Raw genomic sequence first — 230,686 nt, 5'->3', positions numbered from 1 at the left:
TTCTCTTCGAACCGTGTAAGCCCTTCTTCAATAGCCAATTTCACCGTATCTAAATCCGTATTTGCATTCGCTCTTACACGGAATACAAACTCTCCGGCTACTTCATTTGAACTTTGATAGGTAGAGACATTTGGTGCCAGTTTTCGCTCCTCCACAATTACCTGATAAAGAGGTGCCTTTTTGCTACCACTTAGTAATTGACCCAAAACATTCAGGGCATACATATCTTCATGATAGTCCTCTACTGTTGGGTAAACCATCCTGATTTCAGGCAGCTTGGCAAACTCATCTTCAAAATAAAGCGACTTTGTTTCACTCAATGTTACCGGCTGTGGTTTAGGCTTCTCCACTTCAGGACCTTTTCTGATTTCACCGAACCATTGCTGTACTTTCTTTTTCGTCTCTTCGGGATCAATATCACCTGCAATTACAAGGGTAGCATTACCCGCTCCATAGTATTGTTCATAGAATTCCTTTACATCATCAAGCGTGGCTGCTTGTAGGTCAGGAAGTGACCCAATGACGGTCCAGCTGTATGGGTGTCCTTCCGGATATAGATTTTTCCTAATGATTTCATCAGTATACCCATAGGGGGCATTATCTACTCGCTGACGCTTTTCGTTCTTTACAACCTGCTTCTCCGCTTCCAGTGCATCTTCAGTTACAGTATTGATCATGTAACCAAATCGATCAGAATCGATCCAAAGGATTTTATCGAAGGCGTCCTTTGGTACTACCTCATAATAGATGGTACCATCAGACCAGGTACCGCCGTTTCTACTTCCACCCCATTCCGGGATCAATTTTCTGTTTGCACCTCTTGGCACGTTTTCAGAATCATTGAAGGACATGTGCTCAAAAAAGTGAGCAAAGCCTGTTCGACCCGGCTTTTCTCTGTTTGAACCAACGTGCATAAGTGTAGCGACAGCTACTATTGGGTCTGAGTGATCTTCATGTAGAACCACTTCTAATCCGTTATCTAATGTGAATTTTTCGTAAGGTATTTTGAATTCCTTTTCTTCCATTTTTTCTGATTGGGTGCATCCCCCTAAAAAAAGCAGGGTAATTAATAAGGATAGTGTTGATGTGAGTTTCATAGTCGTACTTATTTGATGACAAGTTGGTGTAACCAAACTAAAATGAAAAATAAGTTTTGATGATCGGTAAAAAGCCAAACAAAAAACCCTGAGCTCGAATACGGATCAGGGTTTCATGATTAGAATGGTTTGATGACTATTCTTCAGTTTTAGTTTCCGGTTTTTCCTTTTTGTCGTTTTTAGCTTCTACATCATCCCCATCTTTCAACCTTTTAGAAACAGCCAGGAATGGTCCGCTAACCACTTCAGTTCCTTCCTCTAATCCGGAAACGATCTCAATTCTGTCAAAATCACTAATTCCGGTTTCCACTTCGGTTTTAACAGCTTTTCCATCCGTAACTACAAACACCACTTCTTTCACCTCTTCATCAGCCAATTGTTCTGCAGCGGACGAATTGCTATCATCACCATCTTCTCCTTCACTTCTGTTATCCTTTTCTGAACGTGTGGTAACTGATGCTAATGGAACCGTTAAAATATCTTTCTTCACTTCTGTGATAATATCTACACTTGCAGTCATTCCAGGTCGGAACGGATACTTTAGTCCTTCTTCCTTAATAAGGTCTTGATAAGACTTGTTAAGTATCAGGATTCGAACTTCAAATTCAGTAACCGCGTCTGCAGAAATTTTATCATTTGCAGTATTGGCGATATGTGTCACGACTCCCTTGAATGTTTTATCCATGTAGGAATATGAGTCCACATCAATAATAGCTGTGTCACCTACACTAATTCGGATGATGTCATTCTCATTAACATCCACCTGAACTTCCATTTTAGATAAATCAGCTATTCGCATCACTTCAGTTCCCTGAAATTGAGATGTTCCAAGCACTGTTTCACCAAGTTCTACAGGAAGTTTAGATACAATTCCACTCATTGGTGCTGTTAAGCTTGTCAAACGTAAATTCTCACGTGCATCTGCCACTCGTGCTTGTGCACTGCTTAAAATGTAATCAGCGGCATTAACACTCTCTTTAGCTGACTCATAGTCTTGCTCTGCAATTTGGTAATTAGCTTCGGCTAGCTGAAAATCAGCCTCGGAAATCACCTTTTCCTTAAATAATTTTTTCTGACGTTCGTAATCTTGTTCCGCTCTTTTAAAGTTTGCAGCCGCACGAGCTCTCGCTGCTTTGGCCTGCGCTAAAGAAGCCTTTTGTTGATTTAAACCGGCCACAGCCTGATCCAATGCAGACTGAAAGTTATCAGGACGTATTCTCAACAAGAAATCACCTCGACTGACAGAATCACCTTCCTCAACTTCCAACTCAATGATCTCTCCCGATACCTCAGGGCTTAGTTGTACCTCTACTACAGGTTGAACCTGACCCGATGCACTCACCTTTTCAATGATGGTGTTTTTCTCAGCGGTTGCTATCTCAACCTGAATTTTCTTTTTCTTACCTACCCAACCCTGGGATTTACCAATTACAGCGAATAGTATTAGAAATACTACCACCCCACCCAGGATATATAAAATTTTATTATTCGATTTTTTCTTCTTAGCCATGATTTTTCTAAATATAAATTGGTGATCAGTTATTAAAATGTTAAGGGTTTCCCTTGATAAAACTCAAGTACTTTCATCCGGAATACAAAATCGAATTTTGCTCGCGAAAGGTCAGTTCTTGCTTGATAAAGGTTATTTAGTGCTACCTGATAATCAGTAAAGTTGGCCGCACCATTGTTGTATTGATTTTCAACTGCTCGATAGGTTTCTTCCAGTGCTTCAACCTGTCTTTGAGAAGCGGTGTATGTTTTGGATGCCGCTAGTGCATTTCTGTATGAAGATTCTATCGTTTGGAATAGCGCATTACGCTGTTCCATTTTGTTAATTTCAGCTTGTTGTACCGCAATCTTGGATCGTTGAATGTCTGATCGTGTACGGAACCCGTTGAAAATCGGAACATTTAGACTCAATGTTAATCGCTTACTCAAGTTATTATCGTATTGCGTTGAAAGAGGAACTGTTTCACTCTGTAGTTGTACATCAAAATCCTGTTCAAAGATTGGGTCACCATTGTTATCAACGAAGGTCGTAGGATTTAAATCGCCTGTTGGAGTAACAGAAGCCACCGTTACATCCTGGAACGCATCGGAGTAGTTGGTACTAAAACCACCTCCTAAATTCAGAGTAGGATACATCCCTCCTTTGGAAACTTCTAACCCAACCTGAGCACTTTTGACTCTAAGGTCTGCACTTTTCATTTCCGGTTGATTTTCCAGCGCTGTGTTATAAATATCCATCACAGAGCTAGATTCAATTTCTGTTTGATCCACTTCGATTTCAGGAATCACGATATCTATTTCTTGCCCGGGAGGAAGCAACATTGCCTGTTTTAAGGTCAGAACGGATAAATCCAAATTGTTCTGTGAGTTGATCACTGCTACTTCATTAGATGCAACCTGACTTTGTAATTGTAATTCATTAGCTAGAGGAAGTGCTCCTGACTCCACCAACACTTTTGTTCGTTCGTATTGCTGCTGGCTTGATTCAAGTTGAAACTTTGCATTATCTAGCAATTCCTTATTGAGGATTACATTCAAGTAGAATAGTGAAATGTTTAATGAGATGTCATTTACAGATCGTTTCAAGTCATATTTTGAGGCCTCCTTATCGAATTTGCTCTGTTTGATAGAGTTGTTGACCTGCATTCCATTTATAATAGGAATATTGGTACTTCCGCTAACCCCATTAAAGTTGATTCTTCGATCTATGAATTGGTTGGTGGTAGGATCGATACCTCTACCCCAGTTATATCCATAATTTCCGTTCAAGTTAATTGTAGGATAGCGTTGTGCTTGTGCTTGCAGCAAATTGATTTCCGCCCCTTGAAGACTTAGCTCGCTTCGCTGTACAGAAAGGTTGTTATCAACAGCTATTTCTATACACTCTTCGAGTGAAAGAATCCGTTTTTCTTGACTGAGTCCTCCAAAAGATAGAATGGTCAATACAGTGATTAGTCCTAGTTTTCTCATATCATTTGTCTATGTCTGGTATGTAGATGACTTTGTGCACCCACTTTCTCTTCTTTAAATATTGTAACGTTATATCATCAATGCCTGAATCCATTTCCAGGATCAAACATGCTAAGTCATTTTTTGCCTTCCTTGACACAGTCATGGTAGCTATATTACACTCATCCTGAGACAACACTTCTGTAAAAAAGGCTATGCTTCCCTTTACATCATCCGCTTCAATAATGAGCGTATGAAGACTGGCCGTGAAATTGGAATCAAATCCATTTACTTCTTTAATACGAATCACTCCACCACCTCTGCTTTCTCCTAGTACTTCTACACTTTTATCCCCCCTATTTGCTTTTACTCTTACCGAATTTGGGTGAAAAGTAGAGGCACTACCGATAGACCTGAATTTATAATTCAAGCCAACTTCTTCAGTCAGATCAAGCGCATTTTTAATTCGCTTATCATCGGTATGAAAATCCATCAAACCGGAAATGATTGCACGGTTGCTTCCGTGACCTTCATACGTTCTGGCAAATGAATTATAGAAAATGATGTCAGCGTTCTCAGGGATTCCTCCAAGAATTTTATACGTCACCCTCCCAATACGCACAACACCTGCTGTGTGTGAGCTGGAGGGGCCGATCATAACCGGACCAATCATATCAAATATGCCGCTGCTTTCAGCCATGGATAATTCTTGCTTAATTGACTATTCTAATCATCTAAATGTTACACAGCCACTGCACCTTTTATGTGAGGATGGGGGTCGTAGTTCATCAATTCAAAATCTTCAAACTTGAAACCGAAGATATCCTTTACATCAGGATTGATTTTCATTGTTGGAAGCTCACGTGGCTCTCGGCTCAACTGCAACTGAGTTTGCTCTATATGATTGTTGTACAGATGAGCATCTCCGAACGTGTGAACAAAATCACCCGGCTCGAGATCACAAACCTGCGCTACCATCATTGTAAATAATGCATAAGATGCAATATTGAATGGCACCCCTAGAAACACATCCGCACTGCGCTGATAAAGCTGACAGCTTAACTTCCCATCAGCCACATAAAACTGAAACAATGTATGACATGGTGGTAACGCCATATCATCTACATCAGCGACGTTCCATGCGCTTACAATGTGTCTTCGGCTGTTTGGATTGTTTTTTATACCATCAATTAGTTTTTTTATTTGATCAATTTTCCGGCCATCCGGTGTTTCCCAACTTCTCCACTGCACACCATATACCGGGCCAAGGTTTCCTTCTTCATCCGCCCACTCATCCCAAATGGACACACCATTTTCTTTTAGGTATTTAATGTTTTGGTCTCCCTGAAGAAACCATAACAATTCATGAATTATTGATCGCAAGTGAAGCTTCTTGGTTGTTACGCATGGAAACCCTTCACTTAGGTCAAACCTCATCTGATAACCGAATACACTTTTTGTTCCTGTTCCGGTACGATCACCTTTCTCTGTACCATTATCCAGGATATGTTGCATTAGGTTCAGGTATTGTTGCATTCTGTTCGTAGTTTGGTAACAAAATTAACTTTTAAACGAAGAAACCCTGAACCCACGATTAGATAAATATGTCGAGCGGTTAATTACCCCAAAGGGAAAGGCGATAATGACTGGCTTACTGGTAGCGATTACGTTGCTATTAGGCTGGAATCTGCAGTATGTGGCCTTTGATTTCGAATTTGAAAAGTTTTTTCCAAATAACCACCCGGACAGCAAAGCATATGCGAAGCACGTAGATCAGTTTGGTTATGACAATGACTACCTGCACATTATTATTGAAAGCGAAGATTGGATTTTTGACAGTGACTTTCTCAAGAAGGCCAGTGCTTTTGAGAAGTCTTTGAACACAATCCCGGATGTTAAAAATGTCTACTCTCCCCTTTCACTTCAGCATGTAGTAAAATCACCAACCGGATTAGTGATTTTTCCACTGATGCATGCGGAGGATCCTACTGATTATCAGCTCAAACAAGATAGCATTCGCATTTTTGGAAATCCGTTTTATCGTTCTGCTTTTAGTGAGAATGGACAAGCACTAAGTATTTATCTGAATCATGCGCATTTCAATGATCAGATGAGAAGCGAACGACTTTTAGAGGCCATTAAGCTCAAAGCTGAAATATATGAAGTCCCTAATATTCGATTGGTAGGTAAGCTAAGTGCTGCTGGAGTTTTCATCTCATACATTCAAAACGATTTCGGGAAGTTTCTAATTGGATCGCTGATCTTGAGTTTTTTGCTTTTGCTAATCATCTTCAAAAATTTCAAATCTGCTTTACTTCCATTTTTAATTAGTCTTTTATCGATTGTATGGCTTTTTGGATTGGTGGGATTATTCGGATACAAAATCAACCTCTTGAGCTCTTTACTCCCACCCATCCTCTTCTTTGTTTCCATGTCAGATGCAGTACACCTTATGAATGCATTGAAAAAAACAGATGAGACAGACACTGCCGCAAAGATTAAAGAAGCACTGAAAATAGTATGGACGCCTACACTACTTACTTCTGTAACTACAGCCATTGGTTTCCTGAGTCTTATATGGATCAATACTGAGCCGGTTCAATTACTCGGTGTTTTTGCTGCGATAGGAATTCTCATAGCATTCATCATTACTTTCTCATTTGGGCTTTTAATGGCCTCAATCACCACCTATTCTTCTGATCAGCGAATCCTGGAAGTACCTCAATGGTGGCTGAAGGTTCTTGTTTCAAACAAAAAAGTCGCTTGGATCTTTGCGATTATTATCATCGGATCTTTAACTCCGGGGATTACCAAACTGAAAGTGAACTCATTTCTCCTCGATGACCTCCCTAAGAACTCTGAAGTAAGACAGGATTTTGAATATGCTGATGAGCAGCTGGGTGGCTCTAAACCGTATGAAGTCAGAGTTACATTGGCAGACACCAGTCTTTCCATTTGGGATAAAAAAGTGATGGATCAGATTGTGATCATAGAGGAATATTTGCTTAATGATTATCCTATAGCAAAAGTACAATCACCGGCAACCATTATTAAATATCTGAACATGGTGAATCAGGGGGGGCTAAATAAAAACTATAAGTACCCGGATTCAGATAGAAGGTACCAGCAAACCCTAAGATTAAAAAACAGAATAGACCCTAAACGACTGGATAAGCTCGTGACCGAAGATGGGAAAGTTGGAAGATTAATTGGTTTTTTCCCGGAGCTTGGTTCGTATGAAACCGACACCAGAAACCAAAAACTACTTTCCTACCTGGATCAAAACATAGATAGTAGCATCATCGACTATCGAATAACGGGCACCACCTATTTAATAGATAAAAGTCATGAGCTCCTTTCATTTAATTTATTGAAAGGATTGTTGACTGCAATCGCAGTGATTGGCATTATCCTGGGCGTATACTTCAGGTCTTGGAAGTTGTTAATTATCAGTTTAATTCCAAACATTATTCCGCTTGTCATGGTTGCAGGTATTTTAGGCTGGTTAGGTATCTCGTTAAAGATGACAACCTCCATCATTTTTACTATTGCATTCGGAATCGCCGTGGATGACACTATACATATGATGAGTTATTATTTAAAGAAGAAAGATGCGGATCCTTATAAGCGAATGGAAGGCACATTTAAGCACGCCGGAAGTGCAATGCTTATCACATCCATTATTATGAGCGCCGGATTTTCTCTTTATTTATTCTCAAACTTTGGTGCGACCTTTTACTTAGGGCTTTTTGTCAGTCTATCGCTACTAATTGCACTAATCATTGACCTAACCATTCTGCCCTTATTACTTATCAAATTCAGGAAAAATGCTTCATAAAGGAGAACCTATACCTAGCGTCACATTGGAAGATCAGGATGGAAAAATAGTATCCTTATCAGACTTCAAAGGGTCGCCACTTATCGTCTATTTCTATCCAAAAGACAACACGAAAGTTTGTACTGCACAAGCGTGTGGCTTTCGCGACAATTATGAGCAATTTTTAGAAGTAGGTGCTGAAGTGATCGGCATCAGCAGAGACAGTGTAGCTTCTCATAGAAAAGTGACTAATCAACGAAAATTGCCATTTATTCTATTAAGTGATCCTAAAAAGAAAGCTCATAAAGCTTTTAGAGTGCCTTCAGCTATGTTCGGTCTGTTTCCGGGGCGAGTTACTTTTGTGATTGATAAAAACGGCAGAGTAGCACATACCTTCAGAGCTGACTTTACTGCCGATAGTCACATCAAGGAAGCCCTGAAGGTATTGAAAGAACTTAATTAACTATTCGTCTTTTAAAACCTCCGACGGGTTTAGCAGTGACGCTTTAGTCGTTTGAAATATTGATATCGCCAAAGAAATAAAGAGTAACACCATGAGGGAAATAATAAAAATATCTACGCTCATGGATATATGATACTCAAAATCTGAGAGCCAGTTATTCATAAAGTAATAAGCTAACGGAACTGCAATCACAAACCCGGTTAAAAGCAACTTGACATAGTTTTTAGAAAAAAGTAATACGATGCTCGATACAGAAGCACCAAGAACTTTTCTCACACCTATCTCCTTTAGTTTTTGCTCTACAGAAAATGCTACAATTCCAAAAAGTCCTAATGATGCAATAATTATTGTTAACAATGCAAAAAAGGACAATACGCTTCCAAATTGCTTTTCATTGCGATATATATTCTTGAAGTAATCATCAACAAGCACGTATTCGAAAGGTCTACCTGACGCAAACTCATCCCATTTACCATTGATATCAGTAAGCAACGGCTGTAAATCTTGTTGAGCTAAATTGGTTTTTACTACCACACGTTTCAATGGTCTTTCACCCTGAGCGTTGGACTCGGAATGAAACACTGCAAAGGGTTCAATCGGTGAATGCAGTGACAAGAAATTGAAATCCTTAACCACACCAATGATGTGGTACGTCCCACTCCAGTTTTCTATTTTTTTATTTAGAATTTCCTCATCGATTGGCCATCCAATCGTTCTGGCAGCAGTTTCGTTAATGATAATGCCATTTATATCATCTGAATGAGACGCATTGAATTTACGTCCCACAACCATTTCTACCTCCAACAGGTCCAGGTAATTATCATCTCCCAAGACATAATTGAGTGGTAATGATCCAGCTTCAGGTTTATCCGGAATAAACTGATCTCCATTGTAGATCATAAACGGAATCGCATCACAAACAGCAACACCTTGAACACCGTCCAGCTTCACTAATTCGTCTGCAAACTCCTCCTGTGAACCGGTCCAATGCGCATTGTCAACAACAATTAGATTATTCTTGGAAAAGCCTAAATCTGCATTTATTACATGATTTAACTGCTTATAAATAGTAATAGTACAAATGATGAGTAAGAATGATAGAACATACTGTGTAACGAGCATTCCATTCCGGATTCCTAACCCCTTCTTGCCGGATCGTAATTCACCCTTCAGAGCTGATATAGGGCCAAAGGAATTAAAGAATAGAAATGGGTAAAAACCTGCAACCAAACTTACAATCAAGACGAGTATGGTAATAAACAAAATGATAAGCGGCTGATCCAGTAGAGATATAGATAACTCAACTCCTAACGTCTGATTAATTAATGGTAACAAGTTTAAAATCAGAAACAATGATGCCATACATGCCACTACACAGTAGGCCAAGGATTCTCCAAAAAATCGTTGTAGAAAAACGCGCTTATCTCCTCCCAGTATTTTTCGCACAGCCACATTTTGAGCCTTGTTTGTAAACTGTGAGGTGCTCAGGTTGATGAAGTTGATACAAGACAGTATCAGTAAGAAAATTGCTGACCCTATTAATGCTCCAACAATCTTAATATTTCCGACATCATTTAATCGATTGTAAATATTGTTTGAGTGAAGATAAACATCCTCAAATGGCTGTAAGTATAAATTCCATTCTTTGCCTGCTGCTATGTATTCATCGTAGGTATAGCCCATAACTTCAAGTGTCTGAATTGCATGCTTTTCAGGTAATTGATTCAGTTTCGATTGTACTACATCTTGATTGGCCTGTTCATCCAGAAGAATAAAAGTTTCGAAGGTGGTCCACATCCAACTCCAATTGCTTCGTGCGACGCGATCAATGCTATTCATAGAGATTATTAAATCATACTCGATATATGATTTCTCATCAATCTTTTTTGCTACACCGGTTACTTTGTACGTCTCCCTAATTGGTCCACCACCTAAATCAATCAATCGACCAACCGGATTTTCATTACTAAAATACTTGATTGCAATATCTTCAGATAGTACGATGGAGTTAGGTTTATTCAGAACTGAAGATGCATCGCCGTACAATAGAGGAAAACTAAACACTTCAAAAAAGTTGGAGTCCGCTGCGAGGATATATTCATCATTGAAAAACTTCTCTTCATCTCCTAAATCAAACCTCACCGGATTTAGGTCCGGGGTATGCACACGAACCACCTGATCAACTTCAGGGATCTCTTCAGTAATGGAGTATCCTACACCCGGCCCGGTACTTGAGAAAAGGTTTGGATTGTCCTCACCCCAAATAAAGGTTTGATTCACCCGATAGATGCGATCACCATTTGCATGGAAGTTGTCATAGCTCAATTCATTCTGAACATAGAGATAAATCAATATGGAAGAAAAGAATCCAACTGTTAGTCCTAGAATATTAATAAAGCTAAACAGTTTGTTACGCTTTATTGATCGAAAGAATAGCTTGAATGATGTAAACATTGGTGTAAAATTAGGTTTTCATACACTCTATAGTCATAAAGAGTGCCAAAAAACACAAACCTTTACAGGTCAGACACTTAGTACAATCGACAAGATTCGTCTTGTTCGGTAGTGGACATTTCAGTGTTCGTCGAAAAAAGTTGGTAAACAGCTAAATATTATATTTTTTCGTCGTATCGTTATATTTATAATATCACCTAAATTGTTTAATTCAATCAGTTTCACAATGCACACACTTACACGCAATGTACTGAATACCAGTGCTCTATTATTTTTAGTTATACTATCCATTTCATGCAGCGAAGATCCTATTGACCCGGTAAATGGCGTTGATGGAACCAATGGATTCAATGCCATGGTGGACGTACAGGATGTAGCAGCTGGAGAAGATTGCTCCAATGGTGGAGTAAAAATATCTGTTGGTCAGGATTTGAATCAAAATGGCTCACTTGATGAATCTGAAATACAATCAGTGAGCTTCGTTTGCAATGGCTCAGCAGGAGATAATGGTTCTGATGGACTTAACCTTGTTGCCCGAACATCTCCAGAAAACCCGGGCTCTAACTGTGAACAGGGAGGCACACTTGTAGAAATTGGAGTAGACCAGAATGCTAACAACTCATTGGATGACAGTGAGGTACAATCATCTTTTTATGTCTGTAATGGTGAAGATGGTGCTGATGGCAATGACGGAGTAGATGGGTCAGATGGTCTAACTAGTTTAATTCGGGTATCATCAAGTACATCATGTGAAAATGGAGGCATCACCATTGAGTTAGGACTTGATTCAAATCAGGACGGAAGTCTTAATGACGGTGAAGTAGACGCCACTTATGATATCTGCAATGGAGCAGATGGTAGTAATGGAAGCAATGGTTCTGATGGCTATACAACCCTATCAAATGTCGTATCTGAAGCTGCAGGAGGCAACTGTGCAAATGGAGGGTTGAAGATCCAATTAGGGTTAGACACGAATAGAAATGGCACACTGGACAATGATGAGGTAATATCAGAGAACTATGTGTGCAATGGAGCAAATGGAAGCGATGGGTCGGATGGCACTGATGGTTCAGATGGTACATCCAGTATCATTCGAGTTACTTCTGAAGATCCGGGAGCCAATTGCGAAAATGGAGGTCTGATGATTGAAATAGGAATGGACGATGTGACTGCAGACGGTGAACTTCAGAATGAAGAAGTAGATTATACCTATTTTGTCTGCAATGGAGCAGATGGTAATGATGGAACCAACGGTAGTGACGGCTCTAATGGATTAAATTCATTGATAAAAACCACTACTGAAGAGTCTGGTGCCAATTGCCTGACAGGGGGCATCCAAATCGAGATAGGACTGGATAATGATAATGATGGTGTGCTGGATAATGATGAAGTAATTGGCAGTCCAGTGTATGTGTGCAATGGATTAAACGGAACAAATGGAGTGGATGGATCTGATGGAAAAAGTGTTTTTGTGACATCTGAGAGTGACCGCTCTTGTACCAATGGTGGTGTGATTCTCACGTTTGGGTATGATAACAACAATGACGGAGATCTTCAGGATACAGAGGATGAAGTTTTAGTTTCCCAATCCGTTTGTAATGGAGAAGATGGAGCGGATGGTAACGATGGGCTAAATAGCATTATAAGAATAACAGCTGAGGATCCCGGAATTAATTGTTCCAATGGCGGAACATTGGTAGAGGTTGGTATTGATGATAATGGCAATAACAACCTGGATGATGATCCTGATGAAGTAGATGCATCATTTTATGTATGCAATGGTACAGATGGTAGTAATGGCAGCAATGGTAGCAACAGTTTGATTACAGTTGAGTCGTTTTCCGGAAGTCAAGGAGACTGTACAAGTGGCGGATTAATTATTCGGACAGGAATTGATGATAACAATGATGGCACATTGGATGCTATTGAAGTAGATGCTATTTCTTACGTATGTGATGGAAACGATGGATCTGATGGGTCTGATGGTAATTCAGATGGTATATATGAATTCTATTTTTATAACGGTAATAATGGCTATGATAAAACTTCTGATACCTTCATTAATTCTTCTACCGAATCGACAAGCACCAACTATGATAAAAATAATTTAAGAGCGAGCAGTGGTGACACAGATCGCCTATACGCACTTATCCGTTTTGAAGGACTTGAAGAAATTGGTGGAATCACCGATGATTATGAAATACTAGAAGCTGGACTCTACTTCAATGCAACATCAACCAGCGGAACAGGAGAAAATTACCTGGGCGTAAAGGCACTAAGCCCAAATGGTGAGTATTTTGATCAAACACAAGCTACCTACGAAAAACCAAACAATGCGAGTGAATCCTGGAGTCGTGGTTCTTTCAACCTTTCAGATGATGCTAATTCTAGCTTTATGGATATGTTCCGACTTCCGAACACCATTTCATTTGAAGGTACGGTTCCATTACAATTAAACAGAACGCTCGTAGATAGTTGGATCACCAACTCTGATAACAATTATGGAATGGTCCTTCAAGTTGTTTCCAATAGCAACAACAAGCAAATAATAATGTCTGACTCTGAAAATGAAGATAAGTATTTACGCCCAGTGCTATATGTTAAAATATTGGATAATAGAGCCGGAGGAAGAGCCGCATCTCTTTCTGAAAGTGAATATAAAAACCGATGGAAGGGCTTAAGTTACGAGCAAAAAATCGCTCCCATAAAGAATAGAAAATAAAACAAAGACATACCTAATCGTTACTTAAAAAGCCCCAACAATTTTATTGAAGGGGCTTTTTCTTTGAAAAGACCGGCACATTAGAACCCACCAATCTTCAGTGTGATAAAGTAATTCAAGTTATCAAATGCATCTGACTCGGTATTGATCAATTCAAGATCCTGAGTAAATCTTTTACTCACTCCCATAGCTAGTCGGAAGTTTCTACTGATATTAAACTCCAGGTTAGCACCGGGCTCTACATACCAGAACACATCTGAATCCACTTCATTGTCAACCGGACCAGGCATAGGCATAGTTACATCTTCATTGGTGCGATGATAGCCTAACCACCCTGCACCACCTGATACAGGAAAAGTCACATGAACCACTTCATTTGAAAAGAAGATCAATTCAAGAAACATTCCTCCATATCCTCCCAAGATGTTTACTTCTTCTCCAGTTTCAATATCATCGAATTTGGCTGTTGGAATTATTCCATGCCCCTCCACTCCTATTCCGAGTGTACGATTAATGATCCACCCACCGCGAAGACCGGCCAGTACCATAGACTCATCCCTGAATTCAGTACTTCTAAATGAAAGTGCCCCAAACCCACCACTGTGACTCATAGATCCACTTAGTGTCTTAATATCCTGTCTTCTGTTTCGCTTCCTTTCAGGTTCTGTACTCTGATAATAGATGATTTTTGGAGTCTCATCTTCGTTTACCTCAGGTTGTTCAGTTGGTTTAGGTATGGTATCTGCAGGTACAGGTTTTTGTTTCGTTTTGGTTGTGTCACCTTCTTGTGCCTTAGCTTGGCACACAAGAGCAAATAATACGATGATAACTAAGATATTCTTCATTCCTTTTTAATTGAGTATGTTTTGAGATAAGGACAGCAAAATCATTGGAGGGTTTCCCGTTATTGTAAACCTATTTCTACTTTTCATCTTTTACCTTTGCCAGCTTTAAAAATAATCGGAATTACATGGCGGAGTACAATTTTCGAGATATCGAAAAAAAATGGCAGGCTTACTGGAATGAGCAAAAGGTATATGAGGTGTCCAATGAATCGGATAAACCTAAATACTACATCATGGATATGTTTCCATATCCATCTGGTGCAGGACTACATGTAGGTCACCCACTGGGCTATATCGCCTCTGATATAGTTGCCAGATATAAGAGGCTGAATGGCTTCAATGTGCTTCACCCTATGGGATTTGATAGCTTCGGATTACCTGCCGAGCAATATGCTATTCAGACAGGCCAGCATCCAGCAAAAACTACTGAAGAGAACATCAACCGATACAAAGAGCAGCTAAAAGCACTAGGCTTTTCATATGATTGGTCACGTGAGTTAAGAACAAGCGATCCTTCATTTTACAAATGGACTCAATGGATCTTTAAACTGATCTATAATAGCTGGTACAACAACCAGACCGATAAAGCTGAACCAATTAAGTCCCTGATCGAAATACTTTCCAAAGAAGGAAATGCTTCAATTGATGCTGCCTGTGATGCTGACACACCTATAATTACTGCAAATGAATGGAATAACTATTCTGAGAAAGAGCAGCAGTTATTCTTACTCAAATATCGATTAACCTACCTGGCTGAAACTACTGTAAACTGGTGTCCTGCATTAGGTACAGTGCTTTCCAATGATGAAGTAAAAGACGGATTTTCTGAGCGGGGCGGTCATCCTGTTGTTAAGAAAAAAATGCCGCAATGGAGCATGCGTATTACTGCATATGCAGATCGATTATTATCCGGGTTGGATAAAATAGAATGGCCGGAACCAATCAAAGAAATGCAGCGCAACTGGATTGGAAAGTCATACGGTGCAGAGATAGATTTTAAAGTCCACGCCCCTAGCCCCTCTCCAATGGAGAGGAGAACTGAGAGGTGGAAAACAGGAAATCCCATTTTAGCAAAAAAACTTGTCGAGTTTGCAAGGTCAAATAGAAAAAATCCAACAACAGAAGAAGATATAATCTGGCAAGAACTTAGAAACAAGAAACTGGGATTCAAGGTAAGGAGACAACATCCAATTGGAGACTTTATTACTGATTTCGTGTTTCTAAAAGAAAAGTTAGTCGTTGAAGTAGATGGGCCATATCACGATGAAGCTGAGCAAAAGGAGCTTGACTTAGCACGGAAAGGATACTTGGAATCAATGGGGTTTAAGGTTCTTGTAGTAAAGAATAAGGATATAAATGATGAGTTAGCCAATGTACTATCTCAAATTAAAGACACACTTGAAGCTATTAGTAGCAATTCCCCTTCTCCCTCGGGGAAGGGGTCAGGGGATGGGGTGAAAATCCGAGTATTCACAACGCGGATAGATACTATCTTCGGTGTAAGCTTTATGGTAATTGCTCCTGAAAGTGAGTTGACTAATGAGCTTACAACTGAAGAGCAAAAGGATGAAGTTGCCTCATATGTAGAAGCTGCCAAAAATCGTTCAGAAAGAGAGCGAATGAGCGATGCGAAAAATGTAACCGGAGTGTTCACAGGCAGCTATGCCATTCACCCATTTACCAAAGAAAATATTCCTGTTTACGTCGCTGATTATGTGCTTGCAGGATACGGAACCGGTGCTGTGATGGCTGTACCTAGTGGCGATCAAAGGGACTTTGATTTTGCTAAAAAATTCGATCTGCCAATCCCAATTATCAACGATGCTCAAAAGTTGACAGAAACAGAAGCTGATCCAACTAAGGAGGGTAAAATAATTAACTCCGATTTCTTAGATGGATTATCTCCGGAAGTAGCCATGGAAAAAGGCATCCAGGAAGTAGAAAAGCTTGGTATTGGTGTAAGAAAGGTCAACTATAAACTTCGAGATGCCATTTTTGGTCGTCAGCGCTATTGGGGTGAGCCTATCCCGGTGTTCTATGAGGATGGCATTCCACGATTAGTACCGGATGAGCAATTACCATTGGTACTTCCGGAAATTGACGAATACCTGCCCACAGAGGATGGAGACCCACCATTGGGAAGAGCAAAGAACTGGAACTACGACGGTCATGCTTATGAACTATCTACCATGCCCGGATGGGCAGGAAGTAGCTGGTACTTTTTTCGCTACATGGATCCTGATAATGAAGATGAATTTTGCAGCAAAGAAGCACTTAAATACTGGCAAGATGTAGACTTCTATTTGGGAGGAAGTGAACATGCTACCGGACACCTGCTTTACTCTCGTTTTTGGGTGAAGTTTCTTTACGATATGGGCATCATTGAGATTGATGAGTATGCGAAGAAACTTGTAAACCAGGGGATGATTCAGGGTAGATCAAATTTTGTTTATCGGATTGCAGGTGAGAACAAATATGTTTCTAAAGGTCTAAAAGGAGACTACAAGACAACATCAATACATGTAGATGTCAACATTGTTAAAGATGATATTTTAGATATTGAAGCATTTAAAAAGTCTCGAACTGATGCTGCAGATGCTGAATTCATACTTGAGGATGGAAAATATCATTGTGGCTGGGAAGTAGAGAAAATGTCCAAGTCTAAGTTCAATGTGGTCAATCCGGATGAACTTGTTGAAAAATACGGTGCAGATACGTTGAGGATGTATGAGATGTTCCTTGGACCAATCGAGCAGAGTAAACCTTGGAATACAAATGGCATAGAAGGCGTCTATAAGTTCTTGAGGAAATTCTGGTCACTTTTCCATGAAGGAGACACATTCAAAGTGTCAGATGAAGTGCCTACAAAAGATGAGCTAAAAGTACTTCATGGCACAATAAAGAAGGTGGCAGAAGATGCAGAAAGGCTGTCACTAAACACTTCAGTAAGCACATTCATGATTGCTGTAAATGAGCTTTCATCATTGAAATGCAACAAACGAGCAATTCTAGAACCAATGACGATTATCCTCTCTCCTTTTGCGCCACATATTACTGAAGAACTATGGCACCAATTAGGTAATGATGGTACTGTAGTTGATGCTCAGTATCCAAAATACAACGAAAAGTATTTGATAGAAGATTCCATTGAATACCCGGTATCTGTTAATGGGAAAATGCGAGCTAAGATCAGCTTCCCTGCAGATGCTGGCAGAGAGGAAGTAGAGAAAGGTGCTTTGGCCAATGAAACCATTCAGAAATGGATGGACGGGAAAGACCCTAAGAAAGTGATTGTGGTACCTAAGAAGATTGTAAATATTGTAGTGTGAAAAATTAAACCCGAATTCAATGCAGTTTAGTTAAGACTTCCTTACCCTCAGTCCCTAAAGGGATGACTTACTGGTTTAAGTCATTTCCCCTTTAGATGTCAGGGGTTTTAATCAAATTGCTGAAAATTTTCTTAACTAAACTGCATTGAACCCGAATTATTAATAGAATTTTTGTCAGGGTAACCCTGTTAGAAATCAAAATTCTAACAGGGCTTTTTTGTTTTAATGCAGCACTATCACACGCTTAGACTGTCGTCTGCGATCCTCCCCATACAGATGAATAAAGTACAATCCTGAAGGAAGGTCTGAAGTTTGAACAGTCATTGCTCTGGATCCTTTGACGATCTCACCTTTCAATACTTCCCTACCCGATTGATCATAAACAATCCATTCGGTCAATTCAGAAAGTGGATTACCAAATTCCAATGTGACTTCTTTATCCGCAGGGTTTGGATAGACTGCCACGTCTTTAAGTTCATCTACACTCAATACTTCAACACCTCCGGTTACGGTGGCCGAAGCAGCCTGGTAAACCTCACGTGTTTCCAGGTTTTGTGCGTAAACAATTACCCGAAAACTTCCAGGATTAAACATGTTGTTGATAGACCATTGAACCGAGTCAAGTTGTAATTCCTGATCGACTCTAAGAGTATCTTGCAATTCGATGAATTGACCAGATGCACTTGGCAACATCTTCCTCAACACATTGTATAATGTTTCTTCTTCACTATATAACCCATAGTCTTTATCGAGGATAGCTTCAGGCTCCACAACAGCTGCAAATAATCCGATCTTAGTTCCCGGATTAAACTTGGTAGTAGCAGTAAAGTCTGCCTTTACATGAAGATTATTATCAACATCCACATTCGCTGTAACGAGATCGATATCAAAGGCAGGATCAGATAGTTTTGCGTTCGCTAGACGTGCCTTCAGTTCTGACAACTGTTCCTCTTGATCGGATACTAAAAATGGGTTTCCACTAATTGCTATACTTGGTACATTAGCAATACCATAAAAAGAACCTTTTGCACCCGGATCTCTCGCATTTCTTCTGTTCAATTGATCAATACCCGCTGATCCATTTGCAAAATCAGTGAAATAGTTGATTGTTAAAAGATCTGCGCCACTGAAGTCTGCGTCATTGTTAATTGTATCATTGAAGTCAACACTTTCTTCAGTCAGCGTAGAAGAAAACAATTCCAATAAGACAATTTGACGCCTGTCATAAATTCGGAAGTCGTCAAATCCAAAACCTTCTTTATCATCTTTTTCTCCTGCTTGCCCTGCTAAAGCGAATCTAAACCTAACGTAAGCCGGATCATTTACACCTAAGGGAGATATACCTAACTGCCAATCAAAATTGTTATCAGTGTCACCTTTCTCAATCGCCCATCCAATACCTTCATCATTGTTTGCTACTTCTCCAGCCGGTGCTTGGGTTCCAGGTGATGCTGAAATACCATCCTTACTATACCACCCAGGAGTCGAAGCAAGTCCATCATCTTCTAGAGATGCCTTATACTCGCCTACTTCTTCCCACATTCTACCATCATCGGTTGTATATTGTAATACTACTCCATCTCTATCTGAGATAAATCCTGAATACCTCATGATACTTATTGTAGGTGAATTAAAGCCTGAAACATCGAAAGAAGGTGAATACACAAATGAAATTTCTCTATTTGTCTCAGGGTTAGGGACAGTATTGTATTCCGTATATACAGCTGCTGAGTTATTACCTGATCCAGGTGCCGAACCGGCCCTTCTCCAGGTAGTAATCAAGTCATCAGACTTTCCATCCAGACTCCTTGTCTCAATATGCCAGCCGCCATCGCCATTAGTTGCTGTCAAATCAAATGACGAAGCATTTTCAAAATTCTGTTCATAAGTATTACTAGAACCGAATCCTTCATAATGAGGTAAAATATTTACATTTCGACTGATAGTCACATCACATCCGGCTGTAGTAGTAATCCTAAGATCAACTCCGTAAGTTCCGCTAATTCCAAAGTTGTAGTTAAATGATAATGGAAACTGCAAAGGATTGTTTGCACCACCATTCCAACTATTCTCCACATTACCATCTATAACCAGCTCGACTAAGACAACATCCGCATCTGCTAATTCGGGATTATCTTCATAAATAGTAAAATCAGTTCCTCTAGGATGACCTGCGGTAAGCCCAACCCAGGTTAAAGATGGTATAGGCTCCTGACCAACTGTTACAGACTTACTTAGCGATGCAGCCACACAACTAGTTGCATATGTAGCTCCGGAAGCAGTTGGATCATAAGTAGCTTCAACGGAGAAGTTAGCAGTGGTTTCACCTTGACTTAATTGATAAACCAATGTATCACCACCAACAGCACCACCAAGCGTTTGCTGCACATTACCATTTACAAACCATTTGAACGAATACAGATGACTATCATCCGCCATTTCCACATAGACTTTAATAGCTGAAGAAGCACATGAGTTTGCTACTTGTATACCATCAATTTGATCATTGATTGTAGGTCCTACGAATTCCGGCCTTGGATTAACAAAGAACGTTTTACTTACTGTATGCTCACATAAGTTGTTGTCTTCATACGTGTATTCAATGGTATATGAATTCCTAGCTGCATACGGATCACTTCCATGTGCATCAGAGGCATCAAATACTGCTTCGCCATTATTCGTAGATAAGGCGACACCCGGTATTGTAAATACACCACCTCCAAGCGGTGCGTTTGTCACAGCGTTGATACCTATAAGCTGGATGCCAGCATCATCATAGCAAAGCTCAATATTATCCATATCCTGCCCATTGAGCGTAAATGAAATATCAGGACTCGGGTTGATGATGATTGTTTCTACATAAGTAGTCTCGCAAAGGGTATTTATCCCTTGATATGAACGAAGTGGATCGGTGTAGGAAACATAAATCGAATGAACAGTACTGTTCCCACCAATACTTTTTGTTCCGGTGAATACATTGCCACCGGCACCTTCGTGCCATGCTTGTAAGCTTATTTGAGGAACTGACCCTGATCCTTGAGCAACCGTATCAGTCGCCCATGCAGAGGCAGTTGGATTTTCAACTGTATCTATACGATTCGTTTGATAGGACACAATCTGCCAGGAGGTAATATTAGATGGATCAATGGTAGTTGCGCCTCCAATAAAGTCCGTCATGGTTAATGTAGGAACTGTGTTATCATCGGAACAGAACTCCTGGAAATCAAAAATCTGATCAATATCAAGGAATGGCAAATCTTGTTTCTGATGAAATTCTGCAAAATTCACGGAACATCCATTCAGATCAGTGACCTCAACTTCTAAGACAAAATCCTTATCTGTAACTGAAATGACATTCGTATTAAGTTCGCCATTTGATAGATTAGTGGCTATACTCTGACCATCTAGTGACCAGTTAAATGTGTAGTTGGAATAATCATCTTCTTCCGTTACTCCTGCAGGATCGGTTGGATCAATGAATCGAACCGCAGCTGTTATTTGTCCACTATCATCATTACAGATATCAGTAATAAAGAACACTTCTCCATCTTGAGGGCTTCCATTGCTTACCCGGATCTCTTCAGGAACAGGATCAACGAAAAGGGTAGTTTCCACAAAATTGAAGCATCCATTTTCATCCGTATATTCAAATTGAATGACAGAGGAAGATTGTGGTTCAAAAGGATATTGTTCATTAGTTGTTCCGTTTACATTATTCCAATAATCATTATGCAACTTAGATGGATTAATAAAAGCAGTGTTATTGTTAGTTTGAATAAGAATGTCATCATTTTCACTGGAGAAATCATCATCTAAGCCTACAACTATATAAAACACACCGCTACTTGTAAACAATGAACTTGAATCGGGAGCCAAAACACCGGCTAATTCAATCGTATTCTCATCATAACAGAACTGATCCTGTCCTGTTTGGAATCCATTAATATCATTGTCATTCACTAAAATTGTTATATCCGGATTCGGATTGATAATAATCGTTTCCGAGTAAGTAACCTCACAGAGTGTGGCGTTTCGTTGATATTCCCTGCTCTGATCCTGATAAGTAATGTAAATTGTATGTACGGTAGAATTACCTCCCACACTTCTTCCATCTACATATGTTACCCCACCTGCATCCTGGTGCCAGTTCACAAGATCGATTGTTGGGAATGTTCCTCCTACTAAATCCTGATCCACTGTCGCAGTAGACCAACCAGCTCCAACCGGATTATTAACTGTGTCAGTACGATCCGTGTTGAATGAAAGTACTTCCCAGCTTAAAACTCCACTAACACTTGCCGCGGCTTGTCCTCCAACATAGTCATCTAATGTAAGTGCTACATCAGCATCATCCGCACAGAACTCTTCAAAATCAAATATTTCCGGAAAATCAAGATCTGGTAAAGACTGTAACTGATGCACTTCAGTGAAAGTCTCGGTACATAAGTTTGGATCAGTTACATCTACTCGAATATTTACACTTGATGAGGTTGGAGTAAACGTCAATGTATTCGTTCCGAATTGTAACACTGGATTTCCAAAACCATCATCCGGTACAGGATCTCCATTAATTGTCCATTCAAATCCGTAGTTCGTATAATCTGTTAGCAAGTCATCTTCTCCACCAACCGGATCAACTAAGAAAACAGATACCTGAGCATCACTGCCGTCATTACAAAAATCTTCAATACGAATGATATTAGATGTTCTTGCTGCAGCCAGGTCCGATCCATCTAAACCATTTACACGTTCTACATCAAATGCTTCTGGCTCAGGTTCTACAAAAAGATTCTCTGAAACAGATACCTGACACCCATTTCCATCTGTGTAAGTAAATGTTACTAAAGAACCATTAACTGTTCTATTCAAGTACTTAGCACCCTGCCCGGTTTCCCCATAAGCAGCATTGTGCTCTGCTGTTGGGTTGAAAATGCCTTCACCAATATTACTTCCAAGACTAGTAGTAAGATCACTAGAAAACTGTCCTGTTGTTAAATTAATTGTATCAGTAATGCCTGTGTTATCATAGATATACTGAACGCCCCTTAAAGACACATTACCCTGATCGTAGCAGAAATTATTGAATCCTGAAGTGAAATCAGCATCGTTGATATCAACCCCTGCCACTTCAAAACTGATGTGTGGGTCCGGGTTGATCGTGATTGTCTTGGTTATACTTCCTTCACATAAAGTACTTGGATCTAAATAAGTCATTCTAAGTACATGAACCGTTGGTTCTCCTCCAACCGCAAGTGCTCCAGGTACAGCATCATGAAGGGCATCTAAGTCTAAAGTAGGATTACCACTAGTAAGACTACCGTCTATCTCTGGTAATCCATTTACATCGTATGTGCTTTGCAAATATGAATCGAGTTCATAACTAACATTAGTTCCTCCTGCTGACGCTCCTCCCGCTTGAAGGTCAACCAGCAAATCACCACCATTCGCTTGTGGATCATCATCTCTACAGTAGTCATCGTTTATTGGATCACCATTCGTGTTTTCAAATGTTAGGGCATCCTGAGGTGAAATATCTACACGGATAAATGTGCTTTCACTTTCTGTTCCCGCAAACACATCATTATCGGTCACTTGAATTACCTCAAAGTAACGCTGAATAGTAGATGGCGGATTTAGTCCTGAAAGTCCTAACTCTGAAAATGAAGCTCTTCCACTTCCATCCGTCGGCCTAAGTGCTCCTCTAACACCTCCGGCATCTGATTGATACCACCTAAACTCTCTACTTGATCCGGCATAGTTCGTTTCAGTAGCAACAAACTCGATATCTGATTCCAGACGGTCGTTACATACTGAGAAATAGAAATCTACACTATTATCATCATTTCCTCCATCACCATCACTGTTTAAATCAATAAAAGGAGTTGTGTCTATGGAGCTATTGGTATTATCTGATGCGATTTCGGGAGCTAATTGAATTGCATGCACAATCAACTCAACAGCAGTAGGTCCGGTGCTTTCACATCCTGCATATCCGGTTTCACTATTTTCTCCACTGATTCTTGTCACATAAAAAATTGAAGTGTCGTTCTCGTTTGCTACAGTCACAACAGATGGGTCATATGTCGTTTCTGTAATTAGGGTGGTTTCCAGCATGTCTTCTCCACTCAAAATATCAGAGCCAATTGGGCTGGAGGGTGCAGCATTCTCATACCATCTATATTTTTCAACCAGTCCGGATGTATGTGAAATGTCACCAAGATTTTCACCTTCAGCTACATGAAAACTCAAACTCGCTGCATCAAAATCTGCTACAGTAGCATCAGCAGGAGTTTCAGTCACCTTAATATCGAACTGAACCATACCACTTTCACATCCCTCGAACGGTAATGCTGCGGTCGCAACACCATCAGGTGTTTGATCATTCCACAATTGTGATATATAAATAGTAGTATCCTGAGTTCCAGTAGGCAAAGACAAAAGTGCTGCACTGAGCGTAGAAGTGTTAATTGTGTCTCTTCTGACCTGGTTTACATCATATAGGAAATATCTGGCTGAAGGATTTCTTGATGTGGGATTCGAGTTCGTATCGTCTGGACCCGTTAGAACTATTGGGTCATAAGTATCGCAATATTCAAATACGTACCTGCTTGTATTTATCTGTGTGCCATTTGTAGACAAGTAAGTACCATCAGGTTCCGGTAGTTCCGTATCTTCATAAATATAGATGGTAATTTTCTTAAGCGCTGACTCACAACCATTTGAAACAGTCGCAAAATAAATCTCTGTTGTAGTTCCAGCAGTTGGCACCTCTGTTGTTCCGGTAGTAGCTGGATCGTCAAATGCAGCTGCAGCTGAAATGAACCACTGATTTCCCTGAAGTAATGTCATTTGGTCGCTTGCATACCAGTTGTATTGAATTCCTGAGTTTTCACCAACGATGAAGTTTATGTCCGAGGGGCTGCAGTATTCCATGACATAGCTATCAAAGGTATTTACCACGTCACCACCATCTACCCAAGGAGCACCTTTCCAACTTATATTGTGACTAGCATTCAGGAATGGTTCATTTGGAGTAGGGAATAAAGTGAAAGCATATGTTGCGGAATTTATACAACCACCGTCTCCCTGGGGTTCAGAGGTATAAATAACTCTGTACTGTCCTGGTCCCGATCCACCCTCAGAGATTTGAAGGTCCGATGGGTTGAAGTTTTCATCTGGGTAGGTAGCTTCAGATTGCCACGCAGGTATTGCTAATGCAGTATTAAAATACTCAAGTTCGAATCCATTTGTCATGTTAACAGTTGAGCCTTCGACTACTGCTTCTAATTGATAGGTCGAGTCGTCATTTTCACATTGATCTCCAAAATTGACAACACTTACAGATGGGAGCTTTTGAACAGTGAATGAGAACACTCTCCTAAATCCTCTTGCTCCATCCCCCATTCTATTATATTCAAGATAGATATCGTATGAGGCTCCAGGAATCAAAGTAGATAAATCAATGTCCCAATCGGTATTTGGATTATGAGTCGCAATAATCCAGGGTTGTGGTGAAGCAGTACCATTGTTTTGATTTGGATCAATAGGGTAGCTAGATAAGCCCACCGGATTAAAAGCTACCGGTGAAAGCGTGCCAGGACCAGGACCACCTGTTTTGAAGTATGAGAATCGAAAGAAATAGGAGTTTGCAGATAATGCGACAACTTCCGCAAGATCTGCATCAAATGATAATACATCATCTTCACAAAAGACTTCTCCTGGTGCTGCATCCGGCGTTCCATTTTCCCTGAATTCCGAAATCAAATCAGAAAGGGCTTCAACTGTAAATGAGCCAACAACAGATACAGTCTCACCTAGACTGTTAGTTACTTCGTAAGTAATTGCATAGGTACCTTCCGCAACACTCCCAGGATCAAAAACAGCTTTTAAAGTAGTCGATTCAGATATGTTTGCCACAATACCAGTTCCACTTACAGTAACCGTATGATTGGCCGGTTTTGAGAATACCATGGTATCCGGATCATCCGTTGATCTGAATAAACGAGACGAGAAGTCGTTTGTACCATTATCTGAGTAGGTATAGTTTAATAAGTTAAATGAAAGGGGATCGCTCTCACAAGTGCCGTCAGTATTTACCACGAAATAAGTAAATAACCCTTCACTTGAATTCAACTGTGCTTGATTAGCACTTAAACCTACATATTCAGGTGTTCCATCAATTACATTTTCATACCAATTGACAGTAGAAGGACTTTGATCAGATGCATCAAGCGTAAATGAATTACCGACAATTACAGCATATTCTGTGATATCACTTGTTGTAGTTGTTGTTTCATCTAACGAGGCAATAGCAGTTGGTTGAGTATTACTTGAAAGGGATGCATAATTAGTGTCTGAAGTAAGAACACTTGCTGTTCCTCCCGTTCTTTCCAAATTACCAGTTACACCACCTTGTACAGCTTTAATTTGTAAATTATTGATGATTACTTGATCACCACCTGTAGAACCTGTAACGGTTAGCGTAAGCTTTAATGTTGCTGTACCGACAAAAGAACCTGAGATGGTGCTGATATCCGGCTGAGTACCTGTAATTACAGGGTTAGCTGTTCCATTCGTTTGAAATTCAAATCCTTCTGGGAGTGTTAAAAGAATCGTCTCATTTGTTCCAGCACCAAAATCACCATTACCGGATTCTGTCATGGTTATTGTGCCCAAGGCGGTAAAACCATCACTTATGCAGACTGCCCCGGGGTTAGCAGGAGTAATGGTTATGCCGCCTGTCAATTCATATTCATCTGAAGTAACATCTGTTCGGTTGTTCCCGGAAGCATCGATACCAATTACTGTCACCTCGTAATCACCTAGCCCGGATTGTAATTCAATAGGAGTGCCATCATCTGCGCTTGTATATGACCAGGTACCATCCCCATTATTTGCGACCGGTGGATTGGAAGACCTTGTTTTGCCGTCTACGCTTATAATGAGAGAGGCATTGGGATCATCAATTTCACCAGAAAAGTCAGGAAACAGGTTATTTGACATCTGATCTGAGACTCGAATGTAAGGAGCGGCACCATCACTGGTTCCGGTAAATGTATGCCCGGGATTTGAAATTGCAGCTGCATCATCAGCATAACCGCCTGACACGGTAATGTCCGGAGTAATGTAGGTATCCATACCCTGCACAGCTGCAGGCCATGCTGGAATATTTCCTGTATAAGCACCCTCTGTAAGAACAAGAGTTACTGTATTTGCGGGACCCTGAGTTGCGGATACACTAGTATAGCTATCACCCCCCTCATTCACTGAGAAAGACAATTCATCACCATTTATCACTGCTAAATCCTCTGAAAAAGTTAAAGTAATTTCATCAATAAAACCATTGCTATTGGTATCATCAGTGATGGCATTAATCACCACCGGACCTGCACCATCATTGATATCAACCTGTGCTTCAGTTCCACCGCTGCTTGCATTTGCTGCAGTATCCAATAATGAAACACCCGGAGTATATATAAAATCTCCTTCGACTTCAGTTCCACTTCCATTGACAGTAAGTGTGAAGCTTTGATCGGTGTTATCAATATTAACCACTCCAGTGGCAGCTGATCCATTGTAGCTGAATTCAGATGGATCAATAGCCGAGTCATCAATATTATCAAGCGCATTGACCTGAATACGATCAACGTTACCGTCTGTATCGTTATCAAGAACTGTTACGGTGAAGTTTCCAAAAAATGGAGCCGCACCATCAAGATACGGAGATACAAAATTTATAGGTGCTATTTCATCTTGTGATGCTTGAGATTCTATTCTATCTCCACTTCCTTGCTGATATTCTAATGTAAAGTTATCTATGGAAGTACCGAGCTGCTGATCATTTGCAAATGTTAGAATAAAAGGATCCGATTGATCATTGAATCCATTATTGGTATTATCATAGTCTACGTTATCCTGAGTGATGACTGTTGCTCCATTTCGTAAAATGAAACAACGAAGACCGTTTGTGTTATCACCTGTGTTATTACTTGTATTTCCCTCATCAATGTCCCAGTCAATATCAAATCGTATTGAAGCTGCATCAATTTGACCATCTACGTCCTGATCTAACCACTCTACAGAAACAATTTGAGGTGCAACTGCTGCGGTCATATCATCTTGATTAGCCGGAGATGGCTGAGAAGCCAAGGCAGCATTACTTTCAATATCTAACACACTGCCACTCAAATCTACTTCCAGCGTTTCTGTCCCGTCGGGTGAACCAGTAAAGCTGAAAAATACCCTTAAAGTTGATTGACCACCCGTCCCGAGTAAACTACTTTCACCTGCGACAGCCGCTCCAGTGGTATTTACATCATCCACTGTCAGTCCTCCGAGAGATCCGTCGAAGAAACTTAAATTAAAGTTCCCGGTACCTAATGCGGCATCCGGACCAACTGTACTATATACTCCTTCACTAAAATCAACATCAACATAAGAATTTCCTGTAATAGTTACTGATGTAATTACCGGTGCAGCTGCATCTACAATCGTAACATTTTCCGTTGCAACTTGTCCCTGATCATCATCAAAGTTTGCACTTGGAGTACCTTCCACATTGGCTGAACCGGCCGCAGTTCCAACGGTTGTATATCCTGCCGCTGCTACATCCATTACCAATAATCCGTATGTTCCGTCATTCGTCAGAGAGACGTTAGCATCACCTAAAGCATTCCCACCTCCTCCATCGAAGGTTGAATTATCAGGCATTCTCAAAGTACCAATATCACCATCTGTAACACCTCCCGCGATATCAAATACAATCTCACTAAACACATACGTCATTTGATCAATCGTGCCATCATCGTTTGTGTCTTCGATTCTTAATTCTGTTAGTACCGGGGCAGCAGCATCGATTTCCGTTAAATCGCCATTATCTAGCGCCTGATTCCCTGCTGCATCTGCAACATCTGTACCTCCTACATCATCTTGGGTATATACGATCGGTCGGTCATCTGTTGTATTTAGGTTGACAGAAAGTGTAACGTAAACGTCGTTTTCATCTGTATCGACACCATTGTTCGAAGAGGTTCCAGCTACAAATGAGAATACTTCTGCAGCTCCGCCAATTGTGAAGTCACCATCATCAACGGTGGTTTCATCTATATCTTCAGAAAATTCCAATAGAATTTCATCTACAGATCCATTTCCGTCCGTATCATAAAAAGTAGCATTTTCAAATATTGGAGCTGCTCCATCTGTCACTGTTCCCGGATTATCCAGATCTGCAATTTCCTGGCCTCCAATATCAGCTACTATCGTATTATCACTCCCCCTATTGTATGTTACTGTTTCGGAGGGGCTCGCAGTTCCGGTAGCTCCAGTAATATTAAATGTGTAGGTAGAAATTGCATTGGCAGAAAAATTACCAACATCTGTAATACTTATTGATCCTGAAAAAGAAAAGGCATCAAAGGCATCTCCAGGTGTAGCGTCAGTAAAATCGACATTCGCGCTAAAATCTACTTGCATCTGATCGATATTTCCATCCCCGGAATTATCCAGCCATGTAATATCAAATGTTGGAGTGGCTCCTATTGTTGTAAAATTTAAGGTTGTGTTATCACCAATTCCGGCATAGCTATTCCCTGAGCCATCATCTAGTGCTGTTGCATCAATTTGTACAGCATAGTCTCTGAAATTCGCAAGATCTGCACCAGGATCAATGGTCGCCTGATTGGTTAAAATGGTAGTTGAACCAATAGCTATGGTTCTATCATCAGTTAACACAACATCCACTATGTCAACATTACCTGTGCCGGCAACTATATCTTCTGAAAAAGTCAGAACTATGTTAGCATTGACTGAAACATCGGAATCTTCATCTGCTGGCGATGATGACACCAAAACCGGTGCTGCTCCATCTATTTGACTGGTGGGTGCTTGAGCAGCAGTAAGCTCTAAGCCCCCAGCATCCGCCGTAATATCCTCATCTGATCCTGTATTATATGTAATGGTTGCACCTGCTGGGCTTGCAGTTCCTGTAACTCCTGAAATATCTAATAAAATACTAGTAACGTTTGTCAAAGCGGGAACGCCAAAGTCGTCGTTTACAGCAAATCCATTAACGTTATCTATTGTAAATCCAGATACAGAAAATGCATCAAACCCATCCCCGGTTGAATTGTCCGTCACAGAAATAGCCGTGTTGAAATCTAATCTTAATTGATCGATATCTCCATCTCCATCATCCAACCAGGTTGCTGTATAGGTAGGGACTATTTGCCCTTCTCCTGTCAGGTTTAATAGATATGGTGATCCGGCATCCGTGCTTGGTATTGACACTTGATCTACAATCGTTCCAGACGAGGTTGGGGTAAACCGCACCGTTAGTGATTGGGATTGACCAGGATTTAAAGTCACTGTTGGCGAATAAGGTGACTGTAAAGAATAGTCTCCGGGTCCCAGGGAAGGAGCTCCATTTAGATCAAGATCTGCTAGCCCTTGATTCAATATCGTAAACACCACATCCGTATTGGTAGCTGTTGGCTGAGCACCGAAATCATAGGCAGTTCCAGCTGATGGATAAGTAGTAGAACCTTCCAGAACAGTAATGTTTGGTGTAGTTGCAGCCGCTGACGAGAAGGCTGTTGATGCGATGAAATTAGATGCGGACCCGGTTAATGTAAAACCATTGATAGACCCTGTAAGTCCACTACTCGAAAGGTCTCCAGTTGTCGATAATCCGGAATTATCTCCGGCAGGTAACCCTACATTCATATCTAAATAAAAAACCAAATTAGCTTCACCAGTCGGGTTTGTGATTCTACTCGCTGCATTAGCTCGAATCTGTGCTGCTGTTCTATCAGTATTCCATATTCTAACCTCATCAAGCGATCCATTGAAATCTAAAATACCTCCAAATGCCTCACCAATAATCAACGCACTACTACCGTCTTTAGGATTGCGGGTATCAGTAAGAGCACCATCAAGTACACCATTGACATATACTCGAAGTTCAGATCCATCAAACACGCCTGCTACATGATACCACGTACTAGCAGATAAAGCCGTTGACCCTGTAGCAACACTACTTGTAGTATTATCATCCATTGTATGAAACTCCACGAAGTTGGAGTTATTTACTCGTAAGAGGTATCCACCCTCAGTACCATCGTACTTACCAATAATCGTATGAAATGCTCCAACAGAAGTTAGGTTAATCCATGCTTCCAGTGTGATGTTTCCTGTGGGTGAAATGGTAGGATCATCTGCTACTGTGATGTTGTCATCGCCATCAAAAATCAACGCATTCTCGACACTATATAACGTACCTGTGTTGGCACCAGCATCTAAATCCTCACCATCAAAAACTGTAAAAGTAAACGTGGTATTACCAGTAGTTGAAGCTGCTTCGTATTTTAATCGGTCGAGATTTAAATCTGCTAACAAAATATCATCTCCTGCTGAGATTGACTCTCCACCCCCATCATTGATTCCATCATCATTCAGATCGAGGAATAATGTAACCCCACCTGCTGGTAATGAAGTGATATCTACAGAAACTAAAGGATCACTATCACCATCTGCATATCCCAAGTCCGCTGTGGTAATAACACCAACATCATCCACTCCGGCTGCAACAGTAAAGTCTGTTCCCGTTGGGGCTGCATTAGACGCCTCATAGGCTCCCAGGTCATTTCCTCCAGCACCGGCCGGTCGGGTTGCTGTCCCGGTCTGATCATCTGCTTCGATACTTCCAACCGCATCATGCCGTGCATTTGGGCCTATGTCGATGGTTTGGGTTTCTCCACCATTATCAGCAAGGGTTCCTAGACCAGGATTTGCAGAGGAAACATTGGTATTATTTAAAATAGTACCTGTAGAGGTTCCTATAATATTGGCTGTTAATTCTGCATTAAAGGTTCCTCCTGTAACATTTACATCTTCAGTTCCATTTCCGTAGATGACAGAGTAATTCAAAGTAGTTGTACCACCGGACTCAATTCCATCACCTGTCGTTCCTGAGTTACCTGTTATAGTCACGTGATCAAGGTTAGCAGCACCACTAGGGATTCTAATAGCCCCTCCTACGGTAGTTGAGGTATTGCTACTAAACGTGGTGTTACTTATTGAGAGAGTTCCTGTGGAAAATAGGATAGCACCACCGGATGCACTTGATGAGTTTGACTCAAATAGTGATTGAATTATACTTCCATTTCCAACAAGACTTATGGCTCCTCCATCACCTCCAGAGGTACTATTGGAAAAGAAATGAACCCTTTCTATGGTTAAAGTTCCAGATGAATTATGATAAATAGCTCCTCCGTTCGTATTAGCAAGTCCGTTAGCTAAAGTTAAATCTGTGATTGTTAAGTCATCATCTGTCAGATTTTCGAAAAGGGCATGTGTATCACTTCCATCAATTGTTAAGTCACTTACCACAGACGGTCCACTGATTGTAAGGTCATCTGTAATCGTAGGAAGATCTGCAACTAACGAGATGGTTTGAGAGGCTCCAAGTCCACTTGCGTCGATCACATCAGCTCCAATCACAGTATTTGCATCAGTAATAGCAGCTCTAAGTGAGCCTTCTTCCGGATCCCCTCCATCGTCTGTAGTCACCGTAAGTGTATATGTTCCTGTAACGCCAACATCTATGGTTTGTGAGTCTGATCCTCCATTTCCATCATCAGTAGAAACGGTAATTTGATGAACGCCACTAACGGAACCCGGAACATAAGCCATTCCATCCAGTGTATTATTTACGTCTGTAAGGGTACCTGAAATAGTAAGATTGTCTGTACCACTACCACCAACGCTTGCTCCACCGCTACCTGTTGCAGTAAGTGTTCCTGTTGCGGTAGCGGTCCTGAACTCTCCATTATAAACTACTGAAACAGTTACTGATTGATTGTCTACGTCAGCGTCGGCTATAGAAATTAAAGTTCCACCAGTAAAACTAATATTGGTTGTTTCGTCTGTTGTCTGGGCTGCTGGTACTGTGATAATTGGTGCATCATTTACTATCACACTAAAATCTAAATCACTTCCTGCAACTTCTGTGGACGCATCACTCCAAAAAGATCCATTTGCTAATGGATCTGCTGCATCTACTTCAACTTCAAAATCATCCGCATCGGAATTATCATCAATAACGATGGTGTAAGTAGATCCGTTGGTAACAGCCACATTCGCTGCTGAAAAATCAAAAGTGTTTGTAGAAGAGGCAGTTAAAGTTACTCCTGTAAGTGAACTACCAACAATTGCTCCAGTTGGATCATTCCCAGTTCTAATGGATACAATTGCACCGGTTATAGCTGCATCATCTCCTGCTATTGCCCCTATATCTACTGTTACATCTGTGATATTTCCATCGCACGAAACTTGAAAAGATTGCGACAAAATCGAACCACTGGTTGGTGTTCCATCAGTTGCATTTGATTGCGGACACTGAGCTTTTACCTCATTAGAAAAAATCAGAAGAATAGGAAGAATAAGCAGGTGCCAGTTTATCTTTCTCATGAGTAGTAGTTTAGACGCAAATAAAGGTGACAATAACGATGATTCAGATCACTTCAAAAACTAACCAATATTGAATTTCATTAAAGGTCTTGTTAATTCAAAGTACCCATTTATTTTTTCGATATAGCCTTTAATAATACAGATAAGATTAAAATGTGTAAAAATTGAATTATTTCAAGAAATCAATCAAGCGAACCATCATCATTTAGTTTAATAATTGATAATAGTTTTACGCCTCCACCAAAATCTACATTGGCGACAGCTACAATTTTACCGTCAGGTAAAGTCACGGCATCAACAATGGCATCATTGCCATCAGCCAAACCAAAATAGGATTCAGCCCCATTAATCGGCACACTGCCCTGATTAAACTTTACAAACATGCCTTCACCTCCCCTGGATAAACTACCGGTATTGAAAGACAGGTATTCACCCAGCATCACCAAGTTATTTCCCACCGTTTGTGTGACGCCATTACCCAATGATTGAAGTGTATTATTGTCAGGGTTATATGTTGAAAACTGATGGTTGCTGCCATTGAGATAAACCCCACTATTGCTAAGGTTCATGATAAAAGCAAACTGCTCATTAAAGGAGGTATTGGAAGTGCCAACAACGCAATACCCGGTAGGCGTTTTAATTACATCTGAAACAATTTCATTGTAAACACCCCCTTGCCCATCAGGTCTGGCATCCGCCAATCCATAGGCTGCAGAGTTAGACGGTGTACCATTGATATCTGTTTCCAGATAAAAGACGTTGGTTCCGTTAATGCCACCACTTTCTCCCCTAAAGCTTGGGGTATTGCTATTACCAATCATCACCAGGTTACCATTGGCCTTTTGAAAAGCCCTTTTTAGAATGTCCTCTTCATCATCACCAGGAATGCCCTGAGTCTGTTCAAAAACAATCCCGTCGGTCAGGTTTAATCTCACAAATAGGTTATCAAAATCACTATCTCCTCCACCTCGATCTTCTTCACGACCACCAACCATTAAAAAACCTCTTGTATTTAATTGAATGATGTCATTACCAACAAAATCCAAAAATTCATCATCGGATCGATCCCTTAGATAATTGATAGGTCTGTTATTAACTAAAATGGGTTGAAGATTCCTATTGAGGAAACTATATGACATCCATTTCCAGTCTGATATTCCAATGGCATTAATCGTAATAGAAGAAGTTCCTATTATGGCATAGCCAGAAGTACCATCCCCAAAATCAGAAACAAAGTGAATTTGCCCACCAGTTTCTTCTGCTCGTATGGTATCAACATTTCCGTCCCTGGTCCAATCATCCGGCATACCATCACCCCCATCAATTAAATTTCCTTCAGAATCCAAAATATCTAACGTGTCTGCAAATCCAAACGAAACGGACTCCTCAATGACACCATCCAGATTTGTTCTCAACACGAAAAAATCCCTGTCACCATTCTCAGATAATTGGGTCCCAAACACTACAAACCCTTCTGGCTCGCCATTATCGTCATAAACAATTTCAATATCGCTTGCCTCGTGAGTAGTCAATTCACCGTAATACTTGATGTAAGCCTCATCCGGTGCAGGTGCATTTTTATCTTCAATCTGGCATGCAACCAGCGTAAAAACGATGAATATGTATAGATAATATTTCATGTGTTATCGGTACTGCTTACGTTTTCTGGGTATGTATAATGATTTGGTGTAGCCTAATGAAATGGATATCGTATTTAACGTCAAGTCATCTTCTACATGGCCAATTCCGAAATTCACATCTTCATTGGCCCACCGATTATCCGGGTTGATATAATTGAACAGGGCATTATCATATCTCAACTCCAGCGAGAAAAAGTCCACTTTAGATCTACCCACCCTTGATCTAAATCCTATTCCTGCCAGGATGGAAACATTGGAGGTGGATACCTGATCATTTCCCTTCAAGTCATCTCTCCCTGCCGGTAAAGTATAAGCAGTACCGCCTGTTCTTCGGGCATCCACATATTTAGCACTTAAGGTTAAATCGTATGAGGCACCCAGAAACACGTATGGAAGAAAGCCCACTCTATTTCCATCACTGTCTTTTTTATCATAATTATGACTATATCTCACCAAAACAGGGGTTCTTAGCATATTGCTGGTATTTTTTGCCACATAATTAAGACTCCCTTCGATCAGATCGCCCTCAATTTCATAAGTAGCTATGCGATATTGTAAGCCAGCGCCAACTTCAATCCCTTTGGTAAGGTGTCGCTCCGCCATTACTTCTCCCCAAAAGCCAACACCAATACCAGTCTCATTTCCATTCTCATTGTAGCGCTTAGCACCTGTTTGAAACGTATTGAAGTTTTGAATCACACTAGGCATGGTCTTGTTAGCACCTGCCCGTACCGCCACTCTGAAAATTGGTTCGGTTTTGAATTTGTCTTTCAATAAATAAAGTTCAGCAGGATCTTCTGCAGCCAGCTGATGTTCTTTATCTACTTTAAGCAGCTTGACAAACATCTCTTCGGCCTTTTGCTCATCATCCTGAAATAAATAGGCTTTGGTCAGCAATTTATAGGCTCGTATTTTCTCCTCAATAGAAAAGACATTTCCTTCCAAACACTTCGTGAAATTGCTACCGGAATTATTGTAGATATTAATGATATCTGAAAGTCTCCCCTGCTCAAATGCTAATTCAGCTTGAGAAAGCGCCCGTGCACATTGTGAAGAAGATTGAGAATACGCCCAGAAGACGCAAGTCAATAAACAAAAGGTGATTAGGTGTTTCTTCATATATGCTTATTAGAGGTCATTTGAACGTCTTGGTAGCCCGGGACATGTTTCTACATATGTGATATCTTCAGGATCACCCACATATTGACGCCATTCGTTTTCCGACATATTACCACCGGTGATATGCGAGCAAATTTCACTTGCAAGCCTTCCAACATTGGTTGGATATATTCGAATATTTCCATCATTAGCAGCCGTAACGAAGTAATCTCCATCCGGGCTAAAGTCTGCATCATTTACCCAACCCTGACTGTCTCCGGTATTGCCTTTATAATCAGCTAGAATAATCGGAAGATCGTATGGGTTTTCAAGGTCCCATATCCTCACTTGTTTATTTCTTGAGGTGGCCAATACCAGCCGATCATCCGGACTGAACTCAATGTCTGTTACTGTAGATCTATTTGCCGAAAGTGTTGGTGGGATTTGACGCTGCTCTTCCATGTTCCACACTTTGATTCTACCGTCATCCGTTCCATAGGCTAATAGTTTTCCATTGCGACTAAACTTGACCGCCTTAATTGGACTGATCTTATTTGAACTGGATACTACACCTGTTGAATCTGTTGCAGGAGACTTGTTGATCAATGTAGTTGCTCCTTTGCTCATATTTGTTAGATCCCAGATATATACATTCCCATCGTCTCCACCACCTACCAGTGTTTTAGCATCCGGTGAGAGGGCAATTTTATTGATTCGCACATTGGATCTCACCAATTCGCTGCTTGATCTGAAATCACTTCGTAGGATACGATTATCCCCTCCTACTGAGATAAATCCTGAATTATCTGGTAGGAATAATAAATCAAAAACTGTCCCACCCTGGTGACCGTCTATTTTGGTTGGCTCTGCATCAATATTCTTAACATCAAATAATAGAATATTATTCTCATCAGTTCCTAATGCCAGGTATTGCTCACTTGGGCTGACATTAACCACCCGTGCTACATCCTGATTCTGAAAGACTTGCTCCCAGTCTCTGGTTACTACGTTCCACTTGATTACTTCTCCATTACCATTTGCTGAATAAAAATAATTGCCATCTCTTGAGTACACCACCGACCGCACGGCGATCACTGTATTCTCCGCATCGTCATCAATTGGCTTGTGGTATTGGTTAAATGCAGAGTCCCCTACTATTGGGTCTCCATATTCAACTTCGTACAGTCCCTGAAGGGCGTTGTACACACCGGCATAAATATCACCGTTATAATCTTTCCCTTTTTCCTTATTTAACTGATAAAATTTAAAGGCCTGTAAAGCTACCAATCCCTTCAATTCTGCCAATGACCGGTTATCCGGAACAATGGTCTTAGCCTTGATCGCCATGGATTGGGCAATCGCTTGGTATCGAAGGCGTTCAGCTTTCTTTCTTTCTTGATCTGCTTCTGCCTGAGCTAATCTGGCCTGACGTTCTTGTTCTTTAGCTTGCTTTTCACTTTCCAGGGCTGCCAACTTTTGCTCATCGGCTTCTTTTCTTGCATCTTCAGCCTCTTTCTGTCTTTCTGTAGCAATATTGGCTTGACGTTGTGCCTCTAATGAAGCCTTTCGTGCATTCTCTGCCTCACGATCTGCATTTGCTTTTTCACGTATAGCTTCGGCAGTAGCTTTTTCGGCATTATCTTTCAATTGAACTGCTTGGTCTCTTAATTCCTCTGCAGCCTTTTGTGCCTCTAGAGCTTTAATCCTCTCTTTATCAGCCTCATCCGCTTTGATAAACGAGAAAATCAGGAAACTTAGGGAAACCAATACCGCAATTGCGAGTACCACGGCTGTGGTTCGCATTCGCTTTACCTGTCGCTTTTGAAGAATCTCTTTGTTTCGCTGCTCGGTCAGGTATGCTTTCTCAGAGGTCTCCAGGAATACCATGGTTCGCTCGAAAGCCGGATTGTACCGCTGACCCCACACGAGTGTCGGTCTGTTTTCTTCTCTCCAGTTCAATGCCAGCTGTAAGTCCGGCATTTGCCAAAGTCCGGCTTTTCCTTCCTGATACCTTTCTGCCGCTTCCGAAAGCTTCAGATACATTTCTGCTGCTTTGGATTCTTCGTCTAACCAGCGCTTCAATCGTACCCAGATACGCATCAAACTTTCATGCGAGATATCAATTACTGTCTCAGATTCCAATCGAACACCAAATGGTGGCATCAATAGTGACCGGCCCGGCTCTCTGAACCGTTCAACCACTCGTGATACTTCTTCTTCATTTACCCCTGCAATTGCAGCGATGGTGGCAAGCTTGGTTGGTCGCCTAATGCCCTGATTCTCAGACCCTCGCTCCGTGAGGGCTTTAAACATTACCTCACAAATTTCTTTCTCGCGTTTGCTTAATGAGTCGTACGCCTCATTCGCGTGCATGGAGAGTGCCTCGCGTAGTGTTCCAATGGAGTTATAATGCCTTAGGTCAATCGGCTCACCGATTTTTCTATTATCGGTCCAAAATGACCAGGTACGCATCAAGGCATGCTGTAGAATTGGAAGCTGATCGGGGTTATCTCCTACATCATTCAATAATTGTTGCGTTAGACGAGGAGCAATCTTTCCTCCTCCCACCGCTACAGGTCCTTCAATAGCCGTTCGCTTCTGATCCCTTGTCATTTGTGGAATCAGGTAGTGAGAATCGTTGATCATCTGCGTCAGATCGGGGAACTGTGCACACTCCCCAATGAAATCTGATCGCATGGTTAGCGCGATGTAAACGGGCTCATCGTATTGGTGGATGGCCTCTAATAGAAGGTTAACAAAAGCTGAGGACTCATCCAGGTCGGAAGTAGCTGACTCGAGCTTCCGATACCTGAAAAGTTCTTCAAACTGGTCAACAAGTATGAGTACATTTTGAAAGTCATCCGTTTTCAGCTGACGTACGACCTCCACCAGTCCCAATGAGCTACTTCGAAGTACCGTACTGATGATTGTTTTACGGATCAGCTTATCCTCATCGCCCAAGTTGGAGTATTCTTTATCTTTAATCAATAACGCCTCAGCCAGGTTATCAATTGGACCACCACCTGGTCGGGTCACCACAATGCGCCAGTTTGAGCCGGCTTCTGTCATAAACCCACCATAAAGGGTTGGTATCAGCCCACAATACATGAGCGAAGATTTTCCACTTCCTGATGCACCAAGTATTGCTACAAATTTGTTTTCGGAAAGCTTGACAAGTACCTCATCACTTTGACCCTCCCTTCCAAAGAAAAGGTGGCTTTCTTCAATCCCGAAAGGTCTGAGACCCGGAAAGGGATTGATTAACTGGGTAATGTCAACGATATCCTGAACCTCTTCCTGGCCCTGAACATCAATTTCTTTATCGCTCATCAGGTTTCTATTTTAGTTAGAAAAGGCTTGAGGTGTTCGGGATTAAACGTCCCTCCATTATTCCCCAAAACCATGGCGTTATTTTTCTTATAGTGCTCCAAATCCACATCCTTCTCCCCTCTAAAGTAAACCGCTTTTGCCGTTAAAGGCTTTTCTCGGCCAAATCCAGGAGCTTTTAACAAGTCCTGTAGCTTCGTTTTGATCCAGTCTTCAGTAGCCTGACCAAAGTATATGATGGTAGCATCACATCGTCTTAAATTCTCCTGGTGTATGTAGCGAAGATCTACCAAGTCTCCTTCATAGCTAGGTGACACCACATTAAATCCCTGATCTTTCAAATAGGATTCTATATCATCAATATCACTGACATCACGCTTGTCAGCGATGAGATAAATCATTTTGGTCTTTTTACCTGTTTTTTCTTCTTCAAGACCCTTAATATCTCTTCGAACGTTGAAACGTCCGCCTGTTACAAGTTCTTCCCGTATAATCGTTTTCAACTCTTGCAATGGGATTTGCAATACTTCTGCCTCTTCCAGGGCCGCTGCATCACTTTTCAGGTCTTCAATGAATATTTTTTGTCGCTCAGTTACGTTCTTCAGGTCGGGAGATACCCAAATAAGTCGACTGAAAGGCTTTTTTTCGTCTTCTTTTGCTTCCTTATTCTTTTCCACCATTTGATAGGTATGATCGGAAGCAATACGATTTTGAATGTCTACAACTGAAAGCTCAGATCCGCGAGGTTTATATCCATAATCCTCACCCACCAAATGAATGGAAAGTCTGCATCGATCCAGGTCATCACGTACCATTCGTTCCAGGGCTTTTGACTCCTTTGGAAGACTATGATCCGGGAGTACCTTATAGCCGTGACGAATTAATTCACGCTTAATGATATCACGCTGAATAACCATATCTACACCGGTACTTGCAAGATATACCGTTTTTTCTCTAGGAATCGTTTCGTAAACCCCACTTCCTTCACTTGCTTCTTTCGCATGCAGCACATGATTGATATCATAGGCCATGTCTACCAGTTTCATCCAGTAGCTACGCTCTGCATCTGTGCCAAAAAATCGTGTAAACTCCTGAGGGTCACCTGTTAACGGATCAACCAGGTAAAAATCATAGGTCAGCAAATCTTCTAGTTCCGGAAGTGCCTCATCAGGATCGTAGGGACGTTTCAGTACTTTAAATATTCGAGCTACTCCGTCTGCATTCAGTTTCCCGTGATCTTTCCATTTTTTACCATGAGAATTGAGTGCACTCATGATCACTTTTTCTTTGGCAAGATTAGGTGTAGCAACGACCAGAATCACACTGTAATCATCCAACTCCACAGCAGAGAAACTGGTCTCATTTATGAGTTTTATCTCAGGGTTTTCTCTGGTGATCTGATACATCAACGTAGACAGGAACTTATGGAAGTTTGTTACCCATCCTTTGACGCCACCTTCAATCATCGCATTGTCTTGTTCAGAATATATTAGCGCTATGGTGCGATTGTTACTCATTTGTACGATTAGGTGGTTTTTTTTAGTGAAATAACTTATTTTTTTGTACTATCCAAAGTGCGTTCATCGAAAACTCAGCCAAATAATGCATCAACTATCACAGGTTCTTCCTGATCGACAAGACCATTCATAATGTCGATCCAGCAATCTAAAATCTCGATGTGTTTAGACATCAAGTTCAAAAGCTCCTCTTTTCGAAGCAGTAATAACGTACACTCCGTTCGTGCCAAAGCAGTAAATCTGAATGGGTCGGATTCTGTGATATTTTTCTCACCAAAGACTCCTCCTTTTTCACGTTCTGCTACTTTATTATCCCCTTCGTAAATATCCACTGCTCCTTCAAGAACAATATACATTGGTTCCATGCCACTATCACCCTCTCGTATTATCGTAGACCCAAGTTTTACTCTTACTTCTTCCAGACATTCAGCCAAATAGGTAATCAATTCTCCAGGAATAGGGCTGAACATCTCAATTTTCTTTAATTCGATCACTCGCTCTATCATCAGCAGTTTTTGATGATACTCCTCATCCTCATGCCTAAATACCGGAGGTAAAATGGCTTTATCTAATTCCTTCTTAGTGACAGGTTTTAATCGCTTGGTATGCTCATGATAGCTTTCCTCATTGATTTTATACATCACAAAGGCAGCTGTCTGCAGCAGGAATGGATCTGGGTTGAACAAATTGGCAATAAGGTCGGCTGTTACATGGGTACTCAACTGACTGAATCGATACATGGCAAGTGCTTTGGTATACCGATTGATTCGATTGTAGTCACGGTTAACAATCTGAAGTAAAAGATCTTCATACGATTCAAAATCTTCCGGTGGGTAATGATTTTGAAGTTTAGCCAGCCGCTCAGAAAGCTTCAACTCATCCACTACAGGAATCAGTTTAGGTTTAAGCTCTTCATCAACGAAAATGTCCATCATTTCCACTGCAAACGTGATACTTTCAGTGGTGCCATTTTGAATATTCTCTTTGGCTAACAATACGCTTTGAGGATCGTAAATCATGCCTAGCAGCATGAAGATATTGTCATAGTTCTTAACATCCTCTTCCACCATGGCCTCCTTAATGAGACGATCCACAGGATGTTCTTCCGGGATATCTAATGAAGATTTTATGTTCCAGGCTATATCCCCAATTTCGCCCTCTACAGCGATTTTGATTCGTGCTGCTTGAAAATCCCTCGCCACAAATCCAATATAGCTTAGACTCAATAACAGTTGTGATACAATTTTTCTATCAGGGAAGTCTATTTTCTTCCATAGTAATTCAGTTGCGCCACGTCCTCCAATTCTACCCAAAACCTGAATAATTCGGATCATGGTTGCATGATATTGGCCCGTCTTATAGAATGCCGTATCTACCGTATGGAACGCAGACTCTCCGGCAGCTTTGAGTGCGGACATGGCCACATTTCCGTAAGTAGAAAGATGTAGATTCTCAATCAAGATTGGCCATAATTCCGGACGTTTCACTTTACCGGCTGAAATCATTGCAGCTGATCGAACGTTTGGATTTATATCTCTCAGTAGCTCCACAATATATGCTACATGTCGATCTTCTGAGGCTTTTGCTAAAAGGCGAGCACCCCTCTCTCGATCTTGCCATTCAGTGGATCTTACCAATTCTTTAATTGCAACATCCGTGAGTTTGAATTCAGATGCTTCCTGTAGCTTCTTGAAGGCAACCTCAGCTACTTTTAATACATCTTCGTTTCCTTCAGTTTTTAGGTCCTTTTCGACTATTTCAACTGCTTCCCAACACAATCTGTCGCCGAGTTTCTGATAGGCATAACTTCTTAAAATTGGTGATTTGTGGTTCAGTAAATCCAGAAGCACAAATTCGAACTCTATGGGTTCCAGTTTTTCAAGAAGTTTTAATGCGTTTAACACCTGATCTACATCTTTCGATGCAGCTTCCTCTTTTAAAATATGAAGGGTGTTGTTTTTATTTCGTTTGCCTTCACCTTGAAGACTGGCTTTTTGTTTTTCAAGCGTCTTTTTAAGTGTCTTTTTATATTCCTCAAAGAGCTTGCCTGACATATAAATAATACCAGCCGCCAATGCCAGAATGAAATATGAATAATGGATCAGCTTAAAGAACGCCAGCAGACCTAATGCCATCTGGGCAGCTCCTGCAATAAACACGGCTATTTCATTTACTACACCTTCAATTCTGGTCTGAATATCAAATCTGATTTTAATATCCAATGGAAGAAAGAATAGCTTAAACGCAGGGCTTTCTAGAGCGTCTTTAAGTGCAGCAGTAAACAACTTACCAGCAGAGATCAATACGAAGAACATGATGTATTCTGAGGTTTTGATCTCATATCCGAAAATATGTCCAACGACTATTGCTCCTATCGTAAAAAGAATCAAAATGAGTGGCATAGTCATCAATGCCACCTTTAACCCAAATTTTCCAATGATGATATCATTAACAAAACTTTGAATCAAAAACGAAAACACAATTACCAACCCGGAGAAGAAAGATAAAAAGTTGGCCAGATCTTTTTCGTCAGGATACATGGTTTCTGTTGCACTTAAGAACGTATAGTCCATAAACACTGCAGATCCCATAGAGAAGATAAGAAATATAGATAAAAGCCTTAGGTACCGGTCTTTCATCAAACTAAAGAAGTTGACTTTCTCAACCTGCTCTCCTTCCAGCACCTTGGTAGCCTTATTTAGATTATAGTTAACTGCCAACAAAAGAGTAAACACAAAGACACCAAAGGATGCAATTCCTGAAACGAATAATAAATCGTATGTCGCATTAATAATGGTTGATGTAAGTACCGGAATACTAAAAAAGGCAATCATAGTTGCCATTAGCTGTCCGGTATCAATTCCACCGATAATCCGTTTACTCGCTCTCAAGTCAAATACACGGCCAAATACACCCCAAAATCCCAATAGTGTGATAGAGGTAACAGGACCAATCATTACAAACAGTATAAATGGAAGTATTTGAAACTGTCCACTTATTGTTTCATCATAGCCAATAAATTCAAAAGCCACCCGAATCCCGCCAATAAATAGGAGAATTAGGAAAGTGGCAGAAATAACTAGTGTAGAGAAGTTTATTTTTCGCTGGAGGTATACGAAAAGAGCAGTAGACACAATACCAGCGGCACCTGCTGCAAAAAATGCGTTATCAAGCCATTCATCACCGAGAACACTTAGAAATAACGTCTCAGCACCAATCTGATAAGTAGCAAGGAGAATACCCATAAAAAAGCCTTTCCCAAGCAAAAGCAACATTTGCTTTTCTTCTCCTTGTTCTCCTCCGAGAAATTTTAAGAATGCTTTTACCACAACTAGTGAAATTTACAGGCCTATGCGTAAGTTAGATATTTACCTGTAATTGTAGGAATAAATCAATAAAAGAGCACTAAGAGGGGGATGCCAACTAAATATAATTATATTATTTCTTCTTTTTATTACTTTCAGAACTTGTGCTTCTACCCTTTCGTTTCAACTTGGCATTGTAGCTAAACAGATAAGCAATTCCTACCGTGGCAATGTTATGGTAATACTCCATGTTCTCTCTGTAATAATCCAAATCACCACTTGATCCTCTTATTAAATTAGTATCATTACTACTATTGGTAGCCATATTACTGTGAACCCAGGTATACCTGAAATCTAGCATCAAACGACCACCGGTAGCTAAATCAAAATACATCCCGCCTCCTAGGGTGAGGCCAAACTGCAGCCGGTTTGGCTTACTTACATAAGCGGTACTAAAATCATCCGGAGAAGCTTTATCTGAATTGAAAGTGATTTTATATTCAACAGGTAGCGGATTGCCATCTTCATCTGCCACAGGTGGGAACTCTTCAAAAGCAGCCAAATCGTGAACACCCTTACCTGCCACCCAATAGCTTAAACGTGGACCACCATTGACAAAGTAGTGAAAAGGCACCCTTCCTAAAGTGACTCTAAGCATGACTGGTGCGGAAATGAAGTGATTAGTCATTTGGGAATAAACAATATCCCCTTCCGGTGCACCATTTATACCTTTGTCTCTCAAGGTCTTTCCTACCTTTTCATATACTAGCTCGCCATACACAGAGTACATATCGGTTGCGGTATAGCTAAAGGCAAAGCCGGCTTGCCAATTGACGTCTGTGTCTACATTAAATGAATCTTTTTCATAAGTTGTTTCCTGATACACATGATCTATATAACTCACACCGATTTTAGGTCCAAACCAATATTGAGCAGAAGTAGTCAGAACAACCGCAAACAAAAAAGAAAGGGAAAGGATGTACTTCATTGAAATAATAGCGCTTTATGAATGTAATAATACGAAATCAATAGGAGTACTATTATGTACTGGTTCGATTTCTTTCAATTTATAGATGTGACTAAGCAAAATTAGGACGAAATAGATGGGATAAATACGGATATTTGTTACGGGTAGTGAGAAATGTAATAATTTCTCTAATTTAGAGTTTAGATCAAAGGAATCATCTTCACTTGAAAAGAACAAAACGCTACAAGATGGTCTATACGAAAAGGGTATGCCAAATCTTCCTTATCGGCTTTCTTGTCTTTTCTTCATACAGAACTCAAGCGCAACAGCCACAGATATATAACCAGTTCTTCATGAACCCTTATATGTATAATCCCGCATATGCGGGTGTGGAAGGACATGCGGCAATTTTCGTCATGTATCGTGACCAGTGGACCAATGTAGAAGGTGCACCTCAAATATCACATGCAAGTTTTCACGTACCGCTTGAAGGAGGAATCGCTTTAGGAGGCGCGGCATTTAATATTACCCAAGGCTTACTTACCACTTCAGCAGCTAAAGCATCTGCTTCCTATTTGCTAAATATTGACCGAACGCACTTTTTACGGTTCGGAATGTCTTTAGGTGCAGGAATTAACTCTGTTAATATTTCGGAATTTGACTCACCGGGAGATGCTGCCTTTAACAACTTCCTCGATCAGTCGAGCTTTTTTATAGGTGACGTAGGGGTTGCTTATCACTTTGGCCACTTCAATGTTGGTGTTTCATTGCCAAACTTATTTAGCTACAATCCCATCACTCAAAAAGAGGTAGCTGACATTGAATTCTCCCCAACCGACAATGTGCTATTCAAAATGAATTACAGAGGTCACATTAACGATGATTTCGCATTTGAACCACACATTATATATAGGTATAGTAATGTAATACCTCATCAGTTTGAAGGTGTGATGATTGCTCACCTCTATCACATTGTATGGGTTGGTGCTTCTTATCGGCAAGATGCCGGCATCATCGGTCTGGCAGGAGCAAAAATCAAAGAGAAATTTGCCGTCGGATTTGCATATGAGCTTGGTAACGCCGATATCTCATCACAGCTAGGTCCAACACTGGAAGTAAACCTAGGCTATCACCTGGGTACCAAAAAGGATCACGCTGAGCACGTTTCATCGTTTATTAAAAGTCACAGGTTATCGGCAGAAGAGCGTGCTCGTAAAGCAGAGTTAGAAAGACAAAGACAGCTGGCCGCATTGCAGCAAAGCAGAGCTTCCGAATCAGATGAGGAAGATGAAGATGCATTGAGTATTGCCACTCCTACTGTATTAGATGACTCTGAACCGGAAGCAGACATTCCTACAGAGCAAGCAGATGATTGGGATCATCAGGAAGAACATGAGGAAATTACCCGAGTCAATCAATTTGGTGAAGAAGAAAGAGGCATAAGGTTAGAAAAACCAACAGAAGACGGAGATAAGAATGTTGTGATTAGCTGGGTTCCAGCGGATGAAGCTGAAAATCTTAAAGTGGCTGATGACGGACATCTAGAACGCACATTGCCAGATGGATCTAAAGAGGTGGGAATTAAATACGAAAAAGAAAATCCGGACGGAAGTGTTGAGAATATCATCAAATGGGACAAGGCTATTTCTGAATCACAAGCTTCTACAATCGTAGAAAACCCTGAGCTTACAGAAGAACATCACGAAGAAGTAGCTAAAGGAGATCCCGAATTAACTCAAGACTTTAGAACGCATGATGAATTAAGTGAATCAAATGAACCAGTGGTGACCAGAAGAGGTGATCATTTATTGGAACTTCCTCCTGGGAATTATGTGATTGGTGGTGCATTCAATGTCTTTGAAAATGCACAGGGATATAGTGATCGATTATTCCAAATGGGCTTTCATGATACAATGGTTGGATATAACAGTGGAAGAGGATACTATTATGTAGTTGTATATAAATCAGGAAGCCTAAGACAGACAAGAAACAAGCGAGACGAAATTAAAGATATACCGGAGCTCTCTAAAGCCTGGGTACTTCAAGTGACAGAATGATGAGGAAATTACTGAACATATTATTGGTTTGCCCGCTGATTCTACTCGCACAGCAAAAACCATTTATAAACAACATAACCCCTACTTCTATTGAGGTTGGGGGAAAAGTTGCAATATCAGGATCAAACCTTACCAATGTAACACAAGTATCCTTTGGAGGTGTGGCTGTTAGCGGAGCAAATGTCACTGTAGTATCAGACAACCTGGTAGAAGCAATTGTCCCAGCTGGTGCTACACACGGATCCGTACTGGTTAGAACTTCTAATAACCTGGTTGCTGAGTCCAGTAAGCAGTTTTTCATTAGCTTTTCGAGTAGCACCAGTAGCTCATGGAAAGCTGAATATCTTGAAAGCATTGCTCCCAATACAGACGCTTATGATGTGTGTCTCTGTGACCTAAACAGTGATGGATTAAATGATGTAATCCTAACCCATAACATTCAAGATAATGATGTCAATAATCCACAATTAACTGTTTATCAAAATAACAGCACAGTGACATCAGAAGTTTTTAATGATATAGGTCTATCTGACATCTCTGATACAGAAGGTTTTATTTCAACAACTTGTGCAGACATTGATGGTGACGGCAAGCCAGATGCGATTTTTACCTCGAATACGAATAGCAGCAGACAAATTTTTATTTATCAAAATACCAGCACAGGAACTGTCTCATTATCCTATTTAAATAGCCTTAGTCTATCATTACCAACTGATCAAAATAATGAGGTTCGGATAACCAGAAGAGTTAAAGCTTCCGATATTGACGGTGACGGAAAATTAGATTTAGTAGTGGGGAACGAAAAAGATAATACAATACATATTTTTCCAAACACAAGCTCTCCCGGTAGTTTTTCATTTGGTTCTGCTGTAGAGATACCCGTTGGAAATGCTTCAAAAACCGGGTCAATAGAAATAGGCGACTTAGATAATGATAGCAAGCCGGATGTTGTTATAGTACCAACTTCACAATCAAATGAAGCAATTTATGTACTTAGAAATGAAAGTATCCCAGGTACAATCTCAATGTCCTTGCAAGAGGGTATTTCCACAAATGATAGAAGAAGGAATATTGTAATTGCAGACTTTGACAATGATGGATTGAATGATATTGCAGTTACTGCTGATTTAACAACATCAGGTGTAGGTGATGAAAGTGTTGATATATATAAAAACACTACAACAGGTCGATCAATTACATTCATAAATGGACCTTCTATTTCAATCCCAAGTAATTTACCATGGGGAATTGACGCAGGTGATCTTAATGGTGACGGTAAAATTGATTTGGCTGTAGCCACCATTGGTGGTGCTGGTACTTCAGGATCTATTTATGTAATAGAAAACTCAAGTAGCAGCGATATTAGTTTTGGTTCCGCAACTGCATTAGCCGTTGATACCGACGCTAGAAACATAGCTATAGGTGACTTAAGTGGTGACGCAAAACCTGACCTAGCATATTCTCACAATGTTAGAAATACTGAAGAAGGCGATCTCGGTATTAGAATCAATCAAACATGTATCGAACCTGAGATTAGTCCGGAATCTTTTTCTTTTTGTACAGGAGAAAACTTCACCTTAAGTGCTACCAACGTCGCTAATGGAAACTATTCATGGAGTATTTCATCAGGTACTGGTACTATCGTATCACAATCTGGTAACCAGGCCACTTTCAATATAACTTCCGCTGCAGATGCTGTTATTGATTTACAAATAACCGGGCAAGGAGGATGCACAACTCCCCCAACCTCACAGCGAACGGTCAATTATGAACCCGGCTCAGTTTCGGGTCCCCCCACCATAACAGTGAATGATGCGGATGGAGGATCTATATGTGCGGGTGAAACGGTGACTCTTACTACTGAAACATATGATGAATACCTGTGGACTTTACCTGATGGTTCCACGGTTACAACATCAACAATTACTATTAATTCGGCAAGTGCCTCCGATGCTGGCGAGTACCAACTTCGTGTTAGAAATACCGGAGCATGCTCAAGTGTGACAGTAGCCCAAACAATAAGTGTCAGCGTCCCCCCTGCTTTAGAAATCACCAATAGTAACCTTGATAACTTTTGCTCAAACACTTCGGTGACACTCCAGGTACCTGATTATTCTCCAGACTTCAACTATCAATGGTATCGAGATGGCTCTACACTAACCGGAGAAACCAATACAACACTGTCCGCCAGTCAGTCCGGGGATTACCGTGTTGATGTAATCAATGCTACTGATGGATGTATCTCAGAAACCGCTAATTATACCGTAACAGCAGTGGCCCCACCAACATCTGTAGCCAACGGCCCAACAGAAATTTGCACCAATTCAACAGCATCTTTTACCTCTGCTTCAACAGGTCAGGGTTCATTTACAATGGAATATGAATGGGTTGTAGAAGATGCATCTGATGCTGTCATTCACACAGCCACAACCGCCGATCTGGATTATACATTTACAGCAGCAGGTTCATATGAAGTGATACTAAACACAACCTATGATGATACTGAGGTTTTTAATGGAGACAATTGCGAGGGTTCTGCGTCTATTAATGTGACCGTTTCAGATCCACCGAGCATCACTTTAGATCAGACTGACCTGACTGCTAAGTGTCAATCAGACATTGTAGAACTAGGTCTAAGTAGTCCGGCGGGGAGTGAAGTAGCCAGCTATACCTGGACTATAAGAAACGCAGAGACCAATGCTGTCATTCGAACAGGCACAAGTGATACCTTGCAGGTAAACACACCGGTCGGTGTAGACACTGTGTGGGCTGTACTTGATATTACCACTACAATCGGTTGCCAGGTAAAGGATAGTATTAGAATCCGAAATTTTCAATCTGACCTAGACATAAGTTCAACAGACTTCACAAGTGTCGTTGAGTTTGACTCAGCACTTTTAGAAGATGCAATCTCAATTAATTTATCAGCCAATAACGCTGCGTCTAATATTTCATGGGAACCTGCCGAAAACTTCAGTGATCCATCTGGGACAAGTACAATTTTCTTCCCTGAAAATCCGGTCAGCATTGTAACGCTTATGGCCACAGATAATAATGGATGTCCGGTCTCTACACAAGTAAGAATTGTTCTGGACAATATCCGACCTAAAAGAACCTTCTCCCCTAATGGAGATGGTATGAATGACTGCTGGGAAATTCTCAATATAGGAGACCTTGGTAATGAAAATGGCTGCAAGGTATTTGTATTCGATTCAAGGGGCAGAAACATCACCACGAAAGATAATTTTGAAGCGAATGATAATTGTGTTTGGGATGGGAATTTTAATAATTCACCGGTTCCTGAGGGCGTTTATTACTTCGTTTTAAAGTGCGATGCTTCCGAATTTACCAAGACTGGTAGTATATTGTTAGCACGCTAACCACCCTAATCTAAAGTTTTACCTATAAAAATCAAGGATTGATCTAATATCAAGCCTTTGAATAGTTATATTTTATATTGGTATAGTTCTGCTTTCAATTATAGCGGTAACTTTACCATGACGCGATATACCTTTTGATATTCAGGGGGTTTATCTACCTTGCTAAAGGGTTACATTATACCTTAAAAGTGTATTTATGACCGAATCCATTTCAACTAATACCATGAATAGCTATCGGAATTCTATTTTATCATTCCTTTTACTTTTCACCACCGTTACACTACAGGCTCAGACTGAGAACTGTAGCAATGGTACAGACGATGATGGCGATGGTCTCATTGACTGTTACGACGGTGATTGCTCGACTGACGGGGCATGCGATGACTTCTTCTTTGGAAATCAGGTTATATGTGCTGACGACATTGACGTTACCACATTTGCCATTCGCCAACAGTGGACATCTGCAGATGAGACATCAACTAGCCATGCAACTCCTGCAATTGGAGACCTGGATGGAAATGGAATACCGGAAGTAGTAACAGTAAACAACAAAGGAACACTAGATCTTTTCGTGCTGAATGGTGCCACTGGTGCCACGATAGCTTCAGCAGATATTGGATTTACACCAGAAAATGCACCGATAGTTGCAGAGATTGATGGAGATGAAATTGGAGACATCATTGTTTCACAAAATAAAGGTGATGATGTTGCGCTTTATAATGTTGATTTTGCGACCGGAACATTAACTCAGAGATGGAGACAAAAGGCATCTGTTAACCAACCAATAGGTTTACCTGGTGTAGCTGACTTTGATGAAGACGGTGACGTTGAAATTTACTATAGAAACGAGGTGATGGACGCGCTTACCGGTAATGTAATCATTCCGGGTGATGGTAACTGGGAACAAGATTATGTGCATGGTACAATTGCGGTCGATATCTTCCCTTCCTCTTATTGTAGTGATTGTGCTGGACTTGAGCTTGTTTCAGGAAAAGAAATCTGGTCGATTAATGAAGCTGCAGGCACGAGAACACTTGTAGCAGATATGGATACAGTTATCCATTCAGATATTGATCCAAACTTAAACTACTATCCTAAATATTATCCAAGCTGGGATGATCAATGGTCTACAGTATCTGCTGCTGACTATAACCTGGATGGTAACATCGACCTAATCATCACCGGTGCTCTCGGAACAACCACCGAAAAATACAACGGGGAAACAACCATCTTTTTCTGGGATGTGGCTAACAGTAACGTAATCACTTATCACGACCCAACCAACAATTTCGTAAGAGGACCTGGTCGAGTAAATATTGGTGACGTGGATGGAGATGGTCAGCTCAATGCCAACTTCGTAATGGATCAAAAACTATACTCACTGGACGAAAACTTTAACGTCCACTGGATACACCCAATTAAAGAGGGATCATCAGGATTTACAGGATGTTCCCTTTTCGACTTTGATGGAGATGGTGCAGTGGAAGTGGTCTATCGAAGTGAGGAATCACTTTTGATTGTTGATGGAGTTGGTAATGGGGATAACACCACCAGTGAAAGAAGAGAAATTGCCTGTGTATCCAGAACGCAGGAGGAGTATCCTATAATTGCAGATGTAGATGGTGATGGAAGTAGTGAAATATGCTTGTCATGTTACTATAACAACTCCACTCCTTTCAGCCCATATAATAATACACAGTACTCTGCCATTCGTGTGTATGAGTCAGACGGTGAAGCATGGATGCCGGCTCGTGGAGTCTGGAATCAGCACGGTTATTACAACGTAAACATCAATGACGACTTAACAGTACCTGAGGAAGTACAGGATCATTCAGTGGTATTCTCAAATGGATTATGTGAATATGCTGATGGAACTCCAGTTCCTTTTCCGAGTAGACCACTTAATACTTTCTTAAATCAAGCACCAATTCTTAATGAAGAGGGTTGTGTTGAATTTGCCTCTCCTGATATTGATTTTGTGGGCATTCTGTCAGCAACTGATGCTGCATGTCCTGATGCTGAGATTACTGTAGAATTTGAAATTACCAATATTGGTGATGTAGATATTTCAGGTAATCTACCTGTTTCCTACTATGCCGGAGATCCAACTACCTCTAATTCAAATCTACTTGATACGGAAGTCACATTGCTGGAAGGCTTTGATGTAGGCGAAACCTTAACGATTACGCAAACCATTAGTGGAGTTGGTGGAGATTTTGAACTTTTCGTAGTTATAAATGATAATGGTGGAACCCCTCCGTTAACAGTTCCGCTTCCAACAGCCACTATTCCTGAATGTGAAACCGGAAATAATATTCAAAGTACACTTGTAGGTTTCCAGACATTTGATTTAACGGTTGAAAAGCTAAGCGATAACGAAAAATGTGACCCTACTAAACCAGATAACGGACAAGCAAGAGCTTACTACTTTGGTCCTACTCCTGGTGGAAATCAAAACATCTGGACAGAAAATTTTGAAGACAGATCGGGAGGTGACAAGTCAGACACTGACGAGACCGCATGGACTTCAGATGGCGGCAGTCAAACTCCGGACTTTTATGGAGTTACCTCTTATAATGGTTCCAACATGTTTGGAGCAACCAAAACAGGTACTAAAAATGATGAGGGTATTGTTACATGGACTTCACAGGAAATAGACATATCCGATTATACAGATATCAACATTTCACTTGATATTTTCGAAAATGGAAATCAAGAAGGATCCGGTCAGTGGAGAGACTTTGCCATTGCATACTATGAATTAAGAGATCAATCCAATACAGTGACTGAATCAGGAGTACTTAATAATGGTTCTCAATTTGATGATTTCACGTATGAAAAAGCATTTTTATCCAACCTAAATTCAGACGGAGTAGACTCATTACTTATTTTAAGAGTCGAAATCCACAACACAAGCTCTTCCGAGTCACATTACATTGACAATGTAACGGTAAATGGCACAGGCCCGGATATTACCAAAGAATTTACTGAACCTGATGGTTTTGTATTCAGATGGTACAATGATGACGATTATTCATCAATCCTTTATGAAGGAAGCCAATACCCGCAAATGGCTACAGGAACGTATGACGTGGTAGGGTACTATGGATTAACAGAATGTTACTCAGACACGGTAGAATTAACGATCGACCTGGTCAACACCCCTCAATTTAATGTTCATGTTTACGAAATAAGTCCATTAACGAATTGTAGCAATCCTGATGGTTCATTAGGGGCATTTGCATATACTTCGGAAAGTGGAGGAATTCCTCAAGACACACTGACTTCTGCTGATGGCTATGCACTCACATGGTTCATCCAATCTGAAGGTGTTACACCAATTGGTACAGGAAATACAATCCCCTCACTAGATGCGATTGGGTACACGGTCGAAGTTACCGAAGATCAATCCGGTTGTACTGTTTCTGAAAGTAGAACAGTTTCAACCACAGTCTCTAACCCTCCTAACCCAAGTGTATCTATAACTGATATTACGACTTGTGGTGGCACAGGCGAACTTTCAGCTAACGTTGGGGGAAATACATCAGATTACACCTTTGAGTGGTACGACGGACCTTCCATTAAACCTTCTGCGGATACTGTTGCAGTAACTTATACTGTTTCAGATCCGGGTGAGTACACAGTTAGAGCTATTCTAAACTCTTCCGGTTGTATATCAGATCCGGTTACTGTAACGTTGAATGACAACTCAACAGCACCAAATCCTGCCACAACTCTGGTTCAAAACAATACCTCTTGTGTAGCAGGAAATGGTATTATTAGCGCAGATGGTGATGGTGCAGGTACCGTTACCGGCTTTACTTTTGAGTGGTTCCTTGGCGCAAACACACTGCCTGCTAATGCACTACCAGGAACAGCTGCTCCTGGTGCATTCTTAGTAAATGATAATACATATGAACTGGGAGGACTCGAAGAAGGTACCTATACAGTTCGTGTGACTGATGACGCTACCAGTTGTTTTGAGACTCGAACAATTGATGTAACAGATACACCTGGATCCTTAACTGTTGATGCAGCGGCATTAGTTAAAAACGACATCAATAGTTGTGACCCTTCTGCTAGAGGCTCGATCGATGCATCAGGTGTTGTTCCAGGAGATGTCAATAATGTGTCCATCGGAAATATCAATAGTGACTTTGAGCAACCGGATATTTCTGAGGCTCCATACAATAAAAGTACGTTCAGCTTTGTACCACAAGACGAAGTGCCGGGCTGGTCTACAACTGCTTCAGACAATATCATGGAGCTTTGGAATGATGGGTTCCAGGGTGTTCCGGCATACTCAGGAGAGCAGTTTGCTGAGATTCTAGCAAACCAAATAGGTGCATTGTATTTTGACTTAAGTACAGTACCAAATTCGCTATTCTCATGGACGTTCGCCCACAGAGGTAGAGGTGGAACAGATAACATACGTGTAAGTATTGGAGCAGTAGGCTCTGAAGTGGCTCAAGGTGATTTTGCTACTGGAAACTCTAATTGGGCCGTTTACTCCGGAAATTATACTGTACCGACCGATCAGTTTGTTACACGATTCCAATTTGAAAGCCTTGATGCTGGTTCTGTTGGTAATTTTGTTGACTCAGTAACTTTTGTCCTTTTCCCGTATCGGTTTGAATTGTATGAAGGATCGACTGTCTCAGGTGCTGCAGATTATATCAATACTTCTGGTGAGTTTAATGATTTAGATGATGGAGACTATGTATTGGTAGTATATGATAACTTAACAGGGTGTGGTGCAGTTGAAATACCATTCACCATTGAAAGAGATCAGACGCAACCAACCATAGCCACTAGCATTACAGATGATAATAACTGTGATAATGATGCCGGTAGCGTAGATGTGACGGCTGATATGCCTAACCCAGCCTCAGAACCATCCTCATATACCTATGAGATTTTTGATGGACATTCATTTACGACACAAATTGGAGCCGATGAAACAATAGCAGATGGAACAGTTCCATTTACTTTCTCTAATCTGGCTCCAGGTGACTATCGAATTCGAGTAACGAATGATGATACACAGTGCACCAACTTCTCTGATATCGTAGTGGATGATGTAACTGTTACACCAACATTTACTGCAACACAAACAATCAATGACAATACTTCTTGTGATGCCGCTAATCCAAATGGATTCTTATCTGTGAGTATCCAGGGAGACGCAGAGTCTAATTACAACTTTACCTGGTATTCAGGTACTGATGCAACAGGAACTGTTTTAGCTGGTCCTACAGTAGGTGATAATGACTTAGGAAGTCTGGCTTCCGGTGATTACACCGTGGTTGCAGAGCACATTGCCACTGGTTGTGAAACCGTAGAGCTTACATTGAATGTGGATGACGATCCATACATTCCAAACATTGTCATTACGCAAGATGCCGCACAAACAGATTGTGGTACTGGTAATGGAGAGCTAAGTGCTTATATCGATAATGATCCGGATCTTCCGGATGGAACACAAACAACTACTGGATTTACCTTCCAGTGGCAACTTGATGGTGTTGATCTTGTTGATGGAGTTGCTGCTGCTAATGGATCTGTTCCAAGTGGATCACAGACAGCCAATGTATCAGGTCTTATTGCTGATGAGTATACGCTTGTTGTGACTCATGATAACACTGATTGTCCAGCTACTGAATCGTTTACACTGACGGAAAACCAGACCATACCTACCCTATCACTTATTAGCACTCAGGATAATGCTGGATGCGATCCTTCATCAAATAATGGTGAAATTCTGGTAAGCGCTTCTCCAGCAGGAACGTATGACTTTGACTACTTCTACTCCAATGGCACACAAGTGACCGATGGTGGTAATGTATCAGGTAGCAACACCAATAATCTGACGGGAATCACCGATGATACATATAAAGTGGTAGCTACTTCTACTCTAAGTTGCTCATCTGACACGTTGATTGTGGTTGTGGCTGCTAATCCAGCTACTATTACTGTGAATGGAAGCGTTACCAATCAAACGTCTTGTTCTCCTAGTACAGTAGATCCGAATGGTCAAATCACTGTTACTCCAAACACTAGCAGTGGTGAGCCGGCAGGAGGCTATGATATTCAGTGGTATTTCGGATCCGGAACTTCTAATACACTAGATGCCGGTGACTTAACCGATGGCGATGCATTAGCAAATGCATCAGCTTCTGGTGTATCCACATTAACTGTAGAGGGTCTTGAAGCCGGAACATATACGGTGGAAGTGACCAATACTGCTTCACAATGTTCCGAGACGGAAGAATTCACTGTAAATGATGCTTCTACTACCCCGACTTTCAATGATCCTGCGGTAGATGTTGCTGCGGTAGATATGACGGATTGTGCAGGTGGCACTAATTATCCAAATGGTGGTGTTACTGTTGACTTATCAGCTATTACGGGATCGGGCAACTACTCTGTAAACTATTACTATGGCGGATCAGCATTGCCTGCTAATCAATTAACAGTAGATGGCTCAACGAATATCTTTGCTGAAAAAGGAACTGCCGGAACTGCAGTTATCAGTATCTCTGAAACAACCGATAACACCACTTCAGCTTCTATTACCGGTATCGACCCTGGCGACTATACGGTTGAAGTAATCGATAACGGAACAGGGTGTACTACCGCTGAGGTAACAGTGACAGTTGCTGCTGTACCAAACGTAATTTCTGTGAATGGTAATATTGACTCTCACCAGACTACTTGTGTACCAAGTACTGTAAATCCTAATGGTGAAATAACAGTAACTCCAACAACAGCTGGTGGCGAACCAGCTGGCGGATACGATATCCAATGGTATTTTGGTTCAGGCACATCAAATACTCTTGACAATACAGACCTCACGGATGGAGATGCACTAGGAACAACGGCATCTGCATCAGGAGTAACCAATCTTACCACTACCGGTCTTGAAGCGGGTACATACACGGTTCAAGTGACCAATGTGGATACAAGGTGCTCTGTAACTGAAGAGTTTACTATTGACGATGACTCAACAGATCCGACTTTTGCAGCTCCGGCTACTGATGTCTCGGCTGTGAACATGACAGATTGCTCTGGTGGTGACAACTATCCAAACGGAGGAGTAACTGTTGACTTATCAGCAATTACAGGGTCAGGCAACTATACTGTGAATTATTTCTATGGTGGTTCTGCACTTCCTGCCAACCAACTAGATGTATCTGGTGCAACTGACATCTTTACTGAAAAAGGTACGGGTGGAACTGCAAATGCCAACATCGCTGAAACCACCGACAAAATGAATACTGCCTCTGTCTCAGGATTGGATCCAGGAGATTATACAGTGGTAGTAATAGATGACGGAACCGGATGTGCTACTGCTGAAGTAACAGTGACAGTAAATGCTGCTCCTGCTGTTATCTCCGCAAATGGAAACATTGATTCTCATCAAACGACTTGTGTACCAAGTACTGTAGACCCTAATGGACAAATCACCGTTACCCCTACTACGGCTGGTGGTGAGCCTGCAGGAGGATACGATATCCAATGGTATTTCGGATCAGGTACTTCCAACACTCTCGATGCTGGTGACCTTACTGATGCTGATGCTCTTGCCGGTACTTCCGCAACAGGAGCAACTACACTTACCGTGCAAGGACTGGAAGCAGGTACTTACACTGTGCAGATCACTAATGATGATACCAAATGCCCTATCACTGAAGAGTTTACCATCAATGATAATTCCACTACTCCTACTTTCAATGACCCTGCAGTAGATGTTGCTGCTGTGGATATGACAGATTGTGCTGGTGGTGACAACTATCCAAATGGCGGCATTACAATCGACCTTTCAGCGATCACTGGTTCAGGAACATACTCTGTCAACTACTACTATGGCGGTGCGGCTCTGCCTGCAAACCAATTAACAGTAGATGGTTCTACTAACATTTTCACTGAAAAAGGTATCGCTGGTACCGCAGTAATTGATATTACCGAAACAACCAACAACACCACTTCAGCTTCTGTTACAGGGCTTAATCCTGGTGATTATACCATCGAAGTAATCGACAGTGGTACAGGATGTGCTACTGCTGAAGTAACAGTGACAGTAAATGCTGCTCCTGCTGTTATCTCCGCAAATGGAAACATTGATTCTCATCAAACGACTTGTGTACCAAGTACTGTAGACCCTAATGGACAAATCACCGTTACCCCTACTACGGCTGGTGGTGAGCCTGCAGGAGGATACGATATCCAATGGTATTTCGGATCAGGTACTTCCAACACTCTCGATGCTGGTGACCTTACTGATGCTGATGCTCTTGCCGGTACTTCCGCAACAGGAGCAACTACACTTACCGTGCAAGGACTGGAAGCAGGTACTTACACTGTACAGATCACTAATGATGATACCAAATGCCCTATCACTGAAGAGTTTACCATCAATGATAATTCCACTACTCCTACTTTCAATGACCCTGCAGTAGATGTTGCTGCTGTGGATATGACAGATTGTGCAGGTGGTGACAACTATCCAAATGGCGGCATTACAATCGACCTTTCAGCGATCACTGGTTCAGGAACATACTCTGTCAACTACTACTATGGCGGTGCGGCTCTGCCTGCAAACCAATTAACAGTAGATGGTTCTACTAACATTTTCACTGAAAAAGGTATCGCTGGTACCGCAGTAATTGATATTACCGAAACAACCAACAACACCACTTCAGCTTCTGTTACAGGGCTTAATCCTGGTGATTATACCATCGAAGTAATCGACAGTGGTACAGGATGTGCTACTGCTGAAGTAACAGTGACAGTAAATGCTGATCCTGCTGTTATCTCCGCAAATGGAAACATTGATTCTCATCAAACGACTTGTGTGCCTAGCACCGTAGACCCTAATGGACAAATCACCGTTACCCCTACAACAGCTGGAGGTGAGCCTGCAGGAGGATACGATATCCAATGGTTCTTCGGCTCTGGTACTTCCAACACTCTCGATGCTGGTGACCTTACTGATGCTGATGCTCTCGCTGGAACCTCTGCTACTGGAGTGACGACTCTTACCGTGCAAGGACTCGAAGCAGGTACTTACACTGTGCAGATCACTAATGATGATACCAAATGCCCTATCACTGAAGAGTTTACCATCAATGATAATTCCACTACTCCTACTTTTAATGACCCTGCAGTAGATGTTGCTGCTGTGGATATGACAGATTGTGCAGGTGGTGACAACTATCCAAATGGCGGCATTACAATCGACCTTTCAGCGATCACTGGTTCAGGAACATACTCTGTAAACTATTACTATGGTGGTGCGGCTCTGCCTGCAAACCAATTAACAGTAGATGGTTCTACTAACATTTTCACTGAAAAAGGTATCGCTGGTACCGCAGTAATTGATATTACCGAAACAACCAACAACACCACTTCAGCTTCTGTTACAGGGCTTAATCCTGGTGATTATACCATCGAAGTAATCGACAGTGGTACAGGATGTGCTACTGCTGAAGTAACAGTGACAGTAAATGCTGATCCTGCTGTTATCTCCGCAAATGGAAACATTGATTCTCATCAAACGACTTGTGTACCAAGTACTGTAGACCCTAATGGACAAATCACCGTTACCCCTACTACGGTTGGTGGTGAGCCTGCAGGAGGATACGATATCCAATGGTTCTTCGGATCAGGTACTTCCAACACTCTCGATGCTGGTGACCTTACTGATGCTGATGCTCTCGCTGGAACCTCTGCTACTGGAGTGACGACTCTTACCGTGCAAGGACTCGAAGCAGGTACTTACACTGTGCAGATCACTAATGATGATACCAAATGCCCTATCACTGAAGAGTTTACCATCAATGATAATTCCACTACTCCTACTTTCAATGACCCTGCAGTAGATGTTGCTGCTGTGGATATGACAGATTGTGCAGGTGGTGACAACTATCCAAATGGCGGCATTACAATCGACCTTTCAGCGATCACTGGTTCAGGAACATACTCTGTCAACTACTACTATGGCGGTGCGGCTCTGCCTGCAAACCAATTAACAGTAGATGGTTCTACTAACATTTTCACTGAAAAAGGTATCGCTGGTACCGCAGTAATTGATATTACCGAAACAACCAACAACACCACTTCAGCTTCTGTTACAGGACTTAATCCTGGTGATTATACCATCGAAGTAATCGACAGTGGTACAGGATGTGCTACTGCTGAAGTAACAGTGACAGTAAATGCTGATCCTGCTGTTATCTCCGCAAATGGAAACATTGATTCTCATCAAACGACTTGTGTACCAAGTACTGTAGACCCTAATGGACAAATCACCGTTACCCCTACTACGGTTGGTGGTGAGCCTGCAGGAGGATACGATATCCAATGGTTCTTCGGATCAGGTACTTCCAACACTCTCGATGCTGGTGACCTTACTGATGCTGATGCTCTCGCTGGAACCTCTGCTACTGGAGTGACGACTCTTACCGTGCAAGGACTCGAAGCAGGTACTTACACTGTGCAGATCACTAATGATGATACCAAATGCCCTATCACTGAAGAGTTTACCATCAATGATAATTCCACTACTCCTACTTTCAATGACCCTGCAGTAGATGTTGCTGCTGTGGATATGACAGATTGTGCAGGTGGTGACAACTATCCAAATGGCGGCATTACAATCGACCTTTCAGCGATCACTGGTTCAGGAACATACTCTGTCAACTACTACTATGGCGGTGCGGCTCTGCCTGCAAACCAATTAACAGTAGATGGTTCTACTAACATTTTCACTGAAAAAGGTATCGCTGGTACCGCAGTAATTGATATTACCGAAACAACCAACAACACCACTTCAGCTTCTGTTACAGGGCTTAATCCTGGTGATTATACCATCGAAGTAATCGACAGTGGTACAGGATGTGCTACTGCTGAAGTAACAGTGACAGTAAATGCTGATCCTGCTGTTATCTCCGCAAATGGAAACATTGATTCTCATCAAACGACTTGTGTACCAAGTACTGTAGACCCTAATGGACAAATCACCGTTACCCCTACTACGGCTGGTGGTGAGCCTGCAGGAGGATACAATATCCAATGGTATTTCGGATCAGGTACTTCCAACACTCTCGATGCTGGTGACCTTACTGATGCTGATGCTCTTGCTGGAACCTCTGCTACTGGAGTGACGACTCTTACCGTGCAAGGACTGGAAGCAGGTACTTACACTGTGCAGATTACTAATGATGATACCAAATGCCCTATCACTGAAGAATTTACCATAAATGATAATTCCACTACTCCTACTTTCAATGACCCTGCAGTAGATGTTGCTGCTGTGGATATGACAGATTGTGCAGGTGGCGATAATTATCCAAATGGTGGGGTAACTGTTGACTTATCTGCCATTACTGGTTCTGGTAATTATACAGTTAACTACTTCTACGGAAGCTCAGCTAATCCTGCCAATCAATTAACAGTAGATGGTTCAACTAACATCTTTGCTGAAAAAGGAACTGCTGGAACTGCTAACATCAGTATATCTGAAACAACTGACAACACATCTTCGGCCTCTATTACCGGTATCGATCCAGGTAACTATACTGTTGAGGTAATCGATAATGGTACAGGGTGTACAACAGCTGAAGTAACGGTTAGTGTAGTTGCCAACCCTAACGATTTTTCCGCTGATATCAATGCTAGTGTCACAAATGAACAATCATCATGTGATTCAGGCAATCCAATAGGTCAAATTGAAGTAGATGTTCTAGGAGCCACTACAGGTTATACATTCCAGTTATATCCAGGACAACAAAATTCAACCGGAGAAATAACCTCTAATAAAACGACAACTGCGACAGAAGTAACATTCAATAATCTGGCCGCTGGTACATATACTATGAAGGTTACCAACTCATCGACCAATTGCTTCTATTCTGAAGAGTTGACTATTGTAACTTCAACTACCAATCCTGTGATTGGGTCAGCTGCTGAAACTTCATCAAATACCAGTTGTAATAATCCGACAGGTGAAATTACTGTTACAGCGAATAATAATGGTAGTGTACAACCTTTAGATGGTGCAGATGGCTATACGTTTGAATTATATGAAGGTACTACTATTGATGCTGGCGAAACTCCTACAACCATTAATGAAAATGACGGAGATGCAGTTTTTGGAAATTTGTCGGAAGGAAACTACGTAATTAGAGCCATAGACAACAATACTGGTTGTTTTGTAGAAACTGGTGCCGTAGTTGTTACCTATACAGGCCCTACTGCAACTTTTGACGAATCATCATTTACCAAAGTAAATATTTCAGATTGTTTTGATGATGATGGAGAGATCAATGTAAGCGCTGGTACAACAATTGGTGGCGCTCATACTGGAGATATAGTAATCACCTGGTATGCAGGAACAGATACGTCAGCAGCTACAGGTCAGCTTGTAGAAGACTTCTTTGAGGATGGTTTTACAGCTTCTGAAGTTACGATGAATCCGGTTAGTGTAAGTGGTGTAACAATCCAAAATGGTGAATTAATTGGACTGCCAGCAATAAGTTATACCGGCGTAGCTAGATTAGATAATGGATGTATAGAGGTGTTCAGTACGTCATTGACGTTTGGTGCTGCACCTGATGTAAGTTTAGCAATAGATAGGCAACCTACAAGATGTGAAGCAACCTATAATGGAGCGATATCTATTACATTAGATGCAGAGGTTGGAAATAATCCTGCCCAGTATAGGTACTTCATTTATGAAGGTGATCGTACAATCGTCCCAGATACTGATGGAACTCCTTGGAATCCTAATCTTTCTGATCCAACATATGCCCCTGTTTTGACCTCAGGATCCTTTAGTGATACTGATGACGGGGATATTGAAACCTTAAATGAATTGTCTATTGGCCATTCTGCGCTTGGAGAACTTGAGGCCGGCCTTTATACTGTTGCCATCGAATTTTTTGACGGAGGTCTAGGCGATAGATGTCCTGTGTACGTAGGTACAATTACATTAGATGAACCACCAGTTTCAACCTTGACCTTGGATTTGGCTAATACATCAAATAATACAATTTGTGATGTGTCAGGCGTATTGGATTATAATGGAGTTATTGAAGTTGATGCCAGCAATCCAGCGGGTGGTACTTTTGATTTTGTTTGGTATTATGATTCTGATGGAGATGGTGATTTTACTTCTGGTCAAACTTTAATAGATGCCGACGGTGCTGATGAAGCGGGCGCTGGATCAAATGTGGTAGGTTTTGAAACATTGGATGCAAATACAGCAATAATTTCTGGTCTTGGTGCGGGATGGTATCGTGTAATTGCAAATAATGATAATGCTGGTGCCGGAACAGATTGTCCCGATACACTTGACATTCAGCTATTTGATGAATTGACCACCTATTCTGTGGGTAACAGTTCAGGTGTCGATTGGAACAAAACCAATCAGGTAGATTGTAATGGTTTTGGATCATTTAGTCTAGAGCGAATTTTACAAAATGGTTCTGTGAATGTGAATTCGGATACACAAGCTGAAATAATCGCTGACTTTACACTTAGTTGGACCAATGTAACTACATCTAGTGTCTATAACCCTAATGTGAATGAAGCTTCAGGTAATGATCTTACTGCCGGCGATTATGAAATAGAAATAGTAAACGATGCAACTGGTTGTTCAACAACCTATAATTTCACAATCCAGGATAATACTGTAGATCCAATTGTTAGCCTATCTGCAAAAACGGCTGACACTTACTGTGACGGCACAAACAATACAGGTGACGGATCAATCACTATTGAAATTGATGATGAAGGTGTGACTACTAATTTGGCCGACTTTTCAGTTGAATGGTACAGAGGTACATATACTACTGCTCCTGGTACCGGTGATGATGACTTCATCGCGGATGACGCGGATGCGGATGATACTAACTCCGGTAATACTAATGCCGGATCTGCTCTCGTGAACGGTAACATCCTTTCACTTGATGGACTTGAAAATGGCACCTATACCGTATTCATTACCAAAGACAATGGAAATACTAGCGCAACTGATAATCAAGGTTGTTCAACCTTTGCAACATTTACTATCAACAGTGATCAACCGGTACTTACTGTAAGTGCTACTTCTGGAATCACTGTAGTGGATAATGATAACTGTACACCTGAAAATGGTTCCATTACCATCGATGAAATCATCGTGGATGGAACTCCGGTGGCGCTGGATAACACCAGCCCGTACACCATCAACTGGACTGCTACAGGTACTGGTAATGTGGTCACTTCCGGAGCAGGTGCTATCGCTAACGACAGGCTTGAAGATGTCGGCGCTGGAACTTACTCTTTCAATATCTCACACAATACTACTGGTTGTGCTACAGGCACAATCGATGTAGTCGTTGACGATATACAAGTAGATCCGGTAATCAGCTTGAATACAAAAGCTGCTGATACTTATTGTGACGGTACTAACAACACCGGCGATGGTTCTATTACCATCAATATCACTGAGGATGGTGGCTCAGCAATCACGCTAGCAGATTACTCCATCGAATGGTACAGAGGTACATACACTACTGCACCTGGTACCGGTGATGATGACTTCATCGCGGATGATGCGGATGCGGATGATACTAACTCCGGTAATACTAATGCCGGATCTGCTCTCGTGAATGGTAACATCCTTTCGCTTGATGGTCTTGAAAATGGTACATACACCGTATTCATTACCAAAGACAATGGCGATGTTTCCGGAAATGGAAACGAAGGGTGTGATGCGTTTGCAACATTTACTATCAACAGTGATCAACCGGTACTTACTGTAAGTGCTACTTCTGGAATCACTGTAGTGGATAATGATAACTGTACACCTGAAAATGGTTCCATTACCATCGATGAAATCATCGTGGATGGAACTCCGGTGGCGCTGGATAACACCAGCCCGTACACCATCAACTGGACTGCTGCAGGTACTGGTAATGTGGTGACTTCCGGAGCAGGTGCTATCGCTAACGACAGGCTTGAAGATGTCGGCGCTGGAACTTACTCTTTCAATATCTCTCACAATACTACTGGTTGTGTTACAGGCACAATCGATGTAGTCGTTGACGATATACAAGTAGACCCGGTAATCAGCTTGAATACAAAAGCTGCTGATACCTACTGTGACGGTACTAACAACACCGGCGATGGTTCTATTACCATCAACATCACCGAGGATGGTGGCTCAGCAATCACGCTAGCAGATTACTCCATCGAGTGGTACAGAGGTACATACACTACCGCTCCTGGTACCGGTGATAATGATTTCATCGCCGATGATGCGGATGCGGATGATACTAACTCCGGTAATGCTAACGCAGGATCTGCTCTCGTGAACGGTAACATCCTTTCGCTTGATGGACTTGAAAATGGTACATACACCGTATTCATTACCAAAGACAATGGCGATGCTTCCGGAAATGGAAACGAAGGATGTGATGCGTTTGCAACATTTACTATCAACAGTGATCAACCGGTACTTACTGTAAGTGCTACTTCTGGAATCACTGTAGTGGATAATGATAACTGTACACCTGAAAATGGTTCCATTACCATCGATGAAATCATCGTGGATGGAACTCCGGTGGCCCTGGATAACACCAGCCCGTACACCATCAACTGGACTGCTACAGGTACTGGTAATGTGGTCACTTCCGGAGCAGGTGCTATCGCTAACGACAGACTTGAAGATGTCGGCGCTGGAACTTACTCTTTCAATATCTCTCACAATACTACTGGCTGTGCTACAGGCACAATCGATGTAGTCGTTGACGATATTCAAGTAGATCCGGTAATCAGCTTGAATACAAAAGCTGCTGATACTTATTGTGACGGTACTAACAACACCGGCGATGGTTCTATTACCATCAACATCACCGAGGATGGTGGCTCAGCAATCACGCTAGCAGATTACTCCATCGAATGGTACAGAGGTACATACACTACTGCACCTGGTACCGGTGATAATGATTTCATCGCCGATGATGCGGATGCGGATGATACTAACTCCGGCAATGCTAACGCAGGATCTGCTCTCGTGAACGGTAACATCCTTTCGCTTGATGGACTTGAAAATGGTACATACACCGTATTCATTACCAAAGACAATGGCGATGCTTCCGGAAATGGAAACGAAGGATGTGATGCGTTTGCAACATTTACTATCAACAGTGATCAACCGGTACTTACTGTAAGTGCTACTTCTGGAATCACTGTAGTGGATAATGATAACTGTACACCTGAAAATGGTTCCATTACCATCGATGAAATCATCGTGGATGGAACTCCGGTGGCCCTGGATAACACCAGCCCGTACACCATCAACTGGACTGCTACAGGTACTGGTAATGTGGTCACCTCCGGAGCAGGTGCTATCGCTAACGACAGGCTTGAAGATGTCGGCGCTGGAACTTACTCTTTCAATATCTCTCACAATACTACTGGCTGTGTTACAGGCACAATTGATGTAGTCGTTGACGATATACAAGTAGATCCGGTAATCAGCTTGAATACAAAAGCTGCTGATACTTATTGTGACGGTACTAACAACACCGGCGATGGTTCTATTACCATCAACATCACTGAGGATGGTGGCTCAGCAATCACGCTAGCAGATTACTCCATCGAATGGTACAGAGGTACATACACTACTGCACCTGGTACCGGTGATAATGATTTCATCGCCGATGATGCGGATGCAGATGATACTAACTCCGGCAATGCTAACGCAGGATCTGCTCTCGTGAACGGTAACATCCTTTCGCTTGATGGACTTGAAAATGGTACATACACCGTATTCATTACCAAAGACAATGGCGATGCTTCCGGAAATGGAAACGAAGGATGTGATGCGTTTGCAACATTTACTATCAACAGTGATCAACCGGTACTTACTGTAAGTGCTACTTCTGGAATCACTGTAGTGGATAATGATAACTGTACACCTGAAAATGGTTCCATTACCATCGATGAAATCATCGTGGATGGAACTCCGGTGGCCCTGGATAACACCAGCCCGTACACCATCAACTGGACTGCTACAGGTACTGGTAATGTGGTCACCTCCGGAGCAGGTGCTATCGCTAACGACAGACTTGAAGATGTCGGCGCTGGAACTTACTCTTTCAATATCTCACACAATACTACTGGCTGTGCTACAGGCACAATCGATGTAGTCGTTGACGATATACAAGTAGATCCGGTAATCAGCTTGAATACAAAAGCTGCTGATACTTATTGTGACGGTACTAACAACACCGGCGATGGTTCTATTACCATCAACATCACCGAGGATGGTGGCTCAGCAATCACGCTAGCAGATTACTCCATCGAATGGTACAGAGGTACATACACTACTGCACCTGGTACCGGTGATAATGATTTCATCGCCGATGATGCGGATGCAGATGATACTAACTCCGGCAATGCTAACGCAGGATCTGCTCTCGTGAACGGTAACATCCTTTCGCTTGATGGACTTGAAAATGGTACATACACCGTATTTATTACCAAAGACAATGGCGATGCTTCCGGAAATGGAAACGAAGGATGTGATGCGTTTGCAACATTTACTATCAACAGTGATCAACCGGTACTTACTGTAAGTGCTACTTCTGGAATCACTGTAGTGGATAATGATAACTGTACACCTGAAAATGGTTCCATTACCATCGATGAAATCATCGTGGATGGAACTCCGGTGGCCCTGGATAACACCAGCCCGTACACCATCAACTGGACTGCTACAGGTACTGGTAATGTGGTCACTTCCGGAGCAGGTGCTATCGCTAACGACAGGCTTGAAGATGTCGGCGCTGGAACTTACTCTTTCAATATCTCACACAATACTACTGGCTGTGTTACAGGCACAATTGATGTAGTCGTTGACGATATACAAGTAGATCCGGTAATCAGCTTGAATACAAAAGCTGCTGATACTTATTGTGACGGTACTAACAACACCGGCGATGGTTCTATTACCATCAACATCACTGAGGATGGTGGCTCAGCAATCACGCTAGCAGATTACTCCATCGAGTGGTACAGAGGTACATACACTACCGCTCCTGGTACTGGTGATAATGATTTCATCGCCGATGATGCGGATGCAGATGATACTAACTCCGGCAATGCTAACGCAGGATCTGCTCTCGTGAACGGTAACATCCTTTCGCTTGATGGACTTGAAAATGGTACATACACCGTATTCATTACCAAAGACAATGGCGATGCTTCCGGAAATGGAAACGAAGGATGTGATGCGTTTGCAACATTTACTATCAACAGTGATCAACCGGTACTTACTGTAAGTGCTACTTCTGGAATCACTGTAGTGGATAATGATAACTGTACACCTGAAAATGGTTCCATTACCATCGATGAAATCATCGTGGATGGAACTCCGGTGGCCCTGGATAACACCAGCCCGTACACCATCAACTGGACTGCTACAGGTACTGGTAATGTGGTCACTTCCGGAGCAGGTGCTATCGCTAACGACAGGCTTGAAGATGTCGGCGCTGGAACTTACTCTTTCAATATCTCACACAATACTACTGGCTGTGTTACAGGCACAATTGATGTAGTCGTTGACGATATACAAGTAGATCCGGTAATCAGCTTGAATACAAAAGCTGCTGATACTTATTGTGACGGTACTAACAACACCGGCGATGGTTCTATTACCATCAACATCACTGAGGATGGTGGCTCAGCAATCACGCTAGCAGATTACTCCATCGAGTGGTACAGAGGTACATACACTACCGCTCCTGGTACTGGTGATAATGATTTCATCGCCGATGATGCGGATGCGGATGATACTAACTCCGGCAATGCTAACGCAGGATCTGCTCTCGTGAATGGTAACATCCTTTCACTTGATGGACTTGAAAATGGTACATACACCGTATTCATTACCAAAGACAATGGCGATGCTTCCGGAAACGGAAACGAAGGATGTGATGCCTTCGCTACTTTCACTATCAACAGCGATGAGACTTTAATAACAGTGGATATCGACGCGGGAGTTGATGTTGTGAACAACGACAACTGTTCACCTGCAAATGGATCGATCACAATCAATCAGGTAATTGTTGATGGTGGTGCTCCTACTACCCTGACCGGTGCTAGCCCCTATGTAATCACATGGACTAACTCTGGCTCTGGAACAGTTGGCACATCTACTGGTGGATTAACTGACAATCAATTAACAGGATTAAGTGCAGGTACTTATTCATTTACCATCGCACAAACGGCAGCAACTGGCGGTTGTTCCACAGGTACAATCAATGTGGTGGTAGAAGATACACAAGTAGATCCAGTGATTACATTGAATACCAGCTCTGATGACACTTATTGTGATACTTCAGATAATAATGGTACTGGTGCAATCACCATCAATATCACGGAAGATGGAGATCAAGCTGTTGACATTACCGATGGGGATTACTCTGTTGAGTGGTACAGAGGTACGTTCACAACCGCTCCTGGTCTTGCAAGTCCAAACTTCTTACATGATGATCTCGGAAGCGCAAGTGGAGCTAACGTAGGATCTGCAGCCATTGGAACTGATATCCGATCGCTTACAGGGCTGGAAACCGGGAATTATACGGTATTCATCAATAAGAACAATGGTAATGCTTCCGGAAATGGTAATGAAGGATGTGATGCTTTTGCTACATTCACCATTGGTAGCTCTACTGTGACCCCTACCCTAAACGTTTCAGATATCCAGGCTCGAACACTACCTGATACTTTATGTACAGGAAATAGCGGTAGAATTGTGATTAATGACGCTGATATTGATGGTGTGCTTGACGATTACGATATTGTAATCAGGCAAGGATCTGCAACAGGTACAGATGTAACTGGATCTCCTTTCAATGGAAACGGCTCTCCTTCGATTACAATAAACAGTTTAGCTGCTGACGATTATTTCATCATTGCTACTGACAATACCACGGGCTGTGCAGCTGCAACTGCAATCGTCAATGTGAAGGATTCTGTAAGAAACCCACAAGTGGCATTGGTGAGCATGACTTCAGATCAAGATTGTGGCACTAGTGCATCGGTCGGTGGATTGGAAGTGTTGGTAGATGGCAAATACAATGATGCGAACGCCGGACCGATTACGTTCCTATGGGAAATTGCCGGTGGTGGAGCTATTGGTGGTGGTGTCACAACCAATCAGGCAGCATTATCAGGAGTTTCCGCTGGAAACTATCAGGTGACGGTGACGAACACCAACACCGATTGCTCAAGAACTCGAACTTATACGATTACTTCAGAGCAGGTACTGCCAAGTATCTCACGAATCAACGTAGTTGACAATATCGTTTGTGATGATGATAATGATGGCAACCCGGTTGATGCAGGATCTTTTGCTGTGACAGAAGTAACCTTTGATGGAAACACATTCGATACCGTGGCAATGGGAAGTAATTATCAGTTGGAAGTATTTGCGCTACCTGGATCTACTCCTGTCACTGACAATGATGCTTCTACTCCTTATTTGTTTGAGCAACTTGCTAGCGGGGATTATCGTGCCGTGATTACTAGATTGGATTCTGACTGTGATTCTGAAGGTTTAGAATTCACTATAGAAGATGTGGTGACCAGACCGATTGTTAAAATAGCATTACAAGTTTCAGATTCAACATGCAGCGGCGGTGGTACACCGAATGGTACGCTTAGAGCTACTGCAACTGTAGGAACAACAAGCGGAATAGATGATTCAGATGCCGATTATACCTTCCAGTGGTACTTAGGTTCCGGTACAGGAACACCACTTGCTAACGGTGTTGATCCGGGTAATGGATCTACTCCGAATGGAGTAGCAACTTCCGACCTATCCGGAATGGCTGCTGATACTTATACAGTTGAGGTAACCAGGCTATCTACTGGATGCGTAACTACTGAGGAATTTGAGTTACCTAATGTTCCAACAAATGTTGAAATATTAACAGCAACTGCAACAGATGCAACAACGTGTGCTCCTGGTGACGGGGTGATCACAATAACATCAGTGAATAGAGATAATTTGACGGATTATACATTTGATTACTACGATGTAGATCCAACGTCTGGAAGCCCAACCCCAGTCTTCTCAGGAACTGGAGGAGCAGCATACACAACTGCAACAGCCGGAACGTATTGGATCATTGGAACAAACACATTAATCAATTGTACTACTCCTGCATTTGAAATAGAGGTTGGTGATGCAATAGTGCTACCTACCTTAACATTGGATGCGTTTGACTTCCAGACTAACTGTACGCCTGATAATCCTAATGGACGACTACTTGTACTAGCAAATGGTCAGCCTGAAAATGCCACATATGATTTCGAGTGGTACTATGGAACAGGAACAAGCAATCCACTAACCTCTGATGATTACACCGGAGGAGCTAATTTGGCAGGAGCAAATACAAATGAGGTGTCCGGATTAGCAGCAGGATTCTACACGGTAGAAGTGACAAACATTGCGACAGGATGTAGTATTTCAGAAACCTATGAGATGACGGATAAAATTCCGAATCCAATTGCAATATCGACTACTGCTTCTGCCAATACCAATTGTGTGAATCCTAATGGTAAAGTGGCAGCTTCAGTAATTACACCTGCACCGGGAAGATCAGTAAGTGATTACCAATTCTACTGGTTCGTAGGTAGTCTAGCAGCTGTGGGACCAAACCCTAACCCTGCAAATGCAGACTTCACCGGATCGTTGGTAGAGAATTTGGAAGACGGCAACTATGTAGTACTTGTAATAGACCAGGTAGATACACAGTGTCAGTCAAATGCAACACAAGTAATCATTGAAGATGGCACTGAAAGTCCTGAGTTTGAATTAACTACAGCACCAGTAACTGTATGTTTCGATCGAAAAGATGGATTTGCAACAGTGAGTGTACCAAATCTATCATCTGTAGATATTGCATGGTTTGATGATTCAAATATCGAGATTGGTGATAGGTTCTTCATCGACTCATTAGACGCTGGTATGTACTCTGTTCAATTGACAGATGTAATTACGGGATGTATTGCTACTGAAGTATTTGAAATACTCAACGAAGCAATTACTCCAAATGCGCCTTCTGTAATAGTCAACAATGGCAGAAACAATTGCTCAATTGCCAATGGTAGTGCAATTGCGAACGTAGATGGTGTTGCAAATAACTACCTGTTTGAATGGTTTGATCCGAGCGACATGAATACTCCATATGCAACTGGTTCTGAGGTATTCAACCTGGATTCAACCACTTACCTGGTACGAGCTACAAATATTTCTACCGGATGTGAATCTCCATTTACTTCTGTAGATATTCGATATGAAGTAGTGGATCCGGAATTTGAAGTACTTGCGACAAACTCCATTTGCTTGAGAACAGAAGATGGATCAACGAACCAGTTTACCGGTACAGCTATCATTAGTTTCGAAGAATTCCAGCTACCGACTGATTTTGAATGGAGAGATTCAAACGGAACATTGGTAGGAACAGATTCGCGATTGATTGACGCATACCCTGGAGATTATACGGTGACTTTTACTGCTGAAAACGGATGTACTTATAATGCATCCTTTACACTGGAAACCTCACTAACAATCTACAATGGCGTATCTGCGAATGCAGATGGTAAGAATGACTTCTTCCTAATCGACTGTATAGATTACTTCCCGGGTAATAACGTGAAGATTTACAACCGTGCAGGACAGAAAGTATTTGACCTTGACGGGTACAACAATACCTCTGAAAGGTTTGAAGGATTCAGTAATGTTGGAGGCGGAGGTCTTAAATTACCTCCTGGAACCTACTATTACATTGTTGATCTGGGTACAGGAGAGGATCCAATTCAAGGTTATTTAGAATTAGTTCGATAATTTTAGGACAATGAAAAAATTCACATTATCAATAGGACTTATAATCATAGCTGTTTGCGCTCTTGCGCAGCAGCGACCGGTTATGTCCACATATATGTTTAATGGGCTTGCGTTAAACCCTGCTTATGCAGGAAGCTTAAATATTCTCAGCGCCAGCTTCATACATAGAAAGCAGTGGATTAACGTTGACGGTGCTCCTACTTCGAACATACTTTCAGTACATAGTTCGTTCTACGGAAACCAAATTGGTTTAGGCATTCAGGCCTCACGTGATGTAATAGGTGTGCATGAAGAATCCGCACTATACCTAAGTGGCGCATATAAAATAAAAACGGGAGTAGGTATCCTGGCCATGGGTCTCTCGGGTGGATTTGATAATCGAAGGTCTGATTTTTCACAATTAAATGTGATCAACGAAGACGATGAGTTACTTACCGGAACCCCCACTCGATTTACTCCAAACTTTGGTACTGGCATCTATTTCGCCAATCCAAGAATGTACGTTGGAGTGTCAGTTCCATATATTTTAGAAAATAGCTTATATCAGGTTCAAGCTGATGGCACCACTTCTGAAGGTAGAGAAAGCAGGTATTACTATGCTACTGGAGGAGTCGTTTTTGATATCAACCGTAACATAAAATTCAGTCCCTCTGCTTTAATTCGTTATCAAGAACAAAGTAGACTAGGCTGGGACTTAAATGCTACTGTTATTTTTGATGGTATAGCCTATGCTGGAGTCTCCTATCGCAGCGGTGACGCACTAGTATTCCTTACACAGTTAATTCTAAATGAAAATTTCAGACTTGGTTATGCGTATGATGCAACTGTGAATGAGCTTAATAATCACTCCAGAGGTACGCATGAAATCCTTCTTAATTACCGAATCAAACTTCGGAATTATAAGAAAGATCCTCAATGTCCGGTTTACTTCTGACCGTCCTTACTCAAATCGGTGAGTAAGGCATTGATTAGTGACAATAGCAAACTAAATATCAGTGCCCACCAAAACCCATCCACATCAAATCCGGGTACAATGGAGCTTGTCATTAAAATGATTAATGCGTTGATTACCAACAGGAAAAGACCAAAGGTTACCACAGTAATTGGAATGGTTAGTATTATCAATAGTGGTTTAACTGTCGCATTGAGCAATGACAATAGAACCGCAATAATCACAGCAGTGATAAAGTCATCAATATAAACTCCGGGAAGTAAATAAGATGCGATAATCACTCCAATTGAGGAAAGAAGAATTTTTACTAATACATTCATAAGCTACTTTTCTTTAAACCATCCGGCGTACATGGTATAATTGCCGGCTATTCTACCTAACATTTCTTTATTCGCCGCATCCATACTCTTTAGTTTTTTACCAGGCACCCCTCCATAGACAGAATTTTCTTCAACCACCGTATTTGCTAGCACTACTGTTCCTGCACCAATTATGGAGCCTGCTTTAATTATGGCATTATCAAGGACAATTGCTCCAATCCCGATCAGCACATTATCCTCTATCGTACAGCCATGAACAACTGCATTGTGACCAATGGACACATTATTCCCTATTGTCGTTCCGGCCTTCTCATAAGTCCCATGAATAGTTACATTATCCTGAATGTTCGTGTTGTTTCCAATTCGGATATAATTCACATCTCCCCTGACTACAGCTCCAAACCATACCGTACAATTGTCACCCATTTCAACTTCTCCAACAATGGTACTATTGGGAGCAAACCAACAATCTTTTCCATACTTAGGAGTGTACCCTCTCACCTCTTGTATATGTGCCATGTTACGATTTTTGGCTAAATCTAAATAAAATCAATTCGATTAGTGCTGACAAAATGTCACAGCTCTTCTATCTTTGCAGCATGCAAGGATTGATAGCAGACATAGATTTACTTGAGGTAGAGAAAAATCAACCTGAATCATGCGATTACAAGGTGACAGAGGAAAATGCCACTGCAACCCAGCGCAAATTATACATCGAGAGCTATGGGTGTCAGATGAATTTTTCCGACAGTGAGATTGTAACATCCATATTAAAAAAGGAAGGATTTGGCACCACCTCTTCTCCAGAGCATGCAGATGTCATTTTAATAAACACCTGTTCCATTCGTGAAAAAGCAGAACAGACAGTAAGAAACCGTCTCAATTTCTTCAATGGTGTCAAAAAGAAGAACAGGGATGTAACCGTAGGTGTACTTGGATGTATGGCAGAACGCTTAAAATCCAAACTACTTGAAGAGGAAAAGATCGTTGATTTAGTGCTGGGACCTGATGCCTACCGAGATTTACCAAAGCTTGTGAAACAAGCCGAAGAAGGCGAAAAAGGAATCAATACGTTTCTTTCAAGAGAGGAAACCTATGCGGATATTTCACCTGTAAGATTAAACTCCAATGGAGTAACGGCCTTTATTTCAATCATGCGAGGATGTGACAATATGTGTTCATTCTGTGTGGTGCCTTTCACCAGGGGGCGAGAAAGAAGTCGGGATCCTCACTCGATCGTCAGAGAAGCGCAAGAACTCTTTGATAAAGGGTACCGCGAGGTAACGTTACTTGGCCAGAATGTAGATTCTTACAAATGGTCAGCGATTGAGAACAACAAAGCACGACTTAACAAAAAAGATGATGTAGATGAGATTGTCAATTTTGCCAATCTCATAGAGATGGTAGCTCAGGTAGATCCGGACTTAAGAGTCAGGTTTTCGACCTCACATCCAAAAGATATTACGGATGAAGTACTATACACCATGAAGAAGTACGAAAACATTTGTAATTACATCCACCTTCCTGCACAAAGTGGAAATTCAAGGGTGCTTGAATTAATGAACAGAACCTATTCCCGAGAATGGTATATCAACCGAGTAGATGCCATCCGAGACATTCTAGGAGAAGAATGTGGAATCAGCTCAGACATGATCGCCGGATTTTGTACTGAAATAGAAGAAGAGCACAAGGACACGTTGACCCTAATGGACTATGTGAAGTACGATTTTTCATACATGTTCTTTTATTCAGAAAGGCCAGGCACTGTCGCAGCTAAAAAATACGAAGATGATATTCCTTTAGAAGTTAAAAAGCGAAGATTACAGGAAATCATCGATAAACAACGTGAAATATCATTGGAACGAAACAAACTGGATGTAGGCAAAGCATTCAAAATTCTGGTAGAAGGGACAAGCAAACGATCCGACAAGCAAATGCAGGGGCGGAATTCGGCAAACAAGGTGATCATCTTTGAAGGAAATGTGCCTAAAGGCTCCTATGTAACTGTAAAAGTTACCGATTGCACACCTGCTACATTATTTGGAGAGTTGGTATGACTTTGAAAATAGATTCAGAAGTACAGGCTATAAAACAGCGTTTTGAGATTGTTGGTAACTCCGACAAACTTAATAATGCCATTCGTGTAGCCATGCAGGTAGCTCCAACAGACATGAGTGTACTGATCTCAGGTGAAAGTGGAGCAGGAAAAGAATCATTTTCAAAGATCATACACAGTCTTTCTCATCGTAAGCATGGTCAATTCATTGCCATAAACTGTGGAGCCATACCTGAGGGTACCATAGATTCAGAATTATTTGGTCATGAGAAAGGCGCCTTCACAGGTGCCACGGGAGATCGTAAAGGATATTTTGAAGTAACCAATGGTGGTACCATTTTCCTGGATGAAATAGGAGAAATGCCTCAAAGTACACAAGCTAGGCTATTAAGGGTGCTTGAAAACGGTGAATTCATCAAGGTAGGGTCATCGAAAGTTCAAAAAACTGATGTACGTGTAATTGCTGCAACCAATGTTGACTTACTTGATGCAGTAAGTAAAGGTAAATTCAGAGAAGACCTTTACTACAGACTAAGTACTGTTCCCATCTATGTGCCTGCCCTACGTGAACGTGGAGATGACGTGGTTTTGCTTTTCAAGAAGTTCGCCTATGATTTCTCAGAGAACTATAAAACAGCCCCCATTAAGCTAGCAGATGATGCCAAAGAATACCTCAAATCTCATCGATTCCCGGGTAACATCAGGCAATTGAAAAACCTGGTGGAGCAAATAAGTGTATTAAGTGTAGAAAGAGAAATCTCACTCGAGCAGCTTCAAAAATACCTTCCACGGACTGGAAGTAGCCTACCTGCATTGATCAACAAAGAAGAATCAAAAGATAACTTCACCGAAAGAGATATACTATACAAAGTACTCTTTGATATGAAGTCGGACATGGCAGAGCTTAAAAAGCTTGTTTTTAAGATGCTGGATGGTGATGATAACGATGAAGAGATACTTGAAGACCATAAGTCACTTTTTAAAAATATAGATTCTTCACACGCTCAATTGGATGAATACAAAGAAGAAAATCCATCAGTTGATGAGCCAACACTTGTAATCGCTTCCAATCAGGATGATTATGACTCAGAAGTAGAGGACATTACACATGAAATGGAATATGAAGATTCACTATCACTGGAAAAGAAAGAGAAAGAATTGATTATCAAAGCCTTAAGAAAGAATAATAATAAACGAAAGTACGCAGCTGAGGATTTGGGCATTTCGGAACGAACTTTGTACAGGAAGATTAAGCAATATGAACTTGAGAATCTTTAGTCTTCTTTTCTTACTGGTAGCCATAGGCTTGAGTAGCGGCTGTGGCGTCTATTCATTTACCGGAGCATCTATCTCACCTGATGTAAAAACAATATCCATTGGTACTTTTTACAATAATGCACCACTTGGTCCATCCAATATGAGCGTATTATTCACGGAGAATATCAAAGACTATTTTCAGCAAAATACCAGTCTGGAGCTTGTCGATAATAATGGCGATTTACAAATAGAAGGATACATTGCTAACTATACCATTACTCCAGTGGCAGCAACAGCAGGTAGTCAGGGACAGGCTGATTTTTCAGCATTATCACGTATTACCATCACTGTTTCAGCATCTTATACAAACGTCAATGATCCCACTTTTGACTTTGACAGGACCTTCTCGTTCTTCAAGGACTATGATAATTCCATAAACCTACCGGCTAATGAAGAAGCATTCGTTGAAGAGATATTTGACCAAATAGTACTAGATATCTTCAATGCTTCCGTTGCAAATTGGTGATTTTGCTTAATTTTAGCTTAAACACCGACATCATTACCTGTGAATAAAACCGAACTAATAACCTTTCTAAGAGATCCGGGAAAGCTATCTGGCCCCCAGCTTGACAAACTTGAGGAGATAGTCAATGAACATCCCTATTTCTTAAGCGGTCGGTTGTTGCTTGCAAAAGCAAGCAAAGAGCAAAATCACCCTCAAACAAAAAAAAGGATAGCTTCTGCAGCTATTTACTCAACCGATCGGATTTTATTAAAAAAGTATCTTTCCGGCAATCTGTTCTTTTTGAAAAGACCATCAGAAGTTGTCGAAAAACCTAAAGCTGAAAAGGTCGAAAAAGATCCTGCCGAACAAACGGAAAAAGCAGCCAATACTCCTACCAAGACACCCCAAGCTGATATCAAAAAGCCATCAGCCCCTGAGGATAAACCAAAACCGCCTACCAAAAAAGCCAGTGAACCGGACATTGCTCCACCAAGCAAATCGGAAAAAGCCAAAGAAACTAAGAAAGAGGCTCAGTCTGAAAACCTTAAGAAGAAGCCTTCAAAACCGCAACCACAGGTACCTGGAGTCTCTAGTGGCGAATTAGATTCAATCCTGGAAGAACTCCAACATGACCTGGAAAATCTAAAATCATCTCGCGAAAAGTTCACTAAGGTTCAGGATAAAATCGAAGAAGACGATGCGGTTTCAGCAGCTTTAGAAAAAGCAACCGGAAAAAGTGCTAAGCCGGATAAAGACCCTGAAGTTAAAACCAGTCAATCCGTAGATACTGATAAAACCGAAGAAAAGGAAACGGAAAAAGAAACATCTGTAACTGACCAATCTGCAGAAGAAACGAAAGATACCTCGGATTTAGATACAGAAAAGCTTATTGCTGAAGCTAATAAGTCTGCTGAAGAGATGAAGAAATCAGCAGCCGCTATCAATGAGCAGTTAATAGCAGCTGCGAAGAAAGCCAAGGAAGAAGTAGCGGAAGAAGAGCAGGTTGCCAGGAAACAGCTAGAAAGTAAGGAGGAAGAGGAGACTAAAGAGGAAGCGGCAGTTAAAGAATCGAAAGAAATTAAAAATAAAGAGGAGACTAAGAAGAAAGACGTTATTGAAAAAGAAGGGTCTTCTGAAAAGATAGAAACTGATTCTAAACCAGAAGATTCAGATGATAAAGGGGCTGATTCTAAACAAGTAGCTAAACCAGATAAGGAACCAAAAGAACACCCACCTACTCCGAAGCAAGAAAGCGCAACTTCTTCAGATGAAAAAGATGTTTCATCTGAAGATGAAAGAGCAGAGCGTGTTATTAAGGAGCCTAGATTCTCCAGATTCCAACTTAGAAGCTCGTTTAAGCCACCTGAAGATTTGGATACAAGTTTCCTCGATATGGATGATGAGGATACAGGAAATAAGAAGGAAGAAAAGAAAGAGGCTTCTAAGAGTGATGACTACTCAACTGTTAAGAAGTCAACGGATAAAATTATAGATAAGAAAGACTCACCTAAAGATTCGGGTAAAGAGGAAAAAGCAGAGGATGCCAATAAAGAAGACAATACCGACTCTGATAAGGTGGATCAAGACATAGCTTCAAAAACACCTGCTACTGATAAGGAAGAAGAGAAGAAGGCCGAAGAGAAGAAGGCCGAAGAGAAGAAGGCCGAAGAGAAGAAGGCCGAAGAGAAGAAGGCCGAAGAGAAGAAGGCCGAAGAGAAGAAGGCCGAAGAGAAGAAGGAAGAAGACAAGAAAGATGAAGAGAAGAAGGGTGAAGGAAAGGCAGTAGCGGAACAGAAGGTCGAGGAAAAGAAAGAACCGAAAGCAGAATCACAAGAGGAAAGTGATGATGAAAAGTCAAAAATCAGACTACCAGACCTATCGAAAGCACGACCTGTCAAACGAAAAAATCCGCGAAGAGTAAAGTCAATAAAAGATCAGGTTATAGCTGAAGACAAAACAGAAAAACCACAATCAAAAAAAGACGATAGCAAAGAGGTAGAAAAGAAAGAGAAATCAAAGGCTACACCAAAAACGACAGAGAAAAAGTCTGGTCAATCAAAAAAAGCAGCGCCAAAAAAAGAAAAAGCTAAGAAAACAAGTAAAGAAAAGACTACCTCTAAGTCTAAGTCATCCAAAAAGGATGAAAAAAATGAAGATGACAAATCTGATCAAAAGGATCCTCAAGACATCATAGACAAGTTTATCAAGGAGTCTCCTACTATCAAGTATCAAAGAAAAGAGGATATGAAAGCGGAGGACCTTGCTGAGAGGAGTGCTTCATGGGATCCTAACCTCGCATCAGAATACCTGGCTGAGATTTACCTTCATCAGGGAAATAAAAAGCGTGCAATTGAAATCTATGAGGCATTAAGCTTGAAATATCCGGAAAAAAAATCTTACTTTGCGGACTTAATTTCAAAGATTGAATAGATGTACGGAATAATTGTAACCCTGATTGTAATAGTAGCTGTGTTGTTGATCCTTGTTGTGCTTGCACAAAACCCAAAAGGTGGTGGGCTATCCAGTCAATTTGGTGGATCAGGTACAACCCAACTAATGGGGGTTAAAAAAACGGGAGATCTTCTTGAAAAACTAACCTGGGGTTTTGCTATCGCACTATTGGTTCTATCCGTATCTACTAACTTTATCCAACCGGATGTAGATCAGGACGTTTTGAGCAGCCCTAACATTGATAATGCTCAAACTACACAACCGGTAATTCCTCAAGGAATTCAGCCAGCTGATGCAAACAGCTCTGATCTTGAAGGGCTTACTGGTGAGACTAGTGCTACTGACTCTACTAGCGAATAACCTATTTATTTAATTGCTTTTCGGAGAAATAATCTATCCTTCCATCTTTTCCGATGGTTTGAATATAGATTTTGTATTCTTCTTCAGCTAGCAATTTATCTTCATAATCATTGCGATTGATTCCGAAAAACAGTGTCGATTCAAATGGTTTAGTTACTGGATTCTTTTGCTCAAAATGATGATACCCTGTAAATGGCATGAAGTTGTTCATTCGCTCATTTGATTCAGTGTAATTACTAGAACTAGAGACAACCGCTAGTATTCCTTTGCTGAAGCTGTTCCCAAATTTTCGTATTGTCTCATCATTAAAAGCTACAAGTACAGAATCAATTTGATCAAACGAGAGATCAAAAAGCTCTGATTCGTCCCTAATCGCTCTGTTATTATGAATAATTAGCTGAGGTTTCTCGAATGAGCCATTAAATCCATTGTAAACATTAACAGATTTTGAACCTTTATCCTCAACCACAGAAACATTCATCACCGCCTCTTTGATAAAATCTTCAAAGTCTTCAAGTCTCACATAATCATCTGACTTAAAAGTCATATCAAAAGAATAGTCCTCCCAGAAGTATGTCTTAAATCTATCCTGATTGTAAAAGGTCGACAAGGCATATTTAAACTCCAATTGATCATTGATGTAATCGTCGGTTACGTTTTTATCATAGAAAGAAACGGTAGGGATATAAGAAAAATCGACGTTCTCATCCACCTCAATGACTACCTTATCCGAGATATCTTTTAAAGACTTATTCTCTACAACTGAAAAACTCACATAATCTTGACCAACAGGAAAAACCAAATCAATCAAAAACTCACCTGAGTTATCCAAAGGCACTGAGAGGTCAAGATCGTTCTTGAAAAAATGAAAAATTATACTTGAATTGCTAATCAGATCAGTTGCCCCTTCTACCCTTCCCTTCAATTGAATATTTTCCTCAGGATAGTATTTAATTTCAACTTTTTTTTCTGCTTTCAAAATGCTCTCCCATTCCTTCAGTGAATATTTTGAAAATGAATCCAACATCGATTCAGATGTTAATTCTTCGAAGCTCTGCATTTCGGTATTTAGAGATCTTGGTAACTTATAAAATAGTCGATAAACATGTTTCATTAAAGCCTGTGATCTTGTATAAAAAGGTTCTTGATCATAAACTGCAATCCAGGTAAGACTATTATTCTCCAGCTTGGAGTTAAGCGTTCTTTCTAAGAAATCAGTGCTTGGTTGATTAGATCCTTCTAAATAAAAACATTTGATTACTACCACTTCTTTATCTCCAATTAATATCAATTTTTGAAGGTTTCCTTGAAATTTTTCTTTAGCTATTCCAATATTCGTCCTACCCTGTTTAAGATCCACTTTTGCAACGAATTGAATACCTCTCAGTCCCTCACTCACAAGAAAATAAGAACCCGCAGTAGATAAATTATTAAATTCTAAAAAGACCTTTGAATCGGTGTTGTTGAGCGTGATATCCACCTGATTATTCAGAACAGGCATAAACTCAGATTTTTCATAATCAACCTTCCTGCATACAGCTTTTGGAGCATCAAGTGTATTTTGAATATAAAGAGGTAAACGATGAGCGTATTGCTCTACCTCAAAATTTTGCATGAATTTGGTATGAACCACCAACTGATAATTGCCAGTAGGTATGTCTGTAGGAAGGCTAATTTGATCATTTACGATACCACTATCCAAACGCAATGCATATTTGGTCGAATACTCATCTGATTCATGAATAAGCTCCAAATAGCATACTTTACTTAGAGTGGTAGGTAAGTGATATTGATCAAATATGATAGCACTTAATTTGATGCTTTCACCGGTGAAGTATATCTGTCGATCCGTCGCAACAAAGGAATACTCTAACGGGTTGTTAAACTTATAGTCACTATAAGCATCTATGATAGCAGCCTCGTTTAAACCTTGACTATAGCCTTTTAGGAGACCGAGTAAACAAACCGTATATATTATTATTCTTTTCATATTATTACTTCCACTGTGGCAGATGACTGAGCCACTGCTCTGAAAATTCCTACAACTTCATTTTCACAGTCTTCGCATTCTATATTTCCTTTTAGTTGAAAAGGATAAGTATCGAAAACAAGGCCATTATTATTTGTTAGACGTTTGATTTCTTTGAAATATTGATAAGACTTAGGGGTCAATGTTTCTTGTACTATTTCAAAGTCAGTTATCCAAGATTGTTCCAACCTGCAACATGGGTTTTCTACACACAGTATTGACTGATTAGGTTCAGAGGGACATGGGGGAGATCTGTCATAAAACTCCCAGGGAAGATTGAGACGAAAGCCAACAGGGATAGTAACCGTTTCAGTACAATTGGTCTGATTGGTACACGAGTGTAAAACGTAATCATCAAAGTTCACCTCTTCTCTTTCTAACGTTACCGGGCTTAGATAAGAGTATTTAAAAGATAGCTTAGAATAAACTTCGCGTGATGGTGGAGGTATTACCGCTAGTGCTGCTGTTCCATCTCTTTCCATGATAACATTGAGTGCTGAAAGACGTCTCTCAATTGTATCTCTTGAAATAACACTAAATGCATAGGGGGTTGATATGAGTTCATAATCTGAACTTAAAACGGTTCCATTACTGGATTGAGCTTCCAGCTTGTAGGACTGCCCTGCGATTCCATGAAAGTTAGGGTCTGCAGGAAAGTATTTATTACAATCGCTATTGTATTGAAAAGTATAATTCTCCCCTTCGTTATTAAGAATAGAAACCGCCAAATCGGTGATTGGAATTAGCTCTCCCTCTGCATCAAGTTCATTAACTATAACATAGGATTCACCAGCTTGGGTAGATACTTTTCCATCCACAACTACTAGTGAACGCTGTTGAACCCCAAACTCAAATGGTTCAGCGCATGATAGCAGGCTCAGCATGGTCAATATGGTAAGCTTATATTTAATCATAATATGCTTAAAGCATAATTTCTAGCTTTTTGGATGTTTCAGCGACTGCTCTAAAAAGTCCTACTACTTCATGATCACAGTTTACGCATTCAATATTCACCTTTAAAGGAAATGGATAGGTATCAAATACCAATCCATCATTTTCACTTAACCGTTCTACCTTAAGCCAATAATCATATACTTCAGGAGTTATTGATTCTGATATTACCTCCATCAAAACCGGCCAATTCTCGCGGTATTCACAGCAGACATTGGGGCATTGTTCAATAATATTCGTGATTTCTGGTGGTGGAACGCAATCAGCTAAAATAAAATACCACTCATCTTTTAAGGTTAGGCCAACTGGTAACTTGGTTGAGTCGGGGCAGTCATTGTTTAAACAGGAGTACAGTGTATATTCTTCAAAATCATTTACCTCTACAGTATCTTCCGTGAAATAGTCTTCATAAAAATATCGGTACTCAAATTTGCTGTACAACTCGCTTCGTGCAGGTACGGTTACATAAACAGCGGTACCTGTCTTATTTATAAAAATCCCTGCATTTAATATCATAATGGATGAATCGCTCGTGAATAATTCAAAGTCTACTGGCTCGTAAATAGCATCATAAGCTGATTCAAAAAGCACCTCTCCTTCACGTGATGCGATAAATTTGTAAGCCTTACCTATTTCTCCTCTAAACCCTTGTGATAGCGGTCTATATGTTGAATCAATTGAATAACTAAACGGATATTCGACTCCAGAATCATCAACAATAAAAACATCTAAGTCACCGCTTTGCTGAACCTCTTCATCTCCATTAAGCGAATAGATTCTAACATATGACCTCCCTTGAAGGGTAGAAACTTTTGCATCAATTACCTCAACTGTAACTGAGTTTATTTCAAAGCTATAGGGCTCGGCACATCCGATTAATATTACAAAGGACAATATGGTAATTGCTCTATTCATTATTGATTATAGAAATACAGGTTTGGTTTTAGATACTTCTGATACAGCTCTAAAAATGCCCACAACTTCAACCTCTCCATTAGCAGATCTTACATTGCCTCTAAGTGGGAATGGATACGTATCAAACACCAATCCATCATTGCTACCTAACTTCTCTACATCACTCCAGAAACCATATATCTCAGGTGATATTGATTCTGATATCACTTCAAATTCTGCCAGCCACTCCTCTTCCACATGACAGCAATTAAAATATTGCTCGCAGTTCTGCACGAATCTTAAGAAATCAGCCGTATCACGTACGGTATTGCATAATGCTGTGTTTTTAAAGAAGTACCATTCCTCGCGCAAAGTGAGCCCCACAGCCACTCCTATAGAATCAGGGCATACCTCGCTTGGATCACAGGAGTACAAAGTGTATTCTTCTTCATCATTTACCTCAATTGTTTCCTCCGTAAAGTAATCCTGATAGAAATATCTAAACTCAAACTTGCCATTAATGTCTCTTGATGAGGCAATATTGGCCAGCACTACTTTACCATTTTCATTAATTATTACACCTGAACTAAAAGTAGATACTGTGGTATCTGCAGTAGTTATAGTAAAATCAATCGCTGGTGCGATCGAATCATAATCAGACTCATAAATCAATTCTGAATTACGATAAACCTGAAGTTTATAGCTTATTCCCTCTACACCCATAAATTCCATTTGATTTGGAACGTAGACACTGGAATCGCTCACATAATTAAAACTATATTCAGTTCCTGCATTAGACACTACCCGAACATCCAAATCAGATAGTTGTACTATATTTTCATTCTTTAATGAGTAGATACGAATAAAGGATCTGCCTTCCAGTGTAGACACTTTACCATCAATTACATGGATTTCCACACCATTTGCATCAAATTCAAAGGGTTCGCTGCAGCCTATTACCCAAATGGCAAATATGATGATACTAGGCCACCGCATTAGAATTCAAACTTGTAAGTAATAGTAGGAATCATTCTTCCTACATTAATCAATTTAAATGGCTGAGCCGGTCTGTTATTGTTGCTGGAGAAAAAGATGGTAGCTACATTATCTCTCCCGTAGAGGTTGTATAATGTCAACACCCAGCGATCATTATTCTTTTTAGTTTTTCTAATTCTACTTTTAACCGTCAGTACCAGATCCAACCGGTGATAGTCAGGGATTCTTTCTGAGTTGCGTTCTGAGAAGTAAGGAACCTTGACTCCTTCAATTTCATATACTGCCAATGGAGCACTAATTGGAGCTCCGGAAACATAGGTGAAGTTTGTTGACAGTGTCCATTTTTTAGAAAGCTTGTAGTCAAGACTAGCTTTTACATTATGTGGTCTATCTGAATAAAACGGATACCTTTCACCCCCATTGATTGAAATGCCTTGTGTTTTATCTACAACTTTAATAAAGGATCGTGAGTAGGTATAAGAGATCAGTCCTGTTAACAATCCTTTGTCCTTTGACAGCAACAACTCTGCCCCATAAGAATCTCCCTCACCTCTTAATATTTCCTGTTCCAAATCATCATTCAAAACCAATTCAGCTGCATCACGATAATCTATCAGGTTGGCAGATTTCTTATAAAAGCCATCTACGGAAACAGAGATACCTTTTTCCGGAAAGTCCTTTTGAAACCCTAATGAATATTGGTCGATCGTCGTACGTGGAATGTATCGATCACTCGCCTTCCATACCGTCGATGGGTTTATTAAAACTGTGTTGGATATTAGATGTAAGAATTGGTTGATCCGAGAGTATCCTGCCCGAATGCCATGATTGCCTATTCTATAGTTTATTCCTAGCCTTGGTTCCAACACCTGCTGGGAAGACTCCAACTCCCCTGAAGCAATTTCTTCCTGACCGGAGATATTCCTTTCTGAATATGGTAAACCAGCTCCGTAAACATTCACAGAAGTAGGCCCAAAGTTCATATAAGAATTAAAGCGAAGACCGGTACTTATTCCTAAATTCTCATTGATTTTAAACAAGTAGCTACCATGTAAACCAAGGTTTAACGCATACTCACTTTTTAACGACTCTGCCCTGACAAGTGAATTAGGATTGGTGGGAACAATTTCACCTAAAGAAATATTGTAGCTTGTAATATCGATCCCACCCTCTATCTTCTCATTGCTTATTATGCTTTTAAGCGACATTTCCTTAATGCCATTGCTAAACTCAAATTCATCATTCAACTGAAGGCTTTCTGATGAGTTGTTGAGGTTACCTGTAGAAAACTCAGTTTCTAAGACAAAATCATTTTTAAGTAGCCGGCTCCATTTTAAGTTACTGGTATAGGTTTTCCATCGATAGATGATTTGATCCGAGTATTTAAAATAATCCTCACCGAAGTAACCGGATAGAAACAGGCTGTTTTTATCATTTAAAATGTACCTGGAACTAAAGTTAGCATCACCAAATTGTGCAGAACTTTGAATAATATCCTTGTCAGGTATCAAATCAAAAACCCAATCTAAATAGGACAATCGACCACCTATATGAATATCAAGCTTATCATTCAACTGCTTTGTTTTAAAACCGAGGTTAGAATCGGTTATTCCTATACCTCCATAATAGGAGTACTTCTTGTCTCCCCATTTGTTCATTTTTACATCCAGAACAGATGATGCTCTCACCCCATACCTTGCAGGTATATTTCCTTTATACAATGTAACATCTGATACAAAATCGCCATTATACACTGAGAAAAACCCAAGAAGGTGCCCGGGATTGTATACTGTAGCGTTGTTCATCAGCATCAGGGTCTGGTCATTACCGCCTCCCCTCACATTCAAATAGGAAGAGCTTTCACCGGAAGTAGATACTCCGGGAAGTACAATGGCACCTTTTACAACATCCACGTTTCCGGCAAATGATGGTAGCTTTTCAAGTTTGGCTGTACTTATTCTTTGCACACCTACCGCATTCAATCCGGAGCTTTCATTTAGTTGATTACCTTCTATCACCACCTCATCTAGTAACCTAGACTCAGGAAATAGTGAAATATCTAAATTACCTGAAGAGTAAAAAGTGATAAATCGATCCTCAGGCTCTCTGCCAACATAGCTAAAGCCTATTTTATAATTGCCCGGACTTAGCTCAATGGTATATGAACCTGCGGTATCCGTTTGCGCTCTTAGCTGTCCATCAATCGTAATATTAACGCCAGCCAGCTTGGTACCATACTCGTTTGATACATTACCCTCTAAGTCATATAGACCATCACGATCCGCACCGCTCACATTTATATCTCCAATTCGTTGTGTTTTGGCAGTATCATGAGGAACAGATTGTGAATTCAGTAGTGTATACCGTTCGAATTCAAGCCTATTGGGATAAATGAAGACATTTTCTTCTTGATAAACATAAACCTTGAATCCGGATAGAGCCAGTCTTTTATTCAGTTTTGTTAACCAACCTGATCGGAATGACTGCTCTACTTTTATGGTGTCAATCCATTCGTTTTTGTAATAGAATATATTGTTAGTTGATGATTCCAGCTCCTGTAACAGTCTAACAAGTGGAATTTTTTGTTGACAGAATCCACTATATGCAATTGCCAGAAGTGAAATGATTATAAGACTCCTCTTCATACTACCGACAATAATAGCAACTTAGATAATGAATGCCCTTATCTAAATAGTAATTGTCAGCAATAAAAGTTAGTCTGTGGTAGATATCCTTCGAACCAACATCCTCTTTGCTACAGGCAGCACCGTTTCATTAAGGGGAAACTTTAATTTACTTACCGCCAGGTATGTTGCAGGGTTGGGAAGCTCCGTATACTTCTTAGTCAGGCTCACCTTTATGTTTTCATAAGATTTACTGATATTTCTGATCTCATTCATCAGAAACTCCGTGCTCATGCTTCGATATTTTTCTTCAGCATGCTCAAAAAATGTCATCTGGTATCTATAAATCGATACATCGCTAGAGGCATCCTGATTAATAAATAAATAACCTTCATCAGAATAGATCGGCGAGACACCCACAGGTTCTAAATTGATTTGTTCTTCCACAAACTCATAAAGTTCTTTCCCTTCCTCCAGCATCCCTTTCATCTTTGGAATAGCAAATGAAATGATGCGTTCGATCTGTTCCATTACTTCATCATCATTTATGATCTTATCATAAGTGAGTCGCAACTTATTGAAGTCAGCTTTGGTAAGTGTTTCGGGAAAGCTGTCATACATCAATTTTTTGCTTTCACGGACCTTGATAAGATTTCGGTAATGGAAAATCAAATCCGTCATAAAAGGGTACAGCTCAGATTGATTAAACTTTTTTCCTATGTCCTTTAAGTATGCCAATAAAACATACTTTTTGTACTCGTAATCAATCAAGCCTTCAGTTAGCCAATCATGTTTTAAACTATCCATACACTTTACTTTTTAAGGAAAAATTTAAACCTCAAATGTCAATTTGTCAAGAGGTAAAACGTGATTTTAGAGGAAAGTGACATTCCAGCCTGTAAAAATGTCAGAATGATGGTTAAATAAACCTGACATGACCGACTTGGCACATTTAATGATAATGTGTTCAATGAAACTGAATTCAACTAAACATAAACGTTTACAAACATGTCTAAAGTAAATTTCAAACCACTTGCTGACAGAGTTCTGGTAGAACCTGCTGCGGCTGAAGAAAAAACAGCATCCGGAATCATCATTCCTGATACTGCTAAAGAAAAACCTCAAAGAGGAGAGATTGTCGCTATCGGTACTGGTAAGAAAGACGAACCTATCAACGTAAAGGTCGGAGACCAGGTGCTATACGGAAAGTATTCCGGAACTGAAATTACCATTGACGGTAAAGAGTTCTTGATCATGAAAGAAGCAGACATTTACGGAATTGTTTAATTAATCTAAAAACTGAAAATCAATAATAATCATGGCAAAAGATATATTCTTTAATACCGACGCAAGAGACAGCATCAAGACTGGTGTTGACATTCTTGCTGACGCAGTTAAAGTTACACTTGGACCAAAAGGAAGAAATGTAATCCTTGACAAAAAATTCGGCGCACCTATTGTTACTAAAGATGGTGTTTCTGTAGCAAAAGAAATCGAGCTTAAGGAGCCAATCGAAAACATGGGCGCGCAGCTTGTAAAAGAGGTAGCTTCTAAAACTGCAGACGATGCGGGAGACGGTACTACTACTGCAACTGTATTGACTCAGTCAATCTTCGGTCACGGAATCAAAAACGTAGCTGCAGGTGCAAACCCGATGGACCTGAAAAGAGGAATCGACAAAGCAGTAACAGCTGTTGTTGAAAACCTAAGAAAGCAGTCTAAAGACATCAAAACTTCTGAAGAAATCGCTCAGGTAGCTTCAGTATCTGCTAACAACGATCCGGAAATCGGTAAAATGATTGCCGATGCAATGGACAAGGTTGGCAAAGACGGTGTAATCACTGTAGAAGAAGCAAAAGGTACTGAGACTGAAGTGAAAACTGTAGAAGGTATGCAGTTTGACAGAGGATACCTTTCTCCTTACTTCGTGACTAACACGGACAAGATGGAAACTGAGTTGGAAAACCCTTACATCTTGATCTACGACAAGAAGGTTTCTAACATGAAGGAATTGCTTCCTATCCTTGAAGCAACTGCCCAGACTGGCAAGCCATTGTTGATCATTGCTGAGGACGTAGAAGGTGAAGCATTAGCTACACTAGTAGTGAACAAAATCAGAGGATCACTGAAAATCGCTGCTGTTAAAGCTCCAGGTTTCGGTGACAGAAGAAAAGCAATGCTAGAGGATATCGCTATCCTAACTGGCGGAACAGTAATCTCTGAAGAAAGAGGCTACAAACTGGAAAACGCTACCCTTGATTACTTAGGTACTGCAGAGAAAATCAATATCGACAAAGACAACACAACTATTGTAAATGGTGCTGGTAAGAAAGAAGATATTGAGGCTCGAGTAAACCAAATCAAGCAGCAGATCGAGAACACTACTTCAGATTACGACAAAGAGAAGCTGCAAGAGAGACTTGCTAAGCTTTCCGGCGGAGTTGCAATCCTTTACATAGGTGCAGCTACTGAAGTAGAAATGAAAGAGAAGAAAGACCGAGTGGATGATGCACTTCATGCAACAAGAGCTGCTGTACAGGAAGGTATTGTAGCAGGTGGTGGTGTTGCGTTGATCAGAGCAATGAATGCCCTTGACAGCTTGAAGCTAGACAATGAAGATCAGAACACTGGTGTTACTATTGTTAGAAATGCGATCCAGGCTCCATTGAGAACCATCGTAGAAAACGCTGGTGGTGAAGCTTCTGTTGTTGTAAACGACGTGCTAGCAGGTAAAGAAGATTACGGATTCAATGCTGCTACCGGTGAATATGTGAACATGTTCAAAGCTGGTATCATCGATCCTACAAAAGTGACAAGACTAGCGCTTGAGAACGCTGCTTCTATCGCTGCGCTCCTATTGACTACCGAGTGTGTAGTTGCTGAGGAGCCTGAGAAAGAAGGTGCTGCTCCAGCTATGCCGGCCGGAATGGGCGGTGGCATGGGCGGCATGATGTAATCAAACGCTCAGATTAGATATAGAAAGCCTTCTCCTTTGGAGAGGGCTTTTTTCGTTTATAGTGAAAAAGGATTTTGGGACGCTCCATCCCACAAGGCCTTGGGCCCAGACCGGCGCTAAGCGGGCCGGGCCCTTTGGTTACTGCAATAAAACTCGATTCAGATCTTAATTAGCCTGTTCAGGTACTCTATACTATTTGGAAATAAATGCATACTTAACGTTATTTGAAAGGTAGATAACAGGAAGATTTCCGTTATTATGGTGGTGGCATAATACCTGAAAGAACATACGCAATAACCAAAGTCACTGTGCGTTCAAAAACCAAAAATTAGATATGAATACAAACAAAATAATTGCAGCCCTAATTTCAATTTTTTTGTTGACCATTTTAAATGCATGCGACCCTGTGGTAGACTATGAAAAAGCGATTGTCAACTCTTCTAATAGCGAAATTCTTTTAGTCCGAAACAACCCAATTCCCTTTGATGATCAAGATGTATCCTATTCTGAATCAATACTATTGGATAGTGTTCTTTTGCCGGCCAACGCTCGACAACTATTGACGGAAGGATTTGATATTGGAGGCTCAGTTGAGGCATATGCTGATTGCCCAGGATTGCAAGAAGGCGATTCAATATTTGTTTGGGTAGAAACTGGAGTCAACCAACGGTTAGCATTGACTTTAACACAGACTGACTTTGCGGGTAAACATCGGGAACTTTCAAAAAACAGATGCGAATGCGTATTTGAGGTTACTGATGAAATGTTGGATTAACCCAGGCTAGTGCGAGCTTATAGCTCGTACCTCTTCCCAGGCTGGTGCGAGCTTATAGCTCGTACCTCTTCCCAGGCTGGTGCGAGCTTATAGCTCGTACCTCTTCCTTATATAAAACTCCCATCTCGTCCTCGTCTGTGACGAGGATGCATAAATCACAAGTATTTTTAATGCTATCCGGAAGTATGTTATGATTTCTTTCTCAGCTATCGTCCGTTTGTAAAGGAATGCTTCCTTATTAAACCCTGTCAGGATTTGAAATCCTGACAGGGTCCACTATAAGTTCTTCATATTTCATAACCGCCATAAGTTTCAATTATCAGTTGTTTGGCTTTCATACCACTTTGACCTGTTTGCTAAGACAGATGACCTTAGTTACTTTTATTAAGATCATATCAGGATATCAAGCATAAACCAAAATGAAAAACATCATCATACAGGGCATCCAATTTGATGAAAAGTCATCCTATCAGCGAGGGCCTGCTCTTGCCCCTCCGTTGATTAGAGAAGCATTGCATTGCGGTTCGGCAAATTACTTTACAGAAAATCTAATTTCAATCGAAGACTCGCGAATCATTGACAAAGGTGATTTCGATATCAAGGAATACTTCGATATAGAGCACATTACTGACAACCATCTAAATTCAGACGCAAAGATTTTAACACTGGGCGGAGACCATTCCATCACCTACCCCATCATTAAAGCTCATAGTAAGAAATATCCTAAACTGGACATCCTTCAGATTGATGCTCATGGAGATTTGTACGACTCCTTTGAAGGGGATAAATACTCACACGCCTGTCCTTTTGCCCGAATTATGGAAAGTGGCTTAGCCACAAGACTGGTTCAGGTTGGAATCAGGGCAATAAATACACACCAGGCAGAGCAAGCCAAAAAGTTTAATGTGGAAGTACACCACATGAAAGATTTAGATCTTTCCACAATCCCCAAATTTGAAAACCCACTCTATATCTCTTTGGATATGGATGGCTTTGATCCTGCCTTTGCCCCGGGTGTTTCTCACCACGAGCCTGGAGGACTGACATCAAGGCAAGTGCTGGATTTTCTCCATAGCATTGATGCGGAAATCATTGGAGCTGATATCGTTGAATACAATCCGGAAAGAGATTTTCAAAAAATGACCGCCTTTCTGGCATCTAAGATGATTCGGGAGCTATTGGGTAAGATGTTGTAACATTAACTCGAAGCAATCAGATACAATGAAACAAGAAAATTTAATCTACACTATACTTACGATCCTTGTAATTGCGGGTGCTATTATGAAAATGATGCATCTAAATTATGGAAACTTGATTTTTTCAATTGCCTTATATGCTGGTATTATTTTTCAAGGTTGGCTCATCAAAACCCTTAAAAAGCGAGTTAAAGAACTTGAGAAATAATCAACTAGTCTAACCTGATAGACCATTAAAATGGCCGAATTAACCCATTTGACTCTCATTATGATTCCAATATGTTCCGGCTTCAGTTCTCTCAGTTTTAAATCAGTATTTTCATTTTGAGAAAACACCTTCTTGAAAAAGTATCATTTAATACTATTTAAGGACAATTTTTTAACTGGCACAGGAGTTGACTTTATAGCCGTGAACTAAAACTAAGATGACAATGAAAAAGATATTAGCATTTTTACTAATCCCCATGATATTGCTTTCATCATGCTCAGATGATGATGGTAATGTTCAAGAGCCCAGACCTGAAATGCCACCTGAGTCAAGTATGGCTCCAAACTTTGAAAACTTTGAGAACGATGGTGCCAGAGCAGAGACCATAAACAACTGGGCATATGCAGCAACCAGTGTTGGAATTTATTCAGCTATTCTATATTCAAACCTGGTCGTTCCTGTTACAGCTTTTAAGATTGGACTGAAACAGGATGCTACTTACAATACAGAAACAAACCTTTGGGTGTGGGAGTACGATATCAACGTTCCTAATAAGGGATCTTATGCAGTGAGATTAACGGCGGATGTAGATGGCACAGATGTAGACTGGACCGGATACATCTCTCTTACAGGATCATTCGATGATTTTGTGTGGTTTGAGGGCGAATCAAATCTAAATGCGGATGCAGGATCATGGACGCTTTATGAAAGTCCGGACAGTCCTTCTGCCTGGTTGTCTGTAAACTGGAGTGATGATGAGGCAACAGGTATTGCTACCTCTACATTCAATGTAGAAAAAGAAGGAAATTTCTTTGAAAGCAGCATCACTTACACAGCCGATGCAAATGCAGACTTTAACAGAAGTGTAGTAATTGTAGATACTAACGCTTCCAATACAATCGAAGTTGATTGGAACAACCCATCGGGAGAAGGACGAGTGAAAAGTGAGGCACATTTTGAGGACACGGCCTATCACTGCTGGGACAGCACATTGAATGATACTGACTGCCCTTCATAAATAAGAATCAGTCCGCTATGGATGAACCCTCCTATTTGGAGGGTTTATTTATTTTAGGCAGATGAAGAAAAAAGCTTTGGCTCAAATTGGCTTTGAGTTTGTGTCCATTGTGTTTGCTGTTTTGCTGGCATTGGGACTAAACTCTTACAAACAAACGAACGACCTTGAGAATGAGGGTAAGGTTTTACGAACCAAAATCCTTAAAGAATGTCAGAGAAACAGCATTGAGCTGGATTCAGTACTAATTATAAATAAGACGTATTTTAAAAAGCTGGATTCACTCAATCAATATGAAAATCTTCTTTCAGACCATCTTGAAATCAGCATTGAGAATGAACTCCTGACAAGGAGTGCATGGGACTTTACAAAAGCATCACGATCATTTTCGTTCATTGATGAAGATTTCCTATCAGATGCTGCGATCCTTTATGAAAAGCAGACATACTACATGTCAATTTCTAATCAGATGTTTGAGAATATTGGGGACATGCTATTGAGTGATCCGGATATGAAAAAGGTGGTTAAACTCATTCATTATTATTTATCAAACCTTAACAGCGCTGCTGATGATCTTCAAACCACCTATACTGGATTTTTAGCAAAATATGATTCAGGTTCCAAAGCGGATAATGATTAAATTGGCGGCTTATTTTAAATAAGCAACATGACATATCTAGTAGTAACCATTGGATACATTCTGATTCTTGCGGGTATAATCATTTATAAAAGCCGTGGAGTTAAAAATGAAGAAGACTTTGTAGTTGCAGGCAGAAATGTGCCGGTTTATCTCTTAGTAGGCACTTTGGTTACTACTTGGATTGGATCCGGAAGCTTGTTCGGTACTGCAGGACTCACTTTCCAAGTGGGATTCTCAGAACTATGGTTCTCGTTAGGTGCATGGATCGGGATTCTGGCTGTTTATTTTATTGCTGCAAGGGTCAGAAGGATTTCTCAATATACACTTACAGACATTCTTGAAAAAAGGTATTCTCCGCTCGCTCGACTGATGGGCACCATCACCATCATCGTAGCATACCTGGTTATCGCTGGTTACCAGTTTAAAGGAGGTGGAAGATTTCTTTCGATCCTTACAGAAGGTGGGATATCCGTTGAACAAGGTACTTTAATAACCTTTTTAATCATCATTGCTTTTACATCACTTGCAGGAATGGTGTCTATCGTTTCCATTGATATTTTCAATGGCATTATCATGATCACTGCCATTATCCTTGCGGTACCATTCGCCATTAGTGGCTTTGGAGGATGGGACAATGTGGTAAACACCATCAATGAAGTAAGCCCCGACCACCTATCAATCACAGAAGGTCACGAACCTACATGGTATATCGGCATCATGCTCCCTACCCTTATCTTAATGTTGAGTGAAAGTAGTGTCTATCAAAAGTTCTCTTCAGCAAAAGACTCTAAAGCTGCCAGAAAGGCTGTCATGGGAATGTTTATAGGGGTTGTAGGTATCGAATTTCTGATGTGTCTTTTAGCAGTGGTCGGTTTCGCTATTTATGCTCATGATCCAAGGTTTTTCATGCCGGATGGATCGGTAAATGCACCTATGTCTGAAGAAATCATATTGCGGATTGGGTTTGAACAACTACCTGCTTTTGTAGGGTCGCTTCTATTTGCCGGTGGTGCTGCTATCATACTTTCCACAGGAAATACATTTTTAATGGTAACCTCTACAAACCTATCCAGGGATATTCTGGAAAAGTATTTTATCAAGGGAGCGTCTGATAAAACTAAACTTTTAATTCAGCGAAGTGCAATCGTCATCCTTGGATTCATTGCATACCTGATCATGACTCAGTTTGAAGAGATCCTTTCAATGGCCTTCATTTCTTATACCATGATTGGAGCAGCCTTAGCCCCACCATTATTAGCTACATTCTTTTGGAAAAGAGTTACGAAACAAGGGGGTATTGCCTCGATACTTGCTGGTATGTTATCCGTTGTGATCATCGAGGTGCTAAACAGATCGGGCTATGTAGGTGATTTTGGGATCATTTCATTCCCGTTTGACTCAAAAATGGTAGCCATTCCGGCATTGATTGCTTCAATTACTGCATTGGTTGTGGTGAGTCTATTAACTAAGCCAACACCAAAAGAAATTGTCGATCCTTTTTTCGAGAAAGACTGACATCCAGTAACTTCGCGCAAACGTTTGAGTCCTACTTATTAACAGGATATATTATTTATAAATACCCCATTAAAAAATGCAAGAATACGGCGTAAAATCCAGCAAAAGTGATCTCTCTGACTTAGGTATCAAGGTAAAAGAAGCTCATTGGAATATGAGCCAATCAGAACTTATCGAAGAAACACTAAAAAGTGGTGAAGGAGTATTGACTTCAACAGGCGCTTTGATGTGTGATACAGGGAAATTCACAGGTCGTTCTCCAAAAGACAGATTTGTAGTTGAAGATGCTAAAACCAAAGATTCAGTTTGGTGGGGCAACATAAACATTCCTTTCTCTGAAGAGAACTTTGATAAGTTATATGACAAAATGGTCAAGTTTCTTGAAGACAAGAAAGTATATGTTAGAGAAGCATATGCCGGTGCTGATAAAACACACAGACTTAGAGTACGTGTGATCAACACAATGGCGTGGCACAATCTTTTTGCTTATAATATGTTCCTTAGACCGGATCAGTACAAAGTAAAAGAGTTTGATCCGAACTTCACTATCCTTTGTGTACCGGAATTCGAGGCAGACCCGGAAGTCGATGGCACCAGACAATCCAACTTCGCAATCATCAACTTCACTAAGCGAATGATTCTTATCGGAGGTACTGCTTATTCAGGTGAGATGAAAAAAGGAATTTTTTCTGTACTTAACTATATGCTCCCTCATGAGCAAAGTGTACTAAGTATGCACTGTTCTGCAAACATGGGTATTGAGGAGAGAGATACAGCAATCTTCTTCGGATTGTCAGGCACAGGAAAAACCACGCTTTCTGCTGATCCTAACCGTTTGCTAATTGGTGATGATGAGCATGGATGGACAGAAAAGAATGTCTTCAACTTTGAAGGTGGATGCTACGCAAAGGTTATCGACCTAACGGAAGAAAAGGAGCCGGACATTTATAATGCCATTAAATTCGGAGCTATCCTGGAAAACACACGATTCAAGGAAGGAACCAGAGAGGTAGATTACGAAAATTCTTCTGTAACTGAAAACACAAGAGCCTCTTACCCAATCCATCACATAAGAAACGCAATGGAGCCTTCAATTGGAGGTATTCCTAAGAACATTTTCTTCCTGACGTGTGATGCTTTTGGAGTGATCCCTCCTATCCAGCGCTTGAGCAAAGGACAGGCAATGTACCACTTCATTTCCGGGTACACTTCTAAAGTAGCAGGTACTGAAGCTGGTGTAACAGAACCGGAACCGGTATTTTCAGCATGCTTTGGAGCACCTTTCCTTCCATTACATCCTACCAAGTACGCAGAAATGCTTGGAGAAAAAATGGATACCCACGAGGCGAATGTATGGTTAATAAACACCGGATGGACAGGTGGTCCTTATGGTGTTGGTAATCGAATTAGCTTAAAGTACACACGTGCGATGATTACTGCAGCTTTAGATGGCAAACTTGATAATGTTGGGTATAGAAAGCATTCAATATTTGGAGCCGAGATTCCTACTACATGTCCGGGTGTGCCAAGTGAAATCTTGAGCCCGAGGGAGACATGGAAAGATGACAAGGCTTTCTACAAAAAAGCAAATGATCTTGCTTCAAGGTTTATTGAAAACTTCAAGAAGTTTGAGGAATTTGCCAACGATGAAATCATGGCAGGAGCTCCTAAAGAGAACAACTCTCATAGCTAACTGATAAGTTTGAAAAAACTACTGAAAACCCAATCGTAACGATTGGGTTTTTTTTATAAATTTGGTCAACCTAAATATACCATTATGAAGAAGATTATTATTGTTTTACTCCTTACCGTCATTGGTTCACCGTTATTTTCACAAGTGAATTGGACCAGAGATATGAAAATTGCCCAGGCAATGGCTTTAACTAACAATCAGTTTATTGTTATGGACTTCTGGGCGTCATGGTGTGGCCCATGTAAAAAAATGGATTCTGACATGTGGAACACTGAAGAGATGGCAGCTTACAATGACAAGTTTGTATTTCTTAAAGTTGATGTTGATCAATACTCAAGTTTGGCAATGAGCTATCAAGCCAATTCTATTCCTAAAGTTGTAGTTATTGATCCAACAGGTACAGTATTGTGGAATGAAGTTGGTTATAGAAACTCCGCTCCATATTTCAAGATTTTAGACAACCTTCCATCAGCACCACTTCCTTCTACTGATCTTGGCAGTATAATCCGGAAGGAAAATATAGAGTCAGCATCATTTAATGTAGGTGCGTGGTATCAAAAAGAAGGTGCAAAGTTGGAGGATCCTATGCTGGCAAAAGACTTTTTTGAATTAAGCGACCAATACTTTAAAACAGCTTCCAAATCAGATAAAGATCAACTGGCTAAAGAAGCAGAGTATAACCTTGTGCTTAACTATGCATATAAAGGCAACATCAAAAAGGCCATGAAAAAGGTAGAAAAAATGGATGAAACTGATATGAAAAACTTCATCCTTGCTTACTGCTATAAATGTGAAGGTCAAGATGAGCTAATGCAAAAATTCTCTGAAAAGATTGAGTCTGAGGAATTACTTGCACGCTTAGATAACTAATAAAAAATCAACCTAAACCTATGCCCTGGTCGTTGTAAATGACCAGGGCATTTTTTTTGCATTTAAAATTTAACTTCATACAACCTTTTGGTATAACTCCCATCCTACCCATAGAAAACGCTAATTACCTGTGACTGAAACTCAAATAGTATGGATCAATCAGCTAAAAAAGGGCAATGAATTGGCGGCATTCAACCTATATAATAGTTATTCAAAAGCGATGTATAATACACTAACTCGAATGACCAATGATGCAGATGAAGCAAAGGACCTGCTTCAAGAAGCATTTGTAAAGGCATTTAGAAAGATTGATGATTTGGATGACCCGAAAGCTTTTGGAGGTTGGTTAAAGCGAATTGTCATCAACATTGGATTGGAATATAAACGAAAAAAGAAAATCCATTTTGAGGATATTCAGAATCAGTCAGGTATTGAGAGCGAGACTATTGAAGAAAGATTGGTGGATAACAAAACATTACATCAAGCCATAAAAGACTTACCGGATGGATGCAGAACGGTGTTATGTCTACACCTGCTGGAGGGGTATAAACACAAGGAAATTGCTAAGGAACTAGGTATATCTGAGTCCACATCTAAAACACAATTCAGACATGCAAAACAACTTTTGAAAACCAAACTTCAACATCATTATGAATATTGAAGAATTATTAAGAAACAGGAAAGACCAACTGGATCAGGATTCACCACCACCTGAGCTTTGGGATAATATTAAGACTGACTGGAAGTCAGAAGCAAAGCACCCAATTCATTTTTGGAAAATTGCAGCTGTGATTTTTATCACCTGTACAATCGGATTACTATTCCATAATATCACCCTGCAAAATAGAGTTGATCAGCTTGCTACTTTGGGTGATATCTCTGAGGAGTATAGGATTATCGAAAACAATTATCTCGCTCAAATAAATGAAATTGAATCACAAATACCAATAAATGAGGTAAAGGGTAAGAGCGACTTTGAGTGGATTTTTCAAGAACTACACACACTGGAAGAAGTCAACAAACTATACAGAAGGGATATCGGATCAATCCATGAAGATCAGCTCGTAAACATACTGATCGACCACTATGAAAAGAAGATCAGACTTCTCAAAAAACTGGAATTAGAAATAGAAAGGACTAACAAAATTGAACATAATGAAAAGAATACTACTCGTAGCGTTAATATATAGCTCCAGTATAGCTGTAATCGCTAACAAAGATGGAGAAACAAGAACTGCCACTGTCAAAGTGAATGTTTCCTCAACTGATAAATTGAACATTCAGGCGAAATACACTGAACTGACCATTGAAAGCTGGGATAAGAATGAAGTTGAGATTGAAGCATCTGTACGTTTCGATGGCAAAATAACGTCCAAGATTCAGGAATTTTTAGATGAGTTTGAGGAAAGAGTCAATAATAACATTGATAAAAATGCCAACGAACTCATGATTGACACAGACCTTGATCTTCCTAACAAGATTCAAATCGGCAGCAAAAGTGTGGGCATAATTATGTCATATGGCGATGATGTTTTTAAGGTTAGTTACAAAATCAAGGCTCCTTCTAAAAATCCATATACAATCACTAGCTCATATGAAGAAGTACGGATGATAGGATCCTTTGACCAAGTCACACTTTCCCAATATTCAGGTGAGTTTGAAGCAGAATACATTAAAAAGGCAGATATGAATCTAAAGTATGGATCAGCACAAGTAAATGAAATTGGCACTGCCAAATTTGAAATTTATGAACAAGAATTGGACATTAATTCTATTGCTAGTATGGAGCTAAATGCAAAATACTCTGAATTGGAATTTGAAAAATCAGGAACAATTGAGGTCACCGCATATGAATCAGACTTTATTTTTAATACGATCGAATCACTCAATGGAAACTTCAAGTACGGTAATATTGAAATCAACAACGGAATCAACAACGGTGAATTCGAGTTCTATGAAGTAGACATGGAGGTCGAGCAGGGCGGTGACTTAGTATTTTCCAACAGTAAGTATAGCAAGGTGATCGCTGAAAAGATTCAAAAAATTGAATTTGGGCAATCCTATGAAGATGAAACAGAAATTGATGAATTGGGATCGTTTAGAAGCACAGATTCAAAGTATGGCAAGCATAGAATAGGTATACTAAATGGAGACCTTGAGCTTGATGCTTATGAAGATGAACTTACCATTGCTAAAATTGGTACAGCGTCGCAGCTTATTCAAATCGACGGAAAGTACATCGATGCTTCATTAGGTATATCGAATTCTTCTTTTAACCTTCAATCAAATGTCAAATATGGAAAGGTTGATTATGATGAAGGCAGAGTTGAAGTAAAAAGATATATCAAAGACAGTGATCAACTTGAACTAGAAATACAGTCCAAGTCCGATGAATCAGTCAAGCCTACAGAAATCAGGGTTAATGGTTATGAAATAAAAATTGAATTGAAGTAATCAAAAATCAACTTCTTACATTCAACAATTCTATTTCGAAAATAAGAATTGCATTTGGAGGAATATTGATCTTGTTACCAATATTCCCAAAACAGTATTCCGAGGGTGCGTAAATGATAATTTTACCGCCCTCTTTCATTGTAGGAACCATGGTTTGCCAAGCATCAATCATGTTATTCAGACGAAAACCTTCATTGCTACCCTCATCAAAAACTTCATCATTATCTAAAAATGATCCAACAAAATTTACAGTGATCAAATCTGATAAAGTAGGACTAATCCCTGTTCCCTCTTCAATAACCTGATATCTAATTCCTGATTGGTGAACTTCTGCAGTAATATTATTGCTTTCAAGATATTCATCAATTTTAGCAATATCAATCGCCCACTGCTGGCCCTCAGGTCTCACCAATGAAACAAGTTCAATTTCAAAGATTAATACTGTGTTTGGAGGAATTAGCCCATTACCGTTTCTTCCATACCCATACTTTGATGGGGTGTAAAGCGTTACTTTACCGCCTTCCTTGATTTCCGGTAGAATTAATTTCCATGACTCAATTAAAAGGGAAAGGTCGAAATGAATCCCCAGTGTATTTAAATCGAAAATCGTACCATCAAGAAGTCTGCCCTGATATTTAACAATAACACTACTTTCAGCTGTCGGCGATTCTCCATCACCCTCTTTTTCTACGACGTACCTTATTTCAGACTCGTGAATTTGTGCATCGATATTGTTGCTTGCAAGGTAACTGTCAATTAGTTCAATGTCAGCAGCTAGTTGTTGTTCCTCTGTAAGAGTCGTTTCATCATCCTTACAGCTCACAGTAAAAAGAAGAACGAAAACTGAAGATAGTATTAGTATTTTTTTCATAATTGATAATGTTATCCAAACAATGCACCTGCAATTGTAGCCGTCATCATCGTTGCAAGTGTGGCAGCCACGAGTGCTCTTAACCCTAATTTTGAAAGATCTGCTTGTCGGTTAGGAGCCATTCCACCAATCCCACCAATCTGAATTGCGATTGAGCTAAAATTTGCAAACCCACATAGCGCATACGTGGAAATTATTATGGCCTTTTCTGACAGCAAACCTGCACTTTTCATATCAGCTAGGCTAAGGTAAGCTACGAATTCATTAATTACTGTTTTCTGTCCAAGTAAACTACCAACCTTGATTGTTTCTGCCCAGTCAACACCCATTATGAAGGCAAACACCCTAAAGATTTGGCCAAGTATATACTGAAGGGAAAATCCTTCAAACGCACCATCAGTGGATCTAATGACCATTTCATTTAGTCCGAACAGCTCCCCTATTCCATCTACCAATATCCAGTTTAAAGCAAAAATCACAGCAATAAATGCCAGAAGCATTCCAGCAATGTTAAGCGCAAGTTTCACACCGTCAGACGCTCCTCGTGCTAAAGCGTCAACTAGGTTCACTCCAATGTTTTCCTTATTTACTTTCAGGCTGCCATCAATTTTTTCAGGTTCGTTTTCAGGAAGAAAAATCTTTGCCATTACTATGGCTGCAGGTGCATTCATAATCGAAGCACTCAAAAGATAGGTAGCAAAAATTTGTTGCTGTTCCGGATCACCACCACCAAGGAAAGACACATAGGCTCCCAACACACTACCTGCGATAGTTGCCATCCCTCCCGTCATCAGACAGTTGAGTTCCGATTTTGTCATTTTCCCGATAAATGGACGTACGAGTAAAGGGGCTTCCGTCTGTCCAAGGAAAATATTGCCGGCTGCAGATAAGCTTTCTGCTCCGGACAACCTCATTGTTTTAGCCATGATCCATGCGAATCCATAGACAATCTTTTGAAGTAACCCTAAGTAGTAAAGACCAGCTGTTACGGCTGAAAAGAAAATAACGGTTGGAAGAGCCTGAAAAACAAAAAGAAATCCAAGATTGTGCTTAGCATCTACTGCCTCACTATTCTTCGCCAAATCTCCATAGAGAAACTCAGCGCCCTTCAATCCGAAGTTTAGAAACTTTACGAAACCGGCACTAACCCAGGAAAAAAGTTGATTGACAAACTCCACATTCGCAATCATCAAACCGATGATTACCTGAATGACAATGCCAATACCTACCAGTCTAAAGTCTACTTGCTTTCTGTTTTTGGAAAGTGCCCAGGCTATTACAACCAGACTTATGAGACCAACTATCCCCCTTATGTAGTCCATCAATTACGCTTATTCAGAACATCACGTATTCGAGCCGCCTTTTCATAGTCTTCCTTATCCAGGGCATCATTCAAAAGCTTTTCCAGCTCACTTGAGGAAAGGTCTTCGATACTTGTTTTTTCAGGTTTATGCACCTCTTTTTGAGCTATCTCCTCTTCGTATTCATCCGTAAGCACAATACCTGCTTCCGTAAGAATACTCTCGTTGGTATAGAAATCCACATTGAATCTTAAACCAATTGCAATAGCATCTGAAGGCCTTGAGTCAATTTCAAAAATCTTACCATCATGCTCACAAATAATTCGGGCAAAGAAAACACCCTCTTTTAGATCCGAGATGTATACTTCCTTTATAGAGATTTCAAAATTGTGGGAAAAGGCCTTGAAGAGGTCATGAGTCATTGGCCGATTTGGAACGATCTTCTCAATTTCAATGGCTATGGCCTGTGCCTCAAACATACCTATGATGATGGGAAGCCTTCTGTTTCCACCAGCTTCACCAAGTACAAGTGCAAAAGAGCCAGATTGGGATTGACTAGACGACAATCCCAATATCTCCAATTTTATTTTATCACCGGACATTAACCCTGTGCCTTCTTTATTGCTTCAGTCAATTTTGGAACTACATCAAACGCGTCTCCTACAACACCGTAATCTGCAGCTTTGAAAAATGGTGCTTCAGGATCCTTATTAATTACAAGGATATACTTGGAAGAGTTCACCCCCGCCAAATGTTGAATAGCACCTGAAATACCAATAGCAATATACAGTGATGGGCTAACTTTTATACCCGTTTGTCCTACGTGCTCGTGATGAGGCCTCCAGTCCATGTCTGAAACCGGCTTACTGCACCCTGTCGCAGCTCCAAGTGTTTTGGCAAGCTCTTCAATCATTCCCCAGTTTTCAGGTCCTTTAAGCCCTCTACCACCTGAAACAACCAAATCTGCTTCAGGAAGTAAAATATCTCCTTCTGCTTTCTCAGTTTTCGTTGTTTTTACAGTAAAATCTGAATCATTAATAGTTGGCGAAAACTCTACTACCTCTGGCGAACCGCCATCTTCTTTGACTGCTATTGCATTTTTCTTGATGATGATGATTTTTTTATCACCTTCCAGATTTGTATTTGCAAAAGCCTTACCGGTGTAAATGCTTTTCTTTACCGAATATCCACTGGAAGTATCCGGAAGGTCAGCCACATTGGAGGCCAATGAAGCATCTACTTTTATAGATACTCTCGCAGAAACCGGATCACCTAAGGAGCTTTTGGCCAAAACTAATAATTCAGAGCCCTCCTGATTCATCGCTTCAGCAATTGCAGAAGCATATGCCATGATGTTAGGAGCTGCCAGTTTCTCATCAGTTACATTTAAAACCTTACTCGCTCCGGCTTGACCTATTGAATCCATATCATCGGTCTTACCAAAAACGATTGCGGTAACATCTCCGGCAACAGCATGCGCATAGCTTACAGCCTCTAAAGATGATTTCTTTACTTTTCCTTCGTCTAATTCTACAAATGCTAATGCTGCCATGTTATATCACTTTTGCTTCGTTCTTCAATAAATTAACCAATTCATCCATATTATCAGGCTCTACCAACTTCACATCCCCTTTTGCAGGAGGTAGTTCAAACTTGCTAACCTTCGTTTTAGGAGCATCTCCCGTTGGATCTTTTACTTCCAAAGGTTTGGTTCTGGCACTCATGATGCCTCGCATGTTTGGAATTTTCCATTCAGCAATTGGCTCCTGGCAGCCAGCAACAAATGGAAGTGGTAATTCCATGTATTCCTTACCTCCTTCTATCTCTCTGGAAATTTTAGCTGTTTCACCATCTAAATCTAATGTCATCACAGGTGAAACCGATGGAATACCCAATAGTTCTCCAACCATTCCATGAACCTGTCCTCCATTGAAATCAATAGATTCCCGACCCATAAGTATTAAATCATACTCACCATCTTTAGCCACAGCCGCGATTTGCTTGGCAACAAATAAAGCATCTTCAGGAAATGCATTTACTCGTATCGCATCATCAGCACCTATTGCTAAAGCTTTTCGAATCGTTGGCTCAGTTTCAGCTTCTCCTACATTTAGTACAGTGATGCTACCTCCGGTTTGCTCTTTGAGCTCAACCGCTCTTGCAAGTGCATAGTCATCGTATGGGCCGATGATGAATTGAACTCCATTCTTATCAAACTTCGTGTCACCATCTGTAAAAGCTATACGGGAGGTGGTGTCCGGTACATGTGTAATACAAACTAATATTTTCATGTGTATAAATAATTTTTAAATAGTCACCGGTTCGCCGGCGCGATGGAATTCGCATGAGTGATATTCATCCTTGAATGGCGTATATCAAAACCATGCTCATTTCATTTATCTAATTGAGTGTTTTTATAAAGAACAAGCGGAAAGTAAAACGGTTCAATCCAGCTAATTTTTCGAACCTCGAAGTTAGCAATTATGGAGAATTTGGGAAGGCAAATCAATTGCTTTTTCTAAAACAGAATTAATAAATAAAATACCTTCCAATAATATTTGGTGCATAGGCCTCATTCTTAATATTTTCTTTCACAATGGTTTTATAATTCAAAGCAATTATTTAACTTCAAAATAAGAACCAAATTTTAATGTTTTATGAGAAGATTAAGCAAGCTGGGTGTCTTCGCCCTTGCTCTGGCAATGCTATGGTCATGCCAGGACAGCAATGAAGAACAACCTCCACAACTTGAAGAAGTGCCAAGTGATGTTTTGGCCAAAGTTGCCGATCTTGGATTTAACCCTGATGAAGTAAAGATGTACAATGGCATACTCTTTATTGAAGGTGATATCCGGGTCACTCTGGATCAATTGGAGAAAATGGCTCCAAGTGATGGTCTGCCCGTGGAAGAGCATTACCACACTGACAATTTAGTAAGTGGTACACCACGTACAATTAACGTTTATGTGCGCAACATGCCCACCAAGTATGCTCAAGCAACTGACATTGCTATTTCACGGTACAATGCAGAAAACCTAAACCTTACTTTTCAGCGAGTAACAAGCTCAAGTCAAGCAGACATCACTATTAGAGCGTCTCCTTGGTATTATTACTGGTTTGGAATTTTGGGATCAGCAGGATTCCCGGAAAATGGAGATCCATATGGTACCATCTTAATGACCAGAGGGTATTATGACAATGTTTCTAATATCAATGGTTTAGCTACAACAATCGCTCACGAAATGGGACACTGTATCGGCTTCCGTCACACAGATTACATGGATAGGAGCTACAGTTGTGGTGGTTCACCTGACAATGAAGGTGATGGTGGAGTTGGTGCAAATCATATCCCCGGAACTCCTACAGGACCAAGTGCTAATAGCTGGATGCTAGCTTGCGGCAGCCCTGAAGGAGATCGTCCGTTTACAAATGACGATAAAACTGCATTGGGGTACGTGTATTAAATATCCTTGTTCAAATCTTAATCTAAGGCGCAGCTAACACTGCGCCTTTTTCTATTTCTGAAAATCACACCAAAATTCTCATATTGAGAATACATTCCTTAGGAAAATCAGGAAATCGATGATATTAAGATTGTTCCTAATCTTGAAGTAAAATATATGGTGGAGACAAAACTCTCTTTAAATGCAACACCAAAAAGGTAACTAAGAAAGAGCATGGTTTAGGCAAGGTAGAGCGTAAGTATTAAGTGAATCCCCTTCATACTATACGTATGGTCATAGTTAAACCACCCTAGCTTTTGCCGGGGTGGTTTTTTTTTGTTTTTTGCCCCCTACAGTAAATGACGGGTAAATGACGGGTATATTGTAAACTGATTTTTTGCGAATGCACTTAGTTTCGAAATACTATTGCTGAAAAGATCGAAAAATGAAACAACCCGAACTAGGACAAAAACTGATTGAATTGCGTCAACAGAGAAATATGACGCAAGAGGAATTAGTAGAAGCATGTAATGTGAGTGTCAGAACCATTCAGCGCATTGAGTCTGGCGAAGTAACTCCCAGAATATCTACGGTGAAAATATTGCTTTCAGCACTAGAGGTAGATATTAAAGATTTCAAGGAAAACACAAAGCCCACAAAATCAGCTGAATACCTTAATTCACTTCAGTCGTGGCTGCAAGCAGCCTGGATTGCAGGGATCGTATATTTTGTTGTTGGTTTTATTGATGGCGCACTTGAAATTGACAGGTATGAATCAGGCGATCTCAATGTATCCCCTGCTTTCTACATTCCAATGAAACTGCTTTATTTTATTTCATACACCATCTTCATTTATGGGTTCATCAAGCTTTCGGATTACTTCAATAACTATCTATTAAAGGTATCCTCCTACATTATGATTGGTTTATTTGCATTCATCACTTTACTTGATATCACCTCATTATACCTCGATATTAGTGATGCAAACCTGATTATGATTGGTGTTGGGGAATCCATGTCAGTTGGTGTAATTGGTATCCTTATCGGTATAGGACTCATGAGGCTTCAGGACGGCATGGGGATTTTAGCTAAGGCAGCCGGAATTGTTGAAATAATAGCAGGTGGTTGTTTTCTCATTGTAATAGGGTTTCTGATGGGATATATCATGTTAATTCCTGCTATAATTCTAGAAGTCATACTTCTCTTCAAAGGGTATGAGTACATCAAATCTGAACGCTTAAAAACACACTAATCATGAAAAAATTGCTGATTTTAGCAGGACTTTCAAGTCTTGCCTGGTTAATCTATGCCCTGTTCCAACCAATAATTGACTGGAATTTCGGTTGGAACCAAATGCCTGATAGCATCCAAAAACAAACCTTTACAGGGACTGAAGATCCCATGTATTATGACGCGATTCACGCATCCAAGCTACACCTGGATAGCATAGTGCAAATTAGTGAGTCACCCTCTCTTTCGATTGCTGTAATGATCCAGGGGAAAATGGCCTTCACGTATGTGTTGGGATTTCAGGATCTTGAGAAACTAATACCAGCAGATACTTCCACCAAATATCGGGTCGGAAGTGTTTCTAAGGCATTGTCCTCTCTGGGTTTAGCAAAGATGGTAGAAGACGAAACCCTTAATCTCGACTCATCCATCCAATATTACACTGAACTGTTCCAAGACAAACCTGATATCTCAATCAGGCAATTGGCCTCTCATCAATCCGGAATAAGAAACTATGGAGCATGTTTTTGTTTTCCGGTCTGGGAATACTATCGGAATGCAGAATTTGAGAGCGTGGAAGCAAGCCTGGGTCAATTTGAGAAGGATGATCTACTATTTGAACCAGGAGCATCTTTTTCCTACAGTTCATATAACTACACGGCATTGAGTTACGCCATGGAAAAAGCTTCCGCCAGAAATTTTTTGAGCTATATGGGAGAATATGTATTCGATCCTTTGCAGATGGAGAACACAGCAGCAGATAAGAGCGAATCAACCAACAAGGCAATACCTTATGAAACCAACGACGGGGAATATAAAGAAGCCTTTCAGGTAAACCTCAGCAACAAATGGGCCGGTGGTGGCTTTATTTCTACTCCTTCTGATCTTGTTAGGGCTGGTAATGCGTTGCTGGATTCATCGTTTTTAGATCAGTCAACCATCGAGGAGCTCATAACCCCACAACGATTAAATGACAATACGATCAATGAACAAAACTATGCCCTTGGGTGGCGTCATGATTTCTCAGAAAGATACTTTGGTGGTAAAACAAAAGTTGAGATAATCCATCATGGAGGAATGGCTGTTGGGGGAATGGCACTATTAGCCGTTTACCCTGAATACAACCTGGTCTTTGCCATTACAATGAATAAGTCAGGCCAAAGAGGAAGATTTGAGCTTTTTGATTACATGAGGCCTATTGTGGATCTCTTTTTAAGGAGAGAAATCCAAGTTGAACTAGACTAGAGTCGTTACATTTAATCTATCACTAAAATTACTTCAATTTGAAATAATCAGTATATTTGCTTATAACTAATCTATAAACTATGAATAAACACATCACTATTATTTTTATAATGCTTTCAAGTTGTTTGCATTTAAAAGCCAATAATATAACAAACCTTCCTGATTTAAAACCTACATTAATTTACGCCAATGTTTTTGAAAGTAATGGTGTATGCTACACTGAAATAATTGCGAAAGTAAAAAATATTGGATCGGCTGCTTCAGCAGCATGTCATGGGGTTCTTTATTTAGAGTCTTCATCTTTTCAAACTTATATTCCAAGCATTCAAGCAAATCAAGAGAAAGAAATTGCAATTCGGCTTGCTGCATCTAATTTAGATCCTCAAAGTTGGGGTTTTGAAGCAGATTCCCAAGATATAATTAACGAGTTAAATGAAAATAATAATCTAAAAAATGTATATCGTCTCGGGGGATCTTTAGGCTCATGTAATGATGACTCTGGACCTGGGTCTGGGTCTGGATCGCCTGATTTAACTGTTGATATTACCTACGCACCTAATATAATCAACATTAGTTCACAGAGCTATTATGCTGATTTTGAAATCAAAAATGTTGGAGATGCATCTTACAATGGTAGTTTTAAACCCAACCCAAAATGGAGAGTTTTTCTTTATCCTAGTAATTCCTCACCGACAAACGAAGATGTTATTTTTTCAGGCAATATTGGTTTTATAAGCCCCGAAGATTCCAAAACGATAAGTATTCCACTTGGAAATGGTGCTTCTCTTAACCCATCATTAGATTATATCCTTAAAATGGAGGTGGATTGGGAAGACGAAGTTGAGGAATCAGACGAAACTAATAACGAAGTAATGAAAACAATTGCAGTGAATTCATCTAATGGTGTAGCTCCTCCAAACGGAATTTCTCCTTTTAAGCAAATGAAGGTTTTTCCAAGCATAAATGATGGTAATTTCCAGATATCAAATACACAAATACAACCTACTGAATCTTTCTCCATTACAATTACTGGCCCATCGGGTAATATAGTTTATCAAGAAACTAAAACTGGCCCGGTTACTCAGAGAATTGATCTTACGTCTTTAAAAGAAGGTGTTTATATAATAAGGAAAGAGTCAAGTTTAGGGATTGAAATTTCAAAATTTATCAAAAAATAGTATTCTGATATACTTATACCCACCTGATCAAATTGAATCGGGTGGGTTTTAATTATATTATATGTCCTAATAAAATAGCTTTAATGCATATCGATTTGCAAATTCTATAAATGTTTTAGATAAAGATGTGATGATGAATTATTATCCGAATTTACCTTCGCAGCATGAGCGAAGTTCTTGATGTCTTAATTGTTGGTGCGGGACCCATTGGTCTGGCATGTGGCATAGCATGCGAAAAAGCAACCCTTTCCTACGCAATTGTTGATAAGGGATGCCTTGTAAATTCTCTTTACAACTACCCGAGAAACATGACATTCTTCTCAACCTCCGATCGACTTGAGATTGGAGGTATTCCATTTATTTCACATAATCCTAAGCCTACCCGACCGGAAGCACTGGAATACTATCGGAGAGTGGCCTCTTCATGGAACCTCAACACACATCTCTATGAACGAATCGAAGAGGTGAATAAAGATGAAGATCACTTTACCATCCATTCAAGCAGGAGAACCTATCTTGCTAAAAATCTGATCATCGCTACGGGGTTTTATGACCTGCCTTATATGCTGAATGCTCCGGGTGAAGATTTGCCAAAAGTGAAGCACTACTATGATGAACCTCACCCCTACTATGATATGGATGTTGCAGTAGTGGGTGCAGCCAATTCTGCCGTTGATGTAGCGTTGGAGGTGTATCGCAAAGGGGCTAAGTCCGTCACTATGGTGATCAGAGAAAAAGAGATTAATCCACGAGTCAAATACTGGGTAAAACCAGATATCGATAATCGCATTGCTGAAGGGTCAATCACAGCGCATTTTGAAAGCAACATCACTCGTATAGAAGAGCACTCCATTGATATCCAGACACCAAAGGAACAGCTGACAATACCTAATGATTTTGTATTGGCCATGACCGGCTATCAGCCGGACTTTTCTTTTCTCAAGCATGTGGGTGTGCAGATTGGGACAGATGAATTTAAGACACCCGTTTACGATGAAAAAACCATGGAGACGAATGTTCCGGGTGTCTACCTCGCTGGAGTAATTTGTGGTGGACTAAAAACCAATGCCTGGTTTATAGAGAATTCCAGAGAACATGCGGAGGTGATTATTAAATCAATCAAGAAGTAACGGAAGATGCCGGATCAAGTCCGGCATATCAATTAATTAATTTCTCACCCTCCCCTGCAACACGCTGATGTTCTGATTGATTGGATTTCCATTGGTCCGTCTGAAGGTGATTATTTGGCCCACATGATTAATCGCATCAGCAATGGGCCCGTTGATCAGGTTCCAGAAAGGAAACTCCACGCTAGGAAACTCCATGTTATACCTGGCTAGGTCTTCACCGTCCGCATTCTTTAGCGTCTCGCTCGCCTGGCGGATATTCTCGAGTGTCAGGTCTCTTTTCTCTTCAAAAGAAAGCCCTTCTACTTTTACTCCCTCAAATGGCTTTTCATTCACCGCATTGACCAGAATCTGTGTAAGAGACAAAATATGATTGATGGTCTCCTCCACATTTCGTGCACCTTCACTTGGCCGAAAGTTCAGATCGTCTGCAGTTAATCCTTCCGTTCCCCAATAATACCGAAAGCCCAGGCCATCCACCATCCGTGCCACAACTGTTCCGGCATTGTATTCTTCAGGATAGTCCGGAATTTGATAGTAATAATCAGTGGAATCCCCATCCTGTGCAAAAGAGGAGGTGGTAATTAAGGTAATTAGTGAAATAATAATGCTTCTTGAATATTTCATTTGTCTCTTTTTTTCTGGAAAGCCTAGTCGTCCCACCACTAAAAGTGGTGGGACGACCTTAAAGACTAATCATGTTTTCGTGGATCACAAATATTTTATTATGAGTGTTCTCAAAAGTAATTTAGTCTCATGAATTCAGACCGGATCTCACTCCTCAAAAAGTTCATATCAGAAGAACCCACAAATCCGTTCAATAAGTATGCTTTAGCGATGGAGTACTACGAGACTCAGCTGGAAGAATCGCTATCCCTACTTCGTTCCTTGTTAGCTGACCATCCTGACTATCTCCCAACCTACTTCAAGGCAGCTCACCTGCTATGGGAAAATGAAAACTGGGATGAGGCCGATGAGGTATTTCAAACAGGAATCAAACTGGCAGAACAGCAGGAAGACCAAAAAGCACTGCAAGAATTGAAAGCGGCTTACCTAAACTTTGAATTTGATCGGGATTGATATTTTTGATTTATGAAAATGGCTAAAACACCCGAGGAGTATTTTTCATGGAATGAGGAATACCGTGCATTGCTGGAAAAGCTTCGATCCATTCTTCAGTCCACAGAACTAGAAGAAAAGATGAAGTGGGGCATCCCTACCTACTGTTGGAAGAATAAAAACGTTGCAGGAATAGGCGCTTTTAAAAGCTATGCAGGAATATGGTTTTTCAATGGGGTGTTTTTGAAAGATCCTGCCAATGTGCTGATTAACGCCCAGGAAGGGAAGACTAAAGGCATGCGCCAATGGCGATTTGAAACCGTAGGTGACATTGACGAAAAGCTTGTCCTCGATTACATCAAAGAAGCGATCCAAAATCAGAAGGATGGAAAAGAGATCAAGCCCGAGAAAAAGCCATTGATTATTCCTGATGAGTTAAAGGAAGTGTTAGCATCTAATAGCCTGCTTTCTGAAGCATTCGACTCCCTCACGCCTTCTCGCAAGCGAGAGTATGCCGATTATATCGCTGAAGCCAAAAGACTGGAAACCAAGCAAAAACGATTGGATATAATTAAACCGATGATCATGGATAAGCTGGGCTTGAATGATAAGTATAAGTGACAAACCCTACGTCAGTAGAAAAATGGTATATTTAATAACAGCTTATTTGGTTAGAACATAATGTACCAAGCTACCCAGCAACTTTACATTTTCGCATGAAAATAATAACGTTCTTCACATTAACGGTAATATGTTTGGAACAAGGTTTTGGTCAATGTTCTAAAACAGAAGCTATTGTAGAGGTAAATGGTATCAACTTGTACTATGAAGTCTGTGGAGAGGGAGAGCCCCTTTTTCTGCTACATGGCTGGACACAATCTTCGCGGTTTTGGTCAGATTACCTACCAACCTTCGCTGAACATTTTAAAGTTTATTCAATAGATCTTCGCGGACATGGAAAAACTTCCCCATTAACTACTGACTTCTCAATACAAAAATCGGCAGAGGATATCCTGGAACTCTTGAACCAACTAAAAATAGAAAAGACAAATGCAATTGGGCTAAGCTTCGGGGGCTTAGTGCTACTTGAATTAGCTAATTCATATCCAGAGAAAATACAGACTATGATTCTTATTGGTGCTGCTAGCAACTATGATGGAAGCAAAGTAAGCAGTGAGAAAACACTATCATTCAAAAATCTACCAAAACAATATGCTGAAGAACTAAAAAAAACACATTATCATGGAGAGGATCAAATTAATGCCTTGTTCAATCCTAATCTCAATTACCAAATCAGTCTAACAAATGAAGACCTGAAGGCCTTTAAATTCAGTACACTAATTATTAATGGGGATCAAGATGAATTACTAGGAATTGATCCAGCGTTCGAATTGCATAGAAATATTCCAAACTCTTCCTTGTGGATTGTTCCAGGCACTGGACATCTTGCTATTACAGGGTCAAATAAAAAAAGCTTCTTGATAAATAGCTTAAAATTCCTGAAATTTGGAAACGAAGCAACAGATTCAGTGGATAAATAGCACTGAAGGTACTTAATGATAGGTGGGTAGGCCATTAAATAATAAGGTGATGAAGCTCTACGTTAATCTTTTCTCAATTTCCCTTGCCTTACTTTTATGCTCAAGAATCATGGGTCAGGGTAACAATGAAGGCGTGTCTTCTTTAAAAATCACTACACTTTCAACAATGCTTGCAGACAGAGGTATTGGAGAGTGGGGTTACGCTGCTCTTATTGAAGTTGATGATAAGAAAATACTCTTTGATACGGGACAAAAACCACAAACTGTTTTGGCAAACGCCAATGAATTGGGTATCGATTTAGCTGATGTTGAGGATGTATTTTTAAGTCATAATCATTTTGATCACACAGGCGGGATTCTTACCCTCAGAAGAGCGTTAAAAAAAATTAATCCAAATGCGCTAAGTCGAATCCATGTAGGTAAAGGAATATTTATTCCGCGAGACAAATTCTACAACATGGATCAAATTAAGAAAGAACTCGAAGCGGATGGAGTTCAATTTTTTATTTATGAAGATCCAAATGAATTGTTTCCTGGCGTCTGGATAACAGGACCAGTTAAGCGTATTCATCCAGAAAAAAATTGGTACCCTGGTAACAAAATCATGATTGATGGAACAGAAGTGGAAGACAATATTCCTGAAGATCAGTCACTTGCAATAGAGACTCCTAATGGCTTTGTTTTAGTCTCAGGTTGCGGTCATGCTGGAATTGTTAATACTCTGGAGTCCATAAAATCAAATATTAAGGATAAAAAGATCACGACCGTAATTGGTGGTTTTCATCTGGTAAGTGCAACGGATCAACATTTAGCATGGACTGCAGAAAAATTAAAAGATTTTGGCGTGGTGAATGTCATTGGATCTCACTGCACAGGGATCAATTCACTTTACACCTTACGTAATCTTTTGGATCTGGATCGAAAACATGCAGTCGTTGGTTCTGTTGGTGATAGCTATGATTTAGAAAAAGGGATAAAGGCTGGATACATTGCACGGTAGATTTGTGCATACATTCCAGTTCTAGTAAAATTTATATTTTCTTGTTTAAGCCATTGCTTTTACCTCCACGTCTGTAAGGGATAGTGGATATTGTACTAATATTAATTCTTTTGGAATCCTCGTTGCAAACGAGGACTAGAATAGGTATAAATAATTGTCACCCTGAGGTTCTCGAAGGGTGACTTATCAAAACCGCACCACGATCTTCCCAAAATGATCCGGCGCTTTAAAACGATCAAATGCGTTTAGGTAATCTTCCAACTCATAGACTTGATCAACCGTCGGTTTTATCTGATACTTATTAACGCATTCAATCATTTCCACAAACTCATCGTCGTTTCCCATTGTGGAGCCCATAATCTGAGCTTGTGACCAGAAGAGCCGGAACACATCCACCTTCTCCGGGTGTCCGGTCGTGCTCCCATACATTACAATTCGTCCGGCTGGTTTCACGATTTTTAGGTAATTGTTTAACTGGTTGCCACCGGCACTATCAATTATTGCGTCGTATTGTCCGGCTTCTTTGAACCACTTCTCCTCTTTGTAGTTGAAGCCAGCCTTCACTCCCATTTTCTTCACTTTCTCAATCTTCTCTACACTTCCACTCGTCACATAAACTTCAGCACCTGAGGCTATTGCAAATGCAATGGCAAATTGGCTCACACCACCCCCGGCACCCGTAACAAGCACCCTTTTTCCGGGTTTTGCACCTCCTTTTTTAATGGCAGCTCGGAATGCAGTAAGACCTGCAAGCGGCAAGGCAGCAGCCTCTTCATTACTAAGGTGTGATGGTTTTTTCTGCAAGCTATGGACAGGCACTTTAATATATTCTGCAAGGGTGCCATTGGTCGGCATGCCCAATACTGAGTAGTCTGAAGACTGAACTTCCGGGTTGTTACCCCAGTTCACATTTGGGTTGATGATTACCTCTTTACCTTTCCATTCAGCAGGTCCTACTTCCACTACCCCGCATCCATCCGATCCAAGCACTGTTCCAAACTGAATGCCCGGATACATGCCTTCCCTGATCCACTGATCTCGTCGATTCAGTGCAGCAGCTGAAATCTTCACTAAACATTCATCACTTGACACTTCTGGTTTATCCATATCTGTCAATTGAATCGGTTCCGATTCTTGCGTAATTGTGATTGCTTTCATTCTTTAGTTACAAGTTTTTAGCTGTAAGCAACAAGCAGACGAAAATTAAAAAATTAGAATGGAGCATCATCCTCCGGCCCCTCATCGCCTCCATTTGCCTTACTAGGTAGCGTGATGGTGAAATCATCGTTTGAAGGACCAGAAGTTGGGAAGCCTCCAAATCCATTGCCTTGGTCTCCATCCCAGTCGGTGAACTTAGTGAACTTGCCAATGAACTTGAGATTGACGGTATCCAGTGATCCGTTTCTGTGCTTGGCAATGATTACCTCACCTAGTCCCTGAAGTGGCATACCCGATTCATCGGTATCCAATCCATAGTACTCCGGACGGTAAAGGAACATTACCATATCCGCATCCTGCTCAATTGATCCGGATTCCCTCAAGTCAGAAAGTTGAGGCCGCTTATCACCCCCACGTGTTTCCACTGCCCTACTCAACTGTGATAGAGCCAGAACAGGGACGTTCAGTTCTTTTGCTATTCCTTTTAAGGCCCGTGAAATCGAAGCAATTTCTTGTTCCCGGTTTCCTCCGCCCTTACTACTGTCTCCACTCATCAACTGGAGGTAGTCAATGATGATCAGCTTCACTCCGTGTTGTGCTGCCAGCCTTCGACACTTTGCTCGTAGCTCCAGGATACTTAATGCTGGAGTATCGTCAATGAAGATCGGTGCTTCCGAAAGCTTTCGAGTTTTATGGATCATCTGTTCCCATTCATAGTCGGCCAGATCTCCTTTCTTAATTTTTTCACTTGGCAGTTCTGCTTCAGCAGAGATCAAACGATTGACCAGCTGTACGGATGACATTTCCAGTGAGAAGATGGCCACTGGAGTATTGAAATCGATGGCTGCATTTCGAAGGGCGGAAACCACAAAGGCTGTTTTACCCATACCCGGACGTGCAGCAATGATCACCAAATCTGATGGCTGCCAACCGGAGGTTACTCGATCCAGTGCGGAGAACCCACTCGGCACTCCTGTTAGCCCATCCTTACGATCCTTTCTAACCTGAATCTCATCAATCGCCTGATGCATCAGCGAGCTCATTTTGTCATAATTCTTTCGGATGTGAGATTCTGACACATCAAATAATGATTGCTCTGCCCGATCCAACAATTTGAATACATCTATTGTATCCTCGTATGCATCTTTTTGGATCTCCGAAGAAATCCGAATCAGCTCCCGTTTAATGGACTGCTCAGCTATAATCCGCGCATGATACTCGATGTTGGCAGCCGAGTTTACTTTGGTAGTGAGCTCGGCAACAAAGTGCGCACCACCTACTACCTCAAGCTTAGCCTCTTTACGAAGCTGATGAGTAACCGTCTTTATGTCAATTGGCTGACTGTCGTTGAACAGCGCTACAATAGCTGCATAAATCTCCTGATGGGCATCTTTGTAAAAACTCTCCGGATGAAGAATGTCAATGACATTGGAAAGTGCATCTCTTTCGAGCATCAGTGCTCCAAGCACTGCCTCTTCAATTTCTACTGCCTGTGGTGGAAGTTTACCTAAATGTTCTGAAAGTGTGGAAAGACCTATTCTGCGACTTTTTGCTGCTGATGTAGATGTTTGCTTAGCTCCTTCCATGAGGTTTCGTTTGTAAATTAGATTGGCTCTACAAACTTAAGTTGTTAACGCTCATTGAGTCGGAAAAATTCTCATGTGTTTATCTTCAATATTCCCACAAGTTTTCCACACCAACTTTCTAACTTCCAACTTCTGACTCACAGCTCCTAACTTCTTTCTACTATCTTTGATCACTCACGTTTAAAAGGAATATTTTGTTCAAACTCAATCTTAAAAACCCTTTAGTCGTATTTGATTTAGAAACGACCGGAACCAATATCTCACAGGACAGAATCGTAGAAATTGCGATGGTGAAAGCCATGCCTGATGGCACAGTTGAAGAAAAGTGTCGAAAAATAAACCCAACCATACCAATACCACATGAAACCAGCCTAATCCATGGTATTTATGATGAAGATGTTAAAGATGAGCCTACTTTCGCACAGGTGGCAAAATCATTGGCTCAATACCTGGAGGGGTGTGACCTGGCGGGATTTAACGTTTTAGGATTTGATGTTCCTGTACTGGTTGAAGAATTCTTGAGAGCAAACGTTGATTTTGACGTAGACAATAGAAAAATTGTAGATGCGCAGAAAATTTTTCATTTGATGGAAAAGCGCAACCTGACAGCTGCCTATAAGTTCTATTGCGACAAAGACCTGGTGGATGCCCACAGTGCACTGGCTGATACGAAAGCAACGTATGAAGTGTTAGTGTCACAAATTGAAAAGTATGAGGGTGAAGAAGCCTTTGACGGGCTTGGCAAAAAACTAGCAACCATTGAAAATGATATGGGAAAGCTGCATGAACTTACCACATCCGGCCGTGTAGATCTGGCAGGAAGAATGATCTACAAGGATGGTATTGAAGTGTTCAATTTCGGTAAGCATCGAGGTAAACCAGTAGCAGATATTCTTGCGAAAGAACCGAGCTTCTACGATTGGGTAATGAAGGGTGATTTTCCTTTGGATACCAAAAGAAAGCTAACTCAGATCAAACTGAGAGGTTTTAACCGGTAATGAGTCATGACCATGCAATCATCGTTTATTTCGAAGGTTGGATCAATAGCCTTGAGCCCATCCATAGGTTATCAGAACAATTGCGTGAGCTACTAGATTCAATTGATGGTGCTGTTTTTGATGGTCATGAGATTGCGTTAGATGGCAGCCACGGAACACTTTATTTTTACTGTGATAATGCCAAAGAATTGTGGGGATTAATCAAACCCACGCTATTGGCAGCAGACTTAATCAAATGCAAAGAAGCAATGTTGAGGTTAGGCAAACCGGGGACTGATGCAGAAGAAATAATCATCAATCTTCCTTAAGTGCAAGAAAATAGGATTTCCTAGCAGCATCAAAACTTACTATTACTATCTTAGACACCATTGTATTTGTTTCATCCCAAAAACTACTGAGTCAAAAACATCTTGAATATGTTATATTTGACTTTTACCTAGCCTATGTCAAATACCTTAAAAAAGAATGCCAGCCTACGCCTGATCTTTTTCATTGCGTTTGTTGTAGTCATCTACCTTTTTCTGGTTTGGCTGCTTGTTTTCGTTGAGAAAGATAGCGGTCAGTCAGCACTAAATAATTATTCAAATGCTTTTTGGTATTCATTAGTAACACTGACTACTGTGGGTTATGGAGATATCTTCCCTGCTACGATATGGGGGCGATACATTTCAATGATATTCATTCTTACGAGTATCGGTATTTTCGGAATATTAATAGGACAACTTACTACGCTTATGACAACAATAAAGGAAAACAAGAAGCTGGGTTACAATGGCACCAATTTCAATAATCATGCGGTTATTATTGGGTGGAATGAATTTGGATGGCACGTTGTGGATCAATTGGTTGGTGTCGGTCGGCTAGTGGCTATCGTGACCAATAAAAAAGACGATGTTGATCTCATAAGAGAAAAATACAACCCCAAAAATGTATTTGTTCTATTCAGCGATTACAATAATCATGAACTAATCAAAAAGGCAAACATTGATGAAGCCAATATTGTGTTTGTAAATATGATGGACGATACGGATAAACTGGTGTATGTGCTGAATTTGAAGAAAGTGTTTCCTGAAACAGAGTTTGTTGTCACTTTGGAGAATGGAGATCTTAAGAATACATTCTTGGCGGCAGGTGTTAGCAATACGATATCAACACAAGAGATTTCATCTAAACTGCTGGCATCTTATATGTTTGAGCCTGATGTTGCCTCTTACAGTGAGTCTGTTCTTTCGTATGCCAAATCAGACAGTGATTATGACATCAAGCAGCTTTTAATCACTCCGAATAATCCATACAATGGAAAAGCGTATCAAGATGTATTTTTTGATTTAAAAAAGAGATACAACTCAGTTTTGATCGGAATCACTAAGCGTGATAAATTCGGTCATAAGAAACTCATCAAAAATCCGCTGGGGGACTTGAAAATTAATACCGGTGATTATTTGATCATACTATTGAATGGCAAAGCATTCAAGCTTTTAAAACGTGTATTTGGTGTGGAAGAAGGAATGGTTAAACACAGAAAGAAATGAGAAAGCTATTTTTGGTTGGTTCCATTGCGTTATTATTTTCATGTGAAAACAAGGATATAAACGAAGGTGAGGAATTTCGTCCCAGAGCGGTTAACGACAATTTTGAAGATACCCACTTTACCAAGATCAAAGTAGATGGTGTTGAATACATCATGACTGAGCGTGACAACAACAACCCGCACGAAGGTTTTGGATTCATGGCTTTTCGAGCGAATAAGCTGATGGAAAAGCAAGACACGCTCATATCTTATATGCGCACGCTTCAGCACTTTCAAAATAAGATTTACACAAGGATGTATGGGATTTCCGAAGATTCCGGTCAGGTTGCTTTTGAAATGAAGCTGATCGAATTTCTAAAACAGGAAACCAGAGAACTAGAAGAGCTGGAACGAGAGGATCTGGTGAATACTTCAACACAAGACACTATAAACGACGAAGAGGAGTAAACACTCCTCTTCATTTTTAATAAGATATGTAATGCTTGAAATTACTCAAATAGATCTTTAAGCATTCGCAGCGCATTCGCAAGGTCTTCATCTACTCCCGAACGCTCAATTATTTCTTTTCCTACTTTCTCTGCATCAATTAATTCGTCCTTATCTCTGAACACTTCACTTAGGATATTGCAATCATCGATCAGTGAAAAAAGAATTGTAAATGCAGGTGAAGGTTTAGCACTTTTAAAAACAATTGCCTTTAAGTTATTTCTGATCTCTTGTTCGAACGCATAGTTTGCATTGTCCATTCGGTCAGAAAGTGGAATCCAAAGAAGCTTCGTTTCCTCTTTCTTGAGAATGCCTCTCTGAACTAAAAGCGCATTTAAATCCTCCTGAATGTCCTTGAATTTGCCTGAAAGCGTCTTAATTTGATCAGTGATTGATGGACCTGTTTTTAGCTTTTTCAAGACATTGTCCAGGATTCCGTTACCAGTACCGATTGTATCAACCACAGAAATATTTCCGCCATCCAGTTTGATTTTCTTCAGCAAATACAACTCTAGTATACATGCTGCGACTACACCAGGCACTACCGTTTTCTCGGCAGCAGCCAAAATTCGTCCTTCTTCGTCATCTAGAGCGATCAAATAAAATCCTTCTGCGATGCTTAATTTCATAGTTGGTTATTTTAAAAATGCAATGTTTCTCAATGAGCGAATTTCATAAATTTTAGTTAAAGACCGATACCCCAAAGATTATTTTTTCAACAATGAGCCAATAGTAAGGCCCTGAACCAATATTGAGAATACCACTACACAATAGGTAGTAAATAGAATAATGTCCTTAATTTCATCAGGAAAAGCTATATCTGTAAGTGAAAGAGCTAGCGCAACAGATATACCTCCTCGTAGACCTCCCCATGTTAAAATCTGAATGGTTTTAGGTTCAAACTCCCTGAATCGCTTCATAATTGTTATTGGAATACTTACTCCAAGGAATCTGGCGAAAAGAACGATTACGATACCGATACCACCTATTGCCAGATTGCTGAGTGTGAATGATTCCGCTATCACAAGCATTTCAAGTCCGATCAGGATGAATAGAATAGCATTCAATGCCTCATCCAGCAAATGCCAGAATTTAAATACGTACTCTCCGGTCGCATTTGCAAGCTTTTCGTCGCGTCCTTGATTACCGATGAATAGTCCCATCACTACCATCGCAAGTGGTGCAGATACGTGAATCATTTCAGAAATACGACCACCCACCATTACAAGTGTTAGTGTCACGAGTACTTCCAGTTCCACATGATCATTATCAATGAAGTTGAGTAGTTTAAATCCACAAAATCCAAACACTGCTCCAAGTAGTAACCCTCCAAAAACTTCTACACTAAATAGCATAGCAACACTTGCGGCGGTAATCTCTCCAGCACCGTGACCACCAGGCTCATGAATACCAGCCTGGGCCTTAGCAATCCCTAAAATCGTCAGGAATATTACTACCCCTACACCATCATTAAATAATGATTCGCCGGCAATCTTGATTTCTAATTTTTTTGAAAGTCCAAATTGTTTTGTCAGTGCTAAAACGGCAATCGGGTCAGTTGGTGATATCAAAGCACCGAACAATAGACAATAAATAAGATCAATTTCGAATCCGATTATTGGTGGGAAAATGTAATACACCAAATAGCCCACAAGAAATGTAGACATCAATGTTCCAATAGTTGCCAGGATAATAACCGGAACTCGCTCTTCTATAAGCTTATTCAGGTTGGTAGACAGGGCGCCTGCAAATAGCAGGAAGTTCAGCATCACATTCATCAACACCTCTTCAAAGTCAAACTCTGCGATGATGTGTTCTGCTCCCTCCGTGATAGAAGGGAAAAAATAACCCAGTACCAATATAGATACTGACATAACCAGTGCTATAAACATCAATCCAATGGTGGATGGAAGTTTAAGTACGGTAATGTTGATTAATGTAAAGGCGGCAGCCAAAAAAATCAGGAGTGTGATTAATTCTAATATACTCATTGGTAACTAGGTAGAAGTTTCTTTTGGTTTTAGATTAGTAGAGCAAAATAAGTAATTTACAAATACGAAAAAAAATCGTGCTCCACAAACGGAAAAATAGCTTAATTCAGCGTAATTCACTACTTAAATTGATGTTTCAGTATTTTTCCTTACCCTCAATCAAGAGAAACCCCTATCCTATTAAAGCGATAGTCATTGCTCTATCATTCATTCATGGTTGTGCAGGTGTTAAAAAGCTTGCTGTGGAAAAGGATATATCGCAGCTACTTAATCAATCAGAAGTCTTCTCCAACCAATTTACCGGTTTCAGCCTTTACGATATGGAAACGGATGAATTTCTAGCAAGTCACAATTCTACATTAAAATTCACACCTGCATCAAACACCAAGCTCCTAACAATGTATGTGACGTTAAATACGTTTACTGATTCTATACCGTCATTGATATACACTGAAAATGATTCACTATTGAATGTTCAGCCGCTTGGCGATCCGTCTTTTCTTTATGAACCATTTACAAATCAAAGCACCTTAGATTTTTTAAATCAGCAAAACAAATTAAGAATTAGCTGGCCTTCTGAAGACCCCAACCCTTTTGGGTCCGGCTGGGCATGGGATGATTACATGTATAGCTATCAACCTCAGCGAGCCTGGTGGCCAATTTATGGAAATACCGTACGTATCAAAAAGGTCAATGATACGATCACGGTAACTCCCTCTTTTTTTGAAGATTATGTAGAAATAGCAGAGCAAATCAAACCGGGCGAGCTTATTGAAAGAGAATTAAAATTCAATGTATTCAAAGCATATTTAGAGAGTGATACTTCGGATTTTGAGCGAATTATACCTTTTGAATACTCAAAAGAGCTTTTCATCCAACTTTTATCGGACACCTTGTCTACTCCTGTCGTACTTAATCTTGAAAACACACTTTTCACAGACACACTTTATTCCCAACATGTAGATACTGTTTTAGCTTCTATGCTCAAACCAAGTGACAACTTCCTTGCAGAACAGCTTTTACTAATGGCAGCCCGGTGGAACGGCTATGATGAAGTAAAACCGTTTATCAAAGAGATTAAAAATACCTGGCTTGCTAGCTTGAATGATTTTGTTTGGGTAGATGGATCTGGTTTGTCCCGATATAATTTGATTGCTCCTGTAGATCAGGTCCGTTTACTGAAGAAGTGCCATGATCAGTTTGGCTGGGAGCGAGTGACCTCCCTTTTGCCGACCGGTGGTGAAGGTACATTGGAGGAGCTTTACCTTCCAGGTGAGGATGAACCTGCCTACATCTTCGCAAAAACAGGAACACTCAGTAACAACCACAACTTGAGTGGTTTTTTAATCACACGTTCTGGAAAGCGAATGATCTTTTCTTTGATGAATAATCACTACACCCGGCCGACTAAAGAGATCAAGCAAGCCATGCAGCAGTTTCTATTGGAAATTCGAAATGTATATTAATTCACACTCAAGGGCATTTAAAATCACTACTTCCAATAGGGGCTGATTCAGTCTATGTTGTATTAGTAGTAAAATGCTATGAAAAAGGTTTCTATTCTATTACTATTAGGTGTAATGGTATTCACCGGATGTTCAAAAGATGATGAGGCTGGGCCTATTATCGATATTGGAATAACTGAGGATGCTGTACAATTAACAAATCAAAGGCAGTTTAAAGTCTACTATCACCTTGTAGACGAGCGTTTTTTAGGGCTAAAAGGTGTTTACCCTGTAGGAGATGATCAACCTCACCTGGAAGCCCGGGAGTCAATTGAAATTCCATTTGATGAAATTCAAGGATATGACGTAAATGATTCCGAGCGAATAATGATTCACTATTGGAACAGTGTCGTAAATGATGGAGAAGAAAAGGCCGATGAAGTAAGGATCGTATCTATCGCAATCTCTGGTCAATCTTTATAAGCACGAATCAATCCGCCAGTTAACCTCATAAGCTCAATTTTAGAATTGATAAGATTGTAAGCTGCTTGCAACTTCAGAATAGAAGATGATAAGTAATTGTTTTGAACGTCCCGGTAATCAAAGGAATTAATACTGCCATTTTTGAACTTCTCCTCTGATAAATCCAGGTTAGTTTTGGCTGCCTCCTCCCTTCTTGAGTTGATTGCAAAAAGTTGTCGTCTTACATTATACCTATCCAATGCTGAAAGCAGATCTCTGTCAAGAGAAGTTTCCATTTGGTCCACTCTTAGCTGTCCCACTCGCTCATTTACCATCGCATTTTTAATCGCTCTGTTTATTCGACCTCCATCAAACAACGTATATGAAAGTGTAAAGCTGGCCGTATAATTATCTGTTACGCTGTTTAGACGAGTGTCGGGTCCGCCAGAAAATCCGCTTCCGGTAAAAAAAACAGCTTCAGAAAGGTCTAAACTGTTCCTGTTTTCTGAAAAAGATGCATTTAATGCCAACGTTGGATATCTATCGGCATTACTTAATTTGGTTGCTTCACCTAATAATGATTGAGTGATGTATTGCTTTTTAAGATCTACATTTTTTTGGATCATCTGAGACCTGAGATCATCGAATGTGTAGGTTTCATCAGGCAATTGCAGGGTATCCATAAAGACATATGTTTTGGCTACATTTTCTTCTGCAAGTAATACATTTAGGTCTCTGATTGCATTTCTGTAGGTAAGCTGTTGATTGATATAGTTGATAGAATCTGTCAGATAATTGCCTTCTTCCAGCAGGATATCAGTCGTCACTGCACTACCTAAATCAGATTTAATCTTTATGTATTGGTATTTATCCCTGGAAAGCGCCAACTGCTTTTCAAATTCATTTAATCGTTCGTATTCAAGAACGGCCAGGTAGTACCCTAAAATGATGCTTTGAAGAGTGTTTGCTATGACCACCGAAGCATTACCTTGCGATTCAGCTTGAAGTAATTCTAGTCGCTTTTTAGTGATATTAGCCCTGAACCCATCAAATAGAGTCCAGTTTACATTCAAAGTAGGGTTAAGTGAATTCGATAATGTTTGTCCCTGAGTGGCCGTAGGAAATGCTACTTTGACATTATCAGTCAGGTTATTGTTTTGATTCACTGATAGACTAATGGTAGGCCATCTACCGGCCTGTCCCCAGTCATTGTTATTTCTTGCCACTTCCACATTGCCTTCCTCTATCAGAATGCCATAATTTCTTTGCAAACCGATTTGAATGGCATCAGAAAGTGATAATTGCTCCTGACCATAACTTAGGGAGAGGCATAATATTCCAATTGAAAAAATAAGTTTTCTCATCTCAAATAGTAGTGTAGTGATTTAAGCAGATTCTTTGTACTCCTCTATGCGCCTTTCATCAATAAGCACACGTTCAACATCTTCGCGTGTAGGTTTTTTACCTGTCCATAGCCATTTCGCAGCTCTCCGAATATCATTAAACAAAACAATGAATACCGGGAAATAAAGCAGTATGATGAACGTACCTATCAGCACTCCATATGCCACAGATATTGCCATCGGAATAAGGAATTGAGCTTGAAAGCTTGTCTCCTTGATCAAAGGGTATAAACCTAATACTGTTGTCAGTGATGTCAACATGATTGGACGAAACCTGGAAAGACCTGCGTTATATGCTGCTTGATACACGGACATCCCTTCGTCTTTGATTAATGTATTGAATTTGGAAAGGAATACTACCGCGTCATTAATTATGACTCCTGATAGTGCTACCATTCCCCAAACACTTAGCAATGAAACAGGAAGTTCTTTTGCCGGTGATATCCAGTCTTCTATCCCATGACCTAAAATTGCACCAAACCACCCAAGAGGAATCATCATGATGATTAATACCGCTTGATAGTATGATCGGAAAGTAATCATTAGAATAAAGAAGATTAGCAAGAATGCACCACCGAAATACAATCCAATCTCTTTACCGGCTCTGTTACTTTGTTGGGATTGCCCTCCATAGTCAATCACTACAGAAGGGAATTTTGCTTGTAGGTCAGGCACAATCTCCTCTCTTATTTTCTTAAGTATCGGTGGAACTTCACCAAAAGGATCGATCATTTCCGCTTCAACTGTAATGGCCCTGGATGTATTGTAATGCTTAATTCCGGAGACGCCTCTCTCAATCTCATAATCTGCAAGCTGGGAAAGTGGGAATTCCTGCCCTGTTTGCGTCTTGATCTTAATATCCTCCAGTTGATTGATGCTTTTCCGACCTGACTCAGGGTACCTTACCCATACCCTCAACTCATCATTCCCTTTCATAAATCGCTGCACCTCTTCACCAAAAAACCCTTGACGCATTTGTTTGGTAATATCATTGTGATTTAGGCCCAGGAAATAAGCCTCCGGGCGCAAATCAAAGAGCATCTCTCTTCTACCCACAGGAACATTATCTTCTATTTCTTTTAAATCAGCAATTCCTGCCAGTTCGTCTTTCAAAAACTGCTTTGCCTCACCTAACTCTTCATAGTTTTTACCCATCAACCGTATCGAAACAGGCTTACCAAATCGATTTCCACCACCAATGGCAAATTTCTCAGCTTCAGAAACAGGTCCAATTTCAGCTCTTATTTTATTTATTAGATCAAATTGATTGAGTCCATAATCGTCTAGCTCTTTATAGAAGATATTTATTGAACCTGTGTGAGATCCGGACTCCCATTGTGAAAAGCCTACATTCGTAAAAGTATTATTGACAATGTCATCCTCAATTTCAAATTCATTCTTAAGATCACTATTTACTTTCCAGATTGCACTTTCGAACTGCGACAAGTATTGTTCAACTTTTTGCTCCCTTTCGCCAGGTTTAAAAGCAATGTTAATGTTGAAGCTATTGAATGGGATTTGAGGGAAGAAAGTGGCTTTAATTTGACTTCCGGCTAGTAATCCCATAATTATGATCAAAAATCCTGCAAGCATTGACAGAGACACCCATCTGTTTTGCATTGTGAATCTTAGCCCCTTACCGTAGATGTTATCTCGCATGTAATCGATCACTCCATTAAGAGATTTTCTTACTTTATAACTTCGGGTGTTTTCCTTTTTCACTTTCAAAACACTCTTGCTTGCAAGGTGTGCAGGCAAAACGAAGAATGCCTCTAGTAGTGAAAACCCAAGACTAAAGCAGACCACAAATGCCATGTCTCTCAGAAACTCGAATCCTCCAGTTAAAAGCAGCAATGGAGTGAAAGCAACTATTGTGGTGGTAACTGAAGTAAATACGGCCGGTAATACTTCTATGGTGCCATTAACTGCAGCCTTGATTGGATTGCCATGCTTTTCAAAATGGGAATAGATATTCTCTGCGATTACGATACCATCATCAACCAAAATTCCTATCACCAGGATCATCCCAAATAAGGAAATCATGTTGATGGTCAGACCAACAAAAGTTCCAAGTATAAACATCCCCAGGAAAGATGACGGTATTCCCCATGCGACCCAAAAGGAAAGCCTAAGACTTAGGAAAAGACCGAGTGAAATCAATACAAGCAAAAGCCCAACAATACCATTATTAGTTAAAAGGTCGAGCCGCTGATTTAGCATGCTCATAAAGTCCCATGTCATGTGGAGTTCAACCGCACTGTTCCTGTTATTGAAATCCTCTACATATGCATTTACCACTTCAGAGATTTCTTCTAAATCTTCTGTCTCAAGCTTTCTTACCTCTATGAAGACCGCTTCTTTACCACTTAGCATGGCTTTAGATGGTACATCTGCAAACTGTTCCTTAATCACAGCAATGTCTTTGAGAAGCACTTCGCTACCATCCTGATTACTTCTGACTACAATATTTGCTATGTCATTGGCTTCCGTCTCTTTTGCCTTCGAACGTATTAATATTTCCTCTTTTGGAGATTTTACTGATCCTGCAGATATGTCTCGATTGTTTTGTCGTACCGCATTTGCCACTTGATCAAACGTGAGATTGTATCTAAGTAAATCTTGCTCGCTTACTTCTATTGAAATCTCAAGTGCTGGAAAGCCGGAAACATTTACTTGCGAAATGGCTTCCATCGCCAATAAATCGTCTTCGATTTCCTCTGAAAACCGCTTTAGTGTCCTAAGGTCAACATCGCCGGTTAAACCCAACCATTGTGCGGTGGATTGTTGTTTTTGTTTAAAAACTATAGGCTTTTCTGCGCCGGCAGGAAAAGAATTGATACCATCAACAGCATTCTTTACTTCTGTGTAAATATCATCGATATCATAATTGTCAAATGTGACCAGCGTGATATTGGCAGAATTTTCTGATGAGGTAGACATGATCTCATCAATTCCGGGAATGGAATTAATCGCCTCTTCAATTTTAAGCGTCACACCTTCTTCCATTTCCTCCGGTGAAGCCCCCGGATATGCTACCGAAATGTTGATGTTTCGATCGCTACGTGTTGGAAAAAAAGATTTCTTAGTATTGGCTATTGATACAATCCCACCGATCAGCGTTAATGCAATTAGAATATTTGCCAGTATTGGAAACTTAACGAAGTATTCTACGAGGTTTTTTATAAATGTCATTTCCGTTGAGTTTAGTTAGATGCAGTGGGTGTATTGCCGGCTGAGGAAGTTTCTTCCACACTACCTATTTCCAGATTAATGTCTTTTACCTCTTTCTTTTCTACAACCATATTATTGTAACCTCCAATCAGCGCATCTACTACTAAGTCCTCTCCTTGATCTAGTCCACTAATGATCGCTTCTTCTCCAGCAAGTCTGATTACATCAATTTGTCTTGTTTTCAGCAGTGTATCTTCGACCACAAATACTTCATTTCCATTGTAAATGGCATTTCTGGGCATAATCATACCATCTTTTACTGTTCTAGCGGGGATTGATGCCTGAAAGAACTGGCCGTCATAAATCTTCTTATCGGATGACTTTATCGCAATGAAAACATCCACTGATTGAGTATTTTGATTTACATAATCACTAATGCGAGTGACCACACCGTCAAGGTATTGATTCATCTCATCTGAGTAAATCTTCACAGGTGTATTGGTCTTTATCCAGGCAATATCTTTAGTCTCAACTGCTACCTTCAGTTCATGCACTCCTCTTCTCATAACAGTACCAATACTGACACCCGGATTCACAAATGAACCCGATTGCATATTGATTTGCATAATACTACCCTCAAACGGAGCGTAAAATCTATGCTTATCTAGTCTTGCTTCCGTACTTTTTATACTATAGTATGAGCTGTAAATACCTTTTGTTGCTAAGAAAATCTTTTCTTTCTCAGATTTTACTTTAGGAAGCGGCCCGAACTTTTCATCTATATCCAATGAATTGAAATAGGATTTCCATTCATCAAAATTGTCATCGAAATCAACCTTTAGGTCTGGAAGTATTCCAGCAAGATCTCTAAGAAAATTAGATTTTTGTGACTTAAGGTTTAGGGCAGGCTCTTTGTCATCAATGTAGAATATCAAATCTCCCCTTTTAAAACTTTCGCCTTCCTTTAATTTCACATTCCCCTGATACATTCTTCCGGATACTTCAGAAAGTAAATCAAGCGTTTGAGCTGTTTGAACTCTTCCGTGTGTTACTACATCCGTTTGAATTGTTCGATAGTTTACCTCTTTTGTCTGAACGACTTTCTTTACAGCGACAGGCTTTTTCTCCTTTGGGTCTTCCTTTTGTCCGGCAAAGAATCCGGCCAGGCCAATAGCTAACACAAGAATACCTATCGATGATAGTATGATGATTAGTTGTCTTTTCATTTTGAGTATTGTAGTCCAATTATTTAATGAGTAATTCGGTTAATAAGTTGCGCTAATTTTTAGTTATGTGATAAGTGGACTTTTACGTACCTGAACTGTTTTATCTTAGCATTAGTTGGTAATGCATAATGAACCTCAGAAATGGACAAAATCAATAAATCTGAAGAAGAATGGAAAAAGGAGCTTTCCGAAGAACAGTATTACATCCTTCGTGAAAAAGGCACAGAAAGACCGTGGATCGGAGCTCTCTTAGAAAATAAAGACAAAGGTATTTATGAGTGTGCGGCGTGCGGAAACGAATTATATTCATCTGAAACCAAGTATGATTCAGGTTCAGGATGGCCGAGTTTTTACGATCCCATTTCTGCTAATGCTGTTGATTTTGAAAAAGATAAGTCCTTTGGAATGATCCGAACAGAGGTCAAATGCGGTCGCTGTGGAAGTCACTTGGGTCACATATTTCCGGATGGTCCAGAGCCAAGCGGTCAAAGGTACTGTATGAATTCAGGGGCTTTGAATTTTAAAAAGAAGGATTCGAACTAAGCAACAGTGTTAAGCTTGGTAATTCTAACAAAGTTGTCATCAATCATCCACAAGAAATGCGGTTGGATATTAACTACTATTCCATCTAGCGTAGATTTAACAAAAAAAGCGGTTTGATTCTGCTCATTTTCATTTTCTAAATAGGCGTTCACCAACTCGCCCTTCATATTTCTGACTATCGGCACTTCACCTGTGACCTCCACTCCCAAAAAATCCGATAAAGCCGCCATGGACATATTTGCTATCAGGTTTTCTATTTCCGCCATAAAATCATGGCGCATCATTTTGTCATGAGAGGCTCTTGAGTGTGTCATTCCTTCGGGTAAGCAAACCTGATTGATTAAATCCATCTCATGACTATTGATGATAAAGTAAAAGGCACCATTGATTTCACCTTTGAAAGCCACTTTCATTAGGTTTACCTTAAACCTTCCTAAATCATCAAATTCATGCAGTGGTTTTAGCTCACCTTCGCCAAATTGTATCAGATCAGGATTAACTCTAATACGTAGCATCTGCTCCATAGATTGAGCTGCCTTCTTGAGGGATTCCTCGATCATCTCCTCAATAATCTCTAAATGTAATTCTGATAAGTTCCCTCTGCTCACAACTGATCTGTACTGAATTATGGATCAAAATTATCAAAAGATAAAGGTAATTCAGATAGAAAAGTTCCTTCATTCCATCTAAACGATTAAATAACCTCTAGTGTAGTTAGAACACCGATGAATGTCGTCAAAATAAGTAAATTGAAATCAAACTAAAACCTAAACGTATGAAGAAGATATTACTGTTCATTTTAACGTTGAGTTTCTTCGCCTTTGATGGAGAATCTCAACGAAAGAAAAGGAACTCATCCAGCACACCTGCTTTTGATCAAAGCCTTTATGAAGGGATGCAATGGAGAAACATTGGTCCATTCAGAGGCGGCCGATCTGCAGCAGTTACCGGAGTGCCTGGTGAACCCAACCTATTTTACATGGGATCAACTGGTGGCGGTGTATGGCGCACCAAAGATGGAGGTCAGAGCTGGGAAAACATCTCTGATGGTTATTTCGGTGGTTCCATTGGTGCAGTGGCTGTCAGTGAATGGGACAATAACGTGATCTATGTAGGTGGAGGTGAAAAAACTGTGCGAGGAAATGTTTCCTCCGGATGGGGTATGTGGAAATCCGTAGATGCCGGCACCACCTGGCAGGAAATCGGCATGAAGAACGCCAGACACATCGCTCGAGTGAGAATTCACCCTAAAAACCCTGACTTAGTCTATGCTGCTGTCATGGGTGACCTCTACAAATCGTCCAGCGAACGTGGTGTTTACCGAAGCAAGGATGGTGGCCAAACGTGGGAAAGAGTGCTATTTGCAAATGCAGATGCAGGGGCGGTGGATCTTACTTTTGATCCTAACAACCCTCGCATTTTATATGCTTCAACATGGAGAATCAGACGAACACCATATAGCCTGGAAAGTGGCGGAGAAGGTTCCGCTCTTTGGAAGAGTACCGATGGTGGTGATACCTGGACAAACATTTCAAAAAACGAAGGTTTACCAGGTGGTATCTGGGGTATTTCCGGCGTAACCGTTTCTCCAGCCAATTCAAACAGGGTTTGGGCAATCATTGAAAATAATGATGGTGGCGTATACCGATCAGACGATGCAGGAAAAACATGGAGGCTCATAAATAAAGAACGAAAACTACGTCAGCGTGCATGGTATTACACTCGTATCTATGCGGACTCACAGGATGAGGATATCGTTTACGTTTTAAATGTTCGTTACCATAAATCGACAGACGGAGGAAAAACATACGAAACCTACAATGCTCCACATGGTGATCACCATGACTTGTGGATTGCCCCGGAAGACAATCAGCGCATGATTATCGGTGATGATGGTGGTGCTCAGGTTTCATTTGATGCCGGTGAAAACTGGTCGACCTATTACAACCAGCCAACCGCACAGTTTTATCGGGTAACCACCGATGACTCTTTCCCTTACCGCATCTATGGTGCTCAGCAGGATAATTCTACCGTGAGAATCGATCACCGAACAAATGGAAGATTTATCGATGAGGGTGATTGGGAATCAACAGCTGGTGGTGAGAGTGCACACATTGCACCAGACCCGGAGAACAACGAAATTGTATATGGAGGAAGCTACGATGGGTTCCTCACGCGAGTAGATCATGAAAATGAACAAATCCGAGCAGTAAATGTATGGCCGGATAACCCGATGGGTCATGGAGCAGAAGGGTTCAAGTACCGTTTCCAGTGGAACTTCCCCATCTTCTTTTCTCCACACAATCCGGATAAGCTGTATACAGCATCCAATCAGCTTCATGTTTCAACCAATGAAGGTCAAACCTGGGAAGTTATCAGCCCTGACCTCACGAGAAATGATCCCAGCAAGTTAGGCCCCTCAGGTGGTCCGATTACAAAGGACAATACAAGTGTAGAGTACTATTGTACCATTTTCGCGGCAGTGGAATCCTATCACGAGGAAGGAGTTATCTGGACAGGATCAGATGATGGTTTGGTTCATGTAACGAAAGATGGAGGGGAAAACTGGACAAACGTGACGCCAGCTGGAATGCCCGAGTGGATGATGATCAATAGTGTAGAGATTGATCCATTTAACAAGGGTGGTCTTTACATTGCCGGAACACGTTATAAGCTGGGGGACTATGCTCCTTATCTGTATAAAACCGAAGATTACGGTCAGACATGGAAGAAAATCACAAGTGGTATTCCTTCCGAGCACTTTACGAGAGTGCTAAGAGCCGACCCTAATCAAAAGGGTTTGCTTTATGCCGGAACAGAAGCAGGCATGTATGTATCCTTCAATGATGGATCCAGCTGGCAGCCTTTCCAGATGAACTTACCGATCGTTCCAATCACAGACTTGGCAGTAAAGGATAACAATCTGATTGCAGCTACACAAGGGCGAAGCTTTTGGCTCATTGATGACCTAACTCCCCTTCACCAATTGAATGAAGCGAACGGTAAACCCCATTTCTTGTACGAGCCAATGGATACCTGGAGAATGGGTGGTGGAAATGGACGAACCTCAAAAACTGCCGGTACGAATCATCCGGGAGGTGTGCTTGTCAATTACTTCGCGAAGGATACAGCCAGTACGGACACCATCTCCATCAGCTTTCATGAAGCCGATGGTGACCTGATTAAAACATTCAGTACGCATCCTAATAAAGAAGATAACGAAAGCAAACTGGAAGTGAAGCCGGGTTTCAACACGATCAACTGGGATCTTCAATATGAAGGTGCTAAGACATTTGATGGTATGATTCTGTGGTGGGCAACCACACAAGGCCCTATGGCCGCACCGGGTGATTACAAAGTGAAAATGACCGTAAATGGAAATGAGTCAATCAAGGATTTCAAGCTTAAAGCTGATCCAAGAAGCGAGTCTACACAAGCGGATTATCAGGCACAGTTTGACTTCCTGATCAAGGTTAGGGATAAGCTAACCGAAACGCATGAAGCCATCATTGACATACGAAAAGCTAAAGCACAGATCAATGATGTCATGAAAAAGGCAGATAATGATGAGATATCTGAATTAGGAAAATCAATTATCAAAGACATGTCTGAGATTGAAAAGGCGCTTTACCAGACTAAGAATGAAAGTGGTCAGGATCCTTTGAATTTTCCTATCAGACTGAATAACAAGCTGGGACACCTTGGATCATTGATGGGCATGGGCAACTATCGGCCAACAGACTCTGCACTTGAGTTCTACGATGAGGTGACTAAGCAAATTGATGAGCAGCTAACCAAGCTAGATGCCATCTTAGATGCTCGAATTAGTGAGTTTAACCAGGCGGTTAAAGCAGCGAATGTAGATGCAGTGAAGTTGGAGGATTAATTTTTTTAATCACAATAAATCCTGACAGGTTTCCAAAACCTGTCAGGATTCATAAGGGAATATTAAAGGGATGTGTAATAACATCCCTTTTTTGTTTACTAACCTTTCAAAAAGGCTACTACTATGACCCAGGCAATCCAACTAAACAGGTATTTACCGCTACTCCCATTCATCATCCCAGCTTTATGCATTTGGGTGGTCAACACCTCATTCTTTACAGAGGATCCCGCCTCACTTTCGATGGCGATCACTTTTGATCTTTTGATCTCTACTCCGGTCTTTTATTACTTAACGATACGGAAAAGAGCTATACCAAAGACAACCGTGATTCCTGTTTTTATATTTGGCATAGTCATCGCTTCCATCATCCTGCCTTCAGATCACCAGTATTACCTAACGCTGGTGAAAACATGGTTTTTGCCCGTTCTTGAAATCAGTATCATTACCTACATAGTAGTAACAATCCGAAAGGCATTTAAGGAGTTTAAGTCAGCAGACTCATTGGATTTCTTTTCTGCTGCAAAGGAGGCTTCTGCCAAAATACTACCTAAAAGAGTCGCTATCCTTTTCGCCACTGAGCTCTCCGTTTTCTATTATGGTTTATTTGCCTGGAGGAAAAGAAAGCTTTCGACAAACGAATATTCCTACCATCAATCAGCCAGTACCCGAATGGTCCTCGGTGTGTTCATTTTTTTAATCATCATAGAAGCGGTAGCTGTTCATTTACTACTTCAGAGCTGGAGTATTATTGCTGCCTGGATTCTGACCGGATTGAGTATTTATGGGAGTTTTCAACTCCTCGGGATCCTGAAATCACTATCCAGAAGACCAATTGCTTTTGAAACAAAAAAACTCATCTTACGATACGGTTTAATGAATGAAGTTGCTATCCCTTACGATAAGATAAGGCAAGCCATTTCTTTTACACATTCAGTTGAAAAATCGGATGGGTATGTTCACCTCTCTCCTTTCAAAGAAATGGAAGGCCATAATATCATGATTGAAGTTGAGAATGAAATGGAATTGGACGGGTTCTATGGAGTTAAAAAATCGTTTGAAAAATTGCTTGTCTATGTGGATGAACCAGACCTTTTCTTGAAAAACATGGAGGTCGTACGTATCCTTTCTTAAACGTAATCCTGACAGGTTTTGAAACTTCTTAGGATTCATTACAGTCGTCTTACCACCTGCAGTGGTGGGACGACTTTTTATTCCATATCAGCAATCCAGCTCCTGATTAATTCCACCCCTTCCTGATGCGTCATTTTTCTACCAAGCTCCGGCATCATTTCTCCGGGTTCCAATGACTCAATACGATGAACAAGGATCGACTGATCCGGATTACCTGGCACGATGCTGTACTTCAGTCCTCCGGAACCTTTCCCTGCAGCTACCGGCGGTTTATTCACACCCAATCGATATGGATCAGATTGTGAAGCTAACAGGTAAAGACCAGAATTCTTAGCAGGGCCTTCCCTCCTATGGCAATGTGCACAGTTGACCTCCAACCATGCACGCGCTCGCAAATCAATGGAAGACGTTTCATCGGTATAATTTGTCAATTTTGGTAATGATTTTAGTTCGGACATCTCCAGCCATCCATTTGCTTTCCATGTCATCAGCTGATCATCTCTGTTGAGCTGCCTTATAGACGGACCAATTGGGACCATTTTGCCTCCTAAATCATGGCAGCTTTTGCATTGTGGCTGAGAAGGTATGGAATAATTGATGCGCTGTAATTCACCATGTTTATCCGTCCATTCAACTGGGACTTTCTTGCCCAAAATCAATCGCTTTGCATCTGTCTGCTCTTCATTCCATTCGTAAACAATGCCATGCCACCCTTGATCTTCATGAATCAGCAATCGCGTTTCCAGAATTCTGCGCTCACTTTCAGGCTTACGGAAATCAGATGGATAATAGAAATTTTTAATCAGTATTGAGCCTTTAGGAAAGTCCAGTACCTCACCTGCATTATATTCCATCTTGCTATCCACGGGAAGATGGATGAAGCGTGCTTTGAAAGCATAATCTGAAAACAGCGGGGAATTGATTTCATATGGATAGGTTCGGTCACTTTTGGGCTTGAGCTCTTTTAGCGGCGATTCAAACAGGTTCAATTCGCTTAGGTATTTAGGATAATCAACTATTTCTTCTACCCCTAAACTTACTTCCTCCAAAACAACGGGTTTCTTTTTTTCAGGAGTAGCACAAGAAGCAACAACCAATAATATCAAAAAACAAACCCTCATGGAAAGATTGGTGCAATTGATCCGGTTCCACATGCATACATACTCCAATCCCGGGTGCGTCCTTCAAAGTCATTGGCCGCATCGATATTGGCAAAGGTGAATTCTCCATTGTTTTCAAGACACAGGACAAACTCATCATTCTCCGGCATAATGCCATCCATCGCAAAATCAGGTAGGTTGAAAGTGAAATACCTTAAAAAGAGTAAGCCAAAATCACTTTCAAAGGTTGGAAACCAGTGTTTATTCATAAACTCATTATCGTGGAAGTAAATGTGATTTGGATAAGGATCATACGCCTCATCAACCTGATTATTGGCACTATCCAACTGTGAGCCTTCCTCTGCTCCGAGCGCCTCCACCAGCACGTAACTAGCCAGTGCGGTACCGATAGTTTTATTGTGATGTATTCGATTGTTAAATACCTCAATTTTTCGAGTTGCCATCATCATGATTCCTGTGCCCGGTGGCACCACCGCCACTACATTACCCTCAGGAGCAAAATTTTCGTGATTGTTACTGATTACATCATTGTCATACACACGAGTTGTGTGCCCACTTTGAGTCAGCCCAGGCAAGTCGAAAATGAGAATACCTCCGGTATTATCATGTGCGTTGTTTCCATAGATCTCTACCCAACGACTGTTTTCACTCTCAATTCCTGCCACATTATGATAGACCTCATTATTTCTGATAATCACACTGTCGGACTGCCCCACATAAATGCCAGCATCAGATGAACCAATGGCCAGACAATTCTCCACCACTACGTTCTTACAAAGCACCGGATAAAACGCATAAGCCCCATTTTTTTCGCTTGGCTCACCGGTCCATTGAGACTTTACATTGGTAAACCGAATGCCATTTGTATCGGTGATTTTAATGTTATCTCCCGGGGCATCCTGCACCGTAAAATCCTGAAAAATCAAATTGGTGCAATTAGCTGCTCGGATTCCCTCTGCCCCACTTTCCTGCATCTCAAAAGAAAGAATGGTTTTACCCATTCCAGCACCCTGAAAAACGACATCAGAAAGACCATCTATGATGAGTGGGTTTTTAAACATGAAGCTACCTTCCGGGATATTGATGGTATCACCGTTTTGAGCTTGAATCAGCAGGGTCTGTAAGTCTGATTCGATGGATTTCCATTGTATGGTTTCCTCATCAGGTGCGCTGCACGCAAAAACGATCGCTAAAAAGAGAATGGGTGTGTACTTCATAAGCTGGGGTTATAAGTTAAAGTTAAGGGATTTTTGGAGTTCTTTTTAGCTAAGCTTATGGTTAAATAAGTAGACCCTGAAACAAGTTCAGGGTAACTTTATAAAAGAAGGACGAATGACAATATTCAGTCATGCAGAGCTTGTTTCAGCATCTATTTTTTATGTACCAAATGTCGATACTAAAGCATATCTGCTTATAATCCATACTTTTGTCTCAAATGGAAAAGATTCAAGTTGAAATAATACCAGGAGTTGGATTAGGTAAACTAAAATTTGGAATGAGTCGAGATGAAGTAAAGGCCATTCTAGGTGAACCTGATCATCAGGAAGTCACCAGCTACAGCGATGATGATTCAGACCAAAGTGACGCCTGGGAGTACCACCCCCTACGGCTGGATTTGTCTTTTGAAGAAGCTGAAGACTGGCAGCTTACCATTTTATCCGTTTCATCGGAAGATTATCTATTCAAAGGGAGTTCGCTAATCGGTCTGAGTCAGGATGAGCTAATGGAAGAACTTGAACTACTAGGCGTGAAAGATCTCGAAATCGAAGACATGTCTTCGGAGGATCACCCACAGCAGTTGCTGATTGCTTCAGAAGAATTCGGGATAAATTTTTGGTTGCATAAAGATATCCTGGAAGAAATTCAGTGGGGACCATTGTTTGTCGATGACAATACCATAAAATGGCCTGAATAACCGCTTGTCAGTGAGTGCAAAGCTCACCATCTTTGCAGCTGTCATACAAACAGGTTTATGTATAATGTTGTAGTGATCGGTGGAGGTATCGTTGGACTTGCCTCTGCACTGAAAATCAAAGAAAAGAACCCCAACTATAAAGTTGCCATCGTTGAAAAAGAGCGCACCATCGCTCAGCATCAAACGGGCCACAATAGTGGTGTAATCCATTCCGGGCTATATTATAAGCCGGGGAGTTATAAAGCCAAGAACTGTGTGGACGGGTATAATAAATTATTGGCTTTCTGTGATGAAGAAGAAATTCCATACGAACTGTGCGGAAAGATCGTAGTAGCCACCAAGGAATCTCAACTGGATGCATTAAACACCCTCCAGGAACGAGGAAAAGCTAACGGGCTGGGTGGCATCAAACGACTTGATGCTGATCAGCTCAAGGAGTATGAACCACATGTAGCTGGAGTAAGCGGACTATACGTTCCGCAAACAGGCATCATCGATTACAAATTGGTAGCAGATAAATACGCCGATAAGTTTAAGCATTTTGGTGGCGAGATATTCTCTTCCAACAAGCTAGTCTCCTTCAAAGAAGAACGGGGGTTCATTCATGTGCACACGGAGAATGAACGACTTACAACAAGAGTGGTCGTCAACTGCTCAGGTTTGTATACCGATAAAATAGCTAAACTTTCAGGGGCAAAGATTGACTATAAGATTATCCCATTTCGAGGTGAGTATTATAAAATCAAGCCTGAAAAAGAACACCTGGTAAAGAATTTGATTTATCCTGTTCCTGATCCGAATTTCCCATTCCTGGGCGTTCACTTTACACGACACATTGATGGAGGGATTGAAGCGGGCCCGAATGCTGTTCTTGCTTTTGCTCGTGAGGGCTATAAGAAAAGCCAGATTAACATGAAGGAATTGCTGGGTACGTTGTTTTATCCGGGCTTTATGCGAGTGGCAGCCAAATACTGGAAAACCGGTTTTGGAGAGATGTATCGATCGTACTCAAAAGGAGCCTTCACCCGAGCCTTGCAGGAGTTGATTCCTGAGATACAAAAGAGAGACTTGGTGAAAGGTGGTGCCGGAGTGCGAGCACAGGCGTGTGATCGTAAGGGAGGATTGATTGATGACTTCCTGGTGGTAGAGCACGACAAGTTCATCAATGTAGGAAATGCCCCCTCTCCTGCCGCAACGTCTTCCCTATCTATTGGTGAGCGGGTGGCAGAGATGGCGATTGAGCGATTGAAGTGATGACTTAATTGTTGGAGCAGTTGACAGCTAACTATCTGTTATAATTCTCGTATCTTTGAACTATGAGTACGATTGATCTAAAATCAAATCTTCATCAATTAATTGATGGTATTCAGAATACCAAACTTCTGGAATCTCTTCACGATCTCTTATCAGAAAGAAAGAACGCTAAAGCAGGCACCCTCTGGAATAGTCTGTCAGAGAGTCAAAAACAGGAAGTAATGGACGCTTATGAAGAATCAGAAAAACCTGAGAACCTCACTTCCCACACTGAAATCCTTAGAAAGTATAAATGAGAATTTACTGGACGAAGAAATCAGAAATTAGATTTTGAGAAATCCATACATACATCCTAAAGGAATTTGGAGAAAAGCCATCCAACAACTTCAAAGACAAAGTATTTGATTTCCTGGAACTACTAGGAAAATTCCCTCAACTTGGTACTTTGGAAGTGCCAGAGAAAAACATTCATGGATTTCAAATCTCAAAGCAAACGAGAATTTTCTATCGTATTAGTAAGGATCACATCAGCTTACTAACATTCTTCGACACCAGACAAGACCCAGCAAGGAAGCCTAAATAAACCACTAACTTTTACCAGTTATGATTACAATTAGAAAAGCGGATCGAAATGATGTGCCAGACATAATAACTCTCTTCGAAAATACCGTCCGCTCAGTCAATCAAAAGGACTACTCCGCTAAGCAAATAGACGTCTGGGCCAATGCGAAGAACAAAGACATCTGGTCTGAAAATGTGAAAATCCAATATTTCTACCTCGCTGAGATAGATGATCAAATTGTTGGTTTTTCTTCGATAGATGATACCGGCTATCTGGACTTTATGTATGTCCACAAAGACTTTCAGAGGCGTGGCATTGCCAAAGCACTTCTGGAACAGATCGAGCAAAAAGCCAGTGAACTACGATTGCTCAAAATTCACTCATCAGTGAGTATCACCGCACAGCCGTTCTTCAAATCGAGAGGATTTAAAACATACGATGATGAGCACAAAGTACTCAAAGATGTTGCGTTCATCAATGCATTGATGGAAAAGGTTCTTCAGTAATCACTACCGAATGGAAGGCTGACACTTAAGAATGCCCAACCAGCTTGGAAATTACGCTTATACCAATAAGCACGGATCACACCATGACAAATCCCATACTGGAAGATCCGCGCCAGAGTGTGTGCTAAAATCTTCCCCCACTTCATGCAACTCTCTCAGAATATTCTTAACTTGCCATTAAAGTGTCAAGATAAATTTAGTCAAGAAATTAAAATGTCAACATTTGGTGAATTTCTTAGAAAACAGAGAGAATCGAGAGAACTAACGCAAGACACGTTTGCGAAAAGCTTAGATCTTCCTTACACAGATGTAAGTAAAATAGAGAGAGGAAAAAAGAAATTCCCTTTCGCTAAACTTGAAGCCTTAGCAGAATTCTATGAACTGGAATTCTTTAAACTAAAAGAACTTTTCGTAGCAGACATCTTAGTTGAGCAAGCACACAAATACCAATGCTCAGAATCTGTTTTCGCTGTTGCCGAGGAACAGGCTAAATACGTCAGAAGTAAAAGTGCCAAACAAAGCAAAATGGAATTCTAAATGACTGGAATGGAACAACTAGCAATATCCTCCGCAGAGGAATCATCGAACCTAAATAGGATTCATAGCTATCCTTTATTGAGATATATGGGAAGCAAATACAAACTAATACCATGGATTCATGAAACTCTTGATGTGCTAGATTTTAATTCAGCATTTGATGCCTTTTCAGGATCAGGAGTAGTTTCATATCTATTGAAGTCAATGAATAAAAAAGTTTACTCCAATGACTTTTTGAATTTTTCTTCGGTAATCTCAAAAGCAGTTATTGAAAACCAATCTGATCGATTAGATCAGGGTGACATGTTAAAACTTTTGGACTTGACGGTAGATTCCGATGACTTTATACAAAAGACGTTTGATAAAGTATTTTTTACTAAAAGCGACTTGATTTTTCTTGACAAAGTGAGTCATAACATACTTAGTCTCTCTTCTAAGAATAAACAAGCTCTAGCATATACGGCACTATTCAGGTCATGCTTAAAGAAGCAACCAAGAGGTGTTTTTACGATTTCAGGGAATTTGGATAAGTATAACGATGGTAGACGTGATTTAAGACTTTCTGTAAGAGAACATTTCCTGGAACAGATCAAAATTTATAATGACGTTGTTTTTGATAATCATCATGAAAATATAACTTTCAATCTGGATGTTTTTGATTTTAGTCAAAAGATGTTCAAGCCAGATTTAGTTTATATGGATCCTCCATACGTACCACCATCGGATGATAACTGCTATATAAAAAGGTATCATTTCCTTGAAGGACTATCCAAATATTGGAATGGAGAGGAGATAATGGAAAACACAAAAGTCAAGAAAATCAAAAAGAAGTTCACACCATTTTCATATCGCAGAACTGCAATAAATGCTTTTGATCAAATGTTTGATAAATTCTGTGAAAGCACTTTAGTTCTGTCTTATTCTTCGAATGCTTATCCAGACCTAGAAACATTAGTTTCAATTATGAAGAATCATAAGGAAAATGTAGAGGTAAAAACCAAGCCGCATAAATATCATTTTGGCAATCACTCGACTGTTTCAAGATCAAAAGTCGATGAATATCTAATAATCGGACAGGACTAACAATGCAAAGACATAGACAGACGAAAGATGAACTTATTCTTAAACTTGGAGAAGTTTCAACTGACTGGAAGGATGAGTTTGCACAAATCTTTGTCGATTATTTGACCGATTTCAATGTTGGGGATTCTGTAACAATAAACGATCTAAAATCCCTCTTGGAAATAAATTTTGATGCAGGCATTACACTCTTTCGTTTGGTACTTGAACAATCAAAAGATGAATTCACGGAAACTCTTAAGGCATTGTTCTACAATAATGAAAGTGGGCATGGAAAAACTGCTTTTAAGAAAGACCCTGATAAATATGTGAATACTTTAGGTAAGTATGGACTGCTAGAATCTCTCAACAGATTAATGTCCAGAAATTATACTTGGAAAGAAGTTGTCCAAGAACGTCTTAAAATGGGCAGAGGAAGTGCGATAAAAGGTCAAAAGAGAGGGAAGAATTTGGAAGATTTTGTCGAGACTCTTGTAAGGCTGGTTTTTGACAAATTCGAAATTAGGAAGAGTTTTATTGGTGCAAATGGTCTGAGTACCGCCAAGGCAGATTTCTGCATTCCGTCAACTGAACACCCAAGTATAGTAATAGAAGTAAAAGCATATGGGGCTACAGGTAGCAAGCAGAGCGATGTTATTGGCGATGTACAGAAAATAATTAAGGAAAAGAGAAGTGATACTTATTTTTTCTTAGTAACAGACGGAGTAACATGGATGGCACGAATGAGAGATTTTGAAAGATTAATAGAATATCAAAACCTTGGAGACATTTACCGAATTTACACTCAACAGATGAGAGATGACTTATTATCAGACCTCAAACAGATAAAAAAAGAATTAGGTATTTGACAAGCCAGCCCCTAATAGCGCGGAAGTTACTTCCGCGCTTATAATCAGTAAGGCACGGATCAAGCCATCAACACAAAGTCCAACACCGGAAGATCCGCGCTAGAGTGAGTAGCACCTAGACTTCAAATCTCCCAGCCCCGTCTTCCTTTGTAACAAGGATGATAAAACAACCACCTTTATAATTGGATACGAAATGAAATAATCTTCTTATCGCAGTATCTTTATTCCATGCAATTCAATCTTGAGAAATCCATCCAGATACTGGAACGCACGCCATCGGTTCTAAAAGCACTGCTGCAAAATCTACCTGAAGATTGGACCACTCCCAACGAGGGTCTGGATACCTGGAGTCCTTATGATGTGGTGGGTCATCTTATCCATGGGGAGAAAACGGATTGGATCCCGCGTACCAAAATCATTTTAGCACACGGCTCAGACAAACCCTTTGAGCCTTTCGACCGGTTTGCCCAATTTGAGGAAAGTAAAGGCCAATCGCTCGCGCAACTTTTGGAGGCATTCGAATCTTTAAGAGTGAAAAATATTGAAAAGTTGAAGGCTCTTAATATCACTGAGCAAGACTTATCCAAAACAGGCATGCATCCGGGACTTGGACAAGTGACGCTCGAAAACCTTTTGGCCGCCTGGGTGGTTCATGACTTAGGTCATATCAATCAAATTACGAGAGTAATGGCTAAGCAATACATCAGTGAAGTAGGTCCATGGACGCAATACATGGGTGTTTTACAATAGTCTTAGCCCTGACTTATTGATGGGTTGTGGAAACTGACCAACATGTATTTATCGTTTATTAATTATGAAAAATTTAATCCTATTATTTGCCATCACTTTTTCATTCATTTCTTGTGCCCAACAGCAAAAAGAAAAACAATCAAAAGCTGATCTGCCATTCGATAAGGTCGAAAAACCTGAATCAGAGTGGAAAGCACAGCTTACTGAAATGGAGTATTATGTACTCAGAGAAAAGGGAACCGAGCGAGCCTTTACTAGCGAATTAAATAATGTAAAAGAAGAAGGCACCTTTGTATGTGCGGCCTGCTCTCTCCCACTCTTCTCTTCCGAGACCAAGTTCAAGTCAGGAACCGGATGGCCTTCATTCTATGAGCCTATTAAAGAAGTGAATGTTGCCGAAGAAGACGATAACTCATATGGAATGGTGCGCACTGAAGTCCTTTGTGCCAGATGTGACGGTCACCTGGGGCATGTTTTCCCTGATGGACCTAAACCCACCGGATTAAGATATTGCATCAATGGGGCTGCTTTGAAGTTTGAGGAGAAAGATTAAGCCTCTCTTGAGCAATTATCATACTTTTTGCTTCATATAATTCAAAACCAAGCATTTAAGTAAAGCAATAAAGCAAAATTGCTGTCTCTCAGTGATACACGTGGTTTATTCAATACGCAAAGAATAATGGTCAGTCATAAAAGAAATCTGACACTTAATAAAAATTAGATTAGAATAGGTCTTAAATATTTTAAATTGGATATGGATTACTTTAACAATGATCCATTAACCAAAACCTAAACTACTCTACATATTCATGCTGATATTGCTATTCAATATTATCAGTTTATTTGTTAGCCCCGAATTTCAATTAAAGGTAGCTGCAGGTGATTCACATCAAATACCCCAAGAATGGAGCGATGTGCAAGAAAATGAAACACCTAAGATTGGAAATTCATATTGGTTAAAAGTAAATGTCAAAGTAGTGCCTGGTGAAACCTATACTATTCAAGGAGGTAACTGGTACATGCAGAGCCTAACCTTCCATGACCAAAGTGGTGAAAATCTCAAAACCGGGAATCAACTTACATTTAAGGCAGAACAGCCACTCCACTCTTTCTATATTTTTTATCCATTCCCTGATGAAAAAAATAACGAAACCTTTCCTATTGAAGTAGAAACGGAATCAGCCTTTCTGAAAAGAGACAATAGCAAGAATGTATTTCAAGCCGTTTTCCAGGCATCCCTATTTTTCCCATTCATGGTTGCGCTCTCATTTTTAATCATGACTAAGGAAAAAGTGTATTTATACTATGCGCTTTATATCTTCACTGTAATGGGTTTTTTTGGTTACCAGTATGGATTGGTTGGTAACTACCTACCAATTGTAAATACTATTCCACCTACATGGTTTTGGCTTTTTGGTTTTACCATAACACTATTCTATGCGCTATTTTCAGTCGAGTTTCTCGATTTAAAAAACAAAGACCCATTGGCATGGAAGATTGTAAAAATTGGAATTGGATATATGTTTTTACTATTTCTAATATCCACTACTTTCTATGTTTTTAGAATCGATGCGCAGCACTCCTATTTCTATAAAATACCCACCATCGCAATAGAGCTCGTACTCATTCTAGCACTATTATACCGCATTACGTTACTTAAAGGAGTACTTAAAAATTACTATTTGGCGGGTGCTTTTCTTTTGATTGGTATTTCCATTGTTGCTCAGGTTATGTCAACCGCCCAAATTGTTGACAACTTCAATCGCTATGTTCAATTAGGCTTGCTCGCAGAAGTTTTTATTCTTTCTCTTGGTCTGGGTGTTCGGGTTTATAAAGCCCAGAAAGAAAAGAATAAAGTTCAGGAATCTCTTATTGAGCAACTACAACTTAATGAGAACCTCAGAAAAGAATACACCGACCAACTGGAAGAAAAAGTGATTGAGCGAACACAATCACTCAATGAAAAGAAACAGGAAGTTGAGCTTTTACTAAAAGAGGTGCATCACAGAGTAAAAAACAACCTGCAAATGATCACCAGTCTTATTAACCTTCAGGCCAGAAGGAACAAAGATGAGTCTCTTAAAACCATTCTGAATTCAACGAAACAAAAAATAAAATCGATCTCGCTAATTCATGAGCACCTATATCAGGCGGAGAGTCTGTCTCAAATAAAATTGGATGAATATGTTCAGCAATTAATCGATATGAATATTGCGGCATCTCCTTTGAAATCACATCTTGATTTAACGGTAGACGTACCGCCAATGGAATCTGATATTGCTACTACCATTCCTATCGGACTCATGCTAAATGAACTTATCATCAATAGTCTGAAATATGCATATGAGAAGGTTAAAAAGCCCAAATTGAAAGTATCAATCTTCGAAGGTGAAGGTTCATTAAATATCCAGGTCTGGGATAATGGTGAAGGATTTGACGACTCCAAAAGTCATGGTCTTGGCCATACAATCATCAATAGTATACTAGAAACTCAAAATGGGGAACGTAGCTTCAAACAAACGAATGATGGATTTTTAGTTTCTCTTGCAGATGAAGAAATACACTATCTATAATCAACCTAATCCGCATACCTATGAAATGGAGTGATGTGTTTTATACGGAAGAGCCATTTCGACCATATGGACTCTCCTATTTTATCAGTATCCTGGTGCTAATAGTCGTAGGCTATCTTTTAATTGAACTAGGTAAAAAATCAGCCGGCCCTAAAAGAGACTTTATTTTTAAAGTCATCGCCAGCATTGTATCACTTTCCATCATCGCCTGGGCGATCATAGAAATAGCGCTGGATCGTTTTTACATCGAGAGCGATCTTCCATTAATTTTTTGCAACCTGATTGGACTGTTCTTACCAATTTTTGCCTTTTACCGGAAGCAATGGCTTTTTGATATTCTTTATTACATCATCATGGCAGGTGCTGTCATGTCAGTACTCACTCCTGCACTAAAGCAAGCATACCCCCACTATGAAGCTTTCAAGTTCTGGATTGTTCATGGAGGATTGGTTATTTTCATCCTGTATCAGATGATCGTTTACGGCTATTGGCCAACCAGAAAAGGGATTTTAACCTCTTTCTTATTTATCCAGGCGTATGTGCTTTTTATTATAGGTGTCAATTATATTCTTGATGCCAACTATCTATTCCTCTGGGAAAAGCCCACTACTGCTTCTATTTTAGACATTCTAGGGCCTTGGCCTTACTACATCATTATCATGGATTTGATTCTACTTCCATATTTTTTCATACTATATGCTCCTATTTGGCTCATACGAAGGAAGAGCGCTTAGCCACTTATTTTAATAAAACCATTTTCTTCTTTATTTTTCACGTTCACTATATTGTCATTCAACAATTCAGCTAGCTAAGCATTGAAAATAAAGGTGTTAATCATTGAAGATGATCCAATTACTTCTTTGGATCTGAAAGAGACGCTCATCGATGAGGGAATGGACGTTATCGGAATCGCTCGCTCTGTTGTGCAGGCTAAAGAACTGATTGGAAAGAATACGCCGGATGCGTTACTGGTTGATATAAACCTGGAAGGCGATGATGATGGAATTGACCTGGTTCGATCCCTTCTATTTCCTCTTCCTGTGGTTTACCTCACGGCTAACTCAGATGAACAAACTGTAAAACGTGCCATGGGCACCAATCCTGGATCTTTTTTAACTAAGCCCTATGATGAACGTGATGTGTTTATTGCACTAGAGCTTGCATTTAAAAATCACAATAGGGAATCATTAGGGATAAATGAGAATAAACCCAAGCCCTTTCTTTTTCTTAAGAATGGCAATCGATTTGAAAAAGTGAAAATTTCAGAGATAAACTACCTGAAAGCTGAGGGCAGCTATACAAAGTTTGTGACAGAAAATGCAGAGTATATGCTCTCAAGTAATCTCAACACAGTCTCATCAAAAATCGATACTGGTAACTTCATGCGTATCCATCGGTCTTATGTGGTAAATATTGAGAATGTGACAGGTCTAGACAATGACTATGTATTCTTTGGCGAAGAAAACATTCCCATCAGTAGAAATTACAAAGAGGATGTTGGACGCATACTTAAAAAAATTTCATGATTGTTTCCCTCATCAAAAAGATATTTCACCAAACTTACCTACCTGAGATTGTCAAAAAGGATAGTATCGTTGAATCATCCTATTTTGATGTAAATGAAGATCAGCAATGGGTGTATGCAAGAGGGGAAAGTAGGAACAATCCTTTGCTGCTTTTTCTTCACCCAGGACCAGGATTTGTTGCTACAGGGATTACTAACGGCTATCAATCGCTATTGGAGAAACATTTTATAGTAATTCATTGGCATATGCGAGGTGCAGGAAAGTCTTACAGCAAGGCTGTTTCCACAAAAGAGATGTCCATTGACTCGCTGGTTGATGATACTTTAGACTTAAGCCAACAACTTATTAAGAAGTATCAAAAGAGTGACCTATACATCATGGGACATTCTTTCGGTTCGTTGATTGCGCTTAAATCAATTAAAAACAAGCCGGAAATCTTTAGGTATTTCATTTCTGTTGCCCAGATGACAGACGTAAGTGAAATGGAAAAAAAGTCCTATGATTTTGTAATGGAAAGTGCTACTGAAAATGAGGATACGAGCGTGCTAAAATCATTAAAAAAAATCAGCAGAACAGTAGATAATTTGACGATTGAAGGAATCAAGAAAAAACAAGAACTCATTCATTCATATGGAGGATGCGCGCCGGGATTCAAGAATATCGTTGAATTACTAACCCTTCTGATTATTAATCCAGTTGAACACTCGTTTTCAGACGTTATTAAATGTTTCAAGGGTCTTCAATTTTCGGGATCACAGCTTTTTAAAGAAGCATGCGAGATTAATTTTTTCAAAGAAATAGATAAGGTGGAGATACCAGTATTGATGGTTTTAGGTGAGAATGATCAAATAAGTAATCCGCAACTAGTCAAATTATATTTTGATCACTTGCAAGCACCCAAAAAAGAACTAATCGAGTTGAAGGGAGATGCTCATTTTCCATTTCTATCTCAACCAGAAGTGTTTCAGAGTGAGATACTGAAGGCGCTAAATATTCAATAAGAGGCCCATGTCATCGGCTTTTCTATATGCCTCGATGCTGTTGTTCGTTTCAAGTTTTTTCAGGATGTTTCGTCTATGCGTATCAACTGTATGTTTTGATATATTAATAATCTCGCCTATCTGACGGCTAGAATATCCTTTGCCAATTAAAAACAATACCTGTATTTCACGTTCCGATAAAACTTGAATAAACTCTGGCATACCAATCATATTGGCATTGAGTTCTTTTGCATTTGGACCGATAAATTGTGACTTGTACCCGGAAGGAATAAAAGATGTAACATCCCTGATGAGAGATGCAGAATGGGTAGTAACGCCAAAATCATCCCTCATAAAGATGAAAGAGCTCTTAAGCATTCGTTTTCCGTTTGTAAATTCTACAACTTCCTGGTGTACATCTTTATGCGTCCACAGGTTTGTGTCATAAATAATTTTCACCCTATTCCCGATATTTTTAGACACTCCTACCAGGCTTGCCTTAGAAAGGTTTTCATTATAAAACGTATCGATTCGCTTTAAGACATTCCCTTTTACCCCTGAGATAACCTCGAAGCTTTCACTTTTATACGTGATTTCCATTTCGGTACAATCCAATACGTATAGCGCTTCATATTCTCTGACCCTTAAAGAATTGATGGCATCCTGAACCTGCGCCTCTGTAGATCGTGCTTTACCAGCTCTTTGCTGATGATAATTTGAAAAATAATGGAGTTGGGAGGTGTCCATGGAATGAAAAATACTCATAAATGAGTATTGTCACAATTATTATGGACATGAAATTTGTCTCACTGAATTCTGAAAATTAACAACAGGAATAAAAATGGTCTGTAAATCAAATTTTTAAGTCGAAATGCCATGTATATCAAAAACGCCATAGATTTTATATTCCTAAAAACCGGATCACGGTTTGAAAAAGTGAAATTGGCAGATATTAACTTTCTAAAAGCGGACGGTAGCTATACTAAATTCATTACCTCAAGTCGGGAATACACGCTATCGAATAGCCTTAATAACATAGCTTCGCAGATCAACAGTCCCTCATTTATTCGTATTCATAGGTCGTTTGTTATCAATCTGGATAATGTCACCGGACTTAATAACGACTATGTATTCTTTGGAGAAGAAAACATTCCGATCAGCAGAAACCATAAGGAGGATGTAGCCCGAATCTTAAAGAAGATTTCATAAAAACACTCCGACAACTGGTCGGAGCGCTATTGCTGCTTTAGTCACAGCTTCCTTAGTTTATTTTAATAATTTTCTCGGAGGTGATCAGCTTTCCAGAATCATGCAGTTGAATGATATATTGCCCCTGAGGTAGCTTACTAACATCCAATGATCCATTGCGCTCGAGAATCTTGGAAAGATGCATTTTCCCACTCAATCCAAATATTTTCACCTCAATACTTTTCTCCGTCCCGATGGTCAAATAACCTGTTGTTGGGTTCGGATAAATTTTGATTTCAACGACATCTGAAGTGTTGAGTATCTCCTCATCGTCATCACTAGGATCGTTAAGTATAGTGATGGTGAGTGCCTGAGTGAATGATGCACCATCACCATCTTCTACAGTTATTGTAGCCGTTAATGGATCTTCTGTAAAGAAGTCAAATGACCTTGATGTTAGTAGCTGACCATCTGAAACTTCAAAATCTGATGTTTCTTCCACAGTAAATGTGAATGTGTCTTGCTCATCCTGATCTTCAGCTCCAAGTACTCCTACTACTGTTCCAGCATCAAGGTTTTCTGTTACTTCATCACTAGAGATAGTGATACCTGTTGGTGCATCATTGGCATCAGTAACCCTTACCTCAATCATAGAAACCGTGCCTCCATCCCCGGCGGCTTGAATGGATACTGAATACACATCTTTAGTTTCAAAATCGAAAGAAGCTGCCGTCAAAAACCTATTCCCATCAATAGAAAAACTTTCATTATCTGCTCCACCAGATACAAACTCAAATGAAGACTGACTACCACCGGGAATACTTAATGTTCCCACTTCAGTTCCCACTTCTAGGTTTTCCTCGATTGAAGTATTCGATAGCTGTACACCATCTTCTACATCTATAACGGCTATTTCGAACTGATAAGAATTGGTGATAGCACCTACTTCTTGCATAGCCAAATCAGATGTAGTCACGAAAATTGTATGACTATCAATAGCCTCATAATTGAGTTCCTTACTCGTCAACAGTTGATTACCTGAAATCGTGAAAAAATCAGATTCTCTGCCACTTTCAAATTCGAAAATATGCGAGTCATTAGCATCTTCGTCTTCAGCTGAGAAAGTTCCCACAAGTGTATTTGCTGGTAGATTTTCTAAGACTTCATTTCCTGTGAGGATGATGTTGGTAGGAGTATCATTTCGATCTGCAATTGCTATTTTTATTACTTCTTCATCAAATAAGCCTTCCGGATCACTAACTCTTACTCGAATAGTTACTGTATCTTTTTCCTCATGATTAAACTCAACAGTAGGTTGAGGTCTGGAAGCATTTTCAGGAATCTCAAAAGAATCATTATCATCATCTCCTTCGCCAGATACTAACTCCATCGTAAGCGGGTTAGCTTCTGGATCGCTCAGAAATATATTCCAATTAAGTAAATTGAATCCTGGATCATTTTCATTGACATAAGGTAATTCTGTAAATGTTGAGATTTCAGGTGCTTCATTGACATTTAAGATATCCAGACTCAGATTATAGGTTTGACTTTGGTTCATATTTAGATTGATGGCTTCCAGCGTAACATTGATGTTACTATTCAATTGTTCATAATCTATCTCTAAAACTGTCACGAGGCTATCGTCTTGGTCGATTTCAAAATATGGACTGTAAGTCGACTCGAAAACTCCTAATTCATAGTTATTAAATGCCGGCTTTTTATCCTCATCCACTACCTCAACTTTTCCTAATGTTGTTCCAATCGGTGCATTCTCTTCCAAAGAAATAGTAGATTCAGATAAGCTTACTCCATTAAGTAGTAGTCCTTCTATTGGATCATCCAAATCCAATACGGTTAATTCAACAGGAAACTCCAAATAGTTACTACTGTCTGCATCGTAAAATCCAACTCGAATGTTCAAAATAGAATCTTTTTCAAAATTGATGTTCAGCGTATCAGATGGTCGAAGAGCCCTATTATCAAACATGGATACAAATAAGTTATCATCGTCACCTGCACCCTCAACTAACTTATACTTAAAAAGTGGCCAATCATTGGCCAGAGTTCCTATAGAGTCAGGGTCAATTGGTCTAATTTGTAAATCAAAAAAGTTGTTTTCTGGAAGAGAATCGTAGTAATCCTTCGTGGTTCCATTTTGAAATACAGAGTATTTAAATTGCAGGCCGACGGATGGTTCGTTTTCGTTAATTAGACCAATCCTTAACTCTTTATAAATGAATGCTCCACCACTATCGGTCACCTTGACCAAAATGCTGTAGTATCCTTCATTAGCGACGGTTTCCCTAGATTCTATGAATTCATAATCCAAGGTATCAGCTACTTGCAAGGTATCTCCATTGAATTTAAAGTATACGTAATCTTCGAATCCCGTACTGTCAGTGACAAGGGTATAGGTGAAAGATTCATTAACGTCTTCATCTTGCGTAGAAAAGATTGTGATAGCTGAATCAATCGGTAATAATTCTCGCGTTTGTAATCCAGAAACAGAAGCTCCATTAGGTCCATAATATCTTTGATCAGCATAATCGAAAATATAGAATGTACTCGATGGTGTGTCATTCACATCAACCACATTCATCTCAATCAGTTGTGACAGTTTACCTCCAGAAGGATCAATAACCCTTAATGTTAGATTTGTATGTAACTCATTTGGTTCCTCATAATTGATGAGTTGATTAGCAAATAATGAGTCATTTCTTATACTGTAATAAGGATTGTTAAATAAAATATCAAATTCAAACCCGCTATCATCGTCTGAATCTGACACATTGATTTTGGAAATAAATGTTCCGTCCGCTAGGTTCTCTTCCACATCCGATGTGGTAAGCGAAATAGACTCGGGAGCTGAATTAACAGTCAATAAGTTCAGGCCGTATTCCCCGAATATGTACAATGAGTCTAGCGTACTATTTGTAAATAAATTATTCGTTTTTAAAATTTCGCTGCTAGATACCTCGAAGTGCCTGTTTAGCAAGGTTGGAATATAATTATTATTGTAAAGTACAATTGTAGGTGAACCAAAAGTTTGCGAATTATATCCATAAACAAATAGTTTGTCTTTCACACCCTTGGAAAAGGTAGCATAAGCCAGGTCTCCATAGTTCTCACCTGAAATAAGTAACGTACCTGAAGCATCCATCTCTGAATATTTGTTAAACATTGAAAAACCAATATTTCCGGAAGGTGTCTCATAAGCCATTGGTAGATTATAGTTGGAAAAAGACTCTCCATTAAGCAATTGACCCCAAAGTCCATTGCCGTCCAGATCAAAAGCCAATAGCGCACCAAAATAGGTTGATGAGGAATTAGGCAATGCTAAATTGATATTTCCTTCTGCAATGGTCCCCGCATTTACCCCTATCGAATTAATTGGTAAATAAACCTGATCTCCTATTACAGCTGGCTTACCTACAGAAATGTTTTTTTGAATTATTTGTGCTTTATACCACCCCAATGTGCCGCTGGCATCATAGTTTATCAATATAGAATTAGTTTGAGCAATAAAATTGGATACTTCTGTTCCTTCAATATCTAAAGAAGAAGAAAAGGTACCGGAGAGATATATTTCGTTGTTGCTATCCAGTGTGGTTTGGGGATTAGACACGCTACCAAAAGAAGTGGACCATAATCCCAGATAGTTTTCATTCAATTGAACCAGAAACGTGCCTTCATTTGGTAATAAATCTGTTCCACTAAAACTAAGTGATTTACCTGCTTCTCCGCGACCCACGAGGTAAAAGCTCTTCTTCATGATTCCAGTGCCAATTTCTTCGTAAGTAAATGCCTCTATTTGTTCGGCATATTCATCGTTAAAGTTGTTTTCGATGTGCTGTATATCAGTAATTGTCTGATCAGCATTGAAGGTGGCTATCACCAGGTCTCTATCGTCACTGTAAAGCGTTGTTTCTCCAATCTGAACTTCACCCACAAAGTCACCAAAACCATAAATTAAACCATCATCTGTTTGTGAGGCATCACGCCAAATAATTTCTCCACCAAGGTTGCCTACTCTTTTAGAGGCACTAGCCACCATTGCACTTGAGAGCTTACCTACATAGATATCAAAATCAGAAATCTGAGGGTACAAGTCATTGGTGTAGGTATCTCCACCTATCTCAATAGATCCTCCACCAAAATACCCGGTAAAAACTACTTCATTTGCAGCGGTTAGTCCCATACCCGCGGTGATCATCCGTGCAGAGCCTCCTATATCGTAAATATCAGAGAAACTACCATCCGGAGCTATCTTGAGAATGAATCCAGAATCGTCCGATCCTAAATCATACTCCACACTCTCATACGTTATTTTATTGAAACTATTAGTTCCATATAAGTAGAGACCGTCACTACTGGCTACCAAGTCCAGATAGCTAATAAAATCTAAACCTGAACCTACCACATCAATAAATTTCACAAACTGTAAAACGCCATCGGCATTATATTTTACAATGTAGTTAGCTTCAGAAACAGAAGCAGTATAAACATTACCTTCTATGCTCACACTTCCTGGATCTGAATTGATTCCGCGTACAACTCCGGTTGTATAAATATCGCCGCTATTATTTACGGCAATTTGCGTTTGAGTATAATTAGCATCCAGGCTGTTTTGTGTAATTGTTTTTTCAAAAAGCGTATTTCTATCCGAATCTATTACCAGCAACTTATATTGATTCTGGTAATTGTAAAAGACATGCATATTACCCGAATGCATTTCAATGTCAGCGATGTAATTTGAAAATTGTATAGAACCCAGATTAAAATCAATCCACTCAGCTACACCTGCTGTATCTATCAGCGCTACATATGCTTGATCCTGATTGTTTGTGAAATCAGGGCCACTGAAATTACTTCCATTGCTTCCAACTAATCCAAAATAATACCTACCTGCAGACCCCCTAATTTTTCTTCCAAAGGCAATCATTCCATTATCCACTGAAAAATTGCCTCTCCATTGAGCCGTGGAGCCATCAAATCTTTCGCTCACGTCAAATCGCCATTTGACCTCAAAATCGTTATTTAATTTAATGATATGAGTATTATAGCTCCCGTTAGACGTTATACTAGCTAACAGATAAATATCACCATTGTCTTCAAACTCAATCTCAAATACCTCATCGACTGTGATGTATTCATTGGATAGATCACTATATCGAATCAAGTTGCTAAAGTTCAATTCATCATCATAGATTGCAATAAAGCCTTCATCTTCAACTGTGGTATTTTCGTCTAGTGAAACAATCCCCGAAACGTTTCCTGAAACAAAAAATTGGTCATTAGGCCCCACTTCAGAGACATATACCCGATCATACCCACCACCTATGGTTCCATTTGACACCCACTCTGAAAACGTATTTTGATTGTTATTAACGACCACAGTAAAAGCCTCTTCATAGCTTGCGCCGAGCTCATCAAAAACCGCAAGCCTTATGCTATAAGAAGATTTTGTTTCATAATCTGGAGTCTCCAGGATTACCAAATCATATCCGGCGATTTCATCTCCTGTGATGTCAAAAGAGTCATTGTCCTCACTTCCTTCCCCATCTACTAATTCATATCGGAAAGTATCACCTGCATCCGGATCACTGGCAGTCAAATCCACCAACTTAGCTCCAGGGAGATTTCCTTCAGTTACCAATAATCGACCAAAATTGAATCCTGTCGGAGCTTCGTTGGCATTTTTTATTGTCACAAGAAAAGCTTCCTCATACGTATTTGTAGTCCCATCGGTCACACGAACCCTTATGTTGTAAGATGACTTGACTTCATGGTCAAACGATTCAGTTGATACTAACTCATTGCTATTTTGAATGTCGAATGAAGCATTATCTGTATCTCCTGTTCCTGCGACAAGTTCGAATGTACTTGCGTCACCATCCGGATCTGAAGCACTAAATACCCCTACAAGTGTGCCAATTGGTTCATTTTCGTTAATGCTATTGTTGTCTATAGCAATGTTCGTAGGTGCCGATTGACCAACCCCATAAATTGCAATCGAAAAATAGAAAAGAATGCAGAATGCTAGTTTTACTTTTTTCAGCATGGTGATGTGATTAATTCTTAAAAAAATTACTTCTCAAATAAGATTTAAATCTCATGAATGAAATCTCAATCACTAATAAAAGGATTGAGCATCAACACCTAAACCCTGAATTCATGAATGACAGAAATTCTTTGTGAATGCCCGATTATTTTTTCTGACAGATTGGTATGCCTTAGCTGAATCCAAGTATTGATTTAAGCGTTAACCCATAATTATCTCAATTAAATACTCCCCCAACTTTCGTTTTTCAAAGGCTGTTGCTTAGTTTAACAGGTTAACTGGCAACCAGCTCACCCGAATGAAAATAAAAGTGCTAATCGTTGAGGACAATCCCTTGACTTCACAAGATCTGAAAGAGATTATCTCTCTTCAGGGAATGGAAGTCACAGGAATAGCAAAAAACAGGTCTGAGGCGGTGGCTTCTATTCAGGAGGTTGTTCCTGATATTCTGCTAGTTGATATTTTCCTGAAAGGAGGAGATAATGGAATTGCCCTTATAGAAGAACTTTCCGAAAAACATAGCTTTCCTTTTATTTATCTCACTGCTAACTCGGATAGAGATACCATAGATAAGGCGTTAAAAACAAACCCATCCTCTTACTTAACCAAGCCTTTTGATGAGAGAGATCTTGTTATTGCCCTTGAGCTTGCTTTCAACAACCATTACAACAAAGTATTGGATAGTCAAACAAAGGAAACGTCCTTCGTTTTTTTGAAATCAGGCAACCGGTTTGAAAAGGTGAAAGTAGAAGACATTCAATTTCTGCAGGCAGAGGGTAGCTATACCAAATTCATTACTTCCCAAAAAGAGTATACACTATCAGGAAACTTAAACAACACTTCGGAAAAAGTAAAAAACCCTTCTTTTATTAGAATACATCGATCTTATGTGGTCAATATTGATAATATAACGGGACTTGATAATGACCATATTTATATCAATGACAAGCACTTGCCGATAGGTAGAAGCTACAAAGAGGATGTCAATAAGATATTGAATCGAATATCTTAATTATCAAAACTCAATTACAACACACAGGCCGTCATTGTTAATAATTTCATAAGTCCCATCCAGGCCATTTATCATTGACTTAATGGCTACCCAACCAAACCCATCTGAAATAGTAGAAACCCCAGGCCCATTATCCTTTACTTTTAGTAAGTAACCATCATTGTTTTTGTGTAACTCAACCATCAATTTCGGATGATCATGATCGACAAACGCATGCTTGAAGCTATTAATCAGTAATTCATTGACGATCAAGCCGATGGGAATGGCTGTGTCTAAATCAACCTCACACTCACATATTTCAGTTTTCAGCTCTGGTTTGGTAATTCCATCGAAAGAATGAATAATCCCTTCTATCAGTTCAATTAAATATGGCCTTAGGTATATAGTGGCAAGTGAATCGCTCTGGTACAACTGTTCGTGAATGAGACTGATGGATTTTAATCGCTTCTGTGTATCTCCAAATATCTTTTTATACTCCTCATTCTCTAACCTTCTTTTTTGCATGCCTACCAGACTACTTATCATCTGAAGATTATTCTTGACACGATGATGTATTTCTCTCAAAAGAACTTCCTTCTCGTCATTTCGCTCCAGGAGCAATTGATTTTTATCTGATATTGTTCGATTCAATGATTGAATCTTGCTTATCCTGTTTCTAAGGATAAGAGCAAATAAAAGCACAATTCCAATTCCAGAAATCGCTGAAATAAGATAAGTGCGTTGCAGATTTATCCGTATTTCTTTGTTCTCATTTTCTTTATTCAACAACTCAATGGTTTTAGTTTTTTCATTCAGCTCATAGAGCGATTGAAACTCAAGGTTTTGCCTACTGGCCATTGACCGTTCTCTTTTCAATTGATTATCTCTAAATATGGTCTGATACTTAAATGCCTGTTCATAATTTCCCATTCGTTCATAAGCCATCATTAGCTTCTCCGCTCCCCACATGATGTGACTGGGAGATGTTACCTCCAATGATAGCTGGTAGGATGCCGAGGCTTTTTCGATTGATTTTTCATATTGACCAGCATTTCTATATACGTCAGACAGTCGTCGTAAAAAGCGTATCACATCTATTTTATGATCAAGTGTATCTGATAAAATCAAGGCATCATTGAAGTAGTCCAGTGCTTCATCATACCTACCCTGCCCCATCACCAGCTTGCCTAGATAATCTAATGCTACGCCAATGCCGTGATGACTGTTTTCCTTTAAAAGTAGCTGCAAGGCTTCTTTGTAATGCTTTTCGGCCTGATTGACATCACCGAGAATTTGTCTGTAAAGTCCAATATCCATCAGCTCAAATGCCATTCGATTCGCTTCGTTTAATGAATCATAAATATCTTTAGCCATTATTCGGTAAACCAATGCACTGTCATAGTTTTCTATCATTTGAAATAGACCGGAAACTTCCGAGTATTTTTTTGCGATAGTGTAAGGATCCTGAGACCTTATGGCCTTTTTGAGCTCCTGTTTTACTGGTGGTATTATAGAGCCTATTATGGCTTCATTTTGATACGCTTGATTTGTACGATCAGAAAAGAGCCAGGTATTATATTGAATCCCTATCGACTCATAAGTGATTTTAATCTCATATGCCTTGACTGCCAATTCATTGGCTTTATCCATATTATATGTATGAGCATATGGGAAACTAAGTTCTGATGTAGTAAGCGACCAGTAGGCTGTATCTTGAGTTAACTCAAATAAATCTGCAGCTTTACCAAGATATTTGATAGCACTGTCGGTCTGAACCAAATAATGATGAAGCAATCCTCTTATTCTCAATGCATGTGCCAGATTGGATGGATCATCCAGCTTCTTGAATATTTTCGAAGCAATCTTTAAGTGGTGCAGTGACTCTGCATAATATGCAAACTGCCAATTCACCCAACCAAGTACTAAATGAGCTTTACCTATTCCAAATTCATAATTTATTTGCTCCGCTTCACTTAATGCAATGTTGGCTATGGAGTCACATTCTTTAAAGCTGTATTTGATCTTAAAATGAGCCAGGTCATTTAGTGCATCAATTCTGCTTTTCGGTTCAGTAGCATTAAAGACATTTTTTCTTAAACTGTCTAGCTGACCGTAGCAAGTGGATATGGTTAAACCGAGGAAAACGATGAGGTGTATGAATCCCTTCATGTATGATCATCTCAATATGGAAGTGACTTTAGCATAGTACCCTCAAGTTAAATTAATCTTTAAAACCTCAGAAACACCCCGATAATTAGTCGGGGTGTCTGATACAGTTTTGATCAATTCTCTTTGCCTTTGAGTATAATCACGCTGATAGACCATGTCTACTCACGCTCATCTTCATACTTGAATGATCCGGCATAGGTACCAGTCAGGGTTCTTCCGCCTTCCACTTGCAAGTTGTAAGTAAGTGTATAGTTTGTGTTTCCTGAGCCACTTACAACAACACTACCACCAGTCACCTCATATTCGTTATCTGATGAAGAACCAACTACAATTACTTCCCCTGCGGAGAATACATGTTTGTTTTCAGTTTCAGAAGCAGAAGCGTCATCATCTACATATTGAAAGGTACCGGCACTGAATGATTCTCCGGGAGCAAATAGCTCTACATATACTTCCAATGTGACCCCTACCGAAGAAAACCCATCCTCAAATAAGGTAATTTCTCCATCAAACACTGTAAAGTCTAAATTATAATGAGCGGTGCTTTGATCAGAACTGTATGGGAAACCACTGCCATAATCGGACACCAGACCATCCACCATTGTGTATGCATTGCCATCAAATGTCAATACATTTTCTCCACTTGATGGACCATCGTCTTTAGAACATGAACTTAAGAAAATCGAGATCGTCACTCCTAGAATGACTGCTAATTTTGGTGTAGAACGTTTCATAAAAATAGATTTATTGATTCTTAAAATTGATTTTAAATAACATGTGATTCTTGCAATAACTTACTTTAAGAAAATGGATGAAAACACCCCGACAACTAGTCGGAGTGTTTAATGCTGCTTTAATTCTTGCAGCTTCCTTAGTTAATCTTGATGATCTTTTCAGATTTGATCAGCTTACCTTCTGCGTGTAACTGCACGATATATTGACCATCAGGTAACTGACTGATATCTAAAGATTTATTATTCTTAAGCGTTTTTGAGATGTATGCTTTTCCATTCAATCCATAGACACTGATTTCAACTGGTTGATCCATTTCTACATTCAGATATTCCGATGTTGGATTGGGGTAAATAACTAGTATATCAGACTCTACACTAAGTGGTACCGTGGTGTCAATATTGGTTATAGTGACTGATGTTACTATCGATTCATCTCCACATTCGTTTGATACTGTCAATGTAATTGTATAGTCTCCATTTTCAGTATAAGTATGTGTAGGATTCAGGTCTGTGGAATTTAATGTTCCATCACCAAAATTCCACTCAAATGAGTCTGCAGTTTCAGGAAGTATAGTGTTGCTCACAATAATCTCGGGATCATTATTTTGGATACCACCGATTCCCCAATTCCTCATCGTATTGTCCTTTAAAAGGACCTGATCAGTTCCGATACAACCATCAGGACTTGTCAGCTCTATTGTTACGAAAATATCTTGAGTGGTTGATGTTGCGGCAAAAGTGTTATTAAATTCAAAAGTTAAGGGACCATCAGTGGAAGAGTTACCAAAAAGCGTACTGATGGTGTATGTCTCAAATTCAATGGCAGACTCATCTATAGAGAAGGTAAGCTCCTCTCCTACACATCCATAAACTTCATCTTCACCTAAATCAACTTCCGGGAGAGGAAGAACTGTGATATTAGTAGTGATTAAGCTATCACAGCCTTGCTGATTAGTAAGCGTACTCACCTGGCTACTTTCTCCTGTCCATTCGGTTCCATCTGGAAAAGTAAACTCAGCACCCTCACAAAGTGACTCCTCCACAGTCACGGCATCTGATTCAACAATGACAATATCTTGGAATTGGATCGAGGTATTACCATTACCATCATCATACTCCCATAAAATTTGAGTTCCCTCGGTTGGAGTAAATGGGAAGACTTGATTGGTTGTACCAACAACTGCTCCTGCACAATTGTCCGTTGCACTTGGAGCATTAGGTTGAGTAACTACTCCATCACAATCAGTTGTTATTACTGGTAATTCAGTCAGGTCAGCTACTGGTGCTTTATCATCTGATATTATAATGTTCTGTTGCTGAGTAGTAGTGTTTCCATTATCGTCAGTGTAAGTCCAGGTAATAGTCGTTGTTCCTTGAGTCGTAATGGGTAACTGAACATCTGTAGTTCCAATAACCTGGCCTGAACAGTTGTCTGTAGCTGTCGGAGCGTTTAGTGAATTTAGCTCACATACTCCCGTCACATCGGATAGTTCTGATACTTCAGGAACTGGAGCATCATTGTCATCAATAATTATATTCTGCGTTTGTGTGGACTCGTTTCCATTTGAATCAGTGAACGTCCAGGTAACTACTGTTGTGCCCTGTGCTGTAATCGGGAAGGTGGTATCTGTTACACCTACAACCGTTCCTTCACATGCATCTTCAGCAGTGGGTGCGTCTTCTATGGAAGTTGAGCAATCACCAGTCACATCCGGTAATTCAGCCACATCCGGAACAGGTGCATCATCATCTGAATTAATGGTAAAATTTTGAGTACGTGTTTCTACTCTTCCAAATACATCTGTAAATGTCCAGGTCACAACGGTAGTGCCTTCTGCTGTAATAGGAAAAGACACATCTGGAACACCATCATTTTCAACACCACACGCCTCTATTACAGGGAGTGGATTTGGTTGTTCGATTTGACAATCTGCAGCTACATCGAGTAACTCTGATATGGCCGAGGCAACACTTACAGCACTATTATTATGATCTTCAGACATTCCTTGCCATTGCAAGTGAGGTAATCGTCCGCTTTCAATTCCCCAAATGGTATTAAAATCCCAATTTTCGTAAGTCGCTTGCATTTGCAATTCACTCCGAGTACTTCCACCATTTATGTTGCAATTTGCCTCAGCATTCCAATAGGAATCAGTAACTAATGTGAAATTGGAATCACCTCCATACAGCTCGCTAAAATTGGAGCCTTGGGATGATAAAAAGCCTGAATTATAGCAATTCGTAATTTTAGATGAGTTAGTCGCCCCAGCAATACCCCCAACAACATCATTACCATTAAGGTCGGCAAAAGCATATGAATCCTGAATTCCCAAGTCCAAACTGCCTGTCGAATTCAATACACCGGCTAATCCTCCGACATTAGCACTTGATGCATCCGTTGCAGTAATAGATACACTTGAATAGGACTGTTCCATATCCGAATCGACCATAAAACCAACGATTCCTCCTACATTTCCATCTACAGAGTTTACGATACCACGAACCCCAACCGAGTTAATTGATGAGTTTGTGATTGCCCTTCCGACTAGTCCTCCCACGTTTGAAAGGCCATTAATTGAAACATCTACCAACACCAAATTTTGAAATTCTCCCCCAAATGAGCTGCCAAACAGACCCACATCGCTTTCAGAGCCCCTGTCAATAAATAAGCCTTCTAAAGTGTATCCTCCCCCATCAAAGCTTCCTTCAAAGGCATCAATCGGATCCCAACCCAGGCCACCGTTGTAGTATGCTCCTCCAGCATCGCTTGTAGCATCAGATAAATCGAGATCGTTCAATAAGACAAAGTAATCATCCAGGTAATTTCGCACTTCGTCTAAGTGTGAAACCGAAGTTATTTCCCATGGATCTTCGGATGTGCCACTTCCCCCGGCAAAAGGAGAAATAGTTAGTGTCAGATTTACCGTGCTATCACAATCGTTTATGGAAGAAAACGTTTCCACATAATCTCCCGATTCAGTTAAGGTTTGTGCTCCAAAAGAATAATCTCCTCCTTCATAGACTGTAATTGAGACATCCTCATCATAAACCGGGTTAACAGTCAAGTTTAATGTAACCAGTGAGTCGCATCCATTTTCTGCCGTGAATGTTTCCATATACTGCCCTGAAACGGTAAGCGTTTGTGTTCCAAACATTACATCTTCACCCTGACAAACTTCTTCATCTACAGTATTTGTAATTAGAATACACTTATCGTACTTCGCAATGAGAGCATCAGTGCCTGAATTGGAGATGTTGTGTATAGGCACATACCCATCATTAGGATCTAAATCGCCAGATACCTGAAGTCCCCCACCGATCAGTACGTCATTTTGGCCATCTACAGCAAGTTCATAAACATTCGAATTATTGATAAATCCCAAATGCATATACCAATTATATGAACCATCCGAGGTATAATTAGCTAAGAATTTGCCAAGGTAAGAAGTGACAATTTCAGCGGAAGGATCTAAATCCGCTCCGTTTGCCAACTGTCCGGCAAGATAGATATAATCCTCATTATCAACTTCAACTTCGTATGAATACTCATGGCTATTGGACCCAATAGAATTTGCCCAAATGTAAGAACCTCCAGTAGAGTATTTTGCTAAGAAGATATCATACGAACCTTCTGAAACTAGATTTTCAGTTCCTGCTCCTGGGTCGGCATCTATGGTATTTTGAAAATCGCCACTAACAATGACATTATCCTCACTATCTATGGAAACAGACTTGCCTGTAGTCGTACCCATTGTTCCAAGATTAAATGCCCATACATAATTTCCATCAGAATCATATTTAGCCACGTATGCATCTTGATCACCCCCATTTGTTAAGGTAGCATCACCAGCTCCTGGATCAAAATCAGCAGCGCTTGACAAGGCTCCTGTCGTCACTATTTCATTTTGGCTATTTACAACCAAATCATACCCGATTTCATTTCCTGATCCACCTAACTGTACCACCCATTGAAAAGTACCATCAGAGTTATATTTAGATATAAAAGTATCACCAGATCCATCTGCTACGTTTGGTGGCTCTACCCCAACGAAATACTTGCTTCCAAAAAATTGCCCCGTGATATAAACATTATTGTCACTATCCAGATCAAGTCCATAGCCTGGACCGGGCAGTCTGTAAGCCCACTGCATGTCACCGTCTGAATTATATTTTGCATAAAATCCATTGTAACCAACAGAAGAGGAAACAGTTTGTACGCCTTCAGATGGATCCATATCCACTGAGCCATTCAAACTTCCTGTTATATAAATATTATCAGATCCGTCAACCTCCAGCTCCAGTGGAACAAAAGAAGACATGGTCTCAAGCATTTTCACCCAGATGAATTTTCCATCATCGTCGTACTTAGCTATAAACCCTACTGAATTCCCTATACCTGATAAAGTGGTCTCTTCTGGGCCAGGGTCAAAATCAACAATTTGACTAAAATACCCAGTGACAATGATGTTTCCAGAAGCATCAATATCCATTCCTCGGATTTCGCAATTTTGTGTATTGCCAAAATGGATTTCTAGCTCGTAAATCTGGGCGTTCAAAAGATTAACACAGAGTAGTGATAAGAAAATTAGATATGTCTTTTTCATGAGTTATGTGTTTAGGTATATAGATAAAAGAAAAACAACTCCCCCAACATTGACTGGGAGAGTTGTTAGGCCATTTCCATGAGCTGGTGGCAGCTCCGGAAACCATAATTGAGTAGTGAACAATTGGATTTGCGTGAACCAAAATTGTCAAGCAATCCCGTTAAAAATACAGGTATCAATTTGGCACTGTACCTGACTAGGCGTAATGAAATCATGTTGATCAGCTTTAGTGTGAATTTTTATTGAAGTAAATGATTCAATGATTGTTCACCCAAGGCTTATTCATGAATGACATGAATTCTTTGTGAATGACTAATTTTATTTGTGAGAAGATGGGAGGACTTTTTCCTCAATAAACCACTCTGATGCATATTCCATGTAGCTCCACTCACTGTTAGGAATAGTGAAACCTACATGCCCGCCTTTTTCCGGCATCTCTAAATAGATGTTTTCGCTTTTTTCTGCCAAATCAATCGGGTAGCATGGCTCACCAAGCATGGGATCATTGATTGCATTGACTATCAAAAGAGGAATTTTAATATTAGGTAGAAACTGGTCACTTGTGATTCTTGAATAAAAATCATCGGCGCTGGTATATTCCGGGTGTACCTTTAGTGTAAACCGTTCATCTAACTGACGAAAGTTTTTTACCTCTCGTATGCCATCCACATCCATCTCCACTACTTCTGCTTTGGCTAGTATTTTCTCTTTTAGCTTTTTAACGAATCGTTTTTCATAGATTCTCCCTGCACCCTTTCTTAACATGTCAGCACTGTTTTGCACATTGCAGGGTACCGAAAATGAGATTGCTCCCTTAATGCGGCGGTCAGGGTTTCTTTCTCCAAGATACTTTTGCTGCATCCCTCCACCCATGGAGTATCCAATCAAAACCACCTCTTCATATCCTTCCCTAAGCCCACGATCAATGACAGCTGCGATATCTTCCGTAGCACCGTGATGATAAAACCTAGGCAGTCGATTCATCTCACCACTACAGCTTCGATTATTCCATGCCAAAATGTCCCATCCTTTCTGAGAGAAGAATTGTGCGGGACGTTTGATATAATGCCTATCGGCACTGCCTTCCAGGCCATGACTCAGCACAATGAGCCTTTTGTTACCATTTTGCACCCAGTCAAGATCTAAAAAATCACCGTCTTCCAATTCTAGTCGCTCACGCTCATACGCTATACCTTCCACATTGTAAAAAAGAGAAGGTATAATTGTTTCAAAATGACCATTGATAAAATACCATGGCCTCTTGTTATAATTTGATTTGATTATTGGCATGAACGGCGCAATTTTTGCTCTTAGACAGAAAAAAACATCGAATCGAAATTTACTACTGAATGAGTCTAAATCTCAAAGTTGCACTTGTACTTTTCTTTATTTCTTTCAACATTTTCTCACAAAATGCACTGGTAGTTGACGATGCTACCGGAAAGCCCGTCGTGGATGTATTTATTTATCATGAGAATAAGGATGATGTGGCTTATACCAATGAAAAGGGAATTGCTGATATTTCATCTTTTCCAAAAGGTCTTGTTTTCTTCCAACACCCCTCCTTTCATCAGCAATCCATCGCGTATTTAGGAAATGACTTGCGTGTTTCATTAAAGGAAAAGATCATGTCATTCAATGAAGTGGTCATCTCGGCTAATAAGTGGGAACAGTCGGAGGAAAGTGTTTCTCAGCAAATCATGACTGTAAATAAAAAAACCATACAGTTTCAGAACCCACAAACATCTGCCGATCTTCTTGCTGGTTCAGGCCAGGTTTTTGTTCAAAAAAGTCAATTAGGTGGTGGATCTCCAAAAATCAGAGGTTTTGCTGCAAACTCCGTTTTATTGGTCGTTGACGGTGTTAGGATGAACAACGCCATTTTTCGAAGTGGGAATCTTCAGAACGTGATAAATATTGATCCAAATGCGTTGGAAAGCTCTGAGGTGATCTTCGGTCCGGGTTCTGTGATATATGGTAGCGACGCGCTTGGTGGTGTTATGGATTTCCATACGATAGAACCTAAATGGTCTACAGACAATATAGCCGATGTTTCGGTAAACGGATTGATGCGATACAGCACAGCCGCCAATGAAAGAACCGGCCATATAGACGCATCGGTCAGCCAGAAGAAATTTACATTTTTTCATTCTTCCTCATTTACTGCATTTGATGACTTAAGAGCCGGAGGAAATCGATCAGGAGGATATAAAGGAGAATTTGAACGTGAGTTCTATGTAGAGAGAGTCAATGGCACAGACCGACTGGTTAGAAACGATGACATTAATGTGCAAAAGTTTTCCGGTTACGACCTTTTCAATACGGTTACAAAAGCAAAATACCGTCTCAGTCCTGTAACGGATATTAGCTATGGGTTTTATTATAGTACGACTTCTGATATTCCCAGGTATGATAACCTTACTGAAACATTGGGACCAAATACAGATTCATTAGCTGCTGCTGAATGGTATTACGGTCCTCAAAAATGGCAAATGCACAATTTGAAGTTAAACTACTATGAGAGCAACTTGCTCTTTGATCAGGCGAGGGTCACTCTTGCTTACCAACAATTTGAAGAAAGTAGAAATGATCGTGATTTTGGAAATGATGGGTTAAGGACTCGGTCTGAAATCGTAGATATGTATTCGGCATCACTCGATTTTGATAAGGAGTTCAATCGTTCAAATCTTTATTATGGAATCGATTTTTACCACAACGACATTACTTCAGATGCCTTCCAAAAAAACATAGAAACCGGAGAAGTTACTGACGCAGCAAGCAGGTATCCTGATGGAGGAAGTGATTACACGTCATTTGCTGTTTATGGGAGCTACGTTAATGAATTGACCAGTCAGGTAACCATCAATAGCGGCATTCGCTTTAACACTGTCAGTCTTCAAGGATCAACAAATGATCAGCAGGCAATCACAAGTAACCTTTCAGATATTGATATCAAAAATGCGGCTTTGAATGGGTCATTGGGTTTGGCAATCAACCTCAATGAGTCTCACAAAATAAGCTACAATGTATCTACCGGGTTCCGCGCTCCAAATGTGGATGATGTCGGGAAAGTTTTTGATATCGGAAACAGTATAGTGGTTCCTAATCCTGATTTAAAGCCAGAGTATTCCCTAAGTTATGAGCTAGCATACCAACGAAAAACAGGGAGATCTATGTTCAAAGTAGTGGCGTTTCACAGCCGATTATTTGATGCTATTGTAGATGGTCCTTTTGAACTTAACGGAAGTAGCACCGCCAATTTCAATGGAGAAACGCTGGAAGTATTTGCTAAAGTAAACACCGGAGATGCTGAGCTTTATGGAGGAAGTATTGGCTTTACCGCTGAGATTGCCGATAGTTGGGCCATTTCCAAAAACATCAGCTACACCGGAGGTCGAGATATCACCAACGATCAACCATTGAGACACACTACACCCATTTTCGGCAAAGCAGCCTTAACCTTCCAGGAGAAGAAATTCAGGTCAGAGTTTTACATCGAATACAACAGTGATCGTGACAGGGATGACATTCCATCTGCGGAAATTGACAGAAAGCCGTACCTATATACTGATGAGGGTTCCCCTGGATGGTACACGATAAATCTTAAATCAAGCTATCAGGTGAATGAAAACCTGAATATCAATGCGGGTATTGAGAATATTTTAGATAAACACTATCGCCCATATTCGTCCGGAATTAGTGCGCCGGGTAGAAATATCATTTTAGCACTGCGAGCAACTATCTAATTAGTAAGGTTATTTTAAAAATCTGATACCTATTGTGAAATCAAATCGGGTGAGAGAAAAGTCCGAAGTAACGACAATGCCATTGTTATCAAACTCTGTCAGGTGAGCGATATTAACTTCTCCACCTATACCAACTCCGAAATTTTCTGACAACAAAATATCATATATAACCCCGAGGGTCACTCCAAAAGTTTCTCCTTCTTGATAATAAGGCAGTCCGTCTCCCTTCCAATCGGTTCTATACTTAACGACCCCTCCGGCCACATAGTAATTTACGATTTGATCGTCGTACAAGAAATTTCGATACAAAACAGATACAGCGATATAACTAAATGTTATTCGCTCATCTCGTAAACTGTTAAACCCAAAGATAGTGCTAAATGGAGGCTCAAAATCTTCATCTGCCTCAGTGAATATGTAATTATACTTTCCACCAATTCCGACCTCATCAGTAATAAAATAATGGATATCTCCTCCAAAATTCCATAAGGATTGTACTTGTTTTTTGTATGAATCAGGCATCTCCTCATATCCTCCAAACTGATAGGTATAGCCTGCATTGATCCCCAGCCTAAACGTGGCAGGATCAAACTCTTCCATCATTACAACTTGAGAATTATCTAATGGTTCTTGTGGTTGCTCTTCTTGCGTAGCGACATCATGCTGCTCATAATGCTGAATCTGTGACACAGGCAATCTGGTTCTCATCAAAAGCACGCCGCTTTTGTCTATAACAGAAAAGTGAATGAATTCGTCCGTTACCCTGGTGATCTGACATTCTATGGTATCACCTTCTACTGTCACAATTATATCCTGAGACTTGGCCAGTTGGAAGGCTAGAATGAACACAAAAAAACAGAGGTATCGTTTCATTTATTTGATTTCTCCATGAATATAGAGAATATCAGAAAATGAGTCGCTTATTTATTAGGTCTTAAATCAAAAACACGCGTAATATTAAATCCATAATGGATGTCTCCATCCCAAAAGTCATCGGTGGTTTCTCCTATGAAACCACGCTCATTCATTTGAACCGAATTTGTAAAATGAAGCTGAAATACGTGACCTCCTGTTTCAATATCTACTCCGATAGCAAAGGCATTTTGAAACTGGTCTGATTTATCTGACACCTGCGGATAATATTCTGTAACTATCGCAATTCTGTTTGAGACTTTATACCTGGCTCCCATTCCGATAGCGATCAAAAGGTTTGCATCATCATTGGTGGCTACAAGATTTCTTTGAATGACTGTAGGAGCCAATTGAAAACTGAAATTTGAATTAAACTTCCTTGCAATCAATAGTTGGCTTGTATAAGCATTTCGATCAATCCCTTCAAGCCCTATTTGATCTACCGTCTTTCGGGCAATACTGGAAAAGAACGTGGCTGTTACAGGCGTTCGATCTGACTGTCTCAAAAATCGATATTTAACAAAAGCATCTATCACCTTATCGAAAGATGACCTGCCTATCCCAATATTAAGATTATCGGTAAGTCCATATTCTAATCCCAGTCTGATATTAGAGAAATCTAACCCCCAAAATTCTTCATAACCTGAATTGAGTGTGCCAAAACGGTGACTAATAATAAACTCAAGCACTCCATTTGATCGGGTTTCAATCGAGTGGCCATTTATTACCCTGGTTCCTTTAAATGTAGCCGACACATAGCCCTTGTCAGCCGCCTCTTCAGATTCAAGCAATTCCATTAATTCATCCTGTCCAAAAGCACTGACAGAGAACAGAAACATTAAAAGTGTACTAATCTTTTTCATAAGGTGCATATTCAAAATTGGCAGTTACTTCTACTTCTTCAGCGATATTATAAAAAACCGCTTTGGGAATTTTAATATCATAATCTTCCAATCGTATTGGAAAAACGGTTGAAATTTTAATGGTATCATTTTGATACACAATCTCTCCATCAATGGTCACATCTTGTGTCACACCATGAATTTCTAAGGTCCCCTCTGCAGTTGCCCTTGAAGTGCCTTCTTGACCGTCCCAGTCTCTGATTTTTCCTTTAAAAGTGGCCTTTGGAAACTTGTCGGACTCGAGATAATTTTCGTTAAAGTGTTCTTGCATCAGCTTCTTCTTAAAACTAAAAGACTTGATGGGTATCACAATAACTATTGCTTTATTGTCCAAATCAATCAAGCTACTAGCTGATTCATTAATCGCTTCAATATCCTCCATTGGAGCATCGGAGAAGAACTTTATATATGAGTCAGTGGATTTGAAACGTTGGGAAAATCCAGCAAGACATGCAAGCAAGAATCCAAGAAATAGTAGTTTTCGAATCATAATCAGTTAGTTATCTTTTGCTCCATCATCTACCCAACATGCAATTAGATCAATTTCGTTTTGAGTCAGCTGACCGGGAGAACGAGGCATAGACCCGCTTTGAGTTCTGGTTCTAATATTATCAGCCTGTGCCAGCACATTATCTTTGATAGTCCAGTTTCTATTGGCGCCATTATCACCATTGTGGCAACCTGCAAATGTGCACTCCCTCTGTAAAAGAGGCATAATATCACTTGACAGGCTCACCGTAGAGCTAATATTTACTTCCACAGTAGCCGTGCAGCCGGATCCATCAGTCACTGTCAATTCATGATCCCCTGTGGGTAGGTTACTGAACGTATTTGCACTTTGACTACTCCCTCCATTGAGCGAGTACATAAAAGAGCCATCTCCTCCGGAGGCAATCACCTCAAGTGATCAGGTAGGCTCCAAACAATCAGATTCTTGGGTGTTTATCTCTAAAGCAATACCATCCCCCGCATTTAATGTGGTCATTAATTCTGCCTCACATCCATCTGAATCACGTACGGTCACGGTAATACTTCCGGCTACTAAATCCTGAAACTGGTCGGAGCTTTGAAAATTGCTACCATCAAGACTGTATTCATAAGGAGCTGTGCCACCGGAACCCGAAACAGTAATGCTACCTGAGCTGCTACATGATGGCTCAGTAGTATTAGAGATAGAAACTGAAAGATCAGATTGGCTACAATCAATAGCGGGCTCTTCACTGTCATTGGAGCAACCTATGAAGAGCATCATTGAAAATAAGGCAGTGTAGAGTAATAAATTTTTCATGACGCTTTGATGTTGATTCTAATTAAAGATACAAATAAATGTATCAACATTAAAGGTATGTACTTGGTATCCTAATTATCTTTCGCTCCATCCTCTACCCAGCATGCAATTAAATCGATTTCGCTTTGAGGTAAGGTGCTACCCCTTGGCATGCTCCGTTGTTGGGTTTCAGATTTAATTCGCGATGCATTATTAATTACACTGGTCGATGAGGTTAGGTTAGGTGAAATTGAACCATTGTGACACCCGGATATTGCGCAACTCCGATTGATAATTGGGATAATATCATTACTTAAACTGGTTAAGGAATTCACCCTAATTGACTTGGTTACTGTGCAGTCTTCTTCATCCTTTACCTCGACTGTGTAATTTCCTGCTGCTAGTTGATCGAATGTGTTTTCATTTGAAAAGCTACCATTATTTATACTAAATGTTAACGTTCCTATACCTCCTGAAGCATTTGCAATGATTGAGCCTGTTGGAGTTAAGCAGTCGGATTCTTCACTACTAAGAGTTAGCTCTATACCAGATGGTTCGGATTCCAGATTAAAAGTTACTTCCGCTATACATCCGGTGGCATCTTTTACTTGAAGATTGAAATTACCGGCAAACAGGTTCGAAAAAGTGTTATTCTCCTGGAAAGCAAAACCGTCGATACTGTAGGTGTACGGTTCATCTCCACCTGTCGCTGAAACTTCTATAGATCCCGGAGTATTACAATCAGATTTCTGAAAGTCAGAAACGGTAAGACTGAGATCGGATGCATCACAGTCTACTTGTACATCATCTTCTGAATTATTCGCACAACCAAAAACAAGGATTGAGGCGAAAACAATAAGGCACTTATTTTTTAACAGCATACTTAAGGAACGTAAATTCTATAGATCATGGTTTTTATAACCTACTATCTAATAATTAAATTCTTGGTTATTTGTTTTAACTACCTCCCATGTATGATCCGATAGTAACCTTACCTCTGCTTCAAATGATTCATACGGAAATGAATGCCCCCATTCATCTGGGCTTACCATGGACAGCAAATCTGACCCATCTTTCTTTAGATATAAGTAGTAGATTTTCCCAACCACCGGCTGAAAAGGTACGCTTGCCTGGTAGATACGCTCTGAAACTTTTACACGATCCTGTAAATATTGTGCTTGCTTGATTAAGGTTTGCATTTGCTCATACAGCTGTCTGAACTGTCTATCCGTTTGGTCATGCATTGCTGCAACTGCATTTCCTTTAATGCGTCCCTTATCTTCCGGTTTAATGATCGCACTACCGGCATGATGTGCATATTCAATCAAACCGGGGATGTCGGTGATTTTATCTCTATCCTTTTCAAGATCAATTTGAGCGATATCTACTTTTTTCTTATTCATTCCTCGTTTTCGAGTTTGTCCTTTTCCCAGGGTGCCGTAGTTCTTTTGCTCATGTCTATTAGAATAAAAATCATGATTATCACAAAAATGATGGCACCAATCAAGAAATATTTCTTAGACTTTGTCATACTTGCATCTTGAACTACCAAAATTGAATAATAGTTTAAAAATAGTATGATAGTAGAAGGTAAAATTGTTGAGAAGTTTGATACTCAAAACATTAAGGAAACTTTTAAGAAAAGAGAGTTTGTATTGGAATATGCGGAAAACCCTCAGTATCCTGAGTTTATCAAATTTGAGCTAATTCAAAGTAATTGTGAACAGCTGGATTCAATTAACGTTGGTGACGAAGTGACTGTAAACTTCAATTTAAAGGGAAGAAAGTGGACCGACCCACAGGGCCAGGTCAAATATTTCAACAGTCTTCAAGCATGGCGAGTAGATCCTAAATCAGCTTCATCATCTGGAAACGAGACACCTCCTCCCCCAACCCAGGAGTGGGCTAAGGAAGACTTCTCCAAAGATGATGATTTGCCTTTCTAGCGTTTTTTTCTGAAGGTAATCGGAATATATTCGTCTGTAGGTAACCCGATGTGAGCAAGATCCCAATTGTTGTCATATCCATTCACAAGCTGACGGATGCATTCTACCCGATCTTCTGTTGGATAAGGACAATCATCCCAATGAAAGATTTCTACACGATATTGATACTGTTTTTTAATACCGTTTACGCGAACTTCAACTTCAATGTCTTGTTCTTCGTTAAGTTGGGGTATTTCTATTCCAATAATTCCCATATTACTAATAGTTTATATCTTAAGACTGGCAAATAATATACCCAAATCTGTAACCTACTATTATTCAGATCGTTATCGTCTAACCCAATGAAACATAATTTTCAATTTCGGACATTTTTTTGTTCAAATTCAATCATTCATTTGAGTTGGGGGGTAGTGTTTTTCATGACCTCTTCATGTAACACAGATCCTGAAAGAAGGCCCTCTCCTCTTCGAACTGATAGTACTTTTATTCACGGCGTTAGTGCTTCCATTGAGTTTAGCAGCCCCGGTGTGAAGGACAGGAAGATATTTGGGCAGGGTCCGGATTTTTTAGTGCCTTATGGCGAAATGTGGCGAACCGGTGCAAATGATGCAACATTCATATCTATAGACGGTCCCATATATGTAGATACCAATAAACTGGATAGTGGCAATTACGCTTTGTTTACCATTCCAAACCGGGATGAATGGACCATCATATTTAACAAGGAGTGGGAACAGTGGGGAAGCTATAACTACAAAGACTCGTTGGATGCCTTCCGGCTTACAGTCAAGCCAAGAATGGTAGATCAATCTCAGGAGAGAATGCTATTTTATTTTGCAGAGGATTCCTTAAAGTTCCGATGGGATAAAGTCAGATGGGCAATTCCATTTACTAATCGTCCTTAAGCGCTTCATTTACAACGCGTACTTTTAATCGAGACATGCTTGTGATTATATCATCGCATTCATTGAGCAAAAATCTCTTTTTCATGACCTTAGGATCGAAAAACCCAATATAAACATCCCCGTGCTCTTCCCATACCAGTATTTTCATTGGCAAATCCAAAGCAGTTGTCTGTCTACAGGATATTAATTCAATCATCAAATTAGGATCCTCAAAAAGAATCATTCGTGTTGGAGGGATTTCTACTCCATATTCTTCAGCAACTTTATCGTGTTCCACCGTCTCAAAGTAAGCGAGCTTCTTTTGTTTGATAATTTCGACAAGCTTCTCTACGGTTTCATCTACCGACTTAGGACTTCTGTAGGTGGTTAAGTTTTGTGCTGAAAGACTCAATGAAGTGATAACTATCAGCGAGAATAAGGCGAGCTTCATAAGCAGTGATATTTGGAGTCACTAATATAATACCTTCAATGGAAGAAAGCGGCCTTGACAGACATGGACTTATTGGATTTATGCCATAGATTAGCGCTAGGAATAGTTTATTTTTACTGCCCTAACGGATAACCGCATTTATGAACATATACGCCAAGCTAACCATACTTTGTCTCTTTCTTGTTCTATTTACGGCAGGTGTACTTTCCTTTTTTGCAGATCAAAAAGTTGAGCAAACCCTTAAGGAAGAGATTGTGACAAGTATGACCCAGCAATCAAAAGGGATCAGTTCAGATATCGGACGCTTCATGTTTTCCAGGCTAAACGATGTGAGAATGGCGTCTAAAAACACCTATTTCGTAGATCCAAACCTGGATTCAGAAACAATCACTGAAAGATTGCAAGAACTTGAAAACCTGAATAATCTCTACTATTCATTTTCATATTTTGATACCAATAGAGTAAGAATCGCCGATAGTAAACGGATTTCCATCGGTAAAGAACATCCCAACACCCTCTACTGGACTAAGTTAAATGAGGGACAGGATGAAACAGTAGATGTTTCCAAGTCTGTGTCCGTTGGGAGAGTTGTGATGCACTTTGCTTCCAAAGTGTGGAATGATAATAATGTGGAAGTAGGCGTTTTGGTTGGGAGAATCCTGGTGGATGAATTGTTCAAAATTGTTGGTGAATATTCGCTAAGCTCGGACACATCTAGAAACCTGGACATTCACTTGATAGATGATACCGGAACTATCCTGTATTCAAATACTAATCCTGCCAGTATCCTTTCAGCAAAATATGGCAAGTATGACCTTATCTCATCTTTGAATGAGCCCGGAGTTAATTTTCTGGAAACTCAAGATGCCTTGTATTTCGTAACTAGAGAAACGAACTACCTAACGTTTACCGGTAATGATTGGGTGCTTATTTTAAGTGTACCAAAAGAGCGGGCGTATGCTCCTTTAAAACAAATCAGATCACAGATTCTATGGGCTGTATTACCGGTCATTTTAGTGGCAATTGTTCTTTCCTTAATTGCTGCCAACATATTCGTAAAGCCTATTGTAAAACTTAGTCTGGCAGCAGAGGAGCTTAGTAAAGGAAATCTGGACGTAGAGTTACCGATAGGGTCTAAGGACGAAATAGGTAAGCTAGCCAAACAAATGGCTCAGACCTCACAAAGCTTGATTGGTCAAATTGAGGAGCAGCGACAAACCAACAAGCAACTCATTGATCAAAAGACACAGATTGAAATGCAGAAGAATCAGCTAATGCAGGTTTCTTCTCAAATCAGGGATAGTATTAGTTATGCTGAAAGGATTCAGCGATCTACGTTACCTCCGATCACAACCCTTAGAAGCATTTTTCCTGATTCATTTGTGACCTACAAGCCTAAGGACATTATTGGAGGAGATTTCTATTGGTTTGAACGGGTAAGAAGAGGTAATAATGAATACATGATTATCGCATGTGGTGACTGTACCGGTCATGGTGTTCCCGGGGCAATCATGTCAATTATGGGAAGTAATCAGCTGACCAATATTGTCTATTACCAAAACTATTTGGATCCAAAGAAGATCATTTCGCGATTGGATAAAGTAATCAAGTTTGAACTTCAAAGGGATACCGATGAGGTAAACCGTGACGGTATGGAGATTGGTATCTGCGTTATCGATCTGGATACCCTAAAAATGGAATTTGCCGGGGCAGGTATTCCACTTCGACTCATGAAGCATGGCAGTGAAAAGCTGACCATTTATAAAACTCCACGACAAATGGTAGGAGGAATTGAAGGAGACGAACAAGAGGTGCATGCGCAACTAAACAAAGAAGTTATCCAGCTTGATGTAAAAGATCGGATATTCCTTTCATCAGATGGTTTCCAGGATCAATTTGGAGGAGAATTTGACAAGAAGTTCATGTCCAAAAACTTTAATAAACTGATTGAAGATACTTCTAAGAAGCCGGTGCTGGAACAACAGAAGATTATCGAAAATACCTTTAGAGAGTGGTCTAAAAATACCAGTCAAACAGATGACGTTTGTGTGCTTGGTTTCGAGGTAAAATAAAAAAGCTCCGTTAGTGCGGAGCTAAAACTTCTTCATTTACTTTCATTTCGTAAAGCTGGGATAGTGCATCATTGAGCGCCTCCAAAAGCTCATCATCCATTTCAATGTCCGGATTCAAATCCTCCATTTCTTTAAGGTTATGACCTTTTGCCCGAATAGCATCTACTGATTTAAGACATATCCTGGTCCACGATTGTGGACTAATGTTTTCCGTACACCAATTCTTAAAACTGCTTGCCTTTGTCGCCATCCCCGATTATTAAAGTTTAAATCCAATGATGGAAATATCATCATTTAAACTTGTTCCAGACTTCCATGATTGCAAGTTGCTCATAAGAAACTCTCTCTGCTCATTCATTGGTTTGTCCTGAGCTGACTTAAGCATTTCTTCAAACTTCTCATAAGAGAACTTTACTCCATCTTCATTTACCTGATTGTAGTAACCATTTGAATACATATAGTAGGAAGCATCTGGTTCAATTCCAATTTTATCCGCAATAGGATCTTCAAAATGATCGCCTTCATCGCCTTTTAGGAAAGTAGACTTTTGGCCATTGAAAACGAGCATGTCCTGATTGATTCCGCTAAATTGTAATGTATTTGCATTATGATCAAATACTGCAACAGAAACTTTCAAATCACATTGAAGCTCATCGGATCCTGCAGCATCCAATTCATATTTTAGTTCATTTATAATCTCTCCTGAATGGAATATTTTTCTGTCGTGCGTTAAGTAATTGAGCACTGAGTCTGCAATTAATGTTTTAAGAGAGCCTACAATCCCTTTACCATCAAATTCAATGAGAGAAACTACGGTATAGTCTTCAGACCTAAAATTCAATCGGGTTGTCCAAACGAATTCTTCACTGAATAAATACTTGGTTTCAAATATGACAAAGTGATCTTTGAATTGCCTGCTCAGGTAGCGATCATTTGGAAGCATTGATTGCTGAAGTAGTCCGGCATATCTAATGCTATCAATAAGTCGCTTATTAATTTTATTAAGTTCTTCAGTTCTGGCTCTTACCCTACTTTCAAGCTCTACATTGCTATCCTCCAGCTCCTTGATGTGTTCTTCACTTTCAGCTGCCTGCTGATAGGTTTCCACGGCTCGTTCGAGCACTCCCTTCATTTCATCAAAATTCCATGGTTTGGTAATGTACTTGAATATACCACACCTGTTTATCCCATCTTTGATCGCTTCAATATCAGTAAAGCCGGTCAAAATGATCTTAATGACATCCGGATGATCAGGAAGAATTTTTTCTAAAAACTGGGTACCTGTCATTTCCGGCATTCGCTGGTCAGTGACAATCACCTGTATATCTTCCTCATTGAGTATGTCAATGGCCTCTATGGGGTTTGTAGAGGTATGTACATTAAAGAATTTCCTGAAATTGGCCTTAAATACTCTAAGATTTGTAGCCTCATCATCCACATAAAGAAGTGAAAACTTCTTCTTTTGAGTTGGTCTATCTATTTGCTGCTGGTCATGAATCTCTTCCATCCTGCCCTAGGTCTAATGTTGTTTAATATTAATTACTCTCAGCTACTTCCTTGTCTTCTTTCTTTTTAATCGGAGTTATCTTTTTAGGAAGTGTGATCACAAACTCCGTTCCCTTTCCTACTTCACTTGCAAGTTCAATTTTTCCTCCGTGTTTTTCAATGATACCATAAGTAATTGACATTCCCAGTCCGGTACCTACTCCTACTTCTTTGGTAGTAAAGAATGGCTCCCAGATTCTGTTCTTAATTTCATCCGGTATACCCACTCCATTATCTTTTATTCGAACGTATACCTCATTGTCAGCTTCCTCAGTATAAATCTTAATTTCAGCATCCTTCTTCTCATCCGGCATTGCTTGTACAGCATTATTAAGGATGTTCATGAATACCTGGTTCAACTGACCCGGATAACATTCAATCTCCTTCATGCTCTCATCGTAATGCTTGGTAATTTCAATCTTACCTTTCGTTTTGTTACGAAGTAGCGTAAGTGTTGCATCAATGTTCTCATTGACATTTGCATTCTTCGCTTCTTCCTCATCAAGTCTTGAGAATACCCTCAATCCTTTCACAATTTCAATTGTACGCTGAACACCATAATTAATGTCATTAATCAGGTCGTCAAGCTCATCTACAATCTCATCATATTCATGCTCTTCTTTAAGCTCCTTGACAGCTTCTAATACATCTTCCGGATCATCCCCGTCATCGAGTCTAGTGTACTCTTCTGAAATCTCCCTCATTGCCTCGATAGACATTTTAAGAGATACCATACCACTCGAAATGAAGTTAATTGGGTTATTAATCTCGTGGGCAATACCTGCAGTCAACTGACCCAGTGATGCCATTTTCTCAGAGTGTACCAACTGCGACTGAGCGCCTTTCAAAGAATCAAGTGCTTTGGCAAGTTCTTCTTTTGATTTCTGCTCCTTCTCAAGTGTAGCTTGTAGCTTTTTCTCTGCAAGGAATAATTTCTCATTATCCTGTAGTTGTTTATCCGCAAGCTCCCTAATCTCAACCTCTGAGTCCTGCAGTTTCTTATATGCCAGGTTCAATTCATCCTGAGCAGCAATCAATCGTTCGTTAATCTTAATTTGCTCTTCTGACGATTTCAGCAATTTCGACTCGGATTCCTCTAGCTTCAGGTTTTTCTCCTCTAGCTCTTTTCTGGATAGGTATAGTTTCTTGTTAATAAGCTTTTGCTTTTGGAAGTTGATCTTCAACTGCTGCTCTGATTTCTTAACCTTGACAAAAGCTTTGTTTGCAGATAAATAATTCTCGCTGGCAAGCTTTACCAATGGACGGAAAATGAAAAATCCCTGGACAAGGAATATTCCTATGAAGATTGAAAATCCTACATACTCTGCAAGGCCTATACTAGCCCCCCTGTTTTGGGCATTATCAACAAAGTAACTCGTAAGCCCGTCTGCTCCTTCTTCATACTTATCGACGGCATTGACTAGTCCACTTATCGCCTTTCTGAGTGATAGTCTATTGATATTCGTTTCGTCGAGACTAAATGAAGCATCCAACGCATTTCGAGCGTTGCTGTTCATGTCGAAGAACAGGAACTTCAATTCATCTTGCAATGCCAGGTATTCATCTGTCTGAGATGGTTGACCAATGTTCAGATCTTCATCACCATTTATAAGTGCCTGATGACCTTTTACCCATCGTGGGTACGTACGCCTAAGTTCATTTTTGAAATAATCAAACTGGGTTTGATTTCTTGCGTATCCCATTCCAACCGCAGACTTAACAATCTGCTGACCTAAAGCAGTCTGATCGGCTGCAATTTGCACTAAGCGAGGATCTTGGTTGAACGAGTTTTTAATCTCTTTTTGCAGGACAAATACGTAATATGCTACAGCCCCAATAAGAACCAATGCTGTTAAAATGTATACATTGGCATATAAATCCTTCTTTAACATACCTTAGACATAGTTGGTTTAAACTCTTAACTAGTTAATCTTCTCCGCCGATTGAATTAAAAAAATCCTATTAGCAAGTCCCTCAAATCTATGACAAAAAAACGTTTATTGGAAATATTACATTTTTATACAGATTTTCCATTAGAACTGGCTAATTAAATTACCTAAGCTCAATTCGGCATTCGCAACCTATACTAAAGTAATAAAGAAAAGCATAATTTGCCTTTTGATAGATTTTTAATCTGGTAAGTCTATTATTATCATAGCTTTGCCGTTGGAAAAATTTAGGGTTGGATTGCTGGCGACCTTAATCGATTGATTATCACCATGAAGTTTTAGGTGATTAAACATTTGGTTTAATTAGTCATAAGTTCTTACTTTTCCAGCCCAAAGAAAATTGCCCCTATTTATGGATTATCTGAGGAGTTATAAAAACATTTACGATCAAAACATTATTCTGATGTTCAAGGGTGAATTGACCTTTGACCTGGTGACAGCCATGATAGGGACATTGGAAGAAAGGCTCGAGGAATTGGAGGAAAACCGGAAGGTGAAAAAGAAGTTTTATAATGTGGCGACTGAATGTATTCAAAACCTCTACTATCACCTGGATGAGGTGAATGCCGATGACATGAAGGTGAGTAGCTATGACTCCAACTCTGCCTTAATCATGATAGCGGCACGTAAGCGTTTTTATAGTCTGCAAACGGGTAATTATATACCATCAGAAAAAACGAAAGAGATTCAAAAGAGACTAGATGATATAAATGCGGTTGACGCAGATGAACTAAGAGCTCTATATAAGCGAGTGCTTGCAGAGCAGGAATTTTCCGACAAAGGAACGGGCGGATTGGGCTTTATAGATATAGCCAGAAAAACAGGTGGTCAAAAGTTGAGATATAAATTTCAACCAATCACTGATAAGGTAAGCTATTTCACATTTCAAATAAGGTTACCACGATTAGAATCATAGAACCACAAAAAATAAACCACAAACCGTAGAGAGATTTATGGAAAAAGTATTCATCGAACCGACAAGAACAACCCCTCTGATCAACTTTGATCCGGATGAAGGTTTATTGGAAATGAAGGGAAGATCAAGTCCTGAAAATTCTATTCAGTTTTATCAGCGAGTGTTGGATAATCTGGATGAATTTATAACAACAGGTGGTCCTGAGTTTACAGCAAATATTGCATTTGAATATTTTAATACAAGCTCCTCTAAATGTCTCTTTGATGTTTTTAAGCGATTAAGTAAAATTGAAAATAGTGGAAAAAAGATCACAATAAATTGGTACTATGAAGAAGGTGATGAGGACATGATGGAGGCTGGAGAAGACTACAGTGACCTTCTTGATTTGGATTTCAACTTCTATGAGATAGAAGAAGACGATATGTGATTGCATTAATATATCAATGAATAAAAACCAGGAGCTTTATTATGATGAGATAGAAAGTCTGAGAAAATTCAGATCTAAGATTGAAACCCATGCAATCTATAAAGAAGATCTAGATTCCTTTTCAGATGAGTATGAAGAACTGGTTGCACAGGCAAAGGTAATTACCAGGGTTTCTGACCGCCTACAGAAGAAACTCGATAATGCCAACCTCCAAATTCGTGAACAAAACGAAGAAATTAAAGACAAAAACGTACAGCTGGCTGACACTGTAGACCAACTTGCCAAAGCCAAAGTAGGCCGAAGAGCTTCTACGATCTTATTTACAGTAGCTGTGGTACTTTTTATTTTAGAGCAAGTACTACTTGAGCCAATCATTGATGATTACTTTGATACACAATTTGTAAGTTTAGGAATACTTGGAGTATTGTTCCTTGTAGTCAAGTTTTCTGAGGGAGCACTGGAGAGCTACTTCATGAACAGAGAGAAAAAGAAAATTCTGGAGAAGGAAGAAAACAACCAGTAAATGCCTTTAAGTCCTAAACAAGCAAAACTTGCCAGGCAAGTAACAAACGGATTCAAGTTTCCTTTATTCTTGATGAAGAGCCTGCCTATGGGCTGGATTGCAGGCCTTAGAGTGAGATCACTTGATGAGAACACATGTACCACGTCTGTTCCATTTAAATACCTAACCAAAAATCCTTTTAAGTCTACATATTTTGCTGTGCAGAGCATGGCTGCTGAACTATCAACTGCCACTCCCTGTCTACTGGCGATCACCGGCAAGAAACCATCTGTTGCATTCATAATCGTTGATCTCAAAGCCACCTTTTCCAAGAAGGCTGTTGACCGTGTTTACTTCACATGTGAAGATGGACACAAAGCATTTGAAGCTGTCGAAAAATGTATTGAAACAGGAGAGTCATCAGAAGCAACTTTTAAGACTGTAGGTAAAATGAAGGATGGTACAGTCGTATCTGAATTTGAGTTTACCTGGTCTTTTAAACAGCGTAAATCATAGATCTTTTAGTAAAACATTGCTATCACTCTTTTGCCATTTAGCCTCAATATTCTTTAATGCCTCCTCTATCGCCACAAAAGCTTTTGACTTACGTGGATCAAAATCTTTCATTCCCTCTTTTTCATACTTATCCAATACCGTGTAAATATCCATTTTATGGATATCAAAACTAGGTTGATAGGCCGTATCGTCATTTTCAACACGGGTAATTAATCCGGACCTATCCAGATCGTCACAGATATCTACCACATATCTTCTAGGTACATTTACTTGAGACCCCAGGTCATTCAATGACATTGGACCTTTCCCTTGTTCGAATTTCTTGACGATACGATAAAGTAAAAGAAGTGTCAATTTTTTTCGGTGACTCAGACTAAGTTTCGTTTTTTCAGAATTCATTTCCCACTGATCCATGAATTGAGCACCATAACAAATCTCTGCACCAAATAATACAATCAACCAACTGATCTGTAGCCAGATTAAGAATAGAGGGATGAACGCTAAACTACCGTAGATCGCATCGTACCGTGCAAAAGCAAACTGCAAAGAGATAAATGCCTGCTGGTTTAATACATAAAGCGTTCCAGCTATAATACCTCCCAGTAAGGCAGGAAAAAATTTAACCCGTGTATTGGGGAAAATCAAATACAACCCAAAGAGAAGAATCCATAAAATCGTGTATGGAATAAGCTTAACAAAAAAGATGATGCTTGTTCTGAATTCTCCTAAAAACTCAATACTCGAAATAAATTGCTGAAAAGTATCTTTCACAAAAACAGTGGCTGTACTCGCCACAATCATCAATATGGGTCCAAGCAAAATCACCGCTACATAATCAGAAATCTTACGCTCCCACCTACGACTTTTCTTGATGTCCCACATATCATTAAATGCCTCCTCAATGTTCATGAGTAGACGTATGACAGTATACAGTAAAAAAACCGCCGAACTCACTGCAATTATTCCCCCTCCTTTAGCAGACAGAATATTCTCGACAAAGGGAATTACTTGCTCTAATACCTCTGTTTGCCCCTTAAAGTATAGCTCTAGTTCGCTTTCAACTAATCCTCTGATGCCAAAAGCTTTTGCGATCGCAAATAATAATGCCAATACGGGAACGAGTGAAAGCATAGATAGGTAGGTCAATGCAGATGCTTTTTCTGCACATTTATCTACAATAAACTCTTTAATAGCGATCACCCAAATACGCAAGAAGCCAAAAACATAACGTTTACGTTTTGGTAGGTCTCTTAACCTGAGTCTCCACAGATCTATCTCTATAAATTGCTGAACTTGATTCAGTTTCTTTTTCATGTGTATATGGTTGATTTTCAATCGAGCACATCGGTCCGCAGAAGCGGGAATTCACTTCAGACAACTTTCACCCAATCGAATTTTCAGCGAAAAGATAAACCCAAATTATGCATTAGAGCATAATTTGCCCAAAAGACTCTTAGGCCAGGACGTTAAAGTCAGGGTGTGACCGCAAGCGTCATCACCTGACAAAAAAGCTTTTTTCAGAGCCAGGATAAAAAAACAACCACCAAGCTGATTTGTATTCCAAAAGAAAAAGGGGCTGTTGCCCCTTTTTCACCTAATCACCTGTAAAAATCACCTATCATCCTATGACATGAAGATATATGGGTATAACAACTCATATTGAATCACCCCTACCTTAAGCTCTTTTAAGTTCTAAAATTGTAATCTCCGGCAGTATCCCTATCCTTCCTGGATAGCCGATATACCCGTAACCACGATTTACATATAAGGACTGATTGCCTTGCTGATAAAGGTCTGCCCACTGTTTGTAGCGATACTGCGCAGGGCTCCACCTAAAATCACCAATCTCAATACCGAACTGCATGCCATGGGTATGGCCGGCCAGCATCAAATCAATGTCAGGATGATTGGGTCGGATTTGCGCATCCCAATGACTTGGATCATGTGAGAGTAATATTTTGTATGGTTTTTCCTCCGTTCCTATGATTGTCTTAGACATATCTCCATACTTTGAGAACCTACCAGCTCCCCAATTCTCACAACCTAGAATGGCTATTTCTTCACCATCCACCTTTATGGTTCTATTTTCATTAAGCAGCAAATCATAACCCATGTAGTCATGCATTTCATGGAGATTCTTAATGTCTTTTTGTTTAGCTGCTTCAGAGGACCACTCGGTATAGTCCCCGTAATCGTGGTTACCCATTACTGAGTAAACACCCAGGGGCGCATTTACTTTCTTGAAAATATCCAGATAATCCTTCGCTTCTTCACTTTTGTTATTTACAAGATCTCCGGTGAAAAAGGCAATATCAGGTTTTTGAGCGTTGAGCATATCCACTCCACCTTCCACAGCCGTCTTATTGAAAAAACTTCCCGTATGAATGTCAGAAATCTGAGCAATTCTAATTCCGTCAAATGCTTTAGGAAGATTAGGAGAAGAAACAATCCGCTTCCTCACCCTGTAATCATGAGCTCCAGAGATCACCCCAAAGCTCATTGTAGCTATTGGTATAGCTCCTGCTATTAAAGCTGACTTTTGCATGAAGTCTGATCTGGAAGTCGACCGATCTTCCTCCACAAACGGGAAAATGTTTACCAGCCATACAATACCTCTTCTAATATCATCAAGTAAGAGAAAAACAGTCGCAAATAACTTTCCTACAAAAAGTACGAAAAATACCGTGGTGATATAGAGCCTCAGATTTTCAAACTGCTTCGGGTCTATTTGTCTGTACAAAAGCACTCCTACTAAAGCACCTAAACTGAGTACCCAGTAGGTCATGAAAATGATTTTTCTCCATGCAGGGCTTAATCCATCTGAAAGTGCGCGTACTGCTACGAACACATAGATGTCAAGCACCAGGTAAATCGAAATCAGAAAGACGATGAAATAAATACGACTCATATCATAAAAAAATCCTCTCGCAACCAACGAGAGGATATACTATTAACTTAAACCTAACCGACGATTGATTCTTGCGAAGAATAAATACATTAATGGTACAACTACTAACGTAAGGAACGTAGCAAAGGTTAGCCCAAAAATGATGGTCCACGACATGGGTCCCCAAAATGCCACATTGTCCCCACCCAGGAAGAAATCAGCATCGTATGTACTTAAGAATTTGATGAAGTCAATATTGATTCCAACTGCCAAAGGAATTAAGCCGAGGATGGTCGTGATGGCTGTTAAGAGCACAGGACGTAATCTTGTCACACCTGCGTTAATAATTGCCTCTTTTATTTTCTCCATCGAAAGCTTGTCTACTCCTGTTTCTGCCCTTAGCCGATTCCTACTTAGTTCGATAAAGTCAATTAATACTATGGCATTATTTACGACAATCCCGGCCAATGAAATAATACCGATCATGGTCATAATTACCACAAAGTTCATCTTGAAAATAACGAGCCCAAGGAAAACACCTATGGTGCTGAAAAGCACGGACATCATGATAATGAACGGGGTTGTAACCTTATTGAACTGTGATACGATGATGAGAAATATGGTGAATACTGCTATCATTAGAGCTGTACTCAAGAACTCAAATTCTTCTGCTTGTTTTTCCTGCTCACCACCAAACTTAAATTCATAGCCCGGTGGCATATCAAAGTCAGCAAGCAATTCTTTGATCTCATTGTTGATCTGCGTTGGATTGTAGCCTGCCTCCACATTCGAACTAATGATCACTTGTCTCCTTAAATCCTGACGTTTAATCGATCCATAAGTCGATGAAAGTTCAGCTTGAGCAACCGAAGAAATAGGCACACTTTTCATTTGGCCGGAGGTCTGATCCCTAAATACAATACTCTTGTTCATCAAAGCATCAATGTCGTATCGATACTCATCCTTCAACCTCAACTGGATTTCGTAATCATCCTCACCTTCTTTATACTTCGAAATTTCCTTTCCAAAAAGTGCTGTTCGCACTTCCATCGCAATGCTGGAGGTGGATAATCCGAAACGTCTGGCTTTTTCCCGATCAATGTTCACAACAAGCTCAGGTTTACCCGTCTGTAGATCAGTCTTCAACTTCTCAATGCCCTGGATACCAGATTCATTAATCAGGTTTTTCATATCCTCAGTAATCTCAATCAATGTAGCATACTCCTTACCGGAAACCTCAATACTGATGGGTTTACCAGTTGGAGGTCCATCTGAGTTTTGGTCAACCGTAACAGCCACTCCTGGATAATCACCAACTGAATCGCGTATTTCATTCAAGATTTCTTTAGTATCAATGCCTCCTCGATTTTTAAACTCTACGAAGTTCACAGTGATACGTGCTTTATTTGGTGTGTCCTGCTCGCCAAAAGCTGAAGGATCATTCGGATCCGATGTTCCGGAACCAACATTAGCAATAACAGACTCTACAATGCTTTCGTAAGGTTTGACCAGGTCAATCACTTTTCGTTCAATATCCTGAGTAAACTCGTTAGTGGTTTCTATATCCGTACCTACAGGAAACTCAATGAAAACATTGACATATAAAGGGTCTGTTTTTGGGAAGTATTCCAGGTTTGGTTTCGACGGTGACATAAGCACTGAACCAAAAATCCCAATCGAAACGACCATCAGAACAACAGTGCCCCAGAAGAACAAGTAAGGATGCCATCCTTTGATCGCAAACTTCAAAGTGCTCTTATATATTTCCTCTATCCTTGGCAGGAAGTTTTGAAATCTTCTGGAAAGTGGTGTCAACACATAGATGTTCAGGAAGGTTATTGCTCCGGAAATGATAAGCAGATTACTCAACACGGTCACCTTAGCGAAAGCGAGTATCAAGCCTACTCCAATCGCAACAGAAGCAAAAATCAACACTCGCTTCTTTCTGATTTCTCCTGTATCAACTTTCATGAAAGATTTGATTAATACAGGGTTGATCACCAATGCTACAAATAATGAAGAACCAAGAGTAATCATTAATGTGATCGGCAGGTACTTCATAAACTCTCCCATAATTCCAGGCCAAAATGCCAATGGAAGGAAAGCAGCCAAAGTTGTAGCAGTAGAAGCAATAATAGGTAGCGCCACTTCTCCAACACCATTTTTGGTAGCTTCAAAAGCAGAAAGCCCTTCCTCTCGTAAACGATAAACGTTCTCAACCACCACAATACCATTATCCACCAACATACCCAGTGCCATGATTAATGAGAATAATACCATCATGTTAATGGTGATACCAAACATTCCTAAAATCATGAACGAGATGAACATGGAAAGCGGAATAGCTATACCTACAAACAGTGCATTTCTTGGGCCCAGAAAGAATAGAAGCACTAAAACCACCAGAATCACCCCGGAGATGATGTTGTTCTCAAGGCTATCCACCATGTCACGTGTTTGTTGCGACTGATCATTTGTTTTCGTTACAATCAAATCTTCCGGGAAGATCTCTTCTCTTGCTTCTTCTAAAATGGCATTGATTTTTTCAGTTGCAATCAAGAGGTTCTCACCGCTTCGTTTGATCACATCCACCATGACCACCGGGTTAGTATAAAGGCGCGCATAGCTCTTCTTCTCTACATAATCGAAAGAAACATCAGCAATATCCTTCAGGTAGACGATGTTGCCATTCTCCGCTTTCACCACTACATCCAATATCTCTTCAGGCTCTTCAAATTCACCAACCACTCGGATGGTTCTTCTGATATCTCCTTCTCTGTATGTTCCACCGGATAAGGTAATATTCTCGCTGGCTACTGCCTGCTCGATATCTCCAAAGTTTACCTCACGCGCCTCCATCTGGTATGGATCAACACTAATTCGAACTTCACGCTCGTCGATACCTCTAATTTCAACCTTTGATATCTCTGACAGCTTTTCAATTTCCTCTTCAAGGTATTCTGCATATTCATTCAGGTCTGTCATGCTGTAATCGCCTGACAGATTGATGTTTAGAATCGGGAACTCTGAAAAGTTCATATCGAATACATTCGGATCTTGCTCCAGATCTGATGGTAATTCGGGCTTAGCTCTATCCACCGCATCTTTCACCTTAGTGAGCGCATCCTCTACATCAGTTTCGGGTGTAAACTCGACGATGATGGTGGAGTAGTCCTGAACAGAAGTGGATTTAATCAAATCGGCTTCAGAAATAGAGTTGAGCTCATTCTCGATCGGTCGAGTGATCAGGTTTTCCATGTCCAGCGGCGAGTTGCCCGGATATGGAGTTCCTACATATACCACTGGCTGCCTAATCTCCGGAAAACTTTCCTTTGGAAGGCTGATATAAGAAAACAAACCCGCGGCTATTACAATGAATGTAAGCACATATACCGTGGTTCGGTTTTTCAAGGAGAGGGTGGTTAGTCCAAACTCCTTTTGCGTTTTAATATCTTTTAATTCTTCTGACATATCTAATTGAATTAAAGATTCGGCTTATTGAACGATAGAAACTTGAACCCCCTCAGACAGATCTCTGTGCCCCTTTACTACCACTTTATCACCTGCACTCAGGCCTGAGTCTACTTCGGTCTTTAAATTGTGCGAGGCTCCTAATTTCACCTGCCTTTTGGTAGCCACCTGATCTCCGCCTTTATTGGTGATTACATACACATAGTTTCCTCCGTTATCTCCCTGAATAACTTCTGTAGGTACCACCAATGCCTGATCATTTCTGTAATCAACCAGGCGCAATACCACTACCTGATTCGGTTGTGCCGGAAAATCTAATTTTGGCAACTCTACCTCCAATTCGAAGGTTCGGTTGTCTGTTTTAATGGTCTGTCCAACAGATTTAATTTTTGATTTAATTCGCTTATCCTGTGAAGGAAAGTACACCTCAACTTCTTGATTTGGTGAAAACTTGCCAAGGAACGACTCAGATGCATCCGCTGAAATATAGATATCATCCGGATTTACCAATCTTACGAGTGGAAGCCCCGGTTGAGCTACCTCTCCTACTTTTGCAGGAATGTTGTCCACAATCCCACTAAATGGGGCTTTTACAATCATCATATCAAGCTGAGACTGCAATACTGCCAATTGACTCTCAAGAGTCTCCTTATTTGCCTTAGCTTCCAGGTATCGCACCTCTGTGCCAATGTTCTTCTTCCATAGACGTTCTTGCCTTTCAAAAACTTCAGTCGCCAAGTCAAGCTGTGCTTGCGTCTGTTTAATATTATTCCTTACCATATCAGTATCCAAAGAGACCAAAACCTGCCCTTTTGATACTCGTTGACCTTCTCTCACATGGATCGCTTCAATTTTCCCCATAGCTTCAGCAGAAAGCAAAACATTCTTTCTAGACTCAACTGCTCCTCTTATTTCTACGGAATGGGTAAAGGTCTTTTTAGCCAATGTCTCAACCGATACAAGAACTGATGATTTTTTCTGTTGAAAATCAGGGTCTTCTGATTTGATTTCTTCTTCCAGTTGAGCAATTTCAGCTTTAAGTTCGATGGATTGATCCTGAAGTTCCTTCAATTTATTCTTTTTAGCAGCAAGCCCTTGCTCACCGGATGCACTGCCGCACGCTACAGCCATGGCAGATAGAAAAGTAAGTGTGATTATGAGTTTGATCTTTTGCATGATCCTAATTTTTATAAAGTGTTCCTAGTGCTTTTTTAAGTTCGATTTGTGATGTGATTGCCTGATACAAGGCATTGAGGTAATTGGTTTGAGCCTCTTTCAATGACGCATCCGCATCGATGACTTCAAGGTTTGAACCAACTCCCTCCTGGTATTTTATTTTTGAAATATCATAGACTTCCTGGGCCAGCTCTACATTCTGTTTTTGAACCTCCAATGTTTCAAGTTGACTATTTAAACTGATTTGAGATTGCTCTATTTCTAAATCAATGCTCTTTTCCAGATAAGACATTTGATTTTCAATCTGCTTTACCTGCAATCTGTTTTGTTGAATTTTATTGCTCTTCAAAAAGCCATCGAAGATCGGAATTGAAGCAGTTATACCTATAGCTCCGTTATCCAACCACCTGCGAGAAACGAAGAGATCGCTCCCAGAAGCCGCAGCAGTATTCCACCCATATCCAAATCGCGCATATAGTTTTGGTAAGTATTGAACCTTATTGTTTTTCATGTCCAAATACGCCAGATTTCTATTTGTTTGCAATTGAGAATACTCTATTCGTTGGTTGTATTCGAAATTTTGAGAAGGAACTACCGGAGTGTTTACTTCCACCTCTTCAAGGTCTTCAAGTAATTCAATGGGTTGACGTAAGTCAAGACCCATTTGGAATTTCAACAGCTTCCGACTTATATCTTTAAGCTGTTGTGACCTACTCAACTCAACTCGTAGATTATTGTAGTTCACACGAATACGATCTACATCCACTTTCTCAGCAAAGCCCGCTTCATACATCTCCCTGGTTTCGTTCAGAAGTGTGTCTAACCGGTTGATATTTTTCTCAAGCAACTCAAGTTGCTCTTCAGCTATCAGCGCATTGAAGTATGCTTTACTAACAGCTTCTACAATATCAATTTTTGATTTTTGAAACTCCTTTGTTGAAAGTTCTTTGTACGTTTTTGCTGCTTGCAGACCAACGAAGTAAGATCCATCGAAAATCAGCTGGTCCACTCCCAACCCGATGTTTCCATCATATTTCTGCTGGAATGAAACTTCAATATCTTCAGTTGTTCCTCCGCCACCACCCGGAAAAGAAGCCGGATCAAGTAAGCTTTTCTGAGGTTCGAAATTATAATTCAACCCTCCATTTACATTTGCCTGAGGTAGCCCCATGGAAATGGTCTTCCTCACTTCTGCTTCAGCTATTTCCCTATCAAGCTGTTTGATTTTAACCTGCTCATTGTTTTCGAGCGCATATTTAATGCAGTCATCCAGCGTAAGGTCAAGCCGCTCCTGTGCATCTACTGTTAGCACAGTGCCCATCGCAATTAATAATAGTGATAGTAGTCCTCTCATAGTTTAGCGTGTGTGATTTGTAGATTCTAAATGCATGTATTCTTCGTATTTCTTTCGCCCTTTATCGGTCAATAATCCGTGTATAAAATGATCCAGGATTTGCAACTGGACCTCCCGGAAATCAAACTCCTCCCGAGGGAAAATCTTGGTATTAAAAACCAGCTGCACCCCTTCTACTCTGAGGGTTGACAAGACTTTGGCGTTTATTCCTGACCTGAAAAAACCTTCGTTCTTGCCTCGTTCAATATTTCTTTCAATGTGAGCTCGTATGGTTCCCTGCTTGAATTCCTGATACTGATCCCATGCTTTTCCATGATACTTCTGCATATCATAAAGCAGGGATGGGTTCATGCGAAAAACATGTTGCCTCAGACACTGAGAGACTAACAGGATTTCATGTATGGCATCCTTTGCCTGACTTTCTATTTCCTCAAACTCAGATGTCTCTCTTTGAAAATGATTCAGGGCAACTTCGGATACCAACCCGTCTTTGTTATCAAAGTATTGATACAAGGTTTTCTTAGACATGGAGGCTTCACGCGCCACATCATCCATGGTCACACTACGTATACCATATTGGATAAACAATTCCTCCGCACTACTCAGTATTTTTTCTTTCGCTTCCACTTCTCAATTTTTCGGATAAAAAACCGTTAACACTACGGAAACTTTCAGCGCAGTAAAAGTTTCCACCGTGCAAAACAACGAATAGTAATAGAATTAGTTCGGTTTTTTGCTAAAAATTTTTGGCGCACAATAAATGAACCTATTTTTCGCAACGAAATGACGAAAGTATCCCTTACCAATGGACAGCTTGTATATTCTAAGTATGGAAACGGAGCTGAAATATTAATTGCCTTTCATGGGTTCGGGCAAGACAAAAAAATATTTGAATCGTGGGAGCATAAACTATCAGAGAAGTATACGATTTATGCAATCGACATTTTTTATCACGGTGACAGTACCAAAGAGCTAGGTGATCTTACCAAGACGGAGTGGAAATCCATCTTGTCTCATTTCCTTGATCAGGAAAACATTGTGCAGTTTTCCATACTGGGATACAGTTTGGGTGGTCGGTTTGCTATTTCCTCTTCGCTCGCATTTCCTGAAAAGGTAAGAGAGTTGATACTGATTGCTCCAGATGGTATTTTCTTAACCATTTGGTTCAAATTAGCCACCAACTGGACAATTAGGTGGCTTTTCAAATACATCATGCTAAGACCTAACAAACTGGAAAAGCTCGTCGCATTTAATGATAAATACAAGCTGGTCAGTCCATACCTTGGCGATTTTGTAAGAAAAGAGCTTGGAGATGAAGCCAACCGAAAACGTGTCTACACCTCCTGGAATCATTTCAAATCGCTGGGCTACACTAAAAAACAACTAACGAAGCACTTCCAAAGTCATCGTTTTGAACGACATATTATTCTTGGAAGCAAAGATCACATTATCAAACCGGCAAAGATTTTGCCCATCATTCAGAAGATGGGTGACTTTAAGGTTGATATCCTTCCTTTAAAACACCACCAGCTCATTAAACCGGAAGTAGCTAAATTGATACTTGATAAACCCAGTAATCCATGAACCTTATCTATTCACTATTCCTTCTGGCTCTTCCTTACCTATGCATGAGTCAGGCACCTACACGAGAACAAATCAAAGAAGTAGCCGATGCAAGAAAGGAAGTAAAACGTATGAAAGGTGAACCTTTCCCAGACTTTGAGTTAACCACACTGGATGGAGAGACCTACACGAAAGGTCAACTGGAAGGAAATATTTTTTTAGTCAATTTTTGGTTTACCAGATGTAAACCGTGCATCATGGAAATGCCAGAGATGAATGAAATGGTGGAAGAATTTAAGGGGGAAGGTATTGTCTTTCTAGCCCCTACTTTTGATGATGAGCAGCAGGTTCGCAAATTTCTCAGCAAACGAGATTTCAGGTATCAGTCTATTCCAGGTGTCAAGGATTTTTGTCAGGAAGTGAATGTCCGTTCCTACCCCACCCATTTTGTCGTCAATCGAGAAGGCATCATTGATAGGGTAGTCATCGGTTATTCAGTAACGACTGTAAAGGCATTGAAAAAGAGCATTCGGAAATTGTTGAAATAAATTAATGATATCCAATTAAGATTTTCGAAATGGCAATTCAGCCTTATAACACCCTTTAATTCCCTAAAGGGCCATTTTTAGCAACACCCTTTTTGGATGAGGTAGTTTTGAAGCTTCCAGGAAATCTTAATCGGATGCTGCTAATTAAAGTAAAAGACTTAACAGGTTTTGAAAACCTCTCAAATCAAATCCTTAATTTTGCGGACTTCAAAACGAGGTTCCTTTCATGATTCAATTCTTCCAAAATTCTGAAGACGCTGTTATCGCCGTAGGTGTTTCAGACAAACTCTCATCTGATCAAATCAACAAGCTGACCTGGCTTTTTTCAGGAGCCAAACCAGTGGAGAAAGATGCAATAGCCGGTAAGTTTATTGGTCCACGAAAAGAGATGATTTCGCCTTGGAGTACTAACGCTTCAGACATTGCACACAATGCTGGAATTGAATCCATTTATCGAATAGAAACTTATATCTCTGAGGCTTCTTCCGGAGCTTTTGATCCCATGCTTCAGCAAGTGTACGAAGGACTAGACCAATCAATTTTTACACTTGATCGTGAACCTGCTCACATAGAACACATTCATGACATTGCCACATACAATGAACAAGAAGGATTAGCACTTAGTACTGAAGAAATCGATTATCTGGAGCAAGTCTCTCGTGAAATTGGCAGACCACTGACAGATTCTGAAGTATTCGGATTCTCACAGATCAACTCCGAACACTGTAGACATAAGATTTTCAACGGCACCTTTATCATTGATGGGGAGGAACAAGAACTCTCCCTCTTCCAATGGATTAAACGCACCTCCAGAGAGCATCCGAACTACCTGGTTTCTGCATACAAAGACAATGTGGCTTTCATTCAGGGGCCAAAGGTTGAGCAATTCGCCCCTGCCACACAAGACAAGCCGGATTGGTTTGACACCAAAGAATTTGAGTCTGTTATTTCACTAAAAGCAGAGACTCACAACTTCCCAACTACCGTTGAGCCGTTCAACGGAGCGGCTACCGGATCCGGGGGTGAGATAAGGGATCGTATGGCCGGAGGACAAGGCAGTATTCCTTTATCAGGAACTGCGGTGTACATGACCTCCTACTCTCGTTTGGAAGATGGAAGGAACTGGGAAAAGCCTGCCAGAAAATGGTTGTATCAAACCCCTCAGGAAATTCTGACCAAAGCATCCAATGGAGCCAGTGATTATGGCAACAAATTTGGCCAACCGCTCATATGTGGTAGTGTATTAACATTCGAGCATGAAGAAGGTGGGAAGAAATTCGGCTATGACAAAGTGATCATGCAAGCCGGAGGAATAGGTTATGGCAAGAAGAAAGAAGCCCAAAAGAAGACAGTAACTGCAGGCGAGAAGATCGTAGTAATGGGAGGAGACAACTACCGAATTGGTATGGGCGGTGGCGCTGTTTCCTCGGTTGACACTGGAGCCTTCAATCAAGCGCTTGAACTAAACGCCGTGCAACGATCCAATCCGGAAATGCAAAAGCGAGTAGCCAATGCTGTTCGCGCTATGGTGGAACTGGAGGATAATACCATCACTTCCATTCATGATCATGGTGCAGGAGGCCACTTAAACTGTCTATCAGAATTGGTGGAAGAAACCGGTGGTGTAATTGATTTAAAAAAATTGCCTGTTGGAGATGAGACACTTTCCGCTAAAGAAGTGCTGGGAAATGAATCCCAGGAACGTATGGGATTGGTCATCAAAGATCAGGATGCAGCATACCTGAAACGCGTTTCTGAAAGGGAAAGAGCTCCCTACTACGAAGTAGGCGAAGCGGGAGATAACAATGAATTGAAGTTTGAGAATAATGGAAAAGCATCGCCATTTGATCTAAAGCTTCACCATCTTTTTGGATCATCTCCGAAGACCATCCTGGAAGACAAAACACAGCAGTCCAACTATGAGGATGTCAGCTACTCTGAGAACAAGATTGATGAGTACCTGGAAGCAGTCTTGCAACTGGAAGCAGTAGCATGTAAGGACTGGCTTACGAACAAGGTAGACCGATGTGTGACCGGAAGGGTAGCTACTCAGCAAACCTGCGGTGAATTGCAACTGCCATTGAACAATGTGGCGGTGATGGCGCTGGACTTTAAGTCAAACAAAGGCATTGCTACATCTATTGGACACTCACCTGTTCCCGGGTTGATCAATGCTGGAGCAGGATCCAGACTTTCGATCACCGAAGCTTTAGCCAACCTCGTCTGGGCTCCATTGACGCATGGATTAAAAGGAGTCTCTCTAAGTGCCAACTGGATGTGGCCTGCGAAGAACGATGGAGAAAACGCTCGTCTTTATGAAGGCGTAAAAGCCATCAGTGATTTTGCCTGCGAATTAGGGATCAACGTTCCGACCGGAAAAGACTCCATGTCGATGACACAGAAATATCCGGATGGTGAGAAGGTTTTTGCGCCGGGAACAGTGATTATCAGTTCTGTTGGAGAGGTTTCCGATATCAACAAAACAGTGAGTCCGGTCATAGATTACAATCAGAAGGATTCTAAAATCATTTACATCGACTTCTCAGGAGGCGGTTTTGAATTGGGCGGCTCTTCGTTTGCACAGACACAATCAAAGCTGGGAGCAAAAACACCGGAAGCAAAATCAGAAGTTGTAGCCAAGGCTTTTAACACCGTTCAGCAATTAATAAACGAAGGACATGTGATTGCCGGACACGATGTGTCTGCAGGGGGTCTGATTACCACACTCCTTGAAATGAATTTTGCCAATAGCAAAGGCGGATTGAAAGTTGATCTTTCTTCTTTGGGAGAAGGTGATCCGGTGAAGGTACTCTTCTCTGAAAAACCGGGACTAGTATTACAAGTTAATAACGCAAAAGCGATCGAGCTTTTAGTAGCCTCTGGTGTGACTTTCAGAGAGATTGGTGAACTAATCGATGACCGAAAAGTAGAAGTTAAGAATGGGCTGTTCTCACATACCTTCGACATTGAGAAGTCAAGAAACAATTGGTTCAAGACTTCAGCTCTGCTTGACTTAAAGCAAACTGCACCTGAAGTTTCAAAGAACCGAACCGAAAATAGGTTTAAACAGCCACTCTCCTACGCTTTTCCTAAACGATTTGATGGAAAGGCATCCAGCTACAACCTGGACTTCAATCGAAAAAGTAAGTCAGGGGTAAAAGCGGCGATCATCCGAGAGCAGGGCGTGAATAGTGATCGGGAAATGGCTTACGCATTGTGGCTGGCGGGTTTTGATGTGAAGGATGTTCATATGACCGACCTGATCACCGGACGAGAAGATTTGAGTGAAGTAAACATGATCGTGTTTGTCGGTGGTTTCTCTAACTCTGATGTGCTGGGTTCAGCCAAAGGATGGGCAGGGTCTTTCTTATTTAATGAAAAAGCAAAAGCTGCATTGGATGCATTCTATGCCAGAGAAGACACCTTGAGTTTAGGTGTTTGCAACGGCTGCCAATTGATGATGGAGCTTGGATTGATCTACCCTGAAATGGGTGAAAACCACCCAAAGATGCATCACAACAGTTCTGAAAAATTTGAGTGTGGATTCGTAAGTGTAGATATCGAAGAGACAAACTCCATCATGCTTGAATCCATGATTGGTTCAAAACTGGGTATTTGGCTGGCACATGGAGAAGGGCGATTCATGCTTAAGAATGAAGCTGATTATAAAATTCCTGTGAAGTACTCCTATTCTGATTTCCCAGGTAATACAAATGGCAGCTCCTTCGACACGGCAGCTCTTTGCTCAGAAGATGGTAGACACCTGGCGATTATGCCTCATTTAGAGCGTTCCTTATTTACCTGGAACTGGCCATATAAGCAAGGATTAGAAGGCGCTGAAGTATCTCCATGGATGGAGCCTTTTGCAAATGCATTTAAGTGGGTCAAGGGTAGAAAACATTAAAGTAAAGAACTCAATTAGTTAAATTTTCATCTAGATACCCTAGATTTAATTACATGAAACCGTTTCAAGCTAATTGGATAAGAGTTCTCTTTCTTTCTTTAATCCTAGTTGGTTGTAAAAAAGAGAAAGGAATCACGTTTGATGAATTGGGAGCAACACTGCGTGGAAAATGGGAGTCAGATGTCGGGGGTTTAAGTATGAATTTTATCTCAGGTGAAGCAATGATATTAGATTTAGGACCTTCAATTGACACCCTAGGTTATACATTATCTGACTATGATTCTACTTTTCCAAATACCATGTTTCATTTGTTCCTTTTGAGATCCTGTGGAGATTATTTATGTCCAGGTCATTTACATATTCGAGATGTCAATCAATCAGTTTTGCATATCTCAGAGTACTGCGATAATGAAACGTGTTCTGAAGAACTTGTTTTTCACAAAAAAGACTGACTTTTCTTATGTTAAAGAAACCATGCCTTCAAATTTATTTAATTGGGTAAAAGAGAATGTTTAGTCTTTTGATTTAAAAAATATTCGGCTAATTTTGCCGTCCGTTTATACGGAAGTGAGGGAGAAACACTTTATAAATACATCCGGTATTGGCCTATGGTGTTCCCGATAGCTATCGGGAGGCAACACGTTTCGACGTGTTGAATTAGGCAGTAAAGAAGTGGGGTTGACACTTCGAAAAAAGCAACCAATATATTGGCCTATGGTGTAACTGGCAACACGTCTGGTTTTGGTCCAGAAGAGTCTAGGTTCGAGCCCTAGTAGGCCAACTTAATGTTGAAAGGGAATAATATGGCGAGAAGCCTGTCCCGAATGAGCGTTAGCGAATTTTGGGAAGCCCTAGTAGGCCAACAAGTTCTAAAAGGAACAACAAGATCAGATCCCACCAACGCAGGTGGGATTTATTTTAGGTAAAGATGTCATCAGTAAAGATATTCGCAGGTTCGGCTCACCCTCAATTAGCAAACGCAATTGCTGATAATTACGGCAAACCTTTGGGTAAGAGCGAAAAACAAACCTTTAGTGATGGTGAAATGGGTGTTTATTTCACTGAATCTGTTCGTGGATCAGATGTATTTATCATCCAACCTACCGTCCCTCCTGCTGATAATATCTGGGAACTTCTTTTGATGATCGATGCTGCTCGAAGGGCAAGTGCGAAGTATGTGACAGTTGTTGTCCCTTACTTTGGGTACGCACGTCAAGACAGAAAAGATAAACCTAGAGTTTCTATCGCTGCAAAATTGGCAGCTAATGTATTGACTTCTGCAGGTGCTGATAGAATCATGACTTGCGACCTGCATGCCGGACAAATTCAGGGCTTTTTTGACATCCCGGTAGATCATTTAGATGGATCAGCCATCTTCTACCCATACATCAAAAATCTGAATCTTGAAAATATGATCATTGCTTCTCCTGATGTAGGAGGGACCGCCCGTGCACGTGCATACGCCAAACTTTTTGAAGCGGATATGGTGATTTGTGACAAACACAGAAAGCGAGCGAATGAGGTGGCATCCATGCAGGTAATTGGTGATGTAGAAGGTAAAGATGTTGTCTTAGTGGATGACATGGTAGACACAGCAGGAACGATAAGCAAGGCGGCTACACTACTAAAAGAAAAAGGTGCTAATTCCGTAAGAGCATTTGCAACGCACGGCGTGCTTTCCGGTAACGCCTACAAAAACATTGAAGAGTCTGCTTTAGAAGAATTGATCATCACAGATACGATTCCTCAAAAGCAGGAAAGCTCAAAAATCAAAGTACTGACCGTGGCAGAATTGTTTGCCAAAGCAATTCGTAAAATCCACGATCACGAATCCATTAGTTCATTATTTATTAAATAATCATATTTTAAATCAAATTCAATTATGAAAACTGTTGAGATTATAGGGTATAAAAGAGCAAATCTCGGCAAGACAGAAGCGAAGCGCTTAAGAGAAGAAGGGATGGTTCCGTGTGTAGTATACGGCGGTGATCACCAGATTCACTTCTACGCTCCAATGATCTTGTTTAGAGACCTGGTATACACTGACGAAGCGCACTTTGCTTTATTAACAATTGAAGGCGAGCCTGAACCTTTTGAAGCAATCATTCAAGATGTTCAGTTTCATCCGGTGAGTGAAATCATCATGCATGCAGATTTCTTGCAGCTATTTAGAGGAACACCTATTAAGATGAACATCCCTGTTCACCCGGTAGGTACAGCTCCTGGAATCCAGCAAGGAGGTAAGTTGATTAGAAAAGTGAAATACTTGCAAATCAAAGCACTTCCTAAGAACATGCCTGAATACATCGAGGTAGATGTATCGAAGCTTGGACTTGGTAAATCTATAAAAGTAGGTGAACTAGAGGTTGGAGATTATGAAATCCTTAATAGCCCACTTGTTACGCTTGCGGGTATTGAGGTACCAAGAGCACTGAAAGGAAAAGAAGATGAGGTAGAAGACGAAGAAATGGAAGGTGAAGAAGGAGAAGCTGCAGCAGAAGGTGGAGATGCACCAGCTGCTGAGGAGTCTTCAGAATCATAAACACTTCAAAATTTACATTTTAATCCCGACCTTCGCGTCGGGATTTTTTTTGCTCAATAGTTATGAAATACTTAATAGCAGGACTTGGCAACATCGGACCGGAATATGAACTAACGCGCCACAACATAGGTTTTCTGACGTTGGATCGAATGGCGGATCAGGAAGGTGTCAAATTTGAAATGAGTAAGCTGGCTTACACGGCTGAAATAAAGCATAAAGGCAGAACCCTGATCCTCATCAAGCCTACCACCTACATGAACCTTAGTGGAAAAGCAGTCAACCATTATTTGCAACAGCACAAGATTCCGAAGGAGAAACTCCTAGTCATTACAGATGATATTGCCCTACCCTATGGCAAAATACGTCTCAAACCAAAAGGTTCTGCGGGAGGACACAATGGGTTAAAAAACATTGAGCAATTATGCGGGGGCGCCAACTATCCGCGTTTGCGTTTCGGTGTTGGTGATGACTTCCATAAAGGCCAGCAGGTCGACTATGTGTTGAGCCCCTTCAACAAACAAGAAATGGATGAATTGGTGCTAAACATGGATCGTGCGATCGATGCAATCAAGTCCTTTTGCACCATCGGAATGGAGCGGACGATGAATCAGTTTAATTGATTTGAGTTAAAAATACCCATGTAGTCCCCTGAAGGGGACAATTTCATAAAAGAGATTTGTATTGCAGACCAACCCTGTTAGGGTTTGAAACCCTAACAGGGTTATTTTTTTTATAGATGCAATCCACATTCGGTCTTCTGATTATTCAACCACCGACCCTCCCGATGATCGCCCTTTTCGGTGCAATGCGTACAACCCACTGACCCATATCCTTGATAATAAAGCTTATTTTGTGGCAGCTCGTAAATGGTATGGTACAAACTCACCACTTCAGCAGTCATGTCGATGATCGGATGAAATTTGAGCAGCTCATCTCTCGGTTCAAAAATCCTTAAATGCTGCCGGTTCGCGTTTTGAAATCGTAATAGCCCGGAAATCCACACATCCTTACCCTTCTTGAGTTGATTGGTAGGGTCAACTTTGTTGATAAAGCAGCACAGATCGTTTTGGTATTTCCAGGTTTGATTGTCCTGAGTGAACCGATGCTTATTCTCCTGAGCTCCCACCTCCACAATATTCAAACCAAGCTTCTGCTTGATCTCTTCTTTGTAATGAAGTGTTTCCTCAAATAAATAACCGGTATTAACCAGGTAGACAGGATGATGAGGTGCTACCTTGCTAATCATATGTAAGAGAATTGCAGAGGTTGTTCCAAACGAAGACGTCATTAAAATACGGTCGTGTTCAAATTCAGCAAAGAGCCGCTCCATCCGCTCAAGCGAACTTAAGGGATGGTAGCGCTCATTTAACCGAACCAAATTTTCTTGTTTACTAGACTTCATTTCTATCGATCAATGATTTGGTAATGCCATTCAATGTTTTCACCTTGAATGAAAAATCTCCTTTCAGCCGGTCTCGGATCACCTTCAGGTTTTGAAGCAGCAGGTCTGTTTCATCTGGAAGTGTCTCATTCAGCACCTCTTTCAATCGCTTGGAAAATGTTGGGGATTTTCCATTTGTACTTATACCGATTTTCAAATCGCCTTTCTTCACTGTCGATCCCAAATAGAAATCACATAAACCCGGAGTGTCAGCTACGTTTACAAGCAGGTGCCTTCTACGTGCCATGGACCTGACTTTTGCGTTTAGCGTCTGATCATCTGTAGCCAGTATAACCAAGTCTTTTCCCCTTAGGTCACGCTTCCTGAACGGCCGCTCTATCAATTTGATCTGCCTGGATAACCCCTGTCTTTGCTTGACTTCAGCATTAAACTTTTTGGCTACAATTGTAACGTTAGCTTCATGGTCGTTTCTTAGTAAAGCATCCAGCTTTTCCAGCCCTACATTTCCTCCACCGACAATCAGCGTTTGTATCTGATCAAGCTTCAGAAAAATTGGGAATAATGAATTTCCTGTGGTCATGCTACTTTGTGTTTTTTGATTGATAATTGATTGGATTGAGTGGCAAATGCAGCGCCTTCTCCAAAAATTAAGAGTGCCGGGGATGCTGGCTTTTGATCTCTGGCTTCATCAAGAATTGAATCCACCTTACCAGCAATTACCTGTGCTTCAGCGAGCGAGCCTTTGCTGACAATGGCAACAGGCAAATCTCCCCGACCCTCTTTTAGATAGTGAGCAACAACCGCATCGAGCTTTGACAAACCCATAAATATCAAAGCTGTGGATGCATGTTTGGCGGCTTTCCTCACTTCGCCACTCACCTTTCCATCAGCCGAAGTAGCGGTCAGAATTGAAAAACCCTGATTCACTCCTCGACACGTAAGTGGGATATTGTATAACCCGGGCAGCATAATGCTGCTAATCCCGATGACCACTTCGGTGGGAATACCATATGCCTGGGCAAATTGTATTTCTTCAAAGCCTCGTCCAAAGACAAAAGGATCACCTCCCTTCAATCGGACCACATGTCCCTTGCTATATGCCTTCTCGACAATCAGCTGATTAATGCTTTGCTGAGGTACACTGGATTTTCCGGCTCTTTTCCCTACCGGAATGTGCTCAGCACAAGGTGCGTATCTGAGTAGTTCCTTAGAAACCAATGCATCATACAGTACTACGTCTGCTTGCTCCAGCGCCTTCACTCCTTTTACTGTTATCAGGTCAGGATCACCAGGACCAGCTCCTACCAATGTTAGTTTTTGATGGTTCATCGCTATGCTTTGTAATGATTACTGACGACTAATTTTTCCGTTGATCCATCCTCCTGAGAACGAAATGCGAAGACCTGTTCAAGGAATGCATTGGCTTCCTTCAGGTAGCTTTTCGCAAAAGCCTGGTTCGGAGCATACCGATTGATTTTAAGTACTTCCTGTGCAAAGGATTCAGCAATTGGGAATGCAGGCTCTCCGGAAAAGTGTGCCTGGAAATCATCGATGATGCCCTTATGAGTATTGCATTGAATATCCTTGCTCAGCAATAATGCCTTCGCTCCAATCACCAATGCACTGTAGCTGTGGTAGATCGCATTGGCCCATTTTTGGTTTTCAAAGTCTTCATTGGCCCATTTAATGCGCTCCTTCGAATCACCTAAAATCGTGTCTACCAAATCCAGCACCACTCCTGCACATTCACCTACTCCGACTTCCGGTACAAATTCTTCCGAATGCCCCCAATCCTGAAACTCCTCATCCCGAATGTGAGATAGATCAGCTAGTGGCTTGAGTAGTTCATAGAAATATTTCTTGCCTTCACGTCGGAAATACTGATTGAAATATTCAGTTTCTTCCGAATGAGCTTCAAAATCATCCAACAGCGTGCGTACTACATCAGGGATTCGCTTGGTCGGGATCTTAATGACCTTTTCAGCAATATAGCCCTGATGATCCGGTTCAATGCCCCCACCAATGACCACCTGCATTGCAGGTACTACCTTATTTCCATTTTTGATACTGCTTCCATGAAAGCCAATATTGGCAATCATGTGCTGTCCGCAGGAATTCATGCATCCACTGATCTTGATTTTGATCTGCGATTCGTCAATCAAGTGAGGATACTCTTGATGAATGACTTGTTCGAGTTCTGTAGCCAGGCGTGTACTGTTGGTTACACCCAATGCGCAGGTGTCTGTTCCCGGGCAGGAGGTCACATCTGCCAGTGTATCAAATCCGAGATTTGCCAGCCCCAACTCATTCAGCGAAGCAAAAAGTGCCGGAAGACTTTCCTTATTTACATACCTAAAAAGTAATCCCTGATTGATAGTGATCCGTATATCCTTTGAAGCATAAGACTCAGCGATCAAAGCAACTCTTCTAGCCTCCCCAGAAGAAATATTACCCAAGGGCACTTTTATCTTTACCGCATAAAACCCTTTCTGTTTCTGCTCCACGACATTAATCCTTTGCCATTTCTCAAAAGCATCCTTATCCTGAATTTTATAATTTGAGTGAGGTCGTTTCAGTACTGTATGGACCTCTTCAGTTTGGGCAATAGGGTGCACCTGATCCGGTAACGCTTTGTACTCCTCATCGACCAGTCTGAGAAAACCGTCGATACCCAACCCTTTCTTTGGATCAACCAAAAACTTCAGGCGGGCTTTATGTCTTCTTTCCCGTTCACCGTGTCGGTCAAACACCCTTAACCCCGCCTCAATAAATGGAATGAGCTTTTCTTCCGGCAAAAAGTCATGAGCCACTTGGCCGAAAAAGGTCTGAGCGCCCAGTCCACCACCAACCAATACTTTAAACCCCCGGATTCCACTTTTCACTTTTGGTACAAATCCGAAATCGTGGATGTAGGTAAAAGCATCGTCCTTCTCATTTGAAGAGAAAGCGATTTTGATCTTTCTTCCCATGTCCTGGCAAATCGGATTTCTCAAAAAATATTGGAATACCTCATGAGCATAGGGTGTAACATCAAAAGGTTCGTCTGGGTCCACTCCTGCCAAAGGGGAAGCAGTTACATTACGAACCGTGTTGCCGCACGCTTCTCGAATAGTAACATTTACTCTTTCCAGCCTGGACCAAATCTCCGGTGTATCATCCAGTGGAATGTGATGCAGCTGAATGTTTTGACGAGTAGTCAAATGTAGGTTACCATTGGTGTACTCATCCGCGATGTTGGCGATAACCCGTAATTGATCTGGCGTGATTTTTCCGTAAGGCAATTTGATGCGTAGCATCTGCACGCCTTGTTGCCGCTGACCGTACACTCCTCTGGTCAATCTGAAAGCCTTGAATCGTTCCTCCGGAATTGAACCAAGATGAAAGGATCCTATTTTTTCCTGAAGCTCTTCTATATCTCTTTTTGCTTCGTTTGATATCGTTGTTGTAGATGACATATTTTTCTTTTTTAGGAATAAAAAAACCCTGATGACTCAGTGGCCACCAGGGTTCGTATTCGTTGTTCTTTTATTTTACAAATACCTCTTTTTAGGTGACCTAAGTACTATTTTCCAGCACATGCACATACACATGCAACAGATGCCGATCCATGTCAGGTGTTTTATTTTCATGACGATACTAGTTTTTCGATTCTTGGATTTACTTGTTTGTCCTTGCTGGCCTGCAGGGCTTGTTCAATGTCGTTGAGAATGTCATTCACATTTTCAAGACCCACAGAAATGCGAACCAGTCCCGGCGCAATGCCTACGCTTGCTCGCTCCTCTTCAGTCAGTTTACTATGAGTTGTACTAGCCGGATGTGTGACTGTCGTTCGCGTATCACCCAGGTTGGGTGTCAGACTGAGCATGTTCAGGTTATCAAGAAAACGCGCGCCTCTTTCCAATCCACCTTTCACAATGAAAGTCACGATCGCACCTCCATGCTTCATTTGTTTTTTCGCTAGCTCCCGCTGCGGGTGGCTTTCCAGAAATGGATACTTCACCAGCTCCAATTCTTCATGCCCTTCCAGATAAGAAGCGATCTTATACGCATTTTCACAATGTTTCTCCATCCGAACAGCCAGCGTCTCCAGACTTTTACTTAAGACCCATGCATTGAATGGTGACAAGCTCGGACCCGTGTGGCGAGCGAAGAATCGTAGCTCTTCAATTAAATCCTTTTTACCAACAATTGCTCCACCTAGCGTCCTGCCCTGCCCATCAATGAACTTGGTAGCAGAATGAGTGACAATATGCGCTCCCCATTCAATTGGGTTTTGCAGATATGGTGTAGCAAAACAATTATCTACATTAAGTATGAGATTGTGCTTTTCAGCCAGCTGGCCCAGGTACTCCAGATCAACAATGTCCAGTCCCGGATTAGAGGGCGTTTCCACAAAGATCATTTTAGTCTTTGGTGTGATCAAGCTCTCCCATTTTTCCGGTCGATGCAGGTTGAAATAAGAATGATCGATCCCCCATTTCGGAAAGATCTTAGTGAAGAGCTGATGCGTCGACCCGAACAGTGCCCTGGATGCCAACACATGATCACCATGCTGTAACAGTCCGGCCATGCTTGTAAACATCGCCGACATGCCTGTGGCTGTGGCTAATCCATCTTCTGCCCCCTCGAGGTAACAGAGTTTCTGAATAAACTCATCCGTGTTTGGGTTGGAGTATCGTGAGTAAATGTTTCCCCGAATCTCATCATTGAATTTGGCTCTGGCCTCCTCCGCATTATCGAAGGTGAATGAGCTCGTGAGATAGACCGGGGCAGAATGCTCCTTCTGAGAAGCATTCGGCAATTGTGTGCGAATTGCTTGCGTTTCAAAATTCATTTGAACGGGATTTAAGAAATTGAAAAAAAGGGAAAGTAGGGACAGACCTGCTCTAGGAGCGGTCAAGAATTAACAGCAGCAACAGCACATTGATCTGGCGTGCGTGTTGAGTAATTGGATGTCCTGAATGTGTTTGTGTACTTTTTTCATAATTTATATTCACTTTAAAAGTTCAGGAATTAGCACCTTGGTTTGGTTACCAGGTTGCTAGCACATCAACGAGCCTGTCTCTCCGTGCTTCTGTATAAATTATCTGTTCATCTCTGAAAAGATGCGCCAAAGCTGAATCAAAGATTTTGAACTTCCAAAAAAATATTTCAAAAAATTCTAATAGAAGCTGTAACCTCTTGGAAAGGTGATGGTACAATTAGCATCGAAATGCAACTTTTCATTATCTCAGACATCCTTAATAAAACATCCAACCATGAAACTCAAATACTACCTCAGAATCACGTTACGCAACTTTTTACGTCACAGAGTTTCTTCCCTCGTTAATCTAATTGGCCTCACCACCGGACTCACTTGTGCCTTCTTTATCTACCTCTGGGTGCAGGATGAATTGAGTGTGAATAAATTTCATGAGAAAGATGACCGATTGTTTCGTGTCATGGAATTTCAGACCTATTCTAATGAAATGTTTGCCACCAACTCTACTCCGGGCATACTGGCGGAAAACTTAAAATTGGATTTTCCAGACATCAAATATGCTGCCACCACTACCTGGATTGGTAAGTCTCTTTTATCATATAACAAAGACAAATATTTTAAAGAAGAAGGCTTTCATGTTGGAGCTGATTACTTCAATATTTTTACTTATCCATTATTGGTAGGCAATCCAGATGATGTTTTAAAGGACAAATCCTCTATTTGTATTTCGAGAAATCTGGCAGAAAAATTCTTTGGCGATGTAGAAAGTGCCGTGGGTAAAGCACTTCGATATGAAAACGATCGGGACTTTATCGTGACTGGCGTATTTGAAAACATCCCTAAAAACTCTACTTATCGTTTCGATTTTGTCTTACCATTTGAAGACTTCAAGGATGACAATGAGTGGGTAACAAGCTGGGGAAACAATGGGCCACACACCTATGTGATTTTAGAAGAAGGGGCTGAACAACAAGCAGTTACCGAAAAGATCTCAGGATACGTAAAAAGCAAAAATGAGGATGGTGATAGTAATGTCGATCTATTCTTGAAAAAGTATTCAGAGCAGTATCTCTATGGTAAATACACCAATGGTGTTCAGGATGGAGGTCGCATCGAATATGTTAGGTTGTTTTCTATCATTGCCATTTTCATCCTGGTCATTGCTTGCATCAATTTTATGAATTTATCTACTGCCCGGGCATCCAAACGTGCGCATGAAGTGGGTGTGAGAAAAGCCATAGGTGCTGACAGACAAACGCTGATCAAACAATTCATAGGAGAATCTCTATTGATCACTTTCTTTTCAATGATTCTAGCCTATCTGCTGGTTCTCATCCTGCTTCCTCAATTCAATTTTATTACTGACAAGGAAATTTCACTGCAAATCACTCCTGAGATTTTATTATTCTCCATTGGCACAGTCATTATCACCGGACTAATGGCTGGAAGTTACCCTGCATTATACCTGACTCATTTCAACCCCGTGAAAGTCTTGAAGGGCGAAATAAAAAGTTCTGCCGGTGAAGTTTGGGCTAGAAAAGGGTTGGTGATTTTTCAGTTTACCATCACCATCATTCTCATTGTAGGTGTCATTGTGATCCACAAGCAAACCAGCTATGCACTCACCAAAAACCTTGGATACGATCGTGATAATGTAGTCTTTTTCAGCCAGGAAGGAACTATCCAAGACAAAAGAGAAGCCTTTTTTACCGAGCTACAAAAAATTCCCGGAGTGGCTTCTGCAGCAGGAACAAGTCACACCTTACTCCATCAAATGAATAATACCAGTGGGCTGGAGTGGCGTACAAAACAACCGGAAGAACGAATACTTTTTGAGAACATTCGTGTGGATCATGAATTCCAGGAAACCATGGGCATGGAGCTTGTTGCAGGTCGGTGGTTTGACAAGCAATTTGGTGCCGACAGCACCAAAATAGTAATCAACGAGGCTGCAGTGAGAGTGATGGGCTTTACACCAGAAGAAGCCATAGGAGAAACCATCAAACTCTGGGAAGAATATGACTTACAAATTGTTGGAGTACTGAAGGATTTCCATTATCAGTCCATCCACAGGGAAGTAGATCCGGCGTTCTTTTGGTTAGGGAATACCTGGAATGTAGCTGTGAGGTTAGAGCAAGACAAAGAAGTATTGGCCATGTCGGAAGTGCAGCAACTTTATGAAACATTCTGCCCCGGATTCATTTTTGAGTACCAGTTTCTAGACAAAAGTTATCAGGAATTGTATGAATCCGAAACACGAATAGGCACACTTTCCTCCTACTTTGCAGGATTTGCCATTCTCATTTCATGTCTCGGCCTTTTCGGTTTAGCTACTTTCACAGCAGAACGACGATTGAAAGAAATCGGTATTCGAAAAGTATTGGGTGCATCGGTGAGCAATATTGTGATGATGCTATCGAAAGACTTTACCAAGTTGGTAGCAATTTCAATCATTATAGCCATCCCAATTTCTTATTATTTCATGGATAAGTGGCTGGAAAGCTTTGCTTACAAGATTGATCTGAACTTTTGGATATTTCTGGGCACTGCAGCTATTTCATTGATCATCGCGTGGCTAACGGTGAGCTCTCAGGCACTCAGGGCAGCACACGTTAATCCCTCCAAGTGTCTGAAGGATGAGTGATTAATCCATCAATTTCTGCTGGAAAAGTTGGCTGATCTTTCTTGAGAAAGGGCCAACTTTTCCACTCCCTATTGAGTTTCCATCAACCTCTACAATTGGACAGACTTCCTTAAGTGTACTACAGATAAATATTTCATCAGCTGTAAAAAAGTCATCAACAGTGACACCCGTCACTTCCACAGAACCAACCTGTGCAGCAACTTCCAGTACCTGTTTTCTTGTTATGCCTTCAAGTATATTTTCTGCCGGCGTTTTGATTACACCATCCTTTATAATAAAAACATTACTTCTTGATGCTTCGCTAATCAAATTGTCCTTATGATAAATGACATCTATAGCTCCTGCTTTGGCCTTCTTACGATGCAACAGATTGCTTGTAAAGTAGCTGATCGTCTTGATCTGAGGATATTCGCGTACATAATCATGTAAGATTACACTAGCATAAGGCGCAGGTTGATGGCTGGACAGGTCGGACTGTAGAATAAAAAATAATGGAGATAATTCCGGATCAGAATCTTTACCGTCAGCAAGGAGCATCAGCTTAAATCCGGCATCTGTATAACCGTTCCAATCTCTTAGCGTATCCACTGCTTCTCGAATTTCATCCTGCTCTATAATGTGAGATAAATCCATAAATCGTTGAGACTTTTCAAAACGATCTAAGTGATTTTGAATGAACGAGTATTTGCCGTTGCGCATCCGAAAGAAATCGAACACACCAAAGCCTCGATGAACACCAAAGTTGTGAATGGATAGACTTGCCTCCTTTTCATCTACCATCCCTCCATTGAAATAACAGTATGCCATAATGATCAAATTGAGCACTTAATTTAACACAATTGCTTTTCTTTGAAACGTGAAAGTGATCGTTATAGGTGGAGGCGCTGCAGGATTTTTTGCTGCCATCAACATTGCAGAGAAACACCCGAACTATCAGGTGACCATCCTTGAAAAATCAAGCAAACTACTGGCTAAAGTCAAAGTCTCCGGCGGTGGACGTTGCAACGTGACAAATGCCCGTACCAAGCCTTCCGAACTGGTACCTTTCTACCCCAGAGGCAACAAAAAGCTTCATCCGCTTTTCAAAAAATTCAGCTCATCAGATATGGTAGCCTGGCTGAACCAGCGAGGGGTGGAAACCAAAGCTGAAGGAGACCTGCGAATGTTTCCGGTTACCGATGATTCCCAGACCATTATCGATTGTTTCCTGAAAGAAGCAAAGAAGCATGGGGTAACCATTCAACAGAATGAAGCACTGACGCAATTGGAACAGAGAGATGGTGAATGGATGGTTCACACTAAAGCCACGACTTATAATGCGGATAAAGTAATAGTAGCCACAGGCTCCTCAACCGCCACATGGAAGCTATTAGAAAATCTGGAACTTGAACTAACCGATTTAGTTCCCTCACTTTTCACCTTCAACATCACAGATTCCCGATTACAAGACCTGCAAGGTATTTCGTTCGACCATGCGCAGGTAAAAGTGACCGGCACCAAACTGGAGGAGAGCGGCCCACTCTTAATCACCCATTGGGGACTAAGTGGTCCGGCGGTGCTGAAGCTGTCGTCTCGTGGAGCGTATAAGCTTGCAGAAAAAAAATATCAATTTGATATCCTGATCAACTTTACCGGAACGTTGAAATCAGATGAAATCAGAACCAGGATAATGGAGTATGCAGCAGCTAACCCAAAGCGAAAAGTGATTAACTACCCGCTTTTTGAATTGCCTAAACGATTCTGGGAACGAGTCACCAGCCATTGTGAAATTGGAGCAGAAACTCCCTTTATGGAACTTTCCAAAAAGCACCTTAACAAACTGGTGGAAGAGCTTGGGCAAGGGCGATATGAAGTAGATGGAAAAAGTACATTTAAAGAAGAGTTTGTCACAGCCGGAGGCATCAAACTTTCTGAGGTGGATCTAAGCACCTTCGAGTGCAAACGGTTTCCCAACCTCTACCTGGCTGGCGAGGTGCTGGACATAGACGCCCTTACCGGAGGGTTTAACTTTCAGGCTTGCTGGAGTGCCGGGTGGGTGATTTCGAAGTGTATTTGAGGAACTCTTGGAAAGTTTGAAGCTTTCCAAAAGCTTACGTCCCTAAATCACCCCAAAACAAACCCTACCCCACTCGGCTGATAGAGCAACCAACCAGTAAGGCTATAGCGGCCCACATTTGTTTGCATCACCTCGTGTGGTACTTCTGCACTTTTAAACATCACACATCGTCGGGCAATGGGATCAATGATCAACTCATCGTTTTCCCGAAAGATTTTCAATTCACCTCCATCGCCTTTTTTCCAGCCTTCGTTCAGGTAAATGATCATGGAGATCATTCGGTTGCTTCGTTCCTTAAATTGATCTACATGCCTTTTATAAAATGTACCTTCCGGATAGTAAGCCAGGTGGAATTCATATCCGGACAAGCTGAGATAGCACAAACGATTAAGAGTCAATTTTACTTCTTCAATCAAATCAAAAACAACCGAAATTTCTTTATCCCGTGCTTTATCTATCCAATGAGTAAAGTCACCTCGTATGGTAGTGTCCAGTGTGTTATTTAATATAGAACCTATGCCTGCCCTTTCGAAAGCATCCTGATCTAGTTTTTTCGTCAAGAAATTTCTTAGCTGTAGATAGAGATCATTTGTAATAAACTCATCAATAACAACAAAATCATGTTCTGAAAGCTGATCAACCCAGTCAATCCACTTTTCCTCGGGATGAAAATTCACAATTGAGAAAATTATGCGAAATTACATAAACAAACCAGTCACCAACAAACCATGAAACCTACCGTAAATTCAATCAGAACCTTCGTGGGTGCGAAAGATTATAAGCGCTCACGTGAATTTTACAAAGAATGGGGGTTCAAGGAAGTAATCACCTCCCCTAAAATGTCTTATTTCTCAATTGATAAGTTTGGATTTTATCTGCAAGACTATTTTGTGAAAGATTGGATTGAAAATTCCATGATTTTTCTGGAAGTAGAAGACCTTAAAGAGTATTGGGAAATACTGAAAGCCAAAAACCTGGATCAAAAATTCGAAGGAGTCAAGCTTGTGGAGCCGGCTTCATTTGAATGGGGTAACGAAGGGTTTGTTTACGATCCATCCGGTGTGCTTTGGCACGTAGGTGAGTTCAATTAGGCTACTCAACTTTCACCTCTTCTCCTTCAAAGAAAACCACATCTCCGGAGCGGAGCTTCTTTCTTCTTTGCGTCTCTACCTGGCCATTTACATGGACCAGACCTTCATCTATAAACTGCTTCGCCTCCCCTCCTGAACCTACTAAATTCATGATTTTCAGTAGTTTATTCAGTTCAATGAAATCGTGTCCCTCTAACTCAAATGTTTGCATGAGGCAAAGCTAAATCGAATATTTTGATATTTATTCTTAAAAACAGAAACATATCATTTAGAATTGTCGTATGATTAATTCTTAAAAGTAGAAAGTAATTAGAGATTAAACCTATTTTTGTAACCCTGACACTTCTAGGATAGAATAATACTAAATCATGAAAGGATACATTGGAGAATTTGAAGAGCTGGTCTTGCTGACCATCGCCAACCTGGCTAAAGATGCCTATGGAGTCGCCATACTCAACGACATTTCAGAACGTGCCAATCGAAAGCTGAGCATTGGCGCACTGCACTCCACCCTTACACGACTGGAAGAGAAAGGATATATTTCCTCCTACCTCGGGGAACCTACGAAAGAACGTGGTGGCCGGCGCAAACGATACTTCGAACTAACGGATAGTGCCAAAATGGAGCTTTCCAATATGAAAGCGCTGAGAGATCAACTTTGGGCAGGAGCTAAACTCAATTTATCTACTAAATGAATCGTCCTCCTGCTCTTGCACAAAAACTACTGAAATGGTACGCCGGAAAGGCGGACCTGGAAGACATTCAAGGAGACCTGGATGAGGTCTATGGACTAACCCTTGAAGAGTCCGGTAAAGTAAAAGCCGGCTTCAAATACTGGATGCAGGTGCTATCCCTCCTGTTTTCCTACGGACTAAAAAAGCGGAAGACTAAAGCCGCGTACTCTCCATTTTATCACAAAAACTCAATTGCAATGTTTAAAAACTATTTCAAAATTGCGTTTCGAAACTTCTCGAAGCACAAGCTTTTCACTTCCCTCAATATGCTCGGGCTAGCCCTGGGTATGTCCATCTGCCTGTTGGCGCTATCGATTTCCGTGGCGATCTATCAATCAGATTCATGGCAGGAAAATAAAGAACGAATCTTCCAGATAAACACCTATGTTGGTGATCAAGAGAATACCCGAACCTTTGCTTCGACCTTCTATGCCATGGGAAAGCACCTTGAAGAGCAATACCCATTTGTAGAAAAATCGGTTACCATCCGTCCGGACTTCAATCCTGAAATAAATCATCATGGTAACGAAATAAATTTTCGTGGGTATTTTACCGAGCAGTCGTTTTTAGATGTCTTCAGTTTTAAGCTAATAAAAGGCGACCAAAAAACAGCCCTATCCTCCCCTTCCAGCATCATTCTCACACAAGAGGTAGCAGAAACCCTTTTCAGAGATGAAGACCCAATGGGCAAAAGCCTGGAAACTAATTATGGGGTATTCACTGTGACCGGTGTAATGGAAAATCCGAAACAAACACACTTATATTTTCAGGTGCTTGGTTCCATTGAAAATCACCCTACAAATGCCACACGAAATGTGGCAAGTGACTGGGTCAACTTTAAATGGAATTATGTTTATGTGCTGCTTGATGAAGCTAAATCAGAGGATGATTTGGAGCAAGCACTGGCACAATCTTCAATGCAAGCTGCTTCATTCAATCCTGAAAAAGAAATCGAACTGGAATATATCAACCTTGAGGGCGTGGTGCCTCGCTGGAATATCAGCCAGGCAATTGGTATCGGATGGGATCAACCCTCTATGTTATTCTTTCTGACTATAGGTATTTTGGTGCTTCTACCTGCGGTATTCAACTACACAAATATGTCCATTGCTCGTGCTCTGAAGCGTGCCAAAGAAATCGGTATACGCAAAGTAGTGGGTGCAGAGAAGCATCAAATCAAAGCACAGTTTATTATCGAGACCATCATACTTTCGGTCATTGCACTGGCTGGATCTTTGGCTCTCCTATACCCAATGAAGCGAGAGTTTTTGGGTATGATTATTGGCGGTGGGATGCTGGATACCAACCCCAACTTCGCACAGATTATTACATTCCTTATTTTTTCAATTCTGGTTGGGTTGCTGGCAGGTCTTTTTCCTGCACAGTACTTTTCAAGGCTCAATCCCATTCAGACAATGAAAGGGGAAATTAAAAATGGAAAAAGTAATGTTTCAGGATTCAAAAAAGGACTGTTTGTTTTCCAATTCTTTCTTTCGCTAGTATTTGTAATAGGCGTGGCGGCTATGGGCCGACAGTATACGTATGTCCTCAATAATAACCATGGATTCCAATCAGAAAACATTCTATCCATTCCTTTTGAGAAAATTGATAAACAGATCGCATTAAATGAGCTAGCCAATCATCCGGATGTAAAAGCGATTACCACTGCATCTAGTCTACCTGGAGTCTCTATTAATGGCTCCAACCATGCAACATCCAATGATCAGGACACCATCCAGGTAAATGAAGTATTTATTGGAGATAATTTCATCGAGAATATGAACATGGATCTCAAATGGGGTGAAAGTGAATCATTGAAACGATCTAACCAAAATGAAGAGTTGGTACTTGTCAACCAACAATTCATCGAATCTATGAAGGTCTTCAATGTGCAAAAAGACAGCCTCAGGTTTACATTAAATGACGGAACTAAATGCCGAATTGTAGGCATATTGAATGACTTCAATTATGAGACACTCAACGAGTTGATTAATCCATTAATCATGCGATATTCTATAGAGGATAGTCATTATGCACTTCTCACAGTGAGTTCATCAAACATAAAACGTACCATCGAAGAACTTGAATCCATATGGCAAGGAATAGATCAGGAAATCAGTTTCCATGCTTCCTTTCTTGACGATGAGATCGAAGATGCATACTGGTTTCTTCGAGTACAAATGAAGTTTTTTGCTGTACTAAGCACCTTGGCTATTACTATCTCATGCTTGGGTCTGCTTGGAATGGTCACTTACACGACCGAAAACCGAACCAAAGAAATAGCTGTTCGCAAGATCATGGGTGCTTCAAACTACAGTTTATATTACCTACTCACCAAGGACTTCATTAAATTGATAATGATTTCTGCTTTGATCGCCATCCCAGTTTCATACGTGTTTTACGATAAGGTTTTGTTATACTTCATTATCCGCTATGGCACAGGGTTGGGCTTTCTGGAGATTTTCGGAAGCATTCTGTTTTTGTTCCTTGTTGGACTATCCTCCATCTATTGGCAGACATCCAAAGTAACAAGAGCCAATCCGGCAACTAAGCTGAGGTATGAATAGGTTATTTCCACCTACCCCCTCTCTTAGATGAGAGAGGGGTGGCCGCAGGTCGGGGTGAGTTGATATATATTCGCTCCATGCCGAACTCCTATTTCCAATTCAAACAGTTTCACATCGAACAGTCACAATCAGGTATGAAGGTAACTACCGATGCATGCCTTTTCGGCGGCTGGGTAGCCAATGAGATTAAAAAGTCAGGAGAGCCAAAACGAATCTTAGATATTGGAACCGGAACCGGTCTTCTATCACTAATGCTGGCGCAGGTGACTAAGTCCTGTCAAATTGATGCGATTGAAGTGAATGACTTGGCATTTGAACAAGCCAATGCCAACTTTAACAATTCTTCATGGACGTCAAGACTCAATATATATCATTCAAAGCTTCAGCAGTTTCATTCAAATCATAAGTATGATTTAATTATTTGTAATCCGCCCTTTTTTAATAACAGTACAAAAGGTAAAAAAGCAGCCAAAAACCTTGCGCTTCACAATGAAAGCCTGCCTGTTCATGACCTAACAGCAGCTGTAAGAAACCTTCTCTCTGTAAATGGAACATGCTATGTACTATATCCTGAGCGGGAAATGAATGTATTCACAGCTGAGGCTGAAAAGTCAGGGCTTTATCCATCGCATTATGCTTATGTGAAGAATGAAAAAGACCAGCCAATCTTTAGAGTGATGCGTTGTTTTACTTTTCAAAAAACCATTGTCGGAGCTTCAGAAATCATCATTCGAAAAGAAGAATTAAAGTATACGAATGAATTTTGGGAATTGCTAAAAGGATATTATCAGGAATATAACAACCCCAACTTGTAATAAATCGACTCAATTGAGCACTAACCAGCCATGAATTTGATACAACTTAAGCCCAGACCGTCAATTGATTTAATATCAACTAAAAAATATAACGCGCTTCAATCATACTTAAATGCACTATCTGCTATGCAACTCCCTGATGAGTTTGTCTCCTATGCCAACGGGAAAATAGAGCGATTGAATGCTTTGAGCGATTCAGATCCAATTCTTAGGAAGGAGATCCGAAAGCTTCAATCAACACTTTCCAACAGTGCACTTAAACAGCTTAAAATTGTTCCTCAAAATTACTATCTCACCCTGGGAATGTCCGTAGGTATGGCTGCCCTTGGAATTCCTTTTGGATTAATGTTTAGCCTGGCATTGGACAGCTTTGCCTTTATTGGAATTGGGCTTCCAATTGGGCTTGGAATAGGATTGGCGATTGGTACCGGACTGGATAAAAAAGCGGAAGCGGAAGGTAGGCAGCTTAAAACAGTTTCTGTATAAAGCACAAGAATAGAGCGAATTAAGGCATTTGATTAAATGCCTTACTTTATTAAGATCAGACTTTCTCAAGCAAAATAGCCATAGGAACTCCCTCTCTTACCTCTCGATACTGTTCCTTTGCCTCTTCACTGGTTTTCTGTTCTCCATTAATTTCGAAGAAACTTTTGCCAAACATTTCTTCCGCGCGCTCTTCATAGATTTTGTAAAATCCTAGTTTCATTAATTGAAAATTAGATAAGTAATTTTTGAAGGTATCTGAATCCCGAAAAATACCTCGAACAACATATTTCGATTCCATTTTTCCAATATGCTTTCTAACCAATGCTTCAACCTGATCTGTAATTGCATCAGATGATCCGCCTAAATCAATTTCTAAAAGATCTAAACCATGCTCTGCGATAAACTCATCAGTAAGTTCAGGAACCATAATCTTGGATTTACTATTTGGCCCTGGAGGTAACTGAATCGGAGCATTAAGTACTCTTCCTGAAGAGTTTTCACACTGATAAACCATCAAACGGAGGTCATTTCTTCTGAAAGCTTCTTGTACCTCATTGACTAGTTTCATTTTTTGAGATTGATCAATTTTTAAAACTACTTCTGTTTTGCTATTGTAATCTCGTGCGAAATTATCAATGTCTGCTAGACTCACTCTAGCTCCATTTACGAAGATCTCATTATCCTTAATCGTTACCCCAATATGATTAGAAGAATTCACTTCAAAAAAAATGTAATAAGAATCAAGTACTGGAAGATTCACGGAAATCTCTTCTTTCAATGTCGCACCCTGTTCATCTAGTTTTGAATTACATTGAATAACGATTAGGCTAAAAAATGTAGTAATTGCGATCACTGTGGCTACCTTGAACTTTCCAAGACCACCTAGTTTTTGTATGTTCATCATGGTTATTCTCTTTTTAATGAATGATAAATTGAAATTGTGTACCAACCCGAATGAGTTGTTGCTGATCAATTGTCTCAAAAGCAAGGTCTGATACTCAACCAAGGAATAACCCTGTTTAATCATTTTTCTATCTGCTATGTATTCATGGGTCGTTTTAAGGGATTTACCAAGCCACCAGATCACCGGATTGAACCAGAGTATGGCACTCAAAAGTTGAACAATTATTAAATCAAAAGAATGTCTCTGCCTGATATGGGTTTTCTCATGTTCCAGTATTTGAAAAAACTCTTTACTATCAATCATCTCTTTGGGTACAAAGACACTATTTATAAAGGAAAATGGAGCCATTTGATATGGAACCTTAACAATGTTAATTCCATCTACCACCTCTTCCGGATTCCCTGCCTTTAGATTTGAAATCCATCGCACCATCCATATCAACCGAAAAATCATTACCACCAACCCTGTGCTGTAAATGATCAGAAGTACTTTAATGATCATTCCATCGTGGTTTTCCTTTTTCTCCGCTCCTACCGAAGAGGTAGTAAAATCCTGGTCAAACAATACTGCTGACCATTCAGAAACCGCACCTTGATATGTCAATCGGATATCACTAAGCTGTTGCATGGGCTGATCAATTACACCCCTTTCCTGAGAAAGAAAATCAACACTTAATAGCGGCAAGGTGAATGCGCAAGCCAAAGCTCCCAGTAGGTAAAACCTGTTGAAATTGAAGGAAGCCTCCTTTCGCAACAACAGATAATAAATAAGGTACAATACCCCCAGAAACACACTTGATTCCAAGAGGAATACGATCACTTTATTCATCTTTCTTTGATTTTAAATCCTCCAGCATCCGCATCACTTCATCCACCTCCTCTTTTTTCAGCTCTTTACTTTCTGAAAAGAAGTTGACCACCTGCTTCAATGAATTGTTGTAATAATCTGATACCAATCGGGACAACTGATTTTTCCGGTACTCTTCCTTTGAAATTAGTGGGTGGTATTGATGGGCATTACCATAAGCTGTATAACCTACGATTTCCTTTTGCACCAACACCCTCACAATGGTAGAAACCGAATTGTAAGGAGGTTTAGGGTCGGGATACTGCTCAAGGATATCCTTGATAAAACCTTTTTCAATACCCCAGAGAATCTTCATAATCTTCTCCTCTGCCTTGGTTAAAGTAATCATGCTTTTAAGTGTTTTATTTAATCAGCAGTACAAGCTTACAACTTAATTTTAAGTTATGCAACTTATTATTAAGTTTATCTATTTAAAAGTAAGTTGAATCACCAATGTTAACAACTCACTCAAAGCATGAAATTCCAGTACTGAACTTTTTCTATCCATCATTACTTTTACCATTCAAATAGAAAACAACCATGCTAGGATTATTTAATAAGAGCAAGAAAATCAAACAGTTCGTCGGTGAAGGTGCTACTGTGATTGATGTGCGCACCAAGACTGAATTTGAAGGTGGACACCTTAGAACCAGTAAAAACATTCCTTTAGACAGTCTGCCCAGTCATATGGGTCAGTTGGATAAGACTCAGCCAATAATTACATGCTGCGCTTCAGGCATTCGCAGTGGTCAGGCCAAACGTATGTTAAAAGCCAATGGCTTTAAGGCTTTGAACGGTGGAGGCTGGATGAGTCTGGAGAAGTACGGCCTTTAAATCCATGTGTCACCTGATGGGTGAAATCCTGCGGAAAATCTTCATCACCCGGAAAACCAAGTTCAATGTCCCTCCCACTCTCAGGTATATAATCGGTCTTGAACAAGTAATCCCAAATACTTAGTGTAAGGCCAAAATTCACACCATAGTTGCGCTGCTTTGGTAGTGCCTTTGCATGATGCCAGATGTGCATCTGCGGGTTATTGAAGATGTATTTCAGAGGTCCTAAATTCAATTTGAAATTGGAGTGGTTAAAATGGCCAACCGCTAAAGTGAAAATGTGGATGATAAAGAAGTCCCTCAATCCGATCCCGATCAGGGCAAGCGGAATATACTCGATGGTACGATAAACGACGGTCTCCATCCAATGGAAACGGAGGTGCGCGGCAAATCCCATCTCCTTTACGCTGTGATGCACCTTGTGAAACTCCCAAAGAAACGGTACCCGATGCAGTAGTCGATGCGTCCACCATTGCACAAAATCTCGCACAAAGAACCCCAATAACAAGTGCGCCCAGGTGGGCCAGCTCATCACCTCAAACGCCACCAGGTTGGTTATCCCAATAGATGCTAGAATATCGTTAAAGAAGTGGACTACAACGTTAGACGCTGCATTGAATACAATCAGCGAGAACAAGAAGAAGTTGAAAAACATGTAGAAGAAATCCAGCCAAAAATCCCTGCGGAACCGTGCCTGATTTTTACGCCAGGGCCTCACCCACTCCAAAATCAAAAAGAATGCAGACACACCAATCAGCCAGTAAAAATAGCTGTGCCAGCCAGGTTGGGAAATCTCCTGCCATAGATAATTGGCGTAACCGGTGTACGCCTCCTTGATGAGCTGCCAAAAGTCCATATGCAATAAAGCGTAATTTTAATTGAATAGTTTGTGACTTGTGTTACTTAACTCACTGAAGGTTGAGACAGGAGCTGGCTGACTTATGGGTTGCGGAAGGCGTTTACAAACGTTTATATCCGTTTATATCCGAATATAAATACGGTTATTGAATGTGATAACTATCCAGATTTCAACCAAAAGGACTCTCCTGAGGTCTATTTACTTGTTGAAAATTTAGTAACTGCTATATTTGAAAGGTTAATAACAGGAATTCCTGTTACAATGTTGTTACAGGCAATTATCTTCTATGCGCATAATCATCTCCATTCTAACGCTTCTGCCAACACTCATTTTTGCTCAGAATATGGCCAACAGTATTGGTGTGATAACACTGAGTGAAGAATATGACAAAACAGATCGGATAATAGAATTTTTAAATGAAGATGGGTCAACATGGGACTCATTTAACTGCTACGGTCCGTGGGACAACCTGCCTGAACTTCAAATATTGGCATTCAAACCAGACTACTTCCTTTTCAAGATAAAGTGCCACAAAGAAACACCAACTCATTATGTAGTTGTTGTTAATGAGGAAACTGGGTTGACTAAAAATCTGAGGAAGTCTTCAAAAGTCAAACTAGTGAACTGGGAAGAATATGTAACTGATGTTTTCTCAATTGGATTTGAGCCATCTGAACTTCAGGTATTTGACAAGGTAGGCGGAACACCAACTTCCGAACAACCAATAAAGGAAAGCATTATAGTTCCTAAAGAACTGAACGGAGACTGGATGAAAATTATCTGGACTTCTGGTGAGTATGAAATCCCATCAGACGAATCCAACAATCAAACTGGGTGGATAAGGTGGAGAATGAACAGCCGGATTACTCTAACTCTATATCACCTGTCCTAAATAAAAAGCCTGTAACAAGTGCTAGCACGAATGCGCCAGAGTGCTTTCTGATAGTTTCATCTGATCTTCACCGCTCCGCTACCCATTCTGAAAGTATCTTCTCTCCTAGCAACTGTCTTGCTTCTGGATTTTCACTTCTAACCGCAGTTCTTCGTAGAAGCCGTTGTGGGTGTTGGGCAGCTGCGCTATCTTAGTGCCTTTCTGCCAAGCTCGGGGCGCACTCCTGCTAGCGTGGCGTTAGCGGTAATTATCATTCCATTGATTAGAAAAATTTTCTCCTATCTTCCTGACAACTCATTCGGAATATACTTCATCGGAAGCTTACTATTCTTTCTCTTAATAGCAACTGCGATATACGTAACGTCTGGCGAACTCTACAACTCACTATTAATTGCAGGGATAATTGCTGGACTCACATTTGTTGCTACATCCATAAGTGAAGTCCGAGGAAGAAAAAAGCACCGAACTATTTTAGAAGGACGTCTATTTACCAGACTTTGCGCTGAACTAGGCTTTCAAAAAGAGCATCTTAACAACAATCAATATTTCGGACTCAAAGGAGTATATGATCAATACTTCTTTAGAATTTACTACAATTGGAACACATCGCTTCCCGGAAGGATGTTTGATCGTGAGATCTGCATGATGATATATATCGAACCTCCAACAAAAGCAGACAAGAGTCTTGATCTTGAACACTTAAATTCAATAAGCTCAAAATATGATACAAGAGATGAACTGAATCCTAACTATCAGGTCTTTGTTGCTCCTTCATATATTGCCATCAATCGAGGGTTTACCTTCTTAACAAGCTACAGGAATATCGTCGACAAGCTTGACCAACTGATTCAAATTGCAATCGATGAAAATCTCCAACCTATAGATGAATCTTGGGTACAAAGGTTGATTGATGAGGACGAGGATCGACACGGTCCTCTAATAGAAACATTCTACAAACAATAAAACCGCTAACAGTTGCTAGCACGAATGCGCCAGAGTGCTATTCATCAGTTTCATCTGTTCCTCACCACTCCGCTACCCATTCTGAAATTGCATCCCTCCTTGCAACTGTCTTGCTTCTGGATTTTGTCTTTCTAAACTCAGTTCTCCGTAGATGCCGTTGTGGGTGTTGGGCAGCTGCGCTATATTAGTGCTTTCTGCCATGCTCGGGGCGCACTCCTGCTAGCGTGGCGTTAGACTCAATCTCCTATGACTCGTATATTTTCCCCAGTTTTAATATTATCATTTCTTATTAGCTGCAACAAAAAAGAGCAACAAGAGGGAATTCAACTTCCACATTCAACATATAGAACAACAGTAATGGTTTATGATGATTTTTATCTTCACACATTTACTAACGACACATTATATCGCAATTGTGGATATGTCATTACTGTCGAACCAAAAGACTCGACTATTAATTTTGATTATTTTTCAACTAACTCAAAACTTGTAAGAAGAAGAGATAGTAATCTTAGTATCGTTCTCGAGGCTACTGCAGATCCAGTTGAATTTTATGTAATAAGTAATAAAATTGACACTACTAGAATCTTATTTAAATCACCTGAACTACCAACACCTGTTCTTAGTAAATCATTCGAAAATGACTCTGTTACACTAACTCTTTCGTTTAATAACCCTAGACTAAAGGATATTCTTCCTAATGATACACGCTTTAAATTTTTAATCACCAATCAAGTTTTTGATACGCTACGTATCGACTCAATCCAACTCGACACCATACAAATTCAAACAGTACGGGCTAATTACATGAAAAAGTTCTATGAGATAAAACTGGAATGAAAGAGTCTAACAGTTGCTAGCACGAATGCGCCGGAGTGCTTTCTGCTAGTTTCATCTGATCTTCACCGCTCAGCTACCCATTCTGAAATTACATCTCTCCTAGCAACTGTTGTGGTTCTTGATTTTATCTTTCTAAATGCAGTCTTTCATAGCTACCGTTGTAGGTGTTGGGCAGCTGCGCTATATTAGTCTCTTTATGCCATGCTCGGGGCGCACTCCTGCTAGCGTGGCGTTATACTCCATTGCATTTCATAGCATGACTAGAACTGAACACCTTGCTTTTTGCTCAAAGTGTACCAATAGAAAAACGGACTTTGACAAGGGGATCGTTTGCAGCCTAACTATGGAACATGCTGACTTCATAGACTACTGTCCTGACTTCTCAACTGATCCTAAGGAACTCAAAATTCAACTTGAAAACGCTGAGACAATTCTCGAGGATAAGGCTGGACTTTCACGAAGATTCAAAACTTCCAAAATTCTTAATGACTTCAAAAATCAGAACTTTAGAAATGAATTCACTGAAAAGAAAGGACTCTTTAATTTTTGGAAAAGTGAGCTTAAGCCAGTACTAACTCTAACTGAACTTGGTTTTCAACATAAAGATCAATTTTATAGATGGAGCCAAGTAATCGACAGTCAAATCACTCAATTTAATACTTCCAATTCGACAGTTTGGACACTTCAACTAGTGATTTATCCATCACAACTAATTCAAATTAGCATCGGAGAACAATTTCATATTCCATTCTTTAATAATATAACTGGATTAGACGGAACACCAGAAGAGATTGGAGCTTCACTTGAACATCATAAATTGAAATTCTGGAAAAACCATAAAGGAGTATAACAGTTGCTAGCACGAATGCGCCGGAGTGCTTTCTACCAGCTTCATCTGATCTTCACCGCTCCGCTACCCATTCTGAAAGTATCTCCTCTCCTAGCATCTGTAGTGCTTCTGGATTTTGTCTTTCTAATTGCAGTTCTTCGTAGATGCCGTTGTAGGTGTTGGGCAGCTGCGCTATCTTAGTGCCTTTCTGCTACGCTCGGGGCGCACTCCTGCTAGCGTAGCGTTGTGCTTCATTAAGCTAGAGATAGAGAAGATCGAATGCTACCAATAGAATTTACATTTGAAGGCCCTCCATTGTCTTTACAATCAAAGAGTAAGGCAAGGAAAAGTAGTTACAAAACAAGGGTTGGCACTGCTGCTCAAAATGTTTTGCCTACAGGTTTTTCTCCTTTAGCAGATCGTTTACAAATTGTTATTACCTATTACTATGAAGGAGAAACACCGGATATTGACAACATAATTAAACCAATTCAAGATGCGCTAATTGGAATCGTTTATGTAGACGATAATCAAATTGCCGATACTAGAAGTAGAAAAAGGGAGATTGATGGAAGTTATACTGTTCGAAATGTATCTCTTCCCATTTTACAAGCTTTCAGTAACGGTTCAGAGTTCATTCATGTTAAAATTGACAGGCATGTCACAACGCAAGAATTAGACTAATGGAAAATAAAGACTACATAAAAACTATAGAGCGTAAAATTCGTGAGATTGCGAATGAATATACGAGCAATGGATACTTAGTGACTGTAAATCCAACTGGAACCAAACTGCCTGAATTTTTAAGAGGATATCACCCAGACATAATTGCTACTAAAGAGGATGAAAATGTACTAATTGAAGTAAAGACACGATCCGATAGAGGTGACTTGAAAAGATTTGAAAACCTTGCTGAAGAGATTTCAAGTTTAAAGAACTGGAGATTCGAAGTTGTTTTCACTAACCCAAGGCGTAAACCATTGGCATTGGATAATCAGTTGCCATTAAATGAATTGGGTATCAACAATAGAATTGAAGAGATTAATAAACTAATAAGGATTAATTCTTTTGAAGCAGCATTTCTGCTAGGCTGGGCGACCATTGAAGCAGCTCTTAGACATAAGCTTATTAAAGAGAAATTTAAGGCTGGTGAAAAGACCACCCAATCGATAATCAAAACTACATTCTCACTTGGCTTGTTAAATCAAAATGACTACAAAACCCTTCAAAACATAAATAACAAAAGAAACCATTTAATTCATGGGTTTGATCAACCAATAGACAAGGAAACAGTCTTGCAAGTCATAGATTTACTAAATAACCTAATAGGTAATAATAGAGAATCCGAACTTCTGGAATGGATCGAATGGGTTGACCTTGACGGATATGAGGAAATTTACTGTTTATATAAGTCAGTCAAGGAAAAGGACGAATACGGTTTATTCAAAGTAATTGAAAAAGATGACAAGTACATCCTTATCGCTGAACATATGGATGAAACATTAGAATTCAATTCCGAAGAAGAAATGCAGCAATTTACTGATTTGATAGAAGAGGAATACATGGATGACATGGATGCCGAAAGTTGGTATGGCTTTAACAGAGCGATGGATAAAAACGACTGATAAAAACGAAAGCACAATCGAGTAGACGGCCCCACCAGAAGTAACTGATGGGGTGCGCCTCTCACACCACCGTACGTACGGGTCTCGTATACGGCGGTTCACTGAATTTCAGGAATCGTTTGACGGTAATAGGAAAGCATCTATTCGTATCCTCTTCGTCTTAGTCTGGATAGTGTGATGGTAGTCCTCAATATAGGGCTTTGGGCTACAGCCCATCCTCCCATTCTTGTCCTACTGTAGGCATAAGCCCTATCAAAATCCATCCCTAGTCTGATGAGGTTCTTGCGCTTGCGTTCAGGCTTCTTCCAGTCGTGCCAGATACAGTATCTCAGGCGGTTCCTCAGCCATTCGTCTAGTGTCTTGAGTTTGGCATGAATATTCGCTAACCGAAAATTGTTCTCCCATAGCGCGGAAGTTACTTCCGTGCATTCTATGAATTGGATTCCATTACTCCTTATCCGCTCTCGTTGGTGTTTTCACATCCAAGACCAACCTCGGCGTGCATCTAAACCTGACAACATACAGTAGATTTCAGCAATTTTATTCACAGCCTTTGATTTTTGCTTAATTTTCATCAATGGAAGTATTAAAGATCGCTCAGGAATGGGCCAGAGCGGAGGTTTTCTCCTCACGATTCTTCATCTTATTTGCCATTTTATTTTTAACAGCAAGCGCGGGGTTTTGGCAGCTTGGAAAAACTGAACTAGCCAAAGCATACGTCATTCCACTGCTGGTGGCTGGAGTTTTATTGATGACCATTGGGCTTGGATTGTTTTTCACCAATAAAGTCAGAATCACTCAATTTGAAAAGGCCTTTAATCAGGGTGCATCAGCTTTTGCCACATCAGAAATGGCGCGTGCTGAAAGTACTTTAAAAGAATACACAGTGGTTCTTAAGGTTGTTCCTTTGATTATTGTTGTTGCCGCTTTACTGATCATTTTTATCAATAGTCCAACTTGGCGAGCTATTGGGATAACTACTATTGCCATGATGATCGTAATTTTATTAGTTGATGGTAACGCTCATGCCAGAATTGATGCTTACTATAAGCAGATGATAACGTTAGTAAAGCAAAATGATAACTAACAAGTCATGACCGAAAACTAACCTCAGTGTGAAAAATGAGATTCCAGCCAAAATCTCATTACCTACTTAAGATCACCGCCCATTCGTTCAAAAGCAGAACCCATTCGTTCAAAAGCAGAAATAGATCCGAAATTTTGATTAGAATCCACAAACGAACATTTTCTCGTATATCTGGTTCATTTCACACAACAATCCATACATGACAAATTCCGAAGGGAGATTAACCCTTGATATTAATAGTCCGGCACCTATTTTTAAACTTACTGATGTCTTTGATCGCGAAGTTGACCTTGCTTCTTACAAAGGAAAAAAGGTATTGATCGCTTTTTTTAGACATGCCGGATGTCCATTTTGCAATACTCGAGTGCATAGCCTACAAAAACACCATGCTGAACTAAAAGCTAAACGCCTGGAGATGATTTTCTTTTTTGAATCTAAGAAAGAGTTGCTTTTAAAAAGTCACTTTCACAAGGATATTTCGCCTATTCCACTTATCTCAGATCCGGATAAAAAATGGTATGATGCGTATGGCGTGGAGAGCTCTGCTTTAAAATCAGCCAAAAGTCACTTCACATCGTTCTTTCAAAAAGTATTTGAAGCCAAAAAGAAAGACCTGCCTGTGCATTGGATGGCAGGAGAGGAATCCATCAAAACCATTCCCGCAGAATTTTTAATGGATGAAAGAGGAATCATTCGTAAAGTGCACTATGCCAAAGGATTAAGAGATCGCATGGCTATTGATGAGATTACCGCATTTTGTAATACTTAAGCGCCTCGTTCGATAGCTAATAAAATCAATTGATCTAGTAAATCTCCATAGCTCACCCCTGCTTCTTCCCAGAGTTTTGGATACATACTGATACTCGTAAATCCGGGAATGGTATTTACTTCATTGACATAAATTTCACCGGATTCTGTAAGGAACATATCCACTCGTGACATTCCTTCACAGCACAATGTCTGATAAGCCTTTATGGCAGTTTCTTTTAAAACCGGAAGGTATTTGCTGTTGATATCAGCTGGTATGATAATATCCGCATGCGAGGATGATGCATATTTCTCGTCAAATGAGTAAAAATCTCCTGAACGTACTTCTCCTACCCCTGTGGCTTCAGGATTTTCATTTCCCAGAACGGCACATTCAAGCTCTCTTCCAATGATAGATTTTTCAACTAAAACCCTCCGATCATATTTGAAAGCATCGCTCATAGCCGCTTGCCAGTCGGCCTCATTGATCACCCGGTGTACTCCAACGGATGAACCCATATTTGCAGGCTTCACAAAAACAATTTCACCAAGCTCACCTGCTATTTGCTTATATGATGGGATTTCTTCACCGGCAGTTATTAATTTCCAGGGAGCAACCTTCATCCCCGAATCTCTCAGCAATCGCTTAGTGACATCCTTGTCCATCGATATCGAAGAGCCAAGTACTCCGGGACCTACAAACGGCAACCTCAAAAGCTTGAACAAGCCCTGTACTGTCCCATCTTCACCATTCGGTCCGTGAAGAATCGGGAAAACAGCATCAAAATCTCCTAATGATTTGCCATCACATCTAAACAAATCTGAATGTCCCGGATGTATAGAAACAGTCCGGCCCTGGCTGGTAATCTCATCTGTCAAATCTGACTCATCAATTAGCCGCCACTCACCTTTTTGCGAAATACCTACAATCGTGATTTTATACTTAGTGCTGTCCAGTTCTTTGAGAATATTCTTCGCAGAACGAATGGAAATGGGGTGCTCAGGAGACTGGCCGCCACATAATACAAGTAGGTTTTTCATATCATTCATTTAATGAGCAGACTATTTATAAATTTCACGAAGCTCAAAATCTTCCCCTTTACCATATTGGATCAATTCACTCATCAGGTATTTTTCCATTGAAAAGAGATCTTTGAGCTTATAATCATTTCGTCCTACCACTTCCAAAAGCATAAATTCACTTTTCTCGCCATAGTTTACCAATCGGTATTTCTTCCCGACTCTCATACTTGAAAATGCCAATCCACTCATAAAGCAATATTATTGAGGCAATTTTGATTTACTTTTGATTTATGAAAAAATTTATTCTACTTCTTTCATTAGTGGCACTTATTGGCACTATGAGTTGCAAAGATGACGATGAGTCAGGGTCGTATGTTGGCGTGTGGGAAAGCAATAAAGTCACCACCAGAGAGTGTGATAACCCTACAGATAATGACGACCAGAACCGTGCATGTGATGATACCAGATGCTATCGACTTGAATTAAATGCGGATGGCACATTTGCT

168 protein-coding genes, 1 tRNA gene and 1 riboswitch (2 of these 170 running past the window's edge) are annotated in these 230,686 nt (G+C 40.4%); of the genes, 93 read left to right on the top strand and 76 right to left on the bottom strand.

The features are described 5' to 3' along the window. The 5 genes from ACQK2H_RS10250 to ACQK2H_RS10230 all read right to left on the bottom strand — a co-directional run. On the bottom strand, positions 1 to 1,097 hold the 5' portion of the coding sequence (locus ACQK2H_RS10250) for a M16 family metallopeptidase (RefSeq protein WP_425391348.1). 1,732 nt of this gene lie to the left of the window's left edge; the window shows 1,097 of its 2,829 coding nt (coding positions 1-1,097); the start codon lies at positions 1,095 to 1,097; the stop codon falls past the left edge of the window. Between the two features lie 136 nt (positions 1,098 to 1,233). Continuing rightward, a complete protein-coding gene (locus ACQK2H_RS10245) occupies positions 1,234 to 2,607 on the bottom strand; it encodes an efflux RND transporter periplasmic adaptor subunit (protein WP_425391347.1) in 1,374 nt (457 codons plus the stop codon). Positions 2,608 to 2,639: 32 nt separating this feature from the next. Further along, complete coding sequence (locus ACQK2H_RS10240) at positions 2,640 to 4,076, bottom strand: TolC family protein (RefSeq protein WP_425391346.1); 1,437 nt, start codon at positions 4,074 to 4,076, stop codon at positions 2,640 to 2,642. Position 4,077: 1 nt separating this feature from the next. Continuing rightward, entirely contained in the window at positions 4,078 to 4,755 is a 678-nt protein-coding gene (gene sdaAB, locus ACQK2H_RS10235; RefSeq protein ID WP_425391345.1) for an L-serine ammonia-lyase, iron-sulfur-dependent subunit beta, read from the bottom strand. A 41-nt stretch (positions 4,756 to 4,796) separates the two neighbouring features. Continuing rightward, on the bottom strand, positions 4,797 to 5,591 hold the full coding sequence (locus tag ACQK2H_RS10230) for a thymidylate synthase (protein WP_425391344.1): 795 nt from the start codon (positions 5,589 to 5,591) through the stop codon (positions 4,797 to 4,799). A 106-nt stretch (positions 5,592 to 5,697) separates the two neighbouring features. Between ACQK2H_RS10230 and ACQK2H_RS10225 the strand changes: the two genes are divergently transcribed. Beyond that, positions 5,698 to 7,893 (top strand): efflux RND transporter permease subunit, encoded by a 2,196-nt coding sequence (locus ACQK2H_RS10225; protein ID WP_425391343.1) that lies wholly within the window; start codon positions 5,698 to 5,700, stop codon positions 7,891 to 7,893. Next, complete coding sequence (locus tag ACQK2H_RS10220; protein ID WP_425391342.1) at positions 7,883 to 8,335, top strand: peroxiredoxin; 453 nt, start codon at positions 7,883 to 7,885, stop codon at positions 8,333 to 8,335. The genes ACQK2H_RS10225 and ACQK2H_RS10220 overlap by 11 nt, the downstream gene beginning before the upstream one ends. On the opposite strand, the gene ACQK2H_RS10215 is transcribed toward ACQK2H_RS10220, so the two are convergent. Beyond that, on the bottom strand, positions 8,336 to 10,789 hold the full coding sequence (locus tag ACQK2H_RS10215) for an ABC transporter permease (protein ID WP_425391341.1): 2,454 nt from the start codon (positions 10,787 to 10,789) through the stop codon (positions 8,336 to 8,338). A gap of 226 nt (positions 10,790 to 11,015) precedes the next feature. On the opposite strand from ACQK2H_RS10215, the gene ACQK2H_RS10210 reads away from it, so the two are divergent. After that, a complete protein-coding gene (locus tag ACQK2H_RS10210; RefSeq protein WP_425391340.1) occupies positions 11,016 to 13,511 on the top strand; it encodes a DUF7151 family protein in 2,496 nt (831 codons plus the stop codon). A gap of 80 nt (positions 13,512 to 13,591) precedes the next feature. On the opposite strand, the gene ACQK2H_RS10205 is transcribed toward ACQK2H_RS10210, so the two are convergent. Further along, a complete protein-coding gene (locus ACQK2H_RS10205; protein ID WP_425391339.1) occupies positions 13,592 to 14,356 on the bottom strand; it encodes a hypothetical protein in 765 nt (254 codons plus the stop codon). A gap of 125 nt (positions 14,357 to 14,481) precedes the next feature. Between ACQK2H_RS10205 and leuS the strand changes: the two genes are divergently transcribed. Then, positions 14,482 to 17,685 carry a leucine--tRNA ligase gene (gene leuS / locus ACQK2H_RS10200; RefSeq protein ID WP_425391338.1) on the top strand — a complete coding sequence of 1,068 codons (3,204 nt, stop codon included), beginning with the start codon at positions 14,482 to 14,484 and terminating at the stop codon, positions 17,683 to 17,685. Between the two features lie 222 nt (positions 17,686 to 17,907). Here the strand turns inward: leuS and ACQK2H_RS10195 are convergent, their stop codons facing one another. From ACQK2H_RS10195 to ACQK2H_RS10165, 7 genes are all read right to left on the bottom strand, one after another. After that, entirely contained in the window at positions 17,908 to 33,150 is a 15,243-nt protein-coding gene (locus ACQK2H_RS10195) for a LamG-like jellyroll fold domain-containing protein (protein WP_425391337.1), read from the bottom strand. Positions 33,151 to 33,332: 182 nt separating this feature from the next. After that, on the bottom strand, positions 33,333 to 34,790 hold the full coding sequence (locus tag ACQK2H_RS10190) for a hypothetical protein (protein ID WP_425391336.1): 1,458 nt from the start codon (positions 34,788 to 34,790) through the stop codon (positions 33,333 to 33,335). A gap of 3 nt (positions 34,791 to 34,793) precedes the next feature. Then, positions 34,794 to 35,909: an outer membrane beta-barrel protein gene (locus ACQK2H_RS10185; protein ID WP_425391335.1), complete on the bottom strand. Its 1,116-nt coding sequence runs from the start codon at positions 35,907 to 35,909 to the stop codon at positions 34,794 to 34,796. Between the two features lie 9 nt (positions 35,910 to 35,918). After that, on the bottom strand, positions 35,919 to 39,218 hold the full coding sequence (locus ACQK2H_RS10180) for a High-affnity carbon uptake protein Hat/HatR (RefSeq protein ID WP_425391334.1): 3,300 nt from the start codon (positions 39,216 to 39,218) through the stop codon (positions 35,919 to 35,921). After that, positions 39,218 to 40,732 (bottom strand): DUF4062 domain-containing protein, encoded by a 1,515-nt coding sequence (locus ACQK2H_RS10175; protein ID WP_425391333.1) that lies wholly within the window; start codon positions 40,730 to 40,732, stop codon positions 39,218 to 39,220. Before ACQK2H_RS10175 ends, ACQK2H_RS10180 begins: the two co-directional genes overlap by 1 nt. Before the next feature lie 74 nt (positions 40,733 to 40,806). Beyond that, a complete protein-coding gene (locus tag ACQK2H_RS10170) occupies positions 40,807 to 44,061 on the bottom strand; it encodes a cyclic nucleotide-binding domain-containing protein (RefSeq protein ID WP_425391332.1) in 3,255 nt (1,084 codons plus the stop codon). Between the two features lie 109 nt (positions 44,062 to 44,170). Then, entirely contained in the window at positions 44,171 to 45,025 is an 855-nt protein-coding gene (locus ACQK2H_RS10165; RefSeq protein ID WP_425391331.1) for a hypothetical protein, read from the bottom strand. 227 nt (positions 45,026 to 45,252) lie between these two features. On the opposite strand from ACQK2H_RS10165, the gene ACQK2H_RS10160 reads away from it, so the two are divergent. The 4 genes from ACQK2H_RS10160 to ACQK2H_RS10145 all read left to right on the top strand — a co-directional run bounded on the left by ACQK2H_RS10160 (position 45,253) and on the right by ACQK2H_RS10145 (position 74,281). Continuing rightward, entirely contained in the window at positions 45,253 to 47,061 is a 1,809-nt protein-coding gene (locus ACQK2H_RS10160; RefSeq protein WP_425393134.1) for a PorP/SprF family type IX secretion system membrane protein, read from the top strand. Continuing rightward, a complete protein-coding gene (locus tag ACQK2H_RS10155) occupies positions 47,061 to 50,441 on the top strand; it encodes an FG-GAP-like repeat-containing protein (RefSeq protein WP_425391330.1) in 3,381 nt (1,126 codons plus the stop codon). The genes ACQK2H_RS10160 and ACQK2H_RS10155 overlap by 1 nt, the downstream gene beginning before the upstream one ends. A 196-nt stretch (positions 50,442 to 50,637) precedes the next feature. Then, on the top strand, positions 50,638 to 73,347 hold the full coding sequence (locus tag ACQK2H_RS10150) for a gliding motility-associated C-terminal domain-containing protein (protein WP_425391329.1): 22,710 nt from the start codon (positions 50,638 to 50,640) through the stop codon (positions 73,345 to 73,347). A gap of 10 nt (positions 73,348 to 73,357) precedes the next feature. Further along, positions 73,358 to 74,281, top strand: a complete 924-nt coding sequence (locus ACQK2H_RS10145) for a PorP/SprF family type IX secretion system membrane protein (RefSeq protein WP_425391328.1) — start codon at positions 73,358 to 73,360, stop codon at positions 74,279 to 74,281. Here ACQK2H_RS10145 and ACQK2H_RS10140 read toward each other — a convergent pair. Both ACQK2H_RS10140 and ACQK2H_RS10135 read right to left on the bottom strand, forming a co-directional pair. Next, positions 74,272 to 74,619 (bottom strand): phage holin family protein, encoded by a 348-nt coding sequence (locus ACQK2H_RS10140; protein WP_425391327.1) that lies wholly within the window; start codon positions 74,617 to 74,619, stop codon positions 74,272 to 74,274. The two genes, ACQK2H_RS10145 and ACQK2H_RS10140, sit on opposite strands and share 10 nt — an antisense overlap. A 3-nt stretch (positions 74,620 to 74,622) precedes the next feature. Then, positions 74,623 to 75,138 (bottom strand): gamma carbonic anhydrase family protein, encoded by a 516-nt coding sequence (locus ACQK2H_RS10135; protein ID WP_425391326.1) that lies wholly within the window; start codon positions 75,136 to 75,138, stop codon positions 74,623 to 74,625. An 80-nt stretch (positions 75,139 to 75,218) separates the two neighbouring features. Between ACQK2H_RS10135 and miaB the strand changes: the two genes are divergently transcribed. Genes miaB through secG form a run of 5 tightly spaced genes read left to right on the top strand, consistent with a single transcriptional unit; the run spans position 75,219 to position 81,248 of the window. Continuing rightward, on the top strand, positions 75,219 to 76,676 hold the full coding sequence (gene miaB / locus ACQK2H_RS10130; protein ID WP_425391325.1) for a tRNA (N6-isopentenyl adenosine(37)-C2)-methylthiotransferase MiaB: 1,458 nt from the start codon (positions 75,219 to 75,221) through the stop codon (positions 76,674 to 76,676). Then, on the top strand, positions 76,673 to 77,953 hold the full coding sequence (locus tag ACQK2H_RS10125) for a sigma-54 interaction domain-containing protein (RefSeq protein ID WP_425391324.1): 1,281 nt from the start codon (positions 76,673 to 76,675) through the stop codon (positions 77,951 to 77,953). The genes miaB and ACQK2H_RS10125 overlap by 4 nt, the downstream gene beginning before the upstream one ends. Next, positions 77,934 to 78,458: an LPS assembly lipoprotein LptE gene (lptE, locus tag ACQK2H_RS10120; protein ID WP_425391323.1), complete on the top strand. Its 525-nt coding sequence runs from the start codon at positions 77,934 to 77,936 to the stop codon at positions 78,456 to 78,458. The genes ACQK2H_RS10125 and lptE overlap by 20 nt, the downstream gene beginning before the upstream one ends. A gap of 39 nt (positions 78,459 to 78,497) precedes the next feature. Further along, a complete protein-coding gene (locus ACQK2H_RS10115; protein WP_425391322.1) occupies positions 78,498 to 80,867 on the top strand; it encodes a hypothetical protein in 2,370 nt (789 codons plus the stop codon). Next, the gene (gene secG, locus ACQK2H_RS10110) at positions 80,868 to 81,248 is read left to right on the top strand and encodes a preprotein translocase subunit SecG (protein WP_425391321.1); all 381 of its coding nucleotides are present in this window, start codon (positions 80,868 to 80,870) and stop codon (positions 81,246 to 81,248) included. A gap of 1 nt (position 81,249) precedes the next feature. Here secG and ACQK2H_RS10105 read toward each other — a convergent pair whose 3' ends face one another. The 6 genes from ACQK2H_RS10105 to ACQK2H_RS10080 all read right to left on the bottom strand — a co-directional run bounded on the left by ACQK2H_RS10105 (position 81,250) and on the right by ACQK2H_RS10080 (position 89,549). Further along, positions 81,250 to 83,238, bottom strand: a complete 1,989-nt coding sequence (locus ACQK2H_RS10105; RefSeq protein WP_425391320.1) for a hypothetical protein — start codon at positions 83,236 to 83,238, stop codon at positions 81,250 to 81,252. Further along, positions 83,235 to 84,191, bottom strand: a complete 957-nt coding sequence (locus ACQK2H_RS10100) for a DUF4249 family protein (RefSeq protein ID WP_425391319.1) — start codon at positions 84,189 to 84,191, stop codon at positions 83,235 to 83,237. The genes ACQK2H_RS10105 and ACQK2H_RS10100 overlap by 4 nt, the downstream gene beginning before the upstream one ends. A gap of 7 nt (positions 84,192 to 84,198) precedes the next feature. After that, positions 84,199 to 85,143, bottom strand: a complete 945-nt coding sequence (locus tag ACQK2H_RS10095; protein WP_425391318.1) for a hypothetical protein — start codon at positions 85,141 to 85,143, stop codon at positions 84,199 to 84,201. A 6-nt stretch (positions 85,144 to 85,149) separates the two neighbouring features. Then, positions 85,150 to 86,118 carry a hypothetical protein gene (locus ACQK2H_RS10090; protein WP_425391317.1) on the bottom strand — a complete coding sequence of 323 codons (969 nt, stop codon included), beginning with the start codon at positions 86,116 to 86,118 and terminating at the stop codon, positions 85,150 to 85,152. Beyond that, complete coding sequence (locus ACQK2H_RS10085) at positions 86,118 to 88,763, bottom strand: TonB-dependent receptor (protein WP_425391316.1); 2,646 nt, start codon at positions 88,761 to 88,763, stop codon at positions 86,118 to 86,120. Before ACQK2H_RS10085 ends, ACQK2H_RS10090 begins: the two co-directional genes overlap by 1 nt. A gap of 69 nt (positions 88,764 to 88,832) precedes the next feature. Beyond that, on the bottom strand, positions 88,833 to 89,549 hold the full coding sequence (locus tag ACQK2H_RS10080) for a hypothetical protein (protein ID WP_425391315.1): 717 nt from the start codon (positions 89,547 to 89,549) through the stop codon (positions 88,833 to 88,835). Positions 89,550 to 89,750: 201 nt separating this feature from the next. On the opposite strand from ACQK2H_RS10080, the gene ACQK2H_RS10075 reads away from it, so the two are divergent. The 13 genes from ACQK2H_RS10075 (at position 89,751) to ACQK2H_RS10015 (ending at position 102,064) form a co-directional block, all read left to right on the top strand. Next, positions 89,751 to 90,029 (top strand): co-chaperone GroES, encoded by a 279-nt coding sequence (locus ACQK2H_RS10075; protein WP_425391314.1) that lies wholly within the window; start codon positions 89,751 to 89,753, stop codon positions 90,027 to 90,029. 31 nt (positions 90,030 to 90,060) lie between these two features. After that, complete coding sequence (gene groL / locus ACQK2H_RS10070) at positions 90,061 to 91,698, top strand: chaperonin GroEL (protein WP_425391313.1); 1,638 nt, start codon at positions 90,061 to 90,063, stop codon at positions 91,696 to 91,698. A gap of 334 nt (positions 91,699 to 92,032) precedes the next feature. After that, the gene (locus ACQK2H_RS10065; protein WP_425391312.1) at positions 92,033 to 92,473 is read left to right on the top strand and encodes a hypothetical protein; all 441 of its coding nucleotides are present in this window, start codon (positions 92,033 to 92,035) and stop codon (positions 92,471 to 92,473) included. 419 nt (positions 92,474 to 92,892) lie between these two features. After that, complete coding sequence (gene speB, locus ACQK2H_RS10060) at positions 92,893 to 93,669, top strand: agmatinase (RefSeq protein WP_425391311.1); 777 nt, start codon at positions 92,893 to 92,895, stop codon at positions 93,667 to 93,669. 25 nt (positions 93,670 to 93,694) lie between these two features. Next, the gene (locus ACQK2H_RS10055) at positions 93,695 to 93,877 is read left to right on the top strand and encodes a hypothetical protein (protein WP_425391310.1); all 183 of its coding nucleotides are present in this window, start codon (positions 93,695 to 93,697) and stop codon (positions 93,875 to 93,877) included. 223 nt (positions 93,878 to 94,100) lie between these two features. Next, positions 94,101 to 94,895: a hypothetical protein gene (locus tag ACQK2H_RS10050; protein WP_425391309.1), complete on the top strand. Its 795-nt coding sequence runs from the start codon at positions 94,101 to 94,103 to the stop codon at positions 94,893 to 94,895. Positions 94,896 to 94,956: 61 nt separating this feature from the next. Further along, positions 94,957 to 95,532 carry a hypothetical protein gene (locus ACQK2H_RS10045; protein WP_425391308.1) on the top strand — a complete coding sequence of 192 codons (576 nt, stop codon included), beginning with the start codon at positions 94,957 to 94,959 and terminating at the stop codon, positions 95,530 to 95,532. A 27-nt stretch (positions 95,533 to 95,559) separates the two neighbouring features. After that, entirely contained in the window at positions 95,560 to 97,047 is a 1,488-nt protein-coding gene (locus tag ACQK2H_RS10040; protein ID WP_425391307.1) for a sodium:solute symporter family protein, read from the top strand. A gap of 76 nt (positions 97,048 to 97,123) precedes the next feature. Beyond that, positions 97,124 to 98,740: a phosphoenolpyruvate carboxykinase (ATP) gene (gene pckA, locus ACQK2H_RS10035; protein WP_425391306.1), complete on the top strand. Its 1,617-nt coding sequence runs from the start codon at positions 97,124 to 97,126 to the stop codon at positions 98,738 to 98,740. 84 nt (positions 98,741 to 98,824) lie between these two features. After that, a complete protein-coding gene (locus ACQK2H_RS10030) occupies positions 98,825 to 99,610 on the top strand; it encodes a thioredoxin family protein (RefSeq protein ID WP_425391305.1) in 786 nt (261 codons plus the stop codon). A gap of 130 nt (positions 99,611 to 99,740) precedes the next feature. After that, positions 99,741 to 100,271, top strand: coding sequence for an RNA polymerase sigma factor (locus ACQK2H_RS10025; RefSeq protein WP_425391304.1), 531 nt, complete (start codon positions 99,741 to 99,743; stop codon positions 100,269 to 100,271). After that, entirely contained in the window at positions 100,261 to 100,800 is a 540-nt protein-coding gene (locus ACQK2H_RS10020; protein WP_425391303.1) for a hypothetical protein, read from the top strand. The genes ACQK2H_RS10025 and ACQK2H_RS10020 overlap by 11 nt, the downstream gene beginning before the upstream one ends. Beyond that, on the top strand, positions 100,766 to 102,064 hold the full coding sequence (locus ACQK2H_RS10015; protein ID WP_425391302.1) for a hypothetical protein: 1,299 nt from the start codon (positions 100,766 to 100,768) through the stop codon (positions 102,062 to 102,064). Before ACQK2H_RS10020 ends, ACQK2H_RS10015 begins: the two co-directional genes overlap by 35 nt. A gap of 7 nt (positions 102,065 to 102,071) precedes the next feature. Here ACQK2H_RS10015 and ACQK2H_RS10010 read toward each other — a convergent pair whose 3' ends face one another. From ACQK2H_RS10010 to ACQK2H_RS09990, 5 genes are read right to left on the bottom strand one after another with little or no spacing between them, the layout of a single operon-like run. Next, positions 102,072 to 102,935 carry an FKBP-type peptidyl-prolyl cis-trans isomerase gene (locus ACQK2H_RS10010; RefSeq protein WP_425391301.1) on the bottom strand — a complete coding sequence of 288 codons (864 nt, stop codon included), beginning with the start codon at positions 102,933 to 102,935 and terminating at the stop codon, positions 102,072 to 102,074. A gap of 11 nt (positions 102,936 to 102,946) precedes the next feature. Then, the gene (locus ACQK2H_RS10005; RefSeq protein WP_425391300.1) at positions 102,947 to 104,257 is read right to left on the bottom strand and encodes a NupC/NupG family nucleoside CNT transporter; all 1,311 of its coding nucleotides are present in this window, start codon (positions 104,255 to 104,257) and stop codon (positions 102,947 to 102,949) included. Next, positions 104,257 to 104,838 (bottom strand): bifunctional nuclease domain-containing protein, encoded by a 582-nt coding sequence (locus ACQK2H_RS10000; protein WP_425391299.1) that lies wholly within the window; start codon positions 104,836 to 104,838, stop codon positions 104,257 to 104,259. Before ACQK2H_RS10000 ends, ACQK2H_RS10005 begins: the two co-directional genes overlap by 1 nt. Beyond that, a complete protein-coding gene (locus tag ACQK2H_RS09995) occupies positions 104,838 to 105,788 on the bottom strand; it encodes an electron transfer flavoprotein subunit alpha/FixB family protein (RefSeq protein ID WP_425391298.1) in 951 nt (316 codons plus the stop codon). Before ACQK2H_RS09995 ends, ACQK2H_RS10000 begins: the two co-directional genes overlap by 1 nt. A gap of 1 nt (position 105,789) precedes the next feature. After that, positions 105,790 to 106,527, bottom strand: a complete 738-nt coding sequence (locus ACQK2H_RS09990; RefSeq protein WP_425391297.1) for an electron transfer flavoprotein subunit beta/FixA family protein — start codon at positions 106,525 to 106,527, stop codon at positions 105,790 to 105,792. 366 nt (positions 106,528 to 106,893) lie between these two features. Here ACQK2H_RS09990 and ACQK2H_RS09985 point away from each other — a divergent pair, with 366 nt between their 5' ends. The 5 genes from ACQK2H_RS09985 (at position 106,894) to ACQK2H_RS09965 (ending at position 112,462) form a co-directional block, all read left to right on the top strand. Further along, complete coding sequence (locus tag ACQK2H_RS09985) at positions 106,894 to 107,700, top strand: M57 family metalloprotease (RefSeq protein WP_425391296.1); 807 nt, start codon at positions 106,894 to 106,896, stop codon at positions 107,698 to 107,700. 424 nt (positions 107,701 to 108,124) lie between these two features. After that, positions 108,125 to 108,931 (top strand): helix-turn-helix domain-containing protein, encoded by an 807-nt coding sequence (locus ACQK2H_RS09980; RefSeq protein ID WP_425391295.1) that lies wholly within the window; start codon positions 108,125 to 108,127, stop codon positions 108,929 to 108,931. Between the two features lie 2 nt (positions 108,932 to 108,933). Continuing rightward, the gene (locus ACQK2H_RS09975; protein WP_425391294.1) at positions 108,934 to 110,154 is read left to right on the top strand and encodes a serine hydrolase domain-containing protein; all 1,221 of its coding nucleotides are present in this window, start codon (positions 108,934 to 108,936) and stop codon (positions 110,152 to 110,154) included. Positions 110,155 to 110,234: 80 nt separating this feature from the next. Beyond that, positions 110,235 to 111,332 (top strand): T9SS type A sorting domain-containing protein, encoded by a 1,098-nt coding sequence (locus tag ACQK2H_RS09970; protein ID WP_425391293.1) that lies wholly within the window; start codon positions 110,235 to 110,237, stop codon positions 111,330 to 111,332. Positions 111,333 to 111,496: 164 nt separating this feature from the next. Continuing rightward, positions 111,497 to 112,462 carry a YpdA family putative bacillithiol disulfide reductase gene (locus ACQK2H_RS09965; protein ID WP_425391292.1) on the top strand — a complete coding sequence of 322 codons (966 nt, stop codon included), beginning with the start codon at positions 111,497 to 111,499 and terminating at the stop codon, positions 112,460 to 112,462. A 36-nt stretch (positions 112,463 to 112,498) separates the two neighbouring features. Here the strand turns inward: ACQK2H_RS09965 and ACQK2H_RS09960 are convergent, their stop codons facing one another. Then, positions 112,499 to 113,086 carry a DinB family protein gene (locus ACQK2H_RS09960; protein ID WP_425391291.1) on the bottom strand — a complete coding sequence of 196 codons (588 nt, stop codon included), beginning with the start codon at positions 113,084 to 113,086 and terminating at the stop codon, positions 112,499 to 112,501. 129 nt (positions 113,087 to 113,215) lie between these two features. Here ACQK2H_RS09960 and ACQK2H_RS09955 point away from each other — a divergent pair, with 129 nt between their 5' ends. From ACQK2H_RS09955 to ACQK2H_RS09940, 4 genes are all read left to right on the top strand, one after another. Then, the gene (locus tag ACQK2H_RS09955) at positions 113,216 to 113,539 is read left to right on the top strand and encodes a tetratricopeptide repeat protein (RefSeq protein WP_425391290.1); all 324 of its coding nucleotides are present in this window, start codon (positions 113,216 to 113,218) and stop codon (positions 113,537 to 113,539) included. 18 nt (positions 113,540 to 113,557) lie between these two features. Further along, positions 113,558 to 114,139: a YdeI/OmpD-associated family protein gene (locus ACQK2H_RS09950; RefSeq protein ID WP_425391289.1), complete on the top strand. Its 582-nt coding sequence runs from the start codon at positions 113,558 to 113,560 to the stop codon at positions 114,137 to 114,139. Positions 114,140 to 114,234: 95 nt separating this feature from the next. Then, positions 114,235 to 115,059 carry an alpha/beta fold hydrolase gene (locus ACQK2H_RS09945; protein ID WP_425391288.1) on the top strand — a complete coding sequence of 275 codons (825 nt, stop codon included), beginning with the start codon at positions 114,235 to 114,237 and terminating at the stop codon, positions 115,057 to 115,059. A gap of 133 nt (positions 115,060 to 115,192) precedes the next feature. Then, positions 115,193 to 116,059, top strand: coding sequence for an MBL fold metallo-hydrolase (locus ACQK2H_RS09940; RefSeq protein WP_425391287.1), 867 nt, complete (start codon positions 115,193 to 115,195; stop codon positions 116,057 to 116,059). A 186-nt stretch (positions 116,060 to 116,245) separates the two neighbouring features. Here ACQK2H_RS09940 and ACQK2H_RS09935 read toward each other — a convergent pair whose 3' ends face one another. Together ACQK2H_RS09935 and dnaB are read right to left on the bottom strand one after the other, a co-directional pair. Continuing rightward, positions 116,246 to 117,217 (bottom strand): quinone oxidoreductase family protein, encoded by a 972-nt coding sequence (locus ACQK2H_RS09935; RefSeq protein WP_425391286.1) that lies wholly within the window; start codon positions 117,215 to 117,217, stop codon positions 116,246 to 116,248. Between the two features lie 53 nt (positions 117,218 to 117,270). Next, positions 117,271 to 118,803: a replicative DNA helicase gene (dnaB, locus tag ACQK2H_RS09930; protein ID WP_425391285.1), complete on the bottom strand. Its 1,533-nt coding sequence runs from the start codon at positions 118,801 to 118,803 to the stop codon at positions 117,271 to 117,273. Positions 118,804 to 118,997: 194 nt separating this feature from the next. Here dnaB and ACQK2H_RS09925 point away from each other — a divergent pair, with 194 nt between their 5' ends. From ACQK2H_RS09925 to ACQK2H_RS09910, 4 genes are all read left to right on the top strand, one after another. Continuing rightward, the gene (locus ACQK2H_RS09925) at positions 118,998 to 119,801 is read left to right on the top strand and encodes an exonuclease domain-containing protein (protein WP_425391284.1); all 804 of its coding nucleotides are present in this window, start codon (positions 118,998 to 119,000) and stop codon (positions 119,799 to 119,801) included. After that, positions 119,801 to 120,109: a hypothetical protein gene (locus ACQK2H_RS09920; RefSeq protein ID WP_425391283.1), complete on the top strand. Its 309-nt coding sequence runs from the start codon at positions 119,801 to 119,803 to the stop codon at positions 120,107 to 120,109. The genes ACQK2H_RS09925 and ACQK2H_RS09920 overlap by 1 nt, the downstream gene beginning before the upstream one ends. A 135-nt stretch (positions 120,110 to 120,244) precedes the next feature. After that, complete coding sequence (locus ACQK2H_RS09915; RefSeq protein WP_425391282.1) at positions 120,245 to 121,333, top strand: potassium channel family protein; 1,089 nt, start codon at positions 120,245 to 120,247, stop codon at positions 121,331 to 121,333. Beyond that, complete coding sequence (locus ACQK2H_RS09910) at positions 121,330 to 121,779, top strand: hypothetical protein (RefSeq protein ID WP_425391281.1); 450 nt, start codon at positions 121,330 to 121,332, stop codon at positions 121,777 to 121,779. Before ACQK2H_RS09915 ends, ACQK2H_RS09910 begins: the two co-directional genes overlap by 4 nt. A gap of 41 nt (positions 121,780 to 121,820) precedes the next feature. Here ACQK2H_RS09910 and ACQK2H_RS09905 read toward each other — a convergent pair whose 3' ends face one another. Both ACQK2H_RS09905 and ACQK2H_RS09900 read right to left on the bottom strand, forming a co-directional pair. Further along, positions 121,821 to 122,447 (bottom strand): GOLPH3/VPS74 family protein, encoded by a 627-nt coding sequence (locus tag ACQK2H_RS09905; protein ID WP_425391280.1) that lies wholly within the window; start codon positions 122,445 to 122,447, stop codon positions 121,821 to 121,823. Positions 122,448 to 122,525: 78 nt separating this feature from the next. Continuing rightward, positions 122,526 to 123,809 carry a cation:proton antiporter gene (locus ACQK2H_RS09900; RefSeq protein WP_425391279.1) on the bottom strand — a complete coding sequence of 428 codons (1,284 nt, stop codon included), beginning with the start codon at positions 123,807 to 123,809 and terminating at the stop codon, positions 122,526 to 122,528. A gap of 131 nt (positions 123,810 to 123,940) precedes the next feature. On the opposite strand from ACQK2H_RS09900, the gene ACQK2H_RS09895 reads away from it, so the two are divergent. Then, a complete protein-coding gene (locus ACQK2H_RS09895) occupies positions 123,941 to 125,275 on the top strand; it encodes a D-alanyl-D-alanine carboxypeptidase (protein WP_425391278.1) in 1,335 nt (444 codons plus the stop codon). Between the two features lie 78 nt (positions 125,276 to 125,353). Beyond that, positions 125,354 to 125,737 (top strand): hypothetical protein, encoded by a 384-nt coding sequence (locus ACQK2H_RS09890; RefSeq protein WP_425391277.1) that lies wholly within the window; start codon positions 125,354 to 125,356, stop codon positions 125,735 to 125,737. On the opposite strand, the gene ACQK2H_RS09885 is transcribed toward ACQK2H_RS09890, so the two are convergent. The 3 genes from ACQK2H_RS09885 to ACQK2H_RS09875 are packed head-to-tail and all read right to left on the bottom strand — an operon-like array spanning position 125,725 to position 131,516. Further along, positions 125,725 to 127,080 (bottom strand): TolC family protein, encoded by a 1,356-nt coding sequence (locus ACQK2H_RS09885; protein WP_425391276.1) that lies wholly within the window; start codon positions 127,078 to 127,080, stop codon positions 125,725 to 125,727. The two genes, ACQK2H_RS09890 and ACQK2H_RS09885, sit on opposite strands and share 13 nt — an antisense overlap. 21 nt (positions 127,081 to 127,101) lie before the next feature. Next, positions 127,102 to 130,311, bottom strand: coding sequence for an efflux RND transporter permease subunit (locus ACQK2H_RS09880; RefSeq protein ID WP_425391275.1), 3,210 nt, complete (start codon positions 130,309 to 130,311; stop codon positions 127,102 to 127,104). An 11-nt stretch (positions 130,312 to 130,322) separates the two neighbouring features. Continuing rightward, a complete protein-coding gene (locus tag ACQK2H_RS09875) occupies positions 130,323 to 131,516 on the bottom strand; it encodes an efflux RND transporter periplasmic adaptor subunit (RefSeq protein ID WP_425391274.1) in 1,194 nt (397 codons plus the stop codon). Between the two features lie 141 nt (positions 131,517 to 131,657). Here ACQK2H_RS09875 and msrB (ACQK2H_RS09870) point away from each other — a divergent pair, with 141 nt between their 5' ends. Then, positions 131,658 to 132,059 (top strand): peptide-methionine (R)-S-oxide reductase MsrB, encoded by a 402-nt coding sequence (gene msrB, locus ACQK2H_RS09870; protein WP_425391273.1) that lies wholly within the window; start codon positions 131,658 to 131,660, stop codon positions 132,057 to 132,059. Here msrB (ACQK2H_RS09870) and ACQK2H_RS09865 read toward each other — a convergent pair. Continuing rightward, positions 132,056 to 132,667, bottom strand: coding sequence for a hypothetical protein (locus ACQK2H_RS09865; protein ID WP_425391272.1), 612 nt, complete (start codon positions 132,665 to 132,667; stop codon positions 132,056 to 132,058). The two genes, msrB (ACQK2H_RS09870) and ACQK2H_RS09865, sit on opposite strands and share 4 nt — an antisense overlap. A gap of 167 nt (positions 132,668 to 132,834) precedes the next feature. On the opposite strand from ACQK2H_RS09865, the gene ACQK2H_RS09860 reads away from it, so the two are divergent. Continuing rightward, positions 132,835 to 135,945: a WD40/YVTN/BNR-like repeat-containing protein gene (locus ACQK2H_RS09860; RefSeq protein WP_425391271.1), complete on the top strand. Its 3,111-nt coding sequence runs from the start codon at positions 132,835 to 132,837 to the stop codon at positions 135,943 to 135,945. Positions 135,946 to 136,068: 123 nt separating this feature from the next. Then, positions 136,069 to 137,076, top strand: a complete 1,008-nt coding sequence (locus ACQK2H_RS09855) for a hypothetical protein (protein WP_425391270.1) — start codon at positions 136,069 to 136,071, stop codon at positions 137,074 to 137,076. Positions 137,077 to 137,153: 77 nt separating this feature from the next. On the opposite strand, the gene ACQK2H_RS09850 is transcribed toward ACQK2H_RS09855, so the two are convergent. Next, entirely contained in the window at positions 137,154 to 138,197 is a 1,044-nt protein-coding gene (locus ACQK2H_RS09850) for an SO2930 family diheme c-type cytochrome (protein ID WP_425391269.1), read from the bottom strand. Further along, on the bottom strand, positions 138,194 to 139,414 hold the full coding sequence (locus ACQK2H_RS09845; protein ID WP_425391268.1) for a parallel beta-helix domain-containing protein: 1,221 nt from the start codon (positions 139,412 to 139,414) through the stop codon (positions 138,194 to 138,196). The genes ACQK2H_RS09850 and ACQK2H_RS09845 overlap by 4 nt, the downstream gene beginning before the upstream one ends. Before the next feature lie 218 nt (positions 139,415 to 139,632). On the opposite strand from ACQK2H_RS09845, the gene ACQK2H_RS09840 reads away from it, so the two are divergent. The 14 genes from ACQK2H_RS09840 (at position 139,633) to ACQK2H_RS09775 (ending at position 150,749) form a co-directional block, all read left to right on the top strand. After that, positions 139,633 to 140,112, top strand: a complete 480-nt coding sequence (locus tag ACQK2H_RS09840) for a hypothetical protein (RefSeq protein ID WP_425391267.1) — start codon at positions 139,633 to 139,635, stop codon at positions 140,110 to 140,112. A gap of 57 nt (positions 140,113 to 140,169) precedes the next feature. Next, positions 140,170 to 141,366: an L-2-hydroxyglutarate oxidase gene (lhgO, locus tag ACQK2H_RS09835; RefSeq protein WP_425391266.1), complete on the top strand. Its 1,197-nt coding sequence runs from the start codon at positions 140,170 to 140,172 to the stop codon at positions 141,364 to 141,366. 62 nt (positions 141,367 to 141,428) lie between these two features. After that, a complete protein-coding gene (locus tag ACQK2H_RS09830) occupies positions 141,429 to 141,662 on the top strand; it encodes a hypothetical protein (RefSeq protein ID WP_425391265.1) in 234 nt (77 codons plus the stop codon). Positions 141,663 to 141,703: 41 nt separating this feature from the next. Beyond that, entirely contained in the window at positions 141,704 to 141,949 is a 246-nt protein-coding gene (locus tag ACQK2H_RS09825; RefSeq protein WP_425393133.1) for a type II toxin-antitoxin system RelE/ParE family toxin, read from the top strand. Positions 141,950 to 141,969: 20 nt separating this feature from the next. Next, complete coding sequence (locus ACQK2H_RS09820) at positions 141,970 to 142,434, top strand: GNAT family N-acetyltransferase (RefSeq protein WP_425391264.1); 465 nt, start codon at positions 141,970 to 141,972, stop codon at positions 142,432 to 142,434. Between the two features lie 213 nt (positions 142,435 to 142,647). Continuing rightward, positions 142,648 to 142,971, top strand: a complete 324-nt coding sequence (locus ACQK2H_RS09815) for a helix-turn-helix domain-containing protein (RefSeq protein ID WP_425391263.1) — start codon at positions 142,648 to 142,650, stop codon at positions 142,969 to 142,971. A gap of 9 nt (positions 142,972 to 142,980) precedes the next feature. Continuing rightward, the gene (locus ACQK2H_RS09810) at positions 142,981 to 144,054 is read left to right on the top strand and encodes a DNA adenine methylase (protein WP_425391262.1); all 1,074 of its coding nucleotides are present in this window, start codon (positions 142,981 to 142,983) and stop codon (positions 144,052 to 144,054) included. A 2-nt stretch (positions 144,055 to 144,056) separates the two neighbouring features. Continuing rightward, positions 144,057 to 144,899 (top strand): DpnII family type II restriction endonuclease, encoded by an 843-nt coding sequence (locus ACQK2H_RS09805; RefSeq protein WP_425391261.1) that lies wholly within the window; start codon positions 144,057 to 144,059, stop codon positions 144,897 to 144,899. 228 nt (positions 144,900 to 145,127) lie between these two features. Next, positions 145,128 to 145,649, top strand: a complete 522-nt coding sequence (locus ACQK2H_RS09800; protein WP_425391260.1) for a DinB family protein — start codon at positions 145,128 to 145,130, stop codon at positions 145,647 to 145,649. A 64-nt stretch (positions 145,650 to 145,713) separates the two neighbouring features. Further along, a complete protein-coding gene (gene msrB / locus ACQK2H_RS09795) occupies positions 145,714 to 146,202 on the top strand; it encodes a peptide-methionine (R)-S-oxide reductase MsrB (protein ID WP_425391259.1) in 489 nt (162 codons plus the stop codon). 256 nt (positions 146,203 to 146,458) lie between these two features. Continuing rightward, positions 146,459 to 148,222, top strand: coding sequence for a histidine kinase dimerization/phosphoacceptor domain -containing protein (locus tag ACQK2H_RS09790; protein WP_425391258.1), 1,764 nt, complete (start codon positions 146,459 to 146,461; stop codon positions 148,220 to 148,222). Positions 148,223 to 148,242: 20 nt separating this feature from the next. Beyond that, positions 148,243 to 148,956 (top strand): TIGR02206 family membrane protein, encoded by a 714-nt coding sequence (locus ACQK2H_RS09785; protein WP_425391257.1) that lies wholly within the window; start codon positions 148,243 to 148,245, stop codon positions 148,954 to 148,956. Between the two features lie 81 nt (positions 148,957 to 149,037). Continuing rightward, positions 149,038 to 149,748: a LytR/AlgR family response regulator transcription factor gene (locus tag ACQK2H_RS09780; RefSeq protein ID WP_425391256.1), complete on the top strand. Its 711-nt coding sequence runs from the start codon at positions 149,038 to 149,040 to the stop codon at positions 149,746 to 149,748. After that, on the top strand, positions 149,745 to 150,749 hold the full coding sequence (locus ACQK2H_RS09775; RefSeq protein WP_425391255.1) for an alpha/beta fold hydrolase: 1,005 nt from the start codon (positions 149,745 to 149,747) through the stop codon (positions 150,747 to 150,749). The genes ACQK2H_RS09780 and ACQK2H_RS09775 overlap by 4 nt, the downstream gene beginning before the upstream one ends. Here ACQK2H_RS09775 and ACQK2H_RS09770 read toward each other — a convergent pair. Next, positions 150,735 to 151,475 carry a response regulator transcription factor gene (locus ACQK2H_RS09770; RefSeq protein WP_425391254.1) on the bottom strand — a complete coding sequence of 247 codons (741 nt, stop codon included), beginning with the start codon at positions 151,473 to 151,475 and terminating at the stop codon, positions 150,735 to 150,737. The two genes, ACQK2H_RS09775 and ACQK2H_RS09770, sit on opposite strands and share 15 nt — an antisense overlap. A gap of 129 nt (positions 151,476 to 151,604) precedes the next feature. Here ACQK2H_RS09770 and ACQK2H_RS09765 point away from each other — a divergent pair, with 129 nt between their 5' ends. Beyond that, complete coding sequence (locus ACQK2H_RS09765) at positions 151,605 to 151,937, top strand: LytR/AlgR family response regulator transcription factor (protein WP_425391253.1); 333 nt, start codon at positions 151,605 to 151,607, stop codon at positions 151,935 to 151,937. Positions 151,938 to 151,989: 52 nt separating this feature from the next. Here the strand turns inward: ACQK2H_RS09765 and ACQK2H_RS09760 are convergent, their stop codons facing one another. Next, the gene (locus ACQK2H_RS09760) at positions 151,990 to 157,977 is read right to left on the bottom strand and encodes a cadherin domain-containing protein (RefSeq protein ID WP_425391252.1); all 5,988 of its coding nucleotides are present in this window, start codon (positions 157,975 to 157,977) and stop codon (positions 151,990 to 151,992) included. Between the two features lie 298 nt (positions 157,978 to 158,275). On the opposite strand from ACQK2H_RS09760, the gene ACQK2H_RS09755 reads away from it, so the two are divergent. Continuing rightward, a complete protein-coding gene (locus tag ACQK2H_RS09755; protein ID WP_425391251.1) occupies positions 158,276 to 158,989 on the top strand; it encodes a LytR/AlgR family response regulator transcription factor in 714 nt (237 codons plus the stop codon). A 3-nt stretch (positions 158,990 to 158,992) separates the two neighbouring features. Here the strand turns inward: ACQK2H_RS09755 and ACQK2H_RS09750 are convergent, their stop codons facing one another. The 4 genes from ACQK2H_RS09750 to ACQK2H_RS09735 form a co-directional block, all read right to left on the bottom strand. Then, positions 158,993 to 161,137, bottom strand: a complete 2,145-nt coding sequence (locus ACQK2H_RS09750) for a histidine kinase dimerization/phosphoacceptor domain -containing protein (RefSeq protein WP_425391250.1) — start codon at positions 161,135 to 161,137, stop codon at positions 158,993 to 158,995. A 158-nt stretch (positions 161,138 to 161,295) separates the two neighbouring features. After that, complete coding sequence (locus ACQK2H_RS09745; protein ID WP_425391249.1) at positions 161,296 to 161,871, bottom strand: hypothetical protein; 576 nt, start codon at positions 161,869 to 161,871, stop codon at positions 161,296 to 161,298. 137 nt (positions 161,872 to 162,008) lie between these two features. Further along, positions 162,009 to 166,475 carry a PKD domain-containing protein gene (locus ACQK2H_RS09740; RefSeq protein WP_425391248.1) on the bottom strand — a complete coding sequence of 1,489 codons (4,467 nt, stop codon included), beginning with the start codon at positions 166,473 to 166,475 and terminating at the stop codon, positions 162,009 to 162,011. 318 nt (positions 166,476 to 166,793) lie between these two features. Further along, positions 166,794 to 167,765 carry a YheT family hydrolase gene (locus ACQK2H_RS09735; protein WP_425391247.1) on the bottom strand — a complete coding sequence of 324 codons (972 nt, stop codon included), beginning with the start codon at positions 167,763 to 167,765 and terminating at the stop codon, positions 166,794 to 166,796. Between the two features lie 59 nt (positions 167,766 to 167,824). Between ACQK2H_RS09735 and ACQK2H_RS09730 the strand changes: the two genes are divergently transcribed. After that, entirely contained in the window at positions 167,825 to 170,221 is a 2,397-nt protein-coding gene (locus ACQK2H_RS09730; RefSeq protein ID WP_425391246.1) for a TonB-dependent receptor, read from the top strand. A 9-nt stretch (positions 170,222 to 170,230) separates the two neighbouring features. Here ACQK2H_RS09730 and ACQK2H_RS09725 read toward each other — a convergent pair whose 3' ends face one another. From ACQK2H_RS09725 to ACQK2H_RS09695, 7 genes are all read right to left on the bottom strand, one after another. Then, entirely contained in the window at positions 170,231 to 171,094 is an 864-nt protein-coding gene (locus ACQK2H_RS09725) for an outer membrane beta-barrel protein (protein WP_425391245.1), read from the bottom strand. Positions 171,095 to 171,141: 47 nt separating this feature from the next. Next, positions 171,142 to 171,996, bottom strand: a complete 855-nt coding sequence (locus ACQK2H_RS09720) for a DUF5777 family beta-barrel protein (protein WP_425391244.1) — start codon at positions 171,994 to 171,996, stop codon at positions 171,142 to 171,144. Further along, positions 171,983 to 172,525 (bottom strand): YceI family protein, encoded by a 543-nt coding sequence (locus ACQK2H_RS09715; protein ID WP_425391243.1) that lies wholly within the window; start codon positions 172,523 to 172,525, stop codon positions 171,983 to 171,985. The genes ACQK2H_RS09720 and ACQK2H_RS09715 overlap by 14 nt, the downstream gene beginning before the upstream one ends. Positions 172,526 to 172,531: 6 nt before the next feature. Beyond that, positions 172,532 to 172,933 carry a hypothetical protein gene (locus ACQK2H_RS09710; protein WP_425391242.1) on the bottom strand — a complete coding sequence of 134 codons (402 nt, stop codon included), beginning with the start codon at positions 172,931 to 172,933 and terminating at the stop codon, positions 172,532 to 172,534. A gap of 9 nt (positions 172,934 to 172,942) precedes the next feature. Beyond that, positions 172,943 to 173,323 carry a SprB repeat-containing protein gene (locus ACQK2H_RS09705; RefSeq protein ID WP_425391241.1) on the bottom strand — a complete coding sequence of 127 codons (381 nt, stop codon included), beginning with the start codon at positions 173,321 to 173,323 and terminating at the stop codon, positions 172,943 to 172,945. A 71-nt stretch (positions 173,324 to 173,394) separates the two neighbouring features. After that, the gene (locus ACQK2H_RS09700) at positions 173,395 to 174,183 is read right to left on the bottom strand and encodes a hypothetical protein (protein WP_425391240.1); all 789 of its coding nucleotides are present in this window, start codon (positions 174,181 to 174,183) and stop codon (positions 173,395 to 173,397) included. 48 nt (positions 174,184 to 174,231) lie between these two features. Further along, on the bottom strand, positions 174,232 to 174,705 hold the full coding sequence (locus ACQK2H_RS09695) for a DUF2452 domain-containing protein (RefSeq protein WP_425391239.1): 474 nt from the start codon (positions 174,703 to 174,705) through the stop codon (positions 174,232 to 174,234). A gap of 174 nt (positions 174,706 to 174,879) precedes the next feature. On the opposite strand from ACQK2H_RS09695, the gene ACQK2H_RS09690 reads away from it, so the two are divergent. After that, positions 174,880 to 175,248: a DUF3127 domain-containing protein gene (locus ACQK2H_RS09690; RefSeq protein WP_425391238.1), complete on the top strand. Its 369-nt coding sequence runs from the start codon at positions 174,880 to 174,882 to the stop codon at positions 175,246 to 175,248. Here the strand turns inward: ACQK2H_RS09690 and ACQK2H_RS09685 are convergent. Next, positions 175,245 to 175,502, bottom strand: a complete 258-nt coding sequence (locus tag ACQK2H_RS09685; protein WP_425391237.1) for a hypothetical protein — start codon at positions 175,500 to 175,502, stop codon at positions 175,245 to 175,247. The two genes, ACQK2H_RS09690 and ACQK2H_RS09685, sit on opposite strands and share 4 nt — an antisense overlap. Before the next feature lie 165 nt (positions 175,503 to 175,667). Here ACQK2H_RS09685 and ACQK2H_RS09680 point away from each other — a divergent pair, with 165 nt between their 5' ends. After that, complete coding sequence (locus ACQK2H_RS09680; RefSeq protein WP_425391236.1) at positions 175,668 to 176,153, top strand: DUF2911 domain-containing protein; 486 nt, start codon at positions 175,668 to 175,670, stop codon at positions 176,151 to 176,153. On the opposite strand, the gene ACQK2H_RS09675 is transcribed toward ACQK2H_RS09680, so the two are convergent. Beyond that, complete coding sequence (locus ACQK2H_RS09675; protein WP_425391235.1) at positions 176,140 to 176,583, bottom strand: DUF302 domain-containing protein; 444 nt, start codon at positions 176,581 to 176,583, stop codon at positions 176,140 to 176,142. The two genes, ACQK2H_RS09680 and ACQK2H_RS09675, sit on opposite strands and share 14 nt — an antisense overlap. Positions 176,584 to 176,723: 140 nt before the next feature. Between ACQK2H_RS09675 and ACQK2H_RS09670 the strand changes: the two genes are divergently transcribed. After that, on the top strand, positions 176,724 to 178,655 hold the full coding sequence (locus ACQK2H_RS09670) for a SpoIIE family protein phosphatase (protein WP_425391234.1): 1,932 nt from the start codon (positions 176,724 to 176,726) through the stop codon (positions 178,653 to 178,655). Positions 178,656 to 178,665: 10 nt separating this feature from the next. Here ACQK2H_RS09670 and ACQK2H_RS09665 read toward each other — a convergent pair whose 3' ends face one another. Genes ACQK2H_RS09665 through ACQK2H_RS09655 form a run of 3 tightly spaced genes read right to left on the bottom strand, consistent with a single transcriptional unit; the run spans position 178,666 to position 182,092 of the window. Beyond that, positions 178,666 to 178,905: a hypothetical protein gene (locus ACQK2H_RS09665; RefSeq protein WP_425391233.1), complete on the bottom strand. Its 240-nt coding sequence runs from the start codon at positions 178,903 to 178,905 to the stop codon at positions 178,666 to 178,668. A gap of 9 nt (positions 178,906 to 178,914) precedes the next feature. Beyond that, the gene (locus ACQK2H_RS09660) at positions 178,915 to 180,162 is read right to left on the bottom strand and encodes a response regulator (protein WP_425391232.1); all 1,248 of its coding nucleotides are present in this window, start codon (positions 180,160 to 180,162) and stop codon (positions 178,915 to 178,917) included. 28 nt (positions 180,163 to 180,190) lie between these two features. Continuing rightward, positions 180,191 to 182,092: an ATP-binding protein gene (locus ACQK2H_RS09655; protein ID WP_425391231.1), complete on the bottom strand. Its 1,902-nt coding sequence runs from the start codon at positions 182,090 to 182,092 to the stop codon at positions 180,191 to 180,193. A 409-nt stretch (positions 182,093 to 182,501) separates the two neighbouring features. Between ACQK2H_RS09655 and ACQK2H_RS09650 the strand changes: the two genes are divergently transcribed. From ACQK2H_RS09650 to ACQK2H_RS09635, 4 genes are read left to right on the top strand one after another with little or no spacing between them, the layout of a single operon-like run. Beyond that, positions 182,502 to 183,065 carry a SiaB family protein kinase gene (locus ACQK2H_RS09650; RefSeq protein ID WP_425391230.1) on the top strand — a complete coding sequence of 188 codons (564 nt, stop codon included), beginning with the start codon at positions 182,502 to 182,504 and terminating at the stop codon, positions 183,063 to 183,065. Positions 183,066 to 183,102: 37 nt separating this feature from the next. Further along, positions 183,103 to 183,492 (top strand): DUF1987 domain-containing protein, encoded by a 390-nt coding sequence (locus ACQK2H_RS09645; RefSeq protein WP_425391229.1) that lies wholly within the window; start codon positions 183,103 to 183,105, stop codon positions 183,490 to 183,492. A 16-nt stretch (positions 183,493 to 183,508) separates the two neighbouring features. Next, on the top strand, positions 183,509 to 184,015 hold the full coding sequence (locus ACQK2H_RS09640) for a hypothetical protein (protein ID WP_425391228.1): 507 nt from the start codon (positions 183,509 to 183,511) through the stop codon (positions 184,013 to 184,015). Further along, on the top strand, positions 184,016 to 184,510 hold the full coding sequence (locus tag ACQK2H_RS09635; protein WP_425391227.1) for a thioesterase: 495 nt from the start codon (positions 184,016 to 184,018) through the stop codon (positions 184,508 to 184,510). Here ACQK2H_RS09635 and ACQK2H_RS09630 read toward each other — a convergent pair. From ACQK2H_RS09630 to ACQK2H_RS09605, 6 genes are all read right to left on the bottom strand, one after another. Beyond that, the gene (locus ACQK2H_RS09630; protein WP_425391226.1) at positions 184,505 to 185,824 is read right to left on the bottom strand and encodes a YihY/virulence factor BrkB family protein; all 1,320 of its coding nucleotides are present in this window, start codon (positions 185,822 to 185,824) and stop codon (positions 184,505 to 184,507) included. The two genes, ACQK2H_RS09635 and ACQK2H_RS09630, sit on opposite strands and share 6 nt — an antisense overlap. Before the next feature lie 361 nt (positions 185,825 to 186,185). Further along, positions 186,186 to 187,418: a metallophosphoesterase gene (locus ACQK2H_RS09625; protein WP_425391225.1), complete on the bottom strand. Its 1,233-nt coding sequence runs from the start codon at positions 187,416 to 187,418 to the stop codon at positions 186,186 to 186,188. Between the two features lie 42 nt (positions 187,419 to 187,460). Beyond that, a complete protein-coding gene (locus ACQK2H_RS09620) occupies positions 187,461 to 190,868 on the bottom strand; it encodes an efflux RND transporter permease subunit (RefSeq protein ID WP_425391224.1) in 3,408 nt (1,135 codons plus the stop codon). A 24-nt stretch (positions 190,869 to 190,892) separates the two neighbouring features. Beyond that, entirely contained in the window at positions 190,893 to 192,044 is a 1,152-nt protein-coding gene (locus tag ACQK2H_RS09615; protein WP_425391223.1) for an efflux RND transporter periplasmic adaptor subunit, read from the bottom strand. A 4-nt stretch (positions 192,045 to 192,048) separates the two neighbouring features. Then, positions 192,049 to 193,398, bottom strand: coding sequence for a TolC family protein (locus ACQK2H_RS09610; RefSeq protein WP_425391222.1), 1,350 nt, complete (start codon positions 193,396 to 193,398; stop codon positions 192,049 to 192,051). 3 nt (positions 193,399 to 193,401) lie between these two features. Further along, positions 193,402 to 194,025 carry a TetR/AcrR family transcriptional regulator gene (locus ACQK2H_RS09605; RefSeq protein WP_425391221.1) on the bottom strand — a complete coding sequence of 208 codons (624 nt, stop codon included), beginning with the start codon at positions 194,023 to 194,025 and terminating at the stop codon, positions 193,402 to 193,404. A 156-nt stretch (positions 194,026 to 194,181) separates the two neighbouring features. On the opposite strand from ACQK2H_RS09605, the gene ACQK2H_RS09600 reads away from it, so the two are divergent. From ACQK2H_RS09600 to pth, 8 genes are all read left to right on the top strand, one after another. Next, positions 194,182 to 194,982, top strand: a complete 801-nt coding sequence (locus ACQK2H_RS09600; RefSeq protein ID WP_425391220.1) for an alpha/beta hydrolase — start codon at positions 194,182 to 194,184, stop codon at positions 194,980 to 194,982. Continuing rightward, the gene (locus tag ACQK2H_RS09595; protein WP_425391219.1) at positions 194,979 to 195,509 is read left to right on the top strand and encodes a TlpA family protein disulfide reductase; all 531 of its coding nucleotides are present in this window, start codon (positions 194,979 to 194,981) and stop codon (positions 195,507 to 195,509) included. The genes ACQK2H_RS09600 and ACQK2H_RS09595 overlap by 4 nt, the downstream gene beginning before the upstream one ends. Before the next feature lie 226 nt (positions 195,510 to 195,735). Continuing rightward, positions 195,736 to 199,413, top strand: a complete 3,678-nt coding sequence (purL, locus tag ACQK2H_RS09590) for a phosphoribosylformylglycinamidine synthase (protein WP_425391218.1) — start codon at positions 195,736 to 195,738, stop codon at positions 199,411 to 199,413. A gap of 53 nt (positions 199,414 to 199,466) precedes the next feature. Continuing rightward, entirely contained in the window at positions 199,467 to 199,865 is a 399-nt protein-coding gene (locus tag ACQK2H_RS09585) for a hypothetical protein (RefSeq protein WP_425391217.1), read from the top strand. Positions 199,866 to 200,121: 256 nt separating this feature from the next. After that, positions 200,122 to 200,194, top strand: a tRNA-Gln gene (locus ACQK2H_RS09580). Positions 200,195 to 200,341: 147 nt separating this feature from the next. After that, on the top strand, positions 200,342 to 201,271 hold the full coding sequence (locus tag ACQK2H_RS09575) for a ribose-phosphate pyrophosphokinase (RefSeq protein WP_425391216.1): 930 nt from the start codon (positions 200,342 to 200,344) through the stop codon (positions 201,269 to 201,271). A 24-nt stretch (positions 201,272 to 201,295) separates the two neighbouring features. Continuing rightward, complete coding sequence (locus tag ACQK2H_RS09570) at positions 201,296 to 201,955, top strand: 50S ribosomal protein L25/general stress protein Ctc (RefSeq protein ID WP_425391215.1); 660 nt, start codon at positions 201,296 to 201,298, stop codon at positions 201,953 to 201,955. Between the two features lie 62 nt (positions 201,956 to 202,017). After that, a complete protein-coding gene (gene pth, locus ACQK2H_RS09565) occupies positions 202,018 to 202,575 on the top strand; it encodes an aminoacyl-tRNA hydrolase (RefSeq protein WP_425391214.1) in 558 nt (185 codons plus the stop codon). A 110-nt stretch (positions 202,576 to 202,685) separates the two neighbouring features. Here the strand turns inward: pth and ACQK2H_RS09560 are convergent, their stop codons facing one another. From ACQK2H_RS09560 to ACQK2H_RS09540, 5 genes are all read right to left on the bottom strand, one after another. Then, positions 202,686 to 203,357 (bottom strand): phosphoadenylyl-sulfate reductase, encoded by a 672-nt coding sequence (locus ACQK2H_RS09560; protein WP_425391213.1) that lies wholly within the window; start codon positions 203,355 to 203,357, stop codon positions 202,686 to 202,688. Beyond that, positions 203,347 to 203,937, bottom strand: coding sequence for a precorrin-2 dehydrogenase/sirohydrochlorin ferrochelatase family protein (locus ACQK2H_RS09555; RefSeq protein WP_425391212.1), 591 nt, complete (start codon positions 203,935 to 203,937; stop codon positions 203,347 to 203,349). The genes ACQK2H_RS09560 and ACQK2H_RS09555 overlap by 11 nt, the downstream gene beginning before the upstream one ends. Then, positions 203,934 to 204,686, bottom strand: coding sequence for a uroporphyrinogen-III C-methyltransferase (cobA, locus tag ACQK2H_RS09550; protein ID WP_425391211.1), 753 nt, complete (start codon positions 204,684 to 204,686; stop codon positions 203,934 to 203,936). Before cobA ends, ACQK2H_RS09555 begins: the two co-directional genes overlap by 4 nt. Positions 204,687 to 204,688: 2 nt before the next feature. Beyond that, positions 204,689 to 206,812 (bottom strand): HEPN domain-containing protein, encoded by a 2,124-nt coding sequence (locus ACQK2H_RS09545; RefSeq protein WP_425391210.1) that lies wholly within the window; start codon positions 206,810 to 206,812, stop codon positions 204,689 to 204,691. A gap of 170 nt (positions 206,813 to 206,982) precedes the next feature. Continuing rightward, the gene (locus ACQK2H_RS09540; RefSeq protein ID WP_425391209.1) at positions 206,983 to 208,191 is read right to left on the bottom strand and encodes a trans-sulfuration enzyme family protein; all 1,209 of its coding nucleotides are present in this window, start codon (positions 208,189 to 208,191) and stop codon (positions 206,983 to 206,985) included. A gap of 150 nt (positions 208,192 to 208,341) precedes the next feature. Beyond that, a riboswitch (SAM riboswitch) is annotated at positions 208,342 to 208,442 on the bottom strand. Between the two features lie 173 nt (positions 208,443 to 208,615). On the opposite strand from ACQK2H_RS09540, the gene ACQK2H_RS09535 reads away from it, so the two are divergent. Beyond that, positions 208,616 to 210,982 carry an ABC transporter permease gene (locus tag ACQK2H_RS09535; RefSeq protein WP_425391208.1) on the top strand — a complete coding sequence of 789 codons (2,367 nt, stop codon included), beginning with the start codon at positions 208,616 to 208,618 and terminating at the stop codon, positions 210,980 to 210,982. On the opposite strand, the gene ACQK2H_RS09530 is transcribed toward ACQK2H_RS09535, so the two are convergent. Beyond that, entirely contained in the window at positions 210,983 to 211,789 is an 807-nt protein-coding gene (locus tag ACQK2H_RS09530; RefSeq protein ID WP_425391207.1) for an aminotransferase class IV, read from the bottom strand. A 49-nt stretch (positions 211,790 to 211,838) separates the two neighbouring features. Between ACQK2H_RS09530 and ACQK2H_RS09525 the strand changes: the two genes are divergently transcribed. Continuing rightward, the gene (locus tag ACQK2H_RS09525; protein WP_425391206.1) at positions 211,839 to 213,038 is read left to right on the top strand and encodes an aminoacetone oxidase family FAD-binding enzyme; all 1,200 of its coding nucleotides are present in this window, start codon (positions 211,839 to 211,841) and stop codon (positions 213,036 to 213,038) included. 47 nt (positions 213,039 to 213,085) lie between these two features. Here the strand turns inward: ACQK2H_RS09525 and ACQK2H_RS09520 are convergent, their stop codons facing one another. Next, entirely contained in the window at positions 213,086 to 213,715 is a 630-nt protein-coding gene (locus ACQK2H_RS09520; RefSeq protein ID WP_425391205.1) for a 2OG-Fe(II) oxygenase, read from the bottom strand. A 51-nt stretch (positions 213,716 to 213,766) separates the two neighbouring features. On the opposite strand from ACQK2H_RS09520, the gene ACQK2H_RS09515 reads away from it, so the two are divergent. Further along, positions 213,767 to 214,129 (top strand): glyoxalase, encoded by a 363-nt coding sequence (locus tag ACQK2H_RS09515; protein WP_425391204.1) that lies wholly within the window; start codon positions 213,767 to 213,769, stop codon positions 214,127 to 214,129. 1 nt (position 214,130) lies between these two features. Here the strand turns inward: ACQK2H_RS09515 and ACQK2H_RS09510 are convergent, their stop codons facing one another. Further along, positions 214,131 to 214,340, bottom strand: a complete 210-nt coding sequence (locus tag ACQK2H_RS09510; protein ID WP_425391203.1) for an RNA-binding S4 domain-containing protein — start codon at positions 214,338 to 214,340, stop codon at positions 214,131 to 214,133. A gap of 157 nt (positions 214,341 to 214,497) precedes the next feature. Here ACQK2H_RS09510 and ACQK2H_RS09505 point away from each other — a divergent pair, with 157 nt between their 5' ends. From ACQK2H_RS09505 to ACQK2H_RS09490, 4 genes are all read left to right on the top strand, one after another. Next, complete coding sequence (locus tag ACQK2H_RS09505) at positions 214,498 to 214,824, top strand: PadR family transcriptional regulator (RefSeq protein WP_425391202.1); 327 nt, start codon at positions 214,498 to 214,500, stop codon at positions 214,822 to 214,824. Beyond that, on the top strand, positions 214,821 to 217,430 hold the full coding sequence (locus ACQK2H_RS09500; protein ID WP_425391201.1) for an ABC transporter permease: 2,610 nt from the start codon (positions 214,821 to 214,823) through the stop codon (positions 217,428 to 217,430). Before ACQK2H_RS09505 ends, ACQK2H_RS09500 begins: the two co-directional genes overlap by 4 nt. Positions 217,431 to 217,507: 77 nt before the next feature. Then, positions 217,508 to 218,245, top strand: a complete 738-nt coding sequence (locus ACQK2H_RS09495) for a tRNA1(Val) (adenine(37)-N6)-methyltransferase (RefSeq protein ID WP_425391200.1) — start codon at positions 217,508 to 217,510, stop codon at positions 218,243 to 218,245. A gap of 30 nt (positions 218,246 to 218,275) precedes the next feature. After that, a complete protein-coding gene (locus ACQK2H_RS09490) occupies positions 218,276 to 218,731 on the top strand; it encodes a hypothetical protein (protein ID WP_425391199.1) in 456 nt (151 codons plus the stop codon). 55 nt (positions 218,732 to 218,786) lie between these two features. Here the strand turns inward: ACQK2H_RS09490 and ACQK2H_RS09485 are convergent, their stop codons facing one another. Continuing rightward, complete coding sequence (locus ACQK2H_RS09485) at positions 218,787 to 220,463, bottom strand: M56 family metallopeptidase (protein WP_425391198.1); 1,677 nt, start codon at positions 220,461 to 220,463, stop codon at positions 218,787 to 218,789. Next, a complete protein-coding gene (locus ACQK2H_RS09480) occupies positions 220,456 to 220,830 on the bottom strand; it encodes a BlaI/MecI/CopY family transcriptional regulator (RefSeq protein WP_425391197.1) in 375 nt (124 codons plus the stop codon). Before ACQK2H_RS09480 ends, ACQK2H_RS09485 begins: the two co-directional genes overlap by 8 nt. 191 nt (positions 220,831 to 221,021) lie before the next feature. Here ACQK2H_RS09480 and ACQK2H_RS09475 point away from each other — a divergent pair, with 191 nt between their 5' ends. Beyond that, a complete protein-coding gene (locus tag ACQK2H_RS09475; RefSeq protein ID WP_425391196.1) occupies positions 221,022 to 221,315 on the top strand; it encodes a rhodanese-like domain-containing protein in 294 nt (97 codons plus the stop codon). Here the strand turns inward: ACQK2H_RS09475 and ACQK2H_RS09470 are convergent. Then, positions 221,263 to 222,171 (bottom strand): sterol desaturase family protein, encoded by a 909-nt coding sequence (locus tag ACQK2H_RS09470; RefSeq protein WP_425391195.1) that lies wholly within the window; start codon positions 222,169 to 222,171, stop codon positions 221,263 to 221,265. The two genes, ACQK2H_RS09475 and ACQK2H_RS09470, sit on opposite strands and share 53 nt — an antisense overlap. A 289-nt stretch (positions 222,172 to 222,460) precedes the next feature. On the opposite strand from ACQK2H_RS09470, the gene ACQK2H_RS09465 reads away from it, so the two are divergent. The 6 genes from ACQK2H_RS09465 (at position 222,461) to ACQK2H_RS09440 (ending at position 227,323) form a co-directional block, all read left to right on the top strand. Next, entirely contained in the window at positions 222,461 to 223,066 is a 606-nt protein-coding gene (locus tag ACQK2H_RS09465) for a hypothetical protein (protein ID WP_425391194.1), read from the top strand. 258 nt (positions 223,067 to 223,324) lie between these two features. Further along, positions 223,325 to 224,029 carry a hypothetical protein gene (locus tag ACQK2H_RS09460; RefSeq protein ID WP_425391193.1) on the top strand — a complete coding sequence of 235 codons (705 nt, stop codon included), beginning with the start codon at positions 223,325 to 223,327 and terminating at the stop codon, positions 224,027 to 224,029. Positions 224,030 to 224,275: 246 nt separating this feature from the next. Further along, positions 224,276 to 224,869: a hypothetical protein gene (locus ACQK2H_RS09455; RefSeq protein WP_425391192.1), complete on the top strand. Its 594-nt coding sequence runs from the start codon at positions 224,276 to 224,278 to the stop codon at positions 224,867 to 224,869. A gap of 256 nt (positions 224,870 to 225,125) precedes the next feature. Beyond that, positions 225,126 to 225,719, top strand: coding sequence for a hypothetical protein (locus ACQK2H_RS09450; protein WP_425391191.1), 594 nt, complete (start codon positions 225,126 to 225,128; stop codon positions 225,717 to 225,719). 258 nt (positions 225,720 to 225,977) lie between these two features. After that, the gene (locus ACQK2H_RS09445) at positions 225,978 to 226,382 is read left to right on the top strand and encodes a RusA family crossover junction endodeoxyribonuclease (RefSeq protein WP_425391190.1); all 405 of its coding nucleotides are present in this window, start codon (positions 225,978 to 225,980) and stop codon (positions 226,380 to 226,382) included. Then, the gene (locus ACQK2H_RS09440) at positions 226,382 to 227,323 is read left to right on the top strand and encodes a hypothetical protein (RefSeq protein ID WP_425391189.1); all 942 of its coding nucleotides are present in this window, start codon (positions 226,382 to 226,384) and stop codon (positions 227,321 to 227,323) included. The genes ACQK2H_RS09445 and ACQK2H_RS09440 overlap by 1 nt, the downstream gene beginning before the upstream one ends. Positions 227,324 to 227,463: 140 nt before the next feature. Here the strand turns inward: ACQK2H_RS09440 and ACQK2H_RS09435 are convergent, their stop codons facing one another. Then, complete coding sequence (locus ACQK2H_RS09435) at positions 227,464 to 227,667, bottom strand: hypothetical protein (protein WP_425393132.1); 204 nt, start codon at positions 227,665 to 227,667, stop codon at positions 227,464 to 227,466. Between the two features lie 233 nt (positions 227,668 to 227,900). Between ACQK2H_RS09435 and ACQK2H_RS09430 the strand changes: the two genes are divergently transcribed. Further along, positions 227,901 to 228,410: a hypothetical protein gene (locus ACQK2H_RS09430; protein WP_425391188.1), complete on the top strand. Its 510-nt coding sequence runs from the start codon at positions 227,901 to 227,903 to the stop codon at positions 228,408 to 228,410. 199 nt (positions 228,411 to 228,609) lie between these two features. Continuing rightward, the gene (locus ACQK2H_RS09425) at positions 228,610 to 229,179 is read left to right on the top strand and encodes a peroxiredoxin-like family protein (RefSeq protein ID WP_425391187.1); all 570 of its coding nucleotides are present in this window, start codon (positions 228,610 to 228,612) and stop codon (positions 229,177 to 229,179) included. On the opposite strand, the gene ACQK2H_RS09420 is transcribed toward ACQK2H_RS09425, so the two are convergent. Then, entirely contained in the window at positions 229,176 to 230,198 is a 1,023-nt protein-coding gene (locus ACQK2H_RS09420; protein ID WP_425391186.1) for a D-alanine--D-alanine ligase family protein, read from the bottom strand. The genes ACQK2H_RS09425 and ACQK2H_RS09420 overlap by 4 nt on opposite strands. A gap of 21 nt (positions 230,199 to 230,219) precedes the next feature. After that, positions 230,220 to 230,429 carry a hypothetical protein gene (locus ACQK2H_RS09415; RefSeq protein WP_425391185.1) on the bottom strand — a complete coding sequence of 70 codons (210 nt, stop codon included), beginning with the start codon at positions 230,427 to 230,429 and terminating at the stop codon, positions 230,220 to 230,222. 41 nt (positions 230,430 to 230,470) lie between these two features. Between ACQK2H_RS09415 and ACQK2H_RS09410 the strand changes: the two genes are divergently transcribed. Beyond that, positions 230,471 to 230,686: the 5' end (the start) of a hypothetical protein gene (locus ACQK2H_RS09410; protein ID WP_425391184.1), read on the top strand. 216 nt of this gene lie beyond the right edge of the window; the window shows 216 of its 432 coding nt (coding positions 1-216); its start codon is at positions 230,471 to 230,473; its stop codon lies beyond the right edge, outside the window.

Source organism: Ekhidna sp. (assembly GCF_965228795.1).
Lineage (GTDB): Bacteria > Bacteroidota > Bacteroidia > Cytophagales > Cyclobacteriaceae > Ekhidna.
The sequence above is the reverse complement of the archived record's forward strand: the minus strand, read 5'-3'. Positions and strand labels throughout refer to the sequence as shown.

Bases quoted from the DNA above. Each gene is read 5' to 3' on its own strand.
- ACQK2H_RS10065 (WP_425391312.1), top strand. From the start codon at position 92,033: ATGAATACAAACAAAATAATTGCAGCCCTAATTTCAATTTTTTTGTTG.
- dnaB (WP_425391285.1), bottom strand. From the start codon at position 118,803: ATGGAAGGAGCTAAGCAAACATCTACATCAGCAGCAAAAAGTCGCAGA.
- ACQK2H_RS09800 (WP_425391260.1), top strand. From the start codon at position 145,128: ATGCAATTCAATCTTGAGAAATCCATCCAGATACTGGAACGCACGCCA.
- ACQK2H_RS10180 (WP_425391334.1), bottom strand. From the start codon at position 39,218: ATGAGCGATAAAGAAATTGATGTTCAGGGCCAGGAAGAGGTTCAGGAT.
- ACQK2H_RS10085 (WP_425391316.1), bottom strand. From the start codon at position 88,763: ATGAAGAGGAGTCTTATAATCATTTCACTTCTGGCAATTGCATATAGT.
- msrB (WP_425391273.1), top strand. From the start codon at position 131,658: ATGGACAAAATCAATAAATCTGAAGAAGAATGGAAAAAGGAGCTTTCC.
- ACQK2H_RS09485 (WP_425391198.1), bottom strand. From the start codon at position 220,463: ATGAATAAAGTGATCGTATTCCTCTTGGAATCAAGTGTGTTTCTGGGG.
- ACQK2H_RS10005 (WP_425391300.1), bottom strand. From the start codon at position 104,257: ATGGACTACATAAGGGGGATAGTTGGTCTCATAAGTCTGGTTGTAATA.
- ACQK2H_RS10015 (WP_425391302.1), top strand. From the start codon at position 100,766: ATGAAAAGAATACTACTCGTAGCGTTAATATATAGCTCCAGTATAGCT.
- ACQK2H_RS09495 (WP_425391200.1), top strand. From the start codon at position 217,508: ATGCCGAACTCCTATTTCCAATTCAAACAGTTTCACATCGAACAGTCA.
- ACQK2H_RS09840 (WP_425391267.1), top strand. From the start codon at position 139,633: ATGGAAAAGATTCAAGTTGAAATAATACCAGGAGTTGGATTAGGTAAA.
- ACQK2H_RS09680 (WP_425391236.1), top strand. From the start codon at position 175,668: ATGACCTCTTCATGTAACACAGATCCTGAAAGAAGGCCCTCTCCTCTT.
- ACQK2H_RS09705 (WP_425391241.1), bottom strand. From the start codon at position 173,323: ATGAAAAATTTATTACTCTACACTGCCTTATTTTCAATGATGCTCTTC.
- ACQK2H_RS10075 (WP_425391314.1), top strand. From the start codon at position 89,751: ATGTCTAAAGTAAATTTCAAACCACTTGCTGACAGAGTTCTGGTAGAA.
- ACQK2H_RS09470 (WP_425391195.1), bottom strand. From the start codon at position 222,171: ATGGACTTTTGGCAGCTCATCAAGGAGGCGTACACCGGTTACGCCAAT.
- ACQK2H_RS09730 (WP_425391246.1), top strand. From the start codon at position 167,825: ATGAGTCTAAATCTCAAAGTTGCACTTGTACTTTTCTTTATTTCTTTC.
- ACQK2H_RS09585 (WP_425391217.1), top strand. From the start codon at position 199,467: ATGAAACCGTTTCAAGCTAATTGGATAAGAGTTCTCTTTCTTTCTTTA.
- ACQK2H_RS09905 (WP_425391280.1), bottom strand. From the start codon at position 122,447: ATGAAATTAAGCATCGCAGAAGGATTTTATTTGATCGCTCTAGATGAC.
- ACQK2H_RS10210 (WP_425391340.1), top strand. From the start codon at position 11,016: ATGCACACACTTACACGCAATGTACTGAATACCAGTGCTCTATTATTT.
- ACQK2H_RS09630 (WP_425391226.1), bottom strand. From the start codon at position 185,824: ATGAAAAAGAAACTGAATCAAGTTCAGCAATTTATAGAGATAGATCTG.
- ACQK2H_RS09510 (WP_425391203.1), bottom strand. From the start codon at position 214,340: ATGCAAACATTTGAGTTAGAGGGACACGATTTCATTGAACTGAATAAA.
- ACQK2H_RS09645 (WP_425391229.1), top strand. From the start codon at position 183,103: ATGGAAAAAGTATTCATCGAACCGACAAGAACAACCCCTCTGATCAAC.
- ACQK2H_RS09690 (WP_425391238.1), top strand. From the start codon at position 174,880: ATGATAGTAGAAGGTAAAATTGTTGAGAAGTTTGATACTCAAAACATT.
- secG (WP_425391321.1), top strand. From the start codon at position 80,868: ATGTACGGAATAATTGTAACCCTGATTGTAATAGTAGCTGTGTTGTTG.
- ACQK2H_RS09635 (WP_425391227.1), top strand. From the start codon at position 184,016: ATGCCTTTAAGTCCTAAACAAGCAAAACTTGCCAGGCAAGTAACAAAC.
- msrB (WP_425391259.1), top strand. From the start codon at position 145,714: ATGAAAAATTTAATCCTATTATTTGCCATCACTTTTTCATTCATTTCT.
- ACQK2H_RS10090 (WP_425391317.1), bottom strand. From the start codon at position 86,118: ATGCGGTGGCCTAGTATCATCATATTTGCCATTTGGGTAATAGGCTGC.
- ACQK2H_RS09815 (WP_425391263.1), top strand. From the start codon at position 142,648: ATGTCAACATTTGGTGAATTTCTTAGAAAACAGAGAGAATCGAGAGAA.
- ACQK2H_RS09895 (WP_425391278.1), top strand. From the start codon at position 123,941: ATGTTTCAGTATTTTTCCTTACCCTCAATCAAGAGAAACCCCTATCCT.
- ACQK2H_RS10165 (WP_425391331.1), bottom strand. From the start codon at position 45,025: ATGAAGTACATCCTTTCCCTTTCTTTTTTGTTTGCGGTTGTTCTGACT.
- lptE (WP_425391323.1), top strand. From the start codon at position 77,934: ATGAACTTGAGAATCTTTAGTCTTCTTTTCTTACTGGTAGCCATAGGC.
- ACQK2H_RS10140 (WP_425391327.1), bottom strand. From the start codon at position 74,619: ATGAATGTATTAGTAAAAATTCTTCTTTCCTCAATTGGAGTGATTATC.
- ACQK2H_RS09975 (WP_425391294.1), top strand. From the start codon at position 108,934: ATGAAAAAATTGCTGATTTTAGCAGGACTTTCAAGTCTTGCCTGGTTA.
- ACQK2H_RS10050 (WP_425391309.1), top strand. From the start codon at position 94,101: ATGAAAAAGATATTAGCATTTTTACTAATCCCCATGATATTGCTTTCA.
- cobA (WP_425391211.1), bottom strand. From the start codon at position 204,686: ATGAACCATCAAAAACTAACATTGGTAGGAGCTGGTCCTGGTGATCCT.
- ACQK2H_RS09990 (WP_425391297.1), bottom strand. From the start codon at position 106,527: ATGAAAATATTAGTTTGTATTACACATGTACCGGACACCACCTCCCGT.
- ACQK2H_RS10145 (WP_425391328.1), top strand. From the start codon at position 73,358: ATGAAAAAATTCACATTATCAATAGGACTTATAATCATAGCTGTTTGC.
- ACQK2H_RS10030 (WP_425391305.1), top strand. From the start codon at position 98,825: ATGAAGAAGATTATTATTGTTTTACTCCTTACCGTCATTGGTTCACCG.
- ACQK2H_RS09855 (WP_425391270.1), top strand. From the start codon at position 136,069: ATGACCCAGGCAATCCAACTAAACAGGTATTTACCGCTACTCCCATTC.
- ACQK2H_RS09675 (WP_425391235.1), bottom strand. From the start codon at position 176,583: ATGAAGCTCGCCTTATTCTCGCTGATAGTTATCACTTCATTGAGTCTT.
- ACQK2H_RS09445 (WP_425391190.1), top strand. From the start codon at position 225,978: ATGCTACCAATAGAATTTACATTTGAAGGCCCTCCATTGTCTTTACAA.
- ACQK2H_RS09475 (WP_425391196.1), top strand. From the start codon at position 221,022: ATGCTAGGATTATTTAATAAGAGCAAGAAAATCAAACAGTTCGTCGGT.
- leuS (WP_425391338.1), top strand. From the start codon at position 14,482: ATGGCGGAGTACAATTTTCGAGATATCGAAAAAAAATGGCAGGCTTAC.
- ACQK2H_RS09555 (WP_425391212.1), bottom strand. From the start codon at position 203,937: ATGACCACAGGAAATTCATTATTCCCAATTTTTCTGAAGCTTGATCAG.
- ACQK2H_RS09790 (WP_425391258.1), top strand. From the start codon at position 146,459: ATGCTGATATTGCTATTCAATATTATCAGTTTATTTGTTAGCCCCGAA.
- ACQK2H_RS09850 (WP_425391269.1), bottom strand. From the start codon at position 138,197: ATGAGGGTTTGTTTTTTGATATTATTGGTTGTTGCTTCTTGTGCTACT.
- ACQK2H_RS09490 (WP_425391199.1), top strand. From the start codon at position 218,276: ATGAATTTGATACAACTTAAGCCCAGACCGTCAATTGATTTAATATCA.
- ACQK2H_RS10020 (WP_425391303.1), top strand. From the start codon at position 100,261: ATGAATATTGAAGAATTATTAAGAAACAGGAAAGACCAACTGGATCAG.
- ACQK2H_RS10225 (WP_425391343.1), top strand. From the start codon at position 5,698: ATGACTGGCTTACTGGTAGCGATTACGTTGCTATTAGGCTGGAATCTG.
- ACQK2H_RS10095 (WP_425391318.1), bottom strand. From the start codon at position 85,143: ATGAATAGAGCAATTACCATATTGTCCTTTGTAATATTAATCGGATGT.
- ACQK2H_RS09760 (WP_425391252.1), bottom strand. From the start codon at position 157,977: ATGCTGAAAAAAGTAAAACTAGCATTCTGCATTCTTTTCTATTTTTCG.
- ACQK2H_RS10240 (WP_425391346.1), bottom strand. From the start codon at position 4,076: ATGAGAAAACTAGGACTAATCACTGTATTGACCATTCTATCTTTTGGA.
- ACQK2H_RS09660 (WP_425391232.1), bottom strand. From the start codon at position 180,162: ATGGAAGAGATTCATGACCAGCAGCAAATAGATAGACCAACTCAAAAG.
- ACQK2H_RS09960 (WP_425391291.1), bottom strand. From the start codon at position 113,086: ATGAAATATTCAAGAAGCATTATTATTTCACTAATTACCTTAATTACC.
- ACQK2H_RS10105 (WP_425391320.1), bottom strand. From the start codon at position 83,238: ATGAAAAGAATAATAATATATACGGTTTGTTTACTCGGTCTCCTAAAA.
- ACQK2H_RS09700 (WP_425391240.1), bottom strand. From the start codon at position 174,183: ATGCTGTTAAAAAATAAGTGCCTTATTGTTTTCGCCTCAATCCTTGTT.
- ACQK2H_RS10245 (WP_425391347.1), bottom strand. From the start codon at position 2,607: ATGGCTAAGAAGAAAAAATCGAATAATAAAATTTTATATATCCTGGGT.
- ACQK2H_RS09640 (WP_425391228.1), top strand. From the start codon at position 183,509: ATGAATAAAAACCAGGAGCTTTATTATGATGAGATAGAAAGTCTGAGA.
- ACQK2H_RS09965 (WP_425391292.1), top strand. From the start codon at position 111,497: ATGAGCGAAGTTCTTGATGTCTTAATTGTTGGTGCGGGACCCATTGGT.
- ACQK2H_RS09430 (WP_425391188.1), top strand. From the start codon at position 227,901: ATGGAAGTATTAAAGATCGCTCAGGAATGGGCCAGAGCGGAGGTTTTC.
- ACQK2H_RS09765 (WP_425391253.1), top strand. From the start codon at position 151,605: ATGTATATCAAAAACGCCATAGATTTTATATTCCTAAAAACCGGATCA.
- ACQK2H_RS09755 (WP_425391251.1), top strand. From the start codon at position 158,276: ATGAAAATAAAAGTGCTAATCGTTGAGGACAATCCCTTGACTTCACAA.
- ACQK2H_RS09785 (WP_425391257.1), top strand. From the start codon at position 148,243: ATGAAATGGAGTGATGTGTTTTATACGGAAGAGCCATTTCGACCATAT.
- ACQK2H_RS09945 (WP_425391288.1), top strand. From the start codon at position 114,235: ATGAAAATAATAACGTTCTTCACATTAACGGTAATATGTTTGGAACAA.
- ACQK2H_RS09845 (WP_425391268.1), bottom strand. From the start codon at position 139,414: ATGAAGTACACACCCATTCTCTTTTTAGCGATCGTTTTTGCGTGCAGC.
- ACQK2H_RS09600 (WP_425391220.1), top strand. From the start codon at position 194,182: ATGACGAAAGTATCCCTTACCAATGGACAGCTTGTATATTCTAAGTAT.
- ACQK2H_RS09695 (WP_425391239.1), bottom strand. From the start codon at position 174,705: ATGAATAAGAAAAAAGTAGATATCGCTCAAATTGATCTTGAAAAGGAT.
- ACQK2H_RS09530 (WP_425391207.1), bottom strand. From the start codon at position 211,789: ATGGCATACTGTTATTTCAATGGAGGGATGGTAGATGAAAAGGAGGCA.
- ACQK2H_RS09750 (WP_425391250.1), bottom strand. From the start codon at position 161,137: ATGAAGGGATTCATACACCTCATCGTTTTCCTCGGTTTAACCATATCC.
- ACQK2H_RS09915 (WP_425391282.1), top strand. From the start codon at position 120,245: ATGTCAAATACCTTAAAAAAGAATGCCAGCCTACGCCTGATCTTTTTC.
- ACQK2H_RS09735 (WP_425391247.1), bottom strand. From the start codon at position 167,765: ATGCCAATAATCAAATCAAATTATAACAAGAGGCCATGGTATTTTATC.
- ACQK2H_RS09670 (WP_425391234.1), top strand. From the start codon at position 176,724: ATGAACATATACGCCAAGCTAACCATACTTTGTCTCTTTCTTGTTCTA.
- ACQK2H_RS10125 (WP_425391324.1), top strand. From the start codon at position 76,673: ATGACTTTGAAAATAGATTCAGAAGTACAGGCTATAAAACAGCGTTTT.
- ACQK2H_RS09985 (WP_425391296.1), top strand. From the start codon at position 106,894: ATGAGAAGATTAAGCAAGCTGGGTGTCTTCGCCCTTGCTCTGGCAATG.
- sdaAB (WP_425391345.1), bottom strand. From the start codon at position 4,755: ATGGCTGAAAGCAGCGGCATATTTGATATGATTGGTCCGGTTATGATC.
- ACQK2H_RS10080 (WP_425391315.1), bottom strand. From the start codon at position 89,549: ATGGATAGTTTAAAACATGATTGGCTAACTGAAGGCTTGATTGATTAC.
- ACQK2H_RS09890 (WP_425391277.1), top strand. From the start codon at position 125,354: ATGAAAAAGGTTTCTATTCTATTACTATTAGGTGTAATGGTATTCACC.
- ACQK2H_RS10010 (WP_425391301.1), bottom strand. From the start codon at position 102,935: ATGAAAAAAATACTAATACTATCTTCAGTTTTCGTTCTTCTTTTTACT.
- ACQK2H_RS09480 (WP_425391197.1), bottom strand. From the start codon at position 220,830: ATGATTACTTTAACCAAGGCAGAGGAGAAGATTATGAAGATTCTCTGG.
- ACQK2H_RS10100 (WP_425391319.1), bottom strand. From the start codon at position 84,191: ATGATTAAATATAAGCTTACCATATTGACCATGCTGAGCCTGCTATCA.
- ACQK2H_RS09545 (WP_425391210.1), bottom strand. From the start codon at position 206,812: ATGTCATCTACAACAACGATATCAAACGAAGCAAAAAGAGATATAGAA.
- lhgO (WP_425391266.1), top strand. From the start codon at position 140,170: ATGTATAATGTTGTAGTGATCGGTGGAGGTATCGTTGGACTTGCCTCT.
- ACQK2H_RS09935 (WP_425391286.1), bottom strand. From the start codon at position 117,217: ATGAAAGCAATCACAATTACGCAAGAATCGGAACCGATTCAATTGACA.
- ACQK2H_RS10205 (WP_425391339.1), bottom strand. From the start codon at position 14,356: ATGAAGAATATCTTAGTTATCATCGTATTATTTGCTCTTGTGTGCCAA.
- ACQK2H_RS09570 (WP_425391215.1), top strand. From the start codon at position 201,296: ATGAAAACTGTTGAGATTATAGGGTATAAAAGAGCAAATCTCGGCAAG.
- ACQK2H_RS09775 (WP_425391255.1), top strand. From the start codon at position 149,745: ATGATTGTTTCCCTCATCAAAAAGATATTTCACCAAACTTACCTACCT.
- ACQK2H_RS10195 (WP_425391337.1), bottom strand. From the start codon at position 33,150: ATGAGAAAGATAAACTGGCACCTGCTTATTCTTCCTATTCTTCTGATT.
- ACQK2H_RS10045 (WP_425391308.1), top strand. From the start codon at position 94,957: ATGAAGAAAAAAGCTTTGGCTCAAATTGGCTTTGAGTTTGTGTCCATT.
- ACQK2H_RS09810 (WP_425391262.1), top strand. From the start codon at position 142,981: ATGGAACAACTAGCAATATCCTCCGCAGAGGAATCATCGAACCTAAAT.
- ACQK2H_RS09720 (WP_425391244.1), bottom strand. From the start codon at position 171,996: ATGAAAAAGATTAGTACACTTTTAATGTTTCTGTTCTCTGTCAGTGCT.
- ACQK2H_RS09880 (WP_425391275.1), bottom strand. From the start codon at position 130,311: ATGACATTTATAAAAAACCTCGTAGAATACTTCGTTAAGTTTCCAATA.
- ACQK2H_RS09465 (WP_425391194.1), top strand. From the start codon at position 222,461: ATGCGCATAATCATCTCCATTCTAACGCTTCTGCCAACACTCATTTTT.
- miaB (WP_425391325.1), top strand. From the start codon at position 75,219: ATGCAAGGATTGATAGCAGACATAGATTTACTTGAGGTAGAGAAAAAT.
- ACQK2H_RS09650 (WP_425391230.1), top strand. From the start codon at position 182,502: ATGGATTATCTGAGGAGTTATAAAAACATTTACGATCAAAACATTATT.
- ACQK2H_RS10150 (WP_425391329.1), top strand. From the start codon at position 50,638: ATGACCGAATCCATTTCAACTAATACCATGAATAGCTATCGGAATTCT.
- ACQK2H_RS09440 (WP_425391189.1), top strand. From the start codon at position 226,382: ATGGAAAATAAAGACTACATAAAAACTATAGAGCGTAAAATTCGTGAG.
- ACQK2H_RS10230 (WP_425391344.1), bottom strand. From the start codon at position 5,591: ATGCAACAATACCTGAACCTAATGCAACATATCCTGGATAATGGTACA.
- speB (WP_425391311.1), top strand. From the start codon at position 92,893: ATGAAAAACATCATCATACAGGGCATCCAATTTGATGAAAAGTCATCC.
- pth (WP_425391214.1), top strand. From the start codon at position 202,018: ATGAAATACTTAATAGCAGGACTTGGCAACATCGGACCGGAATATGAA.
- ACQK2H_RS10215 (WP_425391341.1), bottom strand. From the start codon at position 10,789: ATGTTTACATCATTCAAGCTATTCTTTCGATCAATAAAGCGTAACAAA.
- ACQK2H_RS10220 (WP_425391342.1), top strand. From the start codon at position 7,883: ATGCTTCATAAAGGAGAACCTATACCTAGCGTCACATTGGAAGATCAG.
- pckA (WP_425391306.1), top strand. From the start codon at position 97,124: ATGCAAGAATACGGCGTAAAATCCAGCAAAAGTGATCTCTCTGACTTA.
- ACQK2H_RS09715 (WP_425391243.1), bottom strand. From the start codon at position 172,525: ATGATTCGAAAACTACTATTTCTTGGATTCTTGCTTGCATGTCTTGCT.
- ACQK2H_RS09620 (WP_425391224.1), bottom strand. From the start codon at position 190,868: ATGTCAGAAGAATTAAAAGATATTAAAACGCAAAAGGAGTTTGGACTA.
- ACQK2H_RS10160 (WP_425393134.1), top strand. From the start codon at position 45,253: ATGGTCTATACGAAAAGGGTATGCCAAATCTTCCTTATCGGCTTTCTT.
- ACQK2H_RS09725 (WP_425391245.1), bottom strand. From the start codon at position 171,094: ATGAAACGATACCTCTGTTTTTTTGTGTTCATTCTAGCCTTCCAACTG.
- ACQK2H_RS09910 (WP_425391281.1), top strand. From the start codon at position 121,330: ATGAGAAAGCTATTTTTGGTTGGTTCCATTGCGTTATTATTTTCATGT.
- ACQK2H_RS09995 (WP_425391298.1), bottom strand. From the start codon at position 105,788: ATGGCAGCATTAGCATTTGTAGAATTAGACGAAGGAAAAGTAAAGAAA.
- ACQK2H_RS09920 (WP_425391283.1), top strand. From the start codon at position 119,801: ATGAGTCATGACCATGCAATCATCGTTTATTTCGAAGGTTGGATCAAT.
- ACQK2H_RS09610 (WP_425391222.1), bottom strand. From the start codon at position 193,398: ATGAGAGGACTACTATCACTATTATTAATTGCGATGGGCACTGTGCTA.
- ACQK2H_RS09955 (WP_425391290.1), top strand. From the start codon at position 113,216: ATGAATTCAGACCGGATCTCACTCCTCAAAAAGTTCATATCAGAAGAA.
- ACQK2H_RS09500 (WP_425391201.1), top strand. From the start codon at position 214,821: ATGAATCGTCCTCCTGCTCTTGCACAAAAACTACTGAAATGGTACGCC.
- ACQK2H_RS09515 (WP_425391204.1), top strand. From the start codon at position 213,767: ATGAAACCTACCGTAAATTCAATCAGAACCTTCGTGGGTGCGAAAGAT.
- ACQK2H_RS09420 (WP_425391186.1), bottom strand. From the start codon at position 230,198: ATGAAAAACCTACTTGTATTATGTGGCGGCCAGTCTCCTGAGCACCCC.
- ACQK2H_RS10185 (WP_425391335.1), bottom strand. From the start codon at position 35,909: ATGAAGAAACACCTAATCACCTTTTGTTTATTGACTTGCGTCTTCTGG.
- ACQK2H_RS09745 (WP_425391249.1), bottom strand. From the start codon at position 161,871: ATGAAACGTTCTACACCAAAATTAGCAGTCATTCTAGGAGTGACGATC.
- ACQK2H_RS09875 (WP_425391274.1), bottom strand. From the start codon at position 131,516: ATGAAAAGACAACTAATCATCATACTATCATCGATAGGTATTCTTGTG.
- ACQK2H_RS09450 (WP_425391191.1), top strand. From the start codon at position 225,126: ATGACTAGAACTGAACACCTTGCTTTTTGCTCAAAGTGTACCAATAGA.
- ACQK2H_RS09900 (WP_425391279.1), bottom strand. From the start codon at position 123,809: ATGAGTATATTAGAATTAATCACACTCCTGATTTTTTTGGCTGCCGCC.
- ACQK2H_RS09860 (WP_425391271.1), top strand. From the start codon at position 132,835: ATGAAGAAGATATTACTGTTCATTTTAACGTTGAGTTTCTTCGCCTTT.
- ACQK2H_RS09970 (WP_425391293.1), top strand. From the start codon at position 110,235: ATGAATAAACACATCACTATTATTTTTATAATGCTTTCAAGTTGTTTG.
- ACQK2H_RS09655 (WP_425391231.1), bottom strand. From the start codon at position 182,092: ATGTTAAAGAAGGATTTATATGCCAATGTATACATTTTAACAGCATTG.
- ACQK2H_RS10175 (WP_425391333.1), bottom strand. From the start codon at position 40,732: ATGAGTAACAATCGCACCATAGCGCTAATATATTCTGAACAAGACAAT.
- ACQK2H_RS09950 (WP_425391289.1), top strand. From the start codon at position 113,558: ATGGCTAAAACACCCGAGGAGTATTTTTCATGGAATGAGGAATACCGT.
- ACQK2H_RS09540 (WP_425391209.1), bottom strand. From the start codon at position 208,191: ATGAATTTTGAAACGCAAGCAATTCGCACACAATTGCCGAATGCTTCT.
- ACQK2H_RS09980 (WP_425391295.1), top strand. From the start codon at position 108,125: ATGAAACAACCCGAACTAGGACAAAAACTGATTGAATTGCGTCAACAG.
- ACQK2H_RS09455 (WP_425391192.1), top strand. From the start codon at position 224,276: ATGACTCGTATATTTTCCCCAGTTTTAATATTATCATTTCTTATTAGC.
- ACQK2H_RS09595 (WP_425391219.1), top strand. From the start codon at position 194,979: ATGAACCTTATCTATTCACTATTCCTTCTGGCTCTTCCTTACCTATGC.
- ACQK2H_RS09625 (WP_425391225.1), bottom strand. From the start codon at position 187,418: ATGAGTCGTATTTATTTCATCGTCTTTCTGATTTCGATTTACCTGGTG.
- purL (WP_425391218.1), top strand. From the start codon at position 195,736: ATGATTCAATTCTTCCAAAATTCTGAAGACGCTGTTATCGCCGTAGGT.
- ACQK2H_RS09535 (WP_425391208.1), top strand. From the start codon at position 208,616: ATGAAACTCAAATACTACCTCAGAATCACGTTACGCAACTTTTTACGT.
- ACQK2H_RS09685 (WP_425391237.1), bottom strand. From the start codon at position 175,502: ATGGGAATTATTGGAATAGAAATACCCCAACTTAACGAAGAACAAGAC.
- ACQK2H_RS09830 (WP_425391265.1), top strand. From the start codon at position 141,429: ATGAGTACGATTGATCTAAAATCAAATCTTCATCAATTAATTGATGGT.
- ACQK2H_RS09665 (WP_425391233.1), bottom strand. From the start codon at position 178,905: ATGGCGACAAAGGCAAGCAGTTTTAAGAATTGGTGTACGGAAAACATT.
- ACQK2H_RS10055 (WP_425391310.1), top strand. From the start codon at position 93,695: ATGAAACAAGAAAATTTAATCTACACTATACTTACGATCCTTGTAATT.
- ACQK2H_RS10155 (WP_425391330.1), top strand. From the start codon at position 47,061: ATGAGGAAATTACTGAACATATTATTGGTTTGCCCGCTGATTCTACTC.
- ACQK2H_RS09505 (WP_425391202.1), top strand. From the start codon at position 214,498: ATGAAAGGATACATTGGAGAATTTGAAGAGCTGGTCTTGCTGACCATC.
- ACQK2H_RS09885 (WP_425391276.1), bottom strand. From the start codon at position 127,080: ATGAGAAAACTTATTTTTTCAATTGGAATATTATGCCTCTCCCTAAGT.
- ACQK2H_RS09575 (WP_425391216.1), top strand. From the start codon at position 200,342: ATGTCATCAGTAAAGATATTCGCAGGTTCGGCTCACCCTCAATTAGCA.
- ACQK2H_RS09425 (WP_425391187.1), top strand. From the start codon at position 228,610: ATGACAAATTCCGAAGGGAGATTAACCCTTGATATTAATAGTCCGGCA.
- ACQK2H_RS09415 (WP_425391185.1), bottom strand. From the start codon at position 230,429: ATGAGTGGATTGGCATTTTCAAGTATGAGAGTCGGGAAGAAATACCGA.
- ACQK2H_RS10135 (WP_425391326.1), bottom strand. From the start codon at position 75,138: ATGGCACATATACAAGAGGTGAGAGGGTACACTCCTAAGTATGGAAAA.
- ACQK2H_RS09560 (WP_425391213.1), bottom strand. From the start codon at position 203,357: ATGAAGTCTAGTAAACAAGAAAATTTGGTTCGGTTAAATGAGCGCTAC.
- ACQK2H_RS10040 (WP_425391307.1), top strand. From the start codon at position 95,560: ATGACATATCTAGTAGTAACCATTGGATACATTCTGATTCTTGCGGGT.
- ACQK2H_RS09740 (WP_425391248.1), bottom strand. From the start codon at position 166,475: ATGAAAAAGACATATCTAATTTTCTTATCACTACTCTGTGTTAATCTT.
- ACQK2H_RS09805 (WP_425391261.1), top strand. From the start codon at position 144,057: ATGCAAAGACATAGACAGACGAAAGATGAACTTATTCTTAAACTTGGA.
- ACQK2H_RS10000 (WP_425391299.1), bottom strand. From the start codon at position 104,838: ATGTCCGGTGATAAAATAAAATTGGAGATATTGGGATTGTCGTCTAGT.
- ACQK2H_RS09770 (WP_425391254.1), bottom strand. From the start codon at position 151,475: ATGGACACCTCCCAACTCCATTATTTTTCAAATTATCATCAGCAAAGA.
- ACQK2H_RS10190 (WP_425391336.1), bottom strand. From the start codon at position 34,790: ATGAAATATTATCTATACATATTCATCGTTTTTACGCTGGTTGCATGC.
- groL (WP_425391313.1), top strand. From the start codon at position 90,061: ATGGCAAAAGATATATTCTTTAATACCGACGCAAGAGACAGCATCAAG.
- ACQK2H_RS09820 (WP_425391264.1), top strand. From the start codon at position 141,970: ATGATTACAATTAGAAAAGCGGATCGAAATGATGTGCCAGACATAATA.
- ACQK2H_RS09615 (WP_425391223.1), bottom strand. From the start codon at position 192,044: ATGCAAAAGATCAAACTCATAATCACACTTACTTTTCTATCTGCCATG.